Origin of the sequence: Amycolatopsis sp. cmx-4-83 (genome assembly GCF_046548815.1) — a bacterium.
Classification (GTDB): domain Bacteria; phylum Actinomycetota; class Actinomycetes; order Mycobacteriales; family Pseudonocardiaceae; genus Amycolatopsis; species Amycolatopsis pretoriensis_A.
The window spans coordinates 222,295-445,435 of record NZ_JAEBEF010000008.1; the positions used below are offsets into that span (position 1 = coordinate 222,295).

The 223,141-nt window shown below is 72.6% G+C and carries 223 protein-coding genes and 1 pseudogene (2 of these 224 running past the window's edge); 105 read left to right on the forward strand and 119 right to left on the reverse strand.

Annotated features, from left to right (window positions below):
* The 4 genes from ACLJQM_RS25530 to ACLJQM_RS25545 form a co-directional block, all read left to right on the forward strand.
* A protein-coding gene (locus ACLJQM_RS25530; RefSeq protein WP_360775494.1) for an HNH endonuclease crosses the window boundary here: on the forward strand, positions 1–165 show its end. 294 nt of this gene lie to the left of the window's left edge; only the last 165 of its 459 coding nucleotides appear in the window; the start codon falls outside the window, past its left edge; the stop codon is at positions 163–165.
* Between the two features lie 219 nt (positions 166–384).
* Positions 385–1,734: a protein kinase domain-containing protein gene (locus tag ACLJQM_RS25535; RefSeq protein ID WP_360775497.1), complete on the forward strand. Its 1,350-nt coding sequence runs from the start codon at positions 385–387 to the stop codon at positions 1,732–1,734.
* A gap of 138 nt (positions 1,735–1,872) precedes the next feature.
* Positions 1,873–3,990, forward strand: a complete 2,118-nt coding sequence (locus ACLJQM_RS25540) for a hypothetical protein (RefSeq protein WP_410633030.1) — start codon at positions 1,873–1,875, stop codon at positions 3,988–3,990.
* Between the two features lie 11 nt (positions 3,991–4,001).
* On the forward strand, positions 4,002–5,144 hold the full coding sequence (locus tag ACLJQM_RS25545) for a S8 family serine peptidase (RefSeq protein ID WP_410633031.1): 1,143 nt from the start codon (positions 4,002–4,004) through the stop codon (positions 5,142–5,144).
* A 564-nt stretch (positions 5,145–5,708) separates the two neighbouring features.
* On the opposite strand, the gene ACLJQM_RS25550 is transcribed toward ACLJQM_RS25545, so the two are convergent.
* From ACLJQM_RS25550 to ACLJQM_RS25570, 5 genes are all read right to left on the reverse strand, one after another.
* Positions 5,709–6,347, reverse strand: coding sequence for a LuxR C-terminal-related transcriptional regulator (locus tag ACLJQM_RS25550; RefSeq protein ID WP_410633032.1), 639 nt, complete (start codon positions 6,345–6,347; stop codon positions 5,709–5,711).
* Between the two features lie 2 nt (positions 6,348–6,349).
* The gene (locus ACLJQM_RS25555; protein WP_247024071.1) at positions 6,350–6,739 is read right to left on the reverse strand and encodes a hypothetical protein; all 390 of its coding nucleotides are present in this window, start codon (positions 6,737–6,739) and stop codon (positions 6,350–6,352) included.
* Positions 6,740–6,769: 30 nt separating this feature from the next.
* Positions 6,770–7,978, reverse strand: coding sequence for a cytochrome P450 (locus tag ACLJQM_RS25560; RefSeq protein ID WP_247024072.1), 1,209 nt, complete (start codon positions 7,976–7,978; stop codon positions 6,770–6,772).
* A gap of 695 nt (positions 7,979–8,673) precedes the next feature.
* Positions 8,674–10,041, reverse strand: a complete 1,368-nt coding sequence (locus ACLJQM_RS25565) for an aspartate aminotransferase family protein (RefSeq protein ID WP_360775510.1) — start codon at positions 10,039–10,041, stop codon at positions 8,674–8,676.
* Positions 10,042–10,152: 111 nt separating this feature from the next.
* A complete protein-coding gene (locus ACLJQM_RS25570) occupies positions 10,153–10,653 on the reverse strand; it encodes an Lrp/AsnC family transcriptional regulator (RefSeq protein WP_247024074.1) in 501 nt (166 codons plus the stop codon).
* A gap of 168 nt (positions 10,654–10,821) precedes the next feature.
* On the opposite strand from ACLJQM_RS25570, the gene ACLJQM_RS25575 reads away from it, so the two are divergent.
* A complete protein-coding gene (locus ACLJQM_RS25575) occupies positions 10,822–12,189 on the forward strand; it encodes an APC family permease (protein WP_410633033.1) in 1,368 nt (455 codons plus the stop codon).
* Here the strand turns inward: ACLJQM_RS25575 and ACLJQM_RS25580 are convergent.
* Positions 12,186–12,731, reverse strand: coding sequence for a copper resistance protein CopC (locus ACLJQM_RS25580; RefSeq protein ID WP_410633034.1), 546 nt, complete (start codon positions 12,729–12,731; stop codon positions 12,186–12,188). The two genes, ACLJQM_RS25575 and ACLJQM_RS25580, sit on opposite strands and share 4 nt — an antisense overlap.
* A gap of 125 nt (positions 12,732–12,856) precedes the next feature.
* Here ACLJQM_RS25580 and ACLJQM_RS25585 point away from each other — a divergent pair, with 125 nt between their 5' ends.
* The 5 genes from ACLJQM_RS25585 to ACLJQM_RS25605 are packed head-to-tail and all read left to right on the forward strand — an operon-like array spanning position 12,857 to position 16,018.
* The gene (locus tag ACLJQM_RS25585; protein WP_410633035.1) at positions 12,857–13,321 is read left to right on the forward strand and encodes a hypothetical protein; all 465 of its coding nucleotides are present in this window, start codon (positions 12,857–12,859) and stop codon (positions 13,319–13,321) included.
* Positions 13,314–14,459: a PPE domain-containing protein gene (locus tag ACLJQM_RS25590; RefSeq protein ID WP_410633036.1), complete on the forward strand. Its 1,146-nt coding sequence runs from the start codon at positions 13,314–13,316 to the stop codon at positions 14,457–14,459. The genes ACLJQM_RS25585 and ACLJQM_RS25590 overlap by 8 nt, the downstream gene beginning before the upstream one ends.
* The gene (locus tag ACLJQM_RS25595) at positions 14,456–14,740 is read left to right on the forward strand and encodes a hypothetical protein (RefSeq protein WP_247024078.1); all 285 of its coding nucleotides are present in this window, start codon (positions 14,456–14,458) and stop codon (positions 14,738–14,740) included. Before ACLJQM_RS25590 ends, ACLJQM_RS25595 begins: the two co-directional genes overlap by 4 nt.
* Positions 14,733–15,425 (forward strand): hypothetical protein, encoded by a 693-nt coding sequence (locus tag ACLJQM_RS25600; protein WP_410633037.1) that lies wholly within the window; start codon positions 14,733–14,735, stop codon positions 15,423–15,425. Before ACLJQM_RS25595 ends, ACLJQM_RS25600 begins: the two co-directional genes overlap by 8 nt.
* Complete coding sequence (locus ACLJQM_RS25605) at positions 15,422–16,018, forward strand: hypothetical protein (RefSeq protein ID WP_360775529.1); 597 nt, start codon at positions 15,422–15,424, stop codon at positions 16,016–16,018. Before ACLJQM_RS25600 ends, ACLJQM_RS25605 begins: the two co-directional genes overlap by 4 nt.
* On the opposite strand, the gene ACLJQM_RS25610 is transcribed toward ACLJQM_RS25605, so the two are convergent.
* Entirely contained in the window at positions 15,930–16,724 is a 795-nt protein-coding gene (locus ACLJQM_RS25610; RefSeq protein WP_360775531.1) for a helix-turn-helix transcriptional regulator, read from the reverse strand. The two genes, ACLJQM_RS25605 and ACLJQM_RS25610, sit on opposite strands and share 89 nt — an antisense overlap.
* Positions 16,725–16,772: 48 nt before the next feature.
* Between ACLJQM_RS25610 and ACLJQM_RS25615 the strand changes: the two genes are divergently transcribed.
* Positions 16,773–17,552 (forward strand): ESX secretion-associated protein EspG, encoded by a 780-nt coding sequence (locus ACLJQM_RS25615; protein ID WP_410633038.1) that lies wholly within the window; start codon positions 16,773–16,775, stop codon positions 17,550–17,552.
* A gap of 87 nt (positions 17,553–17,639) precedes the next feature.
* Here ACLJQM_RS25615 and ACLJQM_RS25620 read toward each other — a convergent pair whose 3' ends face one another.
* Genes ACLJQM_RS25620 through ACLJQM_RS25635 form a run of 4 tightly spaced genes read right to left on the reverse strand, consistent with a single transcriptional unit; the run spans position 17,640 to position 20,032 of the window.
* Complete coding sequence (locus ACLJQM_RS25620; protein ID WP_410633039.1) at positions 17,640–18,053, reverse strand: hypothetical protein; 414 nt, start codon at positions 18,051–18,053, stop codon at positions 17,640–17,642.
* Positions 18,050–18,304, reverse strand: coding sequence for a YbaB/EbfC family DNA-binding protein (locus ACLJQM_RS25625; RefSeq protein WP_247024084.1), 255 nt, complete (start codon positions 18,302–18,304; stop codon positions 18,050–18,052). Before ACLJQM_RS25625 ends, ACLJQM_RS25620 begins: the two co-directional genes overlap by 4 nt.
* Positions 18,301–19,308 (reverse strand): CHAP domain-containing protein, encoded by a 1,008-nt coding sequence (locus ACLJQM_RS25630; RefSeq protein WP_410633040.1) that lies wholly within the window; start codon positions 19,306–19,308, stop codon positions 18,301–18,303. The genes ACLJQM_RS25625 and ACLJQM_RS25630 overlap by 4 nt, the downstream gene beginning before the upstream one ends.
* 1 nt (position 19,309) lies before the next feature.
* Positions 19,310–20,032 carry a transglycosylase SLT domain-containing protein gene (locus ACLJQM_RS25635; protein ID WP_410633041.1) on the reverse strand — a complete coding sequence of 241 codons (723 nt, stop codon included), beginning with the start codon at positions 20,030–20,032 and terminating at the stop codon, positions 19,310–19,312.
* Between the two features lie 139 nt (positions 20,033–20,171).
* Between ACLJQM_RS25635 and ACLJQM_RS25640 the strand changes: the two genes are divergently transcribed.
* Genes ACLJQM_RS25640 through ACLJQM_RS25670 form a run of 7 tightly spaced genes read left to right on the forward strand, consistent with a single transcriptional unit; the run spans position 20,172 to position 24,161 of the window.
* Positions 20,172–20,663, forward strand: a complete 492-nt coding sequence (locus ACLJQM_RS25640; RefSeq protein WP_410633042.1) for a L,D-transpeptidase — start codon at positions 20,172–20,174, stop codon at positions 20,661–20,663.
* A gap of 12 nt (positions 20,664–20,675) precedes the next feature.
* A complete protein-coding gene (locus ACLJQM_RS25645; protein WP_410633043.1) occupies positions 20,676–21,440 on the forward strand; it encodes a putative protein N(5)-glutamine methyltransferase in 765 nt (254 codons plus the stop codon).
* Between the two features lie 35 nt (positions 21,441–21,475).
* On the forward strand, positions 21,476–21,952 hold the full coding sequence (locus ACLJQM_RS25650; protein WP_247024090.1) for an RNA polymerase sigma factor: 477 nt from the start codon (positions 21,476–21,478) through the stop codon (positions 21,950–21,952).
* A complete protein-coding gene (locus tag ACLJQM_RS25655) occupies positions 21,949–22,542 on the forward strand; it encodes a methylated-DNA--[protein]-cysteine S-methyltransferase (RefSeq protein WP_247024091.1) in 594 nt (197 codons plus the stop codon). The genes ACLJQM_RS25650 and ACLJQM_RS25655 overlap by 4 nt, the downstream gene beginning before the upstream one ends.
* 43 nt (positions 22,543–22,585) lie before the next feature.
* Positions 22,586–23,299, forward strand: a complete 714-nt coding sequence (locus ACLJQM_RS25660) for a 2OG-Fe(II) oxygenase (RefSeq protein ID WP_410633044.1) — start codon at positions 22,586–22,588, stop codon at positions 23,297–23,299.
* A complete protein-coding gene (locus ACLJQM_RS25665; protein ID WP_410633045.1) occupies positions 23,296–23,673 on the forward strand; it encodes a hypothetical protein in 378 nt (125 codons plus the stop codon). Before ACLJQM_RS25660 ends, ACLJQM_RS25665 begins: the two co-directional genes overlap by 4 nt.
* Positions 23,673–24,161: a methylated-DNA--[protein]-cysteine S-methyltransferase gene (locus ACLJQM_RS25670; RefSeq protein ID WP_410633046.1), complete on the forward strand. Its 489-nt coding sequence runs from the start codon at positions 23,673–23,675 to the stop codon at positions 24,159–24,161. Before ACLJQM_RS25665 ends, ACLJQM_RS25670 begins: the two co-directional genes overlap by 1 nt.
* A gap of 1 nt (position 24,162) precedes the next feature.
* Here ACLJQM_RS25670 and ACLJQM_RS25675 read toward each other — a convergent pair whose 3' ends face one another.
* Positions 24,163–24,765 carry a LysE/ArgO family amino acid transporter gene (locus ACLJQM_RS25675; protein ID WP_410633047.1) on the reverse strand — a complete coding sequence of 201 codons (603 nt, stop codon included), beginning with the start codon at positions 24,763–24,765 and terminating at the stop codon, positions 24,163–24,165.
* Positions 24,766–24,831: 66 nt separating this feature from the next.
* On the opposite strand from ACLJQM_RS25675, the gene ACLJQM_RS25680 reads away from it, so the two are divergent.
* The 3 genes from ACLJQM_RS25680 to ACLJQM_RS25690 all read left to right on the forward strand — a co-directional run bounded on the left by ACLJQM_RS25680 (position 24,832) and on the right by ACLJQM_RS25690 (position 32,189).
* Complete coding sequence (locus ACLJQM_RS25680; RefSeq protein ID WP_410633048.1) at positions 24,832–25,710, forward strand: LysR family transcriptional regulator ArgP; 879 nt, start codon at positions 24,832–24,834, stop codon at positions 25,708–25,710.
* A 225-nt stretch (positions 25,711–25,935) separates the two neighbouring features.
* Positions 25,936–26,361 carry a hypothetical protein gene (locus ACLJQM_RS25685; RefSeq protein WP_410633049.1) on the forward strand — a complete coding sequence of 142 codons (426 nt, stop codon included), beginning with the start codon at positions 25,936–25,938 and terminating at the stop codon, positions 26,359–26,361.
* Positions 26,358–32,189, forward strand: a complete 5,832-nt coding sequence (locus ACLJQM_RS25690; protein ID WP_410633050.1) for a tetratricopeptide repeat protein — start codon at positions 26,358–26,360, stop codon at positions 32,187–32,189. The genes ACLJQM_RS25685 and ACLJQM_RS25690 overlap by 4 nt, the downstream gene beginning before the upstream one ends.
* 70 nt (positions 32,190–32,259) lie before the next feature.
* Here the strand turns inward: ACLJQM_RS25690 and ACLJQM_RS25695 are convergent, their stop codons facing one another.
* Positions 32,260–32,892: a TetR/AcrR family transcriptional regulator gene (locus ACLJQM_RS25695; RefSeq protein ID WP_410633051.1), complete on the reverse strand. Its 633-nt coding sequence runs from the start codon at positions 32,890–32,892 to the stop codon at positions 32,260–32,262.
* 65 nt (positions 32,893–32,957) lie between these two features.
* Here ACLJQM_RS25695 and ACLJQM_RS25700 point away from each other — a divergent pair, with 65 nt between their 5' ends.
* A complete protein-coding gene (locus ACLJQM_RS25700) occupies positions 32,958–34,472 on the forward strand; it encodes an FAD-dependent monooxygenase (protein ID WP_410633052.1) in 1,515 nt (504 codons plus the stop codon).
* A gap of 52 nt (positions 34,473–34,524) precedes the next feature.
* Positions 34,525–35,448, forward strand: coding sequence for a prolyl aminopeptidase (pip, locus tag ACLJQM_RS25705; RefSeq protein ID WP_410633053.1), 924 nt, complete (start codon positions 34,525–34,527; stop codon positions 35,446–35,448).
* On the opposite strand, the gene dmpG is transcribed toward pip, so the two are convergent.
* Genes dmpG through ACLJQM_RS25720 form a run of 3 tightly spaced genes read right to left on the reverse strand, consistent with a single transcriptional unit; the run spans position 35,445 to position 38,508 of the window.
* Positions 35,445–36,470 carry a 4-hydroxy-2-oxovalerate aldolase gene (dmpG, locus tag ACLJQM_RS25710; protein ID WP_247024101.1) on the reverse strand — a complete coding sequence of 342 codons (1,026 nt, stop codon included), beginning with the start codon at positions 36,468–36,470 and terminating at the stop codon, positions 35,445–35,447. The genes pip and dmpG overlap by 4 nt on opposite strands.
* Positions 36,467–37,366, reverse strand: a complete 900-nt coding sequence (locus ACLJQM_RS25715; RefSeq protein WP_410633054.1) for an acetaldehyde dehydrogenase (acetylating) — start codon at positions 37,364–37,366, stop codon at positions 36,467–36,469. The genes dmpG and ACLJQM_RS25715 overlap by 4 nt, the downstream gene beginning before the upstream one ends.
* The gene (locus tag ACLJQM_RS25720; protein WP_410633055.1) at positions 37,354–38,508 is read right to left on the reverse strand and encodes an MFS transporter; all 1,155 of its coding nucleotides are present in this window, start codon (positions 38,506–38,508) and stop codon (positions 37,354–37,356) included. Before ACLJQM_RS25720 ends, ACLJQM_RS25715 begins: the two co-directional genes overlap by 13 nt.
* Positions 38,509–38,674: 166 nt before the next feature.
* On the opposite strand from ACLJQM_RS25720, the gene ACLJQM_RS25725 reads away from it, so the two are divergent.
* On the forward strand, positions 38,675–38,890 hold the full coding sequence (locus ACLJQM_RS25725; protein ID WP_410633056.1) for a hypothetical protein: 216 nt from the start codon (positions 38,675–38,677) through the stop codon (positions 38,888–38,890).
* A gap of 1 nt (position 38,891) precedes the next feature.
* Here ACLJQM_RS25725 and ACLJQM_RS25730 read toward each other — a convergent pair whose 3' ends face one another.
* Both ACLJQM_RS25730 and ACLJQM_RS25735 read right to left on the reverse strand, forming a co-directional pair.
* Positions 38,892–39,158 (reverse strand): hypothetical protein, encoded by a 267-nt coding sequence (locus ACLJQM_RS25730; RefSeq protein WP_410633057.1) that lies wholly within the window; start codon positions 39,156–39,158, stop codon positions 38,892–38,894.
* Positions 39,159–39,186: 28 nt separating this feature from the next.
* Positions 39,187–39,777 carry a helix-turn-helix domain-containing protein gene (locus tag ACLJQM_RS25735; RefSeq protein ID WP_410633058.1) on the reverse strand — a complete coding sequence of 197 codons (591 nt, stop codon included), beginning with the start codon at positions 39,775–39,777 and terminating at the stop codon, positions 39,187–39,189.
* A gap of 18 nt (positions 39,778–39,795) precedes the next feature.
* Between ACLJQM_RS25735 and ACLJQM_RS25740 the strand changes: the two genes are divergently transcribed.
* Entirely contained in the window at positions 39,796–40,284 is a 489-nt protein-coding gene (locus tag ACLJQM_RS25740) for a GNAT family N-acetyltransferase (RefSeq protein ID WP_410633059.1), read from the forward strand.
* On the opposite strand, the gene ACLJQM_RS25745 is transcribed toward ACLJQM_RS25740, so the two are convergent.
* Positions 40,276–41,244 (reverse strand): quinone oxidoreductase family protein, encoded by a 969-nt coding sequence (locus ACLJQM_RS25745; protein ID WP_360775598.1) that lies wholly within the window; start codon positions 41,242–41,244, stop codon positions 40,276–40,278. The two genes, ACLJQM_RS25740 and ACLJQM_RS25745, sit on opposite strands and share 9 nt — an antisense overlap.
* A gap of 78 nt (positions 41,245–41,322) precedes the next feature.
* Positions 41,323–41,907, reverse strand: coding sequence for a helix-turn-helix domain-containing protein (locus ACLJQM_RS25750; RefSeq protein WP_247024106.1), 585 nt, complete (start codon positions 41,905–41,907; stop codon positions 41,323–41,325).
* 77 nt (positions 41,908–41,984) lie between these two features.
* Here ACLJQM_RS25750 and ACLJQM_RS25755 point away from each other — a divergent pair, with 77 nt between their 5' ends.
* The 3 genes from ACLJQM_RS25755 to ACLJQM_RS25765 all read left to right on the forward strand — a co-directional run bounded on the left by ACLJQM_RS25755 (position 41,985) and on the right by ACLJQM_RS25765 (position 44,164).
* A complete protein-coding gene (locus tag ACLJQM_RS25755) occupies positions 41,985–42,923 on the forward strand; it encodes an NAD(P)/FAD-dependent oxidoreductase (protein ID WP_410633060.1) in 939 nt (312 codons plus the stop codon).
* 32 nt (positions 42,924–42,955) lie between these two features.
* The gene (locus tag ACLJQM_RS25760; protein ID WP_360775603.1) at positions 42,956–43,411 is read left to right on the forward strand and encodes an oxidoreductase; all 456 of its coding nucleotides are present in this window, start codon (positions 42,956–42,958) and stop codon (positions 43,409–43,411) included.
* Between the two features lie 162 nt (positions 43,412–43,573).
* Positions 43,574–44,164, forward strand: a complete 591-nt coding sequence (locus ACLJQM_RS25765) for a TIGR03086 family metal-binding protein (protein WP_410633061.1) — start codon at positions 43,574–43,576, stop codon at positions 44,162–44,164.
* Here ACLJQM_RS25765 and ACLJQM_RS25770 read toward each other — a convergent pair.
* Together ACLJQM_RS25770 and ACLJQM_RS25775 are read right to left on the reverse strand one after the other, a co-directional pair.
* Complete coding sequence (locus ACLJQM_RS25770) at positions 44,112–45,011, reverse strand: NAD-dependent protein deacetylase (RefSeq protein WP_410633062.1); 900 nt, start codon at positions 45,009–45,011, stop codon at positions 44,112–44,114. The two genes, ACLJQM_RS25765 and ACLJQM_RS25770, sit on opposite strands and share 53 nt — an antisense overlap.
* Positions 45,011–45,913, reverse strand: a complete 903-nt coding sequence (locus tag ACLJQM_RS25775; protein WP_410633063.1) for a GNAT family N-acetyltransferase — start codon at positions 45,911–45,913, stop codon at positions 45,011–45,013. The genes ACLJQM_RS25770 and ACLJQM_RS25775 overlap by 1 nt, the downstream gene beginning before the upstream one ends.
* 95 nt (positions 45,914–46,008) lie before the next feature.
* Here ACLJQM_RS25775 and ACLJQM_RS25780 point away from each other — a divergent pair, with 95 nt between their 5' ends.
* Entirely contained in the window at positions 46,009–47,460 is a 1,452-nt protein-coding gene (locus ACLJQM_RS25780; protein WP_410633064.1) for a serine/threonine-protein kinase, read from the forward strand.
* On the opposite strand, the gene ACLJQM_RS25785 is transcribed toward ACLJQM_RS25780, so the two are convergent.
* The 4 genes from ACLJQM_RS25785 to ACLJQM_RS25800 form a co-directional block, all read right to left on the reverse strand.
* Positions 47,450–48,367: a DUF3800 domain-containing protein gene (locus ACLJQM_RS25785; protein WP_410633065.1), complete on the reverse strand. Its 918-nt coding sequence runs from the start codon at positions 48,365–48,367 to the stop codon at positions 47,450–47,452. The genes ACLJQM_RS25780 and ACLJQM_RS25785 overlap by 11 nt on opposite strands.
* Positions 48,368–48,428: 61 nt before the next feature.
* A complete protein-coding gene (locus ACLJQM_RS25790) occupies positions 48,429–48,857 on the reverse strand; it encodes a Rieske (2Fe-2S) protein (protein ID WP_410633066.1) in 429 nt (142 codons plus the stop codon).
* A 12-nt stretch (positions 48,858–48,869) separates the two neighbouring features.
* Positions 48,870–49,412, reverse strand: a complete 543-nt coding sequence (locus ACLJQM_RS25795) for a DUF6529 family protein (protein ID WP_410633067.1) — start codon at positions 49,410–49,412, stop codon at positions 48,870–48,872.
* Positions 49,412–50,092 (reverse strand): hypothetical protein, encoded by a 681-nt coding sequence (locus ACLJQM_RS25800; RefSeq protein WP_410633068.1) that lies wholly within the window; start codon positions 50,090–50,092, stop codon positions 49,412–49,414. The genes ACLJQM_RS25795 and ACLJQM_RS25800 overlap by 1 nt, the downstream gene beginning before the upstream one ends.
* Before the next feature lie 133 nt (positions 50,093–50,225).
* On the opposite strand from ACLJQM_RS25800, the gene ACLJQM_RS25805 reads away from it, so the two are divergent.
* Entirely contained in the window at positions 50,226–51,248 is a 1,023-nt protein-coding gene (locus tag ACLJQM_RS25805) for an alpha/beta hydrolase (protein ID WP_410633069.1), read from the forward strand.
* A complete protein-coding gene (locus ACLJQM_RS25810; RefSeq protein ID WP_410633070.1) occupies positions 51,245–52,096 on the forward strand; it encodes an alpha/beta fold hydrolase in 852 nt (283 codons plus the stop codon). Before ACLJQM_RS25805 ends, ACLJQM_RS25810 begins: the two co-directional genes overlap by 4 nt.
* Here the strand turns inward: ACLJQM_RS25810 and ACLJQM_RS25815 are convergent.
* The 7 genes from ACLJQM_RS25815 to ACLJQM_RS25845 all read right to left on the reverse strand — a co-directional run bounded on the left by ACLJQM_RS25815 (position 52,054) and on the right by ACLJQM_RS25845 (position 56,840).
* On the reverse strand, positions 52,054–52,395 hold the full coding sequence (locus ACLJQM_RS25815; RefSeq protein WP_247024123.1) for a DoxX family protein: 342 nt from the start codon (positions 52,393–52,395) through the stop codon (positions 52,054–52,056). The two genes, ACLJQM_RS25810 and ACLJQM_RS25815, sit on opposite strands and share 43 nt — an antisense overlap.
* Positions 52,396–52,541: 146 nt before the next feature.
* A complete protein-coding gene (locus ACLJQM_RS25820) occupies positions 52,542–52,967 on the reverse strand; it encodes a GyrI-like domain-containing protein (RefSeq protein WP_410633071.1) in 426 nt (141 codons plus the stop codon).
* A 40-nt stretch (positions 52,968–53,007) separates the two neighbouring features.
* Positions 53,008–53,982, reverse strand: coding sequence for a non-homologous end-joining DNA ligase (ligD, locus tag ACLJQM_RS25825; RefSeq protein WP_410633072.1), 975 nt, complete (start codon positions 53,980–53,982; stop codon positions 53,008–53,010).
* A 50-nt stretch (positions 53,983–54,032) separates the two neighbouring features.
* Positions 54,033–54,452: a DUF6292 family protein gene (locus ACLJQM_RS25830; RefSeq protein ID WP_360775639.1), complete on the reverse strand. Its 420-nt coding sequence runs from the start codon at positions 54,450–54,452 to the stop codon at positions 54,033–54,035.
* A gap of 62 nt (positions 54,453–54,514) precedes the next feature.
* A complete protein-coding gene (locus ACLJQM_RS25835; protein WP_360775642.1) occupies positions 54,515–54,919 on the reverse strand; it encodes an STAS domain-containing protein in 405 nt (134 codons plus the stop codon).
* 240 nt (positions 54,920–55,159) lie between these two features.
* A complete protein-coding gene (gene ligD, locus ACLJQM_RS25840) occupies positions 55,160–56,080 on the reverse strand; it encodes a non-homologous end-joining DNA ligase (protein WP_410633073.1) in 921 nt (306 codons plus the stop codon).
* A 16-nt stretch (positions 56,081–56,096) separates the two neighbouring features.
* A complete protein-coding gene (locus ACLJQM_RS25845; RefSeq protein WP_360775648.1) occupies positions 56,097–56,840 on the reverse strand; it encodes a GAF and ANTAR domain-containing protein in 744 nt (247 codons plus the stop codon).
* Between the two features lie 103 nt (positions 56,841–56,943).
* Here ACLJQM_RS25845 and ACLJQM_RS25850 point away from each other — a divergent pair, with 103 nt between their 5' ends.
* Positions 56,944–57,681 (forward strand): GAF and ANTAR domain-containing protein, encoded by a 738-nt coding sequence (locus ACLJQM_RS25850; RefSeq protein WP_360775650.1) that lies wholly within the window; start codon positions 56,944–56,946, stop codon positions 57,679–57,681.
* Between the two features lie 5 nt (positions 57,682–57,686).
* On the forward strand, positions 57,687–59,072 hold the full coding sequence (locus ACLJQM_RS25855) for a SpoIIE family protein phosphatase (protein ID WP_410633074.1): 1,386 nt from the start codon (positions 57,687–57,689) through the stop codon (positions 59,070–59,072).
* Between the two features lie 860 nt (positions 59,073–59,932).
* On the opposite strand, the gene ACLJQM_RS25860 is transcribed toward ACLJQM_RS25855, so the two are convergent.
* Both ACLJQM_RS25860 and ACLJQM_RS25865 read right to left on the reverse strand, forming a co-directional pair.
* A complete protein-coding gene (locus tag ACLJQM_RS25860; protein WP_247024132.1) occupies positions 59,933–60,328 on the reverse strand; it encodes an STAS domain-containing protein in 396 nt (131 codons plus the stop codon).
* Between the two features lie 94 nt (positions 60,329–60,422).
* Positions 60,423–61,190 carry an ANTAR domain-containing protein gene (locus ACLJQM_RS25865; RefSeq protein ID WP_360775656.1) on the reverse strand — a complete coding sequence of 256 codons (768 nt, stop codon included), beginning with the start codon at positions 61,188–61,190 and terminating at the stop codon, positions 60,423–60,425.
* Between the two features lie 218 nt (positions 61,191–61,408).
* Between ACLJQM_RS25865 and ACLJQM_RS25870 the strand changes: the two genes are divergently transcribed.
* Positions 61,409–62,347 carry a PfkB family carbohydrate kinase gene (locus ACLJQM_RS25870; protein WP_410633075.1) on the forward strand — a complete coding sequence of 313 codons (939 nt, stop codon included), beginning with the start codon at positions 61,409–61,411 and terminating at the stop codon, positions 62,345–62,347.
* 11 nt (positions 62,348–62,358) lie between these two features.
* Here ACLJQM_RS25870 and ligD (ACLJQM_RS25875) read toward each other — a convergent pair whose 3' ends face one another.
* The 5 genes from ligD (ACLJQM_RS25875) to ACLJQM_RS25895 form a co-directional block, all read right to left on the reverse strand.
* Positions 62,359–63,936, reverse strand: a complete 1,578-nt coding sequence (gene ligD, locus ACLJQM_RS25875) for a non-homologous end-joining DNA ligase (protein WP_360775660.1) — start codon at positions 63,934–63,936, stop codon at positions 62,359–62,361.
* Between the two features lie 36 nt (positions 63,937–63,972).
* A complete protein-coding gene (locus ACLJQM_RS25880) occupies positions 63,973–64,524 on the reverse strand; it encodes a hemerythrin domain-containing protein (RefSeq protein ID WP_360775663.1) in 552 nt (183 codons plus the stop codon).
* A 52-nt stretch (positions 64,525–64,576) separates the two neighbouring features.
* Complete coding sequence (locus ACLJQM_RS25885; protein ID WP_247024137.1) at positions 64,577–64,762, reverse strand: hypothetical protein; 186 nt, start codon at positions 64,760–64,762, stop codon at positions 64,577–64,579.
* Positions 64,762–64,950 (reverse strand): hypothetical protein, encoded by a 189-nt coding sequence (locus tag ACLJQM_RS25890; RefSeq protein WP_410633076.1) that lies wholly within the window; start codon positions 64,948–64,950, stop codon positions 64,762–64,764. Before ACLJQM_RS25890 ends, ACLJQM_RS25885 begins: the two co-directional genes overlap by 1 nt.
* A 100-nt stretch (positions 64,951–65,050) precedes the next feature.
* Positions 65,051–66,610, reverse strand: coding sequence for a glycoside hydrolase family 13 protein (locus ACLJQM_RS25895; RefSeq protein WP_410633077.1), 1,560 nt, complete (start codon positions 66,608–66,610; stop codon positions 65,051–65,053).
* A 40-nt stretch (positions 66,611–66,650) separates the two neighbouring features.
* Between ACLJQM_RS25895 and ACLJQM_RS25900 the strand changes: the two genes are divergently transcribed.
* Entirely contained in the window at positions 66,651–67,457 is an 807-nt protein-coding gene (locus ACLJQM_RS25900) for a class I SAM-dependent methyltransferase (RefSeq protein ID WP_410633078.1), read from the forward strand.
* On the opposite strand, the gene ACLJQM_RS25905 is transcribed toward ACLJQM_RS25900, so the two are convergent.
* From ACLJQM_RS25905 to ACLJQM_RS25940, 8 genes are all read right to left on the reverse strand, one after another.
* Positions 67,441–67,815 carry a hypothetical protein gene (locus tag ACLJQM_RS25905; protein WP_410633079.1) on the reverse strand — a complete coding sequence of 125 codons (375 nt, stop codon included), beginning with the start codon at positions 67,813–67,815 and terminating at the stop codon, positions 67,441–67,443. The genes ACLJQM_RS25900 and ACLJQM_RS25905 overlap by 17 nt on opposite strands.
* Before the next feature lie 86 nt (positions 67,816–67,901).
* A complete protein-coding gene (locus ACLJQM_RS25910; protein ID WP_410633080.1) occupies positions 67,902–71,063 on the reverse strand; it encodes a WXG100 family type VII secretion target in 3,162 nt (1,053 codons plus the stop codon).
* Positions 71,063–71,380 (reverse strand): hypothetical protein, encoded by a 318-nt coding sequence (locus ACLJQM_RS25915; protein ID WP_410633081.1) that lies wholly within the window; start codon positions 71,378–71,380, stop codon positions 71,063–71,065. Before ACLJQM_RS25915 ends, ACLJQM_RS25910 begins: the two co-directional genes overlap by 1 nt.
* Positions 71,377–71,640, reverse strand: coding sequence for an acyl carrier protein (locus ACLJQM_RS25920; RefSeq protein ID WP_247024143.1), 264 nt, complete (start codon positions 71,638–71,640; stop codon positions 71,377–71,379). The genes ACLJQM_RS25915 and ACLJQM_RS25920 overlap by 4 nt, the downstream gene beginning before the upstream one ends.
* Positions 71,633–73,273 carry a fatty acyl-AMP ligase gene (locus tag ACLJQM_RS25925; protein ID WP_410633082.1) on the reverse strand — a complete coding sequence of 547 codons (1,641 nt, stop codon included), beginning with the start codon at positions 73,271–73,273 and terminating at the stop codon, positions 71,633–71,635. The genes ACLJQM_RS25920 and ACLJQM_RS25925 overlap by 8 nt, the downstream gene beginning before the upstream one ends.
* 10 nt (positions 73,274–73,283) lie before the next feature.
* Positions 73,284–73,793, reverse strand: a complete 510-nt coding sequence (locus tag ACLJQM_RS25930; protein WP_410633083.1) for a cysteine hydrolase — start codon at positions 73,791–73,793, stop codon at positions 73,284–73,286.
* A complete protein-coding gene (locus tag ACLJQM_RS25935; protein WP_410633084.1) occupies positions 73,790–75,181 on the reverse strand; it encodes an MFS transporter in 1,392 nt (463 codons plus the stop codon). The genes ACLJQM_RS25930 and ACLJQM_RS25935 overlap by 4 nt, the downstream gene beginning before the upstream one ends.
* Positions 75,178–75,621 (reverse strand): MarR family winged helix-turn-helix transcriptional regulator, encoded by a 444-nt coding sequence (locus tag ACLJQM_RS25940; protein WP_410633085.1) that lies wholly within the window; start codon positions 75,619–75,621, stop codon positions 75,178–75,180. Before ACLJQM_RS25940 ends, ACLJQM_RS25935 begins: the two co-directional genes overlap by 4 nt.
* A gap of 80 nt (positions 75,622–75,701) precedes the next feature.
* On the opposite strand from ACLJQM_RS25940, the gene ACLJQM_RS25945 reads away from it, so the two are divergent.
* Positions 75,702–76,181, forward strand: coding sequence for a DUF2087 domain-containing protein (locus tag ACLJQM_RS25945; RefSeq protein WP_410633086.1), 480 nt, complete (start codon positions 75,702–75,704; stop codon positions 76,179–76,181).
* On the opposite strand, the gene ACLJQM_RS25950 is transcribed toward ACLJQM_RS25945, so the two are convergent.
* A complete protein-coding gene (locus tag ACLJQM_RS25950) occupies positions 76,145–77,098 on the reverse strand; it encodes a sigma-70 family RNA polymerase sigma factor (protein ID WP_410633087.1) in 954 nt (317 codons plus the stop codon). The two genes, ACLJQM_RS25945 and ACLJQM_RS25950, sit on opposite strands and share 37 nt — an antisense overlap.
* A 47-nt stretch (positions 77,099–77,145) precedes the next feature.
* Positions 77,146–77,661, reverse strand: coding sequence for a bifunctional nuclease family protein (locus ACLJQM_RS25955; RefSeq protein ID WP_247024150.1), 516 nt, complete (start codon positions 77,659–77,661; stop codon positions 77,146–77,148).
* 160 nt (positions 77,662–77,821) lie between these two features.
* Between ACLJQM_RS25955 and ACLJQM_RS25960 the strand changes: the two genes are divergently transcribed.
* Entirely contained in the window at positions 77,822–78,298 is a 477-nt protein-coding gene (locus tag ACLJQM_RS25960; protein ID WP_360775699.1) for an SRPBCC family protein, read from the forward strand.
* 81 nt (positions 78,299–78,379) lie between these two features.
* On the forward strand, positions 78,380–79,813 hold the full coding sequence (locus ACLJQM_RS25965) for an MFS transporter (protein WP_360775702.1): 1,434 nt from the start codon (positions 78,380–78,382) through the stop codon (positions 79,811–79,813).
* On the opposite strand, the gene ACLJQM_RS25970 is transcribed toward ACLJQM_RS25965, so the two are convergent.
* On the reverse strand, positions 79,741–81,144 hold the full coding sequence (locus ACLJQM_RS25970; protein ID WP_410633088.1) for a PLP-dependent aminotransferase family protein: 1,404 nt from the start codon (positions 81,142–81,144) through the stop codon (positions 79,741–79,743). The two genes, ACLJQM_RS25965 and ACLJQM_RS25970, sit on opposite strands and share 73 nt — an antisense overlap.
* An 81-nt stretch (positions 81,145–81,225) precedes the next feature.
* Here ACLJQM_RS25970 and ACLJQM_RS25975 point away from each other — a divergent pair, with 81 nt between their 5' ends.
* On the forward strand, positions 81,226–82,434 hold the full coding sequence (locus ACLJQM_RS25975) for an MFS transporter (protein WP_410633089.1): 1,209 nt from the start codon (positions 81,226–81,228) through the stop codon (positions 82,432–82,434).
* Here ACLJQM_RS25975 and ACLJQM_RS25980 read toward each other — a convergent pair.
* Positions 82,409–83,857, reverse strand: coding sequence for a helix-turn-helix domain-containing protein (locus ACLJQM_RS25980; RefSeq protein ID WP_360775711.1), 1,449 nt, complete (start codon positions 83,855–83,857; stop codon positions 82,409–82,411). The genes ACLJQM_RS25975 and ACLJQM_RS25980 overlap by 26 nt on opposite strands.
* A 137-nt stretch (positions 83,858–83,994) precedes the next feature.
* Between ACLJQM_RS25980 and ACLJQM_RS25985 the strand changes: the two genes are divergently transcribed.
* The 3 genes from ACLJQM_RS25985 to ACLJQM_RS25995 are packed head-to-tail and all read left to right on the forward strand — an operon-like array spanning position 83,995 to position 86,706.
* Positions 83,995–85,008 carry an amidohydrolase family protein gene (locus tag ACLJQM_RS25985; protein WP_360775714.1) on the forward strand — a complete coding sequence of 338 codons (1,014 nt, stop codon included), beginning with the start codon at positions 83,995–83,997 and terminating at the stop codon, positions 85,006–85,008.
* Position 85,009: 1 nt separating this feature from the next.
* Positions 85,010–85,684 carry an iron-sulfur cluster assembly protein gene (locus ACLJQM_RS25990; protein WP_410633090.1) on the forward strand — a complete coding sequence of 225 codons (675 nt, stop codon included), beginning with the start codon at positions 85,010–85,012 and terminating at the stop codon, positions 85,682–85,684.
* Complete coding sequence (locus ACLJQM_RS25995) at positions 85,681–86,706, forward strand: NAD(P)-dependent alcohol dehydrogenase (protein WP_410633091.1); 1,026 nt, start codon at positions 85,681–85,683, stop codon at positions 86,704–86,706. Before ACLJQM_RS25990 ends, ACLJQM_RS25995 begins: the two co-directional genes overlap by 4 nt.
* A 30-nt stretch (positions 86,707–86,736) precedes the next feature.
* Here the strand turns inward: ACLJQM_RS25995 and ACLJQM_RS26000 are convergent, their stop codons facing one another.
* From ACLJQM_RS26000 to ACLJQM_RS26025, 6 genes are all read right to left on the reverse strand, one after another.
* Positions 86,737–87,519: a hypothetical protein gene (locus ACLJQM_RS26000; protein WP_410633254.1), complete on the reverse strand. Its 783-nt coding sequence runs from the start codon at positions 87,517–87,519 to the stop codon at positions 86,737–86,739.
* Positions 87,520–87,612: 93 nt separating this feature from the next.
* On the reverse strand, positions 87,613–89,130 hold the full coding sequence (locus ACLJQM_RS26005; protein ID WP_410633092.1) for a CehA/McbA family metallohydrolase: 1,518 nt from the start codon (positions 89,128–89,130) through the stop codon (positions 87,613–87,615).
* A gap of 99 nt (positions 89,131–89,229) precedes the next feature.
* Positions 89,230–89,556 carry a hypothetical protein gene (locus ACLJQM_RS26010; RefSeq protein WP_360775729.1) on the reverse strand — a complete coding sequence of 109 codons (327 nt, stop codon included), beginning with the start codon at positions 89,554–89,556 and terminating at the stop codon, positions 89,230–89,232.
* Positions 89,557–89,869: 313 nt separating this feature from the next.
* Positions 89,870–90,028 (reverse strand): hypothetical protein, encoded by a 159-nt coding sequence (locus ACLJQM_RS26015; protein ID WP_410633093.1) that lies wholly within the window; start codon positions 90,026–90,028, stop codon positions 89,870–89,872.
* A 298-nt stretch (positions 90,029–90,326) separates the two neighbouring features.
* Positions 90,327–90,566 (reverse strand): hypothetical protein, encoded by a 240-nt coding sequence (locus ACLJQM_RS26020; protein ID WP_410633094.1) that lies wholly within the window; start codon positions 90,564–90,566, stop codon positions 90,327–90,329.
* A 12-nt stretch (positions 90,567–90,578) separates the two neighbouring features.
* The gene (locus tag ACLJQM_RS26025; protein ID WP_410633095.1) at positions 90,579–90,824 is read right to left on the reverse strand and encodes a hypothetical protein; all 246 of its coding nucleotides are present in this window, start codon (positions 90,822–90,824) and stop codon (positions 90,579–90,581) included.
* 353 nt (positions 90,825–91,177) lie between these two features.
* Here ACLJQM_RS26025 and ACLJQM_RS26030 point away from each other — a divergent pair, with 353 nt between their 5' ends.
* The 6 genes from ACLJQM_RS26030 to ACLJQM_RS26055 all read left to right on the forward strand — a co-directional run bounded on the left by ACLJQM_RS26030 (position 91,178) and on the right by ACLJQM_RS26055 (position 100,978).
* Positions 91,178–91,417, forward strand: a complete 240-nt coding sequence (locus tag ACLJQM_RS26030; protein ID WP_247024164.1) for a hypothetical protein — start codon at positions 91,178–91,180, stop codon at positions 91,415–91,417.
* A 275-nt stretch (positions 91,418–91,692) separates the two neighbouring features.
* Positions 91,693–97,164 (forward strand): biotin carboxylase N-terminal domain-containing protein, encoded by a 5,472-nt coding sequence (locus tag ACLJQM_RS26035; RefSeq protein ID WP_410633096.1) that lies wholly within the window; start codon positions 91,693–91,695, stop codon positions 97,162–97,164.
* Between the two features lie 126 nt (positions 97,165–97,290).
* The gene (locus ACLJQM_RS26040) at positions 97,291–97,596 is read left to right on the forward strand and encodes a hypothetical protein (RefSeq protein ID WP_410633097.1); all 306 of its coding nucleotides are present in this window, start codon (positions 97,291–97,293) and stop codon (positions 97,594–97,596) included.
* Entirely contained in the window at positions 97,596–98,846 is a 1,251-nt protein-coding gene (locus ACLJQM_RS26045; protein WP_410633098.1) for a hypothetical protein, read from the forward strand. Before ACLJQM_RS26040 ends, ACLJQM_RS26045 begins: the two co-directional genes overlap by 1 nt.
* 14 nt (positions 98,847–98,860) lie before the next feature.
* The gene (locus ACLJQM_RS26050; RefSeq protein WP_410633099.1) at positions 98,861–99,532 is read left to right on the forward strand and encodes an ESX secretion-associated protein EspG; all 672 of its coding nucleotides are present in this window, start codon (positions 98,861–98,863) and stop codon (positions 99,530–99,532) included.
* A gap of 126 nt (positions 99,533–99,658) precedes the next feature.
* Positions 99,659–100,978, forward strand: coding sequence for a M14 family zinc carboxypeptidase (locus ACLJQM_RS26055; RefSeq protein ID WP_360775748.1), 1,320 nt, complete (start codon positions 99,659–99,661; stop codon positions 100,976–100,978).
* Between the two features lies 1 nt (position 100,979).
* Here ACLJQM_RS26055 and ACLJQM_RS26060 read toward each other — a convergent pair whose 3' ends face one another.
* Together ACLJQM_RS26060 and ACLJQM_RS26065 are read right to left on the reverse strand one after the other, a co-directional pair.
* Positions 100,980–102,017 carry a class I SAM-dependent methyltransferase gene (locus ACLJQM_RS26060; RefSeq protein WP_410633100.1) on the reverse strand — a complete coding sequence of 346 codons (1,038 nt, stop codon included), beginning with the start codon at positions 102,015–102,017 and terminating at the stop codon, positions 100,980–100,982.
* A 68-nt stretch (positions 102,018–102,085) separates the two neighbouring features.
* Positions 102,086–103,099 (reverse strand): PadR family transcriptional regulator, encoded by a 1,014-nt coding sequence (locus ACLJQM_RS26065; protein ID WP_410633101.1) that lies wholly within the window; start codon positions 103,097–103,099, stop codon positions 102,086–102,088.
* Positions 103,100–103,324: 225 nt separating this feature from the next.
* Here ACLJQM_RS26065 and ACLJQM_RS26070 point away from each other — a divergent pair, with 225 nt between their 5' ends.
* Both ACLJQM_RS26070 and ACLJQM_RS26075 read left to right on the forward strand, forming a co-directional pair.
* Positions 103,325–104,818 (forward strand): sialidase family protein, encoded by a 1,494-nt coding sequence (locus ACLJQM_RS26070; RefSeq protein WP_410633102.1) that lies wholly within the window; start codon positions 103,325–103,327, stop codon positions 104,816–104,818.
* Between the two features lie 111 nt (positions 104,819–104,929).
* The gene (locus tag ACLJQM_RS26075; protein WP_410633103.1) at positions 104,930–105,487 is read left to right on the forward strand and encodes an STAS domain-containing protein; all 558 of its coding nucleotides are present in this window, start codon (positions 104,930–104,932) and stop codon (positions 105,485–105,487) included.
* Here ACLJQM_RS26075 and ACLJQM_RS26080 read toward each other — a convergent pair.
* The 3 genes from ACLJQM_RS26080 to ACLJQM_RS26090 form a co-directional block, all read right to left on the reverse strand.
* Complete coding sequence (locus ACLJQM_RS26080; protein WP_410633104.1) at positions 105,438–106,733, reverse strand: MFS transporter; 1,296 nt, start codon at positions 106,731–106,733, stop codon at positions 105,438–105,440. The two genes, ACLJQM_RS26075 and ACLJQM_RS26080, sit on opposite strands and share 50 nt — an antisense overlap.
* 77 nt (positions 106,734–106,810) lie before the next feature.
* The gene (locus tag ACLJQM_RS26085; RefSeq protein WP_247024176.1) at positions 106,811–107,317 is read right to left on the reverse strand and encodes a flavodoxin domain-containing protein; all 507 of its coding nucleotides are present in this window, start codon (positions 107,315–107,317) and stop codon (positions 106,811–106,813) included.
* 110 nt (positions 107,318–107,427) lie between these two features.
* Entirely contained in the window at positions 107,428–108,567 is a 1,140-nt protein-coding gene (locus ACLJQM_RS26090; protein ID WP_410633255.1) for a nitric oxide synthase oxygenase, read from the reverse strand.
* Positions 108,568–109,006: 439 nt separating this feature from the next.
* Between ACLJQM_RS26090 and ACLJQM_RS26095 the strand changes: the two genes are divergently transcribed.
* Positions 109,007–110,014, forward strand: a complete 1,008-nt coding sequence (locus ACLJQM_RS26095; protein ID WP_360775770.1) for a CobW family GTP-binding protein — start codon at positions 109,007–109,009, stop codon at positions 110,012–110,014.
* A 59-nt stretch (positions 110,015–110,073) separates the two neighbouring features.
* Positions 110,074–110,340: a hypothetical protein gene (locus tag ACLJQM_RS26100; protein WP_360775773.1), complete on the forward strand. Its 267-nt coding sequence runs from the start codon at positions 110,074–110,076 to the stop codon at positions 110,338–110,340.
* 158 nt (positions 110,341–110,498) lie between these two features.
* Here ACLJQM_RS26100 and ACLJQM_RS26105 read toward each other — a convergent pair.
* The 4 genes and pseudogenes from ACLJQM_RS26105 to ACLJQM_RS26120 all read right to left on the reverse strand — a co-directional run.
* Positions 110,499–110,682: pseudogene (locus ACLJQM_RS26105) on the reverse strand (helix-turn-helix domain-containing protein); the annotation flags it as partial.
* Positions 110,683–110,792: 110 nt separating this feature from the next.
* The gene (locus ACLJQM_RS26110) at positions 110,793–111,239 is read right to left on the reverse strand and encodes a GNAT family N-acetyltransferase (protein ID WP_410633105.1); all 447 of its coding nucleotides are present in this window, start codon (positions 111,237–111,239) and stop codon (positions 110,793–110,795) included.
* A 2-nt stretch (positions 111,240–111,241) separates the two neighbouring features.
* On the reverse strand, positions 111,242–112,246 hold the full coding sequence (gene ligD, locus ACLJQM_RS26115; RefSeq protein ID WP_410633106.1) for a non-homologous end-joining DNA ligase: 1,005 nt from the start codon (positions 112,244–112,246) through the stop codon (positions 111,242–111,244).
* Positions 112,243–113,322, reverse strand: a complete 1,080-nt coding sequence (locus ACLJQM_RS26120) for an ATP-dependent DNA ligase (RefSeq protein ID WP_247024182.1) — start codon at positions 113,320–113,322, stop codon at positions 112,243–112,245. Before ACLJQM_RS26120 ends, ligD (ACLJQM_RS26115) begins: the two co-directional genes overlap by 4 nt.
* A gap of 70 nt (positions 113,323–113,392) precedes the next feature.
* Between ACLJQM_RS26120 and ACLJQM_RS26125 the strand changes: the two genes are divergently transcribed.
* Both ACLJQM_RS26125 and ACLJQM_RS26130 read left to right on the forward strand, forming a co-directional pair.
* Complete coding sequence (locus ACLJQM_RS26125) at positions 113,393–113,899, forward strand: DinB family protein (RefSeq protein WP_410633107.1); 507 nt, start codon at positions 113,393–113,395, stop codon at positions 113,897–113,899.
* Positions 113,899–114,822, forward strand: a complete 924-nt coding sequence (locus ACLJQM_RS26130; RefSeq protein WP_410633108.1) for a squalene cyclase — start codon at positions 113,899–113,901, stop codon at positions 114,820–114,822. Before ACLJQM_RS26125 ends, ACLJQM_RS26130 begins: the two co-directional genes overlap by 1 nt.
* Here the strand turns inward: ACLJQM_RS26130 and ACLJQM_RS26135 are convergent.
* Positions 114,819–115,985, reverse strand: coding sequence for a DUF1015 family protein (locus tag ACLJQM_RS26135; protein ID WP_410633109.1), 1,167 nt, complete (start codon positions 115,983–115,985; stop codon positions 114,819–114,821). The two genes, ACLJQM_RS26130 and ACLJQM_RS26135, sit on opposite strands and share 4 nt — an antisense overlap.
* Positions 115,986–116,110: 125 nt before the next feature.
* Between ACLJQM_RS26135 and ACLJQM_RS26140 the strand changes: the two genes are divergently transcribed.
* On the forward strand, positions 116,111–117,628 hold the full coding sequence (locus ACLJQM_RS26140; protein ID WP_410633110.1) for an MDR family MFS transporter: 1,518 nt from the start codon (positions 116,111–116,113) through the stop codon (positions 117,626–117,628).
* Here the strand turns inward: ACLJQM_RS26140 and ACLJQM_RS26145 are convergent.
* From ACLJQM_RS26145 to ACLJQM_RS26155, 3 genes are read right to left on the reverse strand one after another with little or no spacing between them, the layout of a single operon-like run.
* The gene (locus tag ACLJQM_RS26145) at positions 117,625–118,164 is read right to left on the reverse strand and encodes a TetR/AcrR family transcriptional regulator (protein ID WP_410633111.1); all 540 of its coding nucleotides are present in this window, start codon (positions 118,162–118,164) and stop codon (positions 117,625–117,627) included. The genes ACLJQM_RS26140 and ACLJQM_RS26145 overlap by 4 nt on opposite strands.
* A gap of 29 nt (positions 118,165–118,193) precedes the next feature.
* Positions 118,194–119,075, reverse strand: coding sequence for a TIGR03854 family LLM class F420-dependent oxidoreductase (locus tag ACLJQM_RS26150; RefSeq protein ID WP_247024188.1), 882 nt, complete (start codon positions 119,073–119,075; stop codon positions 118,194–118,196).
* 54 nt (positions 119,076–119,129) lie between these two features.
* Complete coding sequence (locus ACLJQM_RS26155; RefSeq protein WP_247024192.1) at positions 119,130–119,567, reverse strand: MarR family winged helix-turn-helix transcriptional regulator; 438 nt, start codon at positions 119,565–119,567, stop codon at positions 119,130–119,132.
* Positions 119,568–119,653: 86 nt separating this feature from the next.
* Between ACLJQM_RS26155 and ACLJQM_RS26160 the strand changes: the two genes are divergently transcribed.
* Together ACLJQM_RS26160 and ACLJQM_RS26165 are read left to right on the forward strand one after the other, a co-directional pair.
* Entirely contained in the window at positions 119,654–120,031 is a 378-nt protein-coding gene (locus tag ACLJQM_RS26160; protein ID WP_410633256.1) for a DUF5313 domain-containing protein, read from the forward strand.
* Between the two features lie 16 nt (positions 120,032–120,047).
* On the forward strand, positions 120,048–120,986 hold the full coding sequence (locus tag ACLJQM_RS26165) for an RluA family pseudouridine synthase (protein ID WP_410633112.1): 939 nt from the start codon (positions 120,048–120,050) through the stop codon (positions 120,984–120,986).
* 122 nt (positions 120,987–121,108) lie between these two features.
* Here the strand turns inward: ACLJQM_RS26165 and ACLJQM_RS26170 are convergent, their stop codons facing one another.
* Positions 121,109–121,681 carry a hypothetical protein gene (locus ACLJQM_RS26170; RefSeq protein WP_410633257.1) on the reverse strand — a complete coding sequence of 191 codons (573 nt, stop codon included), beginning with the start codon at positions 121,679–121,681 and terminating at the stop codon, positions 121,109–121,111.
* A 180-nt stretch (positions 121,682–121,861) separates the two neighbouring features.
* On the opposite strand from ACLJQM_RS26170, the gene ACLJQM_RS26175 reads away from it, so the two are divergent.
* Both ACLJQM_RS26175 and ACLJQM_RS26180 read left to right on the forward strand, forming a co-directional pair.
* The gene (locus ACLJQM_RS26175) at positions 121,862–122,437 is read left to right on the forward strand and encodes a dihydrofolate reductase family protein (protein WP_410633113.1); all 576 of its coding nucleotides are present in this window, start codon (positions 121,862–121,864) and stop codon (positions 122,435–122,437) included.
* Between the two features lie 65 nt (positions 122,438–122,502).
* Complete coding sequence (locus tag ACLJQM_RS26180) at positions 122,503–123,129, forward strand: alpha-ketoglutarate-dependent dioxygenase AlkB (RefSeq protein ID WP_410633114.1); 627 nt, start codon at positions 122,503–122,505, stop codon at positions 123,127–123,129.
* A 2-nt stretch (positions 123,130–123,131) separates the two neighbouring features.
* On the opposite strand, the gene ACLJQM_RS26185 is transcribed toward ACLJQM_RS26180, so the two are convergent.
* Complete coding sequence (locus ACLJQM_RS26185) at positions 123,132–124,409, reverse strand: cytochrome P450 (RefSeq protein WP_247024197.1); 1,278 nt, start codon at positions 124,407–124,409, stop codon at positions 123,132–123,134.
* 53 nt (positions 124,410–124,462) lie between these two features.
* Complete coding sequence (locus ACLJQM_RS26190; RefSeq protein ID WP_410633115.1) at positions 124,463–126,124, reverse strand: peptide-N4-asparagine amidase; 1,662 nt, start codon at positions 126,122–126,124, stop codon at positions 124,463–124,465.
* A gap of 144 nt (positions 126,125–126,268) precedes the next feature.
* Between ACLJQM_RS26190 and ACLJQM_RS26195 the strand changes: the two genes are divergently transcribed.
* Positions 126,269–126,955 (forward strand): Crp/Fnr family transcriptional regulator, encoded by a 687-nt coding sequence (locus ACLJQM_RS26195; protein WP_410633116.1) that lies wholly within the window; start codon positions 126,269–126,271, stop codon positions 126,953–126,955.
* A 3-nt stretch (positions 126,956–126,958) separates the two neighbouring features.
* Here the strand turns inward: ACLJQM_RS26195 and ACLJQM_RS26200 are convergent, their stop codons facing one another.
* The gene (locus tag ACLJQM_RS26200) at positions 126,959–127,489 is read right to left on the reverse strand and encodes a hypothetical protein (RefSeq protein WP_360775821.1); all 531 of its coding nucleotides are present in this window, start codon (positions 127,487–127,489) and stop codon (positions 126,959–126,961) included.
* A gap of 244 nt (positions 127,490–127,733) precedes the next feature.
* Here ACLJQM_RS26200 and ACLJQM_RS26205 point away from each other — a divergent pair, with 244 nt between their 5' ends.
* From ACLJQM_RS26205 to ACLJQM_RS26235, 7 genes are read left to right on the forward strand one after another with little or no spacing between them, the layout of a single operon-like run.
* The gene (locus tag ACLJQM_RS26205) at positions 127,734–128,381 is read left to right on the forward strand and encodes a Crp/Fnr family transcriptional regulator (RefSeq protein ID WP_410633117.1); all 648 of its coding nucleotides are present in this window, start codon (positions 127,734–127,736) and stop codon (positions 128,379–128,381) included.
* 31 nt (positions 128,382–128,412) lie between these two features.
* The gene (locus ACLJQM_RS26210; RefSeq protein ID WP_410633118.1) at positions 128,413–129,669 is read left to right on the forward strand and encodes a hypothetical protein; all 1,257 of its coding nucleotides are present in this window, start codon (positions 128,413–128,415) and stop codon (positions 129,667–129,669) included.
* Positions 129,666–131,948, forward strand: coding sequence for a hypothetical protein (locus ACLJQM_RS26215; protein ID WP_410633119.1), 2,283 nt, complete (start codon positions 129,666–129,668; stop codon positions 131,946–131,948). Before ACLJQM_RS26210 ends, ACLJQM_RS26215 begins: the two co-directional genes overlap by 4 nt.
* Positions 131,945–132,964, forward strand: a complete 1,020-nt coding sequence (locus ACLJQM_RS26220) for a hypothetical protein (protein ID WP_410633120.1) — start codon at positions 131,945–131,947, stop codon at positions 132,962–132,964. The genes ACLJQM_RS26215 and ACLJQM_RS26220 overlap by 4 nt, the downstream gene beginning before the upstream one ends.
* A gap of 48 nt (positions 132,965–133,012) precedes the next feature.
* Complete coding sequence (locus ACLJQM_RS26225; protein ID WP_360775835.1) at positions 133,013–134,008, forward strand: LacI family DNA-binding transcriptional regulator; 996 nt, start codon at positions 133,013–133,015, stop codon at positions 134,006–134,008.
* 9 nt (positions 134,009–134,017) lie between these two features.
* Positions 134,018–134,884 (forward strand): helix-turn-helix domain-containing protein, encoded by an 867-nt coding sequence (locus tag ACLJQM_RS26230; protein ID WP_410633121.1) that lies wholly within the window; start codon positions 134,018–134,020, stop codon positions 134,882–134,884.
* A 59-nt stretch (positions 134,885–134,943) separates the two neighbouring features.
* The gene (locus tag ACLJQM_RS26235) at positions 134,944–135,372 is read left to right on the forward strand and encodes an SRPBCC family protein (RefSeq protein ID WP_410633122.1); all 429 of its coding nucleotides are present in this window, start codon (positions 134,944–134,946) and stop codon (positions 135,370–135,372) included.
* Between the two features lie 16 nt (positions 135,373–135,388).
* Here ACLJQM_RS26235 and ACLJQM_RS26240 read toward each other — a convergent pair whose 3' ends face one another.
* Positions 135,389–135,760 (reverse strand): cupin domain-containing protein, encoded by a 372-nt coding sequence (locus ACLJQM_RS26240; RefSeq protein WP_410633123.1) that lies wholly within the window; start codon positions 135,758–135,760, stop codon positions 135,389–135,391.
* A 111-nt stretch (positions 135,761–135,871) separates the two neighbouring features.
* Between ACLJQM_RS26240 and ACLJQM_RS26245 the strand changes: the two genes are divergently transcribed.
* The gene (locus ACLJQM_RS26245; RefSeq protein ID WP_410633124.1) at positions 135,872–138,514 is read left to right on the forward strand and encodes an ATP-binding protein; all 2,643 of its coding nucleotides are present in this window, start codon (positions 135,872–135,874) and stop codon (positions 138,512–138,514) included.
* On the opposite strand, the gene ACLJQM_RS26250 is transcribed toward ACLJQM_RS26245, so the two are convergent.
* Both ACLJQM_RS26250 and ACLJQM_RS26255 read right to left on the reverse strand, forming a co-directional pair.
* Positions 138,495–138,740 carry an ATP F0F1 synthase subunit C gene (locus ACLJQM_RS26250; protein ID WP_360775850.1) on the reverse strand — a complete coding sequence of 82 codons (246 nt, stop codon included), beginning with the start codon at positions 138,738–138,740 and terminating at the stop codon, positions 138,495–138,497. The genes ACLJQM_RS26245 and ACLJQM_RS26250 overlap by 20 nt on opposite strands.
* Positions 138,741–138,838: 98 nt before the next feature.
* Positions 138,839–139,903 carry a serine hydrolase domain-containing protein gene (locus ACLJQM_RS26255; RefSeq protein ID WP_410633125.1) on the reverse strand — a complete coding sequence of 355 codons (1,065 nt, stop codon included), beginning with the start codon at positions 139,901–139,903 and terminating at the stop codon, positions 138,839–138,841.
* A 247-nt stretch (positions 139,904–140,150) separates the two neighbouring features.
* Between ACLJQM_RS26255 and ACLJQM_RS26260 the strand changes: the two genes are divergently transcribed.
* Entirely contained in the window at positions 140,151–141,212 is a 1,062-nt protein-coding gene (locus tag ACLJQM_RS26260; protein WP_410633126.1) for a hypothetical protein, read from the forward strand.
* Positions 141,213–141,322: 110 nt separating this feature from the next.
* Here the strand turns inward: ACLJQM_RS26260 and ACLJQM_RS26265 are convergent, their stop codons facing one another.
* A complete protein-coding gene (locus ACLJQM_RS26265; RefSeq protein ID WP_410633127.1) occupies positions 141,323–141,691 on the reverse strand; it encodes a transposase family protein in 369 nt (122 codons plus the stop codon).
* Positions 141,692–142,145: 454 nt separating this feature from the next.
* Positions 142,146–142,727 carry a TetR/AcrR family transcriptional regulator gene (locus ACLJQM_RS26270; RefSeq protein ID WP_410633128.1) on the reverse strand — a complete coding sequence of 194 codons (582 nt, stop codon included), beginning with the start codon at positions 142,725–142,727 and terminating at the stop codon, positions 142,146–142,148.
* Positions 142,728–142,814: 87 nt separating this feature from the next.
* On the opposite strand from ACLJQM_RS26270, the gene ACLJQM_RS26275 reads away from it, so the two are divergent.
* The 4 genes from ACLJQM_RS26275 to ACLJQM_RS26290 all read left to right on the forward strand — a co-directional run bounded on the left by ACLJQM_RS26275 (position 142,815) and on the right by ACLJQM_RS26290 (position 147,452).
* Positions 142,815–144,383 (forward strand): MDR family MFS transporter, encoded by a 1,569-nt coding sequence (locus ACLJQM_RS26275; protein WP_247024208.1) that lies wholly within the window; start codon positions 142,815–142,817, stop codon positions 144,381–144,383.
* Between the two features lie 11 nt (positions 144,384–144,394).
* Positions 144,395–144,868, forward strand: coding sequence for a universal stress protein (locus ACLJQM_RS26280; RefSeq protein WP_360775864.1), 474 nt, complete (start codon positions 144,395–144,397; stop codon positions 144,866–144,868).
* Between the two features lie 71 nt (positions 144,869–144,939).
* Positions 144,940–146,202 carry a cation:proton antiporter gene (locus ACLJQM_RS26285; RefSeq protein ID WP_360775867.1) on the forward strand — a complete coding sequence of 421 codons (1,263 nt, stop codon included), beginning with the start codon at positions 144,940–144,942 and terminating at the stop codon, positions 146,200–146,202.
* Positions 146,203–146,243: 41 nt separating this feature from the next.
* Positions 146,244–147,452: an MFS transporter gene (locus ACLJQM_RS26290; protein WP_360775869.1), complete on the forward strand. Its 1,209-nt coding sequence runs from the start codon at positions 146,244–146,246 to the stop codon at positions 147,450–147,452.
* 276 nt (positions 147,453–147,728) lie between these two features.
* On the opposite strand, the gene ACLJQM_RS26295 is transcribed toward ACLJQM_RS26290, so the two are convergent.
* The 3 genes from ACLJQM_RS26295 to ACLJQM_RS26305 are packed head-to-tail and all read right to left on the reverse strand — an operon-like array spanning position 147,729 to position 152,850.
* Complete coding sequence (locus ACLJQM_RS26295; RefSeq protein ID WP_410633129.1) at positions 147,729–148,619, reverse strand: ROK family protein; 891 nt, start codon at positions 148,617–148,619, stop codon at positions 147,729–147,731.
* Positions 148,616–151,426: a glycosyl hydrolase 2 galactose-binding domain-containing protein gene (locus ACLJQM_RS26300; protein WP_410633130.1), complete on the reverse strand. Its 2,811-nt coding sequence runs from the start codon at positions 151,424–151,426 to the stop codon at positions 148,616–148,618. The genes ACLJQM_RS26295 and ACLJQM_RS26300 overlap by 4 nt, the downstream gene beginning before the upstream one ends.
* Positions 151,423–152,850: an APC family permease gene (locus tag ACLJQM_RS26305; protein WP_247024215.1), complete on the reverse strand. Its 1,428-nt coding sequence runs from the start codon at positions 152,848–152,850 to the stop codon at positions 151,423–151,425. The genes ACLJQM_RS26300 and ACLJQM_RS26305 overlap by 4 nt, the downstream gene beginning before the upstream one ends.
* Positions 152,851–152,988: 138 nt before the next feature.
* Between ACLJQM_RS26305 and ACLJQM_RS26310 the strand changes: the two genes are divergently transcribed.
* Positions 152,989–154,161: an ROK family protein gene (locus ACLJQM_RS26310; protein ID WP_410633258.1), complete on the forward strand. Its 1,173-nt coding sequence runs from the start codon at positions 152,989–152,991 to the stop codon at positions 154,159–154,161.
* 85 nt (positions 154,162–154,246) lie between these two features.
* Here ACLJQM_RS26310 and ACLJQM_RS26315 read toward each other — a convergent pair whose 3' ends face one another.
* Positions 154,247–154,477, reverse strand: a complete 231-nt coding sequence (locus tag ACLJQM_RS26315; protein WP_410633131.1) for a hypothetical protein — start codon at positions 154,475–154,477, stop codon at positions 154,247–154,249.
* A gap of 110 nt (positions 154,478–154,587) precedes the next feature.
* Here ACLJQM_RS26315 and ACLJQM_RS26320 point away from each other — a divergent pair, with 110 nt between their 5' ends.
* From ACLJQM_RS26320 to ACLJQM_RS26330, 3 genes are all read left to right on the forward strand, one after another.
* Entirely contained in the window at positions 154,588–156,075 is a 1,488-nt protein-coding gene (locus ACLJQM_RS26320; protein WP_410633132.1) for an MFS transporter, read from the forward strand.
* Between the two features lie 2 nt (positions 156,076–156,077).
* Positions 156,078–156,635 carry a TetR/AcrR family transcriptional regulator gene (locus ACLJQM_RS26325; protein ID WP_247024219.1) on the forward strand — a complete coding sequence of 186 codons (558 nt, stop codon included), beginning with the start codon at positions 156,078–156,080 and terminating at the stop codon, positions 156,633–156,635.
* A 148-nt stretch (positions 156,636–156,783) separates the two neighbouring features.
* Entirely contained in the window at positions 156,784–157,338 is a 555-nt protein-coding gene (locus ACLJQM_RS26330; protein WP_247024220.1) for a snapalysin family zinc-dependent metalloprotease, read from the forward strand.
* Here ACLJQM_RS26330 and mftD read toward each other — a convergent pair.
* Genes mftD through mftA form a run of 7 tightly spaced genes read right to left on the reverse strand, consistent with a single transcriptional unit; the run spans position 157,332 to position 162,934 of the window.
* Positions 157,332–158,552, reverse strand: coding sequence for a pre-mycofactocin synthase MftD (mftD, locus tag ACLJQM_RS26335; protein ID WP_410633133.1), 1,221 nt, complete (start codon positions 158,550–158,552; stop codon positions 157,332–157,334). The genes ACLJQM_RS26330 and mftD overlap by 7 nt on opposite strands.
* Positions 158,549–159,958, reverse strand: coding sequence for a mycofactocin biosynthesis glycosyltransferase MftF (gene mftF / locus ACLJQM_RS26340; RefSeq protein WP_410633134.1), 1,410 nt, complete (start codon positions 159,956–159,958; stop codon positions 158,549–158,551). Before mftF ends, mftD begins: the two co-directional genes overlap by 4 nt.
* Positions 159,955–160,740 (reverse strand): mycofactocin-coupled SDR family oxidoreductase, encoded by a 786-nt coding sequence (locus ACLJQM_RS26345; RefSeq protein ID WP_410633135.1) that lies wholly within the window; start codon positions 160,738–160,740, stop codon positions 159,955–159,957. Before ACLJQM_RS26345 ends, mftF begins: the two co-directional genes overlap by 4 nt.
* On the reverse strand, positions 160,737–161,420 hold the full coding sequence (mftE, locus tag ACLJQM_RS26350) for a mycofactocin biosynthesis peptidyl-dipeptidase MftE (RefSeq protein WP_410633136.1): 684 nt from the start codon (positions 161,418–161,420) through the stop codon (positions 160,737–160,739). The genes ACLJQM_RS26345 and mftE overlap by 4 nt, the downstream gene beginning before the upstream one ends.
* Positions 161,420–162,562: a mycofactocin radical SAM maturase gene (gene mftC / locus ACLJQM_RS26355; RefSeq protein WP_410633137.1), complete on the reverse strand. Its 1,143-nt coding sequence runs from the start codon at positions 162,560–162,562 to the stop codon at positions 161,420–161,422. Before mftC ends, mftE begins: the two co-directional genes overlap by 1 nt.
* Positions 162,562–162,843, reverse strand: a complete 282-nt coding sequence (mftB, locus tag ACLJQM_RS26360; RefSeq protein ID WP_410633138.1) for a mycofactocin biosynthesis chaperone MftB — start codon at positions 162,841–162,843, stop codon at positions 162,562–162,564. Before mftB ends, mftC begins: the two co-directional genes overlap by 1 nt.
* Positions 162,833–162,934, reverse strand: a complete 102-nt coding sequence (mftA, locus tag ACLJQM_RS26365) for a mycofactocin precursor MftA (RefSeq protein WP_125307730.1) — start codon at positions 162,932–162,934, stop codon at positions 162,833–162,835. Before mftA ends, mftB begins: the two co-directional genes overlap by 11 nt.
* Positions 162,935–163,043: 109 nt before the next feature.
* Between mftA and mftR the strand changes: the two genes are divergently transcribed.
* Entirely contained in the window at positions 163,044–163,664 is a 621-nt protein-coding gene (gene mftR, locus ACLJQM_RS26370) for a mycofactocin system transcriptional regulator (protein ID WP_247024227.1), read from the forward strand.
* Between the two features lie 6 nt (positions 163,665–163,670).
* On the opposite strand, the gene ACLJQM_RS26375 is transcribed toward mftR, so the two are convergent.
* Positions 163,671–165,056 (reverse strand): APC family permease, encoded by a 1,386-nt coding sequence (locus tag ACLJQM_RS26375; RefSeq protein ID WP_410633139.1) that lies wholly within the window; start codon positions 165,054–165,056, stop codon positions 163,671–163,673.
* Between the two features lie 119 nt (positions 165,057–165,175).
* On the opposite strand from ACLJQM_RS26375, the gene ACLJQM_RS26380 reads away from it, so the two are divergent.
* Together ACLJQM_RS26380 and ACLJQM_RS26385 are read left to right on the forward strand one after the other, a co-directional pair.
* Positions 165,176–165,778, forward strand: coding sequence for a TetR/AcrR family transcriptional regulator (locus ACLJQM_RS26380; RefSeq protein WP_360775921.1), 603 nt, complete (start codon positions 165,176–165,178; stop codon positions 165,776–165,778).
* Entirely contained in the window at positions 165,775–166,842 is a 1,068-nt protein-coding gene (locus ACLJQM_RS26385) for a P1 family peptidase (protein ID WP_410633140.1), read from the forward strand. The genes ACLJQM_RS26380 and ACLJQM_RS26385 overlap by 4 nt, the downstream gene beginning before the upstream one ends.
* 45 nt (positions 166,843–166,887) lie before the next feature.
* On the opposite strand, the gene ACLJQM_RS26390 is transcribed toward ACLJQM_RS26385, so the two are convergent.
* Positions 166,888–168,759 carry a glycoside hydrolase family 27 protein gene (locus ACLJQM_RS26390; RefSeq protein WP_410633141.1) on the reverse strand — a complete coding sequence of 624 codons (1,872 nt, stop codon included), beginning with the start codon at positions 168,757–168,759 and terminating at the stop codon, positions 166,888–166,890.
* Positions 168,760–168,802: 43 nt separating this feature from the next.
* Here ACLJQM_RS26390 and ACLJQM_RS26395 point away from each other — a divergent pair, with 43 nt between their 5' ends.
* The 4 genes from ACLJQM_RS26395 to ACLJQM_RS26410 all read left to right on the forward strand — a co-directional run bounded on the left by ACLJQM_RS26395 (position 168,803) and on the right by ACLJQM_RS26410 (position 170,478).
* Entirely contained in the window at positions 168,803–168,970 is a 168-nt protein-coding gene (locus ACLJQM_RS26395; RefSeq protein ID WP_410633142.1) for a hypothetical protein, read from the forward strand.
* Between the two features lie 130 nt (positions 168,971–169,100).
* Entirely contained in the window at positions 169,101–169,253 is a 153-nt protein-coding gene (locus tag ACLJQM_RS26400; protein ID WP_247024235.1) for a CopG family transcriptional regulator, read from the forward strand.
* 2 nt (positions 169,254–169,255) lie between these two features.
* On the forward strand, positions 169,256–169,600 hold the full coding sequence (locus tag ACLJQM_RS26405) for a VOC family protein (RefSeq protein WP_410633143.1): 345 nt from the start codon (positions 169,256–169,258) through the stop codon (positions 169,598–169,600).
* 2 nt (positions 169,601–169,602) lie between these two features.
* Positions 169,603–170,478 carry a class I SAM-dependent methyltransferase gene (locus ACLJQM_RS26410; RefSeq protein WP_410633144.1) on the forward strand — a complete coding sequence of 292 codons (876 nt, stop codon included), beginning with the start codon at positions 169,603–169,605 and terminating at the stop codon, positions 170,476–170,478.
* Here the strand turns inward: ACLJQM_RS26410 and ACLJQM_RS26415 are convergent.
* Positions 170,432–171,040, reverse strand: coding sequence for a TetR/AcrR family transcriptional regulator (locus tag ACLJQM_RS26415; RefSeq protein ID WP_410633145.1), 609 nt, complete (start codon positions 171,038–171,040; stop codon positions 170,432–170,434). The genes ACLJQM_RS26410 and ACLJQM_RS26415 overlap by 47 nt on opposite strands.
* Positions 171,041–171,100: 60 nt before the next feature.
* Between ACLJQM_RS26415 and ACLJQM_RS26420 the strand changes: the two genes are divergently transcribed.
* From ACLJQM_RS26420 to ACLJQM_RS26465, 10 genes are read left to right on the forward strand one after another with little or no spacing between them, the layout of a single operon-like run.
* Positions 171,101–171,745 (forward strand): class II aldolase/adducin family protein, encoded by a 645-nt coding sequence (locus ACLJQM_RS26420; RefSeq protein ID WP_247025166.1) that lies wholly within the window; start codon positions 171,101–171,103, stop codon positions 171,743–171,745.
* The gene (locus ACLJQM_RS26425) at positions 171,742–172,674 is read left to right on the forward strand and encodes a carbohydrate kinase family protein (RefSeq protein ID WP_410633146.1); all 933 of its coding nucleotides are present in this window, start codon (positions 171,742–171,744) and stop codon (positions 172,672–172,674) included. Before ACLJQM_RS26420 ends, ACLJQM_RS26425 begins: the two co-directional genes overlap by 4 nt.
* Before the next feature lie 58 nt (positions 172,675–172,732).
* Positions 172,733–173,740 carry an Lrp/AsnC family transcriptional regulator gene (locus ACLJQM_RS26430; protein WP_410633147.1) on the forward strand — a complete coding sequence of 336 codons (1,008 nt, stop codon included), beginning with the start codon at positions 172,733–172,735 and terminating at the stop codon, positions 173,738–173,740.
* A complete protein-coding gene (locus tag ACLJQM_RS26435; RefSeq protein WP_360775949.1) occupies positions 173,737–174,624 on the forward strand; it encodes a polysaccharide deacetylase family protein in 888 nt (295 codons plus the stop codon). The genes ACLJQM_RS26430 and ACLJQM_RS26435 overlap by 4 nt, the downstream gene beginning before the upstream one ends.
* Positions 174,621–175,904, forward strand: a complete 1,284-nt coding sequence (locus ACLJQM_RS26440; RefSeq protein ID WP_247024242.1) for an MFS transporter — start codon at positions 174,621–174,623, stop codon at positions 175,902–175,904. Before ACLJQM_RS26435 ends, ACLJQM_RS26440 begins: the two co-directional genes overlap by 4 nt.
* On the forward strand, positions 175,904–176,683 hold the full coding sequence (locus tag ACLJQM_RS26445) for an SDR family NAD(P)-dependent oxidoreductase (RefSeq protein WP_360775952.1): 780 nt from the start codon (positions 175,904–175,906) through the stop codon (positions 176,681–176,683). Before ACLJQM_RS26440 ends, ACLJQM_RS26445 begins: the two co-directional genes overlap by 1 nt.
* Entirely contained in the window at positions 176,676–177,662 is a 987-nt protein-coding gene (locus tag ACLJQM_RS26450; protein WP_410633148.1) for a ketopantoate reductase family protein, read from the forward strand. The genes ACLJQM_RS26445 and ACLJQM_RS26450 overlap by 8 nt, the downstream gene beginning before the upstream one ends.
* A complete protein-coding gene (locus ACLJQM_RS26455; RefSeq protein WP_410633149.1) occupies positions 177,659–178,798 on the forward strand; it encodes a M20 family metallopeptidase in 1,140 nt (379 codons plus the stop codon). The genes ACLJQM_RS26450 and ACLJQM_RS26455 overlap by 4 nt, the downstream gene beginning before the upstream one ends.
* Positions 178,799–178,858: 60 nt before the next feature.
* Complete coding sequence (locus ACLJQM_RS26460; protein WP_360775961.1) at positions 178,859–179,362, forward strand: winged helix-turn-helix transcriptional regulator; 504 nt, start codon at positions 178,859–178,861, stop codon at positions 179,360–179,362.
* A gap of 2 nt (positions 179,363–179,364) precedes the next feature.
* On the forward strand, positions 179,365–179,901 hold the full coding sequence (locus tag ACLJQM_RS26465; RefSeq protein WP_360775964.1) for a pyridoxamine 5'-phosphate oxidase family protein: 537 nt from the start codon (positions 179,365–179,367) through the stop codon (positions 179,899–179,901).
* Here the strand turns inward: ACLJQM_RS26465 and ACLJQM_RS26470 are convergent.
* Positions 179,884–181,353 carry an FAD-dependent oxidoreductase gene (locus ACLJQM_RS26470; protein ID WP_410633150.1) on the reverse strand — a complete coding sequence of 490 codons (1,470 nt, stop codon included), beginning with the start codon at positions 181,351–181,353 and terminating at the stop codon, positions 179,884–179,886. The genes ACLJQM_RS26465 and ACLJQM_RS26470 overlap by 18 nt on opposite strands.
* A 1-nt stretch (position 181,354) precedes the next feature.
* Positions 181,355–182,257 carry an AurF N-oxygenase family protein gene (locus ACLJQM_RS26475; protein ID WP_360775970.1) on the reverse strand — a complete coding sequence of 301 codons (903 nt, stop codon included), beginning with the start codon at positions 182,255–182,257 and terminating at the stop codon, positions 181,355–181,357.
* A gap of 106 nt (positions 182,258–182,363) precedes the next feature.
* Between ACLJQM_RS26475 and ACLJQM_RS26480 the strand changes: the two genes are divergently transcribed.
* Positions 182,364–183,893 (forward strand): adenylate/guanylate cyclase domain-containing protein, encoded by a 1,530-nt coding sequence (locus tag ACLJQM_RS26480; RefSeq protein WP_360775974.1) that lies wholly within the window; start codon positions 182,364–182,366, stop codon positions 183,891–183,893.
* Here the strand turns inward: ACLJQM_RS26480 and ACLJQM_RS26485 are convergent.
* On the reverse strand, positions 183,890–184,903 hold the full coding sequence (locus tag ACLJQM_RS26485; protein ID WP_360775977.1) for a zinc-dependent alcohol dehydrogenase: 1,014 nt from the start codon (positions 184,901–184,903) through the stop codon (positions 183,890–183,892). The genes ACLJQM_RS26480 and ACLJQM_RS26485 overlap by 4 nt on opposite strands.
* A gap of 296 nt (positions 184,904–185,199) precedes the next feature.
* Here ACLJQM_RS26485 and ACLJQM_RS26490 point away from each other — a divergent pair, with 296 nt between their 5' ends.
* Positions 185,200–187,062: a DNA/RNA non-specific endonuclease gene (locus ACLJQM_RS26490; RefSeq protein WP_410633151.1), complete on the forward strand. Its 1,863-nt coding sequence runs from the start codon at positions 185,200–185,202 to the stop codon at positions 187,060–187,062.
* Here ACLJQM_RS26490 and ACLJQM_RS26495 read toward each other — a convergent pair.
* The gene (locus tag ACLJQM_RS26495; RefSeq protein WP_360775983.1) at positions 187,057–187,875 is read right to left on the reverse strand and encodes a DUF427 domain-containing protein; all 819 of its coding nucleotides are present in this window, start codon (positions 187,873–187,875) and stop codon (positions 187,057–187,059) included. The two genes, ACLJQM_RS26490 and ACLJQM_RS26495, sit on opposite strands and share 6 nt — an antisense overlap.
* A gap of 32 nt (positions 187,876–187,907) precedes the next feature.
* Positions 187,908–188,552 (reverse strand): GntR family transcriptional regulator, encoded by a 645-nt coding sequence (locus tag ACLJQM_RS26500; protein WP_360775986.1) that lies wholly within the window; start codon positions 188,550–188,552, stop codon positions 187,908–187,910.
* Between the two features lie 22 nt (positions 188,553–188,574).
* Between ACLJQM_RS26500 and ACLJQM_RS26505 the strand changes: the two genes are divergently transcribed.
* Positions 188,575–188,991, forward strand: coding sequence for a VOC family protein (locus ACLJQM_RS26505; protein ID WP_410633152.1), 417 nt, complete (start codon positions 188,575–188,577; stop codon positions 188,989–188,991).
* Here the strand turns inward: ACLJQM_RS26505 and ACLJQM_RS26510 are convergent.
* Positions 188,971–189,969 carry a TerC/Alx family metal homeostasis membrane protein gene (locus ACLJQM_RS26510; RefSeq protein ID WP_410633153.1) on the reverse strand — a complete coding sequence of 333 codons (999 nt, stop codon included), beginning with the start codon at positions 189,967–189,969 and terminating at the stop codon, positions 188,971–188,973. The genes ACLJQM_RS26505 and ACLJQM_RS26510 overlap by 21 nt on opposite strands.
* 79 nt (positions 189,970–190,048) lie before the next feature.
* A complete protein-coding gene (locus ACLJQM_RS26515) occupies positions 190,049–190,735 on the reverse strand; it encodes a TetR/AcrR family transcriptional regulator (protein WP_247024257.1) in 687 nt (228 codons plus the stop codon).
* Positions 190,736–190,819: 84 nt separating this feature from the next.
* Between ACLJQM_RS26515 and ACLJQM_RS26520 the strand changes: the two genes are divergently transcribed.
* The 3 genes from ACLJQM_RS26520 (at position 190,820) to ACLJQM_RS26530 (ending at position 194,831) form a co-directional block, all read left to right on the forward strand.
* Entirely contained in the window at positions 190,820–191,566 is a 747-nt protein-coding gene (locus ACLJQM_RS26520) for a sigma-70 family RNA polymerase sigma factor (protein WP_360775994.1), read from the forward strand.
* A gap of 187 nt (positions 191,567–191,753) precedes the next feature.
* The gene (locus tag ACLJQM_RS26525; RefSeq protein WP_410633154.1) at positions 191,754–192,926 is read left to right on the forward strand and encodes a GAF domain-containing protein; all 1,173 of its coding nucleotides are present in this window, start codon (positions 191,754–191,756) and stop codon (positions 192,924–192,926) included.
* Positions 192,927–193,016: 90 nt separating this feature from the next.
* Positions 193,017–194,831 carry a flavin-containing monooxygenase gene (locus ACLJQM_RS26530; RefSeq protein WP_410633155.1) on the forward strand — a complete coding sequence of 605 codons (1,815 nt, stop codon included), beginning with the start codon at positions 193,017–193,019 and terminating at the stop codon, positions 194,829–194,831.
* Here ACLJQM_RS26530 and ACLJQM_RS26535 read toward each other — a convergent pair.
* From ACLJQM_RS26535 to ACLJQM_RS26555, 5 genes are read right to left on the reverse strand one after another with little or no spacing between them, the layout of a single operon-like run.
* The gene (locus ACLJQM_RS26535) at positions 194,828–195,862 is read right to left on the reverse strand and encodes an acyl-CoA dehydrogenase family protein (protein WP_410633156.1); all 1,035 of its coding nucleotides are present in this window, start codon (positions 195,860–195,862) and stop codon (positions 194,828–194,830) included. The two genes, ACLJQM_RS26530 and ACLJQM_RS26535, sit on opposite strands and share 4 nt — an antisense overlap.
* On the reverse strand, positions 195,859–196,764 hold the full coding sequence (locus ACLJQM_RS26540) for an acyl-CoA dehydrogenase family protein (RefSeq protein ID WP_410633157.1): 906 nt from the start codon (positions 196,762–196,764) through the stop codon (positions 195,859–195,861). The genes ACLJQM_RS26535 and ACLJQM_RS26540 overlap by 4 nt, the downstream gene beginning before the upstream one ends.
* Positions 196,761–197,891, reverse strand: a complete 1,131-nt coding sequence (locus ACLJQM_RS26545) for an acyl-CoA dehydrogenase family protein (RefSeq protein ID WP_410633158.1) — start codon at positions 197,889–197,891, stop codon at positions 196,761–196,763. Before ACLJQM_RS26545 ends, ACLJQM_RS26540 begins: the two co-directional genes overlap by 4 nt.
* Positions 197,891–198,736 carry an enoyl-CoA hydratase gene (locus ACLJQM_RS26550; RefSeq protein ID WP_410633159.1) on the reverse strand — a complete coding sequence of 282 codons (846 nt, stop codon included), beginning with the start codon at positions 198,734–198,736 and terminating at the stop codon, positions 197,891–197,893. Before ACLJQM_RS26550 ends, ACLJQM_RS26545 begins: the two co-directional genes overlap by 1 nt.
* Complete coding sequence (locus ACLJQM_RS26555; RefSeq protein WP_410633160.1) at positions 198,733–200,262, reverse strand: FadD3 family acyl-CoA ligase; 1,530 nt, start codon at positions 200,260–200,262, stop codon at positions 198,733–198,735. The genes ACLJQM_RS26550 and ACLJQM_RS26555 overlap by 4 nt, the downstream gene beginning before the upstream one ends.
* 82 nt (positions 200,263–200,344) lie before the next feature.
* Between ACLJQM_RS26555 and ACLJQM_RS26560 the strand changes: the two genes are divergently transcribed.
* The 3 genes from ACLJQM_RS26560 to ACLJQM_RS26570 are packed head-to-tail and all read left to right on the forward strand — an operon-like array spanning position 200,345 to position 203,411.
* Positions 200,345–201,490, forward strand: coding sequence for an acyl-CoA dehydrogenase family protein (locus ACLJQM_RS26560; protein WP_410633161.1), 1,146 nt, complete (start codon positions 200,345–200,347; stop codon positions 201,488–201,490).
* Positions 201,487–202,248 carry an SDR family oxidoreductase gene (locus tag ACLJQM_RS26565; RefSeq protein ID WP_360776021.1) on the forward strand — a complete coding sequence of 254 codons (762 nt, stop codon included), beginning with the start codon at positions 201,487–201,489 and terminating at the stop codon, positions 202,246–202,248. The genes ACLJQM_RS26560 and ACLJQM_RS26565 overlap by 4 nt, the downstream gene beginning before the upstream one ends.
* An 8-nt stretch (positions 202,249–202,256) precedes the next feature.
* A complete protein-coding gene (locus ACLJQM_RS26570) occupies positions 202,257–203,411 on the forward strand; it encodes an acetyl-CoA C-acetyltransferase (protein WP_360776023.1) in 1,155 nt (384 codons plus the stop codon).
* A 40-nt stretch (positions 203,412–203,451) separates the two neighbouring features.
* On the opposite strand, the gene fgd is transcribed toward ACLJQM_RS26570, so the two are convergent.
* The 8 genes from fgd to ACLJQM_RS26610 all read right to left on the reverse strand — a co-directional run bounded on the left by fgd (position 203,452) and on the right by ACLJQM_RS26610 (position 210,884).
* Positions 203,452–204,456 (reverse strand): glucose-6-phosphate dehydrogenase (coenzyme-F420), encoded by a 1,005-nt coding sequence (fgd, locus tag ACLJQM_RS26575; RefSeq protein WP_247025167.1) that lies wholly within the window; start codon positions 204,454–204,456, stop codon positions 203,452–203,454.
* 2 nt (positions 204,457–204,458) lie between these two features.
* A complete protein-coding gene (locus tag ACLJQM_RS26580) occupies positions 204,459–205,514 on the reverse strand; it encodes an NAD(P)H-dependent flavin oxidoreductase (protein WP_360776026.1) in 1,056 nt (351 codons plus the stop codon).
* Positions 205,511–206,242: a CoA-transferase subunit beta gene (locus ACLJQM_RS26585; protein ID WP_410633162.1), complete on the reverse strand. Its 732-nt coding sequence runs from the start codon at positions 206,240–206,242 to the stop codon at positions 205,511–205,513. Before ACLJQM_RS26585 ends, ACLJQM_RS26580 begins: the two co-directional genes overlap by 4 nt.
* The gene (locus tag ACLJQM_RS26590; RefSeq protein ID WP_410633163.1) at positions 206,239–207,102 is read right to left on the reverse strand and encodes a CoA transferase subunit A; all 864 of its coding nucleotides are present in this window, start codon (positions 207,100–207,102) and stop codon (positions 206,239–206,241) included. Before ACLJQM_RS26590 ends, ACLJQM_RS26585 begins: the two co-directional genes overlap by 4 nt.
* A complete protein-coding gene (locus ACLJQM_RS26595; RefSeq protein ID WP_247024272.1) occupies positions 207,092–207,832 on the reverse strand; it encodes an enoyl-CoA hydratase family protein in 741 nt (246 codons plus the stop codon). Before ACLJQM_RS26595 ends, ACLJQM_RS26590 begins: the two co-directional genes overlap by 11 nt.
* A complete protein-coding gene (locus tag ACLJQM_RS26600) occupies positions 207,832–208,710 on the reverse strand; it encodes an SDR family oxidoreductase (RefSeq protein ID WP_410633164.1) in 879 nt (292 codons plus the stop codon). The genes ACLJQM_RS26595 and ACLJQM_RS26600 overlap by 1 nt, the downstream gene beginning before the upstream one ends.
* Positions 208,707–209,474 (reverse strand): SDR family oxidoreductase, encoded by a 768-nt coding sequence (locus ACLJQM_RS26605; RefSeq protein ID WP_360776039.1) that lies wholly within the window; start codon positions 209,472–209,474, stop codon positions 208,707–208,709. Before ACLJQM_RS26605 ends, ACLJQM_RS26600 begins: the two co-directional genes overlap by 4 nt.
* Before the next feature lie 216 nt (positions 209,475–209,690).
* Complete coding sequence (locus tag ACLJQM_RS26610) at positions 209,691–210,884, reverse strand: PucR family transcriptional regulator (protein ID WP_410633165.1); 1,194 nt, start codon at positions 210,882–210,884, stop codon at positions 209,691–209,693.
* Positions 210,885–210,964: 80 nt separating this feature from the next.
* Between ACLJQM_RS26610 and ACLJQM_RS26615 the strand changes: the two genes are divergently transcribed.
* Positions 210,965–211,633: a TetR/AcrR family transcriptional regulator gene (locus tag ACLJQM_RS26615; RefSeq protein ID WP_410633166.1), complete on the forward strand. Its 669-nt coding sequence runs from the start codon at positions 210,965–210,967 to the stop codon at positions 211,631–211,633.
* Positions 211,634–211,814: 181 nt separating this feature from the next.
* Entirely contained in the window at positions 211,815–212,462 is a 648-nt protein-coding gene (locus tag ACLJQM_RS26620) for a cutinase family protein (RefSeq protein ID WP_410633167.1), read from the forward strand.
* Between the two features lie 3 nt (positions 212,463–212,465).
* Here the strand turns inward: ACLJQM_RS26620 and ACLJQM_RS26625 are convergent, their stop codons facing one another.
* The 5 genes in view from ACLJQM_RS26625 to ACLJQM_RS26645 are tightly spaced (at most 52 nt apart) and all read right to left on the reverse strand, a layout consistent with a single transcriptional unit that may run on beyond the window.
* Positions 212,466–213,656 carry a lipase family protein gene (locus ACLJQM_RS26625; RefSeq protein WP_410633259.1) on the reverse strand — a complete coding sequence of 397 codons (1,191 nt, stop codon included), beginning with the start codon at positions 213,654–213,656 and terminating at the stop codon, positions 212,466–212,468.
* A 52-nt stretch (positions 213,657–213,708) separates the two neighbouring features.
* The gene (locus ACLJQM_RS26630; protein WP_410633168.1) at positions 213,709–214,683 is read right to left on the reverse strand and encodes an alpha/beta hydrolase; all 975 of its coding nucleotides are present in this window, start codon (positions 214,681–214,683) and stop codon (positions 213,709–213,711) included.
* A 9-nt stretch (positions 214,684–214,692) separates the two neighbouring features.
* Positions 214,693–216,270: an acyl-CoA carboxylase subunit beta gene (locus ACLJQM_RS26635; RefSeq protein ID WP_410633169.1), complete on the reverse strand. Its 1,578-nt coding sequence runs from the start codon at positions 216,268–216,270 to the stop codon at positions 214,693–214,695.
* Positions 216,270–223,001, reverse strand: a complete 6,732-nt coding sequence (locus tag ACLJQM_RS26640) for a beta-ketoacyl synthase N-terminal-like domain-containing protein (RefSeq protein ID WP_410633170.1) — start codon at positions 222,999–223,001, stop codon at positions 216,270–216,272. The genes ACLJQM_RS26635 and ACLJQM_RS26640 overlap by 1 nt, the downstream gene beginning before the upstream one ends.
* Positions 222,998–223,141 carry the final stretch of a fatty acyl-AMP ligase gene (locus ACLJQM_RS26645; RefSeq protein WP_410633171.1) on the reverse strand. 1,581 nt of this gene lie beyond the right edge of the window, so the window shows 144 of its 1,725 coding nt (coding positions 1,582–1,725); the start codon falls outside the window, past its right edge; its stop codon occupies positions 222,998–223,000. The genes ACLJQM_RS26640 and ACLJQM_RS26645 overlap by 4 nt, the downstream gene beginning before the upstream one ends.

Here is a 223,141-nt window from a genome sequence, read left to right on the forward strand (position 1 = left end):
CGCGGCGGTGCGCGGACGTCCTGGCTGAACACGGTGGCCGCGTGCGGTGGCTCGGCCCGCAGCTGCAACGCGCGGAAGGCCGACAAGCTGCCGGCGGAGGCGGGGATGAAACTGAGGTTCACGCCCTACGTGCCGGCGTGGGACCAGCTGCACCAGGTCGCCTGACCCCGCGGCCCGCTCACCGCTCCGGTGGTGGGCGGGCCGCGGAGGCTGGTTCGACGGGATCGCGGCAGCCAAGTCGCCGCCGGGCCCGGCGGCGGTTCCGAGCGCCCGGTCCCGATCCCGGCGAGCCACCAGCTCATCGGCAGCCCGGCGCACGGATCGTTAAGCTCGAACCGATCGTCCCGGGGATCCGTGTGTTCCGGGGAAGGCCGGGAGGTCGTCGTGACCGACGCAGGAGAGCTGATCGCCGGGCGCTACCGGCTGGCCGAACGGGTCGGCCAGGGCGCGATGGGCGTCGTCTGGCGTGCGCGTGACGAGCGGCTCGACCGGGTCGTCGCCGTCAAGCAGCTGGACTACGACGCCGCCATCGGGCGGGCCGCCGGCGAGGAGGCGGCCCAGCGCGCGCTGCGCGAAGCCCGGCTCACGGCCCGGCTGCGGCACCCGCACGCCATCACCGTGCACGACGTCGTCGAGCAGGACGGCGAGCCGTACCTGGTCATGGAGTACCTGCCCTCGCGGAGCCTCGCCGAAATCCTGGCCGATCGCGAGTGCCTGCCCGACGACGAGGTCGCGCGCATCGGGCTGCAGGCCGCGTCCGCGCTCGCCGCGGCGCACGCCGAGGGGATCGTGCACCGCGACGTCACGCCCGGCAACGTCCTCATGGGCGAGGACGGCGTCGCCAAGATCGCCGACTTCGGCATCTCCCGGGCGACCGGCGAAGGCACCGTGACCGGCGGCGGCTTCATCGCCGGCACCCCCGCCTACCTCTCCCCCGAAGTCGCCAACGGCCGCGAAGCGGGCTTCCCGGCCGACGTCTTCTCGCTCGGCTCGACGCTCTACCGCGCGCTGGAAGGCGTTCCCCCGTTCGGCACCGACGAAAACCCGATCGCGCTGCTCCTGCGCGTCGCCCGCGAGGACGTCACGCCGCCGAAGCACGACGGCCCGCTCGCCGAGGTCCTGACCCGCCTGCTCCAGCGCGACCCGGACGCGCGCCCGTCGATGGCCGAGGTCCAGCAGCTGTTCGAGGCGGTCACGCAGGGCCGCCCGCTGCCGCCGCCGCGCCCCCGGCCGCGCACGGGCACGCGCCTGCTGCGCGTCCGCCGACCCCGGCGCCGCCTGGTGCTGGCCGGGGCGGCCGGTGCCGTCCTGCTGGCCGCCGGGGTGCTGATCGGGACGGCGCTCGTCCCGGAGAGCACGCCGATCGCCGTCCCGGTCACGGCCACACCGCCGCCGTCGACCCCGCCCACCCCGACGACCGCCGACCTGGGCTGCGCGGCCAGCTACGAGGTGACGAACTCCTGGCCGGGCGGCTACCAGGTGCTGGTGACGGTCCGCAACGACCACGACGAGGACCTTTCCGGCTGGAGCGTCCGCTGGACCCTCCCGGACGGCCACCGCATCACGGGCCTGTGGAACGGCACCTACACGGTGGACGGCTCCACGGTGACGGTCGACAACGCGGCGTGGAACGCGAAGCTGAACGCCAACGCGACGACGACGTTCGGCTTGATCGCGTTGACGGGCAGCGGAACCGGCGGTGACCGCCCGGCCGTCACCTGCCGGACGCTGTGAAAGCCGGTGCCCCTGAGCCGGTCCTGACAATCCGTCGTTGATCCGATCGGGGTAATTCCAGGAGATCGAGACCCCGGCTCAACTCCCCCGGCGTCCGGCCCGTCGGTAGTGGTGATCAACCACCACAGGGAGGTGCCAGTGCGAAGAAATCTCACGGTGCTCGCGGTTCTGCTCGCGGGGCTGGTGGGGCTCGCCCCGCCGGCCGCCGTCGCGGGGACGCCGTCCGACGTCGTCACCCTGATCACCGGTGACCGGGTCGCGGTCCGGAGCGCGCCGGACGGCCGGTCGCTGTACGACGTGCGCCCGGCCGCGGCGAAGGGCATGGCGCGGGCGCTCGTGCACCTGCGCCTCGGCGACCGGGACTACGAGGTCCCCGGCACCGCGCTCCCCTACCTCGGGCGCGGCCTCGACCTGAGCCTGTTCGACCTCCAGGCGCTCCGGGCCGGGGCGGCGCTGCCGGCCGACCCGTCGACGTTCGGCGCGGCGCTGGCCCGGCAGTTCAAGGAGGACAACGCGCGCGGGCACTTCGGCGGCACCGGGCTCTTCGCCGCGGGCAAGAGCTTCGCCCTCACCGGGACGCGGCCGGCCGCCCAGCCGCGGTCGGTCATGCGCACGGTTTCGGTGGACGCGAACGACATCGGCGGCAAGCCCGCCGACACCGGCGTCGCGTTCCTGTACAACACCGACGACGGGAACCTCCTCGACCCGAACGAAAACCTCAACTACTTCTCCGGGGGAACGGCGAAGTTCAGCGCGCCGGACGGGAACTACAGCGCACTCGGCCTGTTCTGGACGGCCGACGCCGACGGCAACCCGACCGAGGTGCGCTTCAGCGCGCAGCCGGAGTTCGCGGTGAAGGCGGACACGACCGTGCGTGTCGACGCCGCCCGCGCGTCCAGCAAGCTGACGTGGGTGACCCCGCGGCCCGCGCTGCTCGACGACACCGGGTTCCTGTTCCGCCGGGCCGCGAAGACCGGGCCCGCGCTGGTCGTCGACTTCGACGCCGGGCCAGGCGTGCCGATCGCGGTGTCGCCGACCGCGGTCCCGGTGCGCACGGGGGCGCTGCAGACGTACCCGTACAGCAGGCTGGTGTCCCCGCCCGGGCCGGGCACGCCGTACGAGTACGTGCTGCAGAAGGCCGCGGTGGGCCGGATTCCCCCGCAGCGGTACGTGATCACGGCGCAGGACGTCGCCGCCGTCGACTCGACCTACTTCAGCGAGTTCTCCTCGCTGGGGCTGCGGCAGCGCAGCGGCATGTTCTCCTTCGAGGACAGCGGCGGGCGGGTGTCGCACCCGATCCCGCTGCCGCGCAGGCAGACGGAGTACGTCTCGGCGGCGCCGGACCTGCGCTGGTTCGGCGGGTTCTCGAAGTACGTCCTGCCCGGGCCGTTCGCCGGGTGGGCCGGGGGTCAGTACGAGTCGTTCCACGCCTACCGGGGCGGCACTTCCGTGACCGAGGACTGGAACCGCTTCCCGCTGCACCCCGCGGGCGGCGTCGCCCTGCTGCCGCTCGACGACGGAACCGCACCGGTCCGGCCGGCCGCGACGCGCGCCGGCGACCTGCTGCGGCTGTCGATCACGCCGTTCAGCGACAACCAGCCCGGCCACACCGGGTTCGGCTTGTACGGCGAAGTGCGGGACACCGTCACCGGGCACTACACGCTGACCCAGGACGGCGCGACGATCGCCGAGGGCAGCCCGGTGGGCGCGACCGAGGTGTCGGCCGAGCAGGCCGTGGCGGCCGGGCCGTCGACGCTGGGGCTCACGATCGACGCGGGCCGCACCGGGCCGATGTACCGCCAGAGCACCGCGTCCCACACGGAATGGACGTGGCGGTCGCGGCACGTCGAGGGCGCGACGCTCCCGGCGGCGCTCTACTGCGCCCGCGGCGGATCGGGGCCCGACCGCGCGTGCGGCGTCGAACCGCTGCTGACGCTGGGGTACGGGGTCGGTGGACTGCGTCCGGACGGGTCGGCGCTGGTGGGTCCGCAGAGCCTGGACCTGACGGTCGGGCACCTCCAGCGGAGCACCGCGTCGCCGGTGGCGGGCGCGACGGTGCAGTACTCCACCGACGGGGTGACCTGGCAGGACGCGACGGTCACCGCCCGCGGCGACGGCCTCTTCCACGCGGACTTCACCGCGGCCACGGACTCGTTCCGCGGCGCGGACGTCTCCCTGCGCGTCACGGCGTCCGACACCGCGGGGGCGAGGATCGCCGAGACGATCACCGCCGCCTACCACGTCTACCAGTCCTGAGGGAGTCCACTGTGAACAGAAGAGGGATCGGCGTGCTGGCCGCGGTGGTGTCGGTGGCGTTGTCCGCCCCGCCCGCGAATGCGGCCCCGGCCGCCCGCGCGGCGTGCCCGGATCCGGGCCCGGGCCTGCTGCGCTGCCTGACGACGTACGCCCCGGCCCGCGCCTTGGCCGACGGCCCGGCCGGCTGGGGCGCGGACGACCTGGCGTCGGCCTACCGCCTGCCGTCGACGGCGGGTCCGGAGACGGTCGTGGGCATTTCGATCGCCTACGACGCCCCGAACCTGGAGGCGGACCTGGCTACTTACCGGGCGCAGTACGGCCTTCCGCCGTGCACGACGGCGAACGGCTGCTTCCGCAAGGTGAACCAGCAGGGCGCACCGGCCCCACTGCCCGCCGCGAGCTTCGGCTGGGCCCTGGAGTCCACTTTGGACGTCTCGATGGTCTCGGCGGCGTGCCCGTCGTGCCGCATCCTGGTGGTGGAGGGGAATTCACCGGGCTTCGCGGACCTGGCCGAGACGGAGGACACGGCGGTCCGCCTGGGCGCGAAGGTGGTGTCGAACAGCTACGGCGCCCGTGAAGGCGGCGCGCCCCTGGCGTACGCGAGCCACTACCAGCACCCGGGCGTGACGGTGGTGGCCTCCTCGGGCGACGCGGGCTTCACGGCGGCGAGCTACCCGGCGGTCCTGCCCTCGACGGTCGCGGTCGGCGGCACGACGCTGGCCCGCGACCCGGACTCCGCGCGAGGCTGGGCGGAGTCGGCGTGGGAGTACGGCGGCAGCGGTTGTTCGGCGTACATCGCGAAACCCGCGTGGCAGAAGGACTCCCACTGCGGCAAGCGAACGGTGGCGGACATCGCGGCGGCGGCAGACAGCCTGGCGGTGTACAACACCGACGCGGGCGGCTGGCTCCCGGTGAACGGAACCAGCGCTTCGGCACCGTTCGTGGCGGGCTTGTACGGCCGTTCGGGCCATGCCGGCGCGGCACAGCCGGCGGACCTGTACGCCCACGCGGGGCAGTTCGTGGACATCACAACGGGCACCAACGACCCGACCGGGACAGGCAAGAAGTGCGGCGGCGACTACTTGTGCGTCGCGGGCCCGGGCTACGACGCCCCGACGGGAGCGGGAACCCCGAACGGCCTGGCCGGCTTCTGAGGGAATTTCCGGGGGAAGACGTGAGCTGCCCCGCCCCGGCGGGGCAGCTCACCCCGGGCGCACTGACGCCTCGACCCGGCACGCCCGCAGGCCGCGCCCAGGCCCGGCCGCCACTCTCGCCGAATACCCACCGCGCCCGCACCGCAGCAAGCGCAGGCACGCCACCCAGCCCAGGACCGCCGCGAGCAGCCGGCCCGGTTCCGCCCCGCCTACCCCGCCGGGCGACCCAAAGCCGCCGCGCGCAACCAGCCCGGTTCCGTCCGCGCACCCCGCAGCTCAGGGCCGCCGCCGCACCCCGCTCCGCCGAGAAGGCACGCCCCCATTCGCGCCGGATACCCGCCACCACCGCGCCCGCACGGCAGCAAGCGCAGGCACGCCACCCAGCCCAGGACCGCCGCGAGCAGCCGGCCCGGTTCCGCCCACCCCGTCCGCACCGCGGCCCCGCCACGCAACCCGGGCCCACCTCGAGCGACCCGCCCGCCCACCGCGGCCCCCGCCACGCAACCCAGAGCCGCCGCGAGCAGCCGGCCCGATTCGGTCGCCGACCCCGCAGCAAGCGCCAGCTCAGCCCGGCCGGCACAACCCCCGCTCGTACGCCACCAGCCCGGCCTCCGTGCGGTGCGCGCACCCCAGCTTGCGCACCACCTGCGCCACGCAATCGCGCACCAGCGGTTCCGGTATCCCCAGTTTCTCCGCGATCTCCGCGTTCGTCAGCGCCGAGCCCACCCCGATCAGCACCTCGCGCTCCCGCGACGACAGGCGGTCGACCTGTGCGAGGCGCTCGTCGCGGGGTCCGGACAGCCGGGTGGCCGACGAAACCCACCGGCGGGAGGCGTCCGGGGAGAGCACCACGTGCCCGTCCGCGGCCAGGCGGACCACCTTCAGCAGCTCGTTGCGCCGCGCCGAGCGCAGCACGAAACCCGCCGCCCCATCACGCAGGGCGCGGAGGATGCCCGCGTCCGAATCGAACGTCGCCAGCACCAGCACCGCCGGGCGGCGGAACACCGGGCCGAGGGGGCCCAGGCGCAGGTCGAGCAGCACCACGTCCGGGAGGCGACGGCGGAGGGTCGTCCGTGCGGCCGTCGCGTCGCCGACCGCCGCGATCAGATCGATGCCGTCCGCCTGCGTGAGGAGGGCGGCCAGGCGGGCGCGGACCGCCTCGTCACGTTCGGCCACCAGGACCCGGACCGGTGGCGCGACCACGCTCAGTCCTTCGGGCGCAGGCGGATCAGCGGCAGGTCCGTCTTCGACGCGCCGACGAGGTCACGGCCGCCCGGGCCGCGCAGCCGCAGCTCACGGAAACGGACCGCCGACAGCTGGGCGGCTTCGATCGGGTAGACGTCGCCGTAGCGCTTGATCTTCTCCACCAGCTCCTTGCCGAGCAGCTCGACCAGCCCCGCGTGCCGGGTCGCGCCGCCGCCCAGCGGGACGTCCAGTTGCCTGCGCACCTCGGGAAACCGCTGGTCCAGCTCGACGGCGAGCTGGTGGATGGTGACGTAAGCCGGGCCGAAGTCCCCCGCGTCCGGGCCCGCCGGGATTTCCTTCAGCACCTTGACGAGCTTGTCGTCCATCCCGAGCTTGTCCCACAGGGTCACGCTTTTCCTCCCGGTCCCGGCCGCCGTTGTCTACCAGAGGACCGGCACGCGGTCCACTCCCCCGGTGACACGGTTCGTCCGGACCTGGAGTTCATCGACGTCGACGGCCAGCCGCAGCCCCGGGAAGCGGCGGAACAGCGAGCCGAAAACCACGCGCAGTTCGGTGCGGGCGAGGCTCGCGCCGATGCAGAACCAGCCGCCGTAGGCGAACGCGACGTGCGCGTTCGGCTTGCGGCCGGGGTCGAACGCCTCGGGGTCCGGGAACGCCGTCTCGTCCCGGTTGGCCGCCGCGAGCGACAGCACCACCGCGTCGCCCCGCGCGATCTTGACGCCGCCGAGCTCGACGTCGTCGTGCGCGTACCGCAGGATGCCGAGCCCGCCCGGCGCGGACAGCCGCAGGATCTCTTCGACGACGCCGTGCACGCGCCCCTCGGGGTCGGCGGCCAGCGCGTCGCGGCGGGTGAGGTCGGTGAGCAGGTAGAGCGCGCCGAGGTCGATCCGGTTGGACGTCGTCTCGTGGCCGGCGAACAGCAGGCCGGCGGCGAGCCGGGCGAGGTCGTCGTCGCCGAACGCGGGGTCGTCGGCCTGCGCGCGCACCAGGTCCGAGACGACGTCCTGGCCGGGATCGCGCCGCTTGGCCGCCGCGAGCCGCCCCATGTAACCGGCGAACTCGTCGAGCGCTTCGTCCGCGCCGGTGCCGATGTCCATCCGGCCCATCCGCTCCGACAGCACGCGGAACGTGTCGCGGTCTTCGTACGGGACGCCGAGCAGCTCGCAGATCACCAGCACCGGCAGCGGGAACGACAGGTGCTCGTGCAGGTCGACGGGCCCGCCACCGGCGCCGGCCCGCTCCATCGCGTCGAAGCAGCCGTCGGCCAGCTCCTGGACGTGCCCGGCGAGCCGCCGGATCCGGTTGGCCGAGAAGGCGGGCACGAGCATCCGCCGCATCCGCGCGTGCTCGACGTGCTCGGTCTCGTGATCACCCTGCGGCCGGCTGAGAACGGCGGCATCCGACAACGCCGACGCCTCCTCGGGCACCGGGTGCGACCGCCCGAACCGCGGATCGGTGAACACCCCGCGCACCTGCTCGAACCCGGTGACCAGCCAGGCCGGATCCCCCGCCGGCGTGGTCACGGCCACCACGGGCCCCTCCCGCCGCAACACCGCGAACAGCGGCGCGATCTCCAGGGCATTGGGCCGATCGAACGGCAGTCGCGGACTACCGGTGGCGGCGGTCATCGGTTCTCCTCCCGGATGCGCGGCCGGCCCCCACGTCCACGGGCGGCCCGGTCACCGGCCACTCCCCCGGCCCCCCGCGATCCACGGTACTCAGAAAGCGGGCGCCCGTGCGGAAAGCGCGAGTACCCCGCCCGATCGGGCCACTGCCGCTGCCCGGAGGACCGAAACTGTCGGTCCTGCCCGGTATCGTGGATTGCGGGGGCCGGAGGCCAAGCCGCCCGATTTGCCCGCATCGCGCGAACGACGAGCAGGGCGACGACTTCCACGGCCGACAGCGCCCGGCTAAAGCCGACGACAGCGCCCACCGCCGACGGCTGCGACAGCGATGGTTGCCGATGGGGCGGTGGCTACGGCTGCGCCCGCCGCCGACGGCAGCGACAGCGATGGTTGCGGCAGTGGCAGTGGCTGCGGCTGCGCCCGCCGCCGACGGCAGCGACAGCGATGGTTGCGGATGAGGCGATGACTACCGCTGCGCCCGCCGCCGACGGCAGCGACGGCGATGGCAATGGCAATGGCGACCGAAATACCGTGACCGCAGCTGATCCACGCCCCGCGCCGAGCCTCCGCGCCCGCCGCCGCACCTCCGCGGCAGCGCTAAGCCGGGAGCGCACCAGCAAGCCGAGCCGAGCACCATCGACGCCCCCGCATCATCGCCCCAGCGGAAAACCCAGCCACCGAGCACGCAATCAACCGGCCTACAACAGCTCCCAAGCACGAGTAAGCGTGTCCCGCAGGATCTGCTCCATCTCATCGAACTGCGCCTGATCACAAACCAACGGCGGCGAAAGCTGCACCACGGGCTCAGCCCGATCATCAGCCCGGCAGTACAACCCGGCCTCGAACAACGCCTCCGACAGGAACCCCCTCAACACCCGCTCCGACTCGGCGGCGCTGAAAGTCTCCTTGGTCGCCTTGTCCTTGACCAGCTCGATACCGTAAAAGAACCCCGCCCCACGAACATCCCCGACGATCGGCAGCTCGGTCAGCTTGTCCAAAGTGGACCGAAATGTCGACTCCCGCGAAAGCACGTGCCCGTAGAGGTCCTCCCGCTCCATCAGGTCGAGGTTCGCCAGCGCGACCGCGCACGAAACCGGGTGCCCCCCATAAGTGGACCCGTGCATGAACGTGGTCTCCCCACGGGTGAACGGCTCCATCAACCGATCGGAAGCCAGCACCGCCCCCAGCGGTGCGTACCCGGACGTCAGCCCCTTCGCCGTCGTGATGATGTCCGGCTGGTACCCGTACCGCTTCGCCGCGAAGTCATAGCCGACGCGCCCGAACGCGCAGATCACCTCGTCCGACACCAGCAGCACGTCGTGCTTGTCGCAGATCTCCCGCACCCGTGCGAAGTACCCCGGCGGCGGCACGAAACACCCGCCCGTGTTCTGCACCGGCTCGAGGAACACCGCCGCGACGGTGTCCGCACCCTCGAATTCGATCGCCTCCTCGATCCGGTCCGCCGCCCAGCGCCCGTAAGCCTCGTAGTCGTCCGCGTGCTCGGGGGCGCGGTAGAAGTTGGTGTTCGGCACGCGCAGGCTGCTCGGCACCAGCGGCTCGAAGTCCGCCTTCGCGCCGGGGATACCCGTGATCGACAGCGCGCCCTGCGACGTCCCGTGGTAGGCCAGCGCGCGGCTGATCACCTTGTGCTTGCCCGGTTTCCCGACGAGCTTGAAGTACTGCTTCGCCAGTTTCCACGCCGTCTCGACCGATTCCCCGCCGCTCACGGTGAAGAACACGCGGTCGAGGTCACCCGGAGCAGCGGAAGCCAGCCGCGATGCCAGCTCGATCGCCGTCGGGTGCGCGTGGCCCCACAGCGGGAAGTACGCGAGCTGCTTCGTCTGCCGCGCGGCCGCTTCGGCGAGTTCCTCGCGGCCGTGGCCGACCTGGACCGCGAACAGGCCGGCCAGCCCGTCGAGGTAGCGCTTGCCGCGGGCGTCCCAGATGTACGGGCCTTCGCCGCGCACAATCACCGGGACGTCGGTCTCGTCGTAGGTCGAGTGGCGGGTGAAGTGCATCCAGAGGTTCTCGCGGGCGGCCTTGGCGAGGCTCGAAGCGTCGGTCATGCCTCGGTTATCGCACGCCCCCAGCGCCCTTCGCAAGCGATTCAGTCGTCCAGCCGAATTTCGGCGACTAATCCGTGGTTGACACTGTGGACAGACCTTCGGATTTCGTCGTCACGCTCCGCGAGTTCCCCACTGGTAGGTCTGCTTCCGCAGCTTGAGGTAGACCATCGCCTCCGCGTGCCGGACGCCGGGCAGCGCGCGGATCCGCGTCGAGATCAGCTGCAGCAGCGCCTCGTCGTCCGCGCAGACGGCCTCGCACAGCAGGTCGTAGCGCCCGGCGCAGAGGATCACGTACGCGATTTCGTCCATTTCGGCCAGTGCGTCGCCGACCGGCTCGAGCGGACCGTCCACGGTGATCGCGATCATCGCCTGCCGGAACAGCCCGACCTGCAAGGGATCCGAGACGGCGACGATCTGGATGACGCCGGAGTCCGACAGCCGCTGGACCCGCTGCCGGACCGCCGCTTCGGACAGGCCGACCGCCTTGCCGATCGTCGCGTACGCCCGCCGGCCGTCCTCCTGCAGTTGCGCGATGATCTGCCGCGAGATGTCGTCGAGCACCGGCGGCGCGGGCCGGCTGGGGGTGTCCTGGCTGCTCACGCCCCGGATCATCCCCGAAGCGCCCGACGCCGGGCAACCGCGGCACGCGCTACGGCCCGTCACTGAATGCGAAGTCACCGACCCGGCCAGACGACGGATTTAGTCGTCGAAGTGGCGTTGACAACACCGAATCGGTGCTGTTCCATCCGTCGCACCTTGCCCCGGCCGGAGGGAACGCCCATGCCCCGCACTCCCGCCCCGCCCGACACCGCAGCCACCGCCAAGGCGAAGAAAACCCTCACCCGGTCCATCGGCGTCGGCGGCGGCACCCTGCTGACGCTCAGCTGCGTGACGCCGGCGTCGTCGCTCTTCGTCCTCGTGCCCCCGCTGTTCGCCGACCTCGGCACCGGCACCGCGCTCGCCATCGCCCTCGCGGTGCTGCTCTGCGTCGGGATCGCCTTCTGCTACTCCGAACTCGGCACGCTGGTGCCGAGCGCCGGCGGCGAGTACGCGATGGTGACGACCGTGGCGAACCGCTTCGCCGGCTGGCTGACCTTCATGCTCTCGTTCATCGTGATCCTCGTCGTGCCGCCGATCATCGCGATCGGCGTCGCCGACTACCTCGCCGCCGTGGTCGACATCGGCCCCTCGGTCGCGGGCGCGCTCGTCATGCTGGCCTCGACCGTGATGGGCCTGCTCAACCTGCGGTCCAACGCCTGGATCACCGGCGTCTTCCTGGTCATCGAGATCGTCGCGATCTTCGCCGTCTCCCTGCTCGGCTTCACGCACACCACGCAGAGCCCGGCCGTGCTCGTGAAGCCGAGCCTCGGCACGAGCGGGATCGGGCTGATCGCCGTCGTCGCCGGGCTCGCCGTCGCGTTGTTCGTCGTGCAGGGCTTCAGCACCGCCGTCTACCTCGCCGAAGAGATGCGCGAACCGCGCCGCACGGTGGCCAGGACGGTGTTCTGGACGCTCGGGATCAGCGCCGTCGTCATCCTCGTGCCGGTCGTGGCGATCACCCTCGCCGTGCCGGACGCCGCCGCGCTCGCCGGCGTCGACGTCACCGCGCTGGTCACCGGCTGGAGCAGTTCCACCGTCGGCGCCGCGATCAGCCTGTGCATCGCGGCGGCCATCGTCAACGCGGTGATCGTGATGGTCATCCAGAATTCGCGCGTGCTCTACGCCTCCGCGCGCGACCAGGCGTGGCCGGCGCCGGTGAACCGCGCGATGAGCGTCGTGAGCGAGCGCTTCGGCGCGCCGTGGGTCGCGACCCTCGTGGTCGGGCTGTCCGAAGCGGTGCTCTGCTTCGTGCCGGTGGAGACGCTCAGCGGCGTCACCGGGGTCGCGGTCGTCGCGCTCTACCTCAGCGTCGCGGCCGCCGCCCTCGCCGCGCGCCGGGCGGCGCACCGGAAGCCGCACGTCTGGCGGATGCCGGCCTGGCCGGTCGTTCCGGTGCTCGCCGTGGCCGCGCTGGCCTACGTCCTGGTCGAGCAGAGCGCGCTCGACCTCGGCATCACCGCGGGCGTGCTGGCCGTGTCGGCGCTGTACTGGTGGGGCTACCTGCGCCGCCGTCCCGGGCGGTGGGTCGTGACGGTCCCGCGGGACTAATCCTTCGGCCGGCCCCGGAGCCGGCGGATGCCGACGACGATCACCGCGAGCAGCCCGGCCACGGCGACCAGCACCCACACCCACTTCGGGATGCCCGCGGACTCGAGGGTGACGGGCGCCGGGGAACCGGTCGCGGCAGAACTGGGCGCCGCGGCCTTCGTCACCGGCGCCGTGAGGGTGAAGCGCACCGTGCCGCTGACGTTGTCGCCGTCTTTCGCGACCACCTTCCAGGCCAGCGAGTAGGCCTGCGCGGAACCGGCGGGCGTCACGGGCACCGTCACGACCCCGCCCTCGACCACGGGGGTGCCGATCTTCCACTTGACGCCGTCGCGGCCGTCGATCGCGATCGGGTCCGGCGGCAGCGTCACCGGCTCGCCGAACTTCAGCTCGACCTGCGTGGGAGCGGTGTCGAGCGCGGCACCTTCGGCCGGGGAGCTGGACTCCAGCTCGGTGTGGGCCGACGCGGGTCCGGCGAGCACGACCAGCCCGGTGAGAGCGGCGAGAACGGCTCCGGAGACACGACGGGCACGACGCGGGATCATCCGGACATCCTGCCCTATCCGCCCGTGCAGTCTTCGTGTCCACCCGTGCAGCCGCGGCGGGCCTACTTCTCTTCGCGGCGCGGATTGGCCAGGATGGACGCCTGGGTGGCGAGGGAAGGACGTCCATGGCGACGGTGCGGGACGAAGCCGATGCGCGCAAGCAGCTGCGCGAGGAAGACCGGCTGGCAGCGAACAAGCCGCGGGAGAACGCGGCCGACGTCGCGAAGCCGGAGGGCGGCGGCTCGGCCGGGCTGGTCGCCGACGCCGGCGTCATCGCGCTGGACTACGACCAGGTCGAGAAGGCGAAGGCGGACATCGACGCGCGCTACCAGGCCCTGTCCGAGCACCTCGCGGCGGCGGCCGAGCTGAGCGTCCCGCTGGCCGACGGACACGGCCCGGTGGCGCACTGGATGCGCGGCTCGTTCCGGCTGCGGGGCGGGGCCGACGCCGGCGGCGTGCAGGTCACGCTGCGGTCGTACCTGGCCGAGCTGGCCTCGCTGCGGGAGGCGCTCGGGAACGTGGCCACGACGCACCGGCTCAACGACGAGGACGCCGCCGAGGCCCTCCGGGCGGGTGAGCGCGATGCCTGAGTTCCACTCCACGAACCACGAGCCGACCGCGCGCCAGAAGCGGAAGGCGCGGCGCGTCCGCCGCGAAAAGGAAGCCAACCGCCGCGAAGAGTCGTTCGGCAAGATCCACTGGGACAGCTACGACCACCGCGAGCTGTGGGACATGATCCAGTCGGCCGACCCGCCGAAGCTCGGCGAGCAGGCGTACCGGTGGGCCGAGCTGGCCAAGGGCGTCGACGCGGAGACGAGCGAAGTCCACAAGCTGGTGCAGGGCCTGCTGCTGTCGTGGCGCGGCCCGGCCGCGGTCCGGGCCGCGGACTCGATCGGCAAGCTGACCGCGTGGGCGAGCACGGCGAGCACCAACGCCCGCGAGATCGGCGACGGCCTCGACGCGTACACCTCGGCGATCGGCGAGGCGCGGAAGAAGATGCCGGAGCCCGTGCACTACTGGGCCGAGAAGTGGTTCCAGGAGGGGTACGCGGTCAAGCGGCTCGACGGGCCCGAAGGCGCGTACATGCTGGACGACCTGCTCGACGACAAGCACCCGACCAAGAAGCAGGCGGACGACGCCAAGGCCGCGGCCGTCCGCGTGATGGAGCAGTACGAGAGCGCGAGCCACGACGTCCGCCACCGCCTCCCGACGTTCGACACCGCACCGCAGGTGAGCGTGACGGGCGACCGGATCCCGCGGGTCCCCCTGCCCCCGACGCCGCCCGATCCCCCCGAGCCCGACCCGCCCACCGACCCGCGGGTCGACCCGGCTCCCGGCTCCCCGGCCGGCGACACGACGTCGACGGCGTCCGCGCTGCCGGCGGCGCTCACCGGAGCCGGGCTGCTGCCGGGCGCGCTCGACGGCACCATCGGGCCGGGCGGTGCCGCGACGACCGGTGCCGCCGGGCCGGGCTTCGGCGGGCTGATCGGCTCCGGGGCGCTCGGGGAAGCCGGGCAGGCCGGATCCGGGCGGGTCGGCGGCGCCGGGCCAGGCGGCTTCGGCCCCGGTGCGACGGGCGGCCGCGGCACGGCGGGCGGGTACGGCATGTACCCACCAGGCCAGGGCACGCGCCGCGAGGAGGACACCGAGCACCGCGACAAGTACGGCTCGGGCTACGACCTGCTCGACGACCTCCCGCCCGCCTACCCGCCGGTGTTCGGCGAATGACCGGCTTCCACGCCGACCCGGCCGCCCTCGACGCCCTCGCGCGGACGCTGGCGGACACGGCCGGGGAGTACGGCGCCGCGGTGCCCGATCTCGACGTCGGCGACCTGGGCCCGCCCGCGGTTTCGGGCGCCCTCGCCGCGCTCGCTCGTGAGTGGTCGGGCCGGATCGGGGGCGTGCAGGAGGACTTCGCCGGCTCGGCGGAGAGCGTCCGGGCCGCGGCGAAGACCTACCGCGCCGCCGACGCGGACGCCGCGGAACGCCTGGGACGCGCCGATGGCTGACTTCCGCGGTCTCGGCTTCGACCCGGTGCCCGGCAACCCCGACGCCGTCGCCGAAGCGGCCCGCCGGTGCACCGCGGCCGCCGCTCGCCTGCGGGAAATCCGGCCGCCCGGCGAAATCCCCGACTGGGCCGGTCCTTCGGCGCGGGCACTGGCCGAGCGCGCCGGCCGCGCCGCGACCGGGCTCGCCACCGCGCCGGAGGCCATGGAAGCGGCCGCCGGCGTGCTCGACGGCTGGGCCGGGACCCTGGTCGCCCACCACCGCCGTGCCGAGGAACTCGACGTCCGGGCCGGTGCCGCGCGCCGGGCCGTGGTCGACGCCGAGGACGACGTCGAGCGCGCCGAAACCGAAGCGCAGTTCGCCCCCGGCACCGCCGGCACCCTCGCCGCGGCCCGCACGCGGCTCGCGGACCGGCGGCAGGACCTCGACGGGGTGCTTACCGAAGCGCGCGACCTCGAACGCGTCCACGCCATCGAAGCGGCCCGCGTCGCGGACCGGCTGCGGGCCCTCGGCGACGGTGCGCCCCTGCCGTCCGCGCCCGATTTCCGCAGCCTGGGCCGGCACTTGGAGACGTTCTCGGCCGCCGGGCGCGAGCTGGGCGTGACCGTCGCGCGCACGCCCGTCGCGCCGGTGACGCCGACGCCGGGTGCCGTGTCCGCGTTCGCCGCCGCGCTGGGTGGCCGGTGAAGCTGCCCGCCGTACCGGGGATCACCCCGGTGACCCTGGACTCGGTCGAGCGCACCACGGCCGAGCTGCACGCGCTCATGGCGCGCCTGCGCGGCCCCGACGCCGCGCGCGATCTCGGTCTGGAAGCCGCCGCGGTGCAGTCCGCGGAAATCGCCCACGAGCAGCGGGCGGGCCTGCTGGCGCTGGTCGAACACCGCGACGCGGACCCGGCGCTGCTGATCGCCGGTGTCGTCCCGGTGGACGTCCCGCTCGAAGAAGCCGCGGACCTGCAGCACTTCGTCGCGGACACGACACCCGGCCTGCGCGAGGTGAGCAGCGCGCGGACCGGCCGCGGCTACCCGGTGGTGATCGTCGAGCGGATCGGGCTGTCCGGCGCGCAGCTGCAGGCCGTCGTGCTCGACCCGGACCGCCCGCGCGCGGCCGTGTTCACCCTGCACTCCCCCGGCGGGCGGGGCTGGCTGGAGGTCGCCGGGCTGGCCGGGACGCTCGTCGCCGGCGTCGACCTCAGCCCCGCAGCTCCCGCTCCCGGTATTCGCGCGGGGTCTGTCCGGTCGCCCGGCGGAACGTCCGCGAGAAGTGCGGGGCGCTGGTGAACCCGCAGTCCCGCGCGACTTCCGCGATCCCCCGGCCCGCCGTCGCCGGGTCCGCCAGCACGGCCTTCGCGCGTTCGATCCGCAGGCCCTTGAGCCGTTCGGAGACGCCTTGGCCGTCGTCGAACAGCTGGTACAGCCGGCGCCGCGAGATGTACAGCGCTTCGGCGATCTTGTCCGCGGTCAGCGACGGGTCGGCCAGGTGGGAGCGCATGTACTCCAGTGCTTCGCGCCGCCGGGCCGCCAGCGCGTCGACGCGGTCGAGCTCCACGCGCAGCGCGCTGCGCAGCACCAGTTCGGCCAGGCCCAGCAGGTGGTGGGCCAGCCCGTGCGGGTCGAGCCGCGGGCCGGCCGCCAGCACGTGGGCGACCGCGCTCGCGAACAGCGCCCGCAGCGGCGCGTCCACTTCGACCGGCCGGAACATCAGCGGCCTCAGCTCGGCGAACGAGATGGACAGCTTCGCCGCCGCGACCGTCAGCATGACGACCCCGCGCTCGGCCGGCAGCAGGTGCAGCGTCGCGTCGGCGAAGGTCAGCTTCGCGCCGGTCTCGGCGACCGCCCGCGGCACCGGGCAGCGGAGCAGCAGCTGGATGTCCGCGGGGGCAGCGGCGGCGCCGCCGAGGATCGCCGCCCGCGCCGCCGCCGCGCCCGAAGCGCGGACGACGAGGTACCCGCTCGCGGGTACGTCCACCGGGTACGGCTCGGCCATCGGCACCATGGTGCCCGACGGCGGCCGCCCACGACGGGAAGGGGGACCATGGCGCGCCGCACCACGACGTCGGCGGGGGTGATCCTGTCGCATCTCGAATTCGATCTCCTCTGGGCGGACCTGGGACCGGGCGGGCCGCCACCGCACCCGTTCGACGTGGCCGCGCACGGCCGCACCCACGCCGAGCGCGACGACCTGGGCGTCCGCGTGTTCGCGAGCCTGGCCGAAGCCGGCCTGACCGACGGCGACGACGTCTCCGCGGAGCTGGCGGACCTGTTCACGGTGCTGGGTTCGCCGACGCTGAGCGTCGACGCGCTGGTGCTCGGGGACGCGCCCTGGCGGCTGCTGGCGGCGGTCCGGGACGGGATGGGTGTGCTGGCCGTGCTCGACGAGCGCGACCTGGTGCTCGAGCCGTTGCGCCCGGCCGGCGTGGTGCCCGCGGTGGTGCGGATGCTGGGCGAGAAGCCCCCGGGCCCGGGCGAGCAGCTGCGTCTTCCCCGTGCGGCGTACGCGGCGGCGATGGACGCGTACGCGAGGAGCGGGTACGACGCCTTCGAGCGAGCCCTGGTCACCGCGGGGATCACCGGCCGCGCGGTCCGTCCGCTGGCGACGCTGGCGACGGCGGAGCGCTACGCGGCCGGCCAGCTGGGCGCGATCGGGCCGGCGGGCCGGGCACCGGTCCTGGCGTGGTTCGACACCGCGGCGGGCCGGTACGCGGTCACGCCGGAGGACGCGGGCGGCGAGCCGTGGGTGATGGTGACCCCGGCGGACGTCTCGTGGCTGGCGGACCGCCTGACCCGCATGCTCGACGCCGCCCGCACGTCATGAAAGGGTCGTTCACCTCGCCAGACGACATGAACGACCCTTTCATGACATGTCCGGTCCCTGCAGCCGGTCACCCGCTCGCCCCACGTTTCACGTCGTCGCCCAGGTGACCGGCGTGAAGTCGTCCTCGGGTTCCGGTCGCGGCCGGATGACCGGTCCCACGGTCAGTGGCTCGTCCACCGGCCGCACGCCGATCCGCGGCCCTTCCACGCCCGCCGCGTCCTCGGGCAGCAGATCCCCCAGCAACTCCCGCCCCTGCCGCAACGCCTCCGCACCCGCCTCCGCGGCCAGCCGCCGGATGACCCCCGCCAGCTCGCCCGGCGCGAGGTTCAGCGCCCACCGCTCGAACCGCAGCTCCACCAGCGCCCCGTGCAGGTCCACCGCCAGCGCGACCCCGTCCGCCGCCGCCTCGGCCCGGATCGCCGCCAGCCGCGCGCCGTACCCCGGACCGGGCTCCGCGAAGGCGTCCTCGATCAGCTCCACCGTCGTCCGTTCGGCACTCATTGCGCCCGCCAGCTCTCCGGTGTCGTCGCTTCCGCCGCCTCGCCCGCCGCGGGCAACCCGAGCCCGTCGACGCTGTGCCACAGCGAAGCCGTCGCGCGCGCCGAAGCGGCCGCCGTGAGCAGCAGGATGCGGCGGGCGAGCTCGTCCGGTTCCAGCCGCAGCGCCGCGGCCTCCAGCGTCAGCTCCTGCAGCGCCCCGCCGGGCGCGACCTCCACGGCGACCGTGCGGTCGGCGGCTTTTCCGGTGATCACGGGTGGACCCCTCCGTAGAACGTCGACGCCGAGAGCGTGTGCGTGTTCCGGCGGACCGCGTCCCCGGAGTTGCCCTCGATCATCGTGACCTTGTTCCCCTCGACCTTCTCGACGATGCCGATGTGCGTGCTCGTCGACGTGTTCTGCGGGCCGGTGCCGAAGATCAGCACGTCCCCCGGCCGCGCCTCGTGCAGCGAGTGCTTGCCGTACGCGTGCCCGTTGGCCTGTCCCCAGTGGAAGACGTCGCCGCTGAACGGCAGCACCGGGATCTTCACGCCGGCCTTGCGCCACATCGCGGTGGCGAACGACGAGCACCACGCGGCGGTCGGCCCGTACGGGTTGCGGTTGCTGCCCGGCGGGCTCTCGCGCGTGCCGAGCTCCCCGCGCGCCGCGTGGACGATCTCCTTGCCGCGCCCGGAAACCCGGCTCGGGTGCGTCGCGTGCGCCGTCTTGTCGGCGACGCCGTCGTGGGTCAGGTCCTTGCGCAGCTCGTTCAGCTTCTTCGCGGCCGCTTCGAGTTCGGCGTGGACGTGCCGCAGCGTCGACGCGGACTGCCGCGTGTAGTGCGGTGCCAGGTCCGCGACGTGTCCGACGGCCCGCATCAGCGCGGCCTGCGTCCCGGTGGCGACACCGGCGTCGAGGACCTGCTTCGCCTGCGTGGTGTACTCGTCGACCAGCCGCTGCACGGCGGTGTGCCCGCTGTCCACTGTGGACGCCACGTGCGCGACGACCTTCTCCGCCGCGGCGCCGGCCGTCCCGGTGACCCGCAGCTCCTTCGTCAGTTTCGCACTGGTGTGGCGGAAGCCGTCGGCGCCGTGGCCGTGCCACTGGCCGAGGACCGCGGTGCTTTCCTTGTGGTAGGCGTCGTGCTGGTCGTCCAGCGCGGTGGCCACCTGGTGCAGCGCGTATTCGGCGCGCACGGCGTCCTCGGCCTTGCCGGCGAGCTTGTTCCGGTGCGCGATGAGGTCCTTCGCGAAGGAGCGCGCGAGTGCGGCGGTGTCCATGTCAGCTCCGTCGGGCGTGGTCGTTCAGTGCGGCCGCGGTGGCCGTCTCGTGGTCGCGGTAGGTCCTGGCGGCCTTCTGCGCGGCCGTGGCCAGCTCGTCGGCGTGCGTGCCGACGCCCTTGACCTGCCGCTGCAGCGCCAGCCCGAAGCCGGCCAGCGCGCCGGCGAACCCCGACTCCTTGCCGATCCGGCCGAAGCTGTCCTCCGCGATGTCCCGGACGTCCCGCAGCTGCCCGGTCGCGCCCCCCAGCGCGTCGGCGACGTGCCGGGTGCGCCGCACGTAGCCGTGCAGCACGGCGTCGTCCACCTTCAGCGCCCCGCTGCCGCTTCGCGCGTGCGGCTTGCCGTGGTGCGCGGTGACGTCCTTCGCGGCCTTGCGCGCGGCGGCGAGGTGGTCCTTGTACGCCCCGTTCGTGTAGGTCGACCAGGGCGTGAAGTCGTGCCCGTCGCTCGAGATGCTGTTCGCGACGCGGGCGTTGGTGGCCGGGTCGAGCAGCTGGTCGTCCGACTTCAGGTGGTACTGGTGGCGCCGCTCCGGCCCCAGCGCGCCCAGCATGTTGATCTGCCACAGCCCGTAGGAGTCGTCCGGCGGCGTGGCGTTGTGCGCGGTCGTCCGGCCGCCGGACTCGGCCAGCGCGACCGCGACCGCGGTGGTGAGGCCCTGGCCCCGGAACCCGGCCGCGTAGGCGTGCCGGGCGATCTGCTCGGCGCTCAGCTTGGTCATGGTTCGACCTTGACCGCCCGGGTACCCGCTCCGGTAGCCGCGCTGCACGCTGGGACAACCCGCGTGCACGCCAGGCTCAACCTCCGGGGCCGCTCAGCCGTACTGCTCCCGGGAGGACCTTCGACGAGGGGACGGCTGGATGCGCGGCACCGGGGTGCTGACCCTGCTGGGGTTGACGCTGGTCACGGCGGCGTGTTCGGCGCCCCGCGAGACGACGCCGAGCCCGATCGCGGAACCGGCGCCGCTGGCGCGGACGACGACTCCCACGCCGACGCCGCCCCCTTCGCCGCCCTGCGCGGTCACGACCGGGGCGTGCGTGAGCCTCGCGCAGCGGCTGGCCTGGCTGCTGCGGGACGGCCACGTGGTGCGCGGCCCGGTCCCGGCCGGGTTCGGCCCGCCCGAGCAGGCGACGCCGCCCGGGTCGTTCCACGTCGTGTGGAAGGACCGCGAGCACCGCAGCAGCGACTACGGCACCGACATGCCCAATTCGGTGTTCTTCGCCGCCGGCGGGATCGCCTTCCACGCGGGACCGCTCGACGCGCCTTCGCACGGCTGCGTCCACCTCACCGCCGCCGATTCGGCGGCGTTCTTCGACGGCCTGAACGTCGGGGACGCGGTGGAAGTCCGGTAGTCTCCGTCCCCGGTGGACACTTCAGCCGTCATTTCCCGCCTGCGCGCCGCCGGCTGCGTTTTCGCCGAGGACGAGGCCGCGCTGCTCGTCGACGCCGCGAAGACGGCCACCGAGCTCGAGTCCCTGGTGGCGCGCCGGGTCGCCGGGCTGCCGCTGGAGCACCTGCTGGGCTGGGCCGAGTTCCACGGCCTGCGCGTCCGCGTGCGGCCCGGGGTGTTCGTCCCGCGGCGCCGCACCGGGTTCCTAATCGACGTCGCCGTGTCCCTCGCCCCGCCGGACCCGGTGGTGCTCGACCTGTGCTGCGGATCCGGCGCGCTCGGCGCGGCGTTCACGGCGGCGACGCGGCCGCGTGAGCTGCACGCCGCCGACGTCGAAGCCGCCGCTGTCGCCTGCGCCCGGCTGAACCTGCCGGACGCTGCTGTCCACCAAGGCGACCTCTACGACGCCCTGCCTTCGTCCCTGCGTGGGCGCGTCGACGTCCTGCTGGCGAACGTGCCGTACGTGCCCTCCGGCGCGGTCGCGACCATGCCGCCCGAGGCGCGCCTGCACGAACCGCGCGTCGCCCTCGACGGCGGCTCCGACGGTCTCGACCTCGCCCGCCGGGTCGCCGCGGGCGCGCCGGGCTGGCTCGCGCCGGGCGGGACCGTGCTGGTGGAATCGAGTGAGCGGCAGGCGCCGGTGCTGGCGGGGATCCTCGCGGCGGCGGGGCTGGCGCCGGAGGTCCACGAGTCCGAAGAGCTGGGCGCCACGGTCGTCACGGGCACCGCGAAGCCGTGATCTCACGTTCCGGCGGTCCCGGGCGTCTACCAGGTGTGATCGTGAAACCGTTCGAGCAGATCGTGGCCGAGCACGGGCCGATGGTGCTGCGCGTCTGCCGGGCCGTGCTCGGCCCCGCCGACGCCGAAGACGCCTGGTCGGAGACCTTCCTGTCGGCGTTGAAGGCGTACCCGGAGCTGCCGGCGGACGCGAACGTCCAGGCGTGGCTCGTCACGATCGCGCACCGCAAAGCCATCGACGTCACGCGCGCGCAGGCCCGCCGCCCGCTCCCGGTCGGGGAGGTCCCGGACCGGCCCGGCCGCGCGGAGACGTTCACCGGTGACCTGTGGGACGCGCTGGCGAGGTTGCCGGACAAGCAGCGCCTCGCCGTCGCCTACCACTACCTGGCCGGGCTGCCGTACCGCGAAATCGCGGAGATCACCGGCGGCACGACGGACGCCGCACGTCGGGCCGCAGCCGACGGCGTGAAGGCGTTACGGGCCACCTATCCCTTGGAAGGAGCGCACTCATGACGGACATCTTCTTCGCTTCTCCGGAGATCTACCAGCTCGACCCGAACCCCATGCACGAGCGCCTCGCCGCGGCCGCCGACCGCGAAGGCCTGCTGGACGTCGCCTACCGCACCCTGGACACCCCGGTCGGCTCACTGCTGCTGGCCGCGACGAAGCAGGGCCTGGTCAAGGTGGCGTTCGACCGCCAGGACCACGACGCGGTGCTGGCCGAGCTGGCCGCGCTCATCAGCCCCCGGATCCTGCGCGCCCCGGCCCGCCTCGACCCGGTCGTCCACCAGCTCGACGAGTACTTCACCGGCGGGCGCCACGAGTTCGACGTCGCCCTCGACTTCCGCCTGGCCCGCGGCTTCCGCCTGTCGGTGCTGGAGCACCTGCCGGAGATCTCGTACGGCCACACCGAAAGCTACGCCCAGGTGGCGGCGGCGGCGGGCAGCCCGAAGGCGGTCCGCGCGGTCGGCACGGCGTGCGCGCTGAACCCGCTGCCGGTGGTGGTCCCCTGCCACCGGGTAGTCCGTTCGGACGGCTCGTACGGCCAGTACGCGGGCGGCGAGGAAGCGAAACGCCTGCTGCTCACGATGGAAGCGGCTTGAGCTTCCGATCTCACGTTTCACCCCGCCGGCGCGTCTACCGGGTATGAGCACTTTCGAACAGCGCGTCGCCGCGGCCGATTGGCCCGCGGTGGCGGCGGAAGTCGACGACTACGGCTGCGCACTCCTGCCGCAGCTGCTGACGCCGGAGGAGTGTGCGGAGCTGGTGGCGCTCTGGGACGAGCCATCACACTTCCGGGCGACGGTGAACCTCCGCCGTCACCGCTTCGGGGACAACGGCGACTACCACTACTTCGCCGCCCCCTTCCCGGAACCGGTGCAGCGGCTGCGTCAGGCGCTCTACCCGAGGCTGCTCCCGATCGCCCGTGACTGGTCCTCACGGCTGGGCCGTGAAGCCGAGTGGCCGTCCACTTTGGACGAGTGGCTGTCGGTCTGCCACGAGGCGGGCCAGCGGCGTCCGACCCCGATCCTGCTGCGCTACGAAACGGGAGGCTGGAACGCCCTGCACCGGGACCTGTACGGCGAAAAGGTGTTCCCGCTGCAGGTGGTGCTCAACCTGAACGCCCCGGGCACCGACCACACGGGAGGCGAGTTCTTGGTGGTGGAGCAGCGCCCCCGTGCCCAGTCCCGCGGCACGGCAACGTTGATCCCCCAGGGCCACGGCCTGGTCTTCACCACCCGCGACCGCCCGGTCCGCTCATCCCGAGGCTGGTCGGCATCCCCGGTCCGCCACGGCGTATCGGCAGTCCGGTCAGGCCGCCGCCACACGCTGGGCCTGGTCTTCCACGACGCGGCATGAGGAGCGACGAACTCGCGGCGCTGGTGAGCTTGATCGGCCCCGCCCGCCACATCGTGATCGGCACGGCGGCCGACCCGGTCTCCCGCGCCGACGGCGCGCGCATCGCCGCCGCGTGGGGCGGCCTGGTCCTGGCGACGGTCACGTGGCCGGAAACCGCAGCATCCTGGCTACGCCAAGCCCGCCGCTTCGCCACCCCCGACCCGGACATCTGGGTGGTCACCGCCACCCCGGCAGGCTGGGCGGGCATGGCACACCGGCTCCGGCTGTCCACCTCCTGGAGCCCCCACCGAACAATCCTCACTTCCGCCTTGGCGGACTTCGCGCTGCCCGGCCTGCGCGGCACCCGGCCGGACGGCACCACCTGGGAGACCTGATGAAGCACCTCGAAGTCGATTCCCCCCTCGGCCCCTTGACCCTGGTGGGCACGGACGACGCCGTAACAGGCCTGTACTTCCCGAACCACTGGACCCGCCCGGACCGCACCACGTTCGGCGAGCGCGACGACACCGCGTTCCCGGAGGCCGTCCGCCAGCTGAAGGAGTACTTCGCCGGCCAGCGCACGACGTTCGACGTCCCGATGCAGGCCGAGGGCCCCGCCACCGACCGCGCGGTCTGGGCGGAGATCGCCAAGATCCCGTACGGCGCCACCGCGACGTACGGCGACCTGGCCCAAGCGGTCGGCGGCCTCCCTCACGAGGTCGGCACGGCGGTGGGCCGCAACCCGCTGAGCATCCTGGTCGCGTGCCACCGCGTCGTCGGCAAGAACGGCAAGCTGACCGGATATGCCGGAGGCCTGAAGCGCAAGGAATTCCTCCTGGAACTGGAACGCCCACCGGCGTCGGAGCGTGGCCAGCTCTGGTGACCTACACCCGGCCGAGCAGCATGGTCACGCCGAGCCCGGTCATGGTCACGGCGATCACGACGTCCAGCACACGCCACGCGACAGGCTTGGCGAAGACCCCGGCCAGCCGCTTGGCCCCGAACCCGAGCGCACTGAACCAGACGGCACTGGCCACCCCAGCTCCCACCCCGAACAGCCACCGCCCATCCCCATGCGCGACGGCGACCGAGCCGAGCAGCAGCACCGTGTCCAGGTAGACGTGCGGGTTGAGCCAGGTGAAGGCCACACAGGCGAGCACGGCCTTCCGCAACGGCGTCTTCTCGTCCCCGACCGTCATCACGGACGGCCGAAACGCCCGCCGCGCTGCGAGAACGCCGTACCCGAGCAGAAACACCCCACCCCCGACGGCAATGACCCCGATGGCGGTGGGCCACCGCTCCAGCACGGCCCCGATCCCGCTGACCCCCAGCCCGATCAACACGAGATCGGAGACGGCGCAGATGACGACCAGCGGCGCCACGGCACCCCCGCGCAGCCCTTGTTGCAGCAGAAAGGCGTTCTGCGACCCGATGGCGACGATGAGCGACAGGCCGGTCCCGAACCCGGCCAGAAGGAGCGTGAACACCCTCTTACGGTATGACCGTCCTCCTGGATCACTCCAGCTAAAGATTCTTACGTAACATTAGCGCTCGTGATGTCCGACCTCCCGCTCGACCAGGTCCGCACCCTGCTGGCCGTAGTGGACGAGCAAAGCTTCGACGCCGCCGCCGCGGTCCTGCACGTGACGCCGTCCGCGGTCAGCCAGCGCATCAAGTCCCTGGAGCAACGCACCGGCCGGGTCCTGCTCCTGCGCACCAAGCCCATCCAGCTCACTTCGTCGGGCCAGGTCTTGATCCGCTTCGCCCGCTCGCTGGCCCAGCTGGAACAGGACGCCCTCACCGAACTGGGCCTGGGCTCGTCGGTCCGCACCCTGTCGATAGCGGTGAACGCGGACTCCCTGGCCACCTGGTTCCTCCCGGCCCTGGCCAAAGTCCCCGACAGCATCTGCTTCGACCTCCAGCGCGAAGACCAAGACCACACAGCAGCACTCCTCCGTGAAGGCCTGGTGATGGCCGCGGTAACCGCTTCCCCGCAACCAGTCCAGGGCTGCACCTCAGTCCGCCTGGGCCGCATGCGCTACCGGGCCATGGCCTCCCCCGCCTTCATCACCCGCTGGCTGTCAGCCGCGCCCCTGCCGACATCCCTCCCAACCGCCCCGGTGATCGTGTTCGACCGCAAGGACGACCTCCAGGACCGCTTCCTCCGAAGCCTGACCCGTCGCCGTGGCTTCACCCTGGTCCGCCACCACATCCCGGCCTCAGAATCCTTCGCAGACGCCGTGGCCGCGGGGTTGGGCTGGGGCATGGTGCCGGAGCTCCAAGCGGCCACGCGCGGCGATTCGCTGGTGGACCTGGCCCCGGACCGGCCGATGGACGTGCCGCTGCACTGGCAGCAGTGGAAGCTGGACTCCCCTGCGCTGGCCGCGGCGGCTTCGGCCGTGGCCCGGGGCGCGCTGGAATCCCTTCGCTGAACAGGCGCTCACGTCGAAGATCTCCCACGCGGGAAGATTCTCCGACAATCGGCACCGTTGAAAACTTTTGCGCAGCGCTGCCCGTGCGCCAAATGACATCGCGACCCTGCTTACCGAACCGGCGTTCCACCGTTCGAGTGATACTCGATTCGCGCAGTACCACCACGCGAAGGTTCTTCGATAGGTAGCGAACAGACAAGCCAAGCGGAAGAAGCAGGTGCTTCCTTGTTCGAGAACGCAGAGATGGTGCTGGCTGCCTTGTCGGCAGGCGCCGCGGCCGGCGCCACCACCAGCGCAAGCAGAATGGTCACGGACGCCTACGAGGGCCTGAAGTCGGCGACGGCGCGAGCGATCAAAGGGTGGCACAACAGCACCGGAGCCAAGGCAGCCGCCGACGGCGATCCGTCAGTCGAAGAGAAGATCGCCGATCCTGAAAGTTATCACGACGAACTCCTCGACGCCCTGGAACATGTCGATCCCGCGAGCGAACGCGAATTGTTCGTTGCCGCAACCATGCTGCAGTCCCTCCTGAATCACGAAAACGTCGGCAACAGCTCCGACAGTCCGATCATCATCACCGGCAGCCAGGCCATCCAAACAGGTCAATACGCCGAAATGCACGTCAAAATCAACGAAAGGCGGCGGAAGTGACCGACGAGGACGCACCGAAGCAGCCTGACATCGAGAGCGGCGCGCACCGGTACTCGGATAACATCGCCTTGCAGGTTTCCAGCGCACCATCGAATTTCTACCAACACGTTCACGTCACGGAGGAACGCGACTCGGACTCCAAAGCGGACCTGGCACGCAGTGCCGCGAAGAGTCTTGCCGGCTTGGTGAAGCAGTCCGCGGTCGTGGTGGCCGACAGCGTGGGGCAAGTTCGAGGCACCGCCTTCTTCATCGCTCCCGGCCTGGCCCTCACCGCCGCTCACGTGGCGACCGGGAGCCGGAAGCTCTACGCCCAGGATCGGCACGGTGTGGCACATGCACTTGTCGCAGTGCAATTTCGGCCTGAACTCGTGGCGCCGGGGATCACCCAGTACCCCCTTCCCGATCTAGCGGTGCTGGAAACCGATGTGAATGCCTTCCGCGACGTTCCTTCGGTGTTCTTGCAAGAAGGAAAACCGAATGGGTCGGTAGTCGCCTACGGCTACCGCAGCGACGGTGCGCCGCAGGAGCTACCGTTCGAGTACGAAGGCACAGAACGCGTCGCCGGGATCGACCTGTTGCGTTCCGCGGACTTGCCGGTACCCGCCGGTATGAGCGGGGCGCCGGTTCTGGATGCGGCAGCTGGGGCCGTCGTCGCTTACCTGACGACCTCGCCGAACGACCCGCGGCGCGCGAGGGCGGTCTCCATCGCCGAAGTCCGCCGGCTCGTTCAGTCGGCGTGGTCGCGCAGCGCGATGTACCACCGGTCCAATCCCACGTGGGCCACCGCTCGAACCGGAGACTTCGTGGGCACGGACCCAGTATCGGCAAGCCGGGTGATCGCGGAGACGGTGCTCCGCGAAGCACGCTCCCGGGATGAGGCCTTGCCGGACGGCATCGACGCACAAGAACTGCATCAGACGATCTGGCTACGACGTCGTTCGCCGGTGGGCCACGACCCCGTAGCCGAACCCGCGTTTCGCCAGCGGTGGCGGGCCGAACGCGTGCTGTCAGGGCTGACGGTCGTCATCGGGGACCCCGGTTACGGCAAATCCTGGCTCCTTGCGCATCAGGCTGCCGCCGTCGCCGAGCGTGCGCGCACCCATCTGGCGACGGTCGGTTCGGTCGACGCATGCATCCTTCCGATCCGGCTGAGCTGCGCTGCGCTGGGAGCCGTCACGGACGACACGCCGGCGGGGCTCGCTCAGGTGCTGATCTCCTCGGTGGTGCAGCAAGTGGGCGGAGACCGAACGGATACGAAGGGTCTGGTCGTCACCGTCGAACGGGCCGTGACCGACGGTCGTGTCCTGGTCTGCGCCGACGGCCTCGACGAAATGCCCGCCGATGCGCTCCCCGGATTCCGGCGGAACCTGCTGACGCTGCTCGCGCAGGGCAACGCGGCTTTGATCGCCTCTCGCCCCGCTGCCCTGCACCTACTGGACGGGATCGCCGCCCACGGCCGCGACGACTTCGAGCTCACCGGGTTCTCGACCAGGGAAACCGTGAGCTTCGTCCGAGCCTGGCTGCGGGATCAAGCGGCGGCGGACGCGCTGCTCGGCACGCTGGCAGAGGGAGCCGATCTGACCCGGCTCGCGGAAGTTCCCCTGCTGCTGTCCTTCTTCTGCCAGCTCGCCAACCAGGTCCACAGTCACCAGTACCGGCGGACGACCTTGCCCCAGCTCTACCGGGACGTCGCCCTGCACCTGCTCTCCGGGATGGGCCGGGGGAGCCGGACACCCTCGGCGCCTGCGGCCATGCCGGACGCGCTGGTGCGGCTCGAGCTGCTCGCGGACGTATTGGGCGAGCTCCAGGACACCTGGCGGGGCGGAGTCGAGGACATACCCCGATCCACTCTCCGGCGGACACTCGCCAACCACGGGGCCCACGCGGACGTCGCGGCGAGTGCTCAAGTGCGAGCTCGCAGTTTTCCGGCGGGTGCGCCGGAGCTTCCGGACGGCGCCGCCGAGGCAATTCTGTGGGAGTACCTGTTCGATGGCATCCTGGTCGAAAGCACGCCATCCGGTCCTCGCCCGACCGTCAAATTCCTTCACCCGGTGATGCGTGAGGTGCTTTTGGCCGACTATTTCAGCAGGCTGGCTCCGCCGGACCAGCTGGCATGCGTCGATCGGCACCGCTGGTTCGACCCGGGGTGGACGCGAGTGATCGTCGGTGCCGCCACGCTGGTCGACGACGCCGCACCACTCGTCGACCACCTCGCTTCCGGTGACGGCGATCCCTGGATGGTGCAGCACACGCTGGCCGCGCAGATCATCGCCGAGGCCGACGACTACACCGATCAGGCATCGACCGAACGGGTGCTCAGCGGGCTGACCGATGCTGCTCGTGCGGACTCGGCCTTCGAACGCAGGCAAGCAGTGGCGGCACTGGGGGTGCTGGTGCGAGCCGCGTGTTCCCCGGCTCACCGCTGGGCACGGCAGCACCTCGAGCAGTATCCCGTGGCGACCATCGCCGAGCAGTCGCAATCGGACAAAGCCATCACGATCGAGGTGCTGTGCAGCCTCGTGGAGACCGGCGACAGCGAGGCGGTTCGCGAAACCCGGACGTTCCTCGGCGCGCAGACGTGTACGGCAGCCACCCGCGCCAGGTTGCTCGCTGGGCTGACCGCCTCGGGCATCCCCGAACACAGCTACGTGGTGCGCGATCTGCTGGAGAGCGGCCGGGCCAGGTACGGCGACCTGACCGCGTTCCTCGGCGCGGTGCGCGCGCACTCCGCACCGGCGGTCGCGATCGCGGACGGACTGCTGCGCAACCATGAGGTCCAGACCGAAGCGCGGCTCCTCGTCGGACGTGCGCTGCTGGAGTGCGGTTCAGCGGGAGTGAACGTCGTACTGGAAGTCGCCGAAGACCCCAGTATGGGCTGGGCGATCCGGTGCCGGCTGCACACCGAACTTCTCCGAGCCGCGGTACCGTCCGTGACCGAAGGCGCACTGCGGCTTTTGACGACGCAGGAAACCCAGTTCGCCGATCGCGCGGACCTCACTCTCGCGCTGGTCGAGGACGGTGTGGTCGAGGCAGCGCCACAAGCGGCGCTGCTGTTGACCAACGACCTCGTGCCGTGGCCCCTCCGCAGGTCGTTGGCCCGGGCGCTGGCTCGGCAGGGCAAAGTGGGTCTCGACCTGCTGATCTCACAGATACAGCACCCGGCCATCGACCTCTGGCTCAAAATGCGGCACATTTGCGCACTCGTCGAAATCGGCAGCAAATTCGGCGAAGCCCAGGCGGAGAAGCTCCATCGCGACCGCGGCGTGCCGGTGTCGATGCGCTTCACCCTCACGATAGCGCTCCTCGAGCATAAACCTGCACTGGTCGACGAGGAAAGCGCACTCGAACTGGCCACCGCGGAACAGATCGGCGTGCACGACCGGATGCTGCTCGCTGTCCACATGGTGCAAGAAGGCATTGCTTCGGGTGCGCACGCACTTCGCAACCTTCTGCACGACGCGCCCAGCAGTGAGCGCCACTGGCCCACCGTGGCCGCCAGGCTGGCCGAGGCCGGCCACGGAGGTCGTGAATGCCTTGTCAAGACGGCTCACGACGGCAGGCTCCCGTGGTGGACCCGCTCCGAGGCAGTGCTCAACATCGGCTGGGCCGCCGGTGGACGGCTGACACCAGTGGACGACGTGGTCGCCGAAATGCCCGAAAGCTGGCGCGACCGGGTGGTACTCGGCCTCGCGATCCGTGGGCTAGCACCGGATGTCCCCGCTTTTCTCGAGCTGGCGCGGCGCAAACCCGGCGGCTACCGGATTCTCCACGAGTTCCTCCAGCGGGCAGCCACCGACCGGCCACTGGTGAACAAATTGCTCGTGTTGGCACAGGAACTCCAACGGACACCCTGGCGGAGCCAAGAGGGACTGTTGAGCAAGATCGAACTGAACTCCGAACTGCTCCGCGAGCTGGGCCTCGAGCCGCACTCGGACGAAGAAACCCGCATGCTGCTCGACGAGTTCTACACCGAGCTCGAGCGTGAGGTCGGCACGGCTATTTCCCGACTGATGCTGCACGAGCAGCTCGACGAGTTCGAAGAATACATCGACTCGAACGACGAGGAGAGCGCAACCGCATTCCTCGGAGACATGATTCCTGAGCACCGAACTATTGTCTTCGAGAAATTTGACGACTTGAAGGCGCGGATTCGCGCGGGCACCTTTGTTCTCTCTTCGTTCGGCGAAAATCGGCCACACACACCGCCACTCCGCGTAATGGCCCGCACCTGCGGGATCCTGGCGGAGTGGATTTCGCTGGCCGAATCCGGCGACTGGTCACGTTGGCTCGCCTTCGCCTTGCGAAACCGAGAGGCTATCGGCAACCGCGCGGCGTGGGATCTGCTCGCGATCTCCGCTCGGATGGATCGGCGGTACCGCCATGAAGCAGCCCTGTTTGCGGCACGCCGAATCGCCGAAAAAGACTCTCTTCCCCTCCTGGAGACCTTTCCCGCCCTGTTGGACTGGCTGCACGGATGCCTGGGAGACGGCAACTTCGAGGAGCTCTTCCTGGGTGGTTGCTTCAGCAGCGTCCGCTTTCCCCGGGAAGAAGCCGGCTGGCAGATGTTCGCGGTGGGGGCACTGCAGCAGGGGAGCTCCGAACTGGCGGTAACGCTCATGCGAACCGCCGGTGACCTGCGACCACCGGCAGAACGCGACTACGAGGCTGTCGCCATCGGCCGGTGGCGAGCGAAGCTCGGCTGGACAGCAGAACAGGAAGAGGAATTGCGCTCAGCCTATCGGCAAGGCTCGACGGATCGCCCACTGAGCGAATACGAGAAGGACGCCCAAAACAACCCGGCTCATGCGGTCACCCACTTCAACCTGGGTGTCATGCTACAACGCGCCGAACGGCACGTCGACGCCATCGCGGCATACCGACGGGCCGCAGAACTGGATCACGGGGAGGCCAAGACCCTTCGGGCCATCGCGGGCGCGCTCCACGCGAACGGGCAGAAAGAAGAAGCACTTGCCGAGATCCGGCGATCACTCGAAGTCAACCCGAACGAGCCGATCGCGCACTCGATCCACGGAATCATCCTGCACCACCTGCAGGATCTCGACGGTGCGCTGATCGCTTTCGCTCGTGCGAGGCAACTGTCCCCGTCCGACCTCACGCACGTCAACAACGAAGCGATCGCGCTCTGCGCCCTGCAGCGGTTCGAAGAGTCCTTGCCGCTGTTCGACCAGTCCGCGGAGATCCAGCCGCTGTCGCTTCGGACGACCCTGAACCACGTGGAGGCGCTCCACCGCACCGGCCGGTTCCCGGAATCACTGGAAGTGCTCACCCGAGCGATCGGCATCGAGCCCTCCGACGCTCGCATGCACAGCCTTCTCGGCTTCACTCACTGCCGTCTGGGGAACTACGACGAAGCCGCTCGCGCACTACTCGAAGCTCACCGGCTCGATCCAGCAAACGTCACCTACACCAACAATCTCGGCGAGGCACTGCTGATGGCCGGACACGACGCAGACGCTCTTCCGCACCTGAGAGCGTCTGCCGCCGGCGGCGCGGACCAGGTCGAGGCGTCCGTTCTGCTGGCCGTCGCAATCCACGCGACGGACCCCGCGGAAAGCACCGAACGGCTCCGTCACGCGATCGGAAGGGGGCACACCGGGCGGCTGACCACGTTCCGCAACGCCGAGATGCGAGCAATCGCACTCAGCATGCTCGGCAAGCAGGACGATGCGGTCGAAGTCCTCCGTCACGCGGCGGACGAGCGGCGGCCGGACGATCTTCTCCAACGCCCGCTGTACGAACGCTTGAAGCCGATCATCGGCCTCGACCATGCCGAAACCCTGTTGCACACTGCCTTTCCGGACCTTTGAGCGGCGGCACTGGCCGGCAGCCCGCACGGGGGCGCCGGCCGGGCCGGACGGCCGCGCGGCGGCTGTCCAGTCAATCCGCCACACCCGGAAAATCTCCCACGCCGTTTTCCACCAGGTCGAATGCCTCGTCGATGAACGCGACCTGCTCCCGCCGGACCAATTCCGCGTCCTCGCCCCCGATGATCCGCTCCATCGCGTGCGAAAAGATCGTCGCGATCGCCGTGGCCAGCAGCCCCGCCACCACCCGCGATCGGAAAGCGTCGCCGGTCTCCGAGACGAGCACTTCCGCGAACGCCGAAGCGATCTCCCGCTCCTGCTCGTACCAGCGCGCCATCAACGCCGGGCTCGACGTCAGCACCCACCAGAAGCCGGGGCCGCCCGCGATGGCGCCGGACAACGGGTGGCCGGAGGCCAGCAGCGAGTGCTGGTGCGCGCGTAGAGCCGCGCAGGGCGAGACGCCCGCCGGCCGGGACGAGACCACCGACGTCAGCTCCGCCAGGCGGTCCGCGTGGCGGTCGAGGAACAGGTCCTCCTTGCGCGGGAAGTAGTTGAACACCGTCATCTTCGAGACGCCCGCCGCCTCGGCGATCTCCGCCACCGTCACCTGGTCGAAGCCGCGCTGGATGAACATGCCTGTCGCCACGTTCGAGATCAGCTGGCGTGTTGCCTGCTTCTTGCGCTCGCGCAGTCCGTGATCCGCCATGAGCCAAGAGTATAGACCCGACACAAAGTTTGACTCGGTAAAAGTTTTGCGGCATCCTCGGAGGCATGAACAGGGATGTGGTGATCTCCGGGGGCGGACCGGTCGGCTTGATGCTGGCCTGTGAACTTCGGCTGACAGGCGTGGACGTGCTCGTCGTCGAACGGCTGCCCGAGCCGGATGTGACGATCAAGGCCGGGTCGGTCAACCTGACGACCGCCGAGGCCTTCTACCGGCGAGGGCTGCTGCCCGCCATGGACGAGAACGTGCGGCAGAACGCCGCGAAGATCGAGGAGTTCCTCAAGTCGCGGGGTGGGGGCGGGCCGAAGCCGGCGATGCCCGTGGGGCACTTCGCCGGGATCATGGTCGCCTCGAACGGCGTCGACTTCGAGGATCCGGACTTCCGGGACGTCGGGCCCGCGTCGCGCGTCGTCGTCATCCAGCAGCAGGCCGTCGAGGCGATCCTCGCCGCTCGCGCTCTCGAACTCGGGGTCGAGATCCGGCGCGGGGTCGAGCTGACCGGGTTCGACGCCGACGACGACGGCGTCACGGTGCACCTCGGGGATGACCGGGTGCGCGCGAGCTGGCTGGTCGGGTGCGACGGGGGTCGCAGCCCGGTCCGGAAGCTGGCGGGGTTCGAGTTCCCCGGGACCGATCCCGCCGTCACCGGGCGGCAGGCGATGGCCGAGCTCAGCGGGGTCGACAAGCTGCCCGGCGGCTGGCAGCACGGCACCGGCGGCCTCTACGTCCACGGGCCGGTGCCCGGGCGGATGCTCACCGTCGAGTTCGACGGGCCGCCCGCGGACCGGAACTCCCCGATCACCGCGCAGGAGCTCGAAGACAGCTTCCGGCGGGTGTCCGGCGCCGACGTCCGGGTGCTGAAGGTGCACAGCGCGACGCGCTTCACCGACAACGCGCGCCAGGCGAGCACCTACCGCCTCGGCCGGGTCCTGCTGGCCGGCGACGCCGCGCACGTCCACTCCCCCTTCGGCGGGCAGGGGCTGAACCTGGGCATCGGCGACGCCGTCAACCTCGGCTGGAAGCTCGCCGCGACCATCCACGGCTGGGCGCCCGACGGCCTGCTCGACAGCTACACCACCGAGCGGCACCCGATCGGCGAGTGGGTGCTCGAGTGGACGCGGGCGCAGGTCGCGCTGATGCGCAGCGACGTCCGGACGAAGGCGCTGCGCCAGGTCGTCGGCGACCTGCTGCGCACCGACGACGGCGCCACCTACCTGGCCAAGAAGCTCTCCGGCGTTCTGCACCGGTACCCGCTCGACGGCGAGCACGACCTCACCGGCCGCGCCGCGCCGGACTTCGCCTTCGCCGACGGGACGCGCCTCGGTGAGCACCTCCAGGACGGCAAGGCGCTCCTGCTCGACCTCGCCGACAACGCCGGACTGCGGCAGGCGGCGGCCGGCTGGGGCGACCGCGTCAACGTCCTGGCCGTGAAGTGCGACAGCGAGCCCGCGCTCACCGGCGTGCTGCTGCGGCCGGACGGGTTCGTCGCCTGGGCGAGCGAGGACGGCGGGACCGCCGGGCTGGCCGCCGCGCTGCGGAAGTGGTTCGGCGAGCCCGCCTGACGCGCGGCAGGGCGCGCCGGCACTCCTCCGGCGCGCCCTGGACAATGACACGGTGTACCCGCCGATCGAGCCCTACGACCACGGCCTGCTGGACGTCGGCGACGGGCACCGCGTCTACTGGGAGACCTGCGGGAACCCCGGTGGCAAGCCCGCGCTCGTGCTGCACGGCGGGCCCGGCCAGGGCTGTACGCCGGGGATGCGGCGGGTGTTCGACCCCGCCCGCTACCGGGCCGTGCTCGTCGACCAGCGCGGCTGCGGCCGGAGCCTCCCGCACGCGAGCGACCCGGCCACGAGCCTGCGGCACAACACCACGGACCACCTCGTCGCCGACCTCGAACGGCTGCGCGAGCACCTCGGCATCGAGCGCTGGCTGCTGACCGGCGGTTCGTGGGGCACGACGCTCGCGCTGGTCTACGCCGAACGCTTCCCGCACCGGGTGTCGGAGATCGTGCTCAGCGCGATCAGCACGACGCGGCGCTCGGAGCTCGACTGGCTCTACCGGGGGGCGGGCCGGTTCTTCCCGGAGGCGTGGCAGCGCTTTCGCGACGGCGCCGGGGACGACGACGTCGTGCGCGGTTACACGCGGCTGATGGCGGATCCCGGCGAACGCGAGCGCGCCGCCCGCGCGTGGATCGCCTGGGAGGAAACGGTGCTGTCGCTCGAACCCGGCGCAGAAGTCCACAGTGGACCGCTCGACGCCGCCGCGATCGCGTTCGCCCGGCTCACCGCGCACTACTACGCCCACGCCAGCTGGCTCGAGGAAGGCGCCGTCATCCGCGACGCGGGAAAGCTGGCAGGCATCCCCGGCGTCCTGATCCACGGGCGGCTCGACCTCAGCTGCCCGGTGACGACCGCATGGGAGCTCGCGCGGGTCTGGCCGGGCGCCGAACTGCTCGTCGACGACCGGTCCGGGCACCGCGCGAGCGACGTCAAACGCGCGTGGAAGCAGGCGGCTCTGGACCGCTTCGCCGGCTAACCCTCCGCGGCCAGCTGCACCGCGACGTCGATGATCATGTCCTCCTGGCCGCCGACCAGGGCCAGCTCGCCGCAGCGGCGGAGGATCGCCTGGGCCGGGACGCCGTAGCGCTCCGCCGCGCGCTCCGCGTGCAGCAGGAAGCTCGAATACACCCCCGCCCAGCCCTGGACGATCGCGTTGCGGTCCATCTTCGGCCAGCGCTGCAGGTACGGGCGGACGACCTCCTCCGCCGCGTCCAGCAGGGCGCCGACGTCGAGGCCCGTGTCGATCCCCAGGCGGTCGAACACCGCGGCGAGGACCTCCGTCGGCGAGTTGCCCGCGCCCGCGCCGAGGGCGCACAGCGAGCCGTCGATGTAGCGGACGCCGGCTTCGTAGGCCAGCACGGAGTTCGCGACGCCGAGCGAAAGGTTCTGGTGCCCGTGGTAGCCGACCCACGCCGTGTCGCCGACCTCCGCGACCAGCGCCTCGAACCTCGCCCGCGCCTCGTGCATCAGCAGCGCGCCCGCCGAGTCCGTCACGTACGCCGCCTGGCAGCCCGCGTCCACCATGATCCTGGCCTGCTTCGCCAGGTCCTCCGGCGGTGTCCGGTGCGCCATCATCAGGAACCCGGCCGTCTCCATCCCGAGTTCGCGCGCCAGGCCGAAGTGCTGCGGCGAGACGTCGGCTTCGGTGCAGTGCGTGGCCACCCGCACCATCTCCGCGCCCGCGTCGAAGGCGCGCTGGAGGTCTTCGGCCGTCCCGATGCCGGGCACGAGCAGCACGGCGATCTTCGCCTGCCGAGCCTCCTCCCGCGCCGCCGCGATCAGTTTCAGCTCGTCGACGGCGGAGAAGCCGTAGGTGAACGACGAGCCGCCGAGGCCGTCGCCGTGGGTCACCTCGATGACCCCGACGCCCGCGCGGTCCAGCGCGCGCACCGTGTCGCGCACCTGCTGCTCGGTGAAGCGGTGGGCCATCGCGTGGCTGCCGTCCCGCAGCGTCGTGTCGACGATCCGGACGTCGTGCTCCAGCTCCGGGCGGGTCATGCCGGCACCTCCTGCTTCGCGCGGGCCATCAGCTCGCCGACGCGCGCGGCCGCGGCGGTCATGATGTCCAGGTTGCCGGCGTACTCCGGCAGGTAGTCGCCGTTGCCGCGGACCTCGAGGAAGATGCCGACCCGCGCGTGGCCGTCCCAGTCCTCGCGCGCGTCGTCGAACTGCGGATCCGCGCGCAGGGCGTAGCCGGGGACGTACTGCCGCACCTCGGCGACCATCGCGTGGATGGACGCGGTGATCGCGTCGCGGTCGGCGTCGAGGCCGATCGCGCAGAACACCGTGTCCCGCATGATCATCGGCGGCTCGACCGGGTTGAGGATGATGATCGCCTTGCCGCGTCCCGCGCCGCCGATCTCGGCCACGGCCTGCGACGTCGTGCGCGTGAACTCGTCGATGTTCGCCCGGGTACCGGGACCCGCGCCGCGCGACGCCACCGAGGCGACGATCTCCGCGTACGGCACCGGCGTGACCCGGGAAACGGCGTGCACCATCGGGATCGTGGCCTGGCCGCCGCAGGTGATCATCGAGACGTTCGGGGCGTCGAGGTGGGCGCCGAGGTTCACCGGCGGGCACACCATCGGGCCGAGGTGCGCCGGGGTGAGGTCGATCGCCTGGATGCCCGCGGCCTCGTAGCGCGGGGCGTTCGCCGCGTGCGCCTTCGCCGACGTCGCCTCGAACACCAGCTCGGGCAACGGATCCTGGCGCAGCAGCCAGTCGACGCCCTCGGCGGACGCCGCGATCCCCTGCGCGCGGGCGCGTTCGAGGCCGTCGGACTCGACCACGCCGACGACGTAGCCGACTTCGATCACTTCACTGCGTCGCAGCTTCGCCAGCAAATCGGTGCCGATGTTGCCGGGGCCGACGATCGCCGCCATCACGGGAGCCATGTCCCGACCGTCGCACCGGGCTCGGCGACCGGGACAGCCCGGCGTTCCGGCGAGCGGAACACCCGGGCCGGAACCGCGAGCGCGGCCAGTACCGCGGCCACGCCACCGCAGGTCATCACGGCCGGCACCGACACCGCGTCCACCACGAACCCGCCCGCCAGCGCGCCCGCGGAGATCGTGGCCTGGAAGGACGCCGTGAACAGGACGGTCGCGGCCTCGGGCGCGTCCGGCGCTTCGCGGGCGAACCACCGCTGCGAGCAGACCGGCACCGCGCCGTACGCCGCTCCCCACACCACGAGCACCGCGAGCGCGCCCGCCGCGCCGACGTGCGGCAGGACGAAGACCGACGCCGCGATCAGCGCCGCCGCGACGGCGAAGGCCACCCGGGGACGTCGGCTCGCACCCGCCAGGAACGTCCCGGCGATCCCCGCGACGCCGTAGACCAGCAGGTAACCACTGAGCACCGCGGGCCGGACGACGTCGCGCAGCAGTGGCGTGAGGTAGGTGTAGGTGCCGAAGTGCGCCAGCACGACCAGGAACGTCACGATCAGTCCACTTCGGACGCCATGGCGGCGGAGCAGTCCGGTGAGGACGCTCGGCCGCGTGCTTTCCCGCGATGGCAGCGAAGGCGTGAAGACGAGCAACGCGGCGGCCGTGCCGAGGCTCAGCAAGCCGAGCAGCAGGAACGCCGTCCGCCAGCCGGCGAGCTGCCCGAGCAGCGTGCCGAGCGGTACGCCCAGCACCGAGCCCAGCGGTACGGCGGCGAAGATCACCGCCGTCGCCCGCGCGACGGCGGCCGGCTCCACGAGCCGGGGCGCCAGTCCCGCGCCGACCGACCAGAAACCGCCGATGACGAGGCCGACGAGGAACCGCGCGACGAGCAGCACCCAGTACGCGGGCGCGGCCGCGGCGAGGAAGCCGGCGACGGCGAGCAGGAGCATCAACGCGGCCAGGACTGGCCGCCGGTCGGCGCGGCCGATCGCGACGGTCACCACCGGCGCGGCGATCGCGCCGACGAGGCCGGGCACGGTCATCGTCCAGCCCGCGGTGCCCGCCGAAACGCCGAACGTGGCCGCGATCGGCGTCAGCAGCCCGATCGGCAGGATTTCGGTGGTGACGATGGCGAAGATGCCGACGGTCACAGCTGTGACAGCAGGCCAGCGGGATGCGTTCATGCGCCCAGTAGATCGACGTCGCCGCGCCCGGGCTGGCAGGTTTGCGACAGCTCGGGGTCATGGCGGATTCCCGCCGGTTTGATCGTCACCTGATCGGGGCAAATCCGGGGCGAAGGTCGATCAAGGAGGTTCGATGGCCGAACGGCGTTGGCACTTCATCCCGACCACCGCCCCGTTGTGCTGGCTCTACCTGGGCGTGGGCGCGATCCTGCTCGTCTCCAGCATCCTCACGCTGACGAGAGCGGAAACCCGCGCTCCCGTCCTGTCGGTGATCGCGGCGGTGGCGGCCGTCGCGTTGATCGTCACGGCCGCGATCGGCCTGGCGCGCCCCCGCCTGCGCGGGCGCTGACTCAGCGCGGCCGCCGCCGCGTCGTCGTGTGACGCGGGGTGGTCGTCTTCTTGGTGGTCGTCGTCGCCGTCGGCGGATGCGCTCTCGTCTGCGTGGTCGTCGGCGGCGTCGTGGTCGTCACCGGGGAGTCCGTGGCCGGTGGCACCGAAGTGACCGGCGTCGTCGAGGTGGTGGGTGGGATCAGCCGCCCGGTGCCCGATCCGCCGCCGGCGCACGCGGCGAGCAGCGCAACCGCACTCAGGACGACGCCGCACCACCAGATCCGCACCACCCGGACGTTAACAGCGCGGCGCGCCTCAGACCGGTGAAACGCCGAAAGTCCGGTTCTCACGCGGCCGCATGATCAGCGCCGCGACGTGGTACACGCACGGTTCTCCGCCGGGGTTCGCGTACGAATGCGGTGCGTCGGCGGGGAAGTAGAGCGAGTCGCCCGCGTTCAGGACGTAGTCCGCCTCGCCGACGCCGAGGCAGAGCGTGCCCGACTCGACGGCGACGAACTCGTGGGACCCCGGGGCGTAGGCGGGGAACGCGCCCGCGTCGCAGCGCGGCGGCAGGGTCGTGCGGATCCATTCGAAGTTGACGCCGGGGACCACCGGGGTCAGCACCGTGCGGTGCCAGCCGCCCGGCTCGGCGACGTGGTCCTGCTCGGCGGCGCGGCGGACGATCACCCGGTCCGTCTCGAGGCCGGCCAGCAGGCGGGACAGCGACAGGCCGAGCCCGTCGGCGATCCGCGACAGCACGACGACCGTCGGCGTCTTCTCCCCGCGTTCGATGGCCGACAGCATGCTGACGCTCACGCCCGCTGCCGCGGCCAGGGCCTTCAGCGCGAGCCCCCGGTCGCCGCGCAGCTCGTGCAGACGGCGGCCGAGCGTCACCGGATCAATCATTCCTCTATGATAGCGAACATGTCCACTATAGCGGAAGTGACGGAGGCCGACGCCGAAGGCATCGCCGCCGTCTTCGCGCCGTACGCCATTGACTCCGTCGTGACGTTCGAGACCACCCCGCCGACCGCGGACCAGTGGCGCGCGAAGATCCGCGAGCGCGCCTGGCCCTTCCTCGTCCTCGCTGACGAAGGCGAAGTCCTCGGGTACGCGCTGGCGGCGCCGTGGCGCCCGAAGCCGGCGTACCGGTTCTCCGTCGAGACGACGATCTACCTCGCCCCGGGCGCCACCGGCCGGGGACACGGCCGCCGGCTGCTCGGCGAACTGCTGGAGCGGTGCGCCGAAGCCGGGGCGCGGCAGGCGATCGCGGTGATCGTCGACTCCGGCAGCCCGGCCTCGCGCACCCTCCACCTCGCGGCCGACTTCACCGACGCGGGCGTGCTGCGGCGCGTCGGGTTCAAGCACGGCCGCTGGCTCGACACGCTGCTGATGCAGCGGGACCTAGGCTGACGGGAGCAGCAGCAGCTTTCCCGTCGTGCGCCGGGATTCCAGGTCCCGGTGGGCCCGTGCGGCGTCGGCGAGGGCGTAGCGCTGCCCGATGCGGGGCACGAGCTGTCCACTCCGGACGAAGCCGAAGAGCTCCTCGGTCCGCGCCAGCAGGGCTTCCCGCGTCGGCACGTGATCGGCGACCGCCGGGTAGGACAGCAGGATGCTGTTCGGCAGGTCCATCGGCCGGAACACCGGGTTGCCGATCAGCACGCCGTAGTAGGCGTGCACGCCGTGCGGGCGCAGGGCGAGCTGGGACGAGCGGAACGCCGCCGGCCCGCTGCCGTCGTAGACGACGTCGGCACCGCGACCGCCGGTGAGCTCCTTCACGCGGTCTTCGAAACCGCCGCCGCTCGACACGAGCACGTGGTCGGCACCGGCCTCCGCCGCCACCGGGACCTTGTCCGCCCGGGACACCAGGCCGACCACCGTGCCGCCGCGCGCCTTGATCAGCTGGGTCAGCACCGACCCGACCCCGCCCGCCGCGGCGTGCACGACCGCCGTGTCCCCCGGCCGGATCGCGTACGTCTCGGTGGTGAAGTGGTTGGCGGTCAGGCCCTGCATCATGACGGCGGCGGCGGTCTCGTCGTCGATGTCGCCGGGGAGGCGCACGAGCGATCGCGCCGGGATGGCGATCTGCTCGGCGTAACTGCCGCGGTGGTAGTACCAGGCGACGCGGTCGCCGACGGCGAACCCGGTCACGTCCGCGCCCAGCGCGCTCACCGTGCCGGCGCCTTCGACCCCCAGCACGGCCGGCAGGGACCACGTCGGCACCGGCCGGCTCCGGACGCCGGTGTCCATGAAGTTCACCCCGGCCGCGCGGAGCCGGACGAGGACCTCGCCGGGGCCGGGCACGGGGTCGGGGAACTCCGTCCAGGTCAAGACCTCCGGACTGCCGAAGTCACGGGCGAACACCGCGTGCATCGCGGAACCTTCTCTCTCGGTCGGGAGCGGGACACCGCCACTCAACGCCGAGTGAAATGGACCGGCAAGTCCAGAAAATCAGCGGGACTTCGCCCGCAGGTGCAGCCGCTCCCCCTGCTTGCCGAACAGGCTGAGGATCTCCGCCGGCCGGTCGACCGCGCCGAACCAGTGCGGCAGGCGCGTGTCGAACTCCGCCGCCTCGCCCGGGCCCAGGACCATGTCGCGGTCGGCCAGCACCAGCCGCAACCGTCCCGAAAGGACGTACAGCCACTCGTAGCCCTCGTGGACCTGGGGATCGGGCTCGCCCGTCTCCGGTTCCAGGATCATCTTGAACGCCTGGGGCGCGCCGGGCTGGCGGGTCAGCGGCAGGACGGTCATCGCCGCGCCGTTGTGGCGCGGGATGCGGCGGGCGGTCAGGCGGACGCGGGGGTCGCCGACCTCGGGGGCGCCCACCAGCTCGTCGAGGGGGACCTGGTGGGCCTGCGCGATCGGCAGCAGCAGCTCCAGGCTCGGCTTGCGCTGGCCGGACTCCAAGCGCGACAACGTGCTCTTCGAAATGCCCGTCGCCGTCGAGAGGTCGGCCAGGGTGACCCGCCGCTGGGTGCGGACCCGCTTGAGCCGGGGGCCGACCTCGGACAGGGCCTGGGTGATCGCGTCCGTCATGCCTCCAGGAAACCCCCTTGTCCCGGAAACGGCAACAATAGTTGTCGGATCCGCGAAGCCGGGTTCAGGGTGGCGTCATGACCGAAAACAGCTATGACGTCCTGGTGGTGGGTGGCGGGGCCGCCGGCCTCAACGCCGCCCTGATGCTGGGCCGCGCGCGGCGGCGGGTCGCCGTCGTCGACGCCCGGGAACCGCGCAACGCCCCGGCCGAGCACATGCACGGCTTCCTTTCCCGCGACGGCCTGCCGCCGTCCGACCTGCTCGAGATCGGGCGCGAGGAGCTCGCCGGCTACGGCGTCGACCTGCTCGAAGACAGCGTGACGCGGCTCGAGCCCGGCTTCACCGCCCGGCTCGCGAGCGGGCGGGAGCTGACCGCCCGGCGGGTCCTGGTCGCCACCGGCGTCCACGACGACCTGCCGGACCTGCCCGGGCTGCGGGAGAGCTGGGGCACCGGCGCGGTGACCTGCCCCTACTGCCACGGCTACGAGGTGCGCGACGAGCCGCTCGGCGTCCTCGGGACCGAACCCGGGAGCGTCGAGCACGCGCTGCTGGTGCGCCAGTGGTCCCCCGACGTCGTCTACTTCGCGCACACCGCACCACCGTCCGAAGAGGACCGCGAGCGGCTCGACGCGCGCGGCATCCGCGTCGTCAACGGCGTCGTCACCGCGGTGCGGCGGGAAGCCGGGCGGCTCACCGGGATCGAGCTCGGCGACCGGTTCGTCGCGCGGACGGCGTTGTTCCTGCGCACCCGGACCGTCCCGCACGACGAGCTCCTGCGCGGGCTCGGCTACACCGAAGGCGCGGTCGACCCCAGCGGGAAGACCAGCGTGCCGGGGGTGTGGGCGGCCGGGAACGTCGTCGACGCGCGGGCGACCGTGATCATCGCCGCGGCCCAGGGCGCGGCCGCCGCGGGCGCGCTCAACCACGACCTCGTCGCCGAGGACGTCGAGCGGGCGGTCGCGGCGTACGGCGGCTTCTCCCCCGCCGCCGAACGCGCCGCCGCCGGCGCGCGCTAGCTTCCGGGGGCGCGGCGTGCCAGGCTCGGCGGGTGCGCCCCACGCTCTACGAATTCGCCGGCGGTGACCCCGCGTTCCTCGCGCTGGCCGCCGCCCACCACGAGCGCTGCCTCGCCGACCCGGAGCTGAACCACCCGTTCTCGCACCCCGGGCAGCACCCGCGGCACGTCGAACGGCTGGCTCACTACTGGGCCGAGGTCATGGGCGGACCGCCACGGTTTTCGCAGGAGTGCAGCGACCACTCCGCGATGCTGCGGATGCACGCCGGCAACGGCGACATGAGCGACCTCGGCCGCCGGTTCGTGAGCTGCTTCGTGCAGGCGGCGGACGACGCGGCTCTGCCCGCCGACCCCGAGTTCCGCGCCGCGCTGCGGGCCTACATGGAGTGGGCGGTGGCGGAGGTGCTGACCTACCCCGGTCCGGCCACCGACGTCCCCGCCGGGCTCGGCATGCCGCACTGGTCCTGGAACGGGTTGCAAACGCTGTAACGCGGTGGGTGGCCGCCGCGTCTTGCAGGCGACGACCGGCTGTGGAGGTCCGTCGCCAGAGCCCGGTCCGGGCGGGTTCCCCCCACCCACCCGGACCGGGCTCGTCCACGACGTCCGATACCCGCGAGCGCTTGGCCCGGGGCCCGGGCCAGACTGGCGGCCATGCTCCTGGACCGGTTCCTGCTCGCCAGCAAGGGTTTCGAGCACCACCTCCGCGCGGTGCCGTCCGCCGCCTGGAGCGCGCCGACGCCGTGCTCCGCGTGGGACGTGCGCGCGCTGGTCAATCACATGACCCGCGGCAACCTCAACTACGTCGGGCTCCTCGCCGGCGCCACCCGCGACGAGTTCTTGGCCGCCCGCGACGCCGACGCGCTCGGCGACGACCCCGTCACCGCGTTCACCGAGTCGGTGCGGGTGTGTGCCGAAGCGTTCTCCGCGCCGGACGCGCTGGACCGGGTCGTCGACTACCCGCTGGGCGAGCTGACCGGGCGGCGGGCGCTGGCCGTCCGCACGACCGACAGCACCGTGCACACCTGGGACCTGGCCCGCGCGCTCGGCGCCGACGAGTCCCTCGATCCGGGGCTCGTCGCGTGGATCGACGAGGAGCACGAGGCCATCTTCGCGGGGCTGGCGCTGAACTCGCGGGTGTTCGCCGAGCCGCCGCCGGACGAGCCCGGTGCGTCGCGGCAGGACCGGGTGCTCAGGCGGTTCGGCCGCGATCCTCGCAGCCCAGCCTCGCGGCCAGCTCGGTGAGCGCCCCGCCGAGCGGCCGGTCGACCCGCACCGACGCGTAGCGGTCTCCGCGCGTTTCGCCGTGGTTGACGATCACCACCGGCTTGCCCGCCTTCGCCGCGTGGCGGACGAACCGGAGGCCGGACATCACCGTGAGGGAAGAACCCAGCACCAGCAGCGCTCCGGCGTCGTCGACGAGCCGGTAGCACTCCTCGACGCGCGGGCGCGGGACGTTCTCGCCGAAGAACACGACGTCCGGTTTCAGCACGCCGGACGCGCAGTCCGCGCACGGGACGGTGGTGAACCGGCGGACGACGTCTTCCGGCAGTTCGACGTCGCCGTCCGGGTTGATGCGGGTGGCCGCGCCGTCGAAGGCGGGGTTCGCCGCGCGCAGGCGGCGGTCCAGGTCCGCGCGCGGGCTCGTGCGGCGGCAGTCCAGGCAGATCACGCGGTCGAGGCTGCCGTGCAGCTCGATCGCGTCGGCGGTGCCCGCGGCCTGGTGCAGGCCGTCGACGTTCTGCGTGATGACGCCGCCGACGAACCCGCTTTCGCGCAGCGCGGTCACCGCGCGATGACCGTCGTTGGGGTCGGCGCGGGCGATCGTGCGCCAGCCGAGGTGGCTGCGCGCCCAGTACCGCTGCCGCCCCTCGGCGCTGGTGACGAACTCGTCGTAGGTCATCGGCGTGTGCCGGCGCAGGCTGCCGGTCTCGCCGCGGTAATCGGGGATGCCGGACTCGGTGGACAGCCCGGCGCCGCTCAGCACGGCGACGCCGCCGCGCGCGACGACGTCGGTGAGCTCGTCGAGGCTGGACGTCCGCGGCAGCGGCGCGTCCGCCGAGGTCCAGGAGAGGGTGGGCCGGGTCCGCACTAACCCAGGGTACGGGGAGCGGCGAGGTGCTTCTCGAACCAGTGATCGGCGTAGCGCTCGTCGTTGAACGGCGCGACCTCGCGGTAGCCGGCTGCCCGGTAGAGCCCGACCGCCTCGGCGAGCGCGCGGTTCGTCTCCAGCCGCAGCGTCCGGACCCCCTGCGCGGCGGCGTGCGCCTCGAGCTCGGCGAGCAGCCGGCGGCCCAGCCCGAGCCCGCGCGCGGGCGGCGCCACCCACATCCGCTTGACCTCGGCGGGCGCGCCACCGCGGAACTTGAGCGCCCCGCACCCGACCGGCTCCCCGTGCAGCGCGGCGACGAGCAGCACCCCGGACGGCGGCGTCATCTCGGCGTCGGCGGCGGAGCTGCTGAGCTCCGGGTCGAAACCGCCGTCGAACCGCTCGGCCAGCTCGGCGAAGTAGGCGCGCAGGCAGAACCGGGCAGCCGGCCGCTCCGGCGCACACGGCGCGACCTCGACGGCCGACGCGGTCAGCAACCGCTCGACCTCGGCCATCGCGGCGACGAGCCGGCGGCGCTGCCCACCGGACAGCGGCCCGAGGATCGACGCGGCCGCGTCGTCGGAGAGCCGGTCGAGGGTGGCGCGCTCGGCCACCCCGGCATCGGTGAGCCGCGCGGTCCGCACGCGCCTGTCGGCGTCACTCGGCTCGACGCGCACGAGGCCGTCCTGCTCGAGCCCGCGCAGGAGCCGGCTGAGGTAGCCGGAGTCGAGGTCCAGCCGTTCCCGCAGCTCCCGCACGTCCAGCCCGGCGACGCCGATCTCCCAGAGGACGCGCGCCTGCCCGAGCGGCCGGTCGCGGGCGAGGAAGGCGTCGTCGAGCGCCCCGATCCGCTGGGTGACCGTGCGGTTGAACCGCCGGACGCCGTCGATGAGGTCCCGGTCCATTCGCTGACTATAGTCAGCGAAATCGGTCCGTGTAACGTCCCGGCGCGCGGGCCGCGACTTCACCGGTGTCCGGCGGGCCTGGTGGAGGGAAACGCGTGAGCTGGCAGTTCGGGCCTTACCGCGTCGAGTCGCTGATCGCCCGGGGCGGGATGGGCGAGGTGTACCGCGCGCACGACACCCGGCACGACCGGGTGGTGGCGCTCAAGCTGCTCGCGCCCGAGTTCGCCGCCGACCGGGACTTCCAGGAGCGGTTCCGGCGGGAGGCGCACGCCGTCGCGCGGCTGCGGGAGCCGCACGTCATCCCGATTCACGCCTACGGGGAGCACGACGGGCGGCTCTACCTCGACATGCGCCTGGTCGACGGGGACGACCTCGGCAGCAGGCTCGCCGCGGGCGGGGCTCCCTCGCCCGCCGACGCCGTCGACGTCGTCGGGCAGGTCGCGCGGGCGCTGGCCGCCGCGCACGCCGAAGGGCTGGTGCACCGGGACGTCAAGCCGTCCAACGTGCTCGTCGACGCGACCGGGTTCGCCTACCTCGTGGACTTCGGCATCGCCCGCGCCGCCGGGGCCGCCACCGGGCTCACCGCGACCGGCGGGGCCGTCGGCACCCTCGACTACATGGCGCCCGAGCGCTTCGCCGACGCGCCCGCCGACCACCGCGTCGACGTCTATTCGCTGGCTTGCGTGCTGCACCAGTGCCTGACCGGCAGCAAGCCGTTCCCGGTGACGACGGCCGCGTCGCTGATCGGCGCCCACCTGCACCAGCCGCCACCCCGGCCGAGCGCGCTGCGGCCCGGGCTGCCCGCCGCGTTCGACGAGGTGATCGCGCGGGGCATGGCGAAGAACCCCGCGGACCGGTTCGGCTCGGTCGAGGAGCTGGCCGGCGCCGCGCGGGCCGCGCTCGGCGGCACCAGCCCGGTCCGGGTGGCCGCTCCCCTGACCCGGCAGGCCACCCGCGTCACCCCCGCACCCGTTTCCGAGCCGCCCCGGACGTCGAAGGCGCCTTGGGTGGTGGCCGCGGTGGCCCTGCTCGCCCTCGTGGCCGTGGCGGGGTGGTTCACGATCCTGCGCCCCGCGCTGCAGGACCGGCCGACGGCGGGCCCGGCCTCGACCTCGCCCCTGGCCACCACCACGCCCTCCCCCACGCCGCCGCCGACCGCCGCGCCGGTCACGACCACGCAGGTGAGCGTCCGGACGTCCGTCGCCACCACGGTCGCCGCGGGCCGGGCGGACCTCGGGCTGGCGACCACGATGAGCACGCCCGCGTGCGACGGGTCGTTCGTGGTGGTCCTCGGCTCCGCCGTCACCCCGGCCCGCTACCGCGCCGACGTCCAGCGCTTCCTCGACCTCCACCCCGGCGCGAGCTACCTGCACGCGCCGACCACCGGGTGCGGGTCGCTGCGGCAGCAGGTGAACGGCGCCGACGTCTACGCGGTCTACGCCGGGCCGTTCGCCGCCAAGGAAGCCGCGTGCGCCCGGCGCAGCGGCGGCGCGTACGTCAAGCGGCTCGACGACACGAGCGCGCCCACGCAGGTGATCAGCTGCTGAGCCCGTCCCAGACGGAGTTGGTGTCCACAAAGGACTTCAGCAGCCCGGTCAGGCGGGCGTCGCTGCGGTGGTTCAGCTCGTCGGAGGCGATGCGGCGGGCGACACCGGCGAGGAAGTCGGCGATCTGGACGCGGGCGTCGGCGCGGGAGTCGACGAACCGGACGCCGGCCAGGCGGTGGCCGAGGGTGGCCTTGAGCTGCAGCACGCGCTCGGGGGTGAGGGCGAGCTGCTCGTCGTGCACCAGCGCGACCGGGGTGCCGTCCGCGCTCCAGTGGCGGACGGTGTGGATCACCGCGGGCACCAGCGGATCCAGCACCCCGACCAGGCCGGGGTCGCTCGCCAGCCGGGCGCGGTAGGCGGCCACGCGCTCGCCGCCGCCACGGAAGAGCGCGACGATTTCGCCGGCTTCGCCCGGCGTCGCGGCGAGGTCGTCGACCAGCGCGAAGAACCGCTCCGGCGACGTCTGCACGCCGCGGCGGGGGTTGAGCCGCAGCACGCTGGTGAACGCGGTCAGGAAGAACTCCCAGCGCGCGGCGCCGAACGCGGCGGGACCCGCGCGGTGCAGGGTGCGGGCCGCCGCCGCGGTGCCCGGACCGGCCAGCAGCTCGACCGCGGCCCGGACGGCGAAGTACGTCTTGTCGGTCAGGTGCACGTGGCCGCGGCCCTCGAGCGGGCCGGCGGGGTCGAGCAGCCACTCGAGCACCGCGCGGTGCTTGGCGCGCAGCAGGTGGTTGGCCTTGTACTCCTCGGCGGGCGAGCCGATGCGCGCCCGGATCTCGCGCACGCAGGCCGCGGCGGCTTCCGGGCTCAGCCGAACCCCGGCGTGGGCGAAGACGTCGGTCTCGCCGCCGAGCAGGTTCTCGCCCTCGGAGCCCGACTCGTCGCAGGCGATCTCGACCGGGCTCACCCGCCCGATGGTGCCAGAGCGGGCGGGACTCGGCGACCGCTTTGCCCACCCCGCCCGGTACCTAGGCCAAGGTGACCTTGCCGCCGGTGACCGTGACGGCTTTCTTCGGCAGCGGCTGCGATGCCGGGCCGTTCGCGACCGAGCCGTCGGCGATCTTGAACTTGCTGCCGTGGCACGGGCAGTTGATCGTGCCGTCCGCGACGGCGTCCACCGTGCAGCCCTGGTGGGTGCAGACGGCGGAGAACGCCGCGAAGGTGCCCGCCGCCGACTGGGTCACCACCACCTGCTTGTCCGCGAACACCTTGCCGCCGCCGACGGGGATGTCGGCGGCGGGGCCGAGTTCCGTGCCGCCGGCCGCCGGCGGTTGCTGGGCGGCCGGTGGCGGGGCCTGGGTGCCGCCGTAGGTGCTGCAGCCGGCGGCCAGCCCCGCGCCCAGCACCGCCAGCGCCGTGCGGCGCGCCAGCACCGGGTCCGTTTCGTCGTCGCGCACTTCGTCCTCCGCCTAGAAGGTCAAACCGGACTGGGTGAAGAACCACAGCGACGCGCTCAGCCAGAGCCCGACCAGCCCGGTGAAGACGAGGCCGCCGAGCACCGGCAGCGCCCACGCGGGCGCGCCGTCCTTGCGCAGCAGCAGCATCTTCGCGACGAACGCGCCGTAGAAGAAGCAGCCCAGCAAGGAGTGCAGGAGGACGCGGGTGTCGAACGACTGGAACCCGAGCGCGTAGAGGCAGTGCAGCGCCACCGGGATGGACACCAGGAAGGCCACCCGGCCCGACCAGCGGTGCACCGTGCCCATCCACGCGGGCGTGGCGCCGAGCTTGCCGTACAGCGAGAGCGCCGAGAGCAGCTGGACCAGCACCAGCACGACGACGACCGTGGCGAGCCACGCCTTCACCGCCTGCGGGCTGGAGAACCCGGCGACGTTCACCGCGACGCCGGTCGGCGTGTGCAGGCTGCCGTAGACGCCCAGCACCACCGAGACGACGGCGCCGGCGAACAGCGGGACCAGGAGCGTGACCGCGGTGCGGTGCCCGGCCGTGGTCATCAGAAGTCACCGTTCCCGGCCAGGCCGCTGATCGGCTCGGCGGTCACCGGGGCACCGTCGACGCTCGCGGTGCCCGCGGCCGGGTCGAGGGGCGGGGCGGCCGTGGCGTCGTCACCCGCGGCGAGGATGCCGACCTGGCTGCCGTCGGGCAGCACGATCCAGCCGGCCTTCGCCTGCTTCCCCTTCACCTTCGGCGCCGCGCGGTAGAGCCCGGCGGGCTTCTTCGCCGTCGGCGCGGTGAACTGCCACGTCTTGCCCGACGCCGTCACCGTGCCGGTGGCCGCGGTGGCGTCGAAACTGCCGCTCAGCGCGGCGTTCTTGGCGCCCTTCAGGTCCAGTTTCCCGCCGGTCGTCACGCCTTGCAGCCACGCTTCGACCTTCTTGCCGTCGCAGAGGTAGGCGATGGCGTGGCCGTCGCGCACCGACACCGCGACCGACGCGCCGCCGCCGGTCACGCGCCCGGCGTAATCCGCCCGCGCGGGTGCCTCGGGCTTCGGCGCTTCCGACGTCGTCGTCCTGGGCGGCGGCGGCACCGCTGTGGTGCTGCCCGCGGCGCCCGCCGCGCTCGCGGCCCCGGCGACCGGCGCGGCGCCGGTCCCCGTCGCCAGGTTGACGATCCCGATCCCGCCGGCGAGCGCGACGCCCGCCAGCAACGTGAACAACGGCCCCGGATGTTTCATGATCTTCCCCGCATTCCCCTGACCCACCACCGTGCCCGTAACACGGCGGTCGGGGCGGAACGGCTCAACGCTACGCGCGGAAAAGAGGTATCGCTTAGCCCCTGCAACCGGGTGGTTCTGGTTGACTGGCGCCATGCTGCCCTGGGAAGGCGACCTCGCCGGCCGGCTCGACCGGCACACGTTGGAGTCCGAGCTGCTGCGCGGCAACCCGCTCGGCGACCCGCACGAACGGCCGCAGTGGGTGTACGTCCCGCCGGGCTACGACGACGGCGACGAGCGCTACCCGGTGGTCTACGTCATCCAGGGCTACACCGGGCACGTGGCGATGTGGGCCAACCGGACGCCGTTCCGGCAGACCTTCCTGGAGACCGCCGACGCGGTCTTCGCCGGCGGCGCCCCGGGTTGCGTCGTCGTGTACGTCGACGCGTGGACCGCGTACGGCGGCTCCCAGTTCGTCGATTCGCCGGGCACCGGCCGCTACCACTCGTACCTGTGCGATGAGGTCGTGCCGTGGGTGGACGCGCACTACCGGACGGTGCCCGCGGCCGGATCCCGCGCGATCGCGGGCAAGTCCTCGGGCGGGTTCGGCGCGATGATCACGCCGATGCTGCGCCCCGACCTGTTCGGCGCGCTCGCGACGCACGCGGGCGACTCGCTGTACGAGCTGAGCTACATCCAGGACTTCGGCAAGGCGGCGCGCGCCCTGCGCGGCTACGACCAGGACATCGCGAAGTGGTGGGCGGACTTCCGCTCGCGACCGGCGTTCACCAAGCCGGAGGACGCGACGCTCCTGCAGCTGCTCGGCGTCTCGGCGTGCTTCTCGGCGCGGGAGGACGGGACGCCCGAGCTGCCGTGCGACCCGCTGACCGGCGCCGTGCGGCCGGAGGTGTGGGAGCGCTGGCTGGCCTGGGACCCGGTCCGGATGGTGCCGGACCACGCGGCGGCGATCCGGTCGCTGCGCGCGGTGTGGATCGACGCGGGCACGAGCGACGAGTACTACCTCGACCTCGGCGCGGAAGCCTTCCGGGCGGCGATCGCGGCGGCGGGGCTGCCGGCCGAGCGGGTGCACTTCGAGCTGTTCGACGCCGGCCACGCGGCGATCGACTACCGCTACCCGCTTTCGCTGGCGTGGCTGGCCGGGCGGCTCGCCCGGTGACCGCCTTCGCCGAACGCGACCTGACGCTGCCCGGCGGGCGCGTCCTGCACGCGTACGACAGCGGTGGCCCGGGGCCGGCCGTCCTGTGGCACCACGGGACGCCCAACCTCGGGTCGCCGCCCGGGCCGCTGCTGCCGCTCGGCGAGGAGCTGGGGATCCGCTGGATCTCCTACGACCGGCCCGGTTACGGGAGCTCGACGCCGGTGCCGGGGCGGACCGTCGGGGACGCCGCCGGGTACGCGACCGCCGTCGCCGACGCGCTCGGGGTCGAGCGCTTCGCCGTCCTGGGCCACTCCGGGGGCAGCTCCCACGCGCTCGCGTGCGCGGCGCTGCTGCCCGATCGCGTCCTCGCGGCCGCCGGTCTCGGCGCGGTGGCGCCGTTCCACGGTGAAGCCTGGTTCGCGGGCATGGCGGACCAGGGTTCGTTGCGCGCCGCCACCGAAGGCCGGGCCGCCAAGGAGAAGTACGAAGCGGCTGCCGAGTTCAACCCCGCGGTGTTCACCGAAGCCGACTTCGCCGCGCTGAAGGGGGCGTGGTCCTGGCTCGACAGCGTCGTCCAGCCCGCGCTGGGGGCGGTCGGGCTGATCGACGACGACCTCGCCTACGTCGCGCCGTGGGGCGCCGACCCGGCCGCCATCACCGCGCCGGTCCTGCTGGTGCACGGCGAGGACGACCGGATGGTGCCCGCCGCGCACAGCCGGTGGCTCGCCGCGCGCTGCCCCGGCGCCGAGCTCCGGCTCACCCCCGGCGACGGGCACCTCTCCGTGCTGCACCACGCCGCCGCCGCGCTCACCTGGCTCGCCGCTCAAGCGAGCAGCGCCAGCGAGGCCACGACCGGCGCCACGTAGATCAGCGGGAAGGCGACGTGCGCGTACGACTTGGCGCGCAGCACGGTGACGACCGCGCCGGCGAAGTACAGCACCAGGCCGATCGCCGCCGCGACGCCGATCGCCGGCACGAACAACCCGACGACCAGGCCCACAGCACCGGCCGCCTTGGCCGCACCGAGCCACGGCCACCACGCCTCGGGCACGCCGTATTCGGTGATCGGCTCGACCACCCACTTCGCGCGGGTGAACACCGAAACGGCCGAGAACCCCACGAACGCCGCGGCGGCGAGGGTGACGATCAGGTAGGCAGTCGACATCGGAACTCCTCGGGAGAGCGCGGCACCGGGTTCCCGGCGCCATCACCCCCACGACTCCGCCCGCGAGCCCGATGTGACCGGCTATGACCGCGATCACAGTGGCCGCCGGACCACCCCCTCGCCGTTGCTGATCGCGCGCGAGACCGTCACGGGACCGGCACCCACAACTCGACGTGGTCGCGCCGGCGGTAGAACTCCACGAGCGGCCGCGTCGCGTCGGTGACGATCGCAGCCGCCTGGAGTTCCGCCATCGCGTCGCCGATCCGCGCGTAGATCCCCGGTGGCTCGCCGGTGAGGTGGCCACGCAGGTAGCTGCCGCCGGGCAGCACCCCGGTCGCCAGGCCCAGTTCGGCCGGCCGGTCGCCGTCACGCACCGGGGTGCAGACCGTGTAGGTGCCCGCCCGTTCGTCGACGCGGGCGAACATCTTGCGCCCGCGCAGCCCGACGAGCCCCTCGAACCACGGCCAGAGCGCCTGGATCGACGGCAGGTCGTCGGCGGTCGTGCGTTCCACGACCGCCACGTCCGCCCGCTCGATGCGCGCGGGCGGTGCGTTCAGTGCCGAAAATGCCATGCCGTCGAGCAAACCACGCGGCACCGACAATTCCGGGGCGTCAGGAGATCCGCACCTCGCCGGGCGTGCGGTCGGGGCGCAGGCCGCGCCACGAAGTGTGGCGCAGCCGCAGATCCGGCGTCAGCCGCCGGTAGACGACCTCGCCGACCAGCGACGGCTCGACCCACCGGGCGCCCCGGGCCCGCTCGCGGGGCACCTCGGTCGCGAACGGGCTCGCCGCGCGGGCCAGCGGCGCCAGGACGGCACGGAGGTGCTCCAGCGCGTCGTCGCTGAACCCCGTGCCGACGTCGCCGAGGTACACCAGCTCACCGTCGTCGTCGAAGGCGCCGAGCAGCAACGCGCCGAGGGTGCCCGCGCGGCGGCCCGCGCCCGGGCGCCAGCCGCCGACCACCACTTCGCGCGTCTGCGTCAACGCGCGCTTCGTCCACGACGGCGAGCGCGTGCCCGGCAGGTAGGGCGCGTCCAGGCGCTTCGCGACGACGCCCTCGATGCCGTGCTGGGCCGCCGTCGCCAGGAGCTGGTCCGGTGCGAGGTCGGCGCGGGTGTACCAGGGCGGTACCACCAGCCGGCCGTCCCCGGGATCCACGAGTTCCGCGAGGAACTGCCGCCGCCGCTCGTAGGGCCGGTCCAGCAGCGACTCGGTCCCGATGCGCAGCAGGTCGAAGGCGAAGTAGACGACCGGGACCTCGGCCCGCAGCTTCGCCGTCGGCTCGTGCATCGCGCGGCGCTGCATCAGCTCGAACTCCGGGCGGCCGGCCGCGTTCAGCGCGACGACCTCGCCGTCCAGCACCGCCGCGTGGCCGCCGAGCGCGGGCCCGAAGACGTCCCGCAGCTCGGGGTAGCGGTGGGTGTGGTCGCTGCCGCTGCGGCTGGTGATCCGGGCTTCGCCGGTCGCCGCGATCCGGGCGCAGCCGCGGAAGCCGTCCCACTTCCACTCGTAGCCGTGGTGGTCGTCGTCCGGGAGCGGCCCGTCGACGGCCAGCATCGGCGCCACCGCGTCCGGGACCGTCCCCATCGCCACCTCCCCCGCCGCCGTCCAGTGTGGAGGACCGGCGGACCGCGCGGCTACCGGGCCGGCAGCAGCGGCAGCAGCTCCTGGTGGCTGCCGGCGCGGCGCAGCACCGGCGACCCCGGCCCGTCCGGGTCCAGCGAACCGGCGCGCACCGCGGTCAGGAACTCCACGATCACGCGCGGCGGCGGCAGGATGTCCGCCCCGCCCAGGTAGGCCAGCACGATCATCTCCTCCCCGCACGCCGCCTCGACCGCGACCGCCCAGCCGTGCACCTCGTCCCAGAGCAGGGCGACGTCGCGTTCGGGGAACCGGCGCAGCCGCCAGTCCACCGCGACGTAGGCCGACACCGGGACGTCCACGTCCACGGTGCAGGACTCCAGGCCGAAGCCGAGTGCCCTGGCCACCTCGCCCAGATACGCGCGCAGGCCGCGCTGGAACCAGAACTCGAGGTCGGTGTCGATCAGGCCGGTCACCCGTTTCCCTTCTCTCGCGCCGAAAACCGGCCGCGCCCGTCGCGCGGCCGGTGGAGCGTGGCTCAGCCGAGCGCCGCGACCGCGTCGGCCCGGTCCCGGTAGCAGGAGAAGCCGGCGACGCCGGTCCCCCGCAGCAGCCGCCACATCGACGGGGTGCGCACCACCCACGCGACCGGGACGGCCGCCTCGTCGGCGCGCCACTGCACCCGGCGCAGCGCGCGCAGGCCCGCCCCGGAGCAGAACGTCACTTCGCCGAGGTCGACGACGAGCGTTCCGCCCGCCGCGAGCGCGGTTTCCCCGCATTCGACAAAAATCGCCACCGTCGCCATATCGATGTCACCCGCCACGGCGACGACCGTGCACCGATCACCGGCGAACGTCGTGGTGACCGAGAACGGCTCGCACAACGCGCCGGGCGAACTTCGGCCGAAGGCTCGCGAAAGCCGCGGCGGTTTCTGGATCTTCATGACCGGCTCCGGGCGGCTCCTGCTGACGGTTTACGCGTAAACCGTACCCACTTCGTCCACCTTGCCGCACAACGCGATCCGCACGAGCGGCGCCCCCGTGCACCGACACGCCCGGATGCACGTGCACCAGTCCACTGAGGACGATCAAGACCACCTGGTCGGACTGACCGTTCCGCGAATCGACACCGGCGCGCAACGGGAACGGGACCGGATCGGCCGCGGAATTGCGATTTCCGAAATTCAGCCGAACGCAGGAATGGGGGCCCGGGTGCGGTCCAGATCCGCGAAAAGATCTCCGGTGTCTTCGACCCTCGCCAAGACGTCTCCGGCGGTGAACCGGAGGTGCGAAACGTGCCGGCAGGCGCGCACCTCGTCCCACGTGACCGGGGTGGACACGGTCGGCTCGTCGCGCCCGCGCAGCGAGTACGGCGCCACCGTGGTCTTGAACGGGTTGTTCTGGCTCCAGTCGATGAACACCTTGCCGGGACGCAGGTTCTTCGTCATCCGCGCCACGACGAGGTCCGGCGTCTCGGCGGCGAGCCGGTCCGCCAGCGCTTTCGCGTACCGCGAGGGCGCGCCGGGGTCGTCGGTCTCGACACCCGCGTAGACCTGCATGCCCTTGGAGCCACTGGTCTTCGCCACCGGCGTGAACCCGTGTCCGGTGAGGACGTCGTGGAGGCGTTCGGCGACCCGGGAGCAGTCGACGACCGTCGCGCCGGGACCGGGATCGAGGTCGAAGACCAGCCGGTCCGGTGTGCTCCGCTCGTCGCCGGGCTCGACCGTCCACTGGTGGACGTGCAGTTCGAGCGCGGCGAGGTTGGCCGCCCAGACGAGCTCGGGCAGGTCGTTGATCAGCGGGTACGCGACGATCTCGGGGTCGCCGCCGCGGCCGCCGACGGTCAGGCGCGCGGTGCGGACCCACTCGGGGGCGTGCCGCGAAACGTCCTTCTCGAAGAACGAACCGCCGTCGACGCCGTCGGGGAAGCGCACGAACGTCATCGCCCGGTCGCGGATGTGCGGCAGCAGCACGGGCGCGATGCGCGTGTAGTAGTCGAGCACCTCGCCCTTGGTGAAGCCGTGGCGCGGGTAGAGGACCTTCTCGAGGTTGGAGAGCGTCAGCTGCCGTTCGCCCACCCGCACCGTGATCCGGCTGCCCGCCACGCCACCAAGGTACCGGTCAGGGGACGACGCCGCCGGACACCACCCGGGACACGAAGCGCTCGGCGACTTCGCGCAGTTTCGTGTTCTCACGCTGCGACTGGTCCACCAGCAGGGCGAACGCGTCGTCGGCGTCGATCTGGCGGATCGCCATCAGCATGCCCTTGGCCTGGTCGATCACCGCGCGGGAGGTCAGCGCCGTCCTGAGGTTCTCCGCCGTGTCCCGCGCCCTCAGGTAGCGGTGGTACACGCGCAGGATCGCCTCCACCGCCGCCGTGTAGAGCTCGAGCCGTTGCGCCTCGATCTCCGCGAAGCCGTCGCCTTGCCGCCCGTAGCAGTTGACCGCGCCGGAGAACTGCTCGTCCGCGACCAGCGGCGCGGCGAGGAAGCTGGAGAAGCCGGCCTCTTGCGCCCCGCGCGCGAAGGCCGGCCAGCGCTCGGCCGCGTCCGACACCGCCGTGCGGACGATCTTGCCGCTGCGGACCGCTTCGAGGCACGGGCCGTCGCCGAGGCGGTACTGGTCGCCGTCGAGTTCGCCGACGACCTCGCTCGTCGCCGTCGCCGTGTGCGGCCGCTCCTCGGTCACCAGTGTGATCGACGCCTCGTCGACCCCCGGGACGGCGTGGCGCACCTGCAGGCAGACGTGCCGCAGCAGGATCCGGAAGTCGTCCTCCTCCTGCAGGACGGCGGTCAGGGCTTCGAGCGCCCCGGTGACCTCGTCGAACAACGGCGAGGCCGTCGCGGTTGTTTCCGGCCGTTCCATTTCAGCTCCTCCCGGTCGGACGCAAGGTCGCCGGGTACCCCGTTTCGCGCCGGACCATGTCCCGGCGCGTTTGCCCGCGCCCCCGGATTGGTATTCCGCTGCCATGTCGTCGGGTGAGATCTCCACGGGTGAGCTGCCGCTGGACGGTGAGCTGGCCGCGGTCGCCGCGCGGATGTCGGGACTGCTGCTTTCGCGCGAGACCGTGGATTCGGTGCTGGACCTGATCGTTTCACTGGCGGGGTCGGCGGTCCGGGCCGCCGCGGGGGTGGGGGTGACGCTCGTCGACGGGGCCGGTGAGCTCGCCACGACCAGCGCGTCGGCGCCGCTGGTGAACGCCGCCGACACCCTGCAGTACGAGCTGCGCGAAGGTCCGTGCCTCGCCGCGCTGAGCGAGGGCGCGCCGGTGCGGATCGACGACGTCACCACCGACCGGCGCTGGCCGCGGTGGTGCGCGGCGGCCGCCGGGGCGGGCCTGCGCTCGGTGATCACCGCCCCGATGATCACGGCGGACGGCTGCCACGGGGCCATCAAGATCTACTCGACGACCCCCGGCGCGTTCGGCCCGGTCGACGAGCGGACGCTGACGACCTTCGCCGAGCGCGCCGCGGTCCTGGTCGCGAACGCACGGGCGTTCGCGCGGGCCGGGCGGTACAGCGAGCGGTTCAAGGAGACCCTCCGCGACCGCGACGTGATCACCATGGCGAAGGGCTTCCTGATGGGCCGGGACGGCCTCGGCGAGGACGCCGCGTTCGACCGCCTGCTTTCGCTGGCGCGCGCCCGCGGCCGCACCCCGGCCGAGACCGCCGCGCAGCTCGTGGCCCCGCCGACGCGGGAGGGGTGACCGGCATGCGCTTCCTGCCCGAAGAGGAACAGCGGCGCCGGCTGGCCGCGTGCTTCCCGCGGAGCGAGCTGACGCTGGAGCAGCTGTGGCTGCGGTACTTCGCGCTCGGCGGCGGCCTGAGCCTGCTGGAGCTGGACGCCTACCTCAACGGCCTGACCGCGCTGCCCCGGGTCGACCGCGACATGCTCGCGCACGCCGTCAACGAGCGGCTCGACGAGCTGGCCGGCCCGGCCCGCGCGCCCTACAGCCACCCCTTCCGCGACGGGAAACCGTTGTACGGCCCGCTGCGGGCGCTGGTCGACCTGCTCGAAGGCGCGCACCGGGCCCCGCCGGAGCGGCTCCCCGCCGTCGTCGCCGAGGCGGCCCGCGCGCTCGACCTGACGATCGAGGTCTACCTGGCCGACTACGACCAGCGGACGCTCGTGCCGCTGCGCCCGGACGCGGCCGAGCTCGACATCGAGACCACGCTGGCCGGCGAGGTGTTCCGCCACGCCGGCACCACGGTGACGCGGGACGGACCCGCGCCGGCCCTGTGGACCATCCTGCTCGACGGCGTCGAACGGCTCGGCGTGCTGGAGATCGTCCCGGCCGACGGCACCGACCCGGCCGACGCGGTGCTGCAGGAGCAGTGCCACTGGCTGGCCTCGCTGCTCGGCCACCTAGTCACGGTGACGACCCAGTACGGCGACGGCCTGGACGCGTGGCGGAGGCGGCGCCACCGCGGCTCCCCCGCCGAGCTGCTGTGGCAGAGCCTGCCGCCGCTCACCGGCGCCACGGAGAGCGTCGTCGTCGGCGCGAGCGTCCAGCCGGCGTACGACCTCTGCGGCACCGTGTTCGACTACGCACTTTCGGAGAAGCGGGCGCAGCTCGCGCTGTTCGACGCCGGGCCACGCACCGGCGCCGCGAACACGGCGGCGGTGACGGCCCTCGCCGCCTACCGCGCCGCCCGCCGCGACGGCGCCACGCTCACCGAGCAGTTCGCGGCGGTGGGTGCGGAGCTCGGTGCGCGGCCGGCTGTCAGCCGGGTGGTCGCGGAGCTGGACGCGCGGACCGGGGTGCTGCGCTGGCTGACCGACGGGCCGCTGGCGCCGTTGATCGTCCGGGACGGCGAGGTTCTTCCGGAGGTGGCGCCCGCGCAGGCCGGCGGGCCGGTCGCGGAGGCGCGCCTCCGGCCCGGCGACCTGGTGGTGGTGTGTTCCCGCGGGGTGGCCGACACGCTGGATGCGGCCGGTGAGCCGTTCGGGCAGGCCCGGGTCGCGGCGCACCTCGGCGCGGACGCCGGCGAGCTGCCGCCGGAGATCGCGCGCAGGCTCACCCGGGCGGTGCTGGACCACGGGGGCGAGCTGCGGCACGACGCCGGGGTGCTGATCGCCCGCTGGATGACCTGCTGAGGCCGGGGGTGGGCCACCCGGGCGGGTTGGACGCCCCGGAGCAGCGGGCCGCGGGTGCACCGAGCGCTCCGCTGAAGCCGGGACGCCGGCCGGGCCGCCGCGGGCGTACTGATCGTCCGCTGGACGACCCGCTGAGGCCCGAGACCTCCACCCGCACGTGGGCCCCGCCCCGGAACAGCGGACCTCGGGCGCTCCCCTGAAACCGGGACTCCAACCGGCCACCGCGGACCTACCGATCGCGCGCCGGACGACCCGCTGAAGCCCGAGACCTCCACCCCGCACGTGGGCCCCGCCCCGGAACAGCGGCCGCGGGTGCGCCGAGCGCTCCGCTGAAGCCGAGACTCCAACCGGCCGCCGCGGACCTACCGATCGCCCGCTGGACGACCCGCTGAAGCCCGAGACCTCCACCCCGCACGTGGGCCCCGCCCCGGAACAGCGGCCGCGGGTGCGCCGAGCACTCCGCTGAAGCCGAGACTCCAACCGGCCACCGCGGGCGTACCGATCGCCCGCTGGACGACCCGCTGAAGCCGGGGGCGCCCCACTCGCGCCGGTGGCGCCGAGCTGCGGGCGTGCTGGGCACCGCCTGCGGCTCCTCGCCAGCCGGCCGCCGTGGCTCTCGGCGAGCCTGGTTGTGCAGCAGGATGCCTCGGCAAGCCGCGGGTGCGCTGGGCGGCCCCGTCGAAGTCGGAAGGCCAGTGGGTCGCCGCGGGCGTGCTGAACAGTGCCGTGCCCCTCGGCGGGCCCGTCATGCGCCGAGCGCCTCCCCACAGGCCGCGGCGGCTGGCCGCGGGCCCCCACCAAAGCCGGCAATGTCAGCCGACCGCCGCGAACGTGCTGGACACCGCTGCGCACCGGGCCCCTCAGCAGGCCGCGTCGCGCATTCCCGTCGCCAGCAGCTCCCGCAGCGCGTCGGACAGCGACGCGAACATCGGCACCCCCGCGGCCAACCCCGTCACCCGGAACAGCCGGGCGAGCGTGCGGCTGTTCGCCACCACGCAGAACCGGCGGCCCTCGGCCTCAGCCCGTTCCGCGGCCGCCGCCAGCGCGCGGGCGCCGGCCAGGCCCACGAAGGCCACGTGCGTCAGGTCCGCCACCGTCGTCCCCGGTGGGGCCGAGCCCAGCTCGCGCTCGAGGATCGGCAAGGTCAGGGCGTCGATCTCGCCGGCGAAGGTCAGCACGAGGAGACCGGGGCGGTACGCCGTCCGGCGCGCCGTGAGGGGCGCGGACCGGGTCGGGACCGGTGGGGTGGGGGACACGGGTTCGGCAGGCCTTCCGCGCCGGGCGGGCCGGCGACGCGACGGGTGATCAACGACGGGGTCTTGGTACCCAAACCCCCGAACGGGAAACGCCCTATTTCGCGGTGAACGCCGCCCAGAGCCGTTCGGCCGCGCGGTGGGCGGGCTCGCCGGGGCGGATCTCGCGGGTGCCCGGCGGCTGTGGTGCGACGCCGCCGCCGAGGTGCTCCACCAGGGCGACCGCCAGCTCCCGGACCTTGACGTTGAACTCCTGGCTCGCCCGGCGCAGCGTCTGCCACGCCTCGTCGGGCGGGCACCGGCGGACGGCCATGATCGCGCCCTTCGCCTGTTCGATGGCGGCGCGTGAGGCGAGCAGTTCCAGCATCTGGTCGGGATCGCCCGCGGTGGCGGTCTCGGCGACCACCAGGGTCATCTCGGTGAGCTTCTCGTACCGCCGCAGGATCGCGAGCGGGCCGGGGCCGGACGGCCGGTCGAGCGTCGCCGACAGCACGAACGCGCCGGTGTCGTCCCAGTACCCGGGGACCGCGACCGCGCCGCGGACCGCCTCGTACCGGACGTCCGCGAACGCCGCCCCGCCGGCCAGCTCCGGCCAGCGCGGGTCGGCGAACAGGTCGTCCGTCGTGACCGGCGCGCCGGTGGCGTCCGCGAGGGCCACCGGGCCGCCGCGCTCCAGCTGCGCGGGCACGAGGTGTTCGGCGACACCCGCGGTGGCCAGCACCCGCAGCGGCCGGTCGCCGTGGCTGACGGTCAGCGCCGCGCCCAGGCACCCCGGCACCTCACCCGCGATCCGCTCCAGCAACGCCTGCAGCAGCTCGGCCAACGGCTTCCACCGGTCGGCCGCGCTCACCAACGTCTCGGTCACCGACACCTCCACCCGTGTTCCCTTCTTGATTTACCGCATGACGCGCCCGCCCACACCCGGCGGCGCGCCGCGGCGGCGCGGGTGCGTCCGTCCGGCGCAACGCCGCCGGGCCGCCGAACACCGCACAACCCGAACGAGCGGTTTGCCCGCCGCCGCCGGACGGGTAGCCGATCAGTGGAACCCGAGGAGGGCACGATGTCCGAGCGGCGGTACCGGTGATGTTCAGCGAAGTCGTCGTAGTCGGGCAGATCGCCCGCGACCTGGTGATCGAAGTGCCCGAGACGCCGGAGGCCGGTTCCCCGGCCCCGGTGCGGCACCGGCAGGAGCTGCTCGGCGGGAAGGGCGCCAACCAGGCCGTCGCGCTGAGCCAGCTCGGGACGTCGGTGGCGCTGGTCGGCGTCGTCGGCCGGGACCGCACGGGGGATTCGCTGCTCACGCAGGCCAGAGCCGACCGGATCGGCACCTCGCACGTCGTCCGCCGCCCCGGCGTCGAGACGGCGCTGCTCGTGGACGTCGTCGACGAGCGCGGCCGGCGCCGCTACCTCGAGCACATCCCGGACGAAACGCTGCTCACCGAGGCCGACGTCCTCGCCGCGTCGGCGCCGATCTCGGCCGCCGGCTCCCTCATCGTGCAGCTGCAGCAGCCCGCCCCGGTGGCGCTGCTGGCCGCGCGGCTGGCGCACACCGCGGGCACCCGCGTGGTGCTGGACGGCGCCCCGCAGGACGACGCACTCACCCCGGACCTGCTCGCCCTCGCCGACGTCGTGCGCGCGGACGGCCACGAAGCCGAGCTGCTCACCGGGCAGCCGGTGCCCGACATCGCCGCGGCCGCCCGGGCCGCCGCCGGCCTCCGGCAGCGCGGGCCGTCGCTGGTTGTGCTGGAGGTGGGCGCGGAGGGGAACCTCTTCGCCGGGCCGGAGGGCACCTGGTTCGTGCCGCACGTCGAGACCGACGTCGTCGACCCGACCGGAGCCGGCGACGCGCTGGTCGCGGCCCTGACCGCGGCGCTCACCCGCCGCCACCCGCTGGAGACGGCGGCCGGCCTGGCCGTCGCGGCGGCCGCGGCGACGACCGAGCACGCGGGCGGCCGGCCGCACCTGTCCCGTCCGGTGCTCGACCGGCTGCAGCCGAGGCACCTGCAGACCGTCCACGCCTGAACCGGAAGCGGTCACCGGTCCAGGCCCGGCAGGCTCTGCTCGAGCCCGAGCAGAGCCGCGAAGGGGTCGCCACGCTCGGCGAGGCGGGCCGGGACGTCGCGGATCGTCCACCGGTCCGGGGCCAGCTCCGGGTCGTCGAGCTCGTCCCACTCCAGCGGCACCGAGACCGGGGCGCCCGGGCGAGGCCGCACGCTGTACGGCGCGACCAGCGTCTTGTTCAGCACGTTCTGCGTGTAGTCGAGCCGGGCGCGGCCACGGCGCTTGTCCTTGGTCCACGCCCAGCTGACCAGGTCCGGCAGCACCCGCCCGATCGTCCGGGACACCGTTTCCGCCCACGCGCGCGTCTGCTCGTACGTGCAGTGCGCCGCGATCGGCACCCACACCTGGATCCCGCGCTGCCCGGTCACCTTCGGCCGCCCGGTCAGGCCGAAGTGCTCCAGCGCGGTGCGGTGCAGCCGGGCCAGCTCGACGACCTCGGCGAACGACGTCTCCGGACCCGGGTCGATGTCGAACAGCACCCACGTCGGGTGGTCGACGTCCGCCGCCCGGGACGTCCAGGCGTGCAGCTCGAGCGCGCCGTAGTTCGCCAGCCACGCCAAGGTCGCGACGCTGTCGGCGACGACGTACCGCTGGCTCTCCCCTGGCTCCGCCCGTTCGTTGCGCCAGGTCGTCAGCCACTCGGGCGCGTGCCGCGGGACCTCCTTCTGCCAGAAGCCCGGCTCGGTCACGCCCTGCGGGAAGCGCTGGGTGTTGAGCGGGCGGCCCGCCAGGTACGGCAGCATGACCGGCCCGGCGGTCGCGTAGTACCGGATGAGGTCCCGCTTCGTGAGCGGGCGGCGGGGCGCCGGGAAGAGGACCTTGTCCAGGTTGGTGAGGGCGAGCTCGCGGCCCGCGACCGACCACTTGCCCTTGGCGCCGAGCGCGTCGAGCGCCGCCAGCTCGTCGTCGGTCGCCGCGGCGAACCCCACGGCTTCCTCCGCCTCGCCGGCCGGCCGGTCGCCGTGCCACAGCGCGTCGGGCGCGGCCGCCACCTCGTCGTTGGTGCGGCCGCTCTTGACCGAGCGCGGGTGGTCTTCGGCGTCCCAGCCGGCCCGGGCGTGCTCGTCCTGCTTGTGCAGCAGGAACCACTGGTCCCGCTCCCCGCGGTTCGTGCGGACGAGGACGAACCGGCCGGCCAGCTTCTCGCCGTCGAGGTCGAAGTGCAGTGTCCCGTCCTCGATCGCCTTCGCCGGGTCGGCGTCGACCGGCCGCCACTCGCCGCGGTCCCAGACGATGACGTCCCCGCCGCCGTACTCGCCGTGCGGGATCACCCCTTCGAACCCGGCGTACTCGATCGGGTGATCTTCGACGTGCACAGCGAGCCGGCGGGCTTTCGGGTCCAGCGTCGGCCCCTTCGGCACCGCCCAGCTGACCAGGACCCCGCCGAGCTCGAGGCGGAAGTCGTAGTGCAGCCGGCGCGCCCGGTGCCGCTGCACGACGAACCGGTGACCGGCGGGCCCGGCCGGCTCCCCGCCCGCTGGCTCGGCGGTGCGGTCGAAGTCGCGCATCTCCTGGTAGCGCCGCAGTTTGCGGGCCGGGACGTCTGCCATGCCGGCGGGGTACCCACTATCCGAGTCTTGCCGAAGTCAGCGCAGCGCGGCGCGGATCAGGTCGCGCGCCCGGTCCGCGATCGCCGCGGGCGGGCCCAGCAGCAGGTTGGCCTTGGCGCTTTCGACGCCCGGGTGCGGCCGGGTGGGCGCCACCGCTTCGGCCAGCTTGGCGGTCGCCGCCATCGCGCGCAGCCGCTCCGGCGGCCGGTGGGCGCGCAGCAACGGGAATTCCTCGCGCTCCTCGTGTTCGGCGTGCGCCAGCACGTCTTCGCGCAGCTGCACGAGCAGCGTGTCGAACCCGTCCGCCTCGGGCCCCATCTTCTGCAGCGTCGTCAGCAGCTCCTTGGCCCGGTGCTCCTCCCCGAGCCGCGCGTCGACGACCGGGCCCGCCGCGGGTTCGAGGTCCCGGATCTCCGGGTGGACCACCAGTTCCTCCGCCGTCTCGTGCACCGCGAGCAGCCGCACGAGGTCGTGGAACAGCTCCTCGCGCCGGTCGCCGTCGGCGGTCTCCAGCCCGGCGAACAGCGCACGGATCTCTCGGTGCTGGCGCTGCAGAAACTCGATGACGTCTTCTTCGTTCTCGGGCACGGAAAGCCTCCTTGTTCGGGTGGTGGAGGAGGCTTTCCCCGTCCCGGGCGGGTTACCCGTCCCGCTTCGCCTTTGTGAGCCACACCGCGCCCGCGACGGCCAGCGCGATCCCCGCCGCGGTCCACCACGACCACCACGTGAAGAACGCGACGACCAGCCCGACGGCGAGCAGCACCCCGCCGCCCACCGCGGCGGTGTCGTCGTTGCCCGAGCGTGAGAACCCCCCGGCGACGGCCATCAGCCCACCCGCCCGTCGACCGCGGCCACGACGAGGGCTGCGCAGCGGGCCAGCGGCACCCCACGCTCCCGGGCCATCGACGCCAGGGCCGCGTGCGCGGCCGTCCGGTTCACCCCTTGGGCCGCAAGGACTTCCAGTGCCAGGCCGACGACGTCGGTGGCGGGCGGCGTGGCGGTGCGCACGGGCATCGGGGTACCTCCGGGGCGGTCGGGTGCGACGGACGCGACCGGGTACCCCGCCGCGTCCGGTTCCACACCGCTCCAGCGAACCATTCCGGGTGACGGTGGTTCACCTCCCGGCGAGCCACACCGCGCCGTCCGGGGGCACCCGGCCGTCGTCCAGCGGACCGCTCGCGAGGAGCACCCGCACGCCGTCCGGGAGCTCGTACGGCTCGCCGGACAGGTTGACCACGCACCCGAAGCCCGGCTCGCGCGTGAACGACAGCACGCCGTCCGGGGCGGGCCGCCAGGTCATCGTCCCGTCGCCCAGCGCGGGGTGCTCCCGGCGCGCGGCGAGGGCGGCGCGGTAGAGGTGAAGCATCGAGCCCGGGTCGCCGTCCTGGGCTTCGGCGGTCAGCGCGCGCCAGCGGGCGGGCTGCGGCAGCCACGTCGGCGCGTCGCCCTCGGTGAAGCCGAACGGCGGTTCCGTGCCCGACCACGGCAGCGGCACGCGGCAGCCGTCACGGCCGCGGCGGGTGTGGCCGGAACGCTCCCACGTCGGGTCGGCGAGCACCTCCTCCGGCAGGTCCTCGACCTCCTCCAGCCCCAGCTCCTCGCCCTGGTACAGGTAGGCGCCGCCGGGCAGGGCGAGCATGAGCAGCGCCGCGGCCCGGGCCCGGCGCAGGTCGCCGAAGCGCGTCACGTGCCGGACGACGTCGTGGTTGGACAGCACCCACGTCGCGGGCGCGCCGACCGCGCCGAGCGCTTCGAGGGTCCGGTCGATCACCGCGCGCAGGGCGGTGGCGTCCCACTCGCAGCGGAGGAAGTCGAAGTTGAACGCGGTGTGCAGCTCGTCCGGGCGGACGTACCGGGCGAGGCGGTCCGGCCGGTCGACCCACGCCTCGGCGACGAACACCCGGTCCGGGCCGAACTCGCCGGCCACCTTCCGCCACGCGCGGTAGATGTCGTGGACGCCGTCGCGGTCCCAGTGCGGGTGCCCGGTGCGGTCGGGCGGCTGCGCGATCTCCTCGTCCTCGGCGCCGAGGTCGGGGAACGCGGGGTCCTTGAGCAGGCCGTGGGCGACGTCGATGCGCACGCCGTCGACGCCGCGGGCGAACCAGAACCGCAGCAGGTCTTCGAATTCGGCCCGGACCCCGGGGTTGTCCCAGTTCAGGTCGGGCTGCTCGGGGGCGAACAGGTGCAGGTACCACTCGCCGTCGGCGGCGCGGGTCCAGGCGGGCCCGCCGAAGACGCTGCGCCAGTCGGTCGGCGGCCGCTCGCCGCCGGGGCCGCGGCCCGGCCGGAAGTGGTAGCGCGCGCGTTCGGGCGAGCCGGGCCCGGCGGCGAGCGCGGCCCGGAACCAGCGGTGGTGGTCGGAGGTGTGGTTCGGCACGACGTCGATCAGCACCCGCAGCCCGAGCCGGTGCGCTTCGGCGACCAGCGCCGGCAGGTCGTCGTCGGTGCCGAAGAGCGGCTCGACGGCCCGGTGGTCCTCGACGTCGTACCCGCCGTCGACCATCGGCGAGCGGTACCACGGCGTGGTCCACACCGCGTCGATCCCCAGCTCGGCCAGGTACCCCAGCCGGGAGCGCAGCCCGGCGAGATCACCGGTGCCGTCGCCGTCAGAGTCGGCGAAGCTGCGTACGTAGACCTCGTAAACCACGGCGTCCCGCCACCAATTCGCGTCCATGGCACCGAGTATCCGGGACTCGCCGGGCTAGGCTCGGAACGTGACCTGGGAGTGGGACGCGACCCTGTACGCCGGCAGCGCCGCCCACTACGCGCGGGGCCGGCTCCCCTACCCGGCGGCGCTCGGCACGGCCTTCGCCGCCGAGCTGGGGCTGGACGGCACCGAGCGGCTGCTCGACGTCGGCTGCGGGCCGGGTTCCCTGACGCTGCTGCTGGCGCCGTACTTCGCCGAAGCGGTCGGGCTCGACGCGGACGCGGACATGCTCCGCGAAGCGGCCCGGCCCGGCACCGGGAACTGCCGGTGGGTGCACCGGCGGGCCGAAGAGCTGCCGGCCGGGCTCGGGCGGTTCCGGCTGATCACCTTCGCCCAGTCCTTCCACTGGCTGGACCGGCCGCGGGTGGCCGCGACGGCCCGCGGGATGCTCGCGCCCGGCGGCGTCCTCGCCCACGTCCACGCGGCGACGCACGAAGGCGCCGAAGGATCCGTGCCGCGGGCCGCGATCGCCGAGCTGGTGCGGAAGCACCTCGGCTCGGTGCGACGCGCGGGCCGGGGCGTCCTGCCCGACGGCACGCCCGGCGGCGAAGCGGAGATCTACCGCGCTGCCGGCTTCGCGGGCCCGCGACGGTTCGAGGTCCCCGGCCCGGTCGTCACCCGGAGCCTGGACGAGGTGGTCGACAGCGTCTTTTCGCTGTCCAGCGCGGCACCCCACCTCTTCGGCGACCGCCGCGGCGAGTTCGAAGGCGAGCTCCGGCAGCTGCTGCGCGAGGCGAGCCCGGCCGGCACGTTCACCGAACGGTTCCGCGAGATCGCCGTCGACCTCTGGACGCCGGTCACCAGGGGTTGTTGAAGTCCTCGTCCTCCTCGGCGGCGGTGCGGGGCCGCCGGGTGGACCGCGGCTCGTCCCGCCCGGGCCGCGCCGGCGGAGCCGGCGGCGCGAACCCGCCGGGCCCGGGGTACTCCTCCGCGGCGAACGCCGAAGCCGGCTCGGCGTGCGACCGGTCGGTGCTCCAGCCGGACTTCGTCTTGCGCTGCGCCATTTCGCGGACGTGCTGGACGTACCGCTCGGCCGCCTGGACCTGCTTGGTCATGTACTCCTGGGAGCGGGCCTTGATCTCCTCGCCCTGCTGTTCACGCAGGGCACGGCGATCGGCCTGCTCCCGGACCAGGCCGTCCAGCTCCGCCTTCATCCCGGCGATGTCGCTCATGCGCGCCCCTCGCCGACGCTCGGCGCGGCCTGAGCGGCACGCGCGGTGTTCGATGATTCGCTCGCAAGCTCACTCATGCGTCTCCCTCACCAGCTCCGGCGGGCGGTCGGCGGGTCTTCGTCGTCGTTGAGGGAGCCGATGATCCGGCGGCCGGGCTCACCGAGGTTGTCGAAGACAGCGCCTTCGATCCGGTAGGCGGGCGACTTGCGTTCGGTGTCTCCCCCGCCCGCGCCTTGGCCGCCGCCCATGGCACCCATGCCCGCCATCCCGCCGCCCATCGACGAGCCCGGTGCGCCGCTCGCCCCGGCGGCCGCGGGCGCGAACGCCGAGACGGGCTGCGGCTGCGCGCCGCCCGCGCCGGTGTGGGCACCCCCGGACATCGGCGTCTCGCCGAGCCCCGCGCCGCCCGGGTCGAAGCCCGCGCCGGTGAGGCCGGCCCCGCCGTGCGAACCCCCGCCGATCCCGGCCGGCGACGGGCTGCCCCCGCCGCCGTGCGAGCCGCCGCCGTGGTCCCCGGCGCCGTGGTCGCCGGAGCCGGGGTCTCCGGCGCCGTGCGGCTTGAGGTCCTCGAGGGTGCCGCGGTGGGTGGGCAGGTCGTCGTCGAGCTTCTTCGACGGCGTGTCCCCGAGCGCGTCCGACGGCTTGTCGTCTTCGCCGAGGGTGTAGGTCGTCGGCTTCCCGGTGCCGTCATCGACCGTGACGACGGTCGGGCCGTCCGCGCCGTCGGGCCGTTCGGCGGTGATCTTGAGGTCGCCGTCCTGGATGTGGATCTTGCCGTCCGGGCCCGGGCGGTAGCAGTCGTCGTCCGTCCCTTGTGGACCGTCGGTGGACTTGCCGTCGCCGGACCAGTCGAGCTTGAAGTCCTTCGGGTCGCCGGGTCCGTCGCCGACCTTGATGTCCATCTTGCCGTCGTGGTCCGGCTCGGTCATCTCGAAGGTCTTGTCGCCCTGCTTGACCTTGAGGACGTCGGGGTCGTCGTCGCCCTTGGCGTCGGGCTTGCCGTCGCCGTCCTTGTCGCCGCCGAGCAGGCTGTCCGGCTTGCCGTCGCCGTCCTTGTCCGCGAGCGGGTCGTCGGGCTTGCCGTCGCCGTCGGCGTCCAGGCCGGTGTCGCCCGGCTCGGTCTTGATCGGGTCGCCGTCCAGGCCCTTGAGCGCGTCGGCCGCCTTCTTCTTGGCGTCTTCCACCGCCTGCTGCGCGTCGGCCTTGCCGTCGTCACCGGAACCGGAACCGTCACCGGAGCCGGACCCCTCGCCGCCGCCCGAGCCCGAACCGCCGCCGAGGCCGCCGGCGCCGTCGTCGGTCTGGATGCCGGGGCCGCTGAACTCGCTCAGCGCGTCCGCGGCCTTCTTCTTGGCCGCCTCGGCAGCGGCGGCCGCGGCGTCCTGGCCGCTCGAGGACGGGGACGGCGTCGAGGAGGGCGACGTGTCGTCCGAACCCGGACCCCCGCCCGAACCCGAGCCGCCACCCGAACCACTGCCTGACCCGCCGCCCGAGTCACCGCCGAGTCCCGCGCCCGCGCCGGAGTCCGTCTGGATGCCGGGGCCGCTGAACTGGCCCAGCGCGTCCGCGGCCTTCTTCTTGGCTTCCTCCGCGGCCTGGGCCGCCTGCTGCTTGGCCGCCTCCGCCTGGGCCGCGCCGTCGTCCTGGCCGCCGCCCGGCGAGCCGGAACCGCCGCCCGCGGAACCGCCGCCTCCGGTGGACCCGTCCGGGATCGGCGGGATCGAGCCGCCGGAGCCGGAGCCCCCACCCGAACCGCTGCCGGAACCACTGCCCGAGCCGCCGCCCGCCCCGCTGGGTGTGTCGGTGCCGGAACCCCCGCCGGAGCCGGAGCCCCCGCCCGGCGCACCGGAGCCCGAGCTCGTGTCGGGGATCGGCGGCACCTGGCCACCGCCCCCACCGGTGCCCGAACCACCGGAACCCGAGCCGGACCCACTGCCCGAACCACCGGAGCCGGACCCGCCGCCCGAGCCGCTACCCGAACCGGATCCGCCGCCCGAGCCACCCGGACCGCCACCGGCGCCGCCGGTCGTGCCGGGACTACCGGGACCGCCCGAGCCCGCGCCGCCGGTGCCGCCGGCGCCCTCGAACTCGTTCTTGACGCTGCCCATGACCTTGTCGAGGGCGTCGTACGCCTGGTCGACGAGGTCCTTCGTGTCCTTGCAGGTCTTCTCGAAGCCCTTGTACAGCCGGTCCCACATGTCGGGGTTGAACTGGTTCTGGATCCACTGCTTGGCCAGGTCCTGGCCGTGCTTCTTGATCTCGTCGCCGTCGCAGCAGCCCTGGTCGTTAAGGGTCTTGACCAGGTTGGTGCCGAAGTTGAGGTCCATCCAGCCCGCGATCTGGGCGAGGTCCTGCTCGTTGCCGTGCTCGCCGCTGGCGACCGCGACGACCTTCTGCGCCATCGTGTAGTCGGCCTTGCCGACCAGGTCGGTGTACATCCCGATGACGGCGTCGGCCTTGCCCTTGCACAGCTGGAACACCGTCGTGGCGGTGTTCTTCGTCGCCTCGCTCGCGTTGCCGAGCGTCTGCGACAGCTTGGCCGCCTTGGGCTGGATCTTGTCGTTGTAGTTGTCGGACGCCGCATCGGCACCCGCGCCGCTCCAGGTCTGGTACAAGGTGCCCAGCTGGGAACCGGTGTCCTGCACCGTCCGGTCCACCGTCTCCGAACCGCGCTTGAAGTGCGCGGCGTCGGCGACGAAGTCCGCGAAGCTGATGCCGCGCTGCTCGTCGAACGGCGTGCGGATGTCCTTGTCGAGGTCGAGCGCGCGGGTGTTGCCGCGGCAGTCGTCCGGGATCTTGGCCAGCAGCGAGCCGAACGTCTCGAACAGCTTCAGCGCGGGGGCGGCGGCGTCGAAGATCTCGTCGGACGTCTTCGTCCCGCTGGTGGTCCCGTCGTCACCGGACGCGGGCGGCTGGCTGCCGTCGAGCTTCGACTTGCCCTCGTCGACGGCCTTCTTTTCCTGGTCTTCGTTGTAGGAGTTCTGGTCGCCGCTCTGCTTGGCCTTGTCGAAGGCCTCGTCGACCGACTGCCCGGCGAACAGCGGGTTGGCGCTGTACGCGTTCGCGTACTTCTCCGCTTCCTGCCGCTTCTGCTTGATCTCGTCCGGTTCCTGGTCGGCCAGGAACGGCGGCGGTGGCGGGTTTTCGCGCAGCCAGCTGCTGATCAGCGCGCTCTTCTGGCCCGCGGGGACGCTCGGGTCGTCCAGCAGCGCCTTGACGTCGGACCACTTCTTCTTCTCGTCCGCCATCAGAGCGTGCCCCCGGCGTTGGTGATCGCTCCGGACTGGTTGTCCTCGTTGGTGCTGTAGCTCGACCCGGCGGTGCCGAGGTTGGTGCCGAACGACCCCAGCGTGCTGCTGTAACCGGAGACCGCGGCCCACAGCGCTTGCGCGCCCGCTGTGTACTTCGTCGCGTGGGTGCCGTGCGCCCGGCCGAACTTCTCCGCGGTCACCTGCGAATTCTGCAGGTCCGGGTTGTCGTCCAGCAGGTTTTCCGCCAGGTCACCGATCGTCTTCGAGGCCGTCGACAACGCCTCGGTCGTCGCGGTGTACCCCCCGCCGCTCATTTCAGCGCCTCTCCCTCAGTTCCGCCAGTTCCCAGGGCTTCCGCGAGCACGGCGGCCACCGAACCCACGTCGGTGAACCGATCGAGCTGGTCCAGGTCGATCGTCACGCCGTAGTAGACCTCCAGCGCCGCCAGCAGCTTGATCCGGCCTTTCGAGTCGATCCCCAGCTCCTCCAGGGGAGCGTCGGGCTCGACGAGGGCCGGGTCGAGCCGGAAGGTCTCGCTGACGACCTTCGTGACCTCGGCGCGGTGATCACCCACGGTCGCCACCATAACGTGCCTTCGCGGCCGACCGGGCGACCTTCCCGCTGGAGGTGCGCGGAAGTCCACCGGAAGGGACCAGATGCACCCTGCGGAGGGTGAGAGCGTGCTCGGCGGACACCGCGCGCAGCACGGCCCGGGTCACTTCCTTGACGTCCGCCTCGGCCCCGCGCGCCCACTCGGCGACCACCACCGCGCCTTCGCCGTCGTCGTCGGTCACGCCGAACGCGGCGACGCGGTCGCGGCGGACGGCCGGGTGGGCCTCCGCGGCCGCGGCCTCGATGTCCTGCGGGTGGAAGTTGCGGCCGTCGACGACGATGAGGTCCTTGAGCCGCCCGGTCACGTAGAGGTCGCCGCGGTGCACGACACCGAGGTCGCCGGTGCGCAGCCAGCCGCCGAGCCCGTCGAGGACGCCGCCGAACGCCGCGGCGTCGCCGCGCCCCCAGTAGCCGGTGGCGACGTTCGGGCCGTGGATCCAGATCTCGCCGACGGTGCCGTCGGGCTGCTCGTGTCCGTCGTGGACGATCCGCACGCGCTGCCCGACCGGCCGCCCGACGGACACCAGTTCCTGCCCGTCGACGATTTCGACCGCCTGCCCCTGCGCGAGGGCTTCGCGGTCGAAAACGGCGCCGCGCGGCCCTTCCGGCCCGGCGCTCGCGACGTACACGGTGGCTTCGGCGAGCCCGTAGGACGGCCGGTACGCCTCGCGCCGGAACCCGTGCGGGCCGAAGACCGCCAGGAAGCGTTCCCCCGTGCCCGGGCGGACGGGCTCGGCGCCGTTGAGCGCGACCCGCACGTCCGAGAGGTCGAGGCCGTCTTCCGCGCCGGCCTCGGCCGCGAGGTCGTAGGCGAAGTTCGGGGCCGCGGTGAACACGGCGGGGTAGTCGGCCAGCTGCCGCAGCCACCGCCGCGGCCGGTGCACGAACTCCGCCGGCGCCATGAACACCGCCCGGCCGCCGGCGAAGACCGGCAGGCACAGCAGCTGGATCAGGCCCATGTCGTGGAAGAACGGGATCCAGCCCGCGCAGGTCGTGCCTTCGTCGACGGAGTAGGCCCGGCCGCCCTGCCAGCAGGCGGCGACGATCGCCCGGTGCGGGATCACCGCGCCCGCCGGCTCGCGCGTCGACCCGGACGTGTACTGCAGGTACGCGGGCGCTTCCGGGTCCGGGAACACCGGATCGGCGCCCGGGCCGGTCAGCTCGTCGACCACGACGACGTGCTCGTGCGCGGGCAGCCGCGCCGCCGCGGCCGCCGACGTCAGCCACACGCGGGCACCGGAGTCGGCCAGCACCCCGGCGAGCCGCTCGGCCTGCGCCGCGTTCGACGGCACCATCAGCGGGACCGCGACGAGCCCGGCGGCCAGCGCGCCGAAGAACGCGAGCGGGTAGGCGAGCTCCTGGCCCGCGAGGATCGCGACCCGCTCCCCCGGCTCGGCAGCCCGCCGCAGCTCCCCCGCGACCACGCGGACCCGGGCGGCGAACTCGGCCCAGGTCAACGTGTGCTCGGCGGCGCGGGGGTGGTCCTGGTGGGTGTAGAGCGGCCGCGGATCGTCCGCGCGGGCGAAGAGCCGCTCCACGATCGAGACGCGCAGCACGTCCTCGGGCACGGTCACCGGCGCGGTCGGACGGGGCACGCTGCGGAACCTACCGGTCGGCCCGGAGGTCCCCGAGCCCGGCCACGTCCACGACCGCGCACGTGCGCGGGAACAGCGTCCCGGTGAGGAAGTCGTGCGTCGCCGCTTCCCGGTCGGCGCAGGCGTCGCGCGGCACGACTGTGCGGAAGTCGCGGTCCATCGCTTCGCGGACCGTGCTCAGCACGACGCCGCTGGTGCTGATCCCGGCCAGGACCAGCGTCGTGATCCCGCGCGCACGCAGCCGCGCTTCGAGGCCGGTGGTGGTGAAGGCACCCACGCGGATCTTGCGCACCCGGACGTCCTCGTCCTCGGGCACGAGCCGCGCGTCGATCTGCGTGGCGGGCGCGTCGGCGGGCATCGCGGGCCGGTGGTCGGCGGTCGCGATCGCCGCGAACACGCTCGTTTCCGGGATGGCGTCGAATTCGGCGTCTTCGAACGCGACGCGCACCCAGCCGACGTGCCCGCCGTGCGCGCGGACGCCGTCGACGGCGGCGGTGCAAAGCGGTGCGGTCCGGGTCAAGCGGGGGCATCTTCGTCCTCGGGCCGGGGGGTGCGGCGGGGCAGGGCACGGTCGAACACGGTCAGCAGCAGGAACAGGACGCCGATGCCGACGAGCAGCAGCGCGAACCCGTGCAGGCCGGCGGTTTCGGCGGCGGGGCCGAAGAAAGCGCCTTGCAGCGCGGAAGAGACGATCGCGCCGAGGTAGCCGAAGGTGCGCAGCAGCCCGGCCGACGCGGCGATGTCGGCGGGATTCGCCTGGCGGTACACGGAGTTCTGCAGCGCGAGGCTGTTCAGCCCCTGCGGCACCCCGGCCACGAGCGCGATGACGACGAGCAGCCAGACGGCGGCCGAGGCGTCCAGGGTCAGCAGCAGCGCGCAGCCCGCGAGCTGCCCGACCGCGGCGACGACCAGCTTGCCGCGCACGGCTTCCCGGCGGCCGCTGACGAGGGAGACGACGATCGCGGTCGCGAACAGCGGCAGTGTCGCGAGCCCCGCCTGGGCCGCCGACAGGCCGCGGGCGTGCTCGAGCCATTGTGTGTAGCCGTAGAGGAAGCTGTACGCGACAACGTAGGCGAGCAACGCGCGGCCGTAGGTGCGCAGCAGCGGGCCGTTGCGGCCGAGCAGCCGCAGGTCGATGAACGGGTGCGCGCAGGTCAGTTCGCGAACGGCGAAGCCGATGGCCCCGGCGGTCGCGAGGACCGGCAGGTACCACTGCCCCGCGGCCGGGTGCATCAGGAACAGCAGCAACGCGACGAGCGTGCCGGCGAACAGCGCCATGCCGGGGAAATCGAGGTCGAACCCGCCTTTCGACCCGCGTTTCGGCGCCTTCGGGAAGCGGCGGGCGCCGAGGACGAAGGCGACGAGCGCGATCGGGATGTTGATCGCGAAGGTCGCCCGCCAGCCGCCGACGCCGATCAGCAGGCCGCCCAGCGCCGGGCCGATCACCGAGATCGTCTGGGTCGAGACCGCCAGCACCGTGAGGACGGACGCGGGGCTGTCGTGGCCGGTGCGTTCGCTTTCGTCGCGGATCAGCCGCATCGCCGCCGGGTAGCCCGCGCAGGTGCCGAAGCCGAGCACGACCCGGGCGGCGATCAGCACGCCGAGGTTGGGCGCGAACGTGCCGAGCACGCCCGCCGCGCCGACCAGCGCCGTGGCCGGGAGGAACAGCCGGCGCGGGCCGTAGCGGTCGATCAGCCGGCCGGCGACCGGCTGCCCGACGGCGGTGGCCAGGTACAGCGCGGAGATCAGCCACGCGGTGGCCGACGCGGGCTGGCCGAACGCCACGCCGATCGGCACCAGCGCGACCGCGATGATCGTGGAGTTGACCGGGTTGAGCACCGCGCCCGAGATGAGCGGGGCCAGCAGCTTCCGGTCGAACCCGGCCCGCGGCCGTTCGCGCGTCGTCATGGTTCGACGATGCGGCCGAGCAGGGCGAGCGCCTCGTTGACCACGGCGACTTCGGCTTCGGTGAGCTGCTCCGCGAGCGCACGGGCCAGCCACTCCTCCCGTGACGCGCGGGCCCCCTTGCCGTACGCGCGGCCTTCGGGCGTGAAGAAGATGAGCTGGCGGCGGCCGTCTCCGGGGTCGTCCTCGCGGCGCACCAGGCCGAGCTTTTCCAGCGCGGCCACGGTCGCGGCCATCGACTGCGGGCGCACCCGCTCGGCGCCGGCCAGCACGCTCGCCGTCGTCGGCTCCAGCTTCGCGAGCCGGGCGAGCGCCGAGGCCTGCGCGGACGTCAGGTCGCCGACCGCTGTCGCGTCCATCATCTTCCGCCGCAGCCGTCCCACGAGCACGCGCAACGCCTGCGCGGCCGCGATCGCCGGAGCGGGAACCGTTTTCGGAGGCATATCGACAGGGTAAACTGATCAGGCAACCCTGTCGAATTTCGCCGACGACGGCGCCGGTGATTTCCGGTACCTTCCGGGCCATGGCCTCACCGGAAGCACTGGTCTCCGCGCTCGCGGACCCGGAACGACTGCTGCTGTTCGCCCGCATCTGCGCCGCCCCCGAGGGGCTGCCGGCCGGCGAGGTCCCGGCCAAGCTCGTCAGACGGCTGGCCGACGCCGGGCTCGTGACCGCCGACGGCGACCACTGCCGGCCGGTGCCCGGCGTCTTCCGCGAAGCGCTCGCGAAGGGGCCGACGGACCCGCTCGACGGGCTGTTCCGCCACGGCAGGCTCGTCACCATCCCGCATTCGGGCAAGCGGCGGCAGCTGCTGCTCGCCCACCTCGCCGAGCGGTTCGAGCCCGGCCGCCTCTACACCGAGCAGGACGTCCGCGAGAAGCTCGTGATGGTCCACGACGACCACGCGACCCTGCGCCGCTACCTGATCGACGAAGGCCTGCTGCAGCGCAGCAACGACGGCGGTGCCTACGGGCGCCCGTCGGAGGCCCGCGCCGCCGGCTGAGTCGCGGGCAGGTCGAAGGACGCCAGCACGGCGGGGTCGGCGAACACGACGTTGTGCGCCACGCCCGCTTTCGTCACGGTGAACACCTGCAGGGTGTGCAGCCGGTACACCGCGGTGCCGTCGCGGCAGTACGCGACCAGCGCGGGCTGGCCGTTGGCCGTCGCGGGCGTCATCCGCCAGTCCGGGCCGCGCACGGCGAACAGCCGCTCGAGGAACCGGCCGTAGTCGTCGCGGCCGCGGAACCACAGCGGCACCGGCGGCATCTCCATCACGACGTCGTCGGTCAGCAGCCCGACCAGGCCGGCGACGTCGGCGCGTTCGAACGCCCGCACGTAGCGGTCCAGCACCGCGCGCACCGCCGCGTCGGCCGGCTCGGCGACCTCCTCCACGGACAGCCCGCCGAGGCCGGCCCGGGCCCGCTGCAGCGCGCTGTTGACCGAGGCCGGAGTGGTGTCGAGGAAGCCGGCCACCTCCGCGGCGCTGAACTCGAGGACGTCCCGCAGGATCAGCACCGCACGCTGCTTCGGCGGGAGCGTCTGCATCGCCGCCAGCAAGGCCAGCCGGACCGTGCCCCGGCCGGGGTCGTCCGAGCGCGCGTCCGGGAACGGCTGCAGCCAAGGGATTTCGAACGACGGCGTCAGCGGGGCGGCCGGGTCTTCACTCGGCCGGCCGAGCCCGGACGGCAGCGGGCGCCGGGCGCGCCCTTCCAGCGCGGTCAGGCAGACGTTGGTCGCGATGCGGTAGAGCCAAGTGCGCACCGAGGCCCGCGCCGGGTCGTAGCCCGGCCACGCCTTCCAGGCGCGGACCAGCGTGTCCTGCACCAGGTCCTCGGCCTCCTGCACCGAGCCGAGCATGCGGTAGCAGTGCGCCAGCAGCTCACGGCGGTGCGGCTCGGTGGCCGCGGCGAAGTCCGGCATCGGCGTCCCTCCCGCCGCGGAATGTACCGGCGCGAGGGGCGGATCGCTCACAGATCGTCGAAGTCCTCGGGCCGCAGGCCGTCGAGCTCGGCGCGGAAGCGGGCGACCTCGGCCTCGGTGTCGAGCACGTCGGCGGCCGGCCCTTCCGTCTCCTGCTCGACCTCCAGCTGCACGGACGCGACGTCGAGCACCTCTTCGGCGACGCTGATCGGCGCGCCCTGGCGCAGGCCGAGGGCGACCGCGTCGCTGGGGCGGGCGGACACGCGGGTGCCGGAGGCGAGCACGAGGTCGGCGTAGAAGATGCCGTCGCGCACCTCGGTCAGCTCGACCGCGGCGACGCCCTGGCCGAACGCCGCGAGCACGTCGCCGAGCAGTTCGATCGTGCCGGGGCGCGGCTGCGCGATCTGTTCCCTGGCTCGCACCAGCGCCTCGGCTTCGCCGTAGCCGATCATGATGGCGAGCCAGCGCCGGGCGCCGTCGGGTTCCCGGAGCAACATCAGGGGCGCTTCCCCCGGCACCGGAACGGCCATCCCCACGACCTCGATCGGGATCACGCTGACCACCGCACCCTCCGTGTCAAGACTCCTCCGCGCGCGAGGTACCCAGAATGACCGGATCGCAACCCGGTTCGCGCCACCGGTTTTTTGCGGCGCGGCTCTCCTCGGCTGCGGAGTACGCCGGGATACCTTGCCCGGGCGGCGGGCGCGCTGTCACCGTCGTGGGGTGGAACCGACGATTTCGCGCAGCGTCACCGTCCCCGCCGACGCGGGCACGGTGTGGTCGTGGGTCACCGACCTGCCCCGGATGGGCGAGCTGAGCCCCGAGAACGTCGGCGGCCGCTGGCTCGACGGCACCGGCCCGGCCCTCGGCGCGCGGTTCCGCGGCCGCAACGTGAACGGCGCCCTGCAGTGGTGGACGCGGGTGCGGGTGGTCGCGTTCGAGCCGGAGCGCCGGTTCGCCTTCGACGTGCGGACGCCGTTCGGCTCGCGGGTCTCGCGCTGGGAGTACGTGCTGGCGCCGGCGCCGGGCGGCTGCGTGGTGACCGAGAACTGGTACCGGATCGGCAGCTGGATCGTGCGGAAGTTCATGGGCCCGCGGGTCACCGGCCGCGCCGACCGGCCCGGGTACAACGTCGAGTCGATCGAGTACACGCTCGCGGCGCTCAAGGCGCGGGCCGAGGAGCAGGCCGCCGCCGCGTGAGCTAGATCGCTCCGAACTGGTCAGTCTCTTGTTGAAACTCACGTTCTCCGGCTAGGTTGCTTTTCCGGACCTAGGAGGGACATGACCGACACCGCGCCGAAGCCCGGCCTCGTGCTGCTGGTCGTCTCGACGGCGGCGTTCCTGGCCAGCCTCGACACGTTCATCGTCACGATCGCCTTCCCCGGCATCCGGGCCGCGTTCCCGGGCGACGACCTGGCGACGCTGTCGTGGGTGCTCAACGGCTACACGGTGCTGTTCGCCGCCTGCCTCGCCCCGGCCGGGCGGCTGGCCGACCGCTACGGCCGGAAGCGGCTGTTCCTCGCCGGGGTCGCGGTGTTCACGGTGGCCTCGGCGGCCTGCGCGGTGGCGCCGTCGATCCCGGTCCTCGTGCTCTTCCGCGCGGTGCAGGCGATCGGCGCGGCGCTCGTGATGCCGACTTCGCTGGCGTTGCTGCTGACGGCGTTCCCGCCGCACCGGCGGCCGCTGGCGGTGGGCGTCTGGGCGTCGGTGGGCGCGGCGGCCGCGGCCCTCGGCCCGCCGGTCGGCGGCCTGCTCGTCGAGGCGTCCTGGCGCTGGGTGTTCCTGGTGAACCTCCCGATCTGCGCGGCGACGCTGCTGGCCGGCCCGCGGGTGCTGCGCGAGTCGCGCGACACCTCGACCGGCGTCCCGGACCTGCTCGGCGCGGCCGGTCTCCTGGCCGGCGTGGGCGCCCTCGCCTACGCGCTGGTGTCGGCCCCGGACGACGGCTGGGGTTCCGGCGGCGTCCTGGCGGCGTTCGCGGTGGCGGCGCTCGCGCTGGCCTGGGTCCCGCTGCGCTCGGCCCGCCACGCGGTCCCGGTGCTGGACCTGCCCGCACTGCGCGTCCCGACGCTGTGGCTGGCGTGCGCGACGACGGGCGCGTTCGCGGCCGGCTTCGCGGCGATGCTGTTCGGCAACGTGCTGTTCCTGACGTCGATCTGGCACGACTCGATCCTGGTCGCGGGCCTGTCACTGGCCCCGGGCCCGCTGATGGTGGTCCCGGTGTCCATCCTCGGCGGCCGGTTCGTCCACCGCTTCGGCCCGGGCCCGATCGTCGCCCTCGGCGGCGTCTCGTTCGGCGCGGGCGTGCTGATCTGGCTGCTGCGCATGGACGCGATCCCGGACTACGCGGCCGCGATGCTGCCGGGCCAGTTGCTGACGGGCATCGGGGTCGGGCTGATCCTGCCGAGCCTGTCGGGCGTGGTGGGCACGGTCCTGCCGCCGGCGAGGTGGGGCGCGGGTTCGTCGATGGTGACGACGATGCGCCAGATCGGAACGGTGCTGGGAACGGCGGTGCTGGTGGCGGTGTTCGCGGGAACGCCGGACCTGACGGACTTCCGCCGCGGCTGGCTGGTGGTACTGGCCACGGCGGTGGCGACGTGCGCGGGCGGGCTGCTGATCGCGGCCCGGCGGCGGACGGACCACTACGGGGAACCCCAGGCCCCGTCCAGCACTTCGAGTCCGTCGTCGATCCTCTCCACCGGGATCGAGCCGTAGCCCAGCACCAACCCGGGCTGCGGAAAGCCGCCGCACAGATCCGACAGCGTCTGCACCGCGGCCCCCGAAGCCGCGGCCCGCGAGGCGATCGGCTCCAGGTCCACCTCCGCCAGCGCGCACAAATGCAGCCCGGCCGCCGACGGGACCACCCGGAGGCGGTCCGCGAACCGGCGGTCCAAAGTGGACACCAGCCGCTCGTGCCGGTCCGCGTACACCTTCGTCGCGCGGCGGAGGTGGCGGGCGAACAGGCCCTCGTCGATGAAGCGGGCCAAAGCCGCCTGCGCTGGGAGGTCGCCGTGCCAGTCGGAGAGCTGGCGGGCGTGGCGCAACGCCTCCCGCAGTGACGCCGGTGCGACCAGGAAACCCAGGCGCAGCATCGGGAGCAGCGTCTTCGAGAACGATCCCACGTACGCCACCCGCCCGCCGCGGTCCAGGCTCTGCAACGGCTCCAGCGGCCGGTCCGAGAACCGGAATTCGCTGTCGTAGTCGTCTTCCACGATCACCGCGTCCGCGCGGGCGGCCCACGCCAGCAGCGCCGTCCGCCGGGCCAGGGACATCGGGGTGCCGAGCGGGAACTGGTGGGACGGCGTCACGTACACCAGCTTCGTGCGCGGAGGCAGCGCCGCGACGTCGAGGCCCTCGCCGTCCACCGGTACTCCGACGACGTCGGCGCCGTGCGACGCGAACAGCAGCTTCGCCAGCCGGTAGCCGGGCTCTTCGACGGCGACCCGGTCGCCCGGGGACAGCAGCACGCGGCACAGGAGGTCCAAAGCCTGCTGCGCGCCTTGGGTGACGAGGACGTCGCCGGTGTCCGCGCGCACCGAACGCGAGACACCGGCGTGGCGGGCGATCGCCGCGAGCAGGGCCGGGTGGCCGCCCGGGTCGGCGTACTGGGCCACGCCGTCGCGGAGTTCGCGGGAGAGGAAGCGGCGCCAGGTTTCGAGGGGGAACAGCGCCGGGTCCGGGATGCCGACCCGGAAGTCGAAGCGCGGCACCTGGACGTCGGCGGCGACCGGGGGCGGCAGCGAGCGCCAGACCGGCTTCGGTTGCGGCCCCGCCGCCGAGGGTGCCGAACGCGGTCGCGGCGCAGGCAGCGACGCCGAGACGTACGTGCCGGCGCCGACGCGGCCGGTGAGGAAGCCGTCGGCGGTGAGGCGGTCGTAGGCCACCGCGACCGTGTTGCGCGAGACCGCCAGGCGCCGGGCCAGTTCGCGGGTCGGCGGCAGCCGCTCCCCCGCGCGCAGCCTGCCGTCCAGGACGGCGTCGCGCAGCTGGCGGTAGATCCGGACGCTGAGGTCGCCACGCCCGGCCAGGCTGACGTGGAAGTCCATCGCGCGAGCCTACATTGGCCCAATCCGAATAGTCAGAATTGGATCTGGGATCAAGCCAAAGCCGGACCTACCGTCATCCTCATGACGAAGACCCCGGACCGCCTGCTCGCCGCCGCTCAGCTGGTGGGCTCGCTCGGCGACGGCGCGTTCCTGACCTGCTCGGTGCTGTTCTTCACCCGGATCGCCGGGCTGACCCCGGCGCAGGTCGGGCTCGGCCTCACCCTCGGCTGGGCGGTCGGCTCGGTCGCCGGGGTGCCGCTGGGCCACCTCGCCGACCGGCACGGCGCCCGCGGCTCCGCGGTGCTGCTGGCTCTGGCGACCGGCGCGTCGATCCTGACGTTCCTGGTGGTCCGCTCGCCGGTGCTGTTCATGCTCGCCGCCTGCCTCTACGGCAGCTGCCAGACCGGCCTGGCCGCCGCCCGCCAGGCGCTGCTGGCCGCGCTCGCCGATCCGGAACGCCGGACGCGCATCCGGGCGCAGCTGCAGTCCGCGGGCAACGCCGGGCTCGCGGTCGGCGCCGGCCTGGGCGGGCTCGCGCTTTCGGCCGACACCGCCTCGGCGTACCTCACGGTCTTCGTCCTCGACGCCGGGAGCTTCGCGGTCACCGCGGCGCTGCTGCTCGCGCTCCCCGCCGTGCCGGTGGCGGCGCCGCGCACCGGCGAGCCGAAGCTGGCCGTGCTGCGCGACCGCCCGTACGCGCTGGTGACCCTGCTCAACGCGATCCTGCTGCTGCGCATGCCGTTGCTGAGCGTCGCGATCCCGCTGTGGATCGTCGAACACACCGCCGCGCCGAGCTGGACGGTGTCCGCGCTGTTCGTGCTCAACACGGTCGTGGTGGTGCTGCTGCAGGTGCGGGTCGCCGGACGGCTGGCGGGCACCGGCGCCGCGGCGCGGATGGTCCGCCGGTCCGGGGTGCTGCTGCTCGTCTCCTGCGTGGCCTTCGCGGGCTCGGCGTACGGCAGTTCGCCGTGGATCGCTTTCGCGGTGCTGGTCGTGGGCGCGCTGGTGCAGGTGGCCGGCGAGATGCTGCAGTCGGCGGGCTCGTGGGAGATCGGCTTCGCGCTCGCGCCGGCCGATCAGCAGGGTCAGTACCAGGGCTTCTTCGGCACCGGCGTGTCGGTGGCCCGCGCGCTCGGGCCGGTGCTGCTCAGCACCGTCGTGATCGGCTGGGGCCTGCCGGGCTGGCTGCTGCTGGGCGCGGTCTTCCTGGCCGCGGGCTGGGCGATGGGGCCGGCGGTCCGCTGGGCCCAGGCCGCGAAGCCCGTCAGGATTTCAGTCGCCGCGCGTTGAGCCCGTACTGCGCCAGTTTCCGGTAGAGCGTCGCGCGGCCCATGCCGAGCTTCGCCGCGGCCTGCACGACCGTCGCGCCCGGCTCGGCCAGGCAGCGGACGATCTCGTCGCGTTCCAGCGCCTGCAGCCGGCTCAGCCGGTGCCCGACCCCGGTGAAGACCTCCGCGGGCAGCTGCGGGGTGTCGACCACCTGAGACCGTGAAGCGGCTTCGCGCACAACGCGCCGAAGCTGCTTCGCGTTCTCCGGCCAGTCGTACGCCGTCAGCGCGCGAGCCGCCGCCGGGGTGAACGTGACGTCGCGGCCGCGGTCGCGCCGGGCGAAGTGGCGGGCCAGCGGGAGGACGTCGTCCGGGCGGAACCGCAGCGCCGGGACCTCCACGACCCGGTCGACCAGCGGGCTCAGCGCGACCGGCACCGAAGCGGCGTCCGCGGCGGTGAGGACGAACGGCGGCAGCTCGTCGTGCCGGACCTCGGCGAAGAGCCGGGCCAGCTCCTCCGCCGCCCACGCCGGCAGCGCGTCCACGCCCGAGACGATGACGCAGGTTTCGGCCTTGGCCAGCTCGGGCGTCCACAGCGTCAGCCAGCTGCCGACGTCGTCGGGGGCCGGCGGGCGCGCGTTGAGGACGCGTTCGCGGGGCCGCAGCTCCCGCCGCGCCAGCGACGCCAGCGCCGTCTTGCCCGCGCCCGGTTCGCCGACGACCGCGACGACCCGGCCGCCGGCCAGCGCGGTCCGCGCTTCGGCGACCGCCGTGCTCCAGGCGGGCGAGAGCCGCGGCAGGTCGCCGGGGTCGACCCGGTCGGCGTAGACGCGGAAGACCTCGCCCCGCGGGGTCGGGCGGGCGGTGCGGCCGGACGCGCGGGCCAGCATCAGCGCGGCGGTGTTCCCGGCCGCGGCCTGGGCCAGCGCGAGCAGCAGCTCCGAGGACTGCTCCGACCACGTCGTCAGGTTGACGCTGCCGGCCAGCCCGCCGGTCAGCGGGTCCAGCACCGGCACCGCCGCGCACGTGTAGCCGCGCAGGTCGGTGCAGTAGTGCTCGGCCGCGCGCACCAGCGACGGCGCCCGGTCGGCCAGCGCCAGGCCCAGCCCGTTGGTGCCCGCGTTGCTCTCCGCGAAGTAGAAGCCGGGTGCCAGGTGCACCTTGTCGAGCGAGCGGTTGATGCCGGCGTCCGTGCACAGCCGGCTCAGCACGAGGCCTTCGCTGTCGGTGATCATCAGGCTGATCGGCTCGTTGGCCAGCGTCGCCTGCAGGCCGCGCAGCACTTCGGTGCCGCATTCGTAGAGCAGCGAGCCGGTGTCGACCGCACCGGAGAACACCGGCACGACCTCGTCTTCGGGGACGCCGTAGCGCTCGCTGCGCTGCCAGGACGCCCGCAGCCGGGCCGCGTCGAACGAACGCGTGACCTGCATTCGCGGGTACTCCACCTCGGCCTCCCGGGACGCCTCGTCGCGTCGGACTCCCAGCCTACGTCCGCCGTCCGGGCCGCGGCCGCCCCGCGCTGTCTCATATCGAGACACCCGGCGGGTCCCTGACCAGCGCCGACATCCCTAGCGTCCCCCGCATGTACAGCAAAGACGGCGAGACCTACTTCATCGTGGACGCCCACGTGGCGCTCTGGGACGCGCGTCCGGAGAACCAGCGGAACATCCACGGAAAGCAGTTCATCGACTGCTTCTACGACTACCACCGCAACCTGAGCCCCGAAGCCGAGGTCTGGCCCTACGAGGACTACCTCTACCAGGGCGGCGAGCGGCTGATGCGCGACCTGTTCGAGAACGGCTACGTCGACCACGCGATCTTCCAGCCCGCGCACCTCGGCGCGTTCTACGAGAACGGCTTCGGGCAGACCGAAGAAGCCTTCGCGCTGACGCGCAAGCACGAAGGGAAGCTCACCTACAACCACTTCTTCGACCCGCGCTTCGAGCAGGCCGGGATCGACCAGCTGCGCCGCGACGCCGAGCGCTTCAACCTCAAGGGCGTCAAGCTCTACACCGCCGAGTGGCAGGGCGATTCGCGCGGCTACAAGCTCGACGACAAGTGGACGTACAAGTACTTCGAAGCCTGCCAGGAACTGGGCATCAGGAACATCCACGTCCACAAGGGACCGACCATCCGGCCGCTGGACCGCGACGCCTTCGACGTCGCCGACGTCGACCACGCGGCGACCGACTTCACCGACCTCAACTTCGTGGTCGAGCACTGCGGCCTGCCGCGGCTGGAGGACTTCTGCTGGATCGCGACGCAGGAGCCGAACGTCCACGCGGGACTCGCGGTCGCCATCCCGTTCATCCACACGCGGCCGCGGTACTTCGCGCAGATCATCGGCGAGCTGCTGTACTGGCTGGACGAGGACCGCATCCAGTTCTCCAGCGACTACGCGCTGTGGACGCCGAAGTGGCTCATCGAGCGGTTCGTCGACTTCCAGATCCCCGAGGACCTGCCGGAGTACGCGCCGCTGACCGTCGAGCAGAAGAAAAAAATCCTCGGGCTCAACGCGGCGGCGATGTACGACATCCCGGTCCCGGCGGAACTGCGGCTGGCTCCGGTCGAGCCGCAGGCCGTCTCGGTGGCCTGACGTGGATGCCCGCACCGCGCTGGACGCGGTTCTCGACCCGGAGCTCGACGAGCCCATCACCGATCTCGGCTTCGTCAAGTCCCTCATCGTCGACGGCGGCCGCGTGACCGTCCGCTTGCGGCTGCCGACGTCGTTCTGCGCGCCGAACTTCGCCTACCTCATGGCCTCGGACGCGAAGGACGTGCTGACGGCGCTGCCGTGGACCACCGAAGTCGTGGTGGAGCTGGACGACCACCACGACTCCCCGCTGATCAACGCCGGTCTCGCCGCGGACGCGGGGTACCGCGGGACGTTCGGCCACGAGGCCGACGAAGACCTCGAAGAACTGCGGGAAACCTTCCGCCGCAAGGCCCACCAGGCGGCGATGGAACGCGCGCTGACCGTGCTGCTGCGGGCGGACGAGGACGTCGACCTGCACGGCGTCACCCTCGCGGACCTGCCGGACGTGCCCGCTTCAGCGGCTTTGCGCCGCCGCCGCGAGGCCCTCGGGCTTCCGGCCGAGCCGTCGTCGCCGGTGCTGGTCGACCACGACGGAACCCCGTTCCCCCGCGAGGAAATCCCGCTGCGGCTGCGGTTCGCCCGGTCGGTCCGCATCTCGATCGAGGGCAACTCGCACTTCTGCCGCGGCCTGCTCCGCACCCGCTACCCCGAGTCCACTGTGGAGGTACCAGCGTGAAAGCCGTCCAGGTCGTCGGGTACGACGAACCGCTGCGGATGACCGACGTCCCGGAGCCGTCGGCGACCGGGCCGTACGACGTCGTCGTGCGGATCGGCGGCGCCGGCGTGTGCCGCACCGACCTCCACATCCTGGAGGGGCAGTGGAAGGAGAAGTCCGGCGTCACGCTGCCCTACACGATCGGGCACGAGAACGCGGGCTGGGTGCACGCGGTCGGCAGCGCGGTCACGAACGTCGCCGAGGGCGACAAGGTGATCGTGCACCCGCTCATCACGTGCGGGCTGTGCCGCGCGTGCCGCTTCGGCGACGACGTCCACTGCGAGCAGTCGCAGTTCCCCGGCATCGACACCGCGGGCGGCTACGCGGAGTACCTCAAGACGTCCGCGCGCAGCGTCGTGAAGATCGACGACTCGCTGGAGCCGGCCGGCGTCGCGGCGCTCGCGGACGCCGGGCTGACGGCGTACCACGCGGCGGCCAAGGCGGCCCGGCGGCTGCGGCCGGGCGACAAGTGCGTCGTCATCGGCGCGGGCGGGCTCGGCCACATCGGCATCCAGGTGCTCAAGGCGATCTCGGCCGCCGAGCTGATCGTCGTCGACCGCAACCCGGACGCGGTGAAGCTGGCCCTCTCGATCGGCGCCGACCACGGCGTCATCGCCGACGGCTCGCAGGTCTCCGCGGTCCTCGACCTGACCGGCGGCCACGGCGCGGAAGCCGTCATCGACTTCGTCGGCGAAGGCGGGGCGACCCGGGACGGGATCGCGATGCTGCGGCGGGCCGGCGACTACCACGTCGTCGGCTACGGCGAGAACATCGACGTCCCGACGATCGACGTCATCTCGACGGAGATCACTCTGGTCGGCAACCTGGTGGGCTCGTACAACGACCTGTGCGAACTGATGGTGCTGGCCGCGCAGGGCCGCGTGAAGCTGCACACGGCCCGCTACCGGCTGGCCGAGTTCCAGACGGCCCTGGACGACCTCACCGCGGGGCGCATCCGCGGCCGCGCGATCCTCGTCCCGTGACCGAGTAGCGCACTTTCACGTGAAAGTGCGCTACTCGCTCGGCTGGGCCGCCGGGGCCTGGTGGAGCGAGAGGTCCTGACCGGCGGCGGAGTCCTGGGCCCAGGCGCCGGACTCCGCCGTCCACGTCTGCCCGGCGTAGCTCACCTTGTCCACGCCCAGCGCCTCCGCGCGGCCGACCAGCCAGCTCGCGTACGCCCAGCCCTGGGCGGCCGGGTGGGCGCCGCTCAGCGTGGCCGTGCCCAGCTCCGCCGTCGCCTTGGCGGCGAGGTCGCCCGGGGCCGCGAGGGTCAGGTTGCGGCAGGTCAGCGCGGCCGGGAACTGGCCGTTGAACGCCGCGGCCATGGCGCGGGCCTGCGACTCCCACTGCGCGTACGCGTCCGGCACCCCCGAACGCTGGATCTCCTGGGCGGCCTCGGTGATCGGCAGCGTCTCCCAGCCCGGCAGCTTCTCGAGCTTCTCGTAGAACGCCGTCGCCGCGTAGACGGGGTCGCGCAGCTGCGCGATCGTGCCCCAGCCCTGGCTGGGCCGCTGCTGGAACAGCCCGACCGAGTCGCGGTCACCGCCCTCGAGGTTGCGCAGCTTCGACTCCTGCAACGCCGTGGCCAGCGCGACCGTGGCCGCGTGCGCGGGCAGGCCCAGCTTCGTCCCGACCGCCGAGATCGTCGCCGCGTTGTCCATCTGCTCCGGCGTGAACGTGTAGCCGTCCTGCCCCGGCTGCGCGACGGTGCACCCCGGCGTCCGCACCGGACTGCGCGACAGCACCACCGCCACGACGATCCCCGCGGTCAGCACGACGACCGCCCCCAGGAAGATCGCCACCTTCAGGCCACACCCGCGCACCCTGCCTCGCCTTCACCCGTTCGCACCAGTCTGCCAAAACCAGGACGCGGGGCGGCGGGTGGAGGTTCAGTGACCCGTGCCGAGGAAGATCGGGTTCGACATCGCGACCATCGCGTTCGGCTGGCTCGTGTTCGGGCCGCCCGACGGACGGCGGACCTCGACGCGCACCCAGCGCGAGTAACGCGGGTACGTCGTCCACGTCACCGTGGCCGCTCCCGAGTCGCCGATCGTCTCCGTGTGCTCCGGCCCCAGCTGATCCAGGAACGTCACCGTCGTCCCCGGTACCCCGCCGACCGCCGCGCGCACCGTCACCGGTGTCCCCGTGCCCACCGGCAGCGACGAGCCGATGCCGGCCGTGCGGCCACCACCGGAGGCCGTGAAGTCCAGCTGGACCGCCGCCGACTCGGCCAGCCACGAACGCCCGGCCTTCAGCCCGGCCAGGAGTTCCTTCCGGCGGAGCCGGTCGGCGAGCACGACCGTGTGCGGCAGCCCCACCCGCTGGTCCGGGTTGTGCGCGTCGGAGTCGCCGATCGCCGGGATGAACCGGCCGCCGCGCAGCAGGCCGTCCCAGTGGATGACGCTCGCCTCGTCGTCCTGGGTCCACGGGCCGTTCCAGACCTCGACCAGGTCGGCGATCTCGTACGCGAACTCGTAGGTGCAGCCGAAGCAGTTGGCGAACGGGTGCGCCGCGGTGACCAGGCCGCCCGCGCGGTGCACCTGGTCGGTGAACCGGCGGAAGTCCTGCGGGTCGGCCGCGCGGTAGCGCCAGTCGATCCAGGTGCCGGCGGGCAGGCCGATCGCGGGCCAGTGCCCGGACCGCGTCGTCACCTCTTCGCCGTTGAGGATCAGCAGGTCGTCGGTGGCGTACCGACCCCAAACCAGCTGCGAGCTGGACGTGTTGTGGTCGGTCGAGACGATGAAGTCGAGGCCGGCCGCGCGGGCGTCGGCGACCAGCTGGTCCGGCGTGCGGCGGCCGTCGGAGTGGACGGTGTGCAGGTGGCCGTCGCCGCGGTACCAGGCGCGGCCGCGCTCCCGGGCGGGCGCGGTCTCCGGCGCCGGGTCCGGCTGGAACGTCTCGGCGTCCGGGCCGAAGGTGAGCGTGATGTCCACTTTGTAGTTCAGGCCCTGCGGCGCGACCGTGTACGGGCCGAGGATGACGTGCCAGCGGCCGGGCCTGATCGGGCCGGCCAGGTAGCCGGGCGTGGCCTCGGACGCGCTGATCGAGAACCGGTCGCGGAACCCGCCCGACCAGCCGCGGAAGCCGCGGGCGTTGCCCAGTTCGTGGCCCTCGGGCCCGAACACCCCGATGTCGCAGGCGTTCCCGCGGGTGCCGGCGGGCACCTGGGGCTTGTCGTAGGAGTAGACGACGTCGATCTGCCGCACCCCGCGCGGGACGTCGACGGGCAGGTAGTACCAGTCCGGGACGTCCGGCTTCAGGGTGCCGGTGACGGTCCGGGTCTGGCTGCCGGTGCCGCCCGGCTGGTCGGCGAACGCGACGCCGGGCAGCATCCCGAAGGCCGCCCCGGCCGCCGCCACCCCGCTCGCGCGCAGCAGCGCCCGGCGGCTCAGGTCCCCAGAACTCATGCGTACCTCCGCATCGAAAGACATCCCGACGCTAGGCCGCGAACGCGAACGCGGACAAGAACCGGCGGTGAACTTTCGGCGCGTGGCGGCCGGTTCCGGTCAGGACCTGGCGCGCCGGGCGAGGATCTTCGCGAGCGCGACCACGGTGACGGCGGCGGCCAGCCCGAGCCGCGTGACGTCGATCGCGGGCACCCAGGTCACGCTGCCGCCCCGGACGACGAACGCGCCGGCGGGCCGGGCGAGCACCCCGAACCCGGCACCCTCCCGCACCGGCAGGGCACCGGTGTCACCGCCGCCACCGCCCCCGCCGCCGAACACCGTCGCGGCCGGGATGACGACGGCGCCGTCCCGCTCGACCGGCTCGCCGTAGACGAGTTTCGCGGAGAACAGGTTCTGGGCCGACGCGGCCAGCTGCCCGAGTTTCATCCCGCCATCCTGGCCGCACCGGCCCGCCGCGCGCACCTCCCGCCGGGCTGTCCACTACGGAATCGGTGCAGCGCTGAAAAAATTGCGCTCAAGGTGTGGCAAAAAGATGTGTCCGAAACCTTTCCCCGGATTCGGCGGTAGCTTCGCACCGCACGAATCCATTCGGGACAGGCGTCTGCTCGATCGAAGACTTCCCGCCCGGAATCACCGATCTCTCCTGCACCCACGACGACGCCGGCGGTTTCCACAATTACGTCAAGCAGTTCACGGCGCCGAACTTCTGGTACACCGACGGCGGGGTGCTGTCCTGGCTCTACGGCGAGCAGTACGACGACTGGCAGGGCACGTACGGCTTCGACGCGTGCGTCGCCGAGTACCACTCCGGGCACGGAATGATGGACGGCAACGGCGTCTTCCGGATGCCGATGGGCGGCGCCTGGGGCGGCTCGGCCTTGGCGAGCTCGGCCGACATGCGGCTGGGCAACGAGGTCGCCCGCTACCTGGGCCTGAGGATGATCTTCGGGTTCGAGTCCACCAGCGTGGACAGCCCGGACTACGGCGCGTACTTCTTCGGCAAGTGGAACGGCAACGGCCACAAGTTCGGCAAGGCGTGGCTGGACGCGTCCTGGGACATCGACCACCACCAGGCGCCCTCGGCCGTCGCGTGCGGTGCGACGCAGGCCGAGGCGCAGGACCGGCTGTGGAACGAGGGCTCCTTCTCGAGCGCCGCCGCGGCTCTCGCCGGCGCAGCTGGGCGAGCTGGCCGGGCACTACGGCGTCCGGCTGGGCGGCGGGCGGCCGGCGGCGCCGGGCCCGCACGGCGTCGTGCTGGGTGCCGAGGGGAGCGGCCCGCGGCTGACCGTCGACCACCGCGGCGTCCGCGAGATCACGTTCGCCGAGGCGGACGGCACCGGCCGGGACGCGCCGAGCGCTGCCGAAGCGGTCCGGATCGCCCAGGACGCCGTCGAGACGTTCGGACTGGCCGACCGCGTCGACCTCGTGGCGGACAAGGTGCGCCACTCCTACCACGCGGGCGGCACGCTCGAGGAGGTCGCGGACCCGCGCGTGCGCGAAACCCACGTGGTGTGCACGCAGCTGGTCGACGGCCACCCGGTCGTCACGCCCGGCCTGGGCGAGGTGCGGGTCGCCATCGACGGCGGCGGCACCGGCACGACGATCGTCGACGCCACCCGCGAGGTCGACCGGCTGACCGGGAGCGCGCCGGCGGCACCGCCGGCCACCCGCGAGGCGACCCGCGAACCGTCCACTGTGGACGAGGCACTGGACGCGGCGCTGCAGCGCCTGCTGCGCCGCCTCGCGGCCGGCGGCCGGGTGCCCGCCGAGGTCCGCGCGGTCCCGGATTCGACGGCGGTCGGCTACGCGCTGCGCGGCGACGACGGCACGCAGGTCGTCCGGCGGACGGTCGAGGTGGACTGCGGCGAAGGGCTCGCGAAGCGGTACGTGCTGGAGGCGCCGCTGCGGCGTGTGCGGGGGCGGGGCGGCCGGCACCCGGTCAGGGGGTGCCGGCCCGCCGCACATCCGAAGTGTGAACCCGGTGTATCCGGGGCATTAACCAGGCACACCTGTGTCCAAGGGGAGTGCGTACCGAGGGGAGACCGCGATGACCTTCGACTTCGTCGGCCGCTGGCTGGGCCGGCATCGCGAACAGCCGGGCGTCACGGTGGACCTTTCGTGCGGTGGCCGCGTCACGCTGCGCGAGATCGACGGGCGCCCGGTGCTGGCCATCACGACCGCGCCCGGGCCGGACGGGCGGTGCGAAGTCGCCGCCGTGCCGTTGTCGGATGCCGAACGCCGCGAGCTGGGCCAGGTCCTCGGCCCGGCCGTCCTGCTGGCTTCCTGACCGGGGCCCCTACTTTCGCGGATCTGGATGTTTTCCGGCTCGAACCCGCCGTAGGCTGCGCACCGTGCTTTGTGGCAGCCCTCGCGAGAAACGCGGTCCCGGCAGTGTGGCGCGGGTCGCTTTTTGTGGGGTTCCCACAACGCAGCCGCCTCGGCATGCGCCATGGCGGACATTGGTCTACCCCGCGGTAATCCAGCAGGGTGTAGACAGGTGCAGGCGACGCCCCAGGACAGGTGCGTCGCCTTCTGTGCGTGGGTACTTGGGAGGCTCAGCCGGTGTTCAGTCGTGTCGCCATCGTCAACCGCGGAGAGGCCGCGATGCGGCTCATCCACGCCGTCCGGGATCTGTCGGCGGAAACCGGGACGCGGATCGAGACGGTCGCCCTCTACACCGACGCGGACCGCACCGCCACGTTCGTCCGTGAGGCCGACCTGGCCTACGACCTCGGCCCCGCCTCGGCCCGGCCCTACCTCGACCTCGCCAAGCTCGAGCAGGCACTGATCGAGACGAAGGCCGACGCCGCGTGGGTGGGCTGGGGTTTCGTGGCCGAGGACCCGGCGTTCGCCGAACTGTGCGAGAAGGTCGGCGTCACCTTCGTCGGGCCGAGCGCCGACGCGATGCGCAAGCTCGGCGACAAGATCGGCGCGAAGCTGATCGCCGAAGAGGTCGGCGTACCGGTCGCGCCGTGGAGCCGCGGCGAGGTCGCGACCCTCGAAGCCGCCCTCGAGGCCGGCGACCGGATCGGCTACCCCCTGATGCTGAAGGCGACCGCCGGCGGCGGCGGGCGCGGCATCCGCATGGTGGCCTCCGGCGAAGACCTCGCCGACGCCTACGAGCGCACCAGCCAGGAAGCGCTGCGCGCGTTCGGCTCCGGCGTCGTGTTCCTGGAGCGCCTGGTCACCGGCGCCCGGCACGTCGAGGTCCAGGTCATCTCCGACGGCACGACGGCGTGGGCGCTCGGCGTCCGCGACTGCTCGGTGCAGCGCCGCAACCAGAAGATCATCGAAGAGTCCGCCTCCCCCGTGCTCGCGCCGGAGCAGACCGCCGAGCTGAAGACGTCGGCGGAGCGGCTCGCGGTCGCGGTCGGCTACCGCGGCGCGTGCACCGTCGAATTCCTGTACCACCCGGGCGAGAAGCTGTTCGCCTTCCTGGAGGTCAACACCCGCCTGCAGGTCGAGCACCCGATCACCGAGATCACCACCGGCACCGACCTGGTCAAGCTGCAGCTGCACGTCGCGGGCGGCGGCAAGCTCGAAGGCACCCAGCCCGCCGAGCTCGGCCACGCGATCGAAGCCCGGCTCAACGCCGAAGACCCCGACCGCGACTTCGCGCCCTCCCCCGGCCGCATCGCGCGGCTCGCCCTGCCCGCCGGCCCCGGCATCCGCGTCGACACCGGCGTCAGCGAGGGCGACACCATCCCGGCCGACTTCGACTCGATGATCGCCAAGATCATCGCCTACGGCCGCGACCGCGCCGAGGCGCTCGGGCGCCTGCGCCGCGCGATGGCCGAGACCACCGTCATCATCGAGGGCGGCGCGACCAACAAGAGCTTCGTGCTCGACCTGCTCGACCAGCCCGAGGTGATCGACGCCAGCGCCGACACCGGCTGGATCGACCGCGTCCGCGCCGAGGGCCGCCTGGTCACCCACCGGCACTCCGCGATCGCGCTCGCGGCGGCCGCCATCGAGGCCTACCAGGACGAAGAAGACGTCACCATCCAGCGGCTGCTGGCCACCGCCCACGGCGGGCGCCCGCAGGTGCAGCACGAAAGCGGCCGCCCGCTCGACCTCAAGCTCCGCGGCGTCGGCTACCGCGTCAGCGTGGCCCGCGCCGGGCGGAAGCGCTTCCGCGTCGGCGTCTCGGCCGGCACGTCGGACGTGCACCACGCCGAGGTCGAGATCGACCGCTTCGACGCCCACAGCGGCCAGATCCTGGTCAACGGGCGGCGGTTCCGCCTGATCTCGGCCACGCACGGCCCGATCCACCTGGTCGAGGTCGACGGCGTCACCCACCGCGTCAGCCGCGACGAGGGCGGCGTCGTCCGCTCCCCCGCGCCCGCGCTGGTCGTCGCCACCCCGCTGTCCGTCGGCGACGAGGTCGAGGCGAACGCGCCGATCCTCGTGCTGGAGAGCATGAAGATGGAGACGGTGCTGCGCGCGCCGTTCCGCGCCCGCGTCCGCGAGTGCCCGGTTTCCGTCGGCAGCCAGGTCGAGACGGGCGCGCCGCTGATGCGCCTGGAGCCGCTGACCGACGGCGACGAGGCCCAGGCGGCCGAAGAGACCGAGACCGTCGAGATCGAGCTGCCGTCGGTGCCGGACGGCGTGTCCGCGGCCGAGCGCGTCGCCCGCGGCCTGCAGGACCTGCGGAGCCTGCTGCTCGGCTTCGACGTCGACCCGGCCGAGCGCAAGCGGCTCGTCGCGGCCTACCTGGAAGCGCGTGCCGAGCTGGGCAACCGGCCGGTCGAGGGTGAGCTGGACCTGCTCACCGTCTTCGCCGACCTGTCCGAGCTGAGCCGCAACACCCCCGGCGGCGAGCTCGACACCGAGCCCAACGGCGCCGTGCACAGCTCGCGCGAGTTCTTCCACAGCTACCTGCAGAGCCTCGACGTCGAACGCGCCGGCGTCACCGAAGGCTTCCAGGCCCGGCTCCGCCAGGTGCTGGCGCACTACGGCGTCGCCGACCTCGACCGCACGCCGGAGCTGGAGGCCGCGGTCTTCCGGATCTTCCTGGCGCAGCAGCGGATGTCGGCCGACATCGCCGTCGTTTCGGACCTGCTGCGGCAGTGGCTGACCGGCGCGCCGCCGGCGGAGTCGCTCAGCGAGCGGGCCGGGCTCACCCTGGAGCACCTGGTCGAGGCCACGCAGGTGCGCTTCCCCGCGGTGTCCGACCTCGCCCGCGGCGTCGTGTTCCGCTGGTTCGCCCAGCCGCTGCTGCGCCGCAACCGCGCCGAGGTGTACGCCGCCGTCCGCACCGAGCTGCGCTACCTCGACCAGCACCCGGACGCACCGGACCGCGCCGACCGGATCCAGGCGATGATCACCGGCTCGCAGCCGCTCGTCCGGCTGGTCGGCCAGCGGATCGGGCGCCCGGGCCGCGACCACGCGCCGCTGCTGGAAGTGCTGACCCGCCGCTACTACGGCAACCGGCGGCTGTCCGGGGTGGCCGTGCGCGACGCCGGTGGCTCCCGGTGGCTGACCGCCGGGCTGGAGACCGCCGACGGCGTGCTGCCCCTGGTCACCACCGCCGTCGACATCGCCGCCCTGCCCGACGCCCTCGCCGCGCTCGGCGAGGTGGCCACCGAAGGCGTGGTCGCCGACCTGTACCTGCGCTGGGAGGACCAGCCCGACGTCGACGCGACCGCCGAGCGGCTCGGCGCGCTGCTGGCCGGGCACCCGGTGCCCGCGAGCGTGCGGCGGGTCGTGTTCACCGTGGCCGGCACCGGCGGCGCGGTGATGCACCACCACTTCACGTTCGAGCGCGACGGCGGGACGTTCGCCGAGGACCGGCTGATCCGCGGCCTGCACCCGCAGATCGCCCAGCGCCTGCAGCTGCAGCGCCTGCGCGAGTTCGACCTCACGCGGCTGCCGTCGGCGGACGAGGAGATCTACCTCTTCAAGGCCGTGGCGAAGACCAACCCGGCCGACGAGCGGCTGATCGCGATGGGCCAGGTCCGCGACCTGACGCCGCTGCGCGAAGCCGACGGCCGCCTGGTCGCGCTGCCCGCGCTCGAGGACGCGGTCACCGCCTGCCTCGACGCGATCCGCAACATCCAGGCGCAGCGGCCGCAGAACAAGCGGTTCGACACCAACCGGATCATGATGTACGTCTGGCCGCCGACCGACCTCACCACCGACGAGCTGAACACGCTGGTCCAGCGCATCCTGCCGACGTCGGTGGGCGCCGGGCTCGAGGAGGTCCAGTTCCTGGCGCGGCGGCGCACGGACGCGGGCAAGCTGACCGAGCTCGCCGTCCGGATCACCTTCGACCCCGGCCACGGCGCGCGGCTGCACGTCGACCACCCGTCGACCGAGCCGGTCAAGCCGCTGGACGACTACCGCCTGAAGGTCCTGCGTGCGGCGCGGCGCGGGACGGTGTACCCGTACGAGCTGACCGACCTGCTCGCCGGTCCCGGCGGCACGTTCACCGAGCACGACCTCGACGAGAGCGGTGTCCTGGTCCCGGTGGACCGGCCGAAGGGCAAGAACACCGCCGCGCTCGTGGCGGGCGTCGTCACGACCCCGACCGAGCGGCACCCCGAAGGCGTCACGCGGGTGGTGCTCCTCGGCGACCCGACGAAGTCGCTGGGCGCGCTGTCGGAGCCGGAGTGCTCGCGGGTCATCGCGGCGCTCGACCTGGCCGAGCGGATGCGCGTCCCGCTGGAGTGGCTCGCCCTCTCTTCGGGCGCGCGGATCTCGATGTCCTCGGGCACCGAGAACATGGACTGGGTCGCCGCGGCGCTCAAGCGGATCGTCACGTTCACCCAGGACGGCGGCGAGATCAACATCGTGGTCAACGGCATCAACGTCGGCGCCCAGCCGTACTGGAACGCCGAAGCGACGATGCTCATGCACACCAAGGGCATCCTGGTGATGACGCCGGACTCGGCGATGGTGCTCACCGGCAAGCAGGCGCTGGACTTCTCCGGCGGTGTGTCGGCCGAGGACAACTTCGGCATCGGCGGCTACGACCGCGTGATGGGCCCGAACGGCCAGGCGCAGTACTGGGCGCCGCACCTGCCGGCCGCGCGGGAAGTCCTGATGGCGCACTACGAGCACACCTACATCGCGCCGGGTGAGTCCGGGCCGCGGAAGGTGGCCACGACCGACCCGGCGGGCCGCGACGTCTCGTCGTTCCCGCACGCCGTCGTCGGCAGCGACTTCCGGACCGTCGGGGAGATCTTCTCGGCCGAGCACAACCCGGACCGCAAGAAGCCGTTCGACATCCGCACGGTGATGCGCGCGCTGTCCGACCAGGACCACCCGGTGCTGGAACGCTGGGCGGGCATGGCGGACGCGGAGACCTCCGCGGTGCAGGACGTGCACATCGGCGGCCGCCCGGTCTGCCTGATCGGCATCGAGTCGCGGTCGGTGCCCCGCCGCGGCTTCCCGCCCACCGACGGCCCGGACACCTACACCGCGGGCACGCTGTTCCCGCGTTCGTCGAAGAAGACCGCGCGCGCGATCAACGCGGCGTCGGGCAACCGGCCGCTGGTCGTGCTGGCCAACCTGTCGGGCTTCGACGGCTCTCCGGAGTCCCTGCGCAAGCTGCAGCTGGAGTACGGCGCGGAGATCGGCCGGGCGATCGTCAACTTCGAGGGCCCGATCGTGTTCACCGTGATTTCGCGGTACCACGGCGGCGCGTTCGTGGTGTTCTCCAAGACGCTCAACCCGAACATGACGGTGCTGGCCCTCGAGGGTTCGTTCGCGTCGGTGCTCGGCGGTGCCCCGGCGGCCGCGGTGGTGTTCGCCGGCGACGTGAACAACCGCACGGCGAACGACCCGCGGGTGACCGAGCTGCAGGCCCGGGTCGCGGCGGCGGGCGGCGCCGAGCGGGCGGCGCTCAACGCCAAGCTGGCCGAGGTCCAGTCGTCGGTCCGCGCGGAGAAGGTCAGCGAGGTGGCCGCGGAGTTCGACCGCGTGCACAGCATCCAGCGGGCGGTCGAGGTCGGCTCGGTGGACGCGATCATCAGCGCGGCCGAGCTGCGGCCGCGGATCATCGAGGCCATCGAGCACGGCCTGAAGAAGTAGCTCTCCCCAGCCGAACCGGGGCCGGTCACCCACGTGACCGGCCCCGGTTCCGTTTTCCGTAACGGGCCGGGCGGACCCCGCGACTGTCCACTTGCGGCTTCCGCCGCGAGCCGGAGAGGGGACCCGTTGACGCACACCGACTTCGCGCTGGACCCCGACGAAGTACGGGTGCTCCTGGAGCGGCTGCAGGTCGCGAACGACCGCTTGACCGACGCGTGGGCCGACACCGGCCTGCTGACGGGCTCGCGCTCCCCCGCGTGTGATCCGGCGAGCGAGGCCTACACCGCGCGCCTCGCCACGCTGTTCGCGGCCGACCGCGACCACCTCCGGCAGCGGATCGCGTTCCTGCACGACCTGGTCGCGAAGGTCGGCGCGTCGGCCGGGCGGCTGAGCGCGCAGGACGCCGCCGCGGCCGGGGACCTGGCGGGCTGATGCTGTTCCCCTGGTCGAACCCCCGGGTGCGGGCCGCGGCCGACCGCGCCGGCCCGGCGTCCGTGCGTTCGACGGAGGACGCCGAGAAGTGGTCCGCGGGCCTGGCGCACCAGGACGTCGAGGCACGGGTCGTCTCCCTCGAAGACCTCGTGGACCTGGTGCACGGCGGCAGCGGCACCGGCTGGGCCGAGGCCGCCGAAGCGGCGCAGCGGGTGGGGATGGCGCACCGCGAAGTGGCCGACCTGCTGCATTCGGTGCTCAACCGGCTCGACTCCGCGTGGCGCGGCGACGCGGCCGACGCCGCCAGCGCCACCACCCGCGCGTTCGGCGGCGCCCTCGACACGACCGAGGCGCGGTACGTCCACAATGGACTGAACATCACCGAGGCGGACCACCACTACCGGCAGCTCCGCGCCGAGCTCGCGCACCTGGGGCCGCGTCCGGAGAAGAGCCTCTGGGACCACCTCGCGCCGTGGGACACCGACACGGAAAAGGCGATCACCGCCTACAACGAGAACGCGGCGCGGTACCTGGAGCACTACCACGCCTACGCCGCCCACCTGGACGGCCAGGCCCGCGCCCTGCGGTACGACGAAGGCGACCCGGCCGCCGATCGTGCACGCCCCACCGGCGGTGGTTGCGCCGCCGATCCGGCCTGCGGCGGAAGCACTCCCGCCGTCACCCGGCCGTACTCCGGCTTCCCCGCGACGACCGGCTTCCCGGCTCCCGCCACCCAGGCCGCGGCCGGTGCGGTCCCGCCCCCGGAACCCGCCGTTCCGCTACCGGCGTTCGCGGCACCACCTGCTCCGGCCGCCTTCTCCCCGGCGCCGGGACCGCTGCCGGACTCGCCGGTCACCGCCGCCCCACCCGACGCGACGAGCACGACCGGCTTCGTCCCGACCGGACCCCCGGCGTTCGCCACCCCGGCGGCACCGGTCGCTCCACCGGGGGCGGGAGCCGTTCCGCCGGGCTTCGGAGCCGTCCCGCCGGGCTTCACCGGCAATCCCCGCGGCGGCCTCGTCGGCGGAGAACTCCGCACGGCCGGTGAGAGCCTCCGGGGCGCGGGCGGCACCGGTCCGGGTTCCGGAGCCGCCCCGGCTTCCGGCCGGGGTTCGCGGCGAGAGGGCGACCGGGACCACGAACGCAAGTACGTCCTCGACGACGGCTCCCTCTTCACCGACGAAGAACGGTACGGCTGGGTCGACCCGGTCACCGGCCGGACCACCGTCGACCCCACCATCGGTGCCTGAGCCGGGAGAACCACATGCCCGTCTTCGACGAACCCGTCGTCCTGCCCCGGCCGGCGTTCCTCACCGCCTGGCGCCTGCTCGACCTCGGCGACGCACCCGCGGCCCTCGGCACCGGCCGCCACCACTGGCTCCGCGATGACGCCGCGGCGGAGCTGGAGAAGCGCACGATGGGCACGCTCACCGGCCTCGGGCTCGCGCGCAACGGCCGCCTCAACGACCTCTGGCGCACGTCCCTGCGGACCCTCGCGCACGCCGACCGCGAGTTCTACTCCTGGACCACCCGCCGCGACGGCGGGCACGGCGCCGTCCTCGTCGCGGCGCGGGGCGAGGACGCGGTCCGGCTGGTCGCCGACGACCTTGCGGTGCTCGTCGAGCCCGTGCGCCCGGCCCGGCTCGCGACCAGCCTCCTCGACGGCCTGCCCGAGCTCGACGGCGCCGACGTCCCGGACCAGGTGCAGCCCGCGAGCGCCGCGCCGCTGCGGGAACCGCGGGAAGCGGTCCACCAGCTCTACACCGCACGGCGCGAGCGCGGCGTCCGGATCCGCTCGAACCCGGCCACCGCGCTCGACCTCGACCGCGGCCGCGTGCTGACCTACCCGGTCGGCGAAGACGCCGTCGTCGTCGCGCCGGGCACCCCGCGGCTGATCGTCGCCCTGCTGAACGAGACGCACGCCGGGCTGGTCTGAGCGCGCCGGGTTTCGCGACTTTCGGGGGTGTGCCGGGTTTGCCCGTCCCGACACACTGTGCGTGCCGGTGCGGTGACCAAGGGTTCCCGCCGGACCTCCATCCGTGCGGCGTGAGGAGATCCTCCGATGGCGTCAAGGTCCCTGTCCCGGCTCGCCCTCGCGGCGACCGGGGTCCTGCTCACCACCCTGCTCGGCGGCACGGCCACCGCGCAGCCGGCGGACACCCCCGTCTTCTGGCGGGTGCCGGCCACGGCCACCCAGGCGCGGGCGCTCACCGACGCCGGGTTCGACGTCGAAGAGGGCGATGCCGGCGCGGTGTACGTCGTCGGCGGTCAGGCGGTCGCGAACCAGTTGCGGGCGCGGGGTTTCCGGCCGTCGTTCTTCGACACCGTGTACAAGGACCTGCCCGCGCAAGGGAACGCGCTGGCGGCCGACACGTACTACGGCGGCTACCGGACGGTCACCGCGCACGAGAACCACCTCTCCGCCGTCGCTTCCGCGCACCCGGACCTGGCCACGAAGTACACGATCGGCCAGTCGTGGAAGAAGACGAAGGGCCAGGGCGGCCACGACATCCAGGCGCTCTGCCTGACGAAGAAGCAGGCGGGCGACTGCACGCTGTCGACGACGTCGCCGAAGCCGAAGTTCTTCCTGATGGCCCAGATCCACGCGCGCGAGCTGTCCACCGGCGAGCTCGCCTGGCGCTGGATCGACTACCTCGCCGACGGCTACGCGACCGACGCCACCGCGAAGTCCATTTTGGACACCACCGAGGTGTGGGTGGTGCCGATCTCGAACCCGGACGGCGTCGACATCGTCGCCTCGGGCGGGAATTCCCCGAAGCTGCAGCGCAAGAACGCGAACAACACCCGCGGCGGCTGCAGCGGCACGAACATCGGCATCGACCTCAACCGCAACTCCACGTTCAAGTGGGGTGGTGACTCGAACTCCGCGTGCTCGGAGACGTACCAGGGCGTGAGCGCGGGATCCGAGCCGGAGACGCAGGCGCTGGAGAAGCTGGCCCGCGCGATCTTCCCGGACCAGCGCGGCACCGGGAACAACGACCCCGCGCCGGCCACCGCCAAGGGCACGATGATCACGCTGCACAGCTACGGCAACGACATCATCATCCCGTGGGGCTTCACCCAGTCCACCTCGCCGAACGACGCGCAGTACCGCCGCCTCGGCGCGAAGTACGCGGCGTCCAACGGTTATCTCGTCGGCACCAACGAGGAGACCGTCGGCTACGACACCTCCGGCACCACCGACGACTTCACCTACGGCGAACTGGGTGTCGCCAGCGTGACGTTCGAGGTCGGCGGTTCGAGCGGCACCTGCGGCGGCTTCCTCCCCCGCTACACCTGCGTCGACAGCACGTTCTGGCCGAAGAACAAGGGCGCGTTGATCACGGCCGCGAAGGCCGCGGCGGCGCCGTACCAGCAGTAGGTCAGGGCCGGCAGGCGTAGATGCAGTTCTGCGGACGCGGGGACCCGAGCACTTCGACGTGCCGGAACCCCGCGTCCGCGAGCATCGCGGTGGCGGTTTCGGTACCCCACATGGCCCCCAGCGCGGCGCCGCCCTCGGCCAGCGACGTCGTCGTGCAGTACATCAGGCTGATCGAGTAGCACAGCGCGGCGAGCGGGTCACCGACGTTTTCGGCGACGTCGCTGGAGAAGTTCGTGTCCACCATGAAGAACACGCCGTCGGGCGCGAGCGCGCCGCGGATCCGGCCCAGCACGACGTCCGGCCGGTCCTGGTCGTGGACGGCGTCGAAGGCGGTGATCACGTCGTACGGCGGATCGGCCGTCAGCTCGGCGGCGTCCCCCACGGCGAACTCGGCGTTCGGGAGGTCCTGGGTGTTTTCGCGGGCCTGGTCGACGACGCCGGGGTTGATGTCGATCCCGGTGAACCGCGACGCGGGGAAGGCCCGCGCGGCGACGGCGACGGCGTTCCCGGTGCCGCAGCCGAGGTCGAGCACCCGAGCCCCGGCGGCGAGCCGCTCGGTCAGGCCGGGGACGGCGCCGAAGAAGCCGTCGACGAGGTGCTCGCGGTAGATGTGCTTCCAGCTGTCGCCGGTCTTGGCGCCGAGGGTTTCCAGGTGGGGCCCGTACGCCGAGCGCGGGACGCCGCCACCTTCGGCGAACGCGCGTTCCAGCTCGGGGAGGATGCCGGTGAAGGCGCTCAGGGTGAGCAGCGAGGGCATGAGGTTCGCCGCGGTCTCGCCGAGCAGGAACTTCGCGTGCTCCGGCGGGAAGGTGTACTCGCCGGCGTCGAGGGTGAAGAGGCCGCCGGTGACCATGGCACCGAGCCACTCGCGGACGTACCGCTCCTGAAGACCGGCGCGTTCGGCGAGCCCGGCACTGGTGGCAGGCCCCCGGGCGGCGGCTTCGAAGAGCCCGGTGCGGTGGCCGACGCCGATCAGCATGGTGAGGGCGCTGCCGGTCATGATCGTCGTGAGGTGGGCGGCGAAGTCCTTTTCCTCCATGGGAGGCGAGCTTACGGTCCGGCCGGGCGGGATCGGCTCGCCACTTCCCCCGCCCGGCCGAGGCGCCGTCAGGCTTCCTCGTCCTCCAGGCCCGCGTCGGCCAGTACGGCGTAGACCCGCCGCCGGGCGTCCGCGAGGATCTTCTTCACCTCGGCCACCTGGGCTTCGGTGCCGCTGTGCCCGACCTGCGCGGCCGCGCCGGACAGCTCGCCCAGCGCGTGCCACAGCGCGGCGAACCGGTCGGCGTTCGGCTCCTCCTCGGGCTCACCCCACAGCGCGGCGAACTCTTCCTCCCGGCCGGCGACGTGCGCACGGCCCGCATCGGTCAGCCCGGCCACCCGACGGCCGGCGGTCTCGACGGTGTGGACCAGGCCTTCGTCCTCCAGCTGCTGCAGGATCGGGTACACGGAGCCGGGACTGGGCCGCCAGCGGTCGTGGGTCCGGCGGCGGATCTCCTGCATCAGCTGGTAGCCGTGCATCGGCTCCTCGGCCAGCAGCGCCAGGACGGCCGGGCGCACCGGACGCGCCGCGGGCCGCCCGCCGCGGAACTCCCGCACCCGCTGCCACGCACCCCCACCGCCGCCCCAGCCGCCCGGACCACCGAACGACCCGGGACCACCGGGGAACCCGGGAAACCCCGGCGGCATCGGCGGCTGGGGCGGGTGCGGCGGGAACCCGCCCGGCGGGCCCCCGCGCGCCAGGTCCGGGCCACCATCCCAATTCTCGTGCCCCGGCACCCCGTGCAGCCCCGGCTCGTGCCCCGGCCCACCGTGACCGCCCAGTCCGCCGTGCCCACCTGGCCCGTGGCCGGGCCCGCCGTGCATCCCGGGTACGTGGCCGTGCAGCCCCGGCCCGCCGTACTCACCCGGATCGTGGCCGGGCCCACCGTGCGGTCCCGGCCCACCACGGCCGCCGTGGTCGTGGTCCGGGCCGCCGTGATCGCCCGGCTCGTACCCGTGCAGGCCGTGCAGGCCCGGGCCGCCGTGGCCGGGCATCCCCGGCATCCCGTGCCCACCCGGGCCGTGGCCGAAGGGGCCGCCGAACCCGGTGAAGATCCGTCCTGCTCCCGCTGACCTGTCCATGCGTTCTCCTCGTGGTAGTCGTGTAGCCGACATTCACACGATATATCGCCGCTCGATCGGCGGCAACCTACCCGGAGGAGAACCACCGAGCCCCGGCGACGGCCGCGTTCACCGGAAATTTCCTTCCCGGCCATGAATAGTTCGTTATACGCCGGGTTGTACGGGTCTTGTACGGACCGCGTCGACGCTGCCGCCGAGACGCAAGACGAACCCGTAGGGAGAACCGTGAACCTCACCCGGATCGCCAGAGGCCTCCTGGCCGGGCTGCTGGGGTGCGCCGCCGTGGCCGTGCCGGCGACCATCGGCACCGCCGCCGCGCAGGCCGACGTCAGCAGCACCCTGGTGTTCGCCAAGAACACCGAAGGCCACGACTGCTACCGCATCCCCACCGTCGTCAAGGCGAACAACGGCGACCTGCTCGCCTTCGCCGAAGGCCGCAACGGCGGCGCCAGTACCTGCAACGACCTCGGCGAAATCGACCTCGTGCTGAAGCGCTCCACCGACGGCGGCAAGACGTGGGGCGCCGTGCAGACGGTCATCAAGGCCAACGGCGACACCAAGGGCAACCCGGCGCCGATCGTCGTCCCGGGCAGCAACCGGGTCGTGCTGCTGTCCACGATGCAGTGCTACACCAACCCCGCCTGCGGCCGCGTCCCGCGCGTGTCCCTCAGCGAGGACAACGGGAAGACGTGGGGCGCGCCGCGCGTGCTGACCACCGAACTCGGGTTCGCGAGCGCGCCGGGCTGGCTCGCCACCGGGCCGTCGCACGGGATCGTGCTCACCCGCGGCACGCACGCCGGGCGGCTCGTCGCCGGGGTCAGCTGGACCACCGGCGGCAAGGACACCGGCGCGCTGGTCTACAGCGACGACCAGGGCACCACGTGGCACCGCGGGGCGACCGACTCGCCGACGACCGCGATCAACCCGCAGGAGATCAGCGTCACCGAGCTGCTCGACGGCCGCGTCTACGCCGCCGCGCGCAACCAGGCCAACGACGGCGACAAGTGCCTGGCGGGTGGGACGCGCAACCGCGCCTTCGCGCTCAGCTCGGACGGCGGCGCGACCTTCAGCTCGAAGTTCGCCTTCGCCACCGACCTCGTCGCGCCGACCGTCCAGGGCTCGACGGCCCGGATGAGCGCCACCGACACCGGCGGCAGGTACAACCGGGGCGTGTTCGCCGCACCGTCCACTTGCGACCGTCGCAAGGAGCTGCGCGTGCACTCTTCGTTCGACGAAGGCGCGAACTGGACCGGCACCGCGGGCAGCCTGCTCGTGTGGGGCCAGGACGCGGCGTACTCCGACATGGTGCAGCTGTCCCCGTCGTCGGTCGGCGTGCTGTTCGAAGCCGGGCCGGAGCTCCACGCGAACGACACGATCCGCTACGCCACGGTGACCGACGCCGCACTGGGCGCCCCGGCCTGCGGGCTCGGGTACGGCGTCATCGATTCGGCGCCGCTCGGCACGGCGGGCACGGCCTACCTGTCCTACAACGCCGCCACCGGCAAGAACTGCGTCAGCGCGATGAAGAGCGCCAACGCCGGCAAGGCGACGCAGACGTCGGCCTTCCTGGAAGTGCAGGGCTCGGCGCGGGTCACGGACTCGGGTGCGTTCTCGTACTTCGCCGGCCCGGTCGCCGCGGCCGCGGCGGACAAGTGCGTGAAGTGGGGCGGCGCGGCCGACGGCCAGGCCTACACCAGCGGGTTCGAACACTGCGGCTGACGCGGTGGAGGGGACCCGCGCCGTGGCCGGGTCCCCTCCCCGTGGCCGCCGAACGCGTCACACCCGCGCCCCGGGTGTTGCACCGGGGCCCCCGGGAGCGATGTAACAACCATGGTCCGCCCCGAAGACGAACAGGACCGCGCACTGGCCGCGGCGCTGCGGGAGTGGGCGCGTCAGGTCGACTCTGTCCCCTACCCCGCCAAGCTCGACATCGACGCGCTGCTGGAGCGGCACTACCAGTCCCAGCGAGAACCGCCGCCCGCCGCGTCGCTGGTGGTCACCGCGACCGCCGACGCCACCGTCGTAGCGGTCACCGGGGACATCGACCTGGCCCGCGAGGACCGGCTGCACGGCCGGCTCGCCGAAGAGGTCGCGCTGGCCCCGCGGGGTCTCGTGCTGGACCTGGCCGGCGTGCGCCACTGCTCCGCCCGCGGGGTGGCGCTGCTGCACGAGGTGGCCGGGCGCGCCACCCGCGCCCGGGTCCCGTTCGCCGTCGCCGGGTGTCCCGCGGTGGTCCGGCGGGCGATCGAAACCCCCCGGCTGAGCCTGCCGCTGCACGCCACCGCCGACGACGCCGTCGAGTGGCTCGGGATCCTGGCCCGGCTGCAGGCGGAGGGGGCTACTTCGCGGCCGCTGGGGCCGTGGCCACCGCCGCCTCGCCGAACTTGATCCCCTTGGCCTCCTTGCCGATCGCGGTCAGCACCGCCACCGCGACCAGGCCGGGGACCACGGTCCACACGAGGGCCGAGGTGTACCCGTGCGACTCCGCGATGGCCTGCTGGATCGGCAGGTTCAGCGCGGCCAGCAGGTTGCCCAGCTGGTAGGTCACGCCCGGGTAGAACCCGCGGATGGCGTCCGGCGACATCTCGGTCAGGTGCGCCGGGATCACGCCCCACGCGCCCTGCACCATGATCTGCATCAGGAACGAGCCGAGCGCGAGCATCCCCGCGCCGTGGTCGAACGCGAAGATCGGGATCACCGGCAGGCCGAGCACCGCCGCCGTGACGATCGTGCGGCGGCGGCCGAGCCGTTCGGACAGCGTGCCGAAGGTCAGGCCGCCGATGATGGCGCCGACGTTGTACAGCACGGCGATCCACGTGCTCGTCGCCGCGCTGAGCCCGGCGCCGCCGTTCTCGTGGGCCTTCAGGAAGCTCGGGTAGACGTCCTGGGTGCCGTGGCTCATCCAGTTGAACGCCGTCATCAGCAGGATCAGGTACCCGAAGCGGCGGATGACCTTCGGGTTCAGCAGGATGTCCTTGACCGACGTCCGGCTCACCCGCAGCTTCTCCCGCGCGACCTCCCAGACCTCCGACTCCTTCACGCGCGCCCGGATCAGCAGGCTGATCAGCGCCGGGAAGATGCTCAGCACGAAGATCCAGCGCCATTCGAGGTCGAGCAGCGAGTGGAACAGCAGGTACGCGAGCGCGGCCAGCAGGTAGCCGATCGAGTAGCCGACCTGCAGCAGGCCGGAGAAGAACCCGCGGCGGGCCACCGGGATCTTCTCCATCGCCAGCGCCGCGCCGAGGCCCCACTCGCCGCCCATGCCGACGCCGTAGACGAACCGCAGGACCAGCAGCACCGTGAAGTTGGGGGCGAACGCGCACAGCAGGCCGGCCACCGAATACAGCAGGACGTCGGCCATCAGCGGGATCCGGCGTCCCACGCGGTCGGCCCACAGGCCGAACAGCAGCGCGCCGACCGGGCGCATGACCAGCGTGGCCGTGGTGATGAACGCCAGCTGCGTCGCCGTCGCGCCGAACGACTTGTCCTTCGCGATGTCCGCGAGGACGAAGACGACGAGGAAGTAGTCGAAGGAGTCCATGCTCCAGCCGAGCAGCGCCGCGAGGAAGGCGTTGCGCTGATCGGATGTAAGCGCTTTCTTCCCCGGAGCCGGTTCCGCCTTGTTTTCCGTCACGTTTGCCCCGTCCCGTCGGTTTTTCACCGGAAGACCGCAGGCACGGTCTAGCACCCACCGCGGGGTACGGGCAAGGGTCAGAGCGTGACGCGGGTGCGGACGCGGCGGCCGACGTCCCGGGCCCAGGCCTTGATCCGGTCCCAGTCGCGGAAGTCGCCGGCGCGGCGGCCGGAGGCCAGCAGCCGCGGGATCAGCCCGTGCACGGTCGCCGGGTCGAGGCGGCCGCCGAAGGTCGCGGTGCGCTCGGCGTCGATACGCGCGGCGAGCAGCGCCACGTTCGGCGGCAGGCTGACCTGCTGGCCGGCGGCGCCCGGGCCGCACGGTCCGCTGTGGAACAGCCACACCGGACGCTCGGCCAGCGCCCGGGCGTTGCGTTCCAGCAACCGGACCGCCTCGGGCCGCCACCGGTGGTAGTACAGGGCGCTGCCGACGATGACCGCGCCGTAGCCGTCGACCCCGGCGACGTCGGCGGCGTCGCGAACGTCCGCGGTCAGGCCGCTCCCGCCGAGCTCGGCCGCGATCACCTCGGCGATCTGCCGGGTTCCGCCGTGGCGCCCGGCGTAGGCGACGAGGACTACGGACATGCTTCCATTGTCGGCCCTGGCGGACCGGGCCGCCCCGCGGGCCGCTCACGATCCGCCATACGGGCGCTCTTACGTTGCTCTTCGTGGGTCCGCGAGCCGCCCGTTCACCCTCAAGGGCTCGCGGGCGGCAAAAACGCCGGGCGCAACGCCGGATCAGGCTCGTCGTAGTAGCGGTGGAACACCGCCGTCTGCCCGCCGGACACGGGCGGCACGATCCAGCTCCAGTCGGCCGGGCAGCGGCGTCCCGCACGCTCTTCGCGCTCCAGGTGGGCCAGGAAGCGCTGCGACTCGGTGTGGTGGTCGGCGATCGTCACGCCGGCGGCGTCGAACGAGTGCTGGACCGCCAGGGTCAGCTCGACCAGCGCCCGGTCGCGCCACAGCGTGCGCTCGGACGCCGTCGGCAGGCCCATCAGCTCGGCGATGACCGGCAGCAGGTCGTAGCGCTGCTCGTCGGCCAGGTTCCGGGCGCCGATCTCGGTGCCGAGGTACCAGCCGTTGAACGGCGCCGCCGGGTAGGTGACGCCGCCGATCTCCAGCGGCATGTTGCTGATCGCAGGCACGGCGTGCCAGCGCAGGCCGAGGCCGGCGAACCAGCGGTGGTCGGGGTGGGTGAGTGGGACCTCCAGCACGGCGTCCGGGGGCAGCGTGAACAGCCGCGGTTCGCCGGGCAGCGCCTCGACCAGCAGCGGGAGGACGTCGAAGGACCCTCTTCGTTCCGGCGGCCGCCAGCCGAGTCTTCGCACCTGCTCGGTGAACCCGGCGTACCGGGGGTCGCCGAGCACGGAGCCGTCGTCGAGGCGGTACCCGGCGTAGCGGATCAGCTGCTCGTTGTGGATGCGCGGGCCCGGCGCGTCCGGGGTGTCCGGGGCGAACACGGTGACGGTCGGGCGGATCCGGCCGCCGCGGGTGGCCTGGCGCAGGTGGGCGACGCATTCGCCGGCGATCGCCGCGGGGTCGGTGACCCGCCGCCGGTCGCGGATGCGGAGGCTGCGCCAGTACAGCCTGCCGATGCAGCGGGCCGAGTTGCGCCACGCGACGCGCGCGCCGTACGCCAGCTCGGCCGCGGTGTGGCGGTAGGTTCCCGTTTCGGCGATTTCCGCGCGGACCGCGGCGAGCCGGTTCTCGAACCGCTCCCCCGCTTCGGCGGCGCCCTCGGCGAACATCCGGTCCAGGAATTCCTCCGCTTCCGCGGAATTGACGCTCTGCTCCTCCGATACGCGCTGTGGGTAAAGCGGCAGCGGCGCCGTCACCCGCTCAGGTGTAACGGTCACCGCGCTTCCCCACTCTCCGGAATCGTGTTCTGCAGCCCGACGAAAAGGTTCACCGTTCCTCCGATGGTCGCCGACGACAAGCCGGCCTGGAGGTCCTGCCGCCCCCGACACCTCCGGCCAGGCGGGGGAGAGTACCCGACGATTCGCGCGGTGCACTCCCCCGATCGTGAATTCCACTCCGCCGGTCCCGGAATGCGGCTTCGGCCAGGGCAAATGTCGGCAAAATAACTGTCACCAAGCGTCATTCGGACATGGCGCAGCGCATTTCCCGTCAATCGATCACAGTGGACAGTGCGGCTTTCGTGATCCTTTCCCGGAAAGGGCCGTTCGGCTGTTCGTGCGCTTTCGCCGAACGGCCTTTCCGGGGCGCGGTCCCCCGTGTATCAGCGCGCCCGCGCGCGACGTTAGAGTCGCGGGCATGAGCCGGATTCCCGTGGTCCTCGTCGCCGGGTTCCTCGGCGCGGGCAAGACGACGCTGCTCAACCACCTGCTCGCCAACCGCGAGGGCGCCCGGGTCGGCGTGGTGGTCAACGACTTCGGCCAGGTGAACGTCGACGCGCTCGCGGTCGCCGGCCAGGTCGACACGATGGTTTCGCTGGGCAACGGCTGCCTGTGCTGCGCCGTCGACGCCAGCGGCCTCGACGCGATGCTCACGCGGCTCTCGTCGTCCGAAGCGGGCATCGACGTCATCGTCGTCGAGGCCAGCGGAATCGCCGAGCCCCGCGACCTGATCCGGCTGATGATCGCCAGCGAGAACCCGGACATCCGCTACGGCGGGCTGGCCGAGGTCGTGGACGCGGTGGAGTTCGAAGCCGCCCGGGAGCGCCACCCCGAACTGGCCGATCACCTGCGGCTGGCCGACGTCGTGGTGCTGAACAAGGCCGACCGCGTGTCCGCGGAGGACCTCGCCAAGCTCACCGCGGCCGTCGAAGAGCTAGCGCCGGGCCGCCCGCTGCTGGTCACCGAGCACGGCCGCGTCGACCCGCGGCTGTTCTTCGACCCGGAACCCCGCGGCGAGCGCGTCGGCCAGCTGTCGTTCGACGACCTGCGCGAGGAGCACGACCACTCGCGGCACCTGCACGCGAGCTACCAGACGGTCACGTTCACCGCCGGGACGCCGCTGGCGCCCCGCGCGTTCGTGGACTTCCTGGAGCGCCGCCCGCCCGGCCTCTACCGCATGAAGGGCCAGGCCGACTTCGGCATCGACGCCCGCTTCCACCTGCACACGGTCGGCGGCTTCGTCGAGCTGGCGCGGTCGCCGTGGCCCGCGCGGGCACCGCACCGCACCGAGCTGGTGCTGATCGGCGCGGGCCTCGACACCGGCGCCGTCCTGGCCGAGCTGGAGAGCTGCGTGGCCCCCGACCCCGCGGTGGTCGACGAACGCGGCCTGCTGCACATCCTGCGTTACCTCCCCGACCAGGCCTGACACGCCGACGACCGGCAAATGCGCTCCCGCCCCACCCACGGCGACGGACACTGTCGCCCATGACGACCACCGCGGTGAGCGCACCCCGCTGGTACCGGGTCGGCGTGCTGCCCGAAGACGTCCCCCTGGCCCACCTGATGACCCGCTCCGGCGACCTCCGCTACCGCCGTTCGGCGTGCGGCGAGCGCGAATCCCGGAGCTGGAAACCGGTCGACTTGACGACAGCGGAGGTGACGCCCTGCCCGGGCTGTGTCGCAACGCTGTCGGGAGCATCGGCGACCGAGGGCGAGGACCGCGGCCAGCTGTCGCTGGACCTCGAGGTCTAGCTGTGCTGCCCCGTGAGGTGGGGGACGCGGCCGGCGGGTTGGGTGTCCTCGGTGCTGGTGGTAGGTGTGCAACCAGCCCGGTAGTGCTGCTCGACGTTCGGTTTCGGTGCGGTAAGGCCGGCTGTAAGCCCATTCCTCGAACAGCGTCCGGTTGAACCGCTCAGCCGGTAGCGGATGAGGACACGGTGCACGGTCGAGGGATTCAGGCCGAGCACGGAGGCGATGCGGGCCGGGCCCCACCGACGCGCGAGCCGAACCTTGATGATTCGTCGCTCGGTCCGGGGGTGTCCGGTTGGGGCTGGTCCTGGGCTGCGAGGAACGGTCGGTCATTGCTGCTTCGCCCTGGTTGCCGGTGTAGACGTCGCAATCCACACCGACCCCGGAGACCTTCCCTCGCACGAAGATCATCCGATCACGTGTCGCACCGATCGCAACTTCCCCGGACAAAACATCTAGCCGAGGGCCTTCTCGTAGCAGATCGACTCGGGATCGCTTTCGTGCGGCGGGAAGTTCGGCACCCGGCGGTACCCCGCGCGCTCGTACAAGCGGATCGCCGCCGGCTGGTGGCGGGCCGTTTCCAGGCGGAGGCGGCGTGCGCCCTGGCCGCGGGCGAGGCGCTCGGACTCCGCCACCAGGGCGCCCGGGACGTCGGTGCCGCGGGCGTCCGGGGCGACGAACAGGCGCTTCAGCTCGGACACGCCCGGCTCGATCGGTTCGACCGCGCAGCAGCCGATCGCGCGGGGGCCGTCGTGGGCCAGGAGGTAGCGGCTTGCCGGGTCCAGCGGGTGGGGCCGGACGTCCGGGGGCAGGTCGTGGACCACGATCAGCTCGGCCGTCATCGCCGTCATCAAGGCGAGCAGCAGCCCGTCGTCGGCCGGGCACTCCGCGACGGTCGCCATCTTCACGCCTTCTTCGCCCGGCTCGGCGCCACCCGCGGCGGCTCGTTGGGCATCTTCGGGTAGACCGGCGGCCACGGCGCGTCCATCAGCCCGTTCGCCAGGTCCGCTTCGGACATCGCCAGCAGCGGCTCGATCGACTGCGGCCGCTCCCCCGCGCCGGCCCACGGGTCGCCGCGCTCGGCCACGCGCGCGGGCACCGTGCTCAGCGTGAGCTCGTCCGGCTCCACGGTGTCCAGTTCGTCCCAGCCGATCGGCGTGGACACCTGGCCGCCCACCCGCGGGCGCACGCACCAGGTGCCGAACACGGTCTTGTGCGGCGCGTTCTGGTTGAAGTCGACGAACACGCGCGAGCCGCGTTCCTCCTTCCACCACTGCGCGGTGATCTTCTCCGGGTGACGGCGTTCGAGCGCCCGCGCCAGCGCGACCGCCGCGGCCCGCACCTGGAAGCTGTCCCAGCGCGGTTCGAGCAGCACGTACAGGTGCAGGCCCCGCGAACCGGACGTCTTCAGGTGGCCTTCGATGCCGTGCTCGGCCAGGAACTCCCGGGTCAGCACGGCGGCCTCGCGCAGGTCGTCGAAACCGATGCCGGGCGACGGATCCAGGTCGACGCGCAGCTCGTCGGCGACCTCCGGCGTGTCCGCCAGGTACGGCCACACGTGGAAGCCGAGGCAGCCGAGGTTCACCGCCCACAGGATGTGCGCGAGGTCCTTCGCCACCAGCGCGTCGCTCGTCGTGCCGTTCGGCGTCGAGACGACGGTGGTGCTCAGCCACGGCGGCGCGCCCTTCGGCACGCGTTTCTGGAACCAGTTCTTGCCACCGGCACCGTCCGGGTAGCGCTCCAGCAGCAGCGGGCGCCCGCCGAGCCGGGCCAGCAGCGGGCCGGAGATCGCGCGGTAGTACTCGACGAGGTCGAGCTTCGTCTCGCCGCGCTCCGGGAAGTAGACCTTGCCCGGGCTGCTGATCTTGACCTCGACGCCGTCGACGTCCAGCAGCACCGCCTCGCTCATCGCGCCTCCCCGAACAGCTTGGCGAGCTCGGCGGGCGGCGCCTCGTCGAGCTGGGCGTACGTGCACGACTCCGGCGTGCGGTCGGGCCGGAACCGGACCAGCCGCCCGCCGTGGCGGAACCGGCCGCCCTGCAGGTGCTCGTAGCGGACCTCCGCCACCCATTCGGGCCGCAGCGGCTCCCAGGAGAGGTCCTTCTGCGGCGCCCAGCGGCTCATCGCGCCCGGTTGCCGGCCGGGCTCGGGTTCGTACTCGGCCCAGGACCGCCACGGGTGGTTCTCGAGCGCGTTCTCCCGCAGCGGCGCCAGCTCGTCGACCAGCTCGGCCCGCCGCGCCTTGGTGAAGCTGCTGGCCACGCCGACGTGGTGCAGCACGCCCTCGCCGTCGAACAGCCCCAGCAGCAGCGAACCGACGCCGGCGCCGTCCTTGTGCCAGCGGAACCCGGTCACGACGCAGTCGGCCGTGCGCTCGTGCTTGACCTTCAGCATCACCCGCTTGTCCTGCTCGTACGGCAGGTCCGCGGGCTTGGCCATGACGCCGTCGAAGCCCGCGCCCTCGAACCGGGTGAACCAGTCCTCGGCCTGCGCCGGGTCGTCGCTCAGCGGGGTCAGGTGGACGCGCTGCAGCCCTTCGGCGTCGGTGCGCAGGATGCTCTCCAGCCGCGCGCGCCGCTCGCGGAACGGCTCGCCGGTGAGGTCGGTGTCGCCGAGGGCGAGCAGGTCGAACGCGACGAAGCTGGCCGGCGTCTCCTCGGCGAGCTTGCGCACGCGCGAGGCCGCCGGGTGCAGCCGCAGCTGCAGCGCCTCGAAGTCCAGCCCCGCCGGCGTGACCAGCACGATCTCGCCGTCCACGACGCAGCGGGGCGGCAGCGCGGCGGCCAGCAGCTCGACCAGCTCGGGGAAGTAGCGGGTCAGCGGGCGGTCGTTGCGCGAACCCAGCTCGATCTCGTCGCCGTCGCGGAACACGACGCAGCGGAAACCGTCCCACTTGGGCTCGAACAGCAGCCCCGGGTCACGAGGCACCTCGTGCACGGCTTTCGCGAGCATCGGCCGCACCGGCGGCATCACGGGCAAGTCCACCGCGCGAGCTTAAAACACAGGTACGACACTTCTTGAAAACAACACAGTTGAGCGTGATACACACTGACTCGTGACCACCGAACGCCCAGAACCGCCCCTGACCGGGGGCGAGCGCGAAATGCTGCGCACCTTCCTCGACTTCCACCGCGCCACCCTCGCGATGAAGTGCGACGGACTGTCCGACGAGGACCTCCGCCGCGCCGCCAGCCCACCGTCGACGCTGTCGCTGCTCGGCCTGGTCCGGCACATGGCCGAAGTGGAGCGCACCTGGTTCCGGCGCGTGATCAACGCCGAAGACATCCCGCTGCGGTGGTCGGCCGAAGGCGACTTCCAGGCCGCCTACGACGCGAGCTCCTCGACGCGCGAGGAAGCCTTCGAAGCGTGGCAGACCGAAGTGGAGCACTCCCGCAAGATCGAAGCGGCGGCCGAGTCGCTCGACGTCACCGGGTACCAGGCCCGCTGGGGCGAGGACGTCTCGCTGCGGCTGGTGATGCTGCACATGATCCACGAGTACGCCCGCCACAACGGCCACGCGGACTTCATCCGGGAAGCCGTCGACGGCGTCACGGGAGCCTGATGGACGTGCTCGCGTGGCTGCTCGACTCGGACCCGGCGCTGCGCTGGCAGGTCGAGCGCGACCTCGCGGGCACCCCACCCGAGATCTGGGAAGCAACGCGCGCCCGCGTCGCGACGGAAGGGTTCGGCGCGCGCCTGCTGGCGGCGCAGGACCCGGACGGCCAGTGGGCGGGCGGCGCGTTCTTCCCGGCCGGCTTCCGCGGCGACGAACCGCAACCGTGGACCGCGACGACGTGGTCGCTGAACGCCCTGCGCGAATGGGGTCTCGACGCCGCGGTCCTGAGCGGCACGGCCGAGCTGCTGGCCGCGAACAGCCGCTGGGAGTACGACGACCTGCCGTATTGGGACGGCGAAGTCGACTGCTGCATCAACGCCTGGACGCTGGCCAACGGCGTGTGGCTGGGCGCGGACGTCGCCGGCATCGCCGACTGGTTCGCCGGACACCGGTTGCCGGACGGCGGCTGGAACTGCGAGTGGGTCGAGGGGTCGACGCGCTCGTCCGTCCACTCGACACTCAACTCGCTCAAAGGCCTGCTGGCGCACGAAACCGCGACCGGCGGCACCGCGGAAACCCGCGAAGCCCGCCGCCTCGGCGAGGAGTACCTCCTGGAACGCGGACTGTTCCGGCGGCGGTCGACGGGTGCGCCGCTCGCGCCGTGGGTGCGCGAATTCGGCTATCCGATGCGCTGGCACTACGACGTCCTCAACGCCGCTTCGTACTTCCGCGACGCGGGGCGCCCGGACGAGCGGCTGGCGGAGGCGATCGAGCTGATCCGCGCGGCCCGGGAAGCGGACGGCACATGGCTCCAGCAGCGCACCGACGCCGGCCGCGTGTGGTTCCCGGTGGACGTCCCGGCCGGGCAGCCGTCGAAGTGGCTGACGTTCTTCGCGACCCGCGTCCTGGACTGGTGGGACGCCCGCTAGAGCTCCGCGAGCAGGAGCCCGCTGCGCGGCTTCGGCGTGAAGTAGGTGGCCTTGCGCGGCATCCGGCGGCCCGCCGCGTGCACCGCGAGGACGTCGGCGTGGCTCACCGGTGCCAGCAGGACCACCGCGTCGGCGTCCGGCGGCACCGGGCGGCCGTCCGGGAGCGGGTGCGTGCACGGGCCGTCGGGGTCGATCCCGAGCGCGTCGGCGAAGAGGATCCGCTCGACGATCTCGTGGTCGATCACCGGTCCGGGCCCGGCGAAGCCCGTCCGCGGCAGCGGGACCCTCAGCACCGCGTCGCCCGCGCGTACGACGGCCTCGCCGGTGACCGGGACCGCGTGCTCGTCGTAGCGGACGTCCAGGCCCGCCGCGGACCAGCGCGACACCAGGTCCTCCGGGCCGAAGCCGGTGCCGGTGAGCACCCGGTGGATCGCGCCGATCCGCAGCGACGGACCCGCGGTGACCAGGGCGAGCAGCCCGCCGTGCCCGGCCGCCGCGGCCGCGGCCACGCGGTGGTTGCCGTCGGCGACCAGCAGTTCGGCGGCACCGGCCGCGCCGAGCAGGCGGCGCTGCAGCGGCCCGGCGGGCACCACCCACAGGTCGTGCCGCCGCCCGGCCGCGTCCGAAGTGGACAGATCGGGCAGGCCGAGCGCGCCGCACGCGCGCGTCACCTCTTCGGTCAGCAGCTCGCCGCCGGCGGCCGGGACGAGCAGCGCCGCACTGGTCGCGCAGCCCAGCCCGGCGAGCACGGCGGCCCGCTCGGCGACGACGTCGGGGTAGACGTCCTCGGTGTGCCGGACCCGGGCGGTACCGTCGTCGGTCACCGCGGCCGGGTCGACCAGGCAGAGCAGGCCCAGCGCGACGCCGTCCGGCCCTTCGATCCGGTAGGGCGCGACGACGTCCCGCACCGGCCGGTAGGCCCGCTTGCGGAGCCGTTCGAGCGCCGCGCGGGCGATCGGCACGGCGGCGGCCAGGTCGAGGCCGCGCGCCAGCGCCGCGGGCGTGCGCGCGGGGTGCTGCACGGCCAGCAGCGTGTCCCCCGCGCCGGGCTTGGCCAGCGCGTAGGCCACCCGGTCGGGCTCGGCGAACTCGTCGACGTCGGGGCCGGGGACCTCGTCGCGGACCACCCAGCCCCGGCCGATCGGCCGGATCCAGTCGTTCATCCCTCCCATCTTCCGCGAAGAGGCCGAAGACGGAAATTCACTGGGTGCGCCGCCCCGTCGATGGAATGCTTAGGACTGCAAAGCAGTTGACCCCGGTCATGACCGTCCCGAGGAGCAGCCCGCCGATGACGACACCCGCCGCCACCAGCGTGAAGGGGGTCGGCTTCCGGTCCGAACGCGGCCCGGTGCTGGTCGCCGTCATGCTCAGCACCGCGCTGGTCGCGCTGGACAGCACGATCATCGCGACCGCGGTGCCCTCGGTGGTGCGCGACCTCGGCGGGTTTTCGCAGTTCCCGTGGCTGTTCTCGATCTACCTGCTCACCCAGGCCGTCACGGTGCCGCTCTACGGCAAGTTCGCCGACGTCCTCGGCCGGCGCCCGGTGATGTTCTTCGGGATCGCGGCGTTCCTCGTCGGCTCGGTGCTGTGCGGCGCCGCGTGGAGCATGCCGGTGCTGATCGCCGCCCGCGCGGTGCAGGGCATCGGCGCGGGCGCGATCCAGCCGATGTCGATGACGATCATCGGCGACCTCTACACGGTGGAGGAACGCGCCAGGGTGCAGGGCTACGTCGCCAGCGTCTGGGGCGTCGCGTCGGTCGTCGGCCCGACGCTGGGCGGCGTGTTCGCCGAATACCTGGACTGGCGGTGGATCTTCTTCGTCAACCTGCCGCTGGGCGCGATCGCCGCGCTGATGCTGCACCGCAACTTCGCCGAGCGGGTGGAGCGCAAGCCGCACAAGGTCGACTACACCGGCGCCGCGCTGCTCACCGTCGGCTGCTCGCTGGTGATCCTGGCCCTGCTCGAAGGCGGCGTCGCGTGGGCGTGGGGTTCGCTGCCGAGCGTGGGGATCTTCGCCGCGGGCGCGGCGCTGCTGGTCGCGTTCGTGCTGGTGGAGAAGCACGCGGCCGAGCCGGTGCTGCCGCTGTGGGTGTTCACCCGGCGGACCCTGGTCGGCGGCAACCTGGTCGCGGTCGTGGTCGGCGCGGTCCTGATGGGCCTGACGTCGTACCTGCCGACGTACGCGCAGGGCGTGCTGGGCGCGGGCGCGCTGGTGGCCGGGTTCGCGGTGGCGGCGCTGACGGTCGGCTGGCCGATCTCGGCTTCCCTGGCCGGCAAGATCTACCTGCGCATCGGCTTCCGCGACACGGCGCTGATCGGCAGCGTGTTCATCATCGCGGGCGGCGTGCTGGTGGCGATGCTCGGCGCGACGTCGTCGATCTGGGCGGCGGCGACCGCGGCGTTCGTCCTCGGCATCGGCCTCGGCCTGGCGGCGAGCCCGACCCTGGTGGCGATCCAATCGGTGGTCGGCTGGGACCGCCGCGGCGTGGTGACGGCGACGAACCTGTTCAGCCGGTCGTTGGGCAGCGCGGTCGGCGCGGCGGTGTTCGGCGCGATCGCCAACGCGACACTGGCTTCGCGGTTCGCGAACCCGCCGGCGGAGGTGGCGGGCAAGCTGCCGCCGTCGGTGGACGCGACGAGCCTGGTGCTGGGCGGGCACACCGACGACTCCCCGGTGGCGAGGTTCGTCCGGGGCGCGCTGAGCGACGCGACCCACTACGTGTTCGTGGGCCTGCTGGCGGTGGCGGTGCTGTCGGTGGTGGCGCTGCTGCTGATGCCGCGCAAGACCGAGCAGCTGGAGTTCTAGGCGCGCCCGAGCAGCGTGAGGATCCCCTCGATCGCCTGCTCGAACGGCTCGGTGCTGTCGGCGGCCCTGGCAAGGACGTAACCGCCTTGCAGGGTCGCCACGACGGCCGCCGCGGTCGCCGCCGGGTCGAGGCCGCCGTCGTCCTCGGCCACCACCTCGGCGAGCCGGGTGCGCAGCCAGGAGAAGGTCTCTTCGACCGGCTCCCGGAGGGCGGGCGCGGCCATCACGTCCGGGTCCTGCGTCAGGCGGCCGACCGGGCAGCCCTTCAAGACGTCGCGCTCACGGCGGAGGTACGCCGCGATGCGCTCGAGCGGCGCGCCCGGCCCGGACAGCTGCGCTTCGGCGGCGGCGCGCATCTCCTCGGCCGTGCGGTCGATGGCCGCGCGCGCCAGCTCCTCCTTGCCGGCGAAGTGGTGGTACATGCTGCCCTGGCCGGCGCCGGCGAGCCGCTGGATGGTCTTCGGGCTGGTCCCGACGTAACCGCGCTCCCACAGCAGCGTGCGGGTGCTTTCGATGAGACGTTCCCTCGTGTCCACGGAACTCAGTGTACCTACCAGTAGGTACATCAGTTCTGCAGCGGCATGAGCTCCGCCTGGAAGTTCGCCAGGAACTCGTCGAAGTCGCCGTGGCCGGGCCGGATGACGAACTTCGACAGCCCGGCCTCGATGTGCTGCTCCACCAGCCGGCGTGCTTCGGGCCAGCTCGTCGCCACCAGGTCGGTGACCGGCACGCCGGGACGCCGCTTGGCCGCCGCGGCGATCAGCTCGTCCGGCAGCCCCTTGTCGGCCACGGCCAGGCTGAGCCCGAAGTGGTCCGCTTCGATCTCCCGGCCCGCCTCCGCCGCGGCTTCCTGGATCGCGATGCGGGCGTCGCGCGCCTGGGCCGGCGTGTGGAAGCTGCCGAGCCACCCGTCGGCGAGCCGTCCCGTGCGGCGCAGGGCGGCCGGCGCCGCTCCCCCGAGCCAGACGTCGAGCCGCTTGGCCGGGCGCGGCCCGAGGTGGACGCCGTCGACGTGGAAGAACTCGCCGTCGAAGGAGACTTCGTCCTCTTCGAGCAGCCGCCGCAGCAGGGTCAGCGACTCGTCGAAGACGGCGGCCCGGCGCCCGGCGGGCACCGGGAAGAGGTCGTGCTCGGCGGCGCGGGCCGGGCGCAGCCCGAAGACCGGCAGCACCCGCTTGGGCGCCAGGCCGGCCAGGGTGAGCAGCTGCTTCGCGACGAGCACCGGGTGCCGGCCCGGCAGGATCGCCACACCGGTGCCGACCTTGAGCTTCGCGGTCGTCGCGAGCGCGTGCGTCATGCCGATGAGGGGGTCGACTTCGGGTGAGTAGACGAGTTCCGACAGCCAGAGCGAGTCGACGCCGGCGTCCTCCAGCCGCCGCGCCAGCCCGGCGAACTCGCCGGGTCCCGTTCCCGCCGCCGGTGCGACGCCCAGCCTGATCTTCAGCACGGTTCCTCCCGGAAGGCTCTCCCAGGGGCAACGCGCCGGGCGGCCGGGAATTCCTCAGGCGGTCGCGCTGATCACCCGGCTCAGCGCGGCGTGCAGCGCCTCCAGCTCCGGCAGGTCCATCCCGAGGGTCTCGACGACCTTGTACGGGATCTTCTCCGCCTCCGCCCGCAACGCGCGCCCCTGCTCCGTCAGCTCGACGGTCAGCTGCCGCTCGTCCGCCCGGCTCCGCGCCCGTGTCACGTACCCCAGTGCCTCCAGCCGTTTCAGCAGCGGGGACAGCGTCGCGGGCTCGTGGCGCAGCGACGCGCCGAGGTCCTTCACCGAGCGCGGCGAGCGTTCCCACAGCGCGAGCATCACCAGGTACTGCGGGTGGGTCAGGCCGTACGGCTCGAGCAGCGGCCGGTAGATCGCGATCACGCTGCGCGAAGCCACCGACAGCGCGAAACACACCTGCCGGTCCAGCTTCAGCGGGTCCTCACCCAGGTCGATCATGTCCCCGATCCTACTGTGTCGCCGGTCGCGCTAATGATTAGTACACTAAGCATTAGTGTACTATGGAACTCATGGAACGACCGAGTGTGCTCCGCTGGTTCGGCTACGCCGTGGGCGTCCGGCTTCCCGCGCGCCTCAACGACTGGGCCCTGCACGACGCGACGTCGAAGCACTGGCGGGCGCGGTACGTCCTGCAGCGGTCGGTCGGCATCCTGCCGCTGTGCGCGGTGTGGCTGCTGCTGCCCGGCTCGATCTGGCTGCGGCTCTCACTGGTTCTCATGGCCGCGCTCGTCGCGTACTTCTACTCCTGCGCGTACATGGAGGAGAGCGTCGAGCACCGGCTCGGCCGGCAGGGCTTCCCGCACGACACCGGACGCCGCCTGCGCGCCGAAGCCGCCGAGGCGAAGAACGCCGAAGCGACCGCCCGCTACCTCGCGCGCTACCGGACCCCCTCGGAGGGTTAGTTAGAGTCCGGGGACCATGAGACGCAAGCTCCGGCCCCCGATCCCGCCGCGCCACGGGCTGGACCCCGCCCGGCTGAAGCTCCCTGACGAGGGCGGGTGGCCGACCCTGCTGGCGCACCTCGTCGACCGGCTGCCGAGGGTGGCACCGGACCGCATCGAGGAAATGCTGCGCGAAGAGCGCATCCACGGCCTCGACGGCCCGCTCGGCGTCGACACGCCGTTCGAGCCCGGCTCGTTCATCTGGTTCCACCGCGACCTGCCGGACGAGGTGCCGGTCCCGTTCGAGATCCGTGTCGTGCACCGCGACGAGCACCTGCTGGTCGTCGACAAGCCGCACTTCCTGGCGACCATCCCGCGCGGCCAGCACATCCTGGAGACGGCGCTCGTGCGCTTGCGGCGCGAGCTGGACCTCCCGCAGCTCTCGCCCGCGCACCGGCTCGACCGGGTCACCGCCGGCCTGGTGATGTTCGTGATCACGCCGGAGCTGCGCGGCAAGTACCAGACGCTGTTCCGCGACCGCCGCGTGCACAAGGAGTACGAGGCGATCGCCCCGTACGACGCCACCCTGGAGCTGCCGCGGACGGTCCGGAGCCGGATCGTCAAGGAGCGCGGGGTGCTCGCCGCGCGCGAGGAGCCGGGCGAGCCGAACGCGGAGACGTACGTCGAACTGGCCGAGCACCGCGACGGTCTGGGCCGCTACCGGCTCCGGCCCTCGACCGGCCGCACCCACCAGCTGCGCGTCCACCTCAGCAGCCTCGGCATCCCCATCCTCGGCGACGACTTCTACCCGGAACTGCGGGAAAAGCCCCTCGGCGACTTCACGAAACCGTTGCAGCTGCTGGCGAAGGTGCTCGCGTTCGACGACCCGGTCACCGGGACACCCCACCGCTTCACCAGCGGCCTGCGGCTGTCCGCGTGGGACGACCTCGCCGCGTGGGCGGCACCCCCGGCGTGACCCGGGAGCGCCGCCGGTGCGTCCGAGCGCCGGCCAGCGCCGAATCCGCTCCCGATGACCGTTGCGGACGCAACACAGCGAGACGCGGCGAACGACCAACGACAGGCCGGGCTGCACCTCTCCTACTTGTGCCAGAACTTCACGCCGCTCCACTGCACGGTGATCGGCCCCGCGCCGCTGGACGTGCGGTAGCTGCCGAACTTGTCGTAGTAGCTGCCGCTCGCGCTGGCGATCGTCTGCTTCAGCGAGCCGTTGAGGTACACCTTGTGCGAGCTGCCGACCTGGTTGATCGTGTTCACCCGCACCGACGTGCCGACGGTCGCGCCGCTGCCCAGCGTCGCCCCACCCTCCACCGCGTACATCCGGCCGCCCTTCTCGACCGCCAGCAGGAAGTACGGCCCGGCGTTCGAGCCGTCGCGGAACGTCTGCTTGAGACTGATCCGCGTGCCGCTCATGCCGGTGATCTTGAACGAGCCCTCGAACTGGTGGGTGCCGCCGGTGTAGGTGGTGTAGCGGCGTTCCGCGCGCTGGTCACCGCTGCCGGTCGAGCACGTCAGCTGGAAGGTGAGGCCGGAGAGCTGCCCGCAGCCCCGCTCCTGCTCGGTGTAGCCCGGCGAGTCCGGGGTCCACGGACCGGTCCCGACCTGGGCGTCCGCCGTGGGCGTGAGGATCGCGAGTCCTGCCGCGACCGCCATGAGCACGCCCGCACCGTGAATTCTGCGCACCGTCGACCTCCTGGGTCACTCGAGGCGGCGATGCTGTGACTGTACGAGCCGGAGCCGTCACGGACAAGAGTTTTCCCGGCGGTGTCGAATCCGCCGGACCTCGTTCGACAGACTCGTGAAGGCACCACCGATCATCCCCGAGGAGCACCCATGCGCACCCTGATCTCCACGTCGTTCGTCTCGCTCGACGGCGTCGTCGAAGCCCCGGGCGGCGAGGCCGGCTACCGCAACGCGGGCTGGACCTTCAAGGACGTCGAGTTCGACCCGGCCGCCTACGAGATGAAGGGCACCGAGCAGGAAGAGGCCACCGCGCTGCTGCTGGGCCGCGTCAGCTACGAAGCGTTCGCGCCGGTCTGGCCGGGCATGACCGTCGAGTTCGCCGGCTACAACGCGATGCCGAAGTACGTCGTGTCGACCACCCTCCAGGACTCCGACCTGGTGGACAACTGGGGCGAGACGACGATCCTGCGGTCGCTGGACGACGTCGCCGCGCTCAAGGAGACCGAGGGCGGGCCGATCATCGTCAACGGCAGCGCCACCCTGAACCGCTCGCTCGCCGACGCGGGCCTGCTCGACCGGCTCCACCTGCTGGTGTTCCCGGTGCTGCTCGGGGCGGGCAAGCGGCTGTTCAGCGAGACCGACAAGGACAAGCAGAGCCTGAAGCTGATCGACAGCGCGTCGTACGGCAACGGGATCCAGAAGCTCGTCTACGAGTTCGCGCGCTGACCGCCGCGGGTCCGGCCGGTGTTTCACGTAGAACATCTGTTCGAACGTGGTGTACGGTCGGACCCATGACGACCCCGGCACTGCAGGCTTCGTTGTTCGGCGAATCCGGCCCCGTCACGCTGCACCCGCTGGCACCGCGCCGGACCGAACTCGGCTCCGGCGCGTGGATCGACGTCCAGCCGGGCTGGCTCGACGGCGCCGACGAGGTGTTCACCGACCTCGTCACCGGCGTCCCGTGGCAGGCCGAGCGGCGCCGGATGTACGACCGGCTCGTCGACGTCCCCCGGCTGCTGTGCTTCTACGGCGAAGCGGCGCCGCTCCCCCACCCCGTGCTGACCGAGGCGCGCGCCGCGCTGAGCGAGCACTACGCCGGCGAACTCGGCGAACCGTTCCGCACGGCGGGCCTCTGCTACTACCGAGACGGCCGCGACAGCGTCGCCTGGCACGGCGACACGATCGGCCGCGGCAGCACGGAGGACACGATGGTGGCGATCATCTCGGTCGGCACGGCCCGCCAGCTGGCCCTGCGCCCCCGCGGCGGCGGCGAGTCCCACCGCTACGCCCTCGGCCACGGCGACCTCATCGTGATGGGCGGCTCGTGCCAGCGCACGTGGGAACACGCGATCCCGAAAACGAGCCGGGCGGTCGGCCCGCGGATCAGCATCCAGTTCCGGCCGCGCGGCGTGCGCTGAGGTCAGTCGACCAGGACCGGCAGCTCGTCCAGTCCGTACACAATGGACACCTGGCGGAACGAAAGATCCTTCTCCGGCACCGCGAGCCGCAGGTTCGGGAAGCGCTTGATCAGTGCCGGGTACGCCGTGCGCAGTTCCATGCGGGCCAGCTCCGCGCCGATGCAGCGGTGGATGCCGTAGCTGAACGCCAGGTGCGACGTCGGCTCGCGGGTGGCGTCGAAGTCGTCCATGCCCGCGCCCAGCTTCGGGTCGCGGTCCGCGGCCGACAACGACACCAGCACGATGTCGCCCTCGGCGATGTGGACGCCGGCGATGTCCATGTCCTGCTTGGCGAAGCGCGGGAACGCCATCTGCACCACGGTCAGGTAGCGCAGCAGCTCCTCGACGAAGCGGTGGACGGACTCGTCGTCGCCGCGGACGGCTTCCATCGCCTTCTCGTCGCGCAGCAGCACCAGGGCGCCGAGCGCCAGCATGCTCGCCGTCGTCTCCAGGCCGCCGGTGAGGACGCCGTCGGCGAGACCGGCCAGCTCGCGGTCGTCGATCTCGTCGCCGTGTTCCTTGATCAGCATGCCGAGCAGGCCGTCACCGGGCTCCTCGCGCTGCTTCTTCACGATGTCGAGCAGGTAGGTCAGCGACTCCGACATCGCGCCGAGCGACGCGCCCGCACCGCCGAAGAGGTCGAAGCGCGCGGTGCTCAGCCGCTGGAACTCGGCGCGGTCCTCATAGGACACCCCGAGCAGTTCGCAGATGGTCAGCGACGGGATCGGCAGCGCGAACGCCTGCCACAGGTCGACCGGGCCGTCGGTCTTGGCCATCGCGTCGAGCTGCTCGGCGACGATCTCGTCGATCCGCGGGGCCAGCCGGCCGAGCCGTCGCATGGTGAACTCGGGCGTGAGCAGCTTGCGCAGCCGCGTGTGCACCGGCGGGTCCGCGAAGCCGAGGCCGCCGGGGTTCTGGTCCGCGGTCACCCCGGCGTTGCCGACGAGGTTGCCGAAGTCGCTGGAGAACCCGGTGGCCTTGCCGAGGACGGCCTTCGCCTCGTCGTAACCCGTGACCAGCCAGGCGTTCATCCCGAAGGGCAGGTCGAGCTTGCCGATCGGCGCCTCGGCGCGGCGCTCGGCCATCGCGGCGACCGGGTCGAGCCCGTCGCGCTTGAGCGGCAGCAGCGCCGAATCGGGCAGGAGCGATGACATCTTTTCGAGGTCGAAGCCTTTTTTCGACTGCCGGGCGAGGTACCGGCGGCCGACCCAGCCCAGGACCCGTGAGCGCAGACTCCCCATGTACCCGACAGTACCGCACTAGCCCGATCGGGTGAGCGACGGCGAGACGGGACTCACCCCCGGGGCGGTACCTCCCGGTCCACGGTGATCAGCCCGTGCTCGCTCGCGGCGTAGTGGAAGTACGGGCGGCCCCGGTCGTCCGAGCCGGCGAACGACGTCTGCGAGCGCCCGTCGGCTTCGGTGTTGACGCCGTTCGTGCGGGCCAGCACGCCCGAGGAGCTCAGCCACTCCCGCGACGCGCGCACCGGCCGCCAGCTCCGGCCGTCGCCGGTGAGGTCGCCGAGGACCTTGGTCATTTCGGCCGCGCCGGAGATCCGCAGGTTCTGGTCGTCGGTGACGTTCGCGGTGGCGTCGGTGGTCAGCGGGTAGGACCACGTGTGCCGCGCGGCGGACCGCACCCGTCCGTCCACTGTGGACGTCGATGTCTGCTGCCCCGAATCGGCCTGGACGACGTGCTGGGTGAAGCCACCGCCGGTGACGTCGTCGCTGTTGCGGTAGTCGCGGGTGCGTTCGACGCGCGTGTACACGCGGCCGGCGGAGGTGTCGACGTAGCCCGCGGTCACGTCGTGGCGCTTCGCGGTGACGGTGACGTTCACGCCGCCGTCGATGTCCTTCACCGTCGTTTTCCGCACGGGCGCGGCGGCGACGTCGTCCTGGACCAGGGCGCCGGACGTGCGCGTCGCGTTTTTGTCGGTGTAGAGCAGTAGCGTCGGGACGACGGTGAACTCGCCGCCGATGTCCGGGAAGGAGAAGGAGAAGTCATGCGCACCGCCGTCCACGAGCCGGCCCGAGAACGGTGTCACGTCGTAGGTTTCGGCATGCAGGCTGAAGGTGTCGATCGCGACGATCGGCCGCCACAGCTGCGGCACGATCCCGCCGGAGTAGATGTGCGGGAAGGTGAACGCGCTGCCGGCGGCGGTCCCGTCGATCGCGAAGTTCGCTTCGCGGTAAGGCCCCTTGCCGCACAACCCGGCGGCCGGGTACTTCGCGGAGACGTCGTCGGGGACGTCGTCGAACCACTGCTCGTCGCACGCGTGCCCTTCGAGGGTGACCTCGAGGTAGGCGCGGGTGATGTTGCGCGGCAGGTCTTTCGCGCTGAAGTGCACGGTGGGCGCGGCGGGCGTCGCGTCGGCGTGCCCGAACCCGGCGACGTGGTCGGCGGTATCGGGCGCGGGGTGCCTGCGGTCGGCCTGGTAGTAGGTGAGCGTCACGGTCTGGGCGTAGACACCGGTGTAGACGGGCGAGTTGTAGTTCTCGATACCCCCGCGGAAAGGCTGCGGCGAGCGCAACAAGGCGGCATAGGGCGTGAGGTCCTTGTCGAAGTGATAGGTGATCGCCCGGCGGCCCTCGCCACTGGGCTCTTCGGTCGTGCCCCACCAGACCTCGGTCCCCCCGATCCGCAGATCCCCGATCCGATCGTACTGCCGCCCGCTCACGGTGACGCTCTGATCCATGACGACCTTCGCCCACGGCCCCGGACAAGCCTTGGGCGGCGCGAGCGTGCCTTCGTAGAACTGCGGCGTCCCATCGGCGGCATTGGACCGGAAGGCATCGGCGAGGGTGACACTGCAGTGCGCGGTGTCCGGCCGGGTCACCGCGGGCGCGGCGGTCACCGGATCATCGGTGTCCCCTTCGACGACGGGCGAGGCCGAGGCGACGGCCCCGGAGAGCACCCACGTCAGCACCAGCGACAGGACGATCGTGAAGATCCGCACCCGGTCACCCTAGTCCCGCGGCGCCGACGTGGTCCTCCGACGAACGGCTGGACATCGACGCGACAAAACCCGGCCACCCAGCTCGCCGCACTTGGGTCCGCCGGTGGCGGTCCGTACCATGCTCGGCGGCGAGGAAGGACAGCCTTGAGCAGCCTGACCGGGAACTTTCCCCACAGCAGCTTCCTGGCAAATCTGCCGGAGGCATCGAGAACCGGCCTGCTCGAATTGGGTGTCCCGCGCGAGTACTCCCCGGGCAAGGTCCTGCTCCGCGAGGGTGAAAGCACTTCGCACGTCCTCGTGATCGTGACCGGATTCGTCAAGGTGACGGCCTCGACGCCGGAAGGGACCGTGGCCCTGCTCGCGATCCGCGCCGCCGGTGAACTGATCGGCGAGCTCGCGAGCATGGACGGACAGCCCCGGGTGGCGACGGTCACTTGCGCTGGCCAGGTCCGCGCCAGGCTCGTCACCCAGCCCGAATTCCGCCACTTCCTCGGCGGCCACCCGGAAGTGGCGCTGGCGGTCGGGAGCAGTGTGGGCGGCAAGCTCCGCTGGGCCACCCGCCGGAGAGTCGACTTCGGGAGCCGCGAGGTGCGGATCCGGCTCGCGCGGGTGCTGCTCGAGCTGGCCACGGCGTACGGCACGGCCGAGCAGGCCGGTGTCGAGATCGGGGTGGACCTCACCCAGCCCGAGCTGGCCGGGCTGGTCGGCGCCGCCGAGCCGACGGTCCACCGCGCACTCGCCGGGTTCCGGCACGCCGGCCTCGTCGGCACCGGCTACCGGCGGATCGTCGTCGTCGACCGCGCCCGGCTGGAGACCGTCGCGGACGGATGAGTCCTAGGCGAACCCGGTGACCAGGAGCAGGAGCGGACCGCAGAGGAACAGCACCCCGGTGCCGGCCAGGGCACGCCGGACGTGGTGGTGTTTGACCATGGCCAGCTCCGCGAGCAGCTTGGAGAGCTGCTGAGCTTCAGTGCACTGCTGACGCAACGAAACGGGAACCCTCGTCAGGGAAGCACCCGCCACGGTCGGAAAGGCGAACCGGTTGGGCACGGCGAGGCGTTCCGTTCGCGGCCGCAGAGCCTGGACCAGCTCGTACGCCGAATAGACGTAACCCAAGACGAAGAACGCCAGGATCGCGAAGACGACGGCTCGCAGGCCGGGCGACGGCTGGGCCGCCGGGAGGAACGCCAACTGGGCGGCGACCAGAGCCGTGATCGTGCTCTGCACCGCGACCACGGTCCGCACCTTTTCGTCCGCGTGCTGAACCGCGCCTTGGAATGACGTCACCGTGCTCAACGCGGTGTCCAGCTCACGCGCCACCGCGGCGCCCGGTACCGAGGCGCGTTTCATCGTCCTGAGGCTCATGCACGTCTCCGTTCTTCTCCCGGCCACCAGCTTCGCGAACCCCGGATTCCCGCACCCCATCAGACGACGGGTTCGCCGGCGACGAAGGCGGGTTCCATGGCGTAACAGCCCACGCACGCGCCGCGACACGAGCACTCGGACCTCGGGAGTTGCGCTGAACCAAAGACGAGAGTGGCCCGCGGACTCGGTGCTCGGCCTCCTGGGGGCGCGCACCAGGAACGCCCTGCTGAGCTCCGGGACCACCGTGGCCTACGGCCCGCGGCAGACCGTGATCAGGCAAGGCGAGCAGAGCCATCACGTGGTGATCCCGCTGTCCGGCACGCTCAAGGTCATGGTCGACACCGAGTTCGGCCGCCCGATCTTGCTCGCGTTGCGCGGGCCGGGCGACATCCTCGGCGAAATGTCCGTCTTCGAGGGACGGCAGCGCTCGGCCAACGTGCAGACCTGCACCTCCGTCCGGGCGAAACTCGTCGGCAAAGCCCAGCTGAACGAGTTCCTCGACCGCCATCCCGACGTGTGGCGGGCGGTGGCCAGCTCCCTGAGCACCCGGCTCCACTGGGCGAACAGCCGTCGCGCCGAGATCCTCACGTGCCCGGCTCCGCTACGCGTCGGCCGGGTGCTGGCCGACATCGTCCAGCGCCACGGCCGCCGCACCGCCGACGGCTGGGTCCTCGACCTGTCCCTCACCCAAGCCGAGATCGCATCGCTCACCGGTGTCGCGCTGAGCACCTTCGAGAAGACGACTCAGCGCCTCCACCGGCTGGGCGTCCTCCGGAGCGAATATCGACGCATCGTGGTCGGGGACCTGGGCGCCCTGCTCCGATTCAGCAACCTCGCCGACCGAAACCCGTATCAGTACGGGGTCGAAGGGACGGATGTGGCTCAGAGTTAGGACAACTCGAAATCGATCACCGGAGGTCACCGTGGCGGACGACGGACAGTTCTCCCGGACGCTGCTGCTCGCGGTGGACGCCTGGCGGTACGGAACCCGGGACGACCTGCAGCAGCGCGACCTGCAGCGAGCGCTCGGAACCGCCGTGCGCGAGTCGGCGCTGCGCAGCGACCTCGACCCGGCGCGGTGGCAGCGGCAAGACGCCGGCGACGGGATGTTCACGCCGATCACGGACGGAAGCGCCGAGCCGAAGGTGATCGGTTCCTTCGTCCGGGAGCTGGACGAGTGGCTCGGCCGGTACAACCACGACCTCCAGCCACAGGCCCGGCTTCGGCTGCGGGTGGCGGTTCACCAAGGTGTGGCGATCCCGGCGGCCCTGGGCCACGCCGGAGCCGCCCCGGTGCACGTCTGCCGGCTGCGTGACGCCCGCGTCGTCCGCGAATTGCTCGAAGTGTTCTCCGAGGCGAATCTCGTTCTCGCCGTTTCCGAGGAGATCTTCGAGGGCTCCGTCCGCCCGCGACACACGTCGTTGTCCGTGAAGGACTTCACCCGGGTCGAGGTGGCCGAGCAGGCGAAGGAGTTCTTCGCCACGGCTTGGGTGCACGTGCCAGGGGTGGCCGGTGAGCGGGTCGGTGCCCAGCTCGACGCCTTCGCCGTAAGCCTGAGCTTCGCCGGGACAGCCGTCCCTCCTCCCCGGTTCTTCGAGCAGGCCGTGTGCCGGTCGTTCGACGCCGTCGGCGCGTCTGTCCCGGAAGGAGCGGAGGCATCCGGTGAGGTTCTTTCCTTCCCCGTGCCCGCCGGCCTCTCCGGAACCGTGCTGACCGGAACCTGGATCGAGCACCTGCGCAAGAACACCGACGCCCAGTTCCCCGGCATCCGGTTGGCGGCGGGGATCGCCAGGGCTCCCGACCCGGCGGTGGCCTGCGCCGAGGCGACCCGGCTCGCCGGTTCGGACGCGGCCGGCCGCCTGCTCACCGCCTCGACTCGGAGCCGTCTCGTCATCGTCGTGTCCGAGGAGGTCTACGAGGCGGTGGTGAGCCGGGGTGGGAGGTTCGTGTTCCCCGCGTCCTACCGGCATCACGAAGCCGGAACGGGTTGCTGGTTCAGGGTTCCGGGCCATTCGATACCCCCGGATCCCGGACCGCCGCAGGACCAGCCGGCCACCGGGGCCGGCTCGCCGAGCGCCACCGCCACGACCTACGGAGACCACTCCACGGCCATCGGCCACGGCACGTTCACCGCCCCGTTCATCATGGGCGACGTGCACCAGCACGGGAGCGACCGATGACCGAAGCGTCGAGCACGCCGTCGCCGACGGGACCGGCGGACAGCTCCGGCCCCGCGGGCGGCGCCAAACCGGATTCCTCGGCAGCACCTGACACCGGCGAGAAAACCGACGGCAACCTCCTCGGCGAAGAGAAGCGCAGCTTCACCAAGACGTTCCGGCAGGGGCAGCACTTCCTCTCGCCCGAGATCAACCAGTACGGTCCGGCGGCGTCGATCGGCCGGGCCGACATCAAGGAGCTCCAGGTCGGAGACCGGACCCAGATCTTCATCGGACACACCGTTTCCCGCACTTCGGGCCCGGTCCGCGAGGAAGTCCTGGTGTGGATCCGGGATCGCTACCTCGAGGTGTCCGGCTACGAGGAAATGCTCGACGCCCTGCGGGCCAACCGGGTCCTGCTCCTGCGCGGCCACCCGGGCACCGGCCGGGTCACCACCGCACTGCACCTGCTGGACCACCTCGCCGAGGGGCGGGTCTTCCGCTTGGAGAGCGGCGAAACCGTCAAGTCACTGACCGAGGCCGGACTGTCCGAAAACAACGCCGGTTACGTGGCCGAAGTCCCCCGGCGCGTCGCGAGCTCGCTCACCGAAACCCACTTGGAGAAGCTGCACGGGCTGTTCAAGGGCAGCGAATCCTATTGCGTCCTGGTCAGCGAGACCGATCCCCGGCCTTCCCACGTCTTCGGCGGGTACGCGCACGACTACACCGCTCCGGACGCCGGGGCGCTCCTGGAGAAGCACGCGTCGCACGAAGCCATCACCGAGGACGCGGACGACTTCGAAGACCGGATGTCGAACCTGCTGACCGCGGACTGGGTCGCCAAGGCACTCGGCCCCTGCCCGCGTCCCCTCGAATCCGTGCGGATGGCCGCGTTGCTGGCCCAGCACGCGAGGGACGAACTCACCCAGGTCGACGTCGAGCGCGAAGCCGCCCAAGCGGTGTACTTCCAGATCACCGAATGGTTCGCCGGGCTCCAGGCGATGCCGACCGGCGAAGAGCGCGACGAGGCACTGCGCCTCGCCGCCTTCCGGATCGCGCTGGCGGTCCTCAACGAATCGCCGTACCACATCGTCGCGGACGCGGCCGGCCGGCTGGCCCGGCGGCTCGTCGCCGCGACCGGGCCGACCGGTACCAGGCGTACTTCGCTGTTCTCGGACGACCAGGAGAACCGGCTGCCGGCCCTGCGCGCCAAGGTGGTCGACGGGCACACCACCTTCGGCCACGAACTGGTACCCATGCCGCTGCTGTTCTTCCACGACGAGCGGTACCCCAGCGCCGTTCTCAAGTACGTCTGGGAAACCCACCACCGCATGCGGGACGCCATCGCCTGGTGGCTGACCAAGCTGAGCAAGGACACCCGGCCCATCGTCTGGGTTCGGGCCGCGCAAGCCACCGGGTACCTGTGCGGACTCGACTTCATCTACGGCTTCGGGAAGATGATCCAGCCCGGCGCCTTCGCCGCCCCCGGCAAGATGAGCTCGACCCGGCGACGGATATCCGCGGCCATCGCGCTCGACCAGGCCGCCCAGGAGGAAGCCCTCCGGCCGGCGATCCGCGAGCGACTACGCCGTTGGTGCCGCTCCGGGAGCTACTCGGCGCGCTGGACCACGGCGTCCGCGCACGGGTTCACCATCGGCAGGCGTTACGCCACCGAATCGTTGAACGAACTGCGCATCCTCGGAACTCCGACGGAACGGCCGCCGACCACCGGCCCGGACGGCGTACTCGTCGAGGTCGCCGGGTTCAGCGTGGCGAAGATCTTCGCGTTCGGCGAAATCCGGCCGGTTCTCGACTGCCTCGGCCGGTGGATCCGGAACGATCGCAGCAGTCTTCGCCGCCTCGCCCTGTCCGCGATCGATCACCTGACCGATCTCTACGGGTTCGAACTCGACTATCTGGCGATTTCAGTGACCGGCGAGCGACCCGAACTGCCCGCGGCAGCGGAGAAGTGGCCGCTGCTGCTGACGCTGCAATGGCAGCAACCGGACCTCACCGAGCCGATCGCCGATCTGCTTCGCCAGTCCCTCCGCGCCCGGGCGGGCGGGAACACCGCCAAGAAGTTGCTCGGCAAGTGGATCCGCGTGGCCGAGCGGGACGGCGACTGCCTGGAAACCCTGGCCCGGTTCCTCCCCTACGTGATTGAAACCGATAGCGACGAGCGCCGCCTCGACCACCTGATCGAAAAACTGCGAGAGGACTGGGTCGATCCGCTGCGGCCCGAGGTCGCGGCACGACTGACCGAAGCGGTACGCGCCCGAAAAGAGAGGTACGCATCGGCATGAGTGACGAGAAGAAATCGGCCGCGACACCACCACAGCCGGTCGAGCAACCGCCGGTTCACACTCCGGAACCCAACTGGCGAGAGGATGCGAAGCAGGAGACTTCACCGGAGGAGGAGGTTCGCACCGTCGAGCCGTCCAACGTCAAGCCGCTCGTCGGCGAGTACCGGATCGGCCGCCTGGACTTCCTGGTCCGGCGAGCTCCCGCGCGGCCCTGGATCGCCTTGGTCTTCGTGCACAAGAACGGGACCATGACCACGTTGCGGGACGGGAAGCAGCCCACCCTCCCGCAACTGTTGTGGGGCGGATTCCGGAGCCAGTACGAAGTGGACATGTCGCTGCGCCGCCTGACCCTGGCGATCACCCTGCCGAGCGCGGAAGACGTTTTCGTTTTCCGCGCGGCGGTCGATGTGCAATGGCGGGTCGTGGCTCCCGAACTGGTGGTGAAAGGCGGCCTGACAGACATCCGCCGAGTACTCGTGCCGCAGTTGCTCGAGGGACTCCGGCAGGAGACGCGATCCCTCCGAGTCGGCGACGTCGAGTCCGCGGAAAAGGCGGCCGCCGCTCGGTTCGAGCACGCCTGGCTCGAAGAAGAGCACGGGTTGCGGACCACCGTGCTCGTGCGTTTGCGGATGGACAAACAAGCCGAGCACAACCTGCGGCTCGCGTCCGAAGTGCAGGCGTTCAAGACGCTGATCAAGGGCGGCGACATCGACCAGTTCGCGCTTCAGCTGGCCCAGAATCCCCAGCAGGTCGGCCCGGTGGTCCAGGAACTCGTCAAAGAGCGGGACACCCACCGCCGTCAGGTGTTCGACTTCATCACCAAATTGCTCGCGTCGGACGCGCTGGATCGCTGGCAGATCGACGATCAGGTCCGCGTCACGCTCGAATGGCTCAAGGTCTCGATCAACCGGGTCATCTCCGGCACCGACGAAGCCCGCCAGCTGTCTTTCACCGGGACTCCGCCGAGTTCGGTCAACGGCCACGACAACGGTGCGGTGGCCGACACAACCCTTTAAAACGTTTCAGATCGTGGTAGGCTCACGCCTTCTCGGCGAGGGGGTGCGGTGGTCGGCATCAAGGACGTCGCCAAGCGCGCGGGCGTCTCGATCGGCACGGTGTCCAATGTGGTCAACCGGCCGCACGTGGTCGCGACGGCCACCCGGAACCGGGTGCTTTCGGTGATCGAAGAGCTCGGCTACGTCCGGGACGAGTCGGCCCGGCAGCTGCGCGCCGGGCGGAGCCGGATCATGGGGCTGCTCGTGCTCGATCTCGGGAACCCGTTCTTCGTCGACGTCGCCCGCGGGGCCGAGCAGGCCGCGCACGCCGAGGGCCTCAACATCATCACCTGCAACAGCGGCCAGCGTTCCGACCTCGAGGCGTCGTACCTGGCGATGTTCGCCGAGCAGCGGGTGCGCGGGGTGCTGCTGAGCCCGGTCGCGACGTCCGGTGAGGCCCTGCGCGCGTTCCGGCGCAGCGGCACGCCCTACGTCTTCGTCGACCGCAAGGCGCCGGCGTCGGAGGCCAGTTCGGTGGCGGTGGACGACATCGCGGGCGGTGCGCTCGCGGCCCGGCACCTGCTGGAGACCGGGCACCACCGGATCGCGTTCGTCAACGGCCCGGCGATCCTCACCCAGTGCCGCGACCGCGAACAGGGCGTCCGCTCCGCTCTCGCGGGTTCGACGGCGGAGCTGACCGTGCTGGAGGCGATCGGCCTGGACGTCAGTTCGGGCCGCGACGCGGGCGCGCGCCTGCTGGGCACGAGCCCCCGCCCGACGGCGGTCTTCTGCGCGAACGACCTGCTCGCCCTCGGCGTGCTGCAGGCCATGGTCGGCGCCGGCATCCGCGTCCCGGAGGAGATGGCGATCGTCGGCTACGACGACATCGAGTTCGCCGGCGCGGCCGCGGTCCCGCTGACGTCGGTCCGCCAGCCGGCCCGCCGCCTCGGCCGCACCGCGGCGGAACTCCTCCTGGCGGAGACGGCGGATACGACGGTGGAGCGCCAGGCGGTGGTCTTCACCCCGGAACTGGTCGTCCGCGAATCGACCCGCGTCCGCCGGTAACCTCGGGCCATGGTGTTCGACTCCGCCCGGTTCGACCTCCAGCCCTACGCCGGTGTCCCCTGGGAGCGCTACGTCCGGCGGACCTTCTGCAGCTGGGAGCACCTCAACTGGCGGTCGCTGCTGGTCCAGCGCTTCGAGCACGTGCCCGTCGCCGAGGAGGTGCGCCTGCCCGGCACCGCCGACCTGCACCTGGTGCTCCCGGTGTCCGGCCGGGCGGAAACGGCGGCCGGCGCGCCCTGGGTTCCCGGGCGGCTCCAGCTGGGGATCCCGCACCGGCCCGCGCTGCGCCGCTACCGCGGGGGCGCGTCGATGCGCAGCGTCCAGATCCACGTCCCGCGCGACACCGTCGACACCGTCGCGGCCGAACTGGGCGGCGCCGTGGACTTCGACGCCGTGGCCGCGTCGCTGGCCACCGGGGACGCCCTGCTCGAAGAAGCCGTCCGCACGCTCGGATTCCCCGGTGAGGCCGGCGAGCTCTACGCCGAATCCGCCGCCGCTTTCCTGACCACGCACCTGCTCACCCGGCACGGGCAGCGGCGCGCCGGGCGGACGCCCGCCCGGGAAGACGCTCGCGTGCGCACCGCCGTGGCGCTCATGCGCGAGCGGCTCGCCGAGCCGGTCACCCTCGCCGACCTCGCCGCCGAGGTGCACCTGTCCGTCTTCCACCTCGTGCGGGTGTTCAAGGAGACCACCGGCGAGACGCCGCACCGGTTCCTCACCCGGCTGCGGATCGAGGAGGCGAAGCGGCTGCTGCGCACCACGGACCTCGCGCTCGACCGGATCGCGGCGCGCTGCGGCTTCGCCGGCCCCGGCCCGCTTTCGGCCGCCTTCCTGCGGCACACCGGCACCCGCCCGTCGGCCTACCGCAATTCCTGAGCGGGGCACCGCAATCCCGGACGTGGAACCGGGACCGGCCGCCGCCCTAGCGTTGCGCCATGACCGCAACGCAGTCCTACGACGTCACGGCCGACTCCACCGCACCGCCCTCGGCCGTGTGGGCCCTGTTGCTCGACGCACCCGGCTGGCCGTCGTGGTCGCGGATCGACGCGCTGGAAAGCGAGCAGCCGGCCGGGGTCGGCGCGGTCCGGGCGTTCCGCACCGGGAAGGTCGTCACGAAGGAGCGGATCACCGCGCTGGAGCCCGGACGCCGTTTCGCCTACGAGGGCGCGGAAAACCCGCAGCTGACGGACTACCGGGCCGCTGTCGAGCTGCTCGGACTCCCCGGCGGCGGGACGCGGATCCGGTGGCACGGCACGTATTCGGCGCGCTGGGGCAGGCGCTGGTTCCTCCGCCGGTACCTCCGCCGCTTCATGCAGGACATGGCCACCGGACTGGCCGCCCACGCCGCCCGCGTGCGGCAGTGACGGACGGCGACCACTTTCAGAAGGTGACACCGGCGTCGGCGGCCCGGGCGTCGTCGAGGAAGTCCTGCTCGATGCGCGGCGAGGCGTGGATGCACATCATGCGGAGCGGCTCCGGGCCGACCGCGCGGAAAGCGTGCGCGGTGCCCGCGCCGACGACCACGACGTCGCCCTGGTTCGCCGTGACTTCGCCCTCGGAGGTGCGGATGAGCGCTTCGCCGGCGAGCACCACCCACGTCTCCGAGTACGGGTGGACGTGCGCGGCCGGGCCCTGGCCCTCGGTGTTGTGCACGTGGAAGAACGAGATGCCCGAGCCGTAGGCCTCGCCTTCGAACCGGGCGGTGCGCCCGCTGCCGATGCGCAGGTCGTCTTCCTTCGCGATGACCACCATGGGGTTCTCCTTTCGGGGTGTGGTGGTCATCCTCGGGCCGGTCGCGGCCCCGTGACATCCGTGGTGACCACGGATTCCGCCACGGAGAACCCGTGCGGCATACTCCGTGGCATGCCGCCCGCGCCGACGATCTCGCCGCGCGAGCGCGAGGTCCTGCTGGCGCTCGCGGACCGGCTGACCAACGCCGAGATCGCGGAGCGGCTCTTCGTTTCGGTGCGGACCGTCGAGAGCCACGTGTCCGCGCTGCTGCGCAAACTGGACGCCCGCGACCGCCGCGGACTGGCCGCGAAGGCACCGGAGTTCACGGCCGAAGCGGCGGGGCTCGTGGTCGGCGCGCCGAAGCCGCCGACGAGCTTCGTCGGGCGGATCGCCGAGCGCGACGCCGTCGTGCGGCTGGTCGCCGAGAGCCGGGTGACGACCGTGCTCGGGCCGGGCGGGGTGGGCAAGACCCGGCTGGCCGTGGCCGCGACCGAGGTGGCGTCGGCGGGCTTCCCGGGCGGCGCGACGTTCGTCAGCCTCGTCCCCAGCCGGCCGGGTTCGGTGCTCGAGTCGGTCGCGGCCGGGCTCGGCGTCGTCCCGCGGCCGCAGCAGCCGCTGCCCGACGCCGTCGCCGCGCAACTGGCCGGGCGCGCCCTGCTGGTGCTGGACAACTGCGAGCACGTGGCCGACGACGTCGCCGACGTGATCACCACGCTGACCGCGGCGAACCCGCGCCTGAGCGTGCTGACGACCAGCCGCGAACGGCTCGGCGTCCCCGGCGAGACGGTGCTGCAGCTGGGTCCCCTGCCCGCGGCGGCCGCCCTGTTCACCGAACGGGCGAAGGCGGTCGACCCGGCGTTCGAAGCCGACCCGGCGCAGGTGGCCGAGGTGTGTCGCGAGATGGGCGGCTCCCCGCTGAACATCGAACTGGCCGCCGCGCGGGTCGCCTCGCTCGGCATCGCCGGCCTGCGCGCGGGCCTGGCCGACGACCCGCTGCGGGTACTGGCCGCCGGCCGCGGCGGGGAGCCGCGGCACCGGTCGCTGCGCTCGGTGGTCGAGTGGAGCCACCGCCTGCTGACCGACGAGGAGCGCACGGCACTGGCCCGCGTCTCCCGCTTCCGCCACGGCTTCGACCTCGACGGCGCGACGGCCCTGTCCCCCGACCTGTCGGTCGGCGCCCTCTCGGACCTGCTGGGGCGGCTGGTGGACAAGTCACTGGCGCACCGGACGCCAGGCGGGTGGGCCCTCTTCGACGGCGTCGCCCGGTTCGCGCGCGAGCGGCTGGCGGATTCGGCCGAGGCGCCCGAAATCACGGACCGCTACTTGCAGTGGGCCACCCGCCGCGCCCGGGAGTTGATCGCCCGCTTGGGCGGCGACTGGCGCGACGAGTTCGACCGGCTCGCCGACGACCTGCGTGCGTGCGTGGCGGAGGGGCACGAGCACGATCTTGCCGCCGAGCTCGCGCGGCTGACCTACGCGCGCGGGTTCCTGGCCGAGGCGGCGGCCCACTGGCGCACGGCCGCGGACCGGGCCCCCTCCCCCGCGAGCGCCGCCCTGGACCTGGCCCGCGCGGGCAGCTGCGCGCACCTGCTCAACCACGCCCGCGACCACTACGACCTGCTGCTCGTCGCCGCTGAGCGCGCCGACGGCGATCCCGCGACGAGGGCGCTCTGCCTGGCCGATGCCGTCGTGCTGGCCGAACGCTTCCGGGGCGCCGGGTTCATCACCCACCCGGTGCCCGACGGCGAACTGGACCGGATGCTCGCCGAAGCCGCGGCGCTGGCGGACGGCGTCGCCTCACCGACGGCGCACGCGCACGTGGCCGTCGCTCGGGCGTGGCTGTCCGGGCCGACGCCGCAAACGGTGACCGCCGAAGCGGCCGGCCTCGCCGTGGCCGCCGCCGGGGATCCGCTGCTCCTCAGTGCCGCGCTCGACGCCCGCTGCACCGCCGAAGCCCTCGCCGGACGGCCGGATCTGGCCCACCGCACCACGCAAGAGCGCCTCGAGCTCGTCACCGCCGTGGACCGGAGCGATCCGCGGGCCGCGCTCGAGGTGCTCGACGCCTTCCGGTCCGCGATCGCCTACGCCGTCGCCACCGGGGCGCCGGCCGACGCGCTCCGGGTGAGCAGGCAGGCCGCCGGGGATCCGGCGATCGCCGGGCACCCGTACTGGGGCACGAGCGGGCTGGTCACCGCCCTCGCGCTGACCGGGCGGTTCGCCGACGTCCGCACGCTCGCCGAAGAGATGTGGCAAGCCACCGCCGGAAACGGGCCGCCGCGCAACGCCACCCTCGGGGTTCCGCTGCTGGCGGCCGCGCTCGCCGCCGGGCTTTCCGGCGACGAACCGGCGATGACGACGTGGCGCGCCCGCGCGGCCGCCGTCGCCGGCGTCGCCACCCCGGCCGGGTCGCCGAACCTCGCGCCGCTGGACGCGTTCGTCCGCGGCCGGGTCGCGCTGCACACCGGTACCGGCCTCGAGAACGCTTTCGCCGACGCCGCAACGGACTTCGCGCCCGGCCGGTTCGACGGGTACGCCGCCGGCGTGGCCGCCGAGCTGGCGGTGGTGCTCGACGTCCCCGACGCCGAGCACCACCTCCGGCGCGCCGGACGGCACGCCAGACACAACAGCTGGACGGCCGCGGCCGCGATCCGCGCCCGAGCCCGCCTTCGGCACGACGCCGGACTGCTGCGGGACGCCGCGGACCACTTCACCGGAATCGGCGCCGCATTCGAAGCGGAAACGACGTCGCGCGAACTCACTTCGTGGACGCGATGAAATAGATCACGATGCCGATCAACGCGAGCACCTCGGTGAGCACGAACGTCGAATAGGCGATCGCCTGCAGTTTCCCCCGCGCTTCCGGCTGCCGCGCGGTACCGTTGATGACGGCGGCGAAGATGAGGCCGACGCCGATTCCGGGGCCGATCGCGCCGAGGCCGTAGCCGATCGCCGCCAAGCCGGGGTTGATGTTGGCTGCCTGGGCCAGAACGTAGTCACTCATGGCATTCCCCTTCACATCGAATGCAGAAGAATCGAAGGTTTCGGGAATTCGAGAACCGAGCGGTCCGGACACCACAAGAGTAGCAGAAAACGTCTTGCTCAAGCCATGATCGCGTCGTAGGCCGCCATCACGAGCCCGAGCCCGCGGGCGTACCCGTCCTCCCACCGGACCTGGTTCATCACGTACGCCACCGTCATGCCGAGATCGGCGTCGACGAGCACCACCGAACCACCCCAGCCGCCCCACGAACACGTGCGGCCGTCCAGCCGGTACCCGAGGCCGTAACGGATCGGGGCGCCGATCACGCGGTCCACGCCGTCGTGCTGTACCTCGAAAACGCGCTCGCTGCCGGCCGCCGAAAGGAGCCGGACGCCGCCGGCCACTCCTCCGCACGCCAGCGCCGACTGCAGCGTGGCCACCGAGCGGGCGTTGCCGTAACCGTTGACGGCAGGCAGTTCCGCGCGTCGCCACGCCGTCGCGTGCGAATCCGACACCCCGAGCAGGAAGCCCGGCGGCTTGTCGCCCCGGGGATCGGCGAGCAGCGGCGCGACCCGGTGGTCGTGCTCGGCGCCCAGCCCGATGTGGAAGTCGGCGCCCACCGGACCGGCGATCTCTTCGGCGAAGAACGTGCCGAGGCTGCGCCCGGTGACGCGGCGGACGACCTCGCCGATCAGGAACCCGAAGGTGACGGAGTGGTAGCCCGCCGCGCTGCCCGGCGGCCACTGCGGCGCCTGCGCGGTCAGCCGCGCCGTCACGGCGGGCCAGTCGTAGAGGTCCTCGACCGTGATCGGCCCGTCGAAGTCCGGCAGGCCCGCGGTGTGCCCGAGCAGGTGCCGCACCAGCACGGTTTCCTTGCCTGCGGCGGCGAATTCGGGCCAGTACGCCGCGACCGGCGCGTCCAGGTCCAGCTGCCCGCGGTCGGCCAGCACCAGCGCGCACAGCGCGGTCATCGTCTTGGTCGTGGACCAGACGGTGGTGATGGTGTCGCGCTCCCACGCCGTGGTGCGCGCCGCGTCGAGGTGCCCGCCCCACAGGTCGGCCACGAGCTCGCCGTCCACGACGACGGCGACCGAAGCGCCCACGTCGCCGGCGTCCAGCGAGGCCGCCAGCGCCTCGCCCACCTTGTCGAACCCGTTGTCACACTCACCCCAGATGTCGGCCACGGCAGCAAGGTAGCCCCGCCGGGCCGGGCCGCACGACCCATTTTCCGCGTCGCGCCCGGCAAAAGATCACCGGAAATCCGGGAACGGGAAAACCGCGAACGGGAAACGGACCTGTTCGACCTTCCGGTCCAGCGCAATTCCACCGGTGGCACCACGGAAATCTCCCTTACCCGTTCGGGCGAGAGCCGGGAAGCGGAAAAAGGGGTAACGTCGGCCGCCGTTCCACCACTGAGGGGAAGGCCGAACCGTGCCGTACACCCATTTCCGTTACATCGCCTACGAAGTCCCGACGGCCACCCGCCGCACCGACGTGCCGGGGCCGACGCTGGCGGGGCTGCCGCCCGGCAAGCTCTGCGATCCGGTGCCCGACATCGCCGTGCCGAAAGCGCCGGAGAGCACCGACTGGTTCATCCGGCTGCGGCGGCTGGCCGCGGTGGTCAACATCGCGCGGGCGAACGTGGGCGACGACGACCCCGGCACGCTGAAGGTGTTCGTGGCACCGGAGTTCTACCTCCGGCCGGCCGACCCGGCGACGAGCCACACCTACTCCACGAACCAGTACTCGCAGGTCTGGGACGCGCTGGAGAAGATGTTCCGGACCCCGCGGTTCAAGAACTGGCTGATCGTGCCGGGTTCGGTGCTCTGGTATTCGGACGTGCTGGTCGCGAACGAGAAGACCTACTTCAACAGCGTGCTGTACCTGCGCGGCGGGGCCGACGGCGGCGAGGCCGGGCGCATCGAAAAGAAACTGGCTTCGTCGATGGACGGGGTGCCGACCCGGTCCGCGGTCGGGAACGTCAGCGAGCCGTTGGTGAAACGGGCGTACTCGGAAGCGGCGTTCCTCCGGGAGCGGTTGTTCGAAATCGACGCGAAAGCGCATTTCGGCCTCGAAATCTGCCTCGACCACCGCCTGAAGGTGCTCAAGCAGACCCTGGCCGACCGCCAGGCCGACGGCGCCGACCCGTGGAAGCGCGGCGGCCCCGCCCTGCACGTGCTGACCGCGGGCGGCATGCCGCTCAACCCGGCGTCGGTCGCCGCCCGGCCCGGCGGCTACGTCCTGCGCAACGACGGTTACGCCGATCCGCCGGCCTCGGAGCTGCGCAAGGTGACCGCGTACCAGCTGCCTTCGAACGCGCCGGGGCAGGCGTGGGACGACAAGGCGGTCGCCACGCTCGAAGCCGATCCCGGCACCGCCGTCGAGATCCCCCTCCGCGGCGACGCGGTGCTCGTGCCCCCGATCGCCGGCCCGGGCACCTACGACATGCCGGTCCAGCGCCTGCGGCTCTACCCGCCCCTGCCGCTGCCCTGAGCCACGCCCGGCCCGCCGAAGCGGCTCCAATGGGGTCGTTTCATCGTGGCTGTCCAGGGATGCGCCAGGACGTGGAGGGCGGCTTCGGCGCCCTCCACGTCCGCAACGCATCACCGAGAAAGCCGCGTTGGCCTGCCCTGCCGCTGACCTGTGGTCAACGGCCGGTTCGCTTCGGCTTTGTAGAGCGCGAGCACGATCTGCTCACACGCCCCGCCGCACCGGCTGCAAGCACGCGTGTCGCGGATGTCTTTGTGCCAGCCGTGGAACCCCTTTGCCCCGGCCGGGTTCAGCCCGTGGGTGTGCACTCCTTCCCGCAGACGCAACCGGCGGCAGGCGGTGATGTCGGCGGTCCGGCTTGGCAGCACCGCCGAGACCCACATCAGCCGGCCCCTCTCGTCGGTCACACCGAGCACGACCAACCCGTGCTGTTCGTGTTTGCCGCTGTAGTTGGCCCGGTCGGCGCGGCGGGTCCGGATCAAGGTCCCCTCCACAGCACCACCGACGCATCGGAGCGGGCCGGCCGGTTCAACACCTGCCCCAACGGCGGGCACGAACGGCCAGCAGGGCGATGACCTCCAGCACCCAGCGCCGCACCCTGGAGGCCGACACACCCTGACCGCCGCCGTCGTGTCCGGATCAGTTCGGCGACCAGACGCAGGGTCTGGCGGTAGGGGGAAGGGTGACCTGATAGAAGGAGAACCGAAGCCCTCGGCGGGTTGTTGACTCACATCTCGATCTTGGCGAGGGCTTCGCCCAGGTCCGGGTCACCGCCGTTCCCGGCGCCACTTCCCGCCCCGCCAGCGAAACAGGCCTGCTCCAGCGTCCCAACCAGGCACAACCACAATGAAACGACCCCAATGTGGCGTTGGGTGCGCTGGGGGCACCGAACGCCACATTGGGGTGCTCGGCCGGACCGTCGAACACCCCGCGAACTCAATCGAAGTGGACGCGGCCGAGCAGGTCGTCCACCAGTTCGGCCAGTGGGCGTTCGTCCGCGCTTTCCAGCCACAGCACGGCTCCGGTGCGCAACGCGGCGAGGAACGTCGCCGCCATCAGGCGGGCCGTTCCCTCGGCCAGGCCGGGCTCGCGCGTCACCAGCACGGTGGCCAGGTCGCGTTCCAGCGCGATCTGGTCGCCCGCCTGCCGGGCCAGCAGCGACGGGTGCCGTCGCAGCAGGCGCAGCTGCGCCACCCACTCGCGGTCGGGCGCGGCCCCCGCGCGGTTCAGGTCGCGGCTCGCCGCGCGCAGCGCCGGCCACGGCTCCTCCCCCGCCGGCCTGCCCTCGACCAGGGACACCAGCTCGCGGGTGCGCTCGCGGTCGGCGTGCAGGACCGCGTCCTCCTTGTTCGCGAAGTAGTTGGAGAACGTCCTCCGCGACACGCCCACGGCGTCGGCGATGTCCTCGACCGTCACGCCGTCGAGCCCGTGCTCCATCGCCAGCCGCAGCGCCGCCTCGTGCAGCGACTGCCGCGTCGCCGCCTTCTTGCGGTCGCGCAGCGAGCCGGGGATGTCCATGCAGGCAGCCTAGCGACGGGAATAAGTTGCTCATTGCGCAAGTTTGCCCAATGAGCAATACTTGCCCGGATCGTGCGAAGGGATGCCATGAAGTCCGAAACAACCGACCCGTCCGGGGCGATGCGGCACCGCGAAGTGCTCGAATCGCTGTCCGGCCTGCTGCTGGCCCTGTTCGTGGCCATGATCAGCTCGACCGTCGTGTCGACGTCGCTGCCGCTGATCATCGGCTCGCTGAACGGCACCCAGACGCAGTACACGTGGGTCGTCACGGCCACGCTGCTCGCGGCGACGGCCACCACCCCGATCTGGGGCAAGCTCGCCGACCTGTTCAACAAGAAGACGCTGGTCCAGGTCGCGATCGTGATCTTCGTGGCCGGCTCGACGATCAGCGGGTTCAGCCAGGACACCGGCCAGCTGATCGCCGCGCGCGCGTTCCAGGGCATCGGCGTCGGCGGCCTGCAGGCGCTGGTCCAGGTCGTGATCGCCGCGATCATCCCGCCGCGCGAGCGCGGCCGGTACAACGGCTACCTCGGCGCCGTCATGGCGGTCGCCACGGTCGGCGGGCCGCTGCTGGGCGGCCTGATCGTGGACGTGCCGTGGCTGGGCTGGCGCTGGTGCTTCTTCGTCGGCGTCCCGATCGCGGTGCTCGCGTTCATCGTGCTGCAGCGCACCCTCAAGCTGGAGACCGTGCGCCGCGACGACGTGAAGGTCGACTACCTCGGCGCCGCGCTGATCGCGGCCGGCGTGAGTGTGCTGCTGATCTGGGTCTCCTTCGTCGGCAACGCCTTCGACTGGCTCTCCTGGCAGACCGGGGTCATGGTCGCGGGCGGGCTCGTGCTGCTCGCGCTCGCCGTGCTGGTGGAGACGAAGGTGCGTGAACCGGTCGTGCCGCTGAAGATCGTCGTCCAGCGCACGCCGGCGCTGGCGATCCTCGCGAGCCTCGCGGTCGGCATGGCGATGTTCGGCGGCGCGGTGTTCCTCGGCCAGTACTTCCAGATCGGCCGCGGCTACACCCCCACCGAAGCCGGCCTGCTGACCATGCCGCTGATGGCGGGCGTGCTCGTGTCCTCGACCGTCTCCGGACGGCTGATCAGCCGCACCGGCAAGATCAAGCCGTACATCGTCGGCGGCACCATCACCCTGGTCGTCGGCTTCCTCGCGCTGGGCACGGTCGACCACGCCACGCCGCTGTGGATCGTCGGGATCGCGATGGCCGTGGTCGGTCTCGGCGTGGGCATGACCATGCAGAACCTCGTGCTGGCCGTGCAGAACGACGTCCCGCTGCGCGACCTCGGCGCGGCGAGCGCGTCGGTGACGTTCTTCCGGTCCCTCGGCGGCACCATCGGCGTGTCGGTGCTCGGCGCCGTCCTCGCCAACCGCGTCTCCGCCGACCTGGCCGCGGCCCTGCACGTGCCGGCGGGCCAGGCGTCGACGGGCGGGGTCAGCGCGCTGAACCTCAAGGCGCTGCCGCCGGAGGTCCAGGCGGTCGTGCACACGGTGTACGGCGACGCCACCGCGCACATCTTCCTGATTTCGGCGGCGGTCGCGGTCGTCGGTGTCCTCGCGGCGCTGCTGCTGAAGCCGATCACCCTGCGCACGACGATCGACCTGGACAAGGACGGCGAGCCCGCCGCGCCGGAACCGGCCGCGCGGTAGGAGTGGATCCGATGGAGGGGGCGTTCCAGTCCACTGTGGAGCACTTCGGCCCGCGCCGCGACCCGGCGGCGCGGGCCATCCTGGCCGGGGTGGACGGCTCCGACACGGCCATGCGGGCGGCGGCCTTCGCGTTCGGCATGGCACGGCGGCAGGGCAGCCGGCTGGTCGTCGCCTTCGTCGCCGGCCACGCGCCGCTCATGCCGCTGCGGCCGGCCGTCGCGACGCTGATCGACCACGACACGGCCACCCACCTCTCGGCGGAGCTGCGCGGCCAGATGCGCGAAGCGGCCGAGGAGCTGGGGGTGCCGGTCACGTTCGTGACGTCGTTCGGCGACCCGTACGCGACGCTCCGGGACACCGCGGACCGCTGCCAGGCCGACACGGTGGTGGTCGGTGCCTCCCAGAAGGCGGGGCACCGGTTCGCGGGTTCGGTCGCGACGAAGCTCATCCGGGCGGGTCATTGGCCGGTCCTCGTGGTCCCGTGAGCCACGTCTCCCTCCACATCGGACGGTAGGCTCGGCGGCGACCCGAAGCCGACCCCCAGCCGTGGAGCCCGATGTTCATCCCCGCACTCCTGGTGCTTTCGGCCGCCTTCCTGCTCCGCTCGCTCGCGGCCGCGCAGCTCGACCGGTGGAACATCGCCGCCCCGGTGCTGATGGTGGTGTGCGGGGCCGCGGCCGCGCTGACCGTGGCGCCGGACGCGCTGGTCGAGGTGTTCAACACCGAGATCGCCCAGCACGTCGCCGAGCTCATCCTCGCGATGCTGTTGTTCGTCGACGCCACCGAGGTCCGCGGCGGACGGCTGTGGGGCCGCTCCCCCGGCCTCGTCGCGCGCGTGCTGCTCATCGCCATGCCGGTGAGCATCGCGCTGGCCGTGCTGCTCGGGGCCGTGCTCCTGCCCGACCTGTCGTGGCCGCTGCTCCTGCTGATCGCGTGCATCGTGATCCCGAGCGACTTCGCCGCGGCCGAGCGCGTGGTCCGCGACCGCAACCTGACGACGCGGGTGCGCGGCGTCCTCAACATCGAAAGCGGCTACAACGACGGGCTCGTCTCGCCGGTGTTCCTGTTCGCGCTGATCCTGGCGCGGACCGACAACCAGCAGAACACCGCGGAAGACGCGCTCGCGACGGCGCTGCCGTTCGCCATCAAGGCGGTCATCATGGGCGCCGCGATCGGCGCGCTGATCGGGCTCCTGCTGTTCCTGGCCGCCCGCGCCGGCTGGACGTCCGCGCAGGGCCGCCGGATCGCCGTGCTGACGACCCCGCTGCTGGCCTACGCGGCGACCGTCGCGATCGGCGGCAACGGCTTCGTCGCCTCGTTCGTGTGCGGCATCGCGTTCCGGTACGTCTTCCGCGGCAGCGCCGCCGCCTACATCCGCAAGGTGCCGGAGCGGGCCCGCGACGTCCTGACCAGCCCGACGGCCGAGCTGCAGCTGCTGGAGGAGGTCACCGGCCTGCTGACCATGGGCATGTGGTTCGTGGTCGGCGCGATCAGCGTGCTGGTGGTCCAGTTCGGGCTGAGCTGGCAGGTCGTGGTGTTCTGCCTCGCCGCGCTGACCGTCCTGCGCATCGGCCCGGTGCTGCTGTCCCTGCTCAAGACGGACCTGCCCGGCCGCGACCGGTTCCTCATCGGCGCGCTCGGCCCGCGCGGGACGACGTCGATCGTGTTCGGCCTGCTCGCGCTCAACGGGCTCGCCACCGGCGACGAAGACATCGTGCTGACGATCACGGTGGTCTGCGTGCTGGGCAGCGTGGTCCTGCACGGGATCGGCTCGGCACCGCTGACGAACCGCCTCGGTGTGGGGCGCCGGCGGCCGTAAATCGGTTGGGTCGAGGGCCCGGCTTGGGCAGGGTGGTGATCATGGCGAGCAGATGGGTGCGGTTGCAGGCTGTCGCGGTGTCCGGTTCGTCCGCCGAAGGGCTGATGCTGGCCGCGTTGCCCTTGCTCGCCGTGTCCGTCACGACCGATCCGCGGGAGATCTCGCTGGTCAACGTCGCCGGGCAGGCGCCGTGGCTGCTGCTGTCGCTGTTCGCCGGGGTGCTCATCGACCGCGTGCGGCGGACCGCCGTGCTGGCCTGGGCCTACGCCGTGCAGGTCGGGGCCGCGCTGGTGCTCGGGGCGGTCGCGTCGGCCGGGTCGCTGAGCCTGCCGGTGCTGCTCGTCGTCGCGTTCGTCGTCACCTCCGCGCAGGTGCTCGGCGACGGCGCCAGCGGCGCGCTCGTGCCGGAGCTGGTCGCCCCGGACCGCCTGGCCCACGCCAACGCGCGGCTGACGGTGATCGACCGGGGCGTGGTGCAGTTCGTCGTGCCGCCGCTGACCGGCTTCCTGGTCGCCGTCACGGCCGGGGCGCCCGCGTGGCTGGCGGCCGCCTGCGCGCTGCTGGCGCTGCTGCTGACCCGCCGCATCCCGTCGACGTCCGTGGTCGCCGCGCGCACCCACCCGCTGCGCGACCTCTCAGCCGGGCTCACCCACCTGGTCCGGACGCCGCTGCTGCGCTCGATCACGCTGAACGTCGCGCTCGGTTCGTTCGCCGCGAGCGCCGGCAACGCGATGTTCGTGCTGTACGCGACGCAGATCCTGCACGTCGGCTCGGTCGGCTACGGCCTGCTGCTCGCGTGCATGGCGGTCGGCTGGGTGGTGTCGTCGTTCGTGGTCCAGCGCATCGTCGACCGCCTCGGCTATTCGTGGTCGATGCGGCTGGCGCAGAGCCTGGGCGCGGTGGCCCCGCTGCTGCTGGCGGTGCTCCCGCCGTGGCCGCCGCTCATCGGCGTGGTGCTGGTGTTCCTGACCTCGACGGTGCTGGTCTGGAACGTCTGCTCGCAGTCCAGCCGCCAGCGCTTCACCCCGGCGCCACTGCTGGGCCGGGTGCTGACCAGCCACCGGGCGCTGGCCTGGGGGTTGACGCCGCTGGGGGCGTTGACCGGCGGTTTGGTCGCGGCGCACTGGAGCCTGCGGGGCGTGTGGGTGATGGCCGCGGCGGTGCAGGCGCTGAGCGCGGTGCTGGTTTGGTTCCAGCTTTCCCCGGCGGCTTTCCGGCGGACCGAGGAGCTGGCGGCGGCCGGAGCCTAGGCCGGGCGGCCGAGAACGCGGCGAGGGCGAACGCGGCCGCGATCCCGAGGAAGCTCCCCTGCCACGCCAGTTCGGGGTAAGACCACGAACGCGGTGGTCACCACCAGCACGATCATGGACAGGTTCGCGATCCACACGCCCAAGTCGCCGATCCACGCCGGCCGCGCCACCGTGAGGGCGAGCACCGGCGCGGTCACCACGACCGCGGCACCCGGCCGCTGTCACGTGATGCCGGGTGGCGCGCCGGGTCGGGGCACCGGTGCGCCACCCGGACGCCTACCCTCCCAGCGCCAGCGCCACCGCGCCCAGCAGCGCCGCGTCCTGGTCGAACCGGGCCGACACCAGCTCGGGCGGGAACGGGACCGCGTGCGCCAGGCGGTCCGCCAGCGCCGGCAGCAGCACGTCCGCCGAGCGGACCAAGCCCCCGCCGACCGCGATGCGCTGGGGATCCAGGGCGATCGCCAGGTTGGCCACGTGCATCGACAGCTCGTCCAGGGCCGCCGTCACCAGTTCCTTGGCCTCGACGTTCTCCTTGGCCAGTGCGAACAGCTCCCCGGCGGTGACCGGGCGGCCGAGCAACTCGCTCGCCCGGCCGCCCAGCCCACGCCCACCGACGGCTTCCTCGAGCGGCGCCGCTCCGCTCGCGAAACCCTCGGTGTCCTGCGGTGAGAGCAGGTTGTACCCGATCTCACCCGCAGCTCCGTTGGCGCCGGTCAGCAACCGGCCGCCGACCAGCACCGCTGCCGCGATGCCGGTGCCCAGGGAGAGGAACACCGCCGGGTCGGCGCCGGCCAGTGCGCCCCAGCGCCATTCCGCCAGTGCCGCCGCCTTCGCGTCCGTGCCCACCGAGATCGGCACGGCCGGGAACTCCTCGGCCACCAGCTCCGCCAGGTGCAGCTGCTCCCAGCCCGGCACGTTCGGTGCCAGCAGGATCTCCTCCGGCAGCACGATCCCCGGGCTGACGACGCCGATGGCAGCCGGCTCGGCACCCGCCTCGGCCAGGAGCGACCGGGCCCCGGCCAGCGCGCGCACCACCACCTGCTCGGCCCCCGCGTGCGCGTCGGTGTCCAGCCGGCGCGTGGCCAGCAGGGTGCCGTCGCGGTCGGCGAGCCCCAGCGCCACCTTCGTGCCGCCGAAGTCGATCCCGAGAATCCGGTCCTCGCTCACGCGCCGCTCCCCCGCACCACGATCCGGCCCGTGTTCAGCCCGTCGACGCTGATCACCGGCGCCGCACCCCGCAGGTCCGACGCTTTGTACGTGACCGTCAGCGTCTGCGACTGGCCCGGCCACAGCGTGATGTCGTTGTCGTCCCAGGTCGCGTTCGCGAGCTGGTTGTCCCCCGCCGCCTCACGGCCGTCCGGCGTGCCACGGCGGACGTCGGCCCGCAGGAAGAACGCCGCGCCCGGCGTCTTCGACGTGTTGGTCACGGTCACCGTGGAGACCAGGTCGCCACCGCTGAAGCGGGTCGACGCCACGGCGGCGACCTGCGACTTCGGCAGGTCCTGCAGCGCCTGCAGGTTGCTGTACTGCGACAGCGTCGCCTGCGGGTTGCCGAGCGTCTTGCCCCAGTCGACGACGTCCTTCTGCGTGGACAGCCAGTAGACGTTCCGGTCGACGACCTTCCCGCCGTGGGAGACCTGCAGCTCCACGAAGTAGACCTGCGCCTTCGCCGGCGCCTTCGTCTCGGCGGGCACCTTGGGCTTCAGGACCCCGGTCCGCACGCCCTGCGAACCCAGCGAGAGGCCGGACGCGGTCTGGTCGTCGAGGACCTTCCCCGCGGTGTCCAGCACGCGGGCCTGCACCGAAAGCCCGGACTGCGTCGCCGCGCCGAGGTTGTCGAGCGTCACGGATCCGTTGTCGTAGCCGTAAAGCGCGTGCAGCGGCTGGTTCGCCTTCTTGGCGCCGAAGAACGCGCCCGCCTGGTCGCCGTCGTCGTTGTAGAGCGACCACAGCAGCGTCGGCCAGCCCTTGTTCAGCTGCCAGTAGACGACACCGGTCGACGGGCTGTCCTTGTCCTTCGAGTGGTGCAGGAAGGCTTCGAACTGCGAGCGCGTGTTCTCGTAGTTCGCGATGTTCGCCAGGTCCACATAGGACTTGAGCGAGTTCCACTTCCCGTACCGCTGCCGGATCGACTGGTCGAGCGTGTACAGCGTGCCGAACGCGTAACCGCCGTGACCGGGCTCGAAGTTCGCGTGGTACTGGTTGTACGCCGGGTCCTGCCAGAGCTTCGCCTGCTCGGTCGGCGAGAGGAACCGCTTGATCGAGTCGAGCGTCGGCACGGTGTGCCCGGCGCTCTGCTCGCTCGCGAAGCCCCACGCGCCACCGGCGTTCGTGCGGGAGGAATCCTCGGCGTCGAAGTGCGAGCTGTCGTACCAGTAGGACGGCGGAACCCAGTCGTACGGCCCCTCCTTCTCCCCGGACTGGCCCAGCGCCGGCGTGCTCTTGTACTCCGCCGAGGCGATCACCGGCACCTGGAAGTCGGCTTCCCCGAACGCCTTCAGCGTCTCGGACTCCTGGCGCGGCACCGGCTCGTTGTCGCTCCAGCCGTAGTTGAAGACGCTGGGGTGGTTCCGCTCCATCTGCGCGATCGTGTACGCCGAGTCGTGCATGATCCGGTAGTCGCGCTCGGTCAGCGTCGAGGCGTCCTCGGGCTGCCAGGCGTCACAGCACAGGAACCCGCCGATGACGAGCAGCCCGGCGCGGTCGGCCTGGTCGTAGAAGTCCTGCGGCATGTCGTGGCCCTCGAGCCGGACGCCGGACAGGCCCATGTTCTTGATCAGCGCGATCTGGTGCGCGGTGTCGGCGGCGTCGTAGCGCAGGAACAGGTCGGGCGCGAAGCCGCCGCCGCGGAACACGAAGTCCTTGCCGTTGATCGTGAACTGCCGCGCGCCCTCCGGCAGGGCCGCGGACTTCCCGACCAGGCGCGAGGTCACCGTGCGGATGCCGAAGGTGCTCTTCGACGACGTCGAGAGCGTGCCGTCCTGCGAGACCGCGGTGCTCAGCGTGTACAGCGGCTGGTCGCCCATCGAGTACGGCCACCAGACGCGCGGGTGCGCGATCTTCACCGGCGCGAACGCCACGGTCCGCTTGGTGTTCGCGGGGATCGTCACGCGCTGCTTGACGACGACCGGCGCACCCGAGGGCGGGGTGATCGTCGCGGCGACGTCGCCGGTCTGCGGCGCGGCCGCGTCGTTGGTGACGTCGACCTTCACCGTCAGCTTCGAGCTGGACAGGTCGGCGGCGTTGTCCTGCACGACGTGGGCGTTGTCGCCGGTGAGCGCGTCGGACACCTGCAGCGTCGGCGGGAACTGGATGCCGGTGTTGTTGTCCGGCGGGATCTGGCCCCAGTCGACCTGGTCGAGGGTGTACATCTTCAGCGGGTCGTTCGGGTAGACCTTGATCGCCAGGGTGTTCTTGCCCGGCTTGACCAGCTTCGTGACGTCGAAGGTGTGCCCGGCGAACGCGCCGCTGACGATGTCCTTCGTGGCGACGAGCTTGCCGTTCACCCAGACGTCGCCTTCGCCGACGATGCCCGGGATGGTCAGCTTCGCGTGCTGGCCGGCCTTGAAGCCGGGAGCGAAGTCGGTCCGGTACCACCACGGGTCGGAGAACGGTTTCGTGACGACGGGGCCGAGCTTGTCCACGTACCCGAAGCACTTGCGCATGTTGTCCGAGTAGAAGACGTTCGGGCACTTGCCGTTCTGGACGAGGGCGGTGATCTCGGTGCCGGGCGCGCCGGCGTCGTCCGGCTTCACCGGCAGCCAGCCACGGGTGGCGTACCCCGGCGTGGAGACCTTTTCCCCGCCGTCCTTGACGTTCGCGGTGGTCAGCACCTGCCAGCCCTGCGTGCCGATGGTGGTGAGCCCGTGTGGCTTGGCGAACGCCTGCGTGTCTTGAGCGGCGGCCGGGCCGGCGACGGCGAGCACGCCGGGGACGAGCACCAGTGCGGCCACCGCCGCGAGTTTCCGGGTCATGCCTGGGCCCCTTCCGGGTCGGCGGCGAAAGCTTCCTTGATCTCCTTGGGACCGAACGGCCACGTGTTCTCCGTCTTGGCGTAGACGAGGTACGCGAGCGCGCCGAGGGCGATCCAGCCCAGCGATAGCCCGATGGACAGCGGCGTCGCGGAAACGTAGATGTAGACCCAGCCGACCAGCGCGAGCAGCGTCGGCAGCGGGTAGAGCCACTGCCGGTAGGGCCGCTTCAGCTCCGGCTGGCGGCGGCGCAGCGTCCAGATGGCCGCGACCTGGGCCAGCGACTGGATGATGACCAGGGTGGAGACGGCGGCGTTGATGACGTCGGTCAGCGTGAACAGCGAGCCGATGATCGTGATGGCGCCCATGGTGAGCACGCCGGCGGTCGGCAGGTTCAGCTTGGGGTGCAGCTTGCCGAACATGGACAGGAACACCTTGTCCCGCGCGGCTTCGAACGGCACGCGCGAGCCGCCGAGCAGGCCGGCGAACACCGAGCCGATGGCCGCGACGACGATGAAGACGGTGACGATCTTCGCCGTCACGGTGCCCCATGCCTGCTCCAGCACGGTCGAGGCGACCGAGGTGGCGGTCTTCAGCTCTTCCAGCGGAACCGAGCCGAGGACGCCGACCTGCAGCAGGAAGTACAGGCTCATGATGCCCACGATGGAGAAGAGGATCGACCGCGGGAGCGTCCGGCCCGGGTCGCGGACCTCGCCGCCGAGGTAGGCGCTGGTGTTGTAGCCGAGGTAGTCGTAGATCGCGATGATCAGGCCGGCGCCGAGGCCGCCCCAGAACGTGCCCGTGCCGGCCGAACTGAACGCGCCCGGGGTGAAGGCGAACGCCTGCGCGCCGCTGAAGTGCGTGAACGCGGCGACGACGGTGGTGAGCACCGCGATCAGCATGACCACGAACAGCACCGTCGTTAGCTTGCCGATCTGGCCGATCTTGCGGAACAGCGCGGCGACGATGACGAGCGTGATGCCGACGCCGATGATCTTGCCCAGCGGCGTGGTGCCCGCGTCGTCGGTGACGCCGGGGATCAGGTAGCCGAGGTACTGGACGAGCCCGATGATGCCGGTGGACATGATCAGCGGGATGAACAGCACCGCGCTCCACACGAACAGGAACGGCATCAGCCGTCCGGTGCGGTACTGGAACGCTTCGCGCAGGTACAGGTAGGTGCCGCCGGCGCCCGGCATGGCGGCGCCGAGTTCGGCCCAGATGAGCCCGTCGGCCAGCGCGACGATCGCCCCGATGATCCAGCCGAACATCGCCTGCGGTCCGCCCATGGTGGCGACCATGGCGGGGATCGTGACGAACGGGCCGATACCGCACATCTGCGTCATGTTGATCGCGGTCGCCTGCAGCGGGCCGATCTTGCGCTCAAGGGCCGGTTGCGGCGCCCCTGAACGAGTGGGTGAACTCACGACGTGCCTCCGGCTAGTAGTTAGTAAAGTTTCTTAACATAGAACGGGCGGAGTCGAAAGAGTTCCGTGGATAAACTTGCGGCAACACAGGAGGATTCAGTGGGGCAAAACGGGCCGCAGGTGGGAACCCCGGCGAACATGCGGGCGCTGAACCAGCGCCTGGTCCTGGACCGGCTTCGCGGTCAGGGCGAGGCGACGCGACCGCAGATCGCGGCGGACACGGGACTTTCGAAACCCACGGTCGGACAGGCGCTGCTCGACCTCGAGCAGCACGGACTGGTCCGGACCACTGGGCGCAGCCTGGCCGGGCCGGGGCGCGCGGCGGTCGTCTACCAGGCCGCGCCGGACGCCGGGCACGTCGTCGGCGTCGACATCGGGCGGCGCGCGATCCGGATCGCCGTCGCCGACCTCGAAGGCAGCATCGTCGCCCGGCTCGACGAGCCCAACCGGTGCCGCTCGGCGAGCGCGCTGGTGCGCACGGTGAGCGAATCCGTCGAACGCGCGGTGGCCGCGGCCGGGCTGCGGCCGCACGAGGTCGTGGCGACGGTCGTCGGCACCCCCGGCGTCCCCGACCCGGCGACCGGCACGGTGCACCGCGCACCCAACCTGCCCGGCTGGGAGCGGCGCGGGCTGCTGCACGAACTCGTCGCCGCGCTGGCCGTCGCCGGCTCGGACGTCGTGGTGGAGAACGACGCGAACCTGTGCGCGGTCGGCGAGCACGCCCTCGGCGCGGCGCTCGGCGTCGACGTGCTGGTGTGCCTGACGGTCGGCACCGGCATCGGCATGGGCCTGCTGGTCGACGGCCAGCTGTTCCGCGGCGCGCACGGCGCGGCGGGCGAGATCGCGGACCTGCCCTACGGCCCGCTGCCCGCCGGCGCGGCCGCCCGCCGCCCCGGCCCGGTCGAAACGGCGGCCGCGGGCCAGGCGGTGGTCGACGCGGCCCGCGCGCTGGGCTTGACGAAGGCACGCACGGCGAAGGACGTGTTCCGGCTGGCCCGGTCAGGCGACTCGCGGGCGCTGCGCGTGGTCGAGGAAGAAGCCGAGAAGCTGGCGTACGTGGTCTCGGCGGTGACGGCCGTCCTGGACCCCCGCCTGATCGTGCTGGGCGGCGGCATCGGCGGCAACGCGGACCTGCTGGCCGAGCCGATGCGGCGCGCGCTGGCGGCGACGATCCCCGTCGTCCCGGAGATCGCGGCCGGCCAGCTGGGCGAGGACGCGGTGCTGGCGGGCGCGATCGCGACGGCGCTGGGCACGGCCCGCGAGCTGGTCTTCGACCGCCGCGGCCTGCACCGCACGGCCAGCGGCGCCTGACCGGTCAGCCGCGCGCCCACTGTTCCAGCACCGCGACCTGCCTCGCCCCGCCCTCGACCACGCCGCGATCCTCGCTACAGGTGAGCTAGTCCGAGGGACCGCGCAGGGTCAGCACCACCCGCAGCACGTACTCCACCGCCGTCGGGAAGGTCGCGCCGCGAAGTTCACCGCGGTCGGCCAGGTTGCGGGAGGCGAACTCCAGCTCACGCTCGGGGCCGCCCCGGCGGACGACCAGGGCCGCGATGTCCTCGAGGTCGAGGTCCGGGTGGTCGAGCCGGGTCAGCGCGAACTCGATCATCAGCTCTTCGGCCGTCATCCCGCTCCTCCCGACTCCTCCAGCGTAGCCACAACCGCCGGGCCGGGACCGGCATTCCGTGGCCGAGCTCACCCGCATTACTGTACCGTCCAGACGGTATAGTAGTCGGCATGACCACGACCCGCGCCCCGATCCGGCAGACCCTCAGCCCCCGTCGCCGATGGGCCGCGCTGGGCGTGCTCGTCGGCGCGGTGCTCCTGCTCGCGATCGACGGCACCGTGCTGTACCTCGCCGTGCCGTCCCTGACCCGCGAGCTCGCGCCGACCGCCACCGAAATCCTGTGGATCGGCGACATCTACTCGCTCGCGCTGGCCGGCCTGCTCGTCACGGCGGGCAACCTCGCCGACCGCTTCGGCCGCAAGAAGGTGCTGCTCCTCGGCACGGCCGCGTTCGGCCTCGCGTCCGTGCTGGCCGCCTTCTCTCCCACCGCCGGCGTGCTCGTCCTCGCGCGGCTGCTGCTCGGCGTCGCGGGCGCGACGATCATGCCCTCGACGCTCTCGCTGATCCGCACGCTGTTCACCGACCCGCGCGAGCGCACCCGCGCCATCGCGATCTGGTCGGCCGGGTCCGGCGGCGGCATCGCGCTCGGCCCGCTCGTCGGCGGCACCCTGCTGGAGCACTACTGGTGGGGTTCGGTGTTCCTGATCAACGTGCCGGTCGTCGTGGTCTTCCTGATCGCGGGCGCGTTCCTGCTGCCGGAGTCGCGGGACCCGAACCCGGGCCGCTTCGACCTGCTCTCGGCGGCCCTCTCGATGGTGGCGATCGTGCCGCTGGTGTACGCGGTCAAGCACGCCGTCAGCGAGGGCCTCGACGTCCGGGTGGCCGTGGCCGCCGTGCTCGGCGTCGCCGCCGGCGTGCTGTTCCTCCGCCGTCAGCGGCGGGCGGCCGATCCGCTGATCGACGTCGGGCTGTTCCGCAACGGCGCCTTCAGCGGCGCGGTGCTCGCGAACTTCATCTCGGTCTTCGCGTTGATGGGACTGCTGTTCTTCTTCTCGCAGTACCTGCAGCTGGTTCGCGGCTTCTCGCCGCTGCGGGCCGGGCTCGCGGAGATGCCCGCGACGCTGGCCTCGATCGTCGTCGTGGCCGCCGTCGGCGTGGTCGTCCGGCGGCTCGGGCAGGGCCGGGCGGTCGCCGCGGGCCTGGGCGTCGCCGCGCTCGGGCTGGCGCTGGTCGCGGTCGCCGAGCAGGCGCCGCAGTACTGGTGGCTGGGCCTGACGCTGGTACCGGTCGGGCTCGGCGTCGGCCTGGCGCTGACGCTGACCGTCGACTCGGTGCTGTCCGCCGTCGCGCGGGACAAGGCGGGCTCGGCGTCGGCGATCTCCGAAACGGCCTACGAACTCGGTGCGGCGCTGGGCATCGCGCTCCTCGGCTCGCTGGTCACCGTGGTGTACCGCGTTTTCCTGCCCGCGGGGGCGCCCGGCGAGGTCCGGGAGTCCCTCGCCTCGGCGGTGTCCGCGCTCGACCCGGCGTCGGACCTCGCCCAGGCGGCCCGGGACGCCTTCACCGGCGCCATGCAGGTCACGTCGCTGGCGGCGGCCGCCGTCACCGCCGTCGCGGCGCTGATCGCCTGGCGTACGATTCCGTCCGGAAAGGACTGAGCATGCCTCGCAAAGCCGGGCGCAGCCCGGAGGAAACGCGCCGGGCGCTGCTCGACGCGGCCGCGACCGCCATCCGCACGCGCGGGATCTCGGCGTCCCTCGACGACATCGCGCGGGTGGCCGGGGTGTCGAAAGGCGGGCTGCTGTACCACTTCCCGGCGAAGGACGCGCTGGTGCGCACGCTCGCCCAGGACATCCTCGACACCTTCCGCACCGAGGTCCACGCGGCGCTCGACCCGGCCGACACCGCCCCGGGCCGGCTCGTGCGCGCCTACGTCCGGGCGTCGCTGGACACGTCCCAGGACGAGGTCGCGATCCGGGAGAACATCGCGCTGATCGCCCAGCTCATCTCGATCCCGGAGATCGCCGGGCTGGCCCGCGCGGACGCCGAGCGGTGGGACCGCGAGCTGCACGACGACGGCCTGCCGGCGGACGTGGTCACGCTGGTGGTCGCGGCGGCCGACGGGGCGAGCACGGCACCGCTGTGGGGCGTCGGCATCGACGTCGCGGCGGCACGGAGGCTGGAGCGGCAGCTGCTCGACCTGACCCGGGGCACCTGACCAGGGCCGTGTCAACCCGTCGAAGGTGTTGGTAAATCACCACTTCCCGGCCCATACGTTAGTCGGCTCCGGCGAACGTGTCTTCCGGGTAAATTTTCGACAGCGCGCGCAATTCCGGCAAATCCCCGTCCCCACGAGGAGTTCTCCGATGTCGAGGAAGTTCGCCCTGGTCGGCGCAGCCGCACTCGCCCTGACCATGACCCCGCTCGCCGCGGGGACCGCGTCGGCCGCCACGGACCAGGAAGCCGCGGTCACGACGGTGTACTACAGCACCGCCAGCGCACCGTCGTTCCGCTCGGTGATCAACGCCGGTGCCGCCAACTGGAACAACAGCGTGACCAACGTCAGACTGGTCGAGCGCAACTCCGGCGCCAGCCTGCGCTACACCGAGGGCAACGACCCGCGTGGGTCCTACGCCTCGACCAACGGTCACGGCAGCGGCACCATCTTCATCGACTACACCCAGGCCCGGCAGTACAACCCGACCCGCATCGCGGCGCACGAGACCGGTCACGCCCTCGGGCTGCCGGACCACTACTCGGGCCCGTGCTCGGAGCTGATGTCGGGTGGCGGCCCCGGCCCGTCCTGCACCAACGCGGTGCCGAACTCGGCCGAGCGCAGCCGCGTGAACTCGCTGTGGGCCAACGGCCTCGTGGCGACGAACGCGCAGGAGCGCGTCTACGAAACCGTGTACGGCTACTGAGTTCGCTGAAGGTGGCCCGGGCTCCGGTCCGGGCCACCTTCGCGCGCGGCCCCGAGTTCGGCCGCGAAGCCCGCCGGCACCAGCACGTCCTCCCGGGTGAGTTCGTGGACGCTCTTCTTGCCCAGCGCCAGCAACGTCGAGTCGATCCCGTTGCGCAGCACGTCGAGGACGTTCTCCACCCCGGCCTGCCCGCCGGCGGCCAGCCCCCACAGGTACGCGCGGCCGATCAGCACCGCCTTGGCGCCCAGCGCCAGCGCTTTCACGACGTCGCTGCCGCGGCGGATCCCGCCGTCCAGCAGGACTTCCACCTCCGAGCCGACCGCGTCCGCGATCGAGGGCAGGGCGCGGATCGTCGCCGGGGTGCCGTCGAGGTTGTTGCCGCCGTGGTTGGACACCGACAGCGCGCTGACGCCGGCGTCGACCGCGCGGCGGGCCTCGTCGACCCGGATCACACCCTTGAGCAGGAACGGCCCGTCCCACCGCGCTCGCAGCCAGGTCACGTCCTCCCACGACGGCGGCGGCGTCTGCATCCACTGGCCGTACGCGCCGAAGAACGTCGGTGCTTCTTCGCCCGGCGACGCCATGTTCGGCACGCTCAAGCCGGGCAGCCGCCGCGTTTTGACGTAGTCCAGGAGCCAACGCGGGCGGGCGATGCCTTCCGGGGCGAACCGCAGCAGCTCGCGCGGAGTCAGCCGCTCGGGGATGTGCGGGCTGCCCCAGTCGCGGCTGTGCGAGAACGACCAGTCGAGCGTCAGGATGATGCCGACGGCCCCCGCGGCGCGGGCCCGGTCCAGCCGCCGCTCGATGTCGTCGCGGGTGCCCGTCCAGTAGACCTGGAAGTACGTGTTCGGGTTCGCGGCGACCACCTCCTCGATCGGCTTGCTGCCGAAGGAGGACAGCCCGATCGACGTCCCACGCGCGGCGGCCGCCCTGGCCACCGCGACCTCGCCGTCGGGGTGCACGGCCTGCACCCCGGTCGGGGAGATCAGCACCGGGAGGGCGACGTCGCGGCCGAGCACGTGCGTGGCCAGGTCGCGCTGCCCGTAGTGGCCGGCCGTGCGCGGCGCGAACCGTAGTTCGTCGAACGCGCCGAGGTTGTCGGCCAGCGTGAGGCCCTTTTCCGAGCCCGCGATGAGGGCGGAGTAGACCGAAGCGGGCAGCCGTTTCTTCGCGCGCCGCTGTGCCTCCGCGACGGATTCGAACCAGGTGGTCATCGGGTTCCCTTCGTGGTGAAGCGCAGCGGGCGCCGGACGAGCGCCGGGCGGACCGGCTCGAGCGTGCGGTGGGCCAGGCAGCCGGCCCAGACGCCGCCGCCGTACGCGACGTCGTCGGCGATCGCCGCCGCGGTGTAGCGGACGGGATCGAGTCCGGGCCGGGTCTTGGCCCACGCCGTCAGCGGCGGGCCGAGCAGCAGCGACGCCACGGCGGCGCGTCGGCCCCACCCCCGCGGGACGAGCAGGGCGGCGAGCAGCGGCGCCGCGAACTGGGTGCCGTAGCGGCCGCAGCCGAGCCACGTCTGGTGCACGGCGGTGGCCATCGCGCGCACGACGCCGTCGGCCGGGACGTCGTGGGCGCGCAGGGTGCGGACCATGCCGCCCACCGCGCCGGCGAACCCGCCCGCGGCGAGCAGCGGACGCCCGGCCAGCAGCGCGCCGACGGTCAGCGCGGGCCACGGGTGCAGCCCCAGCGGCGCGAGCGCGCCCGGGTGCCGCTTCGCCAGCGGCGCGGCGGAAGTGCCGTAGCGGGCGCGCCGGCCCAGCAGGGCGCGCCAGGTTTCCGGTTCGTGGTGGCCGACGGTGACGTCGGGGGCGTACCGGACCCGGTACCCGGCCGCGTGCAGCCGCCAGACCAGGTCGACGTCCTCGCCGACGCGCAGCGCGGGATCGAACGCGCCGGCCTCGACGAGCGCGCTCCGGCGGACGACGAGCGCGGCGGTCGGCACGTACGACGTCCGGGTGCCGGGCGCGACCCGCGCGGGCCGGTCGCCGAGGTCGAGGCTGGAGGCGGCGCGCGTGTACCGGCCGGCCGCGGTGTCCGCGGCGAGCGGGCACACCCGGGGCGCGACCGCGGCGACGAGCGGGTCGGCGAAGTGCGCGGCCAGCGGCTCCACCCAGCCGGGCGCGGGCACGCAGTCACTGTCCACAAAGGCCACCAGCTCGGTGGGAACGTGGTCCAGCGCGGTGTTGCGCGCGGCGCCGGGGCCGCCGTTGACGTCCCGGCGCACGAGTTCCGCGCCGTGCGCGGCGGCCACCCCGGCGATGGCGGCGGGGTCTTCGGAGCCGTCGTCGACGACGAGGACGGGGTGCCGGGCGCCGAGCCCGGCGAGGCAGCGGGCCAGAGGTCCTGGCCGGCCGAGGGCCGGGACGACGACCGTGACGTCCGCGGCGCGGTCCGGTTCGGGCGGCAGCGGGTGGGCGAGCCCGGCGTCGGTGAGGTGCCGGGCGAGCGCGCCGGTGGCCGCGGAGGAGACCGGGCCGTCGGCGAGTTCGCGCAGCGCGGCCTGCCCGGCGGCGGTCAACCGCAGGACACGGGCCGGGGAGCCGCCGAAGAGGAGGTCGGCGGTCAGCTGCCGGGTGTCGCGGTCGAGGGCGATGCGGAACCCGGGTGGCAACGGCGTCACAGGGCCAGCCCGCCGTCCACGGGCACGACGGCCCCGGTCACGGCCCCGCGGTCCGGCCCGGCGAGGAACGCCAGCACAGCGGCGACTTCGCCGGCGTCGAGCAGGCGGTGCACGGGTTGCTGCGCGGCGAAGGCGGCCGCGTCGGGCAGGGCGTAGAGGCGGGCGCTCTCGGCGAGGATCGGGGTGTCGGTCGAGCCCGGGCTGACGGCGTTGGCGGTCACGCCGGTCTCCCCCAGTTCGGCCCCGAGCGCGCGGACGAGCCCGGCGACCCCGGCTTTCGCGGCGCAGTAGGCGGCGAGCATGGGCAACCCCCGCGTGGCGGCGGCCGAAGCGACGGCCAGGAACCGCCCCGACCGCGGTTGTGGCCTGCGAAGCAGGGCGGGCACGGCGGCGCGGGCGAGGTGGACGACGCCGTGGAGGTCGACCTCCAGGACGGCCCGCTCCTGGTCTTCGGGCACCTCCCACAGGGGTACTCCCCCGGCGATGACCCCGGCGGCGGCGATGGCGACGTCGAGGCCACCCCAGCGTCGTTCGGCTTCCCGGACGGCGGCGGCCATGGCCGCGGGATCCCTCACGTCGGCGACGAAAGCGGCGGCGTGCCCACCGGCTTTTTCCACGACGGCGGCGAGGTCGGCTTCGGTCCCCATGGGGTAGGGCAGGGCGGGGTCGTCGGCGGCCACGTCGACGGCGAGGACGGCGTAGCCCTGCTGCGCCAGGCGCAGGACGGTGGCGGCCCCGATCCCCCGCGCGGCCCCGGTGACGAGCGCCGTCCGGTGCGTCATGCCCGCCTCCATTCGTCCACATGCGACACCAGCGCGGCCGTCAGCCCGGCCAGCAGTTCCTTGCCTTCCACCGCGGTCGCGCCGGTCGGGTCGCCGAGCACGCCGGTCGCCGTGACCGCCCGCACCCCGCCCTCCCGCAGCAACGGCAGCAGCTCCCCGATCGGGCGCCGATCCCCCGCGACCGCTCGTTCCATCCGGACGCTGCCCGGCCGCATCGTCAGCTGCAAGGCCGTTTCCACGCGGCCCGCGTGCGGCTCCCCCGGCCACCGCGGCCGGAACACCGACACGTCCCGCGACTCCGCCCGCAGCCGGGCCGCCGCACGCGTCACCGGCCCGGTGTTGCCGCCGTGCGCGGACACGAACAGCAGCCGCCCGAACGTCTCCGCCGCCGAGCGGCCCAGCTCCAGCAGCAGGAACTCCGTCGCCTCCTGGCCGATCGACAGCGTCCCCGCGAACCCCGCGTGCTCGCCGCTCGAGCCGTACGGCACCGCGGGCGCCACCAGGACTTCCGGGCGCGCCGCAGCCAGGCCGTCGCACAGGGCGAGGGCGATGTCGGTGTCCGTCGTCAGCGGCAGGTGCGGGCCGTGCTGCTCGGTCGCGCCGACCGGGACCGCCAGGATCGCGCCCGCCGCCGCGCGGGCGGCGACGCCGGGCGAGGACAGGTCCGCGAGGCGCACCATCAGGCCAGCGGGTTTTCGTCGCAGGGGCGGCGCATCCCGATGGTGACCGGGACCGGACGCCGCCGGTGCGAGTGGTCCAGCGACGGCTTCGGGACGCTGGTGACGCCCGCCAGCGCGAGTTCGCCGTGGCCGCGCACGCACTCCGGGTCCGGGCCGTCGAGCGGCAGGCCGGTGAAGAACTTCGCGGCCATGCAGCCGCCGCGGCAGGCGTCGAACGCCGAGCACGACGTGCACGCACCCGCGCTCTGCGGGCTGCGGAGTTCCGTGAACAGCTCGGATTCGCGCCAGACGCGCGTGAAGCCGCCCTCGGACCGGGTGTTGCCGGCCAGGAAGGTGTCGTGGATGGCGAACGGGCAGGCGTAGACGTCGCCGACCGGGTCGACCAGGCACACCACCCGCCCGGCGCCGCACAGGTTCAGGCCCGGCAGCCCGCCGCCGCCGTAGCCGGCCAAGTGGAAGAACGAGTCGCCGGTGAGCACGTTCTCGCCGTGCGCCACGAGCCAGTCGTAGAGCCCCCGCTGCTGGGCGGCCGTCGGGTGGAGCTCGTCCCAGGTGTCGGCGCCGCGGCCGGACGGGCGCAGCCGCGTGATCCGCAGCTGGGCGCGGTACCGGTCGGCGATCGCCTTGAACGCGTCGAGCTGGGCGATGTTGTGCCGCGTCATGACGACCGAGATCTTGAAGTTCTCGAAACCGGCGTCGGCGAGGTGCTCCATGGCGCGGATCGCGGTGGCGTAGGAGCCGGGGCCGCGGACGTGGTCGTTGACCTCGGCGGTGGCGCCGTCCAGGGAGATCTGGACGTCGACGTAGTCGCTCCCGGCCAGCCGTCGCGCCACTTCGGGCGTGATCTTGACGCCGTTGGTGGAGAACTTGACGCCGACGTGGTGCTCGGTGGCGTAGTCGACGAGCTCCCAGAAGTCCGGGCGCACGGTCGGCTCGCCGCCGCCGATGTTGACGTAGAAGATCTGCATGCGCTCGAACTCGTCGATCAGCGCCTTGCACTCCACTGTGGACAGTTCGCGGGGATCGCGCCGCCCGGAGGAGGAAAGGCAGTGCACGCAGGAAAGGTTGCAGGCGTAGGTCAGTTCCCAGGTGAGGCAGATGGGCGCGTCGAGCCCGTACTGGAATTCGTCCACGAGGGACATCAGAGACTCCTCGGCTGGATCATCCGCGACTCGGCCAGTGCGGCGAGCGCGGCGCGGTAGCGCGGCAGCTCGGGGGCCCCGACCCCGGCACCGGCGCAGGCGGCGCGGGCGCTCGGGTGCGCGTCCAGCGACCGGACGACGTCCAGCAGGGCCGGGCTCTTCAGGAACGACAGGCGGCGGGTGCCGAAGTGGTAGAGCAGCGCCCCGAACCGCTCCGGCCGGATCGCGACCCGGCTGTCGAGCCGCCAGGCCGCGTCCAGGTCGAACGGCTCAGTAGACACCGCACATCCCGTCGATCGAAACCTCCTCGACCAGCAGGTCTTCGGCGACGGGGGTCTCTTCGACGGGCTCTTCGGCGATCTTCTCGGTCATCGTGACTCCTTCGGCACGGGACTCCTATTTCGACACACTGTGACGAATATCGAGCAGAGTAATGTCACGCAGTGTCAGAAACAACCCCCGGAAAGGGAACGGCACCCGGATGACCCAACGCACCCCCGCGGCCCGCCGCGGCAGGCCACCCGGCACGAGCGCCCGCGAACTGGAGGTCATCGCGCTGCGCCTGTTCACCGAACGCGGCTTCCACGAGACGACGGTCGACGAGATCGCCGCGACCGCGGGCGTCAGCCGCCGCACGTTCTTCCGCTACTACGACGCCAAGTCCGACGTCCTGTGGAACGAGTTCGACGCGGAGGTCGCCGCGATCACCGAACACCTCGCCGCGGCCGACGGCACCCTGCCGGTCCTGGACGCGGTCCGCGAGGCGGTCATCGCGGCCAACCACTACCGCGCCGAGGACGTCACGGAACTCCGCATGCGCATGCACCTGCTCAGTTCGGTCCCGGAACTGGCGGCGAGCGCGACCCGCCACTACGACGCGTGGGAGCGCGCGGTGAGCGCGTACGTCGGCGCGCGCACGGGCCAGCCGGCGGACGCGCTGTACCCGCTGGCGGTGGGCCGCGCGGTGCTGGCCACGTGCCGCGCCGCGTACGAGCGCTGGTCGGCCCGCGCGGACGCGGACCTGACGGTGTACCTGGACGCGGCTCTGCGAGCGTTGGCCACCGGCTTCGCCGACCCGTCCCCCATCGAACCCGGGAACTGAGGGCGGTCAGTCCCGGGCGGGCTCCTCCGCCGTCTCCTCCCCCACCGGCTCGGCCAGCTGCCACCCGCCTCGGCGCCGCAGCACCAGTACGTAATACCCCACCGCCAGCAGGACGATCCCCGCCGTCACGATCAGGCTCGGGCGGCCGACCGCCGGGTCCACGACGTTCTGGTACACCACGAACACCAGCACCGCCAACGCCAGCACCGGGGCCACCGGGAACCACGGCATCCGGTACTGCGCGTGGGCCGTCGCGCCGGTGCGGCGGCCGACGATCGCGCCCAGGCAAAGGGCCGCGTACACCGCCACGATGGACGTGCTCGTCACCACCAGCAGCAGCTGCGGGTCCACGAAACACAGCGCCGCCGCGACGATCCCCGTGCCGGCCGTCGCCACCCACGGGGTGCCGAAACGGGGGTGGACCGCCGCCAGGGCTCGGTTGATCGCGCCCGGCCAGGCTCGGTCGCGGCCGCTGCTGAAGACCAGGCGGGAGCTGATCAGGACGATCGCCAGGACCGCGTTCATGATCGCCAGCGCCACCGCCAGGCTGAGCACCGTGTCGAGCGTGCTGCCGCCGCGGGCGGTGATGAACGTCGACAGCATGTTCTCCGAGCCGAACAGCGCGCCCAGGTCGGGCGCGCCCAGCAGGACCGCCGTCACCGGGACCAGCTCGGCGACCACCGTGATCGCCAGCGCCAGGAGGATCGCGCGGGCGATGCCGCGAGGGGCGTCCTGGGTCTCCTCGCCGAAGTACACCGCCGAGCCGTAGCCGTTGTAGGCGAACATCGCCACCGACGTCGCGATCGCGATGGCGCCGATCGTCGCGGGGCCGCCGCCGGCCGCCACCGGGTGGGCGACCAGGTCGGTGAGCGGGCGGGCCGGGTGGAGCAGCCCGAGCGCGCCGACCACCACCAGCGCCAGGATCTCGATGGCCAGGAAGATACCCGTCACCCAGGCGTTCAGCTTGATGTCGAACACCCCGACACCGGCGGCCAGCACGCACGTCACCGCCGCGGCCACCGGGCCGGGCAGGCCCGGGAACAGCACCCCCAGGTACGTCCCGACGCCGAGCGCGATCACCGCGACGATCAGCACCTGCGTGATGATCATCAGCCCCAGCACGGCGAACCCGGGCAGCCGCCCCAGCGTGCGGGCCACGATCGCGTACTCGCCGCCCGCGACCGGGAACGCCGACGCGAGCTCGGCGTAGACGAAGGCCATGAACACGCCGACCACCGCAGCGGCCGCGAAGCTGAAGAACGCGCCGGTCCCGGCGCCGGCGAGCACCCCCGGCGCGATGATGAACACCGACGACGCGGGGCTGATCGCCGAGAGCGTGATGAGCAGGGTGCCGAGGGTGCGCAGGCCGCGGCGCAGGGCGGGAGTGGTCACGAGCGGGCCTCCAGTTCTTTGAAGCTCCTTCGAACAACCAGGTGACCACGCATCAAAGGCGCTCGTGGCAGACAAGTCAAGGTCTTGTTTTTTCCGAAGTTCCTTCGAAGAATGACCTCATGGCACGACCGAGCAGGGCCCCCGAGCGGCGGGCCGAGCTGATCGCGGTGGCGCGCCGCGCCGTCGTCGAACGCGGCATCCTCAACCTGCGGCTGCGGGACGTCGCCGACGGCGCCGGCCTGTCCTCGGGCTCGGTCCTCTACTACTTCCCCACCCTGACCGACCTCCTGCGCGAGGTGCAGCAGGAAGCCGTCGAGCGCTTCTGCACCCAGCGCGAGGACGCCGCCCGGGGCGGGACACCGCGCGAACGCCTGCTGGCCACGATCCGCAGCGGCCTGCCCACCGGGCCGTCCGACGAACTGTGCGTGCTGCTCTACGAACTCGGCACGATCGCCCGCCGCGACCCCGCCTACGCCGCCCGGCACGTCGCCCTGTTCGAGCGGCAGGTGCGGATCTACACCGGCATCCTCGAAGCCGGGGCGGCGACCGGCGAATTCACCCTGACCGCCGAGCCGGTCGCGATCGCGCGCAACCTCGTCGCACTCGAGGACGGTTACGGCCTGCACCTCACCCAGGCGGTGCCCACAGTGGACCGGGCCACCGCCGAAGCGATGCTGCTTTCCTTCGCCCGCACCGCCTGCACCTGGGAGGACCTGTCATGACCCGTGCCCGCGACCTGGGCATCACCCTGCCCGGCCGGCCCGGCACGCACAACGCGCTCACCGACGTCGCCGGCGTCGAAGTCGGCTACACGACGTTGATCGAAGGCGATTCGGTGCGCACCGGCGTCACCGCGGTCCTCCCCCGCGGCCGGGCGGACTTCGCCGTGCCGTGCGCGGCCGGGACGTTCTCCCTGAACGGCAACGGCGAGATGACCGGCACCGCGTGGCTCGCCGAGACCGGGTCGCTGGCCCTGCCGGTGCTGATCACCAACACCCACGCCGTCGGGCCGTGCCACCGCGGCGTGATCGACTGGGTGGTGCGCGAGCGCCCCGACGTCGCCGCGGAATGGCTGCTGCCGGTGGTCGCCGAGACGTGGGACGGCTACCTCAACGACATCAACGCCCCGACGATCCACAGTGGACACGCGGGCGCGGCCCTCGACGCCGCCCGGGGCGGAGCGCTCGACGAAGGTTCGGTCGGCGGCGGCACCGGGATGACCTGCTACGGCTTCAAGGGCGGCACCGGCACGGCGTCCCGGCTGGTGCCCTACGGCTCCGACGAGTACACCGTGGGCGTGCTGGTGCAGGCGAACTTCGGCAGCCGCCGCGAGCTCACGGTCGCGGGCGACCACGTGGGACCGCGGCTGGCGGCGGACGACCCGATGGCGCACTGGGCGCCGGCCCCGCCCGGCGCGGGTTCGGTCATCGTCGTGGTCGGCACGGACGCGCCGTTGCTGCCGGGCCAGTGCACGGCGCTCGCCCGGCGCGTCCCGCTCGGCCTGGCCCGCACCGGCACGACGGGTTCGCACTTCTCGGGCGACCTGTTCCTCGCCTTCAGCACGGCGAACCCCGGCGCGCTGACGAGCGCGTTCCCCCGCACCGCGGAAGCCGAGTACGAGCAACTGCGGTTCGTGCCGTGGGGCCGGATCGACCCGTTCTTCGAGGCGGTCGTGCAGGCGGTGGAGGAAGCGGTGCTCAACGCGCTCGTCGCGAACCGCGAGATGACCGGCCACCGCGGGCACCGCGCGCCCGCATTTCCCGCCGATTTTTCCCGGCGGAACTGACCGGATCGGCCCCCGACGGTGCGCCCGGTGGTCCGGCCGCCCGGGTCACCGCCGGGTCCACTGCTGGTTGGCGCCGCCGCCGCAGGCCCACAGGATGATCTTCGTGCCGTTCCCGGTGGCCGCGCCGCTGGCGTCCAGGCAGAGCCCGGACACCGCGTTCGTGATGGTCCCGTTCGCGTTCAGGGTCCACTGCTGGTTGCGCCGGCCGTTGCAGTCCCAGCTGACCACCGCGGTTCCGTTGGCGGTGCCGTTGTCGTAGGCGTCCAGGCACTTCGTGCCGTTGACGACGAGCTGGCCGCGGGCCGGCACCCACGTCTGGTTCGGTCCCCCGGCGCAGTCCCACAGCTGCGCCTGGACGCCGTTGGTGATGCTGTTGTCGTCGATGTCGAGGCACCGGCCCGACTGCGTGCCGGCCACCTGGACGCCGTTCGTCCCGGGCAGCGGCAGGACGGCGACGTCGCTGAGCTGCGGTGGCGTGCCCGAGAACGTGAGGTTGTTGGTGCCCTTGCCCAGGGAGACGACGGCGGAGACGGTCCTGGCCGCTCCCCCGGTCGCCGGGAAGGCGACGACGGTCGGCTGCTGGCCGTTCACCGCGAGGGTTGCGGTCCGGGTGGTGGTCGCGCTGTAGGTGAAGGTCGCGACGGCCGATCCCGTCGCGGCCGCGGTGATCGTGGTGCCGTGCGTGGCCGCGGCGTCGGTGCCTTGGACGGTCAGCAGCACGGAGTCGTTGGCCGGGACGCTCACGCTGTATCCGTTGGCGTAACTGCCTTTGTCGGAAGCGCTCCAGAGGTTCCGGACCTTCGCGGTGGCGGCGGTGAGGCCGAGGTCGGCCCACCGCGCGGTCATGGTCGCCGCCGACGACGTCCGGTTGAGCAAGAGCACCGCGCGTTTCCCGGAACCGGCCAGGACCTTGCCGTACACCTGGAGCCCGGCGGCGTCCTCGGCGACCTTCACGCCCTGCAGGCCGCGCGGATCCTGGTCGACGGCGATGACTTCGCGGTTCTTGAGGACGTTCGCCGTCTCCGCGCTCATCGTCACGAGGTTGTTGCCGGCGAGCAGCGGCGCCCCGGAGACCGCCCACATCCCGAACTCGGTCCGCCCCTGCGCGGCGGACAGCCCCGGCATCCCGACGGTCAGCATGTCGGGGTCGTTGACGTACCCGGTGTGCTGCGAAACGGGGTGCTGCGCCTGGTCGAAGTTGGTGAGCGCCTGCGGGAGGGTCGCGGTCTGGCCGTAGTAGATGATGTCCGTGCTGGTCCGCCACATCGGGGCGGTGCCGGCGCCCCAGTTCCACGGGTTCTTCTTGCCCCAGTCGCAGATCGAGAGGGTGAGCGTGCGCCCGGTCTGCGCGGTGGCGGCTGTGTTGGCGTCGCTGATCGCCCGGTAGGTGCTCGCCGGGTCGAGGCCTTCGGCGTCGCCGCCGCACCAGTCGACCTTGACGAAGTCGAAGCCCCAGCGCTGGAACTGCAGCAGGTCCTGCAGGTAGTGGCCTTCACTGCCGGACCCGGGCGCCGCGGGCCGCCCGGTCGGGTAGTAGTACCCGCAGCCGTCCCGCCCGGCGTCGGTGTAGATGCCCGCCTTCAACCCCTTGCCGTGCAGGTAATCCGCGATGGCTGCCATGCCGCCGGGCCATTCGGCGGTGTCGACGGTGATGTTCCCGGAGCCGTCGCGGGTGCCCTGCCACCAGCCTTCGTCGATGTTGACGTAGGTGTAGCCGGCGTCCTTGAGCCCGGCGGAGACGAGCGCGTCGGCCTGCGCTTTGATGGTGGCGTAGTCGATCTTGGCGGCGAAGGTGTTCCAGGAGGCCCAGCCCATGACGGGAGCGGGAGTCACCACCTCTGCCGCTGCGGCGGCTCCTGCGCCTTGGACGACTCCGGCGAACGCCAGGAGCACGGACAGCAGAACGCGCAGCTTCATCGCATCGCTCCGACCTCGTCGTCAGGAATGTTAGCGTTAACAAATGGTGCTGGTTCTGCATTTTGGACGGCGGGGCGATCGCCCGTCAAGCGGCGAACGGCCGACCTTCGGCAGCACCTACTCGCTGAGCCATTCCGCCGACGGCCGGAAGTATCTCGCCCAGCCGAAGATCACCGAGCCTCGGAGATCGATGTTCGTGGCGCCGTCGTAGCGAATGACGAGGCCGGAGAACGACCACCGGTTCGGTCACGGCAATCCGGTCGAACACGGTCGAACGCCGCCGCAGAGACCGGCCCAGCACCAGGGCGCCTCTAGCTTGCTAGCATGCTAGGGTCAGCCACGTGGGCGATGACGACGTCAAACAGTTCAACGTGTACCTGCCGATCGGCCTGATCCGGCAGCTCAAGCACCGAGCCGTCGAAACCGAACAGTCGCTGTCGGCGCTCGTCGCCGAAGCGCTGCGCGCCTATCTCGGAACCGAAGAGGAGCACTGAACATGACGACCGAGGGCATCGAGGCCGTGTACCTGGAGACGCACAACTGGGGCAAGGCCGCCAAGTTCTTCCAGGCGCTGGGCTACGAAATCGACTTCGCGACCGACCACAACTCGGGGCTGCTCCGCAACGGCGACGGACCCCACTTGTTCATCGCCGAGGTACCCGCGAGCCAGGAACCGCGGCAGCAGGTCGTCTTCAAGGTGCCGGACGCCGACGCCTTCCGGGCCGACGACATCGTCGAAGTGGTCACCCCGTTCGAGGACACCCACTACGGGACCCGCGAGATGACCGTCCGCGATCCCGACGGGCGGACCTGGACGCTCTCGGCGCCGGCGGCGGGCTGACGATGACCGCGCCGGACAGCACCGCGGTGCGGACCGCCTTGTGGCGGGCGCTGCACGTCGCCGTCGATCCGCCGCCGCACGTGTTCGACGACGAACTCGGGCTGCGGCTGGCCGGTCCGGGCGAGGGCTGGCGGGACCGGGACGACATGGACCCGGCCACCGCCGGGCGGTACCGGGCCGGGATGGTCGCGCGGGCGCGGTTCGTCGAGGACCTCGTCGTCGAACACGCGAGCCGCGGGGTCGGGCAGTACGTCCTCCTCGGGGCCGGGCTGGACACCTTCGCCCAGCGCCGCCCGGAAATCGCGGCGCGGCTGCGCGTGTTCGAAGTCGACCAGCCCGGCCCGCAGGCCTGGAAACGCGCGCGCCTCGACGAACTCGGGCTCGGCGTCCCCGAGTGGCTGCGGCTGGTACCGGTCGACTTCGAGACCACGTCGTGGTGGGATCGGCTCACGGACGCGGGTTTCGCGGCGGACGAACCCGCGGTCGTCGCGTCCACCGGCGTCAGCATGTACCTGACCAAGGCGGCGAACGCGGCCACGCTGCGCCGGATCGCCGGGTTCGCCCCGGGTTCCACGCTGGCGATGACGTTCATGCTGCCGCCCGAGCTCCTCGACGACGGCGAGCGCGCCCGGCACCGGGCCACCGCGGGCAAGGCGGAAGCGGCCGGGACGCCGTTCGTCAGCTCCTTCTCCCCCGCCGAAATCCTGGCGCTCGCCAAGGAAGCCGGGTTCGGCGAGGCGGTGCACGTCTCGGGCGACGAGCTGGACGAGCGCTACTTCGCCGGGCGCGCCGACGGGCTGCGGCTCGCCCGTGGCGAGGAGTTCCTCGTCGCTACGGCCGGGGCAGCTGACCGAGGTAGGCCCGCAGCATCGTCTTGACCGGGTCCAGCAGTTCGGGCGCGCCGTCGCCGCGGAACGCTTCCTGGAGCACGGCGTCAGCGGCGAGGAACGCCGTGCGGCACGCCACCGCGGCCGCGTAGTCGTCACGCAGGAGGCGCTGGGCGACCAGGATGCGGTGCACGCCGGTGGCCATCACGCGCTTGTGCGCGCGGTCGGCTTCCCGGGCGCCGTCGGTGAGGCCGCGCCCGAACCACAGGGCGCGGAACCCGGGCTCGGCGCGGTAGAGCCCGGCGAACGCGTCGACGAGGAGGCCGACCGGGTCGTCCCAGGCCTCCTCCGCCGCTCGCTCGGCGACGGCGTCCATGAGGTCTTCCAGCCGGGCGAGGTAGCCCACGGCCAGCGCCTCGGTGATCGCCTCTCGATCCGGCAGGTACTGGTAGAGCGCGCCGACCGAGACGCCGGCCTCGGCGGCGACGCGGGTCGTCGTCAGCGCTTCGACGCCTTCGCGGGCGAGCAGGCGGTCCGCGGCCGCCAGCACCCTGGCCAGCTTTTCCCGCGAGCGCGCTTGGCGCGGCACCCGGCGCGGCCGGCCTTCGGTCATCCGCTCCCCAAACCTGAACGTGACTTTGTTTCGTATTTATCCTAGCCTCGGCGCATGGCAATGGCGAGTTCGATGCTCGACGAAGCACGGCGGTCGGTGGCGAGGGCCTGTCACGGGCTCGCGGGCGAAGGCCTGCTCATCGGCAGCGCGGGCAACGTGAGCGTCCGGGTGGGCGAGCACGTGGCGGTGACGGCGACCGGCGTCGTGCTGGGCCGGGCCACGGCCTACGACGTCACCGTCGTCGACCTCGACGGCGAGGTGGTCGCCGGCGAGCGGACCCCGACCTCGGAACTGGAGCTGCACCTGGGGATCTACCGGCGCTACGGCGCGGGCGCGGTGGTGCACACCCACTCCCCGCAGGCCACCGCGGTGTCCCTGGTGCTCGACGAGCTGCCGTGCGTCCACTACCAGCAGCTGGCCCTCGGCGGCGCGATCCGGGTCGCCCCGTTCGCCGTCTTCGGGTCGGCGGAGCTGGCCGCGGAAACCCTCACCGCGCTCGACGGCAAGTCCGCGGCGCTGCTGGCCAACCACGGCGCGGTCGCCCACGGTCCCTCCCTCGAAGCCGCGGTCGACAACGCGCTGCTGCTCGAGTGGGCGTGCGGCCTGTACGTGCGGGCCGCGACGCTCGGCGCCCCGCGGGTCCTCGATCCCGCGCAGCAGGAAGCCGTCGTGGCCGCGGCCGTGCGCCGGGGGTACGGGCAGTGACGCAGACGGTCGTGACGCTCGGGGCGCACGTGTTCGACGTGCAGGTCCGCCCGGTCGAAGCCATCCCCGACGGCCAGGGCGCGACCCTGGTGGAGCAGATCCGGTTCGGTCCGGCGGGCACGGCCGCGGGCACCGCGGTCACGCTGGCCAAGCTGGGCGCGACGGTCCGCACGGCGGGCGCGATCGGCACCGACCCGGTCGGTGACCTGCTGCTGGCGATGCTCGCGCGCCACGGCGTCGACACGTCCCTGGTGCTGCGCCGCGAGAGCGTGCAGACGTCGGCGTCGGTGCTGCCCATCCGCGCCGACGGCAGCCGCCCCGCCTTCCACGTCCCCGGCGCGAACCTGACCTACGAGCCCTCGGACGCCCCGGCGTCGGAGATCGTCCGCGCGACGCACCTGCACCTGGGCGGCCCGGAGCTGATGGGCGGCGAAAAAGCGGCGCAGATCCTCGGCCCGGCCCGCGCGGCCGGCGTGGTGACCTCGGCCGACCTGCTCGCCCCCGGCGACCCCGGCGTGCTGGCCTGGCTCGCGCCCGCGTTGTCCTCTTTGGACTACCTGCTGCCGAACGAGGACCAGCTGCTGGGCTTGACGAACGCGGACACCCTCGAAGGCGGCGCCCACGCGCTCCTCGACGCCGGCGTCGGCTGCGTCGCGGTGACGCGGGGCGCGCTCGGCGCCCTGGTGGTGACGGCGCGGGAGGCGCTCGAAGTGCCGGCGTTCGCGGTCCCGGTGGTGGACACGACCGGCTGCGGCGACGCCTTCTCGGCGGGCTTCCTCCGTGGCCTGGGCCTCGGCCGCTCGCTGCGGGACGCGGCCGTCCTGGGCAGCGCGGCCGCCGCGCTGGTGGCCCAGGGCCTCGGCAGCGACCACGGCGACTTCGACCTCGCGGCGGCGGACGCTCTCGCCGCAGTCACGCCCACTCTCTGACGCATTCTTGCATCGCCACCCCTTGACTTGACGTTTTCCTGCATTCAGGATGCCTCTCGTGCAGATCGAAGGCAAGGCACCTGAACTGGACCGGCGGATCGTCGCGGCCCTGCAGCTCAACGGCCGGGCGTCCTGGGGCGCCGTCGCGCGGCACGTCGGGGCCAGCGAGTCCACCGTCCTCCGCCGGGCCGCGCAGCTCACCGACAGCGGCCGCCTCCGGGTGATCGGGGTCGTGGACGTGCTGCGATGCGGTCTCGGCGTGCCCGTGATCGCGCGGCTGCGGTGCCGGCCGGGTACGGCCGCCGGCGTGGCCGAGGCGCTCGCCGCGCGGCCCGAGGTGCGGTACGCGACCGTGCTCGCCGGCAGTGCCGACTGCTCCGCCGAGTTCGTCCTGCCCTCCTACCGCGAGATCGCGCGGCTGCAGGAGAACGGCTTCCCCGGCGACGAGGACGTCCGCGATGCCGAGACCTTCGCCGTCATGCGGACGTTCACCTCCAACCACGACTGGGACTCCGGCGAGCTGAGCCGCGAGGCCGTCACCGACCTGCGCGGCGGCGAGGTCCGGCCGTTCGAAGAGCAGCACTGGGAGCGCCCGCCCGAGCAGCTCGACGAGCTGGACCTCGCGATCTGCGCGGCGCTCGGCGAAGACGCGCGGGTGCCGTTCAAGGAGGTGTCCAGGCACGTCGGGACCAGCGAGTCCACTGTGGCCAGACGCGTCGACTCGCTGGTGCGCCGCGGGTGCCTGCGGTTCCGGACGCTCGCCGAGCCGTCGATGTTCGGCTACGCCCTCGAATTCATGCTCTGGCTTTCGGTGGTCCCCGGCGAGCTCGACCGCGCCGGGCAGCAGCTCGCCGCCCACCCCGGCACGAAGTACCTCTCCGCCACCACCGGCCGGTTCAACCTCGTCGGCCAGATCGTGCTGCGGCACTACGGCGAGCTGTACCGGCACACCACCGACGTCGTCGGCGCGCTGCCCGGGCTCCGGGAAGCCGACGTGACCCTGCAGGTTTCGACGCTCAAGCGCGCGTGGGCCCCGACACCCGCCGCCAAGCTGGAGGACGCATGACCGAACAACCGTGGCAGTGGGACGAAGCGACCTGGCGCGGCCACGTCGAGCACGTCCGCGCGGGGCGCCCGCTGCGCCCGGCGGCGTGGCCCGGCGGCGCGAAGGTGGCCGTGGCGCTGTCCTTCGACTCCGACCACGAAACACCCTCGCTGCGGGACGGCGACGTCCTGCCCGGCAAGATGGCGCAAGGCGAGTACGGCGCCCGCGTCGGCGTCCCCCGCATCCTGAAGCTCCTGCAGCGGCACGACGCGCCCGCGTCCTTCTTCGTGCCCGCCGTGTCCGCTCTGCTCCACGACGGCGAAGTCAAGTCCTATGTGGACGCCGGGCACGAAGTGGCGCTGCACGGCTGGATCCACGAACGCAACACCGCCCTCACCGAAACCGAGGAGCGCGACCTCGCCTTCCGCGCCGCCGACGTGCTCGAGCGCCTCGCCGGCACCCGGCCGGTGGGCATCCGGACGCCGTCGTGGGACTTCTCCGCGCACACCCTCGCCATCACCCGCGAGCTGGGCCTGGCCTACGACTCGTCGCTGATGGCCGACGACGACTGCTACGAGCTCCTCGAACACGGCGAGCCGACCGGGATCGTCGAGCTGCCGGTCGAGTGGATCCGCGACGACGCGCCGTACTTCATGATGGACCGGTTCGCCTCGCTGCGACCCTACACCCCGCCCCGCGGCGTGCTTTCGATCTGGCGCGACGAGTTCGACGCCGCGTACGCCGAGGGCGGGATCTTCCAGCTCACCATGCACCCGCACATCATCGGGCACCGGTCCCGGATCGCCGTCCTCGCCGAACTGCTCGACCACATCGGCGGCCACGACGGGGTCTGGTACGCCACGCACGCCCAGATCGTCGACCACGTCCTCCGGGAGCAGGCATGACCACTGTGGACACCGTCGTCAGCCACCGCTTGACGGCCCAGCAGCGCAAGGCGATCGTCGCCGGCGCCGTCGGCAACACCGTCGAGTGGGTCGACTGGGCCGTCTACGCGACCTTCGCGCCGGTCTTCGCCGGCCAGTTCTTCGCCGGCGGCAACGAAACCACGGCCCTGCTGTCCACGTTGGCCGTGTTCGCCGTCGGGTTCGTCATGCGGCCGATCGGCGGCGCGGTGCTCGGCGCGTACGCCGACCGGAAGGGCCGCAAGAAGGGCTTGACGCTCACCATCTCGCTGATGGCCGCGGCGTCGATCGTCATCGCGTTGTGCCCGACGTACGCGCAGATCGGCGTGCTGGCCCCGATCGTGCTGCTGCTCGCCCGGCTCGTGCAGGGCTTCTCGGCGGGCGGCGAATTCGGGTCGTCGTCGGCGTTCCTCATCGAGTCCGCCGCACCCGGGCGCCGCGCGTTCGCCGGTTCGTGGCAGCAGGTTTCGGTCGGCCTCGGCTCGCTGATCGCCGCGCTGATGGGCACGATCCTCAACGCGACGCTGTCCGACGGAGACCTGCACGGCTGGGGCTGGCGGCTGGCGTTCGGCATCGCCGGCCTGCTCGGCCTCGTCGGCCTGTGGCTGCGCGTGTCGGTGCACGAAACCGAGGCGTTCACCAAGATCTCCGCCCAGCCGCGGCGGAACCCGGTCGTCGCGATGCTGCGCGACCACCCGGGCGCGGCGCTGCGCGTGGCCGGCGTGACCATCGCCGGGACGCTGATCTACTACGTGTGGGTCTCCTACATGCCGGCCTACGCCCACCTGAGCACCGGCATCCCGCTCAAGACCGCGCTGCTCGCCAACACCCTCGCGATGGTCGTGTTCATCGCGCTGCTGCCGTTCGGCGGCCTGCTGTCCGACCGGATCGGGCGCAAGACGACGATGACCGCGTTCGCCGCCGGGTTCGTGGTGTTCGCCTGGCCCGCGTTCCACTTCCTGGGCAACAGCTTCTGGAGCGTCTTCGTCATCGAGCTGATCGGGCTGGTGCTGATCGTCGGCTACTCGGCGAACTGCGCGGTGATCATGGCCGAGCAGTTCCCGGCCGAGGTGCGCACCACCGGCATCGGGCTGCCGTACGCGCTCGCCGTGGCGATCTTCGGCGGGACCGCGCCGTACGTCACGACGTGGCTGAACGCGAACCACCTCGGCCACCTGGTGTGGGTCTACGTCGCCGCGGCCGCGCTCATCGGCGTCGCGGTCTACCTGACCATGCCCGAGACCAAGGGAAAGGAGCTGTAGTGCGGACCGTGCTCGTCACCGGCGCCGGCGGCGGGATCGGCGCGGCCATCGCCGCCCGGTTCGCCGCCGCGGGCGACCGCCTCGTCCTGGCCGACCTGCGCCCGGCCGAACTGTCCGCGGTGGCGGCCCGGCTGGGCACCGACGTCGTCGAGCTGCCCGGCGACCTCGCGGACGCCGGATTCGCCGGGGGACTCGTCGGGCAGGCCGGACCGGTCGACGTCCTCGTCAACGCGGCGGGGATCTACCCGGCCACTCCCCTGCTGGAGATGACCGCGGCGACCTGGGACCGCGTGCAGGACGTCAACGTCCGGGCCGCTTTGCTCACCACCGTCGCGTTCGGACGGTCCCACGTGGCCGCCGGGACCACCGGCGCGGTCGTCAACATCTCCTCCGGCGCGGCGACCCGGGCGCGGCCCGGCGCCGCCCACTACGCGACGTCGAAGGCCGCGCTGGAGATGCTCACCAAGGCGTGCGCGGTGGAACTCGGCCCGCACGGCATCCGCGTGAACGCCGTCAGCCCCGGCTTCGTCACCGTGGACAGCTCCGCCAACCCGGTCACCGAGGCGTACGCGGAAGCGGTGTCGGTCAACCCGCTCGGCCGTCGCGGCGAACCGCGGGAGGTCGCCGACGCGGTGTTCTGGCTCGCCGGACCGGAAGCGGCCTGGATCACCGGCGCGGTCCTGCGCGTCGACGGCGGGTCCACCGCGGGCGCGGCCGGCCTGCCGCTGCACTGGACCGGGGAAACCCCCGTGCAACAAGGAAAGGAAGCGCATGTCTGACCGGCGCTCGTACACGGTGGTCGGTGGCGGCGCGATCGGGGGGACGCTCGCGTTCCACCTCGCGCGCGCCGGCCACCCGGTGTCCATCGTGGACGCCGACACGGCGCACGTGGCCGCGATCGAAGCCCGCGGCCTCACCTTGCGCCGCCCGGAGGGCGCCGAAACCGTCGAACTGCCCGCGTTCACCCCCGCGGACGCCCCGCCGGTCCTCGGCCGCGTCCTGCTGGCCGTCAAGGCCCAGGCCACCGAAACGGTCCTGGAGTGGCTGACACCGCGGCTGGCGGAAGACGGCTTCGTCGTGTCCCTGCAGAACGGGCTCAACGAGCGGCTGATCGCGTCCCGCGTCGGTCCGGAACGGACGGTCGGCGCGTTCGTGAACCTGTTCGCCGACGTCGTCGAACCCGGTGTCGTGCGGGACGGCGGCCTCGGCGCCCTGGTCGTCGGCGAACCCGACGGCCGGATCACGCCGCGGGTCGAGGAGGTCGTCGCGGACCTGCAGGTGTGGGGTCCGGCGAAGGCGACCGCGAACGTCGAGGGCTACCTGTGGGCGAAGCTGGGGTTCGGCGCGATGCTCACCACGACCGCGCTCGCCGACGCGCCGATGGCCGACCTGATCGACCGGCACCGGCCGCTCATGCACGCGCTGACCGCGGAGGTCTTCTCCGCCGCGGGCGAGCGCACCCTGGAGGCGTTCGACCAGTTCGACCCGGCCGCCTACCTCCCGGGCGCGACCGGCCGCGAGGAGGCGACCGACCGCCTGGTCGCGTGGCTGCGGAGCCAGCCGAAGGACCGCAGCGGCATCTGGCGCGACATCGCCGTGCGGCACCGGCCGGTCGAGGTCCACCACCACTACGCGCCGGTGCTCGCGGAGGCTCCCGTGCCGCTGCTGCGCGCGGTGCTGGCCCGGCTGCGCGAAGTCGAGAGCGGCGCCGTCGCGATGTCCGAAAACCACCTGACCGAATTGGAGCGAGCTCTGTGATCCGGGACCTGCACGAGTGGGTGCGCGCGCACCGCGACGACCTCCTCGCCGACCTCGCCGCGTACGTCGGCATCGAGACGCCGAGTGACGACAAGCCCGCTTTGGACCGCGGACTGTCCTGGGTGGACGGCCGGCTGCGCGAGCGGCTGGGCACCCCGGAGAACGTCCGGGACGTCGACGGCGGGCGCTACGGCGACATCAAGGTCTACGACTTCGCCGGCAGCGGAGAACCGGTACTGCTGCTCTGCCACTACGACACGGTGTGGCCGCTGGGCACCCTGGCGGAGTGGCCGTTCACCGTGGACGGCGACCGCGCGACCGGGCCGGGGATCTTCGACATGAAGTCGGGCCTGGTGCACGCGGTGTGGGCGCTGCGCGCGCTCGACGCCGCCGGGCTGCCGCGCCCGGCCGTCCGCCTGGTCCTCAACGGCGACGAGGAGATCGGCAGCCCGGCGTCGCGGCCGGTGATCGAGGAAGCCGCCGCGGGCACCCGTGCCACGCTGGTGTTCGAGGCGAGCGCCGGCGGCGCGGTGAAGACCGCGCGCAAGGGCGTCGGCCTGTTCCGGGTGCGCACGACGGGCGTCGAGGCCCACGCGGGCCTGGACCCGGCGAAGGGCGCGAGCGCGATCGACGAACTGGCGCGCGCGATCCTGGCCCTGCACGGACTGTCCGATCCAGACGCCGGCACGACGGTCAACGTCGGCGTGATCGACGGCGGCACGCGCTCCAACGTGATCGCGGGCGCTGCTTCGGGTGAGATCGACGTCCGCGTGTCGAGCGCGCCGGAGGCGGCCCGCATCGACGCGGGCCTGGCGGCGCTCAAGCCCCACGACTCCCGAGCGACCCTCACCATCGAGGGCGGCTGGAACCGCCCGGTGATGGAACGCTCCGCCGCCATCGCGAAGGTGTACGAACTGGCGCGCGAAGAAGCGGCGGAGCTGGGCGTGACGCTGCGGGAGTGTTCGGTGGGCGGCGCGAGCGACGGCAACTTCGTGGCGGCACTGGGCCACCCGGTCCTGGACGGCTTCGGCGCGGTCGGCGACGGCGCCCACGCGCGGCACGAGCACATCAGCGTCGAGGGGATGCTGGAGCGCACGGCGCTGGCCGCCGCCGTCCTGCACCGCCTCGCGGGTTGACCACCGGCCGCGTGCCGCGCATACTGCTCTCGTAATGCAACCAGTTTCGAGGTGAGAGCGGTGCGCGACACGCGGTCCGGGTGCCCGATCTCCCTGTCGCTGGAAATCTTCGGCGACCGGTGGACGCTGCTCGTGCTGCGTGACGTCGTCTTCGGCGGCGCCCGGCACTTCCGCGAGCTGCTCGGCGGCGCCGAGCGGATCTCGTCGAACGTGCTGGCGGACCGGCTCGGCGTGCTCGTCGAACACGGGCTGCTCACCCGGGCCGGCGACCCTTCGCACAAGCAGAAGGTCACCTACAGCCTGACCGAGCGGGCCATCGAGCTCGTCCCGGTGCTCGTGCAGCTCAGCGCGTGGGGCGTCCGGCACCTGCCGGTCGCCGACGAGTACGCCGCGCGCGCCGCGGTGCTCACGGACGGCGGTCCGCCGCTGTGGGAAGCCTTCATGGACGAGCTGCGCGAGGCCCACCTCGGAACCCGTCGCGGAGAAGCGCCGGACGGTCCCCCCGTCGCGGCGCGCCTGGCAGCGGCCTACACGGCGGCGCTGCCGGGCCGACGATCGGAGTGACGATGGAAACCCGGCTCGACGAACGGTTCAGCGACCCCGGTACCCGGGCCACGGACTGGGCCGAAACCGCGCGAGCGCTGGAAGCGGCGCAGATCAGCTGGCTCACCACGGTGCGGTCCGACGGCCGCCCGCACGTCACGCCGCTGGTCGCGGTGTGGCTGGACGGCACACTGCACTTCGCGACCGGCGAGACCGAGCAGAAGTACCTCAACCTGACCGCGAACCCGAACGTCGTGCTGACCACCGGCCGCGACTCCTGGGACGACGCGCTGGACGTCGTGGTCGAAGGCGTCGCCCGCCGCGTCAAGGGCCGCGCCGAGCTGACCCGGCTCGCCGAGGCCTGGCTGGCCAAGTGGGACGGCAGCTGGGTCTACGAGGCCACCGACGACGGCTTCCGGCAGGGCGGCCACGACGCGGCGGTGTTCGCGGTCGAGCCGGCGAAGGTCCTGGCGTTCGGCCGCAAGCGCACCACGACGGACGCCTCGATGCTGTCCACTGTGGAATTCACCCACACCAGCCATTCACCCGCGGGCGGCTGACCGGCCGAACACCCGGGCCAGTCCGCGCCGGGGTGCGCGGGTGCGCAGCCGGCCGGCGACGGCGTCCTCCAGCAGGGCGCCGACCGTCTCCCGGGCGCACGCCTTGTTCGCGCCGATCCCGCCCGACGGGCCGCGCTTGATCCAGCCCGCGACGTACGTCCCGGGCGTGACCCGGCCCGAGACGTTCGGCACGGTCCCGGTTTCGGTGTCGAACGGCAGCCCCGCAACCGGCGCGCCGCGGAAGCCCGCGGCCCGGACCACCCGGCCCGCCGGGATCTCGGCGCCGCCGGAGGTGAGCACGCTGCGCACCTCGGTGTCGCCGGTGAACGCGACCGGCGAAGAGTGGAACCGCAGCACGGTCCGCCGTCCGTCCGGCGGTGGCGACGACCAGTCCACGGCCTCCCGCGGCAGCCCCCGGAGCAACGCGGCTTTCCCGTCCCCGCCGTCGATCGCCGCGGCGATGCGTGGGTCGTGGCCGTCCACGACGAGGTCGCCCCGGGCCGCCAGCGCCAGCAGCTCCGACCGCGTGTACGCGGCGTCCTCCGGGCCCCGGCGGGCCAGCACCACGACCTCGCGGACCTTGCTCGACCGCAGCTGAGCCAGGGCCGCCGGGGCAAGGGACGTACCGGCCAGCGAAGACGGATCCGCCGTCAGGATCCGGGCGACGTCGAGGGCCACGTTGCCGGTGCCCACCACGACCACCCGCTCGGCCGAGAGGTCGACGGCGTCCGGCGCGATGTCCGGGTGGCCGTTGTACCAGCCGACCACCGCGGCGGCCGGGAGGCTGCCGGGCAGGTCTTCGCCCGGGATGCCGAGGGGCCGGGCCTCCGTCGCGCCGACCGCGTAGATCACCGCGTCGTGGCGCTCGGCCAGCTCCGGACCGGCCTCGACGCCGAGCCGCAGGCGCAGCCGCGGGTGGTCGTGGAAGCGGGCGAACGTCTCGCCGATCTTCTTCGTCGACGGGTGGTCGGGCGCGACGCCGTAACGGATCAGCCCGCCCGCCGCCGGCAGCCGGTCGATGAGCGTGACCCGGGAATCGGTGTGCAGCAACAGGTCCTCGACCGCGTACATGCCCGCCGGCCCGGTGCCGACGACCGCGACGTCGAGCGGCGCGAAGTCGCTCGGGAGGATCCGGGCGAACGACGGCGGCGACCACCGGTGGAAGTTCGGCGCGACGGTGGCCTCGGTCAGCACGTCCCGCTCCGCGTAGTACTCCGCGTTGATGTCGGGGTAGGCCGCGAGCGGCCCGGTCAGGGCGCCGGCCGGGAAGATCGCGTCGACCGGGCACGCGTCGGCGCAGGCACCGCAGTCGATGCACGTGTCCGGGTCGACGTAGAGCATGTCGGTCGTGCCGAAGTCCGGCTCGTCCGGCGTCGGGTGGATGCAGTTGACCGGGCAGACCGACACGCAGGACGCGTCGGCACAGCAGGTCTGCGTGATCGCGAACGCCATGTCAGATCAGGTTCGCGCGCTTGTAGAACCACAGCGACGGCTTGGTGAGCAGCCCGGCCGAGTGCAGGAACTCCATCAGCCCGGAGCAGCTCGAGCGCAGCATCGACTTGTGGTGTTCGTTCGCCTTCGCCTCGCGCCGCGCCCGCTTGCCGTCCAGCCCGGCGTTCTCGTACACCTTGGCGTTCACCATGCTGGTGACGATGAAGTACGACGCCACCGCGACGACGAAGCCGTTGATCTGGCGGCGCAGCCACCCGGCGCCTTCGAGCCGCTCGCGGGTCTCCTCGCGGGCGAACTTCATGTGCCGCGACTCCTCGACCACGTGGATGTTGTTGATGGTCCGCACGAACGGGACCACGCGCTCGTCGCGCATCCAGTCGCGCTGCATGACGTCGAGGACCTCTTCGGCGACGAGGATCGCCGCGTACGCCGCTTCCCCGGTCGCGGTGGCTTTGAAGACCCGGCCCAGTTCGACGACGAACCGGCGCGGCCGGTACGCGGGCGCGCGCAGCTTCGCGGCACCGCGGGCGAACATGATCGAGTGGCGGCACTCGTCGGCGATCTCGGTCAGCGCCCACTGGAACGCCGGGTCCGTCGGGTCCTTGCCGTAGAAGTCGCGCAGCACCATCTGCTGGAGGATCATCTCGAACCAGATCCCGGTGCTCGCCACCGACGCCGCCTCCTGGCGGGTCAGCTCGCGCTGCTGCCCGGGCGTCATTTCGGCCCAGTAGGAGGTCCCGTAGAGCGTGCTCCACTCCGGGCTCGCACCGTGGTAGTCGGTGTCCAGCGGCGTCTCCCAGTCGACCTCCTTGACGGGGTCGTAGGACAGCTGCTCCGACGAGTCGAGCAGCCGCCGCGCCACGGTCTCCCGGTCCGACACGCCCGCTTCGCCGATGCTCGTCATGGCCGACCTCCTCGTCAGGTGTTACCCAAGTTCACTGTTACCAACCGTAACACATACTTTCCCGCCCGCCAGCGGGCATCTGAGTGAACGGTTGTACACTCAGCGGGTGAAACCCCTGCCGTACGGCTCCGGGCTGCTCGGCCCGCTGGACCAGAACGTCACGGCGTTGCGGCGGCGGGTCCAGCGGCTGCTCACGGCCGCCCTGATCGCCACCAACGTCATCGGCGCACTGGTCGTGGTCGGGCTCGCGGCCCTGCTCATGCCGGCGCCGGGGATGTCCGCCGACCTCGTCCGCGTCACCGCGATCGCGGTACCCGTGTACGTCGTTTCGGCGGTCGTCGTCGGCACGCTGTGGGGCACCGGCGGCGCGCTGCGGACGCTGCACTGGGCGGCCGAGGGGCGCCGGCCCACCGACGCCGAACGCACCGCGAGCCTGCGCGTCCCGCTGCGGCTCACCGTGCTGCAGGCCGTGCTGTGGGGCGTCGCGACACTGGTGTTCGGCGGGCTCGCTGTCCTCGTCCAGCCGTCGGTGGCGCTGACCGAGCTCCTCGTCGTCGCCTTCGCCGCCGTCGTCGTCTGCGCGATCGCCTACCTGTTCGGCGAGTTCGCGCTGCGGCCGTACGCGGCACTGGCGCTGGCGGGCACGACGCCGCCGCGCCCGGTCACCGGCGGCGTCAACCTGCGGATGCTGCTGTTCTGGTGCCTGGGCACCGGGGTGCCGGTGGCCGGGCTGGTGGTGACCGCGGTGCTGGCCTGGGTCCGCGGCGACGTCTCGACGACGAAGCTGGCCGTGTCGGTGATCGTGCTCGGGCTGGTCGTGCTGTGCTTCGGCCTGCTGGTCACGGTGTTCACCGCCCGCGCGGTGGTCAACCCGATCACGTCGGTCCAGGACGCGCTGGGCCGCGTCCGGGCGGGCGAGTTCGCCGTGGAGATCCCGGTCTACGACGGCAGCGAGCTCGGCCTGCTGCAGGCGGGGTTCAACGGGATGGCGGCCGGGCTGGCCGAGCGCGAGCGAATGCGCGACCTGTTCGGCAGGCACGTCGGCCACGAGGTCGCGGTCGAGGCCATGCGCACGGCCACCGAGCTGGGCGGCACGGTGCGGACGGTGTCGGTGCTGTTCGTCGACCTCGTCGGCTCGACGGCGCTGGCCGCGAGCCGCCCGCCCGAGGAGGTCGTCGCCCTGCTGAACCGGTTCTTCGCCGTGGTGGTCGACGAGGTCGACCGGCACCACGGGCTGGTCAACAAGTTCGTCGGCGACGCCGCGCTGGCGATCTTCGGGGTGCCGGCCCCGCTCGCCGACCACGCGACGTGCGCACTGGCCGCCGCCCGCGCGATCGCCCGCCGCCTGGCCGCGGAGGTCCCGGACGGCCCGGCCGGCCTCGGCGTGGCCACCGGCGACGCGGTCGCGGGCAACGTCGGCGACCCGCGCCGCTTCGAGTACACGGTGATCGGCGACCCGGTCAACGAAGCCGCCCGGCTGACGGAGCTGGCCAAGAACGCCCCCGCCCGCCTGCTGGCCTCCTGGACGGCGGTCGAGTCCGCCGCGGAGACCGAGGCGGCCCAGTGGGTGGCGAAGGAGGAAGTGGTGCTGCGCGGACGATCCCGCCCCACCACGCTCGCGTCGCCGAGGACTTAGCGCCGCGGGTCGATGTGGACCTTCGGCCCCGCACCGCCGGGCCGCTCCCCCGCCAGCACCGCGCCGACCCCGTCGAGGCCGACGGTCGCCCCCACCAGCGGGCGCGGGTCGACCGCTCCGCTCGCGTACGCCTCGATCGCCTCCGCCAGGCCCGGTGACGCCGACAGGACCCCGACGGCCGTGACGTCCTTGAAGACCAGCGCACGCGTGTCCACCCGGCTGGGGTCGCCCGACAGTCCGATGTAGACGACCCGCCCGGCCGGCTCCACGAGGTCCACCGCGAGCGCGGGCGCCGCGGCCGCGCCGGTGGCGTCGACGACCGCGTCGAACGGCAGGTCCGGCAGCGTCTCGCGGGTCCAGACGCCGGTGAAGCCCAGGCCGCGGGCGAAGTCCAGCGCGGCCACGCCCATCAGGTGCACCTCGGCACCCGCGGCCCGCAGGAACATCGCCGTCAGCAGCCCGATCGTGCCCGGCCCGAGCACGAGCACCCGGTCGCCGGGGCCGGCCTGGGCGGCCCGTGCCGCGCGCAGGGCGTTGCCGCCGGGTTCGACCAGGGCGCCGAGCACGGCGTCCACCGGGTCCGGCAGCGCGTGCAGCGACCACGCCGGCACGGCGAGCCGCTCGGCCAGCGCGCCCGGCCGGCCACCGCGGATGCCGACCTCCTCGCGCTGCTCGCAGGTGTGCTGGTGCCCCTTCCGGCACCGGCGGCACGTCCGGTCGCCGAGCATCGTGTCGCCCATGACCCGGCGGCCGAGCCAGGCGGGGTCGACGCCGTCGCCGATAGCCGAGACCGTGCCCGCCCATTCGTGCCCGAGCCGCATCGGGTAGGCGGCGTGGCCGTCGTGCAGGTAGGGCATCTCGCCGGTGAAGAACTCGACGTCGGTGCCGCACACGCCGGCGCGCTCGACGTCGACGACGACCTCACCCGGTGCCGCGGCCGGCGCGGGAACCTCCCGCACGGCGTACTCCCGGGGGCCGGTGAGCACGAACGCCCGCATGATCGAAGACATGGCAGAATGCTCGCACGCTTGCCCGCCGGTGGCGGTCTCGCCCTTCCACGCACGTTCGCCCTGACCCGGTCCGGGACGTCATGAACGACCCTTTCACCGCGTCCGGCGCGGTGAACGACCCGTTCACGACGTTGCGAACCGCCGGACCGGCCGCGCGCCGGGCGGTTATTTTTCTCCCTTTCTCCGAATGAAGCGAAAATGAACCATCACATTCCGGCCGATACAACGGAATTCGTGTAACGGACCCCGGACGAATGCGACTAACGCGGTGATTCCGCTTCGTCCGGGGAGGCACCGTGGACGTCAAGACCGAACGGCCGTCCGCTCAGCAAGCGGCCGCCGCCGCGCGAGCCGGACGGCGGATCGTCGAACGGCGGGCCAAGATCGCGCTGCTGCGCACGCCCGGCGGGATCGCCAGGGCCGACGAGCCGCGCCGCGTGGCCACCCGGATCGACCGGCTCGCCCGCTACCACCCCGACGTGCGCCCGGTCAGCCCGGCGGCGATCGTGGCAGGCGAGCCCGCGGCGATGGCGGCCGCGGGCGCGATCCTCGAACGGATCATCCTCACCGACGACCTCCTCGGCGTCGGCTACCTCGAAGGCGGTGTCCGGGCGGCGTCGGCCGTGGGCCGGGTCAACATCCGTGACGACCGCGGCCGGCTCACCGGCTACGGCACCGGGTCGCTGGTGTCGCCGGAACTGCTGCTCACCAACCACCACGTGCTGCCCGACGCGGCGACCGCCGGGTTCAGCGTGATCGAGTTCGACTACCAGGACGGCGTCGACGGCCTGCCCCGGCCGGTGCGCGCGTTCCGGCTCGACCCCGGCCGCTTCTTCGTCGCGGACGAGGACCTCGACTTCGCGCTCGTCGCCGTGCAAGCGTCCGCGGACGACCTCGCCGCCTTCGGGTACAACCGGCTGATCGGCACCGAGGGCAAGGCGATCGTCGGCGACTTCGTCACCATCGTCCAGCACCCCCAGGGCGACAAGAAGAAGGTCGCGCTGCGGGAGAACCGCGTCGTCGACGTGCTGGAGCAGTTCCTGCACTACGAGACCGACACCGAACCCGGGTCGTCGGGTTCGCCGGTGTTCAACGACCAGTGGGAGGTCGTGGCGCTGCACCACGCGAGCGTCCCCACCGGCGACCACGCCGAGCTCGGCCGCTTCATCAACGAAGGCATCCGGGTCAGCAAGCTGCTGGCTTTCCTGCGCACGCACCGGTTCCCGGCCGAGCAGCAGGCCCTCGTCGACCGGCTGGCCGGCCGCGCCCTGCCCGTGGCGGGCGCCCGGCCGGAGACCGGCCGGATCGACCCGGACTACTCGAACCGCGAGGGCTACGACCCGGCCTTCCTGCCTGGGCACGCCGTGCCGCTGCCCGCCCTGCCCGAGGCCCTCGTGCCGCTGGCCGCGCTCAACCGGCAGGCCACCGCCGAACCGCGGTACGTGCTGCCGTACCACCACTTCAGCGTCGTGCTGCACAAGGAGCGGCGGCTCGCGCTGTTCACCGCGGTCAACATCGACGGGCGCACCAGCCGGTCACTGCACCGCGAAGCCGATCACTGGTCGCTGGACCCCCGCGTCGAGGAGGCCGAGCAGGTCGGTGAGGAGATCTACCGGGCCAACCCGCTCGACCGCGGCCACCTGGTCCGCCGCCTCGACCCGGCGTGGGGTGCGACCGAAGCGATCGCCCAGCTGGGCAACGACGACACGTTCCACTTCACGAACTGTTCGCCGCAGCACAAGGACTTCAACCAGAACAAGACCACGTGGGCCGGGCTCGAGGACTACGTGCTGAACAACGCGGACAACCACGACCTCAAGGTCACCGTGCTGACCGGCCCGGTGCTGGCCGAGGACGACGACCGCTACCGCGGGGTGCGGTTGCCGCGCCAGTTCTGGAAGGTCGTCGCGATGGTGAAGACCGACGGCACGCTCTCGGCGACGGCCTACCTGCTGAGCCAGGAGGAACTGATCAAGGGACTGGAGCTGGCGGGCGAGTTCAGCTACGGCGCCTACCGCACCTACCAGGTCCCGGTCCGGCGCGTCGCCGAGCTGACCGGGCTGTCGTTCGGCGAGCTGCCGGACGCGGATCCGTTGGCGCAGCAGGAATCCACGAGCGAGGTGCGCGAGATCGGCGGTCCGGCGGACCTGGTGCTATGACCAGGGCGTGACCGGCCGCGGCTGCCGCTCCCCGTCCAGGAAGACGTCGACGCGTTCGGTCAGGAAGGCGATGTACCCGGCGACGTCCCGCGCGTCGGACAGCGGTTCGCCGTACGTCCAGGCGAGATCGGGGTGCGCGCCCACCGACCAGTAGCTCGCGTGTCCTTTGTAGGCGCACGTGGTGCGGGTGCCCGACGGGGTCAGCAGCTCCATCCGGACGTCTTCGCGCGGCAGGTAGTAGCGGGTGGTGATGCCGGTTTCGAACAGCATCCGGGGCGCGGCCGAGTCGGCCACGACGACGCCGTCGACCTCGATCCGGACCCGGCTGTCGCCGCGCCGGACGTCGATGCGCGAGAACGGGTCCCGCGGATGGCCGACGATCGGTTCGGCTTCCTCGAGCCACTCGTCGAAGGCGGCGAAGTCGAGGACGACGTGCTCGCCCAGGTCGGGGTCGGCGGGCCGGAAACCCGCGCCCGGCAGCGTCACGCCGTCGCCGGCCAGGGTCAGCGGCTCGCCCGCGCAGGTGTGCACGGCGAACGCGGTCCGCGGGTCGAGGACCGGCGGGCCGCCCTCGGCCAGCCGGACCGGGTGCTCCGGCGCCGCCGCGGTGTCCGCGGGGGCCGGGGTCGCGCGCAGGTCCGCGAGCGGGAACGCGTACGAGGGCACCACCCGCTTCGGTTCCCAGACCAGCACGGCCCGGCGCGAGTCGGCGAACGTCCGTCCACTCGCGACCGCCCGCACCCGCTTCGCCACCGGTTCGTAGCGCAGTTCGGCCAGGTCGCCGGTGAACCGCGCACCCATGCGTGTCGCCATCGGTCCACGATCCGCGCCGGACGACGCCGGCGTCAACTCCCGCGCAGGATCTCGTACGCGTGACGGCGGTGCACGGCGAAGAGCTCGAGCGCCGCGTCGAGGTCACGCGCCCGCAGCGCCTCGGCGAGCTCGCGGTGCTCGGCCGGGATGCCGTCGAGGTAGCCCTCGGCCTCGACGCCGATCCGGGTCAGCAGGAACAGGTGCACCTGCGAGCGGATCGCTTCCCACGCTTCGCGCAGGCGCCGGTGGCCGGCGGCGGCGTAGACCGCGTCGTGGAACGCGAGGTCGCAGCGGACCATTTCGTGCGCGTCGGCGGCCCGTTCCATCCGGCCGACGACGGCGTCGACCTCGGCCAGGTCGGGCGCGCGCTCGACCACCAGGGCGACGGCGAGCTGTTCGAGCGCCGCCCGCAGGCTGTCCAGCTCGGCGACGTCCGCGTCGGACAGCGCGGTGACCGTGGTGCCCCGGTGCCACTCGCTGCGGACGAGCCCCTCGCGCTCCAGTTTGAGCAGCGCTTCCCGCACCGGCCCGCGGCTGACGCCCAGCGCTTCCGCGAGCTCCACCTCCCGCAGCGCGCTGCCCGGCGCGTAGACACCGCCGAAGATCGCGTCGCGGACGCGGTCGGCCACCTCGTCGGCCAGCCCGCGCCGGCGCGCGGGGGCCACTTGAGCACTCATGTCGTAATGTTAACATCCAGACATGACTCTCCCTCGCTTCCACCTCGCGATGCCCGTCGACGACCTCGCCGCCGCCCGCCGCTTCTACGGCGAAGTCCTCGGCCTCGAACCGGGCCGCAGCGCCGACACCTGGGTCGACTGGAACCTGCACGGGCACCAGTTCGTGACGCACCTGGTGCCGTCCCGGCCGGAGCGGGTGCACAACCCGGTCGACGGCCACGACGTGCCGGTGCCGCACTTCGGGCTGCTCCTGACCGTCGAGGAGTTCCACGCCCTGGCCGAGCGGCTGCGCGCGGCCGGGACGGCGTTCGTGATCGAGCCCTACCTCCGGTTCGCAGGGCAGCCCGGTGAGCAGTGGACGACGTTCCTGCTCGACCCGGCCGGGAACGCCCTGGAGTTCAAGGCGTTCGCCGACGACTCACAGGTCTTCGCGGTCTGAGGCGGACCCGCGCAGCGAGCCCGGGTGCGCCTTCGCCCCGGGGTCGCGGCGGGTCTTGAGCAGGCTGGCGACGGTCACCACGGCCAGCACGCCGATGATCACCGCGAGGCTGACCGGGGTGGCGATTTCCGGGACGCGCTCGTCGAGGTCGACGTGCGCCCAGTGCAGGATCAGCTTCACCCCGATGAACGCGAGGATCACCGCGAGCCCGGCCGAGAGGTAGACGAGCCGGTCGAGCAGGCCCTTCACGAGGAAGTACAGCGCGCGCAGGCCCAGCAGCGCGAAGGCGTTCGCGGCGAAGACGATGAACGGCTCGTCGGTCACGCCGAACACCGCCGGGATCGAGTCCAGCGCGAACAGCAGGTCGACGCCGCCGATCGCGACCAGGACGACCACCAGCGGGGTGACGAGCCGCCGCCCGCCGGCCGTGGTGGTCAACCGGCCGCCGTCGTAGGTCTCCGACACCGGCAGCAGCCGCCGCGCGGTGCGCACGACGAGGTTGTGCTCGATGTCGGGGTCGGCGTCGCGGTGCCGGAACAGCTGGACGCCGGTGAAGATCAGCAGCAGGCCGAACAGCAGGAACATGAAGGAGAACAACGCGAGCAGGGCCGCGCCGAGCGCGATGAAGAGCCCGCGCATCACCAGGGCGAGGATGATCCCGAACGTGAGCACCTTGTGCTGGTGCTCCTCCGGGACCGCGAACGTCGTCATGATGATCACGAACACGAAGAGGTTGTCGACCGACAGGCTCTTCTCGACGATGTAGCCGGCGAAGTACTCCGCACCGAACTCGCCGCCGTGGGCGAGCGCCAGCCAGACGCCGAACGCCACCGCGACGAGGATGTAGCCCACCGACCAGGCGACGGCCTCGCCGAACCCGACCCGGTGCGGCCGGACCGCGGCGAGCACGAGGTCGACGGCCAGCAAGGCCAGGACGACGCCGATGGTGACGAGCCACGTGCCGGCCCCGATGCCCATCCGTTCCCCCGCTCCCGCGTGCTTGCGGCGATCGTAAGGGCGGGCCCGCCACCGCGCACCCGGACTCCACTGTGGACGGTCAGGGCGCGGTCAGGTCGGCCGCGGCGAGCGGCACGTCCGGGTCGAGGGTGACGCCGCCCGCGCGCAGGGTGTCGTCGACGATCCCCCAGACCCAGCGCGCCAGCAGGGCGGCCAGCTCGGCGCGGGTGACGCCGCGGGGGTTCTCGAGCCAGCGCGAGGTGCTCGTCTCCACCAGGCCGACGAGCCCGAAGGAGACGGCCTCGCAGACGCGGGTGTCCATGCCGAAGAGCCCGAGGTAGTGCTCGAAGACGACGGTGAGCTGCCGGGCGATGGCGGTCTTGCCGTCGGCGAAGACGTCGGGGGCGCCGTCCATGCCGTGCCGGGTCAGGTAGCGGTAGAGCGAGCCGTGCTCGGCCAGCCAGCGGGTGTGCGCGCCGATCGCCGTCCGGATCAGGTCCATCGGCGTGCCGGCGGGGCTCCACAGCGGCGCGAACTCGGTGGTGATCAGCTCCGCCACCCGGCCCGCGATGGCGTGCTGCAGGTCGGCGGCGCCGTCGAAGTGCCGGTAAAGGCGCGTGCGGGCCACGCCGGCTTCGTCGGCGATCTGCTCGGTGGACACCTCGGGCCCGTACCGCGCGATGGCGCGCAGGCCCGCCTCGACGAATTCGCCGCGACGGCGTTCCCGCTGCCCGGCCCACCGCGCGGCCCGCCCATCCGGCGGCCGCGGTCTGTCCGTCGATGTCATCGGCACGGAGTGTACCGGCGCGACGCTATCGCGTACACTGCCGTACCTCTTACTTTGGGTGCAGCGTGGTCACGGAGAGTACCGATGAGGACAGCAAACGAGGACCCGCCGGACGCGGAACTGCTCGCCGCCCTCCGCGCCGGCGACCTCGCCGCGGGCGGCCTCCTGTTCCGCCGCCACGAGGGCCCGTTGCGCCGCATCGCCGGCAGCTGGGCGAACCAGCCCGCCGAGCGCGACGATCTGGTGGCCGAGGCCTTCACCCGGGTCCTGGCCGTGGTCCGCGCCGGCGGCGGGCCGGACGGCGACCTGCGCCCGTACTTGGTCGTGACGATGCGGAACCTGGTGTCCCGCTGGGGAAAGCAGGGCAGCCGGGTCGAGCTGTGCGAGACGGTCCCCGAGGCTCGCGCGACCTGCGGAGCCGATGAGCGGGCGCTGCACCGGTCGAACGAGAAGCTGGTGTGGACGGCGTACTGCACGCTGCCGGGGCGGTGGCGGACGGTGCTGTGGCGCACCGAAGCCGAGGGCGACACCCCGACGGAGGTCGCTCCCCTGCTCGGACTTTCACCCAACAGTGTGGCGGCGCTGGCGATGCGGGCGCGGGAAGGACTGCGGCAGGCGTACCTGCAGGTCCAGGTCCCGGACGCGGAGGAGCCGATCTGCCGCGAACCCCGGCGGCGGATGGGAGCCTGGGTCCGCGGGGCGTTGTCGCCCCGGCGAGCGACGGCGATCGCGGAGCACATCGCCCGCTGCGCCCCCTGCCGCACGGTGGCCAGCGGCCTGGACGAGGCCAACCGCGAACTCCCGGCGACGGCGGCCCGCCTCACCGGCTGACCCCGGACCGGTCTCGAACCGGCTGCTGCGGACGTCGCAACCCCTCGGTCGGGCGCCGGACGCGGTGCGAGGGCCCCGGGGTGGCGGGGTGGCGGGGTTGCGGGGTTGCGGGGTTGCGGGGTTGCGGGAAGGTTGCCCCACCCCCCACCAGGCGGGTTACCGTGAGGCCACGGCCCAGGAGGTGGCGGTGGACGAAGGCGTCTGCGCGGTCCGGCCCGGCACCGACGTCGCCGGGCACGCCCGGCTGCTCGCGGGCATCCACGACGCCGTCCTGGCCGGCAAGGCCCCCCGGACCGCGCCGCGCCTGCTCGTCGAACGGTCCTGGCGCCGCGTGGCCGCGCAAGGCGTCGATCCCGACCGGCCGCCCGCGCCCGATCCCCTCGGCGCCGCCGAAGTCGAACGGCGCCGGACCGGCTGCCGGCTGAACGAAGTGCTGCCCGAGCTGCGGGGCGCGCTGACGTCGGTCGCCGAAGACGCGCACCACCTCATGGTCGTCACCGATGCCGACGGCGTCGTCCTGTGGCGGGAAGGGGCGCGCCGGGTGCGGCACCGCGCCGACTCGCTCGGGTTCACCGAAGGGGCCACCTGGTCGGAGCCCGCCATCGGGAGCAACGCGATCGGGACCGCGCTGGCCGAGGCCGCGCCCGTGCAGATGTTCGCCGCCGAGCACTTCGTGCGGTCGCACCACGCCTGGGCCTGCACCGCCTACCCCCTGCACGACCCGCGGACCGGGGAGCTGCTCGGCATCGTCGACGTCAGCGGGCCGGCCGAGACCGTGCACCCGATGACGGTCGCGCTGGTCGGGACGTCCGTGCGGCTCGCCGAAGCCCTCCTGTGGCAGCGGCACGAAGCCCGGCTCCACGGGCTCCGGCAGCTGTCCGGGCACGTCCTCACCGGCGGTCCCGGGCTGGTCGTCGACGACCACGGCTGGGTCGCCGCGCACCGCGGGGTGCCGGGGCTCGACCGGGTCGCCGCGCCGAGCCCGGGAGTCCCGGTCGCGGTGCGCGGACTCGGGACGTGCGAACCCGAGCCGGTGCCCGGGGGCTGGCTGCTGCGCCCGAGCCGGCGCGGACCGCTGCGGATCACGCTCGAACTCGGGCCGCCGCGGGCGATCGTCGAAGGCTCGGCGCGGTGGACGCACCCGCTCGGGCGGCGCCAGGCCGAGCTGCTGCGGCTGATCGCGACCGCGGGTCCGGCCGGGGTGTCGGCCGCGCAGCTGTCGGAAACCGTTTACGGCGACCGCACGCACGTGGTGACTGTGCGCGCCGAGCTGTCGCGGCTGCGCAAGCTCGTCGGCGGCCTGCTGCTCGCCCGCCCGTACCGGCTCGCGCCCGGCGTCGAAGTCGTAGTGCAACCTTAGGGCAACCCTTACGCGGACCCCGGCCGCCGGGGTTGGCTGCCCTCAACGCGCCGCCGACGACGACGGTGCCCGAGACGGGGAGGTCCGCTCATGACCCAGACCCTCGAACCCGCCGCGGCGCTCGGTGCCCGGCAGCGCGTCGACGGCTGGCTCGCCGACTTCGAGGCCGCGCTCGCGGCCCGGGACGCCGACCGGGCCGCCGCCCTCTTCGCCACGACGTCGTTCTGGCGCGACCTGGTCGCCTTCACCTGGAACCTCAAGACCGTCGAAAACCGTGACGGCGTAAAAGATCTGCTGCTCGCCACGATGGAAACCACCGACGCGAGCGGCTTCCACGCCACCGAAGAACCGACCGGAAGCGACGGCGTCGTCGAGGCGTGGATCGGCTTCGAAACCGCGGCCGGCCGCGGACGCGGGCACCTGCGGCTCACCGACGAAGGCGCGTTCACGCTCCTCACCACGCTGCACGAGCTGAAGGGCCACGAGGAGTCGCTCGGCACCGCCCGGCCCAAGGGCGCCGAACACGGCGTCAACCGCGACCGCGTCACCTGGTCCGAAGCGCGGGACGCGGAAGCGACGGAGCTGGGCACGACGCGGCAGCCGTACGTGCTCGTCATCGGCGGCGGCCAGGGCGGGATCGCGCTGGGCGCCCGGCTGCGCCAGCTCGGCGTGCCGCACGTGGTCGTCGACCGGTACGCCCGCCCCGGCGACCAGTGGCGCGGCCGCTACAAGTCGCTGTGCCTGCACGACCCGGTCTGGTACGACCACCTCCCCTACCTCGACTTCCCGCGCAACTGGCCGGTCTTCGCGCCGAAGGACAAGATCGCCGACTGGCTCGAGATGTACACGAAGGTCATGGAGGTCAACTACTGGTCGTCGACGACCTGCCGGAGCGCCTCCTACGACGAGGAAGCGAAGGAATGGACGGTCGTCCTCGACCGCGACGGCGAAGAGGTCGTCCTCAAGCCGAAGCAGCTGGTGCTCGCGACCGGCATGTCGGGCAAGCCGAACATCCCGGTGCTGCCCGGCCAGGACCGCTTCCGGGGCGAGCAGCACCACAGCTCCCAGCACCCCGGCCCGGACGCCTACCGCGGCAAGAAGGCCGTGGTCATCGGGTCCAACAACTCGGCGTTCGACATCTGCGGCGCGCTGTGGGAGGCCGGCGCCGACGTCACCATGGTCCAGCGCAGCTCCACGCACATCGTGAAGTCCGACTCCCTGATGGACCTCGGCCTGGGCGACCTCTACTCCGAGCGCGCGCTGGCCGCCGGGATGACGACGCAGAAGGCGGACCTGACGTTCGCCTCGCTCCCCTACCGGATCATGCACACCTTCCAGCAGCCGGTGTACGCCGCGATCAAGGAGCGCGACCAGGAGTTCTACGACCGCCTCGAGGCCGCGGGTTTCCGCCACGACTGGGGCGACGACGACTCCGGCCTGTTCATGAAGTACCTGCGCCGCGGCTCGGGCTACTACATCGACGTGGGCGCCGCGGACCTGGTGGCCGACGGCGAGGTCAAGCTCGCGCACGGCCAGGTCACCGAGCTGACGGAGAACTCGGTGAAGCTCGACGACGGCACGGAGCTGGAAGCGGACCTGGTCGTCTACGCCACCGGGTACGGCTCGATGAACGGCTGGGCCGCGGACCTGATCAGCCAGGAGGTCGCCGACAAGGTCGGCAAGGTGTGGGGCCTGGGCTCGGACACCACGAAGGACCCGGGCCCGTGGGAAGGCGAGCAGCGGAACATGTGGAAACCCACGCGGCAGGAGGGGCTGTGGTTCCACGGCGGGAACCTGCACCAGTCCCGCCACTACTCGCTTTACCTCGCGCTGCAGCTCAAGGCCCGCGCCGAAGGCCTGCCGACGCCGGTGTACGGGCTGCAGGAGGTGCACCACCTGGCCTAGCAGCCGAGCGAGCGCACGGGATCGCCGAACAGGAGGGCGGTCCCGTGCGCTCGCTTGAAGTACAGGTGGGCGTCGTGTTCCCAGGTGATCGCGATGCCGCCGTGCAGCTGGATCATTTCCGCGGCCGCGTGCGAAAACGCTTCGCCGCACACGACTTTCGCGGTCGACACCGCTTCCGCGTCACCGTCCACAATGGCCGCGTACAACGCCGAGCGCGCGGCCTCGACGTGGACGTGGACGTCGGCCATCCGGTGCTTCAACGCCTGGAAGGACCCGATCGGGCGGCCGAACTGACGGCGTTGCTTCGTGTACTCCACCGTCAGTTCCAGCGCGCGGGCCGCCGCGCCGACCTGCTCCGCGGCCACCGCGATCACCGCCGTGTCGAGCACCTGCCGCAACGGCCGGTCGAACCCGCCGGTGTCGAGGCGCCGGGCCGGGGTCGAGGCGAAATCCACGACGGCCAGCCTGCGGGTCGGGTCGAGGGTGGTCACGTGCTCGCGGTGAACGCCGTCCAGCGGCACTTCGAAGAGCCCGGTGCCGTCCGAAGTGCGGGCCACGGCCAGGAGGACGTCCGCGAGGTCGCCGTCCAGGACGTAGTGGGCGCGGCCGTCGAGGCCGGCGGGCGACGCGGTCAGCTCCGGTGTCCAGTTCTCGCCGGACCAGGCCAGCGCGGCGAGGGTGGTGCCCGCGGCGATGCCGGGCAGCAACCGTTCGCAGGCTTCGTCGTTGCCGGCGCGGAGCAGGGCCCCGCCGCAGAGCAGCGCCGAACCCAGCAGCGGCGACGGCGTCAGCGTCCGGCCGAGTTCCTGCAGCACCACGCACGTTTCGGCGAGTCCCGCGCCCGCGCCGCCGTAGTGCTCCGGGATGGCGAGGGCGGCGACGCCGATCTGCTCGCACAGCGTCGACCACAGCTTGTCGTCGTAGCCCAGCGGCGAGTCCATCGCGGCCCGCACCGCCGATCGGCGGGTCAGCAGCGCCCGGACGGCCTCCCGCAGGGCACGCGCCTCCTCGGTGTCCATCGGGTCGGTCATCGCAGCACCCGGTCGCGGTGGAACGACCCGGTCCCCCACGCCCCGGCCAGCGCGCGGACCTTCGTGAGCCGCAGGCCGAGGTCGTGTTCGGCGGTGTAGCCGATGGCGCCGTGCACCTGCAGCGCGGTCCGCGCGGCCAGGCAGGCGGCGTCGGCGGCCATGGCCTTGGCCGCCGAGACGTCCCTGGCGAACGTCCCCCCGGCGACGGCCGCGCCGTGGAGCAGCGGCCGCGCCAGTTCGAGCCGGGTGACGACGTCGGCGAGCAGGTGCTTGATCGCCTGGTACTCGCCGATGGCGCGGCCGTACTGGCGGCGCTGCTTGGCGTAGGCGACGGAGGTGTCCAGGAGCCATTGACCAGCACCGAGGAGCTGCGCGGCCACCGCGAGCACGCCGAGGTCGGGCACGGGTCCCGCGGTCGCGCCGGGGACCCGGAACAGGCGCCGGACCGGGTCGATCGAGCGGACCGCTTCCGCCGCGGTGAGTTCCGCGCCGGTCAGGTCCAGCACCACGCCGGCGACGTCGGCGTCCAGGGCGAGGGGGACTTCCGGCGGGGCGACGACGGTGGCCAGGAGGTCGCCCTCGGCGAGGGCGGTCAGCTTGGCGCCGGTCAGCAGCGCCGGGGCGACCGCGGCCGACTCGACGAAAGGGCCGGGGACCGCGTGGTAACCCAGTGCTTCGAAGGCGACGACCAGGTCGACCGGGCCGGCGCCGAGACCGCCGTCGTCCTCGCCCACGAGCAGCGCGAACACCCCGACGTCGGCGAGCGCGCGCCAGAGCTTGAGGCCGCGGTCGTGCTCCCCGGCCGCCCACGCCCGGGCGGTGGTCGCGGTGTCCGCCCCGCCGAGCAGCTCGTGCAGCGTCGCGGAGAACTGCCGGTGTTCCGGCGAAAGCTGGAACCTCATCGGCGGGCCTCCCTCGGGAGCTTCAGCAGCCGCTCGGCGATCGTGTTCCGCTGGATCTGGTCCGTGCCGCCGTAGATCGGCCCGGCGAGGGAGAACAGGTAGCCGTTCACCCAGTCCTGGTCCGTTTCCCCGGCCGGGCCGAGGACGTCGAGCGCGGTCTCGTGCAGTTCGACGTCGAGGTGGGACCAGAAGAGCTTGTTCACGCTGGACTCCGGGCCCAGCTCGCCGCCCTCGGCGAGCCTGCTCACCGTCCCGAACGTATAGAGCTGGTAGGCCCGCGCCCCGATCCACGCGTCGGCCACGCGGTCCTTTGTGGACTCCGGCTCGTCCTGCGCGCGCCACAGGCCGACGAGCCGATCGGCGGCGGCGAGGAACCGGCCGGGGCTGCGCAACGACAGGCCGCGCTCGTTGTTGGCCGTCGTCATCGCGACCCGCCACCCCTGCCCGGCTTCGCCGATCACGTCGGCGTCGGGCACGAACACGTCGTCGAAGAAGATCTCCGCGAACCCGGGTTCCCCGTCCAGCTGCGGGATCGGCCGCACGGTGACGCCGTCGGCACGCAGGTCGGCCATGAAGTACGTCAGCCCGTGGTGGCGCTGCGCGGCCGGGTCGGTGCGGAACAGGCCGAACGCCCGATCGGCGAAGGCGGCCCGCGAACTCCACGTCTTCTGCCCCGACAGCAGCCAGCCGCCGTCGGTGCGCACGGCCGTGCTGCGCAGCGCGGCGATGTCGCTGCCCGCCTCGGGTTCCGACCACGCCTGTGCCCAGATCTGCTCGCCGCGGGCCATCGGCGGGAGGATCCGGTCGCGCTGCTCCTGCGTGCCGTGGGCGAACAACGTCGGGCCGAGCATGAAGATGCCGTTCTGGCTCACCCGGCCCGGCGCGCGGGCGGCGTAGTACTCCTCCTCGAACAGCAGCCACTGCAGCATCGAAGCGTCCCGGCCGTGGTACTCGGCCGGCCACGACACGACCGACCACCGCGCCTCGGCCAGCCGCGCTTCCCATTCCCGGTGCGCCGCGAAGCCTTCCGCGGTGTCCATCGACGGCAGCACCCGCACGTGCGAAGCCAGCCATTCCCGGGCCTCGTCGCGGAAAGCCGCCGAAGCCCCGTCGATGTCGAGGTCCATCAGCCCCCCTTGTTCGCGTCGCGCATCGACCGCGCCGACTGGCCGCCGAGCGCGTCATCCGAGGTCTCCGCGTTGTGGGCGTGCGCGAAGTGGTGCAGCCCGAACACCGAGTCCATTCCGGACCGCAGCCCCATCAGGTCCTCGGCCTGGTTGACCGCCTTCTTCGCCAGCGCCAGCCCGAACGACGGCATCCCGCTGATCTTCTCCGCCAGCGCCAAGGTGTGCTCTTCCAGCTCCGCGCGCGGCACGATCCGGGTGACCATGCCCCATTCCTTGGCCTGCTGCACGGTGAACCGTTCGCCGGTGAACAGCACTTCCTTCGCCGCGCGGGGCCCGAGCACCCACGGGTGCGCGAAGTACTCGACACCCGGGATCCCCATGCGCACCACGGGATCGGCGAAGAACGCGTCGTCGGCCGCCACGATCAGGTCGCACACCCACGCCAGCATCAGCCCACCGGCGATGCACGCGCCCTGCACGCTGGCGATCATCGGCTTCGGGATTTCCCGCCACCGGCGGCACATCCCGAGGTACACCTCGGACTCGCGGGCGAACCGCTGGTCGCCGCCCACCTTGTCGGTGTGGTCCCACCACATCACGGCGCGCCGGTCGAACGGCTGGTCCGCGTCCCGGCCCGGGCTGCCGATGTCGTGCCCGGCGGAGAAGTGCTTGCCCTCCCCCGCCAGCACGATCACCTTGACCTCGGGGTCGTTCACCGCGGCCGTGAAGGCGTCGTCCAGCGCGTACGTCATCGCGGAGTTCTGGGCGTTGCGGTAGTCCGGCCGGTTCATCGTGACGACCGCGACCGGCCCGCGTCGCTCGGAACGGACCACCGGTTCACTCATGCGTTCTCCTCGGTCAGCAGCCGCTTCAGCACCTTGCCGGAAGCGTTGCGGGGCAGTGCGTCCACGAACTCGACGGACCGCGGGGTCTTGTAGTTGGCGAGCCGGTCGCGGCAGAACGCGACGACCGCCTCGGCCGTCAGCCCGGTGCCGACGACGAAGGCCTTGCCGACCTCGCCGAGCCGCCCGTCCGGGACGCCGACGACGGCGACGTCGCGGACGCCGTCCAGTTCGGTCAGCGCGTGCTCGACCTCGGCCGGGTAGACGTTGAAGCCGCCGCAGATGTACATGTCCTTGAGCCGGCCGGTGATCGTCAGGTTGCCGGCCTCGTCGAGCTCGCCGACGTCCCCGGTGTGCAGCCAGCCTGCTTCGTCGACGGCTTTCGCGGTGGCTTCGGGGTCGTCGAGGTAGCCGAGCATCACGTTCGGGCCGCGGACGACGATCTCGCCGGGCGAGCCGTGGATCGCGACTTCGAACCCGGCGGTCGCGCGGCCGGACGTCCGGGACACCAGCTCGGCGTCGTCGCCGGGGCGGCACATGGTCACCACGACGGCTTCGGTGAGGCCGTAGGCGGTGAGCACGATCTCGAACCCCAGCTCGGCCCGCATCCGCCGGACCAGGGACGCGGGAACGGTGGCCGCCCCGGTCACCGCGAGCCGCAGCGACGGCAGGTCGCCCCGGCGTTCCTGGAGCAGGGACTGGAAGATCGTCGGCGCGCCGGGCAGCACGGAGATGCGCTCCCGCTCGATGAGGTTCAAGGCCGCGCGGACGTCGAACACGGCCTGCGGGACGATCGTCGCGCCGGTCAGCAACCCGACCAGGATCCCGGCCTTGTAGCCGAAGCTGTGGAAGAACGGGTTGATCACCAGGTAGCGGTCGTCGGCGGTGACCCGGCCGCAGTCCGCCCACGCGGCCGCGACGCCGACCGCCTGGCGGTGGGCCGAGAGCACGCCCTTGGACCGGCCGCTGGTGCCCGAGGTGAACAGGATGTCGCTGACGTCGTCCGGCCGTACCGCGTCGGCCCGCGCTTCGGCCTCGGCGAGGGACACACGCTCGGCGAGCCCGAGGAACTCGTCCCAGCCGAGGGTGCCCTCGACCGGCCGGTGCGGCTCTTCCAGGGCCACCCGGACGACGGTGCCGAGGTCGGGCAGCTGCGCCCCGGTCGCCCGGACGGCGGCGTAGCGGTCGGTGCCGAGGAAGTCCGCGGCCACGACCAGCGCCTTCGCCCGGCCGCGGACGAGCAGGTCGACGGTCTCGGCGGCGGTGAACCGGGTGTTGACCGGCACCAGCGTCGCGCCCGCGTAGAGCGCGCCCAGCGCCGTGAGGACCCAGTGGTGGGTGTTCGGCAACGTGATCGCGACGCGGTCGCCGGGCTCGACGCCGCGGGCGAGGAAGGCGCGCGCGACCGTTCGAACACGTTCCAGAAGCTGGTCGAAGCCGAGCCTCAGCTCCCCGTCGACCAGGGCCTCCGTGGAACCGAACTTATCGGCAGCGTCCCGGACGACGGCCGGGATCGTGGTTCTTCCCACCACACCCTCCTCTGGACCGGCAAACTAGAACGTGTTCTCATTACCCTAGGTGCCGGACCGGCCCGGCAGCAAGGAGGCGTGCGTGGAAGCGACGGGATTCCGCCGTGAAGTCGCCGGCTGGCTGGCCGCCAACCTGACCGGCGAGTTCGCCCGGCTGCGCGGCCTGGGCGGCCCGGGACGCGAGCACGAGGAGTTCGACCTGCGGCTGGCCTGGGAACGCCACCTCGCCGCCGCGGGCTGGACCGGCGTCGGCTGGCCCGTCGAGCACGGCGGCCGCGGGCTGTCCCTGGCCGAGCAGGTCGCCTTCCACGAGGAGTACGCCGCTTCCGGCGCCCCCGCCCGCGTCAACCACATCGGCGAACAGCTCCTCGGCCCGACGCTGATCGCGTTCGGCACACCGGAGCAGCGGGCCCGGTTCCTGCCGAAGATCCTCGCCGTCGAGGAGCTGTGGTGCCAGGGCTACTCCGAGCCCGGCGCCGGCTCCGACCTCGCCGCCGTCTCGACGTCCGCGGTCCGGCGCGACGGCGAATGGGTCGTCAACGGCCAGAAGATCTGGACTTCGCTGGCGCACGTGGCCGACTGGTGCTTCGTCGTCGCCCGCACCGAACCCGGCTCCCGGCGTCACCACGGCCTGTCCTACCTGCTGGTGCCGCTGCGCCAGGACGGCGTCACCGTGCGGCCGATCCAGCAGCTCACCGGCACGTCGGAGTTCAACGAAGTCTTCTTCGACGACGCCCGTACCGACGCCGGCCTCGTCGTCGGCGAACCCGGTGAGGGGTGGAAGATCGCGATGGCCACCCTCGGGTTCGAACGCGGGGTGTCGACGCTCGGCCAGCAGATCGGCTTCCGCCGCGAACTCGACGACATCACGGCCGAGGCCGAACGGCTCGGCACCTACGACGACCCGCTGCTGCGCGCCGACCTAGCCCGCGCCCGGATCGGCCTGCGCGTCCTGCGGGCCCACGCCCTGCGGACGCTCGGACAGGCCGCGGGGCCGGAAGTCGCCGTCGGCAAGCTCCTGTGGGCGCAGTGGCACCGCGGCCTGGGCGAACTGGCCATGCGCGCCCGCGGAGCGCGTTCGCTCACCTCGGCCACCACCGAACTGGACGACTGGCAGCGCCTCTACCTGTTCACCCGCGCCGACACCCTTTACGGCGGCTCGGACGAAATCGAACGGAACATCATCGCCGAGCGCGTCCTCGGCCTGCCCCGGGAGGCCCGCCCGTGATCCCGAACTACCCACCCGGCCACGACCTGCTCGCCGGCAAGGTCGTCGTGGTCACCGCCGCGGCCGGCACCGGCATCGGCTCGGCCGTGGCCAAGCGCTGCCGGGAGGAGGGCGCGAAAGTCGTCATCAGCGACTGGCACGAGCGGCGGCTGAAGGAGAAGGCCGCCGAACTCGGCGACGTGCACGCCATCCCGTGCGACGTCACGCGGGAAGACCAGGTCCAAGCCCTCATCGACGGCGCCGTCGAGCACTACGGGCGCATCGACGTCATGGTCAACAACGCCGGGCTCGGCGGCACGAAGTCCGTGCTGGACATGACCGACGACGAGTGGTCCCGCGTCCTCGACATCACGCTCACCGGTACCTTCCGCTGCACCCGCGCGGCGCTGAAGCAGTTCGTCGCCCAGGGTGGCGGCGGCGCCATCGTCAACAACGCGTCGGTGATCGGCTGGCGCGCCCAGGCCGGACAGGCGCACTACGCGGCCGCGAAGGCCGGGGTCATGGCGCTCACCCGCTGCTCCGCGCTCGACGCCGCCGAACACCACGTCCGGGTCAACGCCGTCGCCCCCAGCCTCGCGATGCACCCCTTCCTCGCCAAGGTGACCAGCGACGAACTCCTCGAAGACCTCACGAAACGCGAGGCGTTCGGCCGCGCCGCCGAACCGTGGGAGGTCGCCAACGTCATGGTCTTCCTCGCCAGCGACTACGCCGGTTACCTCACCGGCGAAGTCGTCTCCGTCAGCAGCCAGCACCCCTAGGAGCGCCCGTGCCCGAAGCCTTCCTCCTCGACGCGGTCCGCACCCCGGTCGGCCGGCGCGGCGGCGCCCTGTCCGGGTGGCACTCCGCCGACCTCGGCGCGCACGTCATCCAGGCGGTCGTCGCCCGCGCGGGCGTCGACCCGGACCTCGTCGACGACGTCATCCTCGGCTGCACCGACACGCTCGGCCCGCAGTCGGGCAACATCGCGCGCACGGCGTGGCTGGCGGCGGGGTTCGGCGACCACGTACCGGGGGTGACGGTCGACCGGCAGTGCGGGTCGAGCCAGCAGGCCGTCCACTTCGCCGCGCAGGCGGTCATGTCGGGGACGCAGGACCTGGTGCTGGCGGGCGGCGTGCAGAACATGAGCCGCATCCCGATCAGCGCGGCCATGCTGGCCGGGCGCGAACACGGCTTCGAAGACCCGTTCTCCGGGTCGAAGGGCTGGCAGGAGCGCTACGGCAGCGTCGAGGTCTCGCAGTTCCGCAGCGCGGACATGATCGCCTCGCACTGGGACATCAGCCGGGAGACCATGGAGGAGTACGCCTTCCACAGCCACCAGCGGGCCATCGCCGCCGTCGACTCCGGGCGGTTCGACGCGGAAATCGCGCCGGTCGACGGCTTCCGGCACGACGAGGGGCCGCGCCGGGACACGTCGCTGGAGCGGATGCGCGGGCTGAAGCCGCTCGCTCCGGAGTCCCGGCTGACCGCGGCCGTGGCCAGCCAGATCTCCGACGGCGCGAGCGCGGCCCTGCTGGCGTCCGCGTCGTTCGTCGAGGAGCACGGCCTGACGCCCCGGGCGCGGATCCACCACCTGTCGGTGCGCGCCGCGGACCCGGTGTGGATGCTGACCGGCCCGATCCCGGCCACCGCGCACGCACTGCGCCGCGCCGGGCTCACGATCGGCGACATCGACCTGTTCGAGGTCAACGAAGCCTTCGCCAGCGTCGTGCTGGCGTGGCTGGACGAAACCGGCGCGGACCCCGACCGGGTCAACGTGAACGGCGGCGGCATCGCCCTCGGCCACCCGATCGGGGCCACCGGCACCAAGCTCCTGGCGACGCTCCTGCACGAACTGGAACGCCGCGGCGGCCGCTACGGCCTGCAGACGATGTGCGAAGGCGGCGGCACCGCCAACGTCACCATCATCGAACGCCTGTCGTGAGTGTTCAGGCGGGTGCTAACCCGCCTGGACACTCACGACGTCAGGCGAGCTCGCGCAGCTTCGGCAGGACGTCCTCGGAGAACTGGCTCAGGAACCGCTCCTGGTCGTGGCCCGGACCGTGCACGACCAGGTGGTTCAGGCCCGCGTCGACGTACGGCTTGACCAGCGCCACGGCCTCGTCCGGGTCGGACGCCACGATCCAGCGCTTCGCGACCTGCTCGATCGGCAGCTCGTTGGCCAGCCGCTCCATCTCGTCGGCCGACGAGATCGTGTGCTTCTGCTCCGCCGTCAGCGACAGCGGGGCCCAGAAGCGCGTGTTCTCCAGCGCCTTCTCCGGGTCGCGGTCGTAGGAGATCTTGACCTCGATCATCCGGTCGATGTCCTTGACCTCGCGCCCGGCGGCTTCCGCGCCCTCGGCCACGGCCGGCATCAGCTTCTCGGTGTAGAGGTCCATGCCCTTGCCCGAGGTGCAGATGAAGCCGTCGCCCGCGCGGCCCGCGTACTTGGCCACCACCGGGCCGCCCGCGGCGATGTACACCGGCAGCGGCTGGTCGGGGCGGTCGTAGATCCGCGCGTCGACGAGCTTGTAGTACTCGCCGTCGTGCGAGACGTTGTCCTCGGTCCACAGGCGGCGCATCAGCGTGATCGCCTCGCGCAGCCGCGCGAACCGCTCCTTGAACTCCGGCCACTCCATGCCGGAGACGGCGATCTCGTTGAGCGCCTCGCCGGTGCCGACCCCGAGGATCACCCGGCCCTCCGACAGCAGGGACATCGACGCGAACGCCTGCGCGATCACCGCCGGGTTGTACCGGAACGTCGGGGTCAGCACGCTCGTGCCGATCTGCACCCGGTTCGTCCGCTCCGCCACCGCCGGGATGAACGCCAGCGCCCACGGCGCGTGCCCGCCTTCGTGCCGCCAGGGCAGGAAGTGGTCGGCCACCCAGACCGAGTCCAGGCCGACCTCCTCGGCGCGCACGGCGAACTCGACCAGGTCGCGCGCCCCGAACTGCTCCGGCGACGCCTTGTAACCGACCTTGAGCGCCACTGTCATCCTCCCGTTTCCCGGCCGAGGCGCCGCAGGATCTCACCCGCCTCGGCCACCGTGCCCTCGACGATCTCGCCGACCGTGGGCAGGTCGTGGATCATGCCCACCACCTGCCCCGACGCTAGCACCCCGGCGTCGGTCCGGCCCTCGACCAGCCCCGCACGCAGCAGCATGGGGGTGTTGGCCGCCATGACCAGCTGACTCCAGGTGAGATCGTTGCCGTGCTTCATCGCGAAGCCTTCTTTGACCATGGCAACCGGGGACAGTCCGGTGATATTCCGGAACCGGAGGGCGTTCCGCGCGGCCTGCGCGAGTCCCTTCACGCGGCCGGCGCGCTCCAGCTTGTCGACGAGCGCGGTGCGCAGCACCCGGTGCGGCAGGCCGTCCACCCGGCGGGTGACGACGGTCCCGGCGAGCCCCTGCTCGAGGTACACGCGCTTGACCTCGTCCGGGACCGTGCTCTCCTTGCTGAGCAGGAACCGGGTGCCCATCGCCACGCCCGCGGCCCCGTAGGCCAGCGCGGCGGCGAGCCCGCGGCCGTCGAAGAAGCCGCCGGCCGCGATCACCGGGATGTCGACGGTGTCGAGCACGGACGGCAGCAGGAGCGTCGTGGCGACACCGCCGGTGTGCCCGCCGCCCTCGCCGCCCTGGACGATGACGGCGTCCGCGCCCCAGCCCGCGACCTTCTCGGCGTGCCGGGCGGCGCCGACCGACGGGACCACGACGATGCCGTGGTCCCGCAGCTTCGCGATCATCTCCTTCCGCGGCGCGAGCGCGAACGACGCCACCTTCACGCCTTCGCGGATCAGCAGGTCCACCCGGTCGCCCGCGTCGGCGGCGTCGGCACGCAGGTTGACGCCGAACGGCTTCTCCGTGCGCTTCTTGACCTCCGTGATGGCGGCTTCGAGCTCGAGGTAGGTCATCGTGGCCGAGGCGAGGATGCCGAGCGCGCCCGCTTCGGCGGTCGCCGAGACCAGCCGCGGGCCGGCCACCCAGCCCATGCCGGTCTGGACGATCGGGTGCTCGACGCCGGCGAGGTCGGTCAGCGCGGTCTTCACGCCGGGACTTCCTTGTCGCGGAAGTTCTTCGGGTCGAGCACGTCCCGGATCAGCCGCAGTTCTTCCGCCGTCGGTTCGCGGCTGGTTCCGGCTCCGGAAAAGTCGATCTCGAAGCTGGTCGCCGCCGCGACCTCGTCGCGCGTGACGCCCGGGTGCAGCGACACCGCGCGCATCGAGTGGCCCGGGGTGCCGAAGCCGAAGACGCCGAGGTTGGTGACGACCCGGTGGACGTCGTGGTACTTCTCGGCGGACGGCCCCGCCTTGGCCGCGTTGTCGTAGCCGACACCGGAAACGACGTCCACGGCGTCCACGAACACCCGCGGGGAATGCCTCGGCACCCAGTAGCTGGTGCGGTGGTTGACCGTGTTGCCGGGCGCGCCGCGCACGCCGAGCAGCTGCTTCTTCGGGTGCGCGTGGTCGCCGATGGCGGAGATGTTCTGGTTGCCGTGGCGGTCGACCTGGTTCGCGCCCATCACGACGTGCCGCCGCCCGTGCGGGACGATCGTGTCCAGCACCTTCCGGAACGGCTGCCAGCCCTCGACCACGCCGTCGGGCGTGACCAGGTACGCCTCGCCGTCGGACATCAGCAGGTCCGGCTCGAACGTCAGCCGCGCGAGCTTCGCGCCCAGCTGCGGGATCAGGCCCATCGGGCTGGCCACGATCTCGCCGTCGCCGCGGAACAGCTCGGCCACCGCCACCACGGCGATCTCGGCCCGGGTCGCACTCATGCCGCCTCCGCCTCGAACTTGTCCACTTCGGACAGGTACGCGCGCTCGTCACCGGAGAGGAACCGGTCCGCGAACCCGGACCAGGCATCGAGATCCTTCGCGCACGTCGCGTAGTGACGCTGGAACCGTTCGTCCCGGCCGTAGTCCGGCGCCGCCGTGGTGAAGTGCGCACCCCGCGGCGCCTCGACGACGCCGTCCACGCTGCCGCGGTTGAGCAGCAACGACTGCACCGGCCCGCCCGCCAGCAAGTCCGGCGTCTCGACGACTTTCTCGACCGACACGAACCGTTTCGCCGCCGCCAGGCAGAACAGGTCGTCGAAGTACGGGTCCGGCCCGAGGTACTGGGCGTTGCCGCGGGCGTCGGCGCGGTTGAGGTGCACCAGCGCCACGTCCAGGTGCCGCGCCGGGACCGCGACCAGTTCCTCGGCGTCGGCGTACGGCGAGCGCACGGTCCGCAGGTCCGGGTTCGCGCGCATCACCTCCGACCCGAGCCCGGCGCGCATCGGCAGGAACGGAAGCCGTTGCGCCGCCGCGGAAAGCGCCGCGCCGAACATGCCCTCGTCGTACTCGGTCACCTCGATCGCGCCGGTCTCCCGCGCCCGGCCGAACCACGGGTCGAACGGGATCGAGTCCAGCGTGACGAACCCGAACACGACCCGCTTGACCTTGCCGGCCGCGCACAGCAGGCCGACGTCCGGGCCGCCGTAGGAGACGACGGTGAGATCCTTGACGGGCGTCCGGAGGATCGCGCGGACCAGGGCCATCGGCTTGCGCCGCGAACCCCAGCCGCCGATGCCGAGGGTCATGCCGTCTTCCAGTTCCGCCGCGGCTTCGTCGGCGGTCATGCGCTTATCGGCCATTCAAGAACTCCTCGCGGGCCTCGTCGGACGCGCCGAGCAGGTTCAGCTCGAAGGTGAACCCCTGCTCGAACCGGTAGCTGCGGTGCACCTGCTGGGTGTCGATCCCGTTCAACGCCTCCTTGGCGGCCCGGATCACGCGCGGGTCCTTCCCGGCGATGTCGGCGGCGACGGCCATCGCCGCGTCGTCGAGTTCGGCGCGGGGCACGACCTGGTACACCGAGCCGTGGGCGTGCAGCTCGGCGGCGGTGATGGTGCGGGCGGTGAAGTACAGCGTGCGCATCAGGTGCTGCGGCACCAGCCGGGCCAGGTGCGTCGCCGCGCCGAGCGCCCCGCGTTCCACTTCGGGGACACCGAAAGTGGCGTCGTCGGACGCGATGACGACGTCGGCGTTGCCGACCAGCCCGATGCCGCCGCCGAGGCAGAAGCCGTGCACGGCCGCGACGACCGGCACCTCGCAGTCGTAGACCGCGCCGAAAGCCGCGTAGCAGCCCCGGTTCGCGCCGACGAGCGCGTCGTACCCCGCGCTGCGCTGGATCTCCTTGATGTCCACGCCCGCGTTGAAGCCCCGCCCCTCGGCGCGCAGGACGACGACGTGCACGTCCGGGTCGCGCCCGGCCCGCGTGAGCGCGTCGGCGAGGTCGAACCAGCCCTGCACGGGCAGCGCGTTGACCGGCGGGAAGTCGACCGTGACGACCTCGACGTGCGCGTCGCGCTTGGTGCGGATGCCCATCAGCTCGCTCCGTAGACGGGTTCGGGCTCGGGCGCGCGCTCGAGCAGGTCGGCGACGACCGGGCCCAGTTCCGCCGGGTCCCAGCGCTCCCCCTTGTCCACGGCCGGGCCGTGCCGCCAGCCCTGCGCGAGGGACACCTTGCCGCCCTCGACCTCGAACATCCGGCCGGTGACGTGCGAAGATTCCGCGCTGCCCAGCCACACGACGAGCGGCGAGACGTTCTCCGGCGCCATCGCGTCGAAGCCGCTCTCGGGCCTCGCCATCGACGCGAAGACCCCTTCGGTCATCCGCGTCCGCGCGGCCGGCGCGATCGCGTTCACCGTCACCCCGTACCGCGCCAGCTCGGCCGCCGCCACGACGGTCAACCCGGCGACACCGGCCTTCGCCGCCGAATAGTTGCCCTGGCCGACGCTGCCCAGCAACCCAGCGCCCGAACTGGTGTTGATCACCCGCGCCCGCGGCGGCCGACCCGCTTTGGCCTCGGCCCGCCAGTGCCCGGCGGCGTGCCGCAACGGCGCGAAATGTCCCTTCAGGTGCACGCGGATCACCGCGTCCCACTCGTCCTCGTCCAGGTTGGCCAGCATCCGGTCCCGGACGAACCCCGCGTTGTTGACCAGCACGTCGAGGCGCCCGAAGGTCTCCAGCGCCGCGCCGATCAGTTCCGCGGCCCCGGCCCAGTCGGCGATGTCCGAGGTGTTCGCCACCGCCTTCCCGCCGCGTTCCCCGATCTCGGCGACGACCTCGGCGGTCGCGTCCCCGGCCACGTCGTTGACCACGACCAGCGCCCCTTCGGCGGCGAACGCGAGGGCGTGCGCGCGCCCGATCCCGCGTCCGGCTCCGGTCACCACGACCACCCGGTCCTGGCACAACCCACTCACGAATCCTCCCGATGGTTGACGTCGGCCGCGGCGAGGAAGGCCGGGACCTCACCGCCGCCGTGCACGCGCAGGGTGGCGCCCGAGACGTAGGAAGCCAGCGGCGAAGCCAGGAACGCGGCACAGGCGCCGACCTCCCGGGGTTCGGCGAGCCGGCCCAGCGGCACGGTCTTCCCGACCGCCTCGACCGCGGCTTCGCTGCCGTAGTGCAGGTGCGACTGCTCGGTCCGCACCATCCCGACGGCCAGCCCGTTGACCCGCACCTTCGGCGCCCACTCGACGGCCAGGCTCGCGGTCAGGTTGTCCAGCCCCGCCTTCGCCGCCCCGTAGGCCGCCGTCCCCGGCGAGGCGCGCGTCCCGCTGACGCTGGAGATCATCACGATCGAGCCGCCGTCGTCCTGCCGCTGCATCACGGCGTTGGCGTGCTGCGAGACCAGCAGCGGGGCCAGCAGGTTGAGCTGCACGATCTTTTCGTGCAACCGCGGCGAGCCCTCCGCGGCCGGGACGTAGGGCGCCCCACCGGCGTTGTTCACGACGACGTCGAGCCGCCCGTGCCGGTCGACGATCCCCTCGACGAGCGCGGCGACCTGCCCGTCGTCCCGGACATCGCATTGGACGAATTCGGCGTCGGTGGGTGCCTCGCGCCGCGCGCAGGTGATCACGCGTGCCCCGTGGGCCAGGAACACGTTGCAGATGCCCTGGCCCACGCCACGGACACCGCCGGTGACCAGCACCACGGCACCGGCCAGGCCCAGATCGGTCTTCACGTCACAAAACTAGAACACGTTCTCGCCTTGGGCAAGGTGGCGTGCCCGGTCCGGATGTCATGAACGAGTCGTTCACCGCGTCCGGCGAGGTGAAAGGGGCTTTCATGACATCCGGACCGCCGGACCGGCCGCGCCGATCCAACCTTGCCGGCGCCGTATCACCGGACGCGATGAACGAGTCGTTCACGACACTCGCCCGCGCGGCTCCGGCGACAGTCAGGCTCGCCGCGACCTGAGCCCCGAAGCGCGCAACGCCGCCTGCATCGCGAACCGGGCGTCGGCGTCCTCCAGCCGCTCCCCGAACGCCTGCTTCAGCTGCCGCACGCGGTAGCGCACCGTCTGCGGGTGCACCGAAAGCTCCACGGCGATCTTCTCCGAGTTGCCCCCGTTCTGCAGCCAGGACAGCAGCGTCTCGCCCAGCCGCCGCCGTGTGCGGTCCGGGAACTGCGCCAGCGGGGCCAGTTCCCGATCCGCCAGCTGGTCCGCCAGGGGCGCGTCGGACAGCAGCCACAGCGTGGTCAGGTACTCCGCGGACCACGTCACCGGGACGTCCGGGAGCGCGCCGTCGGCCACCAGGCGCAGGGCGGTGCGGGCCCAGCGCAGGGAGTCCGCCGCCGAAGCGACCTCCGTCGCCGGGCCGACCGCCACGCGCGTGCCGAGGCGGGTCAGCGCGCCGGCGGCGGCCGGAGCGGGCAGGAGCAGGTACGGCTGCGGGGGTTCGAGGTCGGTGAGCACCTCGGGACCCCACGACGTGCCGGCTGCCGTCTCCGCCGCGATCGCCACCACCGAACCGGGGACGGGCCAGCCGGCCGCGGCCGCGAGCTCGGCGAGGACCGGCTCCGGGAGGGTGCCCGGGCCGACGAGCAGCCGCAGCAGCCGGCGGCGCAGGCCCGCCCGCGTGCCGTCGATCTCCGCGCGCGCCTCGCGGTAGCCCTGCGCCGACATCCGGGCCAGCTCGTCCGCGTAGCCGAACAGCATCTCGGCCAGCCGCGCCATCGCCGCCGACGACAGCCGGTGGCGACGGCCCAGCCGCATGATCCAGCGCCAGCCCGCGCGGGTGCCGGCGCGGTACGCCGCCTGGAGGTCGTCGAGCATCCGGCCTTCGCGCGCTTCGCCCGCACCGAGCCGGTGGCACGTCGCGTACAGCCGGTCGCGCGGCGCCCGCGGGTCCTCGACGAGGTCCACGAAGAGCGCGACCGCGCACTCGACGCCGTGCCGGGTCACGCGGCCGTAGGACCCGTCCCCCGGCCGGGCGTAGACCGGGACGACCCGCCGCACCTCCTGGACGATCCAGTCCACCAGTGCCGGCAGGGCCGGACGCATGAGCGCCGCCAGCTCGCTCCTCCCGAGGATCTCTTCGCCGTCGTCCCGGTGAGCCGGAACGCGTGGCCGGGCACTTTCGGGGGACACCAAGGGTTCCTCCACCGGGGACGGGCGACGGAACGAGCTTTACCGGACGGTAAAGCAGCGGGACCGTACAGTACACCTCCATGAGCCGGCCGAGTCGTCCTGATCGATCCAGCGCTCGCCGCAGCCCGGCCGCCCGGCCCACCGACGGCGAACTGCTCGACGCCGCCCGCGCGGTCTTCGCCGAGCGCGGCTACGCCCAGGCCACCATGGGGCTGATCGCCGAGCGCGCCGACTCCACCAAACCCACGCTCTACGCGCACTTCGGGGACAAAGCGGCCCTCTTCCGCGCCGCCGTGACCCGCGAAGTCGCCGCGCTGCGGGACTGGGTGCTCACCGCCTACGAAACCGCGAGCGCGCGGCCACTGGAAGAGCGCGTGCGACTCTCGGTGATGGCGATGTTCGGCTACGCCGGCGCCCACCCGGACAGCTTCCGGCTGCTGTTCGACTCCGCCGTCGACGAGATGTCGAACGAGCGCCGCGCGCTGGCCGACACCGTCACCACGCACGTCCTCGGCCGGATCCACGAGCACCTGCTGGCCCACGGCCGCACGCCCGGCCCGGGCGCGGACCTGCTCGCCGCGATGATGGTGGGCCTCGTCGGCCGCGCCGCGATGCACGTGTCGCACTCCCCCGGCGTCGACCCGATCGCGGCGGGCGAACTGGCCACCGGGTTCGTCCTGGCCGCGCTGCGCGGCCTCGACCCGGCGCTGCTCGACCGCGTCGACGACGCGCGCCAGTGCGCCACCTGAGCATCCACACCGGACTGGTTGTCACCCGCCGGACAATTCCCGCCGGCCTTCGCAATTGACTCTTGCCGCGGTCGGCGGCCACTGCGACGCTGCCGTTACCCGCAAGCGCCGAAATGCATTTCCGATCCACCCGGAAAGCGCTTGCCGAACCCGTTTTCCCGCGAAGAGGTGTTGATCAGCCATGAAAACGCGCTTGTTTTCCGCCGCCGCCGCACTCGGTATCGCCATCACCGGTCTGAGCGTCGCGGCCGCGCCGGCGGCGTCCGCCGCGCCGTGCACCGACATCGACGTCCCGGTCGCCCGCGGCACCGGCGAACCCGGCACGCTCGGGTTCATCGTCGGCGACCCCGTCTACCAGGCGGTCCAGAATTCGCTGCGCCCGCGCACGCTGAGCAGCTACCGGGTGGACTACCCGGCCGACCTCGGCGAGCCCGCGTCCGTGCAGAAGGGCAACACGGACCTGGTCAACCACGTCAAGGCCCAGGCCGCGGCCTGCCCGCAGCAGCGGTTCGTGCTGGTCGGCTATTCCCAGGGCGCGAACGTCGTCGACAACTCGATCGGCATCAGCAGCGACGGCGCCGTCGTCGGCGGCCCGATCGTCGCGACCATCCCCGCGGAGCTCGCGCCCCGGATCGCCGCGATCCTGCTGTTCGGCAACCCGATCCGCGCGCTCGGCCGCCAGGTCACCGGCACCTACCAGAGCCGCACCAAGGACTACTGCGCCACCGGCGACCCGATCTGCCAGGCGGGCGGGTTCAACTTCCTGGCCCACCTGGGCTACGGGAACAAAGCCGCCGACGCAGCAGCCTTCGCCGCCGCGAAGGTCTGATCGTCAGCAGTTCGACGGCGCCGCCGCCCCCGTGAAGCGGTTGACGATCCACTGGTGGGCGTCGGCGTTGCCCGCCAGGATTCCTGTCGCGTGGTCGGAGAGGTAGGTCTTCCACTGCTCGCGGACGCCGGCCGCGCAGTACGTCCGGTGCAGCGTCTCCGCCTGCGGGGTGTTGACGATTTCGTCGGTGCTCGCGTGGTATTGGAACACCGGCACCCGCGGTGGGTTCGCGCCCAGCTTGTTCTCCGCCAGCCGCGCCTGCCACTGCGGGGTCGCGAGCGGATTCGACGTCGTGTAATCACTGATCTTCTTGAACGAATAGTTCAGCAGCAGTTCCGCCACGCACGCGTTCTTCTTGGCGTCGGACAACTGCTGACGGCCGGTGTCGTTGAGGAACGAATCCAGTTTCAGGTCCGGGTAGGCCGCGTCCAGCCCGACCGCGGCGAACGCGAGGAACCCGAACCCGATGTACCCGTCGAGGCCCTTGGCGACCTCGGTCAGGTCGGCCGGGACGCCGCCCGCGACGACGCCGACGAGGTTCAGCTCCGGTGCGTACGAAGGCTGCTTCTCCCCCGCCCACATCGCTCCGCCGCCGCCCTGCGAGTAGCCCTGGAAGATCACCTTGGCGCTCTTCGCCAGCCGGGCGGACGGCAGGTTCTGCGCGGCCCGCACCGAGTCGATCACGGCCGGGCCCATCGACTGCCCGGTGATGTACGTCGGCACGGTCGCCGGCGAGTAGCCCTCGTAGTCGGTCACCGCGACCGCGTAGCCCGAGGACAGCGAGTCGTTGATGGCCGGCTGGTCGTACAGCGTGCCCCGCTCCATCGCCTTGGACGCCGTGCACTTGAACGCCGGGCCCTGCGTACCCACCGCGTACCCGACGATCGGCGCCGCCGCGGGGTCCTTCCCCTTGGGCACCAGGATGGTCCCGGTCACCGCGTCCGGACGGCCCTGGGCGTTGGTCGAGAGGTACATCACCTGCCAGGCGTCGGCGTTGGCCGCGTTCAGCAGCGGAACCGTGGGCCGCCAGCGCAGCACGTCCCCGGGTTTCCCGGCCGGCAGCGGCGACGGCGGGGTGTAGAACGAGTCGTCGAACGGCCCCGGCAGGATCGGGGCGGCGGCCGCGCCGGCGGGCGGGCTCGCGGCCACCACCCCCAGCGCCACCAGGCAGCAGCTCACCAGCGCCGACACCAGCTGTCGCACGTGGACGGACTTCACCACAACCTCCATCGGTCGAACGGGAAGATCAGGCCGGAAGGCCCAGTGCGCCGGCGAGGACCGGCCACGAGTTGTGCAGGGCCCGCTGCCAGTACGGCCAGCTGTGCGTGCCGGGCCCGTAGTAGTCGACGGTCGCGGGAATCCCCTTGGAGCGCAGCAGGTCCGTGAAGCTCTGCGACGACAGCAGCGCCGACGGCTCCAGGACGTCGGACTGGCCGGGCGGGTCGAGCGGGCCGGTCTGCCCGTTGCCGCAGGAGATGTAGAGCGCCGTACCGCGCAGCTGGTCGGCGTGGTCGTAGGGGTTGCCCGCCGACCAGAGCGGCCGCATCCCGAAGGAGTCGCCCCACAGCTGCAGGTAGTTGAAGATGCCGGCCCGGGCGAGGATGCCGATGATCCAGACCGGGATGCCGGGGAAGAGCGTGTTCGGTACGCCGCTGTAGGACGCGGCCGCGCCGAACATCCCCGGGTGCTTGAACGCGTAGGCGAGCGCACCGTACCCGCCGATCGACAACCCGGCGACCGCCCGTCGGGTACCCCCGTGGTACCCGCGTTCGACGATCTGGCGCACTTCGGCGGTGTGGAACGTGTCCCAGTCCGGGGTACCGCTTAGGCCGAAGTTCCACCACTTGGTGTACATCCCGGCCGGGCCGTCCGTCGGCATCACGACGAGCGCGTCCTTGTTCGCGGTGAACGCCTTCACATCGGTGAATTGGTCCCACGACTTGTAGTCGACCGGCTCGCAGCAGCCGTGCAGCAGGAACAGCACCGGCCAGGTCCGGCTCGGCTGCGCCGCCCAGCCGGCCGGTACGATCAGCCGGACCATCCCGGTCGTGCCGAGCGCGGGCGAACTGATCTTGAGGTCGACGGTCCGGGCGTCCAGCCAGGTTTCCGAGACGACCTTCGCACCGTCGTCGGCCACCGCCGGGGCCGCCTGGGCCGGGGCGACGCCGCCGGCGGCGAGCAGGAGCACCGCCGACAACGCCAGCAAAGCCAATCGCTTCATCGCGACTCCTCACAAGGGGATGTTGCCGTGCTTCTTCGCCGGCAGGGTCTGACGTTTGGTCCGCAGGGTCCGCAGCGCCCGCGCCACGTGCAGGCGGGTTTGCGACGGCGTGACGACCTGGTCGACGTAGCCGCGTTCGGCGGCCAGGTACGGGCCGCCGTGGTGCTCGCGGTACTCGTCGGTGAGCCGGCGGCGCGCCGCTTCCCGCTGTTCCGGGGGCAGGGCGGCCAGTTCACGCCGGTGCAGCACCTGCACCGCGCCTTCGGCCCCCATCACCGCGATTTCGGCGGTGGGCCAGGCCAGCACGACGTCGGCGCCGAGGTGCTTCGAGCCCATCACCGCGTAGCCGCCGCCGTAAGCCTTGCGCACGACGACGGTCACCTTCGGCACCGTCGCCTCCGAATAGGCGTAGATCAGCTTGGCGCCGCGGCGGATGATCCCGCCGCGTTCCTGCCCGGTGCCCGGCAGGTAGCCGGGGACGTCGGCGAGGGTGAGCAGCGGGATGCCGAAGGCGTCGCAGAAGCGCACGAACCGGGCGGCCTTCTCGGACGCGTCGATGTCGAGGACGCCGGCCTGGTGGCGTGGCTGGTTGGCGACGATGCCGACCGTCCGGCCCTCGACCCGGCCGAACGCGCAGATCATGTTGGCCGCGAAAGCGCTGTGCACCTCGGTGTACTCGCCGTCGTCGGCCAGCGCGGCGATCAGCTCGGCCATGTCGTAGGTCCGGTGCGGCGAGTCGGGCACCAGCCGGTCGAGCGCGAGGTCGGCCGGCGTGACGACCGCGCTGGTGTCGTCGGCGTATTCCGGGGCGAGGTCGAGGTTGTTCGACGGCAGGTAGGCGAGCAGGGTCTGCACCCACTCGACGGCGTCCTCCTCGTTCGCGGCCCGGTGGTGGGCGTTGCCGGCCACTTCGGACTGCACGGCCGCGCCGCCGAGCTCCTGCGCGGTCACCCGCTCGCCGGTGACGGCGTGCACGACGTCCGGGCCGGTGACGAACATGTGCGAAGTCCCGTCGACCATCACGGTGAAGTCGGTGATCGCCGGCGCGTAGACGGCGCCGCCCGCGCACGGGCCCATGATCATCGAAATCTGCGGGATGACGCCGGACGCGTGGGCGTTGCGGCGGCCGAGCTCGGCGTAGTACGCCAGCGAGACGACGCCTTCCTGGATCCGCGCGCCGCCGGAGTCGTTGATCCCGACGACCGGGCAGCCCAGCGACATCGCGAGGTCCATCACCTTGAGGACCTTTTCGCCCGAGACCTCGCCCATGCTGCCGCCGAAGACGCTGAAGTCCTGCGAGAACACGCAGATCTGCCGCCCGTCGACGGTGCCGTGCCCGGTCACGACGCCGTCGCCCCACGGCCTGTTCGCGTCCATCCCGAACTCGGCGCACCGGTGCCGCGCGAACTGGTCGAGTTCCACGAAGGACCCGGGGTCCAGCAGCAGCCCGATGCGTTCGCGCGCGGTCAGCTTGCCCTTGGCGTGCTGCCGGTCGACGGCCCGCTTCTCGGCGATCCGCACGGCTTCGTCCTGCCGGGCGGCAAGGTCGGCGATCCGGAACGCCGTCCCCGGCGTGAGCTCGTCCATCACCGCACCACCGTTCCGAGCCGGGCAGCGAGCGCGGCGGCCAGCGCCGTCACGTGCGGCGGGTCGATCATCGACACGTGGTCACCGGGCACCCGCACGACTTCGAGGGCGCCGCAGTACGCGTCCCAGCCGAGGGTGTCGTCGGTGCGCAGGTACCGCGGGTCCAGCGCGGTGGTCAGCGGGTGCGGTTCCTGCGCCCGCAGCAGCACCACGCGCCCGCCGCAGGGCTCGGGGAAGTACCGCTCGGCGACCCGGGCGTCCACATAGGACTCGTACTGGTGCCGCAGCACGCCGGCGCCGAGGTCCGGCACGAGCTCGGCCAGCTTCGCCATGACCCACCGGATCTGGGCGTCTTCGTCGAGCCGCGTGAGTTCCTCGCGCGGTACCGAGAACGGCACGCCGTACGTGCGCGAGACGTGGTCGGCGAACCGGTCGAAGCGGTCCAGCAGCAGCTCTTGCACCGGTGTGCCCGGTGCGGGCAGCGGCAGGATGGTGTCGATCAGGAACACCAGTTCGGCGCCGCCGAGCTGCCGCGCGGTCTCGTAGGCGAGGCAGCCGCCGAAGGACCAGCCGCCGAGCCGGTAGGGCCCGTCCGGCTGGATCTCGCGGACCAGCTCGGCGTAGCAGGCGGCCTTGGCCTCGACGGTGTCCTCGTCGTCGATCCGCTCGAACCCGTACACCGGCTGCCCTTCCGGCAGCAGCCGCACGAGTTCGCGGTACACGCTCGCCCGGCCACCCGCGGGGTGGAACAGGAACACCGGATCGCCGGCCCCGTCCCGCAACACCCGCACCGGCCCGCCGCCGTGCCCCTCGAGCTCGTCCCGCACCAGATCGGCCATCGCGGCGACGGTCGGGGTGTCGAACAGCCGCTCGGGCAAGACATCGAGCTCGGCGGCGAACAGCGCCCGCAGCCGTTCCGGATCCCCGCCGGCGGCGAAGAAGTCGTCGTGCACCCCGGGTTCGGCCCCGCCGACGACGGTCCGCCAGTGCCGCGCGACCCACCGTTCAGCGGGATCCCGCGGCCCGGCGACCACCCGCTCGACCGGCGCGGCGGTCCCGAACCCGGCCTGCTCGGCGAGGTGCCCGGCGAGTTCGGCGAGGCTGGCTCCGCGCAGGAGGAGCGGAATCGGCAGCGGCAGCCCGAAGTCGCGTTCGACGGCGCCGCGAGCGCGCATGGCCGAGAGCGAGTCCAGCCCGAGCCGGGTGAGCGGCACGTCCCGATCGACTTCGGCGAAGCCGAGGAGTCCCGCGATGAGCCCGGCGAGGTGGTCGCCGATCGCGGCCCTGGCCTGCTCGGGCGTCGCCGCCCTCAGTGCCTCCACACCGTCCCAAGTGGACTCGCGCCGCGGGGTGAAGATTTCGAAGAACGGACGTTCGCCGAGACGTGGAAACATTTCCAGCACGGTTTCGGCGTCGATGCGGGCGACCCCGGTCTCTCGCCGATCCCGCGCCAGCACGGCGTCCAAGGCGGCCAGGGCTTCTTCGGTACCGAGCGGGGTGAGCACCGGATTGACCGACCCGGCCGCGGCGCCGACCTCGCCCCAGGCACCCCAGTTGATGGTCGCGGCGGGAAGCCCCCGCGCCCGCCGCCAGGCGACGAGGGCATCGGCCCAGGCGTTGGCACTGGCGTAGGCGGCCTGCCCCGGCGACCCGAACAACGCGGCGGCGGAGGAGTAGACGAGCCACCAGTCGAGGTCGTGCTCGGCGGTCGCTTGGTGCAACCGCCAGGCACCCAGAGCTTTGGGCCGCCAGACGGCTTCGATCGTCGGGCCATCGAGGGTGATCGCGGCCCCATCGCCAAGCACCCCGGCGGCGTGCAGCACCCCACGAAGCGGCACACCCCCTTCGACGGCAACCGCAACCAGCTCCTCGGCGATCCCCGGCTCGGCGATGTCGCCGGGCACCACGCGGACTTCGACGCCCGGGTAGGCGCGGGACTGAGCATTTTCGGCCTGGTCGCCGGTCACTTGCCCGCCCACGCCTGCCTCGGCGAGACCACCAGCCACTTCCCCAGCCGCGGCCACCTCGGCGAAACCGCCGGCCGCCTGCCCACCCGCGGCCGCTTCGGCGAAACCACCGACCACTTGCCCACCCACGCCTGCCTCGGCGAGGCCACCGGCCACTTGCCCACCCACGCCTGCCTCGGCGCAACCGTCAACCCCTTCCCCAGCCGCGGCCGCTTCGGCAGAACCGCCGGCGCCCTGCTCAGCCATGCCCGGCTCGGCGAGGCCACCGGCCACTTGCCCACCCGCGCCTGCCCCGGCGAGCTCACCAGTCACCTGCCTGCCCGCCCCGGCGAGCCCGCCGGCGGCTCGCCCAGCCAAGCCCACCTCGGCGAGACCATCGGCGGGCCGCCCAGCTGCGGCCGCTTCGGCGAAGCCGTCGGCGCCTTGCCCAGCCATGCCCGGTTCGGCGTGGCTGTCAGCCGCTCGCCCACCCACGCCCGGCGCGCCAGCCGTTCGCTCAGTCGCGCCCGAATCGGCGAGGTTCGCAGCCGAGCCCCCCTCGGCGCGCTGCGATCCGAAGCCCAGCTCGGCCGGGTCCACCGCACGGCGGCTGCTGAGCACCACCCGCGTCGCCCCGCGCTCGGCCAGCCACTTCGCCGCCACCAAACCGAGGCCGCCCAGCCCACCCGTGATGATGTACGCGCCCTCCCGCACCGGCTCGCGGATCGGGTCGCCGAGCTCCGGACGGGAGAGCCTCCGCGCGTACCGGACACCGTCGCGCCAAGCGATCTCGTCGTCCGGGGCGTCCGCGTGGATCTCGTCGCGCAACCGGGCGAAGTCGTCGCAGTCCACCAGCGACGCCCGCAGCTCCGGGTGCTCGAACGCGAGCACCCGCATCAGCCCGCGCACCGCAGCCGGACCGGGATCGCCCGCCTCACCGGGCCGCACGGCCTGCGCGCCCGCCGTGACCAGCCACAACCGCGGCGGTGCCGGCAGCTCGGCCAGCTCGGCGACGACCCCCGTCAGCGTCTCGACCAGCCGCGCGGCCGCCTCGGGGTCCGGACCGCCCGCCGAACCCAGGCGGGCGATGACCGCGGTCGTCTCACCGTCCCGCAACAGCTTCGCCAGCGCCGCGCGGTCTCCGAGACCGGCGGTGTCCAGCTCGATCCAGTGGTGCTCGCGCGACGGTGCCTCGGGCAGCTCCACCGGCTGCCAAGCCGCCTCGAGCAGGAGGCGCCCCACCGCCGCATCGCGCAGCCGGCGGCAATAGACGTCGCGGAACTCCACCAGGATCACGTCCTCGGCGTCGACCAGCTGGACGCTCCCGAGCAGGCCGTCGCCGGACGGCGCGACCACCGCGTCCACCCGCACGCCCCGCCGGGGTTCGCCCGCGACGACCACCTCGCCGATCGAAAGCGGCAGGTAGAGGCCGTCCGCCGAACCGACCGCCGCGGCCAGTGCGTGCAGGCAGGCGTCGGCGAGGGCCGGGTGCAGCACGTACGCCGGGTGGTCGGCCTCGGGCAGTGCGATCGACGCCGACGCGCGGCCGCCGCTGGCCACGACCCGGCGCAGGCCGCGGAACGCCGGCCCGTAGGACTGCCCCAGCTCCGCCAGCGCGCGGTAGACGTCGACGGGCTCGCCCTCGACCGCCCCGAGCGGCGGGGACGGCGTCCCGCCGGTCCCGATCCGCGCGGTGGCGTGGCGGACCCACTCGCCGGACGCGGACCTGGCGTGCACGCTCAGCTCGCCGCCGGTCAGGGTGGTCGTCACCTCGGTGTGCCCGGCGAGCGGGAGCACCTCCCGCAGTTCGAGGTCGAGCACGTGCCGGCCGGCGGCCAAGGCCAGCTCGAGGAACCCGGTCGCCGGGAACACCGGGCGGTCCCGCACGGTGTGGTCGGCCAGCCACGGCAGCACCTCGGTGCCGACGTCGGCGCGCCAGAGGTGCCCGCCGTCCGGGTGTTCGATGTGGACACCCAGCAGCGGGTGGCCGCCGCCGGCGCGGACGGGCCGCCGCGGCCAGAACCGCTCGTGCCGCCAGACCGGCCCCGGCAGCTCGACCGGCGCCGCCGCGGGCCGGGCGGCGAGCACGCCGGGCAGGCCCAGCACGTGCAGCCGGGCGAGGCTGGTCAGGAACGCCGTCCGCTCGTCGGCCCGGCGGCTCCCCGACGCCAGGCCGAGCACGCCGGCCTGCTCGATCGCGGCCAGCGCGACGGGGTGCGGCGCGATCTCGACGAAGACGGTGTGCCCGTCGCCGGCCGCCGCGGCGAGGGCCTGGCTGAACCGCACCGGACGGCGCAGGTTCGCGGCCCAGTACTCGACGTCGAACGCGGGCGTCTCCCGCGGATCGTCGAGAACGCTGCTGTAGCAGGGAATTGTGGCCGGACAGGGGACGAGCCCGGCCAGGTCGGCGCGCAGCCGCCCGAGCACGGCGTCGACGGCGGCGGAGTGCCCGGCCCCGCCGACCGGCAGCCGTCTTGCCAGCCTGCCGAGGCTCTCGGCGTGCTCGACCAGCGCTTCGACCTGGTCGGCGGGCCCGCTGACGGTGCACTGCGTCGCCGACGCGTACACCGCGATGGCGACCTCGGGGAAGTCCGCGAGTTCGGCCGGCGACAGCTCGACGACGGCCATCGCCCCCTCCCCCGACTCGTCGAGTTCGGTGAGCAGCCGTGCCCGGGTGGCCATGACCAGCAGGCCATCGCCGACGTCCAGCGCCCCGGCGACCACGGCCGCGGCGACCTCGCCCATGGAGTGCCCCAAGACAGCGGCCGGCGTGACACCGTGCGCCCGCCACAGCGCGGCGAGGGCGAGCTGCACGCCGAAGAGGGTGAGCTGGGTCGCGGCCAGGTCCGGCAGGTCGCGGCTCAGTGCCTCGCGCAGCGAAAACCCGGCCTCCGCACGGAAAACGGGATCGAGCGCGTCGACCTCGGCCCGGAAGGCGGGCTCGGCGCCGAGGAGGAGCCTGCCCATCCCGCACCACTGCGAACCGTAACCGGAGAAGACGAAGACGACGCTGGGCTCGTGCTCGGCTTCGCCCACGACACCGCGGCCCGCCGCCAGCTCACGCAGGGCCTCGACCACCTCGCCGCGGCTCTCCCCCACCACCGCACCCCGCGCCGGCAGGTGCTCCCGCCGGTGGGCCAGCGTCGCCGCGACCGCCCCCAGCGGCACATCGGACGCGGCGAGCCAGTCCGCCAGCTCCCCGGCCCGCGCCCGCACCACCCCGTCCGACCGCGCCGAAAGCGCGAACACCTGCGGCCCCGCCGACTCCCCCCGAGGCGGGAACGCCGCGGCGGGCCACTCCTCCAGCACGACGTGGGCGTTGGTCCCCCCGAACCCGAACGCCGAGACCCCGGCCCGCGCGGTCCCGGAGTACCGCGGCCACGAAGTCCCCTCCGTGACCACCCGCAGCCCGCTGAAGTCGATATACGGATTCGGCGTGCTGAAGTGCAGGCTCGCCGGCAGCCGCCGGTACGTCATGGCCAGCACCACCTTGAGCAGCCCGGCGATCCCGGCCGCCCCTTCGAGGTGCCCGAGGTTGCTCTTCACCGACCCGAGCAGCAACGGCCGGTCCGCGCCGCGCCCGAGTACCGCCGTGAGTGCCCCCGCCTCCAGCGGATCCCCCAGCGGCGTGCCGGTCCCGTGCGCCTCGACGTAGTCCACAGTGGACGGATCGATGCCCGCGTAGGCGTCCCGCAGCAGTGCGGCCTGCGCCTCCGGGTTCGGCGCCGTCAACCCGTTGGAGCGCCCGTCCGAATTCACCGCGCTGCCGCGCACCAGCGCCAGCACCCGGTCGCCGTCCCGCCGGGCCGCGCGCAACGGCTTCAGCACGACCACGCCGCAGCCCTCGCCCCGGACGATCCCGTCCGCGCTCGCGTCGAACGGCTTGCACCGGCCGTCGGCGGCGAGCACCCCCGCGCGGTGGAAGCCCGCCGTGATCCCCGGCGACAGCAGCACGTTCACCCCCGCCGCCAGCGCGAGCTCGCTCTCGCCGCGGCGCAGGCTCTCCACCGCCTGGTGCACCGCCACCAGCGACGACGAGCACGCCGTGTCCAGCGTCAGGCTCGGCCCGCGCAGGTCGAGCAGGTACGACAGCCGGTTCGCGGCGATGCTCGCCGCCGCGCCGGTGCCCGACCAGACGTCGACGCCCGCGACGTCGGTCATCGTCAGCGAGCCGTATTCGGTGGCCGACAGCCCGACGAACACGCCGGTCCGGCTGCCGCGCAGGCGCTCCGGCGGGATCCCGGCGTGCTCCAGCGCCGCCCACGCGACCTCCAGGAGGATCCGCTGCTGCGGGTCCATCGCCTCGGCTTCGCGCGGGGTGATGCCGAAGAACGCCGCGTCGAACCCGGCGACGTCGTCGAGGAAACCGCCGCGCGCCGGCAGCCCGGCCAGGTCTTCCGCGGGCGCGAACGTCTCCCAGCGGCCTTCCGGGACGTCGCCGATGGCGTCCCCGCCGCCGTCGAGGAACCGCCAGAACGCCGCCGGCGACTCGAGCCCACCCGGCAGGCGGCAGCCGAGGCCGACGATCGCGATCGGCTCCCCGGCCTCCCGCCGCGGCTCCGGAACCGGCGCCGTCTCCACTGTGGACAGGTGGGCGGCGAGCGCGGCGATCGTCGGGTACTGCCAGACGAGCGTCGGCGCCAGCGGCCGGCCGACGAACCGGCCCAGGTCGGCGGCGAGCACCGTCGCGTCCCGTGAGGACAGTCCGAGTTCCTGGAGCGGGCGGTCGGCGTCGACGTCGCCGAGCCGGGCGAGCAGCCAGGCGCGGATCCCGGCCGCGTTCACCCGAGCCGCCGCTCGGTCAGCGAACCGTCCGCATAGGACGCCCGGGAGCGCGCCCGGCTGATCTTGCCGCTCGACGTGCGCGGCACCTCGCCGGGCGCCAGGAAGACGACGTCGTGCAGGCGCAGCCCGTGCCCGGCCGA

Coding starts and splice junctions, on each gene's coding strand:
- ACLJQM_RS25560 (WP_247024072.1), bottom strand. CDS start 7,978: ATGACCGCCGCCACCGGTAGTCCGCGACTGCCGTTCGATCGGCCCAAT.
- ACLJQM_RS25565 (WP_360775510.1), bottom strand. CDS start 10,041: ATGACCGACGCTTCGAGCCTCGCCAAGGCCGCCCGCGAGAACCTCTGG.
- ACLJQM_RS25570 (WP_247024074.1), bottom strand. CDS start 10,653: ATGATCCGGGGCGTGAGCAGCCAGGACACCCCCAGCCGGCCCGCGCCG.
- ACLJQM_RS25575 (WP_410633033.1), top strand. CDS start 10,822: ATGCCCCGCACTCCCGCCCCGCCCGACACCGCAGCCACCGCCAAGGCG.
- ACLJQM_RS25580 (WP_410633034.1), bottom strand. CDS start 12,731: ATGATCCCGCGTCGTGCCCGTCGTGTCTCCGGAGCCGTTCTCGCCGCT.
- ACLJQM_RS25585 (WP_410633035.1), top strand. CDS start 12,857: ATGGCGACGGTGCGGGACGAAGCCGATGCGCGCAAGCAGCTGCGCGAG.
- ACLJQM_RS25590 (WP_410633036.1), top strand. CDS start 13,314: ATGCCTGAGTTCCACTCCACGAACCACGAGCCGACCGCGCGCCAGAAG.
- ACLJQM_RS25595 (WP_247024078.1), top strand. CDS start 14,456: ATGACCGGCTTCCACGCCGACCCGGCCGCCCTCGACGCCCTCGCGCGG.
- ACLJQM_RS25600 (WP_410633037.1), top strand. CDS start 14,733: ATGGCTGACTTCCGCGGTCTCGGCTTCGACCCGGTGCCCGGCAACCCC.
- ACLJQM_RS25610 (WP_360775531.1), bottom strand. CDS start 16,724: ATGGCCGAGCCGTACCCGGTGGACGTACCCGCGAGCGGGTACCTCGTC.
- ACLJQM_RS25615 (WP_410633038.1), top strand. CDS start 16,773: ATGGCGCGCCGCACCACGACGTCGGCGGGGGTGATCCTGTCGCATCTC.
- ACLJQM_RS25620 (WP_410633039.1), bottom strand. CDS start 18,053: ATGAGTGCCGAACGGACGACGGTGGAGCTGATCGAGGACGCCTTCGCG.
- ACLJQM_RS25630 (WP_410633040.1), bottom strand. CDS start 19,308: ATGGACACCGCCGCACTCGCGCGCTCCTTCGCGAAGGACCTCATCGCG.
- ACLJQM_RS25635 (WP_410633041.1), bottom strand. CDS start 20,032: ATGACCAAGCTGAGCGCCGAGCAGATCGCCCGGCACGCCTACGCGGCC.
- ACLJQM_RS25640 (WP_410633042.1), top strand. CDS start 20,172: ATGCGCGGCACCGGGGTGCTGACCCTGCTGGGGTTGACGCTGGTCACG.
- ACLJQM_RS25655 (WP_247024091.1), top strand. CDS start 21,949: ATGACGGACATCTTCTTCGCTTCTCCGGAGATCTACCAGCTCGACCCG.
- ACLJQM_RS25660 (WP_410633044.1), top strand. CDS start 22,586: ATGAGCACTTTCGAACAGCGCGTCGCCGCGGCCGATTGGCCCGCGGTG.
- ACLJQM_RS25665 (WP_410633045.1), top strand. CDS start 23,296: ATGAGGAGCGACGAACTCGCGGCGCTGGTGAGCTTGATCGGCCCCGCC.
- ACLJQM_RS25670 (WP_410633046.1), top strand. CDS start 23,673: ATGAAGCACCTCGAAGTCGATTCCCCCCTCGGCCCCTTGACCCTGGTG.
- ACLJQM_RS25695 (WP_410633051.1), bottom strand. CDS start 32,892: ATGGCGGATCACGGACTGCGCGAGCGCAAGAAGCAGGCAACACGCCAG.
- ACLJQM_RS25700 (WP_410633052.1), top strand. CDS start 32,958: ATGAACAGGGATGTGGTGATCTCCGGGGGCGGACCGGTCGGCTTGATG.
- dmpG (WP_247024101.1), bottom strand. CDS start 36,470: ATGACCCGCCCGGAGCTGGAGCACGACGTCCGGATCGTCGACACGACG.
- ACLJQM_RS25715 (WP_410633054.1), bottom strand. CDS start 37,366: ATGGCTCCCGTGATGGCGGCGATCGTCGGCCCCGGCAACATCGGCACC.
- ACLJQM_RS25725 (WP_410633056.1), top strand. CDS start 38,675: ATGGCCGAACGGCGTTGGCACTTCATCCCGACCACCGCCCCGTTGTGC.
- ACLJQM_RS25735 (WP_410633058.1), bottom strand. CDS start 39,777: ATGATTGATCCGGTGACGCTCGGCCGCCGTCTGCACGAGCTGCGCGGC.
- ACLJQM_RS25740 (WP_410633059.1), top strand. CDS start 39,796: ATGTCCACTATAGCGGAAGTGACGGAGGCCGACGCCGAAGGCATCGCC.
- ACLJQM_RS25745 (WP_360775598.1), bottom strand. CDS start 41,244: ATGCACGCGGTGTTCGCCCGTGACTTCGGCAGTCCGGAGGTCTTGACC.
- ACLJQM_RS25750 (WP_247024106.1), bottom strand. CDS start 41,907: ATGACGGACGCGATCACCCAGGCCCTGTCCGAGGTCGGCCCCCGGCTC.
- ACLJQM_RS25755 (WP_410633060.1), top strand. CDS start 41,985: ATGACCGAAAACAGCTATGACGTCCTGGTGGTGGGTGGCGGGGCCGCC.
- ACLJQM_RS25765 (WP_410633061.1), top strand. CDS start 43,574: ATGCTCCTGGACCGGTTCCTGCTCGCCAGCAAGGGTTTCGAGCACCAC.
- ACLJQM_RS25775 (WP_410633063.1), bottom strand. CDS start 45,913: ATGGACCGGGACCTCATCGACGGCGTCCGGCGGTTCAACCGCACGGTC.
- ACLJQM_RS25795 (WP_410633067.1), bottom strand. CDS start 49,412: ATGACCACGGCCGGGCACCGCACCGCGGTCACGCTCCTGGTCCCGCTG.
- ACLJQM_RS25800 (WP_410633068.1), bottom strand. CDS start 50,092: ATGAAACATCCGGGGCCGTTGTTCACGTTGCTGGCGGGCGTCGCGCTC.
- ACLJQM_RS25805 (WP_410633069.1), top strand. CDS start 50,226: ATGCTGCCCTGGGAAGGCGACCTCGCCGGCCGGCTCGACCGGCACACG.
- ACLJQM_RS25815 (WP_247024123.1), bottom strand. CDS start 52,395: ATGTCGACTGCCTACCTGATCGTCACCCTCGCCGCCGCGGCGTTCGTG.
- ACLJQM_RS25820 (WP_410633071.1), bottom strand. CDS start 52,967: ATGGCATTTTCGGCACTGAACGCACCGCCCGCGCGCATCGAGCGGGCG.
- ligD (WP_410633072.1), bottom strand. CDS start 53,982: ATGGGGACGGTCCCGGACGCGGTGGCGCCGATGCTGGCCGTCGACGGG.
- ACLJQM_RS25835 (WP_360775642.1), bottom strand. CDS start 54,919: ATGAAGATCCAGAAACCGCCGCGGCTTTCGCGAGCCTTCGGCCGAAGT.
- ACLJQM_RS25845 (WP_360775648.1), bottom strand. CDS start 56,840: ATGGAACGGCCGGAAACAACCGCGACGGCCTCGCCGTTGTTCGACGAG.
- ACLJQM_RS25850 (WP_360775650.1), top strand. CDS start 56,944: ATGTCGTCGGGTGAGATCTCCACGGGTGAGCTGCCGCTGGACGGTGAG.
- ACLJQM_RS25855 (WP_410633074.1), top strand. CDS start 57,687: ATGCGCTTCCTGCCCGAAGAGGAACAGCGGCGCCGGCTGGCCGCGTGC.
- ACLJQM_RS25870 (WP_410633075.1), top strand. CDS start 61,409: ATGTTCAGCGAAGTCGTCGTAGTCGGGCAGATCGCCCGCGACCTGGTG.
- ligD (WP_360775660.1), bottom strand. CDS start 63,936: ATGGCAGACGTCCCGGCCCGCAAACTGCGGCGCTACCAGGAGATGCGC.
- ACLJQM_RS25885 (WP_247024137.1), bottom strand. CDS start 64,762: ATGGCCGTCGCCGGGGGGTTCTCACGCTCGGGCAACGACGACACCGCC.
- ACLJQM_RS25890 (WP_410633076.1), bottom strand. CDS start 64,950: ATGCCCGTGCGCACCGCCACGCCGCCCGCCACCGACGTCGTCGGCCTG.
- ACLJQM_RS25895 (WP_410633077.1), bottom strand. CDS start 66,610: ATGGACGCGAATTGGTGGCGGGACGCCGTGGTTTACGAGGTCTACGTA.
- ACLJQM_RS25905 (WP_410633079.1), bottom strand. CDS start 67,815: ATGAGCGACATCGCCGGGATGAAGGCGGAGCTGGACGGCCTGGTCCGG.
- ACLJQM_RS25910 (WP_410633080.1), bottom strand. CDS start 71,063: ATGGCGGACGAGAAGAAGAAGTGGTCCGACGTCAAGGCGCTGCTGGAC.
- ACLJQM_RS25915 (WP_410633081.1), bottom strand. CDS start 71,380: ATGAGCGGCGGGGGGTACACCGCGACGACCGAGGCGTTGTCGACGGCC.
- ACLJQM_RS25935 (WP_410633084.1), bottom strand. CDS start 75,181: ATGACGACGCGCGAACGGCCGCGGGCCGGGTTCGACCGGAAGCTGCTG.
- ACLJQM_RS25940 (WP_410633085.1), bottom strand. CDS start 75,621: ATGCCTCCGAAAACGGTTCCCGCTCCGGCGATCGCGGCCGCGCAGGCG.
- ACLJQM_RS25945 (WP_410633086.1), top strand. CDS start 75,702: ATGGCCTCACCGGAAGCACTGGTCTCCGCGCTCGCGGACCCGGAACGA.
- ACLJQM_RS25950 (WP_410633087.1), bottom strand. CDS start 77,098: ATGCCGGACTTCGCCGCGGCCACCGAGCCGCACCGCCGTGAGCTGCTG.
- ACLJQM_RS25965 (WP_360775702.1), top strand. CDS start 78,380: ATGACCGACACCGCGCCGAAGCCCGGCCTCGTGCTGCTGGTCGTCTCG.
- ACLJQM_RS25970 (WP_410633088.1), bottom strand. CDS start 81,144: ATGGACTTCCACGTCAGCCTGGCCGGGCGTGGCGACCTCAGCGTCCGG.
- ACLJQM_RS25975 (WP_410633089.1), top strand. CDS start 81,226: ATGACGAAGACCCCGGACCGCCTGCTCGCCGCCGCTCAGCTGGTGGGC.
- ACLJQM_RS25985 (WP_360775714.1), top strand. CDS start 83,995: ATGTACAGCAAAGACGGCGAGACCTACTTCATCGTGGACGCCCACGTG.
- ACLJQM_RS26005 (WP_410633092.1), bottom strand. CDS start 89,130: ATGAGTTCTGGGGACCTGAGCCGCCGGGCGCTGCTGCGCGCGAGCGGG.
- ACLJQM_RS26010 (WP_360775729.1), bottom strand. CDS start 89,556: ATGAAACTCGGGCAGCTGGCCGCGTCGGCCCAGAACCTGTTCTCCGCG.
- ACLJQM_RS26015 (WP_410633093.1), bottom strand. CDS start 90,028: ATGTCGGCCGAGCTCGCCAAGGCCGAGCCGCCCCAGGCGCCGCCCATC.
- ACLJQM_RS26030 (WP_247024164.1), top strand. CDS start 91,178: ATGACCTTCGACTTCGTCGGCCGCTGGCTGGGCCGGCATCGCGAACAG.
- ACLJQM_RS26045 (WP_410633098.1), top strand. CDS start 97,596: ATGCTGTTCCCCTGGTCGAACCCCCGGGTGCGGGCCGCGGCCGACCGC.
- ACLJQM_RS26050 (WP_410633099.1), top strand. CDS start 98,861: ATGCCCGTCTTCGACGAACCCGTCGTCCTGCCCCGGCCGGCGTTCCTC.
- ACLJQM_RS26055 (WP_360775748.1), top strand. CDS start 99,659: ATGGCGTCAAGGTCCCTGTCCCGGCTCGCCCTCGCGGCGACCGGGGTC.
- ACLJQM_RS26060 (WP_410633100.1), bottom strand. CDS start 102,017: ATGGAGGAAAAGGACTTCGCCGCCCACCTCACGACGATCATGACCGGC.
- ACLJQM_RS26065 (WP_410633101.1), bottom strand. CDS start 103,099: ATGGACAGGTCAGCGGGAGCAGGACGGATCTTCACCGGGTTCGGCGGC.
- ACLJQM_RS26075 (WP_410633103.1), top strand. CDS start 104,930: ATGGTCCGCCCCGAAGACGAACAGGACCGCGCACTGGCCGCGGCGCTG.
- ACLJQM_RS26085 (WP_247024176.1), bottom strand. CDS start 107,317: ATGTCCGTAGTCCTCGTCGCCTACGCCGGGCGCCACGGCGGAACCCGG.
- ACLJQM_RS26095 (WP_360775770.1), top strand. CDS start 109,007: ATGAGCCGGATTCCCGTGGTCCTCGTCGCCGGGTTCCTCGGCGCGGGC.
- ACLJQM_RS26100 (WP_360775773.1), top strand. CDS start 110,074: ATGACGACCACCGCGGTGAGCGCACCCCGCTGGTACCGGGTCGGCGTG.
- ACLJQM_RS26110 (WP_410633105.1), bottom strand. CDS start 111,239: ATGGCGACCGTCGCGGAGTGCCCGGCCGACGACGGGCTGCTGCTCGCC.
- ligD (WP_410633106.1), bottom strand. CDS start 112,246: ATGAGCGAGGCGGTGCTGCTGGACGTCGACGGCGTCGAGGTCAAGATC.
- ACLJQM_RS26130 (WP_410633108.1), top strand. CDS start 113,899: ATGGACGTGCTCGCGTGGCTGCTCGACTCGGACCCGGCGCTGCGCTGG.
- ACLJQM_RS26135 (WP_410633109.1), bottom strand. CDS start 115,985: ATGAACGACTGGATCCGGCCGATCGGCCGGGGCTGGGTGGTCCGCGAC.
- ACLJQM_RS26140 (WP_410633110.1), top strand. CDS start 116,111: ATGACGACACCCGCCGCCACCAGCGTGAAGGGGGTCGGCTTCCGGTCC.
- ACLJQM_RS26155 (WP_247024192.1), bottom strand. CDS start 119,567: ATGATCGACCTGGGTGAGGACCCGCTGAAGCTGGACCGGCAGGTGTGT.
- ACLJQM_RS26165 (WP_410633112.1), top strand. CDS start 120,048: ATGAGACGCAAGCTCCGGCCCCCGATCCCGCCGCGCCACGGGCTGGAC.
- ACLJQM_RS26170 (WP_410633257.1), bottom strand. CDS start 121,681: ATGGCGGTCGCGGCAGGACTCGCGATCCTCACGCCCACGGCGGACGCC.
- ACLJQM_RS26175 (WP_410633113.1), top strand. CDS start 121,862: ATGCGCACCCTGATCTCCACGTCGTTCGTCTCGCTCGACGGCGTCGTC.
- ACLJQM_RS26180 (WP_410633114.1), top strand. CDS start 122,503: ATGACGACCCCGGCACTGCAGGCTTCGTTGTTCGGCGAATCCGGCCCC.
- ACLJQM_RS26185 (WP_247024197.1), bottom strand. CDS start 124,409: ATGGGGAGTCTGCGCTCACGGGTCCTGGGCTGGGTCGGCCGCCGGTAC.
- ACLJQM_RS26200 (WP_360775821.1), bottom strand. CDS start 127,489: ATGAGCCTCAGGACGATGAAACGCGCCTCGGTACCGGGCGCCGCGGTG.
- ACLJQM_RS26215 (WP_410633119.1), top strand. CDS start 129,666: ATGACCGAAGCGTCGAGCACGCCGTCGCCGACGGGACCGGCGGACAGC.
- ACLJQM_RS26220 (WP_410633120.1), top strand. CDS start 131,945: ATGAGTGACGAGAAGAAATCGGCCGCGACACCACCACAGCCGGTCGAG.
- ACLJQM_RS26230 (WP_410633121.1), top strand. CDS start 134,018: ATGGTGTTCGACTCCGCCCGGTTCGACCTCCAGCCCTACGCCGGTGTC.
- ACLJQM_RS26235 (WP_410633122.1), top strand. CDS start 134,944: ATGACCGCAACGCAGTCCTACGACGTCACGGCCGACTCCACCGCACCG.
- ACLJQM_RS26240 (WP_410633123.1), bottom strand. CDS start 135,760: ATGGTGGTCATCGCGAAGGAAGACGACCTGCGCATCGGCAGCGGGCGC.
- ACLJQM_RS26245 (WP_410633124.1), top strand. CDS start 135,872: ATGCCGCCCGCGCCGACGATCTCGCCGCGCGAGCGCGAGGTCCTGCTG.
- ACLJQM_RS26250 (WP_360775850.1), bottom strand. CDS start 138,740: ATGAGTGACTACGTTCTGGCCCAGGCAGCCAACATCAACCCCGGCTTG.
- ACLJQM_RS26270 (WP_410633128.1), bottom strand. CDS start 142,727: ATGGACATCCCCGGCTCGCTGCGCGACCGCAAGAAGGCGGCGACGCGG.
- ACLJQM_RS26275 (WP_247024208.1), top strand. CDS start 142,815: ATGAAGTCCGAAACAACCGACCCGTCCGGGGCGATGCGGCACCGCGAA.
- ACLJQM_RS26280 (WP_360775864.1), top strand. CDS start 144,395: ATGGAGGGGGCGTTCCAGTCCACTGTGGAGCACTTCGGCCCGCGCCGC.
- ACLJQM_RS26285 (WP_360775867.1), top strand. CDS start 144,940: ATGTTCATCCCCGCACTCCTGGTGCTTTCGGCCGCCTTCCTGCTCCGC.
- ACLJQM_RS26290 (WP_360775869.1), top strand. CDS start 146,244: ATGGCGAGCAGATGGGTGCGGTTGCAGGCTGTCGCGGTGTCCGGTTCG.
- ACLJQM_RS26300 (WP_410633130.1), bottom strand. CDS start 151,426: ATGACCCGGAAACTCGCGGCGGTGGCCGCACTGGTGCTCGTCCCCGGC.
- ACLJQM_RS26310 (WP_410633258.1), top strand. CDS start 152,989: ATGCGGGCGCTGAACCAGCGCCTGGTCCTGGACCGGCTTCGCGGTCAG.
- ACLJQM_RS26315 (WP_410633131.1), bottom strand. CDS start 154,477: ATGACGGCCGAAGAGCTGATGATCGAGTTCGCGCTGACCCGGCTCGAC.
- ACLJQM_RS26320 (WP_410633132.1), top strand. CDS start 154,588: ATGACCACGACCCGCGCCCCGATCCGGCAGACCCTCAGCCCCCGTCGC.
- ACLJQM_RS26325 (WP_247024219.1), top strand. CDS start 156,078: ATGCCTCGCAAAGCCGGGCGCAGCCCGGAGGAAACGCGCCGGGCGCTG.
- ACLJQM_RS26330 (WP_247024220.1), top strand. CDS start 156,784: ATGTCGAGGAAGTTCGCCCTGGTCGGCGCAGCCGCACTCGCCCTGACC.
- mftD (WP_410633133.1), bottom strand. CDS start 158,552: ATGACCACCTGGTTCGAATCCGTCGCGGAGGCACAGCGGCGCGCGAAG.
- ACLJQM_RS26345 (WP_410633135.1), bottom strand. CDS start 160,740: ATGACGCACCGGACGGCGCTCGTCACCGGGGCCGCGCGGGGGATCGGG.
- mftE (WP_410633136.1), bottom strand. CDS start 161,420: ATGGTGCGCCTCGCGGACCTGTCCTCGCCCGGCGTCGCCGCCCGCGCG.
- mftC (WP_410633137.1), bottom strand. CDS start 162,562: ATGTCCCTCGTGGACGAATTCCAGTACGGGCTCGACGCGCCCATCTGC.
- mftA (WP_125307730.1), bottom strand. CDS start 162,934: ATGACCGAGAAGATCGCCGAAGAGCCCGTCGAAGAGACCCCCGTCGCC.
- mftR (WP_247024227.1), top strand. CDS start 163,044: ATGACCCAACGCACCCCCGCGGCCCGCCGCGGCAGGCCACCCGGCACG.
- ACLJQM_RS26380 (WP_360775921.1), top strand. CDS start 165,176: ATGGCACGACCGAGCAGGGCCCCCGAGCGGCGGGCCGAGCTGATCGCG.
- ACLJQM_RS26385 (WP_410633140.1), top strand. CDS start 165,775: ATGACCCGTGCCCGCGACCTGGGCATCACCCTGCCCGGCCGGCCCGGC.
- ACLJQM_RS26390 (WP_410633141.1), bottom strand. CDS start 168,759: ATGAAGCTGCGCGTTCTGCTGTCCGTGCTCCTGGCGTTCGCCGGAGTC.
- ACLJQM_RS26395 (WP_410633142.1), top strand. CDS start 168,803: ATGGTGCTGGTTCTGCATTTTGGACGGCGGGGCGATCGCCCGTCAAGC.
- ACLJQM_RS26405 (WP_410633143.1), top strand. CDS start 169,256: ATGACGACCGAGGGCATCGAGGCCGTGTACCTGGAGACGCACAACTGG.
- ACLJQM_RS26410 (WP_410633144.1), top strand. CDS start 169,603: ATGACCGCGCCGGACAGCACCGCGGTGCGGACCGCCTTGTGGCGGGCG.
- ACLJQM_RS26415 (WP_410633145.1), bottom strand. CDS start 171,040: ATGACCGAAGGCCGGCCGCGCCGGGTGCCGCGCCAAGCGCGCTCGCGG.
- ACLJQM_RS26420 (WP_247025166.1), top strand. CDS start 171,101: ATGGCGAGTTCGATGCTCGACGAAGCACGGCGGTCGGTGGCGAGGGCC.
- ACLJQM_RS26435 (WP_360775949.1), top strand. CDS start 173,737: ATGACCGAACAACCGTGGCAGTGGGACGAAGCGACCTGGCGCGGCCAC.
- ACLJQM_RS26440 (WP_247024242.1), top strand. CDS start 174,621: ATGACCACTGTGGACACCGTCGTCAGCCACCGCTTGACGGCCCAGCAG.
- ACLJQM_RS26450 (WP_410633148.1), top strand. CDS start 176,676: ATGTCTGACCGGCGCTCGTACACGGTGGTCGGTGGCGGCGCGATCGGG.
- ACLJQM_RS26465 (WP_360775964.1), top strand. CDS start 179,365: ATGGAAACCCGGCTCGACGAACGGTTCAGCGACCCCGGTACCCGGGCC.
- ACLJQM_RS26470 (WP_410633150.1), bottom strand. CDS start 181,353: ATGGCGTTCGCGATCACGCAGACCTGCTGTGCCGACGCGTCCTGCGTG.
- ACLJQM_RS26475 (WP_360775970.1), bottom strand. CDS start 182,257: ATGACGAGCATCGGCGAAGCGGGCGTGTCGGACCGGGAGACCGTGGCG.
- ACLJQM_RS26485 (WP_360775977.1), bottom strand. CDS start 184,903: ATGTCTTCGATCATGCGGGCGTTCGTGCTCACCGGCCCCCGGGAGTAC.
- ACLJQM_RS26495 (WP_360775983.1), bottom strand. CDS start 187,875: ATGGCGACACGCATGGGTGCGCGGTTCACCGGCGACCTGGCCGAACTG.
- ACLJQM_RS26500 (WP_360775986.1), bottom strand. CDS start 188,552: ATGAGTGCTCAAGTGGCCCCCGCGCGCCGGCGCGGGCTGGCCGACGAG.
- ACLJQM_RS26505 (WP_410633152.1), top strand. CDS start 188,575: ATGACTCTCCCTCGCTTCCACCTCGCGATGCCCGTCGACGACCTCGCC.
- ACLJQM_RS26510 (WP_410633153.1), bottom strand. CDS start 189,969: ATGGGCATCGGGGCCGGCACGTGGCTCGTCACCATCGGCGTCGTCCTG.
- ACLJQM_RS26515 (WP_247024257.1), bottom strand. CDS start 190,735: ATGACATCGACGGACAGACCGCGGCCGCCGGATGGGCGGGCCGCGCGG.
- ACLJQM_RS26520 (WP_360775994.1), top strand. CDS start 190,820: ATGAGGACAGCAAACGAGGACCCGCCGGACGCGGAACTGCTCGCCGCC.
- ACLJQM_RS26530 (WP_410633155.1), top strand. CDS start 193,017: ATGACCCAGACCCTCGAACCCGCCGCGGCGCTCGGTGCCCGGCAGCGC.
- ACLJQM_RS26535 (WP_410633156.1), bottom strand. CDS start 195,862: ATGACCGACCCGATGGACACCGAGGAGGCGCGTGCCCTGCGGGAGGCC.
- ACLJQM_RS26540 (WP_410633157.1), bottom strand. CDS start 196,764: ATGAGGTTCCAGCTTTCGCCGGAACACCGGCAGTTCTCCGCGACGCTG.
- ACLJQM_RS26545 (WP_410633158.1), bottom strand. CDS start 197,891: ATGGACCTCGACATCGACGGGGCTTCGGCGGCTTTCCGCGACGAGGCC.
- ACLJQM_RS26550 (WP_410633159.1), bottom strand. CDS start 198,736: ATGAGTGAACCGGTGGTCCGTTCCGAGCGACGCGGGCCGGTCGCGGTC.
- ACLJQM_RS26585 (WP_410633162.1), bottom strand. CDS start 206,242: ATGAGTGCGACCCGGGCCGAGATCGCCGTGGTGGCGGTGGCCGAGCTG.
- ACLJQM_RS26590 (WP_410633163.1), bottom strand. CDS start 207,102: ATGGCCGATAAGCGCATGACCGCCGACGAAGCCGCGGCGGAACTGGAA.
- ACLJQM_RS26595 (WP_247024272.1), bottom strand. CDS start 207,832: ATGGGCATCCGCACCAAGCGCGACGCGCACGTCGAGGTCGTCACGGTC.
- ACLJQM_RS26615 (WP_410633166.1), top strand. CDS start 210,965: ATGAGCCGGCCGAGTCGTCCTGATCGATCCAGCGCTCGCCGCAGCCCG.
- ACLJQM_RS26620 (WP_410633167.1), top strand. CDS start 211,815: ATGAAAACGCGCTTGTTTTCCGCCGCCGCCGCACTCGGTATCGCCATC.
- ACLJQM_RS26630 (WP_410633168.1), bottom strand. CDS start 214,683: ATGAAGCGATTGGCTTTGCTGGCGTTGTCGGCGGTGCTCCTGCTCGCC.
- ACLJQM_RS26635 (WP_410633169.1), bottom strand. CDS start 216,270: ATGGACGAGCTCACGCCGGGGACGGCGTTCCGGATCGCCGACCTTGCC.